Below are 230,686 nucleotides of genomic sequence, written 5' to 3'. Positions count from 1 at the left end.
CCAGCAAGCCATCCCTGATAACGATTATTCTTAATAAAATTTGTTTTTATTCCCCAAGGAAGAGTCCCGCTCAGATTATAAAAAGCATAATGTGTATGTAAACCAATAAAATGTCCTCTATATCTCTGGCAGGTCCAGTATCTGACTTCAGGTTGCACCATCCAGTGCTTTATTTTATGATTATCAGAGAATGTCCACGGATTATAATTCCCGGATAAATCCAAAGTCCATTTGAGACCTAATCCGAATTCCATTCCCAAGTTGACAGTAGAGGTCATGTCATACAATATATTGGTCTTTGCAACGATATTTTGAGCATAAAGAAGGTTACACTTCCCCGGTAGGACACTCATTAAAAAAAGCCATATTATTTTCTTATTCATGATTATCTGAACTAATTTATTCATATATTGTATCTATCTTTTTATTTCTGGAGAACCCGTGACCGATTCACGAATATTTCTGGGAGTATCTCCTACATAACGTTTACAGTAATTACAGAAATTCGCATATGTAGAAAATCCAAATTCATCCAATATCACTTTTATAGGAATATCTTTATCCAATAGTCGCGCTTTTACGTGTTGTGCTTTTTGTTTCATCAACCATTTACTGGGTACTTCCGAAAAACAATTGTAAAAAAGCCGTTGAAAAGTCTTCAATCCATACCCACATTTATCTGCAAGTTCCTGCACGGTTCTGGCTTCCAAATAAACTCCCATAACTTTATCTTTAAAAGTAAGCGAAGCAGCTATCGAATGATAAAAAAAATTCATCTTTTCCTCTTTAGTATAATAAGCCCGAAGAATGAGAAACAACTCCTTTTGTTTCAATTCGTGCATGTGCTGGCAGTTCATACCTGAATCCAAATACTTGACTAATAATTTTAGAAAAGTATCCAATGGAACACGAATATCAAGTGATTTAAACTCATATTTAAAATCAGTGACAAACGCTCCTAATTGTGACAAAGAAAGTTTATCACACAACTGAACGGGTATTCCATAAGAAAGAATAATTAAGTCTGCACTTTCTTTGGCGAAAATTCTGAAATCAGCAGATCTTGGCAAATAAATCATCTCTCCTTTACCAATCTCGTAACCGACGCATTCATTAAAGTCAACTATTAAAGTACCTTCCAACAGAAAAAAAAAATAGTTATTTTTTGCAGAAAGTTCGCACCAAGTTTTTCCCTTTTGCAATGTTAAGTGTCTGAAACCGATCTCCGGATTTCCATTATAAAAAAGACAATTCAAATGTTCATCTAAATAATTAACCCTTTTTGCTTGCCTCATTTGTTGTTTCATTATATATATCTTCATAAAACTGTCTTTAGGGGGTGACGACGCACATATGTCGAATGATTAATAAAATTCTACTCTATCCACAAAACACACTTTAACACCTCATCACAGACTCCCAAACAACAGAATACATCAGTAATCCAATATATCCTGCAAAAAATATTTTTTGCAAAGAAACGCAATGACAAGCCATTACCTGTTACCCGAACAAGACCTTTTGTTCACTCCATAAGACACCCTGAAAATACAATATATAACTTACTATAAGACAGCAACTAACAAAAGGAAAAAGAAAGAAGAAAAAATAGAAATCGCATTTTAAATAATGATTGAAAAGAAAGTAAATGAAGATTATATCGACATTAGTAAAAAAAGACATTTGTCAGAAAATAAAAAGACAGAGAAAAATGACACTACTTCTCTTTTCAAAAACATCTTTTCAGATTAGCTAACATAATAACACAAAAAAGGTACTGAGGTATATTGGTCATAAGGTTATCATATCATCTGAATTCAGAAAAGCCTTGTTCCACAATGACTCGTGCACAAACCGAACTGGACTGATAACCAGCAAAGATACCAACACCTCCTGTGACATTTGAATATAATTTATTAAGTATACCATAATTATATAATTGTAAAGTATACATATATATCCAATAATCTTGTGAACAATGATTCAATACGACTTCAACAGGAAGTCCAAGTTTGAATATATCAGGTTCCAGATACAGACGAATAAAATACTTTCCGCTACCAATGGTATGTTTTTCCAAAAACAAGTAATGATGATATTTAATCGAAGTATTGGCATTAAACTCAAAAGCAGGATCCTCAGTCATTATTTTCAGATTCAGAACCTTATTTTGGGAACGTTGCCGGGCATAAAATATAAAAAATCCTCGCAAAGCATTATCTATTTCAACGTCAATCCATACTCTCCCTGATTTTTCCCGACCTATTCTCATATCGTTCAGCACTACCCGAGACGGACATATATCATCGGCTTTTAACTGTTCAAAACCCGCACAATTCACTTCAACCCGATATAAACTTCCCGCTCTAGGCTTATTCTTTATCGACATAAAGTAATTGCCCGGGGTCCAAACCAGTTGTTCTTTATAAACACCATCCTCTATCAAAATCACCTGAGCGGATTCCAATGAAACCGAATTGCTTAAAATATCACCATTCAGCGGATATGTCTTTCCTATATGTATTTTCCACAGCCTATCCGGAGAAAAGGTACAATTCATCACTAATTTTGGGGATGAATCCATAAAAGGGAATTCTCGCTCATAAACACAACCATTAAACAACAATATCAGTATTCCTGTTATAATCCACCTCTCATTCATATATCTATATCTTCAGTATTTAACAATAAAAGCTATATAAGGTAACACCGGTGAGATCGAAACCTCACGATATTCTATTTTTCTTTGTTCAAGGTTCTTCAATCGCATTACAAAATACGGGTTGTGATTAAAATAAAGATTATATACTCCGGCACTCAATGTTCCTTTATATTTCCGCCCGAGACTGAAATTCCAGTTTAAATTCATATTTAAATAATGAGTCGAGTACATTTTCGCATTATTTCTTTGTAAATTACCAGGAATCCAATCATTAATTCCTCCATCTGGTTGTAACGGTTGATAAATATCTGTAATCTGTGTATATGGAAAACCGGTTCTGTATCCCCACATTAAAGCCACATCAAACTTTTCATTAAAAAAACGTTTATAAGCAGAAAGATTAATGTTGTGCCTGGAATCATTAGAAGCTGCATGCCATTTATTATTATAAAGTTTGGATCTATCATTACTCCAACTTAAAGTGTAATTCATTGATAATTTATATCCATTAAGATTCCCACCGACCATTAATTCAAGCCCTCGGCTCCTCCCTTCAGCAAACCAAAGAGCATTATTCCACCTTTGACTGACAATCGCACTTTTTGATAGATCGTCCCAAATTATCCTGTTATATATAGTACGGTAAAATGCTGATAACGAAAAGTAATAACATTGGGAATTGTAGGCATAAGTCATATCTAAAAATTGTCCTCGTTTGGGAAGTATATTTTTATCCATAACCAACCAAGAGTTAGCTGAAAATGAAAACAAAACATCAAGACTGGGCATTAAATTCAGATATTGTACAGTAGATGAGTACCCCCAATAGAACTCTCCTTTCTCAAATATTTTTAGCCGCAACTGAACATAGGGATTAAACCTTTGGTTCAACATTGTTCCAATCCGGTAAAGTGTGTATCGCCCTCCAAATTGTAACATAAACCAATCATTGTATCTAAACTCATCTTCTATATAAAAATTTGCTTCATCAGGTTTATAAGCATATCTTACATTAATATGCGAAATCTCATTATCAGGTTGCTTTTCTTTAAATAATATATCACCCCACTCCCTCGAGTATAAATTAAAGTTAACCGGTTTACTCAGATACCTGAACATATCCATTCCCAATTTCACATAGTGTCCCTTAGCAAGCTGCCAATCAAAAACTGACTTCAAACCTATATTATCAATCCGAGAGGTGAAAAAAACTTCACCTGCCCAATACCACATACGCTTCTCTTTCTGTACATCTGAATTACAGACATATTCATGCGATCTATATTTATAACTAGACAAATAAGTCGTCATATTCATGAATAGTCGTTCATTGAAAATACAGTTCCAGCGTATTACACCCAACAAATTCATCCATGATAATTTCACCTTTGTATTTGGTGCAAAATCTGTCACTTTTCTTGTACTATAATCATCTACTTCTGCTAATTAAATTTGCCATATAGATCCGTAAATATAAAGTCAGCATCATTGGCTCCACGAAAGATTTTGTGATAAATTAATGGATATCCTAAACGCCCTGACAGAATAAAAGAGGATTTCTCCTTTAACACAGGTCCTTGCAATAAAATATCTGACATATAATTCCCAACGGACACCTCTGTCGAGAATTTATACATATTACCATTTTTTATATGAAAGTTTGAGACAGAACCAACATAATTACCATATCGAACAGGAATATTTCCTCGATACATTTCAATATGATTAATAGCATTTATATTAAATATGGAGTTAATACCATACAGATGGTTTATGCTATACAAGGGTACTCCATCTACTAAAAAACCATTATCATCCATTTGAGCTCCTCTGACAAATACATCACCACGCCCAATATTTCCCATATTGACTCCGGGCATTGCTCCCAATGCATGAAGAGCATCTTTTTTTCCTAACCGCGAAGCAACATTTCTATCATTTGGAAAATACAAATCCAAGGTTCCACCGTTAATTATCGGCTGAAAGGGATTGGTTGCCTCAAGAGTAATTGTTACCTCACCAAGATGCATGGGCAGGGGTTCCATACGTATATTAAAAAATACACTTTTAAATATACGTAGATTATAAATACTCTTTTTATATCCCAGATAAGAAACAGACATACTATATTCTCCTTCCAAAGCAATCATTGTATAATACCCCCACTCATTCGAAACGGTCCCCTGATTAAAAGAAAGACGAACTAAAGCACCGGCTAAAGGCTCACCGGTTTCTGCATCCACAATTAACCCAGACACGACATATTTTCGTTTCACTATCTCATGGACATAAAAAAAGTTAGGTCGTACTACCTTTAATTGCATAGATGTATCATATACGACAGACTGAAGCAGTTTATCTACACTTGATGCTGCATAAGATTTTGAAAGACGAATCGAACTACATTTTTTAGAGTCAAACGAAATTATGATGCTATATTTATCCATGCACTCTTTAAACACAACATCTAATGTCTTATTTTTGCAATCTATACAAAATGACTTTTCCTGGGTATTCATGGCGTTCAAGCATAATAAAAAAATATAATTGAAAAATAATTTCTCATTTCCTTATTCTACTCTATATAATCTCCATTCCCCACCTACATTTTTACATTCCAAATTAAAAGGTCCAAATACCAACTGCATTGCCAAATCTAAATCATCGGCCGGAAATATACCGGTAAAACGCAAACTGTCACAATATCCATTACATAACACAGTTATTCCATATACTTCTTGGAGTTTCTTGATCACATCATTTAATGGAATATTTTCATATACACATTGTTTTTTGATCCATACTGGTTCTAATTCTTTCTGGATATTCAAAGATACTTTTCCGAGAACAACAGAAATGTTCTGATTAGCTGTTAAAACCTGTCCACAGCTTAGTTTACCGTTTTCCACTTTAATCTTTCCTTGAAAACAATATGCTTTAAATTGACCGTTCTTTTGACTGACACTGAAACGTGTACCAAGGACGAAAACCTTATATGGATCCGCATTCACAACAAAACGGCTTCCCTTACGCACATCAAAATATGCCTCTCCCTTTAACTTTACTTCTCTGAAAAAACGGAACCCCCAACGATTATAGCGAAGTGAGGTATTCCTATTGAGCCATGCGACAGACTGATCTGGAAGTTCAACCAATACCCCTTCTTTTTCCGCAGAGAAAACAGTCAATTGACCCGTAGAATACCACCCCAGGACAGCCGATACTACACATGCACATATAGCCACTGCAGACCAAATTCTTATCTTTTGAGTTTTTCTTTTTTTCTTCCTGACAAATCGCAAAAAGGTAGAAGTCATTTCCTGACGTTCCTCATTACTCAGATGTATCTCGTTGAGTGTAACATCTTCCAACAATTCTTTTAAATCTGAATTTTGCATTCTGGTTACTTGCTCTTTTTCCATCATAGCCTGTCAATTATAAATAATACAAACAGAGAAACGGCTTCTTCTATTTTATGTTTTCTCATTATTTTCAATGCTGATGAAAGAAGATTATAAATAGATTGTTTATTGATTCCAATGGTAGTTACAATTTCTTCTATATCCATATCACGAAAATAGCGCAAATAAATAATTTCTCTTTGTCTTGGACTAAGTTTATCTAACATTTTCTGAACAAAACTACTTTTTTTCGCAATTTCAATATTATCTGAACTCTGAACCTGCTTGACTGCCAATAAAAACTCTTCTTCGCTAATTTCCTCTATAGACAGATGAGGGGCTTTTTTCAGTTGATCCAAAAGTTTGTAACGTACTGCCCGACATAAATATGCCCGTACGTTCATCAAATCATCCAAAGAGTTCCGCTTTTCATATAGAGATATAAAAACCTCTTGTATCACATCCTTTACAACACAGCTATCCCGATTAATTTTCATTCCATAAGAATACAGAAAATCTACGTGTTCAGAAAACAATAAACTCCATTCTTGTTCATCTCCACTTTTTACTTTTCTCCAGTCTATATTTTTTTTCATAAACAAAACGTATTAGAATATTATATTCCAATTATTTTCAAAATAATATATTGTTATAGAAACAACATATTACATACAGAAGTAACAGGTTAGCACATCACAATATCAAAATTCTGGTTTTAAACAAAAGCAGGCAAAGAAAGTTCTGAAAGGCGAGACGTTATTTATCCCGTATCCAATAAATCAATCTGTTCTCATTATATCCTTGATCAATATGAAAAATGGGAAATATGATTTTCATATACCATATCTCCCACTCCATATCTAATAATTATTACCTCGCCTATTCAACAATAACAGCCCGATTCAATTTAGGTTCCCCAAAACGATTATTCGTATCACCCTCAGCTTTTTTAATAAGACGATTAGCGGATATACCATATTTATTAATCAGCAAATTATACACATAATCTATTCTCTTTTCACTTAATCGCTGGTTTAGTTCCTTACTACCGGTATCTTTATCTGCTGAACCAATTAAAATAAATGTTTTGTTCGGGTCTGTCTTCATTGCATTTTTCACGTAGAATTCCAAATTTACTAATTCTTTTGAGTCCAAAACCGTTTTACCTATTTCGAAGAATAAAGCTACCGGTGAAGCAACGGGCTTTAATTCTACAACCACTTCCAGATCAGCTTTTCTGGCATTTTCTAATTCTGTAATCAGATGTTGTACCTTTGAATCCAACTCTTCATTCTGAATACGAAGTTCATTTATATAATTGTTGTAACGGCTATAGTCCGCAGTTGCAACTTTACTCACAGGAGTAAAAGTTGTTTTACCCAGTTTAAAGTTTAATCCTAATGTAACAGAACTCATACCTTCTCCCTTACATCCACCGACAACTCCATCAAAACTCTGATTAACAAACATTTGTCTCGTTTCCAGTGTTAAATCAATTCTTTTATTTAGACGGAAAGTATTTAATATACCCAATGTAGCAGCAATTTCATCATTATGCTGATTACTACCATAGGAACGTGCCCATCCAAATCCCACAAAAGGAATAAAATTCCATATGCGTTCATCCTTGTATCCGGCAAAAGCATTCGACCAGTTCCACATAAGGTCTGTATGTATATTTAAAATTCCGAATTTTTCCTTATAGTAATTCCGGTATTGCTTTTTAGCATACCCACTTTGAGTAGCTGTCAGACCTTTAGCCTGAAGTCCAGAATATTGTAAACGCACTCCATAAGCAGGAGTTATCCATTTACCTACCGATATGTCTAATGCGGGAGACAAACGATTTCCCAAAGTTGCCTTATGGTCAGACTCTCCTTCATAAACATTAATACCCCCGGCTATATTTACAAACCAATTATCAAAAAAACGATTAGTTTCGTAAGTCTTATGACGCAAAATACCAGATTCTTGGTTATCCGTTTTCTGTTGAGCCATACCACATACAGACAACAGACTTAAAGCTATTGAAATAATTTCTCTTTTCATTTATTATCCATATTAATTAAAAACATATAAAACTGCCATTCATTACTCTTTATCAGTTAGCTTCATCTTGTATCCCGGAGTAAATTTCACCACTTTTCTAGCAGGAATCACCATATTCTCCCCGGTAGATGGATTCAACACATTTCGTGCTTTACGCATTTTTATAGCAAATGTACCAAATCCAACTAAAGTCACACTCTCTCCACGAAGTATAGCCTCAATCATAGCATTCATAACAACCTCTACAATAGCAGAAGCTTCTTTTGCATTCAGGTTACCCCCCAATGCCACTTTTTTAATCAAATCATGCTTATTCATTTTAAATTAATTAAATATTGATCATAACAATAAACGATATTATAATTTGGCTGCAAATTAAAGGATATAAACAATATCCGCTATTACTTAATCACCCCAATCAATTCACTCTATGCGACACAATATGATAACAAGAAATTTTAATACAGTTTTATCAATGATTAAAGTAATAGGACAACTAAAAAAACTATCTTTGCTTTCATTCAATAACCGGATATAAAATACAAAACACCTTATTACTATGATTGTACAAAATTTAAATTTTGATAAAACGGTTGCATTGGCAAAAGCCAAAGCTGAAAAAATGATAGAAAACGGACTTTATTCACGTTTCAGGTTATCCGATAAAGAGAGATTGGATAAAGCTCTGTTAGGCTGCATCGGAGAGTTAGCATTCCAACAACATTTAAGTAATCTGGGAATTCCATTCGAATTGGATCATACAGACTTCCAATCCCATCATACCGATGAATTTGACGTAAAAGTAAACGGTGCCAAAATAGATATCAAAGTGGCAAAGAAAACAACCGCCAATCCTCCATCCGACAACTGGACCTATGGTTATCCACAGGAACAGCACCCCGAAACAAAAGATTACGTCGTTGTAGGGTGGGTAGACTTCAACAGAAAAGAAGTTGGCTTTTATGGTTGGATCAGAGGAGAGCAAATAGTAAGATTTAAAGTTGTCACCCGCAATTCTTATGCCAAGTACCCTTATCTGACACCTAACCATGAATTCAAATGGGGATGTCTCACTAAAGATTTGAACGAGATTTTGAAGTAAAACGATTAGATTATCCCTGAAAAACACTCTTCATTGAAGTTTTTTTCATTTTTCTCCAGAAACTCGTAGGGTATTCTCTGTTTGAACGATCTTATGTATAAGAAGCAAACTATTATTCACCCTTTAAACTCTGAAAAAGATGAAAACGCAATGGATAAAATCAATCGGATGTGTACTGGCAGTTTTGATTCTGTCGGGTGTTATTCCACTGGCAGCACAGGACAATGTGGAAAAATATACGATAGTCAGTGGCGTAATCAAGGATAAATCGAATAAAAAGAAGCTGGAGCATGTCAATGTCTCGATACCGGAAAGTAATATCGGTACCATCACCAATACTGACGGAGAATTCTCTTTAAAAATTCCCGAATCGATTCAAGCTAAAGACATAGAAGTTTCGCATATCGGTTATCTCAATGCCCGAATCCCCCTGAAAGGAGAAAGCCTCACGGAACAGACCATTTGGCTCTCTCCTTATGCCAACTTACTCAGCGAGATTCTGGTACGGGCCAGAGATCCACGAAGCATTGTGGAAGAAGCACTTCGCAAGATTCCAGCCAACTACAGTCCGAAAAGCAATATGCTCAAGGGATTCTACAGGGAAATTGCCCAAAAAGGACGACGGTATATCAATATATCGGAAGCCGTAATAGACATTTATAAAACACCCTACAATGAAACAGCCGAACGAGACCGGGTTCAGATTTCCAAAGGGCGCAGACTGCTAAGCCAAAAGCAAAGCGATACACTGGCTGTAAAATTACTTGGAGGTCCCAATATGGCCATTTATATTGATGTAGTAAAGAACCCTGATTGCCTGTTGGCTAAAGAAGATTTATTGTTCTACGAATTTCGTATGGAAGACCCGACCAGCATCGGTGACCGGTCACAGTATGTCATCAGTTTCCGCCCTAAAGTAAAGTTGTCTTATCCTCTGTGCTATGGTACACTCTATATTGACAAGGAACGCCTTTCGTTCACGCGGGCAGAGTTCAATCTCAGTATGGATGACAAAAACAAGGCGACTCAAGCTATTCTGAGGAAAAAACCTTTCGGACTGCATTTCAAGCCGGTAGAAGTATCCTACCTGGTATCGTACAAGAATCAGGGAGACGTTACTTATCTGAGTTATATCCGGAACAACATTCGTTTCAAATGTGACTGGAAACGCAAACTCTTTTCTACCAATTACACGATCTTATCGGAAATGGTAGTGACAGACAGGGAAGAAAACAACATAACAGCCATTCCCTATAAAGTCGCTTTCAAACAAAACCATGTATTTTCCGACAAAGTGGATAACTTTACCAATGACAACTTCTGGGGAACTTATAACATCATAGAACCCACCGAATCATTGGAACATGCGGTAAACAAACTGAAAAAGCAACAGAAACAGTAACCACTTTTTTAGTATCTTTGACGAATTCTAACTCCCAATACCCCCGATATGCTGAACGACGTATTCGTACTCACTCAAATAAAAGAAGGAAATATAAAGGCGTTTGAAACATTATTCCGCCAATATTATACTCCGCTTTGCCTGTACGCCGCCAGCATAACGGGAGAAACAGACGTAGCAGAAGAAATTGTTGAAGAATTGTTCTATGTACTCTGGAAAGACCGTGAAAAACTTGAAATCTTTCATTCTATCAAGAGTTATCTCTATCGGTCTGTACGCAACCGTTCCATCCAGTACTGCGAACACCAAGACGTCAGAAAACGCTATCAGGATGCGGTTCTATCTATTCCGGAAAATGTGGCTTCAGCCGATCCACAGGAACAGATTGAATACAAAGAACTGCAACAGCTGATAGACAAAACCCTTAAAAAATTACCGGAGCGCCGTTTCCAGATCTTTCGTCTGCACCATACAGAAGGAAAGAAGTACTCTGAGATAGCTTCCCTCCTCTCACTATCGGTGAAGACTGTGGAGAAAGAAATGACCCGGGCACTCCAAACATTACGAAAAGAAATTGAGAACTATATTCAGACATCATGAATCGAATAGAAAAAAACAAGATCAAAACAGACCGGGCGTGGAACAAGTTATATAATCGCCTGGAGACAGATGGGCTGCTACCTGCCGAGGGGCACAGCTCCGCCATACGTCCGGTTGTATGGATCAGCACAATATCGATTGCAGCAATCATATTCCTATGTATCTATCTGCCCATAACATTACGAACCGACAGCCAACCATCTACCGGTGAGTTACTGGTCAAGGCCAATAAAGAAGAGAACATACTGGTCACCACTCTTGAAGATGGTTCTGTAGTCTATCTTTCCGGACAAACCTCATTGCAATATCCTAAACACTTTTCTGAAAAAAGAAGAGAGGTAAGCCTAAAAGGGAATGCCCTTTTTGATGTAGCGGGCAATCGTGCACGTCCTTTCTTCATTGAAACCGGAAAAGTACAGATTGAGGTGATAGGTACAGCCTTCCATGTAAAAAACAGTGGTAATTCTCCATTTGAGTTATCCGTCCAGCGAGGCGAAGTAAAAGTCACTCAAAAACAGAACGGACAAGAAATACACGTCAAAGCAGGAGAAACTGCCACTTTATTACAGAATAAATGGCACCTGACTGCAACCAAAGATTCCAAACAGTTTGCCCGTTATATGCAAAAGATGTGCTTTAAAGACGAACGGCTGGACAATATCCTGCATGCCATTAATCTACGCCAGTCAGAGATCCATTTAGAGAGTTCCCCGGAATTGGACGAACATTTGCTGACAGTTTCTTTTTCGGATGACTCCCCTGAAAAAATGGCCGAATTAATTAGCATGGCACTGAACCTGAAGTGTACACGTAAGCATAATGTAATCACTCTTACTAAGTAGCTCCGGAACTTAAAGAAGAAAAAGAAATGAAAACTTTGAAAAGTCTCTCCCTGCAATATTTATTCACTTGTCTGCTATTGTTTATGGCAGTTCGGGTGAAAGCAGACGGCTCCGGTATCTTCGACCGCATCATCCGGCTTCCAAGAACTGAAGCAACAGTCTATCAATCTTTGGCCAAAATAACAGAAGAGACAGGATATCTGTTTATCTATGACAGCAAACTGATTGACAATGAGCGTAAGATAAAATTAAAAGGCGGAAAACGAACCGTACGTCAGGCCATTTATGACATCATCGGCAGCGACAGTCTTCAACTCCGCTCTGTGGATAAGCACATTGTTATCAACCAACCGGAAACCATAGCAACAACTGAACGGGAAGCAAGCTCGCACAAAGACAGCACATTCTTTTTCACCCTTGAGGGAATATTAATAGACCAACTTTCCAGAGAACCGATTCCCTATGCTACCGTAAGTGTGCAGGGAACCTCTATCGGCAGCGTTAGCAATCAAAATGGAAGTTTCAGACTTAATCTGCCCGACTCTCTCCAAAACAGGCGGATTCACTTTTCACATCTGGGCTATGTGCCACAAACGACGGACGCTTCCCTCCTTGCCGGACGAAGCGGTACTTTTGCATTAGAACCCAAAGTAATTCCTTTGCAGGAGGTTATTGTACGTATTGTCAACCCGGTACGCCTGTTGAGAGAAATGCTCAATTTGCGAAAAAAGAATTACTCACAAAATCCTGTCTACCTGACTTCTTTTTACAGAGAAGGAATCGAACAAAAGAATCGGTTTGTCAGTCTGACAGAAGGAATCTTCAAGATATACAAAGCTCCTTCGGACGATCCGGAGAAGGCTGATCAGGTGAAGTTACTGAAAATGCGACGCATCACCAACCAAGCCGTAAAAGACACTTTAATTGCTAAAATGAAATCGGGTATCCACGCCTGTATCGAATTGGATCTAATCAAGAGTCTGCCCAATTTCCTACTTCCGGACTCCAAAGAGTGTGTATACGTTTATACTTCCAGCGATCTTGCCGTAATCGATAACCGGCTTGCCAACGTGATCTACTTCAAACAACATCCGGGCATCAAGACCCCATACTATTGTGGAGAACTCTATATCGATACTGAAGATGGTGCCTTGCTACGCGCACGATTCGAATTGATTCCCCGGTATATACACAAAGCCGCCAACATGCTGGTAGAAAAAAGAAGCCGCAATATCCGGATCATTCCACAAAAGGTAGTCTATACGGTATCTTATAAGCCCTGGAATCAAACGTATTACATCCACCATGTCCGTGGAGACTTACACTTCAAGATAAAACAAAGGAACAAATGGCTCAGCAATACAAACCTGCATACTTGGTTTGAAATGGTCACTTGTAAGATAGAAACGGGCAATGTCAGCCGTTTCGCTTACAGTGACCGACTGGCTACACATACCATTTTTGCAGAAACTCCATTTGTATACGACAAAGATTTTTGGGAGGATTTCAATATAATTCCTCCCGAAAAAAAGTTAAGTGAAGCCATCGAGAAAATTTCTTCAAAAATAGAAGAGACCGAAAACTGAAGACCATACAGATCTACTTTTTCTTGCCTACTCCTCGTTCGGCAATATAGACTCCACTCAAAATCAATGCCGATCCCAATAGAGCAACTATCGTGATTGTCTCGTCAATCACGATAGCAGAAGTCAGTAAGGTAATAAGCGGAACAACGTAAATATAACTGGTAGTGCAAACCACTCCCAATTGTTTCACTGCCGTATTCCACATAATGTAGCACAGCATCGAAGCAATCACTCCCAGAAAAAGCAGGTTTAAAACAACGACCGGTTGGAAAAGAATATGTGTATCCATCTGCAAAGGAGAGACAAAAAAGAGAGGTAAAAGGGTCAGCAGACCATAAAAGAAAACCTTCCGTGTTATGAACAACGTTGGATAATGAGTATTCATCCGCCTGAGAAGTAAACAATAGAAAGCCCACATCAATGCTGCCGCCAGAGTCAGAATATCGCCAACCGGACTAAGCTGCAGAATGAAACTGCCATTGAACACAACCAGTCCCACTCCAATGAGTGCTATCAAAGAGCCACCTACCAAACGGGCCTTCAATTTGTCACCTTTATAAAAGAAAGGAGCCAGCAGCGCTGTTAAGACAGGAGTTGTACAGATAATGAGTGATACATTTGAAGCAAGCGTCATCCCCAACGCAGTGTTTTCGGCAACAAAATAGAGTGAGCCTCCACACAATCCAAGCCCCACAAACCGCAGTTCGTCCTGCCAACTTTTGGCCCGTAACACACGGGGAGAGAAAAACCAGATACAGATATATGCCAATAAAAAACGGTAGAACAGAATATCGACAGGCGACAGACCATATTTTATCAGGACCTTGGTAGAAACAAACGTAGTTCCCCATATCATTACCGTCACCGCCGCCATCACGTGATACCATCCGGCCGTTTTTAAAGTTGTTTTCATATTTGCCCGATTTGCTATAAAATTTTCTCCGCAAAGATAAGGATTGCAGACGGAAGAAAATCGTATCTTTGCCATTCATTTTCCACAAAAATACCATTATGCAAGGAATCAAGAATCTGACTCAAGGTCCTATCAACAGACAACTGTTCAACCTGGCCATGCCCATTATGGCAACCTCCTTTATCCAGATGGCATATAGCCTGACAGATATGGCCTGGGTAGGACGCCTCGGAAGTGAAGCCGTCGCTGCCGTAGGCTCAGTAGGCATTCTTACATGGATGTCCGGTTCCATTTCTCTATTGAATAAAGTAGGTTCTGAGGTTAGTGTCGGACAATCCATAGGTGCACAAAATTACGAAGATGCCCGTTGTTTTGCTTCGCACAACATTACCATTGCACTTGTTATTTCACTCTGCTGGGGCGGACTGCTCTTTCTATTCGCCCGTCCCATCATCGGCATTTACGAGCTGGAAGCACACATCACCGAAAATGCAATTGCTTATCTGCGCATCATTTCTACCGGACTGCCTTTCATATTTCTTTCGGCGGCCTTCACCGGTATTTATAATGCGGCTGGAAGAAGCAAAATCCCATTCTATATCAGTGGCACCGGATTATTACTTAATATTATCCTCGACCCACTTTTCATTTTCGGTTTCGGATTGGGTACCAACGGAGCGGCCTATGCTACCTGGATTTCACAGGCAGCAGTATTCGGCATTTTCATCTACCAATTACGTTGCAGAGATGCTTTGTTGGAACGGTTCCCGTTTTTCACGCGGCTAAAAAAGAAATACACCCATCGCATCCTGAAACTGGGGCTACCGGTAGCTACTCTCAATACTCTGTTTGCTTTCGTCAACATGTTCCTTTGCCGTACTGCATCCGAACAAGGAGGGCACATCGGACTGATGACTTTTACGACCGGAGGACAAATAGAAGCCATTACCTGGAATACATCGCAGGGATTCTCCACAGCCCTGAGTGCTTTTATCGCCCAAAATTATGCAGCCGGACGAACGGACCGCGTAATAAAGTCATGGCATACGACTTTGTTGATGACTTCGGTTTTCGGTACCCTTTGTACCTTACTATTCGTCTTTTTCGGGAACGAAGTATTTGCACTTTTTGTCCCCGAGCAGGCTGCCTATGAGGCCGGTGGTATTTTTCTCCGTATCGATGGCTATTCACAGCTCTTCATGATGCTTGAAATCACGACACAAGGAGTATTCTATGGCATCGGACGAACAATTCCGCCTGCCATCATCAGTATTACATGTAACTATATGCGTATTCCACTCGCTATTCTGTTTGTCCGTATGGGCATGGGTGTAGAAGGCATTTGGTGGGCCGTGTGCGTCACTACAGTTGCTAAAGGACTGATATTGGCAGGGTGGTTTGCTCTGATTAAACGAAAAGTACTGTCACGCCCCGTAGTCTGAAAAGAAATTGTTCAACTCAGGCAACAAAAGTATATACCTTCTTGTTTTTTTTACAAGGCAAATGACAGGCTAACCAAATAATCTGTATATTTGCCATGTTTTTATAAAATGGAGGTATCCATTTAATTATTAACTATATAAAAAGAGCTTAATTATGAAGAAGATTAAATTTATGGCTTTGTTTCTGAGCATGGCCCTCGTTTTCGGAAGTTGTGGAAGCATGAACAATACAGCTAAAGGCGGTGTCATCGGAGGTGGTTCGGGAGCTGCTTTGGGAGCTATCATCGGTGGTATTGCCGGTAAAGGAAAAGGTGCAGCCATAGGTGCGGCAGTAGGTACTGCCGTAGGTGCCGGAGCAGGTGTGTTGATTGGTCGTAAAATGGACAAAAAAGCTGCCGAAGCTGCAAAAATTAAAGATGCGCAAGTGGAACAGGTTACTGATAACAACGGACTGGCTGCTGTAAAAGTAACTTTCCCGTCAGGAATACTTTTTGCATTCAATTCTTCCGCACTGAGCGCAGCATCCAAACAATCTTTAGCTGAATTTGCCAATATTCTGAAAGAAGATCCAACAGTCGACGTAGCCATTATCGGTCATACAGACAAAGTAGGTACTTATGAAGCGAATCAAAAAGTATCTTCCAACCGTGCATATGCAGTAGAAAATTACCTTCAGTCTTGTGGTGTTAAACCTTATCAATTCAAAAAGGTAGAAGGTGTAGGCTATTCGCAGTACAACGAAGCTGAAACACCTGAACAAAACCGTCGTGTAGAAATATTCATGTACGCCAGTGAGCAAATGATTAAAAACGCTGAGGCTGGTAAATAATAATTTCATAACGCACCCATAGGTGTTTTATGCCATGTGCCAATATACTGATTAATCCTGAATGATGGAGGATATATAAAATCGGTACATTGGCACATTCGTATACCGAACCAACAATATCACACACAATGAAACTCCGGAAACCCTTTCGCATTCTGCGTAACCTGATCCTCTTCTTTTTTATCTCCTCGATCGGCGCAGTCATTTTCTATCGATTCGTACCGGTATATGTCACTCCGTTAATGATTATCCGTTCTGTTCAGCAACTCACTTCCGGAGAAAAAGTGATATGCAAACATACATGGGTACCATTTAATAAAATCTCTCCCAGCCTGCCAATGGCTGTGATTGCTTCCGAAGACAATCGCTTCGCTTCACACAACGGATTCGATATGATAGAAATCAAGAAAGCGATGAAAGAAAACGAAACCCGGAAAAAGAAACGGGGCGCCAGTACCATCAGCCAGCAAACTGCAAAAAACGTTTTTCTTTGGCCTCAATCTTCATGGATAAGAAAAGGATTCGAAGTATATTTTACGTTCCTGATCGAAAGATGCTGGTCGAAAGAACGGATTATGGAAGTCTACCTAAACTCCATCGAAATGGGTAAAGGCATTTATGGCGCACAGGCAACAGCTAAATATAAGTTCAAAACTACAGCAGCCAAACTCACCAGGGGACAATGTGCCCTAATTGCAGCTACTTTACCCAACCCAATACGATTTGATTCGGCACGCCCTTCACCTTATATCAAACGACGTCAGGGGCAAATTCTGCGTCTGATGAATCTGGTTCCGAAATTCCCTTCTGCCGATAAGAAAAAAGAGCAAGGAAAAGATACGAAAAGCCCTCAAAATAAGAAAAAGAAAAAATAACAACTTTAAAATTAAAAGACGATTAATTTGATCACAGAAACATTGTTCAATAATAGCTCAAAAGTCTCAGATCATGTATACGGAGAAGAAACTCCTTAAAATAAAATAATATAAGAATAATAAAGAAGGCTGCCTCTGTGAATAGAAGCAGCCTCAGATTTATGTGAAACAGGAAATTACTGTTGAGGTCCCGTACCAAAAGCCGGTGCCTCTTTATCATACCAAACACGTTCTTTGCTCAACGTTACAGGCGAATTACTCATTTCGCCCTCATACGTATATCCCTGTGCTTGATAAGCTGCAATCGTAATGTCACGGAGCAAATCAGAATCAAGAGGTTTACTTACCGGGAAGCGTCGTGGAATTACGTACTGGTCGCCCAATAACGGATCGAAGTCCTGATATGGTAACAAGGTACTATTCTTCATCGGTACTCCCGAACGGCGAGCAGTAACAAACATATCCATCGGAAGCATCAGATAATGAATGTATTGCTGAATATAAACCTTCTCAAGATCTTTATTCAGATCACCGGTCAAGTGGTAAGCATCATGTGACAGCATTTCATCAATCATACCTTCCTTCAGACTGATTGTTTTATCATGTACATCGTTCGCATAGGTTTTATCATAGTAAGGAATATGATTCTTACCGGCAACAAAATCATAACCGCGGACAGACATTTCCACGCCTGCGTTCAAATACTGTTGTGCGGTCATCGGCAGATTGGCTCCTAACAATTTGAACTCCGCCAACAAAAGGTTTGTTTCACCCGCAGAGAAATACAAACCATACCATCCGTACTCTTCCTTATCCTGTACAGGAGCTACATCGGGCACATCGGGGAACGTGTAAATAAGCAAACCTTTAATATTTTCTGTATTCCGGTAAGCAATCGGAGTATAGGTCTTTTTCGCATCGTCTTTGCTCAGCAAATAGAACAACTCGTTGTTGGGATCGAAATAATCTTTATATTCATCCTTTTTATTGATATCCACCTGACAAGGAACCCCATAATAGCGTACCCAAGGCTCTCCGGGAGCCTTCCAGCTCTCAAAATGTTTCTTTCCGTCAGCACCGACCGTATAATTCACATTGGCCTCTACATAAAATGGTAAAGCTCTTTTCTGATCAAAGAAACCTTGAACTACATTAGAGTTATAATCATTCTTCTGGAAGAAATAGAACAGACGTGGGTCGCGATTGCTCACCATAAAATCGATCAACTGCTTGGTCCCTGCACCAACGGAAATATCATTGTTCCAGTTGTTATCTCTCTTACCTTTATTGAAAACAAAATCATCATCAAGGGATAAAATAAGACCGGCCGGATTCTGGACAGCTTCATTCACAATGGCAATTGCACGGGCCTTGTCTTTATTAATCAGACGGGCAGCAATTCTAAGCTTCAATGAATTAGCCAGTTTGGCCCATTTGTCAAGCTTTCCTTTATAAATAAAATCCTGAGCACCAAGCACGTCCTGCGGATTTTTTTCTTTCAGATAGTTAATCGTTTCGTCAAGCTGTTTCAACCAAAGCTCAAACAATTCTTCCTGCGTATCGTATTTCGGAGTCAGAGTCCCACCGTAGCGAGCCATTTCTGCTTCTGAGTACTGACGGGAACCATACATGTCCGAGTCTTCAAGTCCCAGATATACCAACATCGGGTTACATAGATAAGCAATATATTCATACTTTTCCTTCTCGTCATCCGGCATCAGACTGATCTGATACTTTATTTCATTGGTATAACGAAGCACTTCGTTGACCTGATAGCCACAGCCGGTTTGAGTTACCACATTCAACTTGCTGGAGTTTCCACCTCCCGCTGCAGTTGCCTGCACCCAGGTAGACATTGCATCGAAGCCGGCAAACCACTGAAGATAATCGGCCGGTTGAAAACTCATGGCACATTGAGTAAATAAATAGCGTACGTTAGGTTTAGAAACTGTAGAGGGATCGGTATTCTGCCCGGCAAACTCGTCTTTACAAGACGACATCAGGAACCCTGTACCTACAACAGTCATAGCTGCAAGATATAGATATTTTTTCATTATTCGTTTCATACTAAATATCACATTAAAGGTTTAGAAATCTAAATTAACAGTCATCATATAGTTAGCCGTATAAGGTTCATAGCCACGGATACGGAACTCAGAAGCCGTATTACCACGGACACTCTCAGGATTCAGATGGTTAGGTAATGAATTATACAGATATCCCAGATTGCGTGCAGAGAAACTCAACCCCAATCCCTGAGCGCCAAACTTACTTGCCACCGATTTCGGAAAGCGATACGACAATGTGATCTCACGCAACGCAATGTAATTCAACTCATGTACCCAAGTGTCGAATATTGTATTCTGTCCCCAAGCCGCACGATTCACATGATAAGTTCCGGCATGTGTGGGTTCCAGTTTTCCTTCTGCCACCAGCTGTTTATAGGACATACCACTTACATCCATTTTAGTTCCGTCTACAAGTGTTGCGAACGTACCGTTCTTAAATACTCCGTCAGGGATAACACCATCACCATAAGAGATACCTTTGCTATCGCCATACTGACTGGTCCAAGACAAGCCACCATGTTCAGGGTCACGCCATTTCAAAGAACTCTTGATCCATCCGGCCTGTGTGCCATACAAGTTGGAATAAGAAGCTACCAACCCGCCAAAACGCATATCAGTAGCAATATGCAAACTAAGGTTTTTCCAGGACAGCGTAGTAGATAAGGACCCTAAAAAGTCAGGAGTCATTTTACCCACTTCCTGTACTTTTCCGCTACGTGCTTCATAAGCCCCTCTCCAACTGTCGTCCCATTCCAACAGTGTTTCTCCTTTGTCATTTTTGGCAGGGAGAATGTCAGACATCAACAATCCGTAGTCACCACCTACTCTGGCAACCGAACCGATATGGTAATCGTAATCATTAGCATAACCGCTCAGCGCAATGTAATCGGCTACGTTTTCATGTAATGAAATAATAGTATTTTTATTCTTTGTATAAGTCATTGCGACATCCCACTGCCAATCCTTGTTTTTATATGGAGTGGCGTTTACAGCAATCTCAATACCTTTATTCTGGATATTACCTGCATTTATCAACTGAGTGTTGACACCCGAAATAGCAGGAACTTCAATCGACATAATCTGATCCCTCGTATTTTCCTTATAATAGGTAACGTCAAAATTCAAACGGCTATCAAACAAACGCAAGTCCAAACCAATCTCCCAAGCATTCTTACGTTCCGGCTTCAACTTCAGACTCTTCATTGTTTTATCCAGAGTGTTCACATAGATATTGCCATCATACATTTCTTTGGTTCCAAAACCATATACCGAATTCACATAATAGGGATCGGTATCGTTACCGACCTGTGCCCACGACCCACGTACTTTGGCAAAAGTGATCCAACGCGGCAAATCAAATGTTTCATTAAGCAGCCATGAGCCGGATACTGATGGGTAGAAATAAGAATAAGTACCCATTCCGCTTTGATATACCAAAGAAGAAGACCAGTCATTACGCCCCGTTATATCTAAATAAACTTGATTTTTCCATCCCAGATTCAGGGCAAAAACAGCAGACATCATTCGCTTAGTATTCGAGATGCTGGCTTCCGACTTTTTAGGATTCTTTGAGTTATCGACAAACCACTGTCCCGGTACTACCATACCACCATCTGTATATACTTTGTATGCCTCCGAACGGCTCGTATAGTATTCGTACCGCGCAAAACCACCTACACTGAAATCTTTTATCTGCTTATTGACAGTAAATGTTCCGCCAAAAGTAGCTTGCTCTTTCGTAGTTTGCCCCATTGTGTACTTACCGCCTTCATTTGCATATCCACTACCCAACTGTTTTTCTTCAAATTTAGTATAATAGTAGTTCATATTAGCATCGGCCTTAAATCTCAACCAATCCAGAATCTGTACGTTCACTTCCATCTGGGGGCGAACCACGGTCTCTTTCTGAGAATAATCGTATTTGTCAATCATGAAAAACAGATCACGTCCAGGAACAGAACCATATTTATCACCATAGCTTGTAGATGCCAGTCCACCATGCTCACCCAGATATTTATCACGGAAATAATTCACATCCAGCATCGGAGTCATAATGGTGCCGTTCGGATTGACGAAACGTTCTCCCACCGTTCTCGGAGAGTTCTTCGGATTCGAATTAGTAAAACTCATAGCTGCCGAAACCTCCACCCGGTCACTGATCTTATGCGAACCTTTCAACAAAAACGAATAACGTTCGAATGTATTTTTTTCGCTGGTAGATCTTGCTTTTTTATAAGAAAGAGAGGTGTAATATGATGTTTTATCATTCCCACCGCGAATAGCCACATTCGTATTGGAGTTCAGTCCCAATTGATACAAGTCCAGCATATTGTCCTTATGAGGTGAATAGTTGGTCCAAGTACCGTCATAATTACGGATCGGCTGACCATCATATTTAGGTCCCCACCCGTAACTACCCGCACCAATCAAGGTCCGGTCTCCTTTATCATCAAGTTTAAACTGAAAAGGATCCCATACAGAGCCATTGTTGTCCGTGTCTTTCCAACCAGGCATTACCCCTACTCCATATTCAGTCTGGATATCCGGTGTTCTGTAAGCATGATCGATACCAAATGTTTGAGATACGGAAACTCCGAAACCTTTAAAGCCTTTACCCGATTTGGTAGTAATTACTACAGCTCCGTTCAGACCACGCGAACCATAAAGTGCAGTCGCAGCTGCACCTTTCAGTACCGAAACTGTTTCAAAGTCATCCGGATTTAAATTCTTCAATTCATTTCCATAATCATTTGCGTTATTGTTTCCGGCATCCCAGTCCATTGTTGTATTTCCGGAAGTCGAGTTATCAAGGATAACCCCATCAATGACATAAATAGGCTGGTTATTGCCTTTCAAGGTAGAGGCGCCACGAATCTGAATTTTTGTAGCTCCGAACATACCTCCGTCCGACTGACGAATCTCGACACCGGCCACTTTTCCTTGTAAAGCAGCCACCGGAGAAATCGTATTGGCAGCTTTTAAATCGTCTCCTTTGACCTCGGTCACTGCATATCCCAAAGCTTTCTGTTCACGTTTCAAACCTAAAGCTGTCACTACAACCTCGTCCAATATCTGGGTATCTTCTTGAAGCACAACATTAATAACGGTTTTACCTTTTACGTTTACATCCTGTTTCTTCATACCGATATAAGAAAATTCCAAGACTCCTTCTACAGGAACATTAGATAAGGTGTAATTGCCATCAATATCTGTCACTGTACCATTTGATGAACCTTTAACAAGTACACTCCCTCCGATAATCGGTTCACCGGTTCCATCTTTTACAATTCCTTTCACTGTTATATTCTGCGCAAAAGCAGTAACAGATAAAAAAGACAGAACAAGCACGAACATTTTCTTCATCAATCTCACATTGATAATTTTCGAGTTATTCATTCATTTTTCTTTTTTAGTTAAACAATATGTGTTAATTTAGGTTATAATAAAGATTATAGTTCTCTTAGAACTTGGTTATTCTTGAAAAACGTAAATTATATACAATATTAACCTCTTTATTGCAGCGTAATTTTACATTTGTCAATGAGATTTAGTTGTATATTCTAAAATAAGGAGTTGCCAATCTTATTTTGCGGAGTAAATATAGATATAAAGTATCAAAATACAATAAATATACTATAATATTTTTAAATACTAATTTCTACTTTTTCCCCTTCGGCAATTAACAGCCACCAGAATCCCTATAGAAGTGCCTATAATGTATCCAAGAACTGAGTTCTAAGAGAACTTAGCTTATATGTTTTTCTACTCGCCCAAGATGGGTTTGAGATGTATATGTCATTTCTCCGATTAACTTCAGCCATAAGGTTTGATCACTATTTACAAGTAAAAGTTCTATCCATACTTAAAAGCTTAGAAAAGATTCCTTATTTCTTTTTTGAATATAAAACCAATATTTATTTACTAACTACGAAAAACAATCAATAGATTTCTACCCAAACAGGATATTACAAATGTAATATCTAACCGAAATCAAATATTATAGCAAATATGACAGTCAAATATAGCTATCAGACTTTCTTTAATTGACCAGACAACCTACAGAAAATAGGCATCTAACTTGAGGAAAGGGCAAAAAAACAAGGACCGCCCCGGTTTACACCGGGAACGGTCCTTATCCACTCTATAACAATACAACTTTTAAACGTTATGCCGGTTCTTCACATCTTTCTACATAAGCCAATGCATCTCCCTTATTGACCAAAGCACCCTGTTTGGCACACACCTCAATGATACGTCCGCTAAAGTTGGCCAATACCCTGTCATAAGTATGCCACGGAGTGGCAATATAACAGAATACATCATCCGGCTCATACTTATGCCCTACTTCCGGAGGCATAGAAGGTGACTCCACATCAATTTCCCAAATGATTCTTCCTTTTTCCATCGCGGTTATTGGTTCCGCCTTGGCACGCTTCATTCTCTTCACGTCTTCTTCAGAGAAACCTTGTTTGACTAATGCCGCATCTTTGGCACGTTGCAAATCCTCTTCAAACCTTTTTTTAGCTACCCCCGACTTATAGTCACGATATTGCCTGTCATGCATAGCCAGTTCAAAAAGTTCTTCGTCGTCAGGTCCGAATTCCCATCCGTTCTCCAGCATTTCTTTCCGGTACTCTTCAAGCTGATCAGGGTAATTCTTCTGTGGATCTTCATCCGTAAATTCATATCCTTTTTCTTTTGCCAAAGCTATAATTTCGGGATCCAAAGGTCCGGGCAAACGTCCGCTTTTCCCCAGAATCATCCCCCAGGTATTATTATCTATCATACTCCAACGCTCCTCACCCTTCACATGTGCCATTACGTTCATCAATGCCACGTTCTTCACGTACTGGCTAAATGGAGTCACCAACGGAGGATAGCCCAACTTGGGCCACACATATTCTACTTCGTCGAACAGCATCACAAGCAGATCGTCAATGCTGAGCTCAGGTTGATTATTATTCCGAAGTATCATATTGATACCGGCATGTACTCCTTTCAGATCGGCCATCATAGACCCCATCATCCCACCCGGTAAACCACATTTCAACAATAATGAAGACATATGCTTGTTGGTCGGATCCATGAAATAGCCGAGGAAATCATCAATGAATTCCTGTGTCATGGCACGTGCTTTCATATATGCTTTCATGTTGATCTCAGGAACACGGAAACCGGCATCTTTCAACATGGCCTGTACGGAGATCACATCCGGATGAACTTTACCCCAGGATATGGGTTCCATGGCTACGTCAATAATATCAGCACCATTCTCGCAAACTTCAAGAATGGAAGCCATTGATAATCCGGGACCACTATGCCCGTGATATTGAATCAAGACTTCAGGATGACGCTCTTTTATAGCTTTCGTCAATCGCCCTAACATGACAGGACGTCCTACTCCCGCCATATCTTTCAGGCAGATTTCAGGAGCACCGGCCTCAATCAGTTTGTCGGCAATGGCTGTGTAATACTCCACCGTATGTACCGGCGAGAAGGTAATACACAAAGTCGCTTGTGGAATCATTCCCCCCTCAAGCGCATAGTGTATAGAAGGAATAATATTCCTCACTTCATTCAATCCACAAAAAATACGGGTTATATCTACCCCTTGAGCATGCTTGACTTTATACATCAACCGACGGACATCGGCAGGAACGGGATACATCCGCAAACCATTTAGTCCCCTGTCGAGCATATGGGTTTGTATTCCGGCATCATTGAAGGGTTTGGTAAAAGCCCGTACTGCTTTGTTAGGATTTTCACCATAGAGCAGGTTGACTTGCTCAAAAGCTCCTCCATTGGTTTCCACACGGGCAAAACATCCCATTTCAATAATCAAAGGTGCAATTCGTACTAACTGGTCGACACGGGGTTGGTATTTACCGGACGACTGCCACATGTCCCGATATACGAGACTGAATTTAATTTCCTTTTTCATTGCCGTAAGTTATAAGTGATTTCACATTCATAGGTTAACTTGTCATTACAAATATACTGAGATATCTGACATAAAGACAAAAATCAACCTTAAAAAGTTTCCATAAAAGATATGTTATATATCATATTGTCACAAAAACAAAGGAGCAAGGAGGGGTTCCCTCGCTTACTCCTTCTTTTGCACAACTAAAAATCTACACTAAATCAGTATCTAAAAATCAATCTTTCTAATTATAATCAGTATCACCTTAATTAAACGAAGTCCTTCAATTCCTGTTGCAGTCTCTGCCGGGTAAAAAAGATCCGGCTCTTAACCGTACCGAGTGGCAATTCTAATTTTTCAGCTATTTCACGATATTTAAATCCGGAAACATGCATTGAAAACGGTACTTTATATTCTTTAGGCAACGCATTTACTACACGGTGCATTTCTTTCAAGTCATAGGCTCCTTCGGTACTTTCAAATCCGGAGTCTTGCGGGAGATTCAGATGGAAGAGGTTGTCGGTTTGGTCTACATAAGTTTGGTCACGCACAACTTTGCGGTAATTATTAATAAAGATGTTGCGCATGATTGTATACATCCAGCCTTTAAAATTAGTATCCGGCATAAATTTATCTTCATTATCTAATGCTTTCAATGAAGTTTCTTGTAACAGGTCATTGGCTTCTTCGCGATTGGCTGTGAGTTTATAAGCAAAACGGAGTAACTCTTCTTGTACTCCTATCAGGTCTTTTCTAAAACTTAAACTTTTCATACGTTGCGGTTTTTAAGCGGTTAATATTTCGTTTCTTTCTCGATGATGCAAGTTTAAGGCTTATTTTAGATTTCAGTAGGGTAAATTTCACCAATCTTTGGGGTAAAAACTATCAAATGATAGTTTTTGGGTGCTATTTGACAGTTTTTGGGTGTTATTTCAGGAAGGATTCAATACACTTCGAGAGGTTTGTTTGATAATTAATGTTTTTTATTATGCGCTTTTTGTAAATAGAGACTGAATCACATACCTTTGGATCAAGTTTAACAACGTTAAGAATCAAAAGAATTATGAACTTACTTATCATTTTGGGGATTGTAGTCATCCTCGCCATTCTCATTGCTTCCATGTACAACTCGCTGGTAAAACTGAGAAACAACCGTGAAAATGCATTTGCCGACATCGATGTACAGTTAAAGCAACGTCACGACCTTATCCCGCAATTGGTAGATACAGTAAAAGGATATGCATCTCACGAAAAGGATACACTTGAACGCGTCATTCAGGCTCGCAACGGAGCTGTCAGTGCCCGAACAATCGATGAAAAGATTACAGCAGAGAATCAACTTAGTTCCGCCCTCGCGGGATTGAAAATCACCTTGGAAGCTTACCCCGATTTAAAGGCTAACCAAGACTTCCTCCAGTTGCAGGAAGAGATTTCGGACGTAGAAAATAAACTGGCTGCCGTACGCCGCTACTTTAACTCAGCTACCAAAGAACTGAACAATGCAGTACAGACATTCCCTTCTAACTTGATAGCCAACATGTTCGGCTTTCATAAAGAAATGATGTTCGATTTGGGTACTGAACAACGTGCCAATCTGGAAGAAGCCCCGAAAATCAAATTCTAATCCCCAGGAAAGTATATACACATGCAATACGTCGGAATACAGACACAACAGAGCCGGAATAACCTACGTTCCGGCATCTTACTGTTCCTTTTCCCTTGCCTGGTGGCAGTACTGACTTATTTGTTCAGCTACCTGCTCATCACTTTTACCGTGACAGATGATTACGGGCAATACGACACATTGGCAATGACCAATCAAATGTTTATTAACCTGATTCCTTATATTATAGGAGGCGTTCTGGTCTGGTTTATTATTGCCTACTTTGCCAATTCCAGTATTATCAAAGCAGCTACAGGGGCACGACCATTGGAACGTAAAGAAAATAAACGCATCTACAATTTAGTGGAGAATCTCTGTATGTCGCAAGGGATGAAAATGCCTAAAATCAACATAATCGATGACAATTCACTCAATGCGTATGCCAGCGGAATTAACGAACGTACTTATACGGTCACCTTATCAAAAGGAATCATCGAGAAACTCAATGACGAAGAACTCGAAGGGGTCATTGCACACGAGTTGACACATATCCGTAATCACGATGTCCGACTGCTGATTATCTCCATTGTATTCGTAGGCATCTTTTCGATGTTGGCACAAATAGCACTGCGCTCCGTTTATTACTCTTCGTGGACACGCAGCCGGAATGATAAAAACAATGGTGCCATCCTCATCTTGGTTTTAGCCATGATTGTAGCCGCCATCGGCTATTTCTTTGCCACGCTGATGCGCTTTGCCATCTCCCGCAAACGTGAATACATGGCCGATGCAGGAGCAGCAGAAATGACAAAGAACCCATTGGCTCTGGCCAGTGCTTTAAGAAAGATATCTGCAGATCCCGATATAGAAGCTGTGGAGCGCGAAGATGTAGCGCAGTTATTCATACAACATCCTGGCAAACAGGCTAAAAGCGCATTGAGCGGGCTAAGCGGGCTCTTCGCCACCCATCCGCCAATCGAAAAACGAATTGCCATTCTGGAACAGTTCTAACAGAAATATCCTCCACCCCCATATAGACCCAAAAGTCTTCTTCGCCACAGGTTATACAGATTAAGCATTATGTAAACGACGATTTAAAATTCATTCTGTGTTAATCAGTGCAATCTGTGGTAAGTTTTGACATGCCCTCCTTTTTTATTCTTTGTGAAATCCTATCCGGTAAACACGAAATAATATTAAATCATTTGTCTGCTTTATACATTTTATCTCTTCCGACCGTTATCTTTATGTAAACATCCGAAAAACAATCATTGATATGAAAACAAGCAAATGTATCATCCTTCTGATGTTGCTCATCATCGGAACAGGAGTTTGCCCGCTTCAGGCCCAAAGCCGGAAAGAAAAGAAAGAGCAAAAAGAACAAACAGTAAAAGAGCTAATCGAATCGGAAAACTACCGGATTGACGTATCTACAGCATACCCACGCCGAGGGCATATGATTCCACTGACCTCAGTTTATTCTGTGGTAGTTCGAAACGATTCGGTCTTTTCACAACTACCCTATTTCGGGCGTGCTTATTCTATTCCCTATGGAGGAGGGCAAGGACTGATGTTCAAGGCTCCGATTGACAAATATAATATGGTCATGGGCAAACGCGGAGCAGCAAAGATAAACTTCACCGCCAGAAACTCCGAAGATCAGTTCAAGTTTAGAATCACTATCTATTCTAATGGTTCGTCCAGCATAGATGTCGATATGCAGAATCGTGAATCAATCAGCTTCTCCGGTGATCTGATACTGCCGGACTAAAATTAGTATAAGTCTACTCCCCTTTCAGGATAGGCAAACAGATCTGATATTTCACAGCCAATGCGCGTACCACAAAAATGCAACAGCCACTGATGACCTGTGTTAAAGCAGCATCAACACCCAGACGGTCGAGTCCCCAATAAATGACTCCGCCAATAACGCATGCCATGGCATAAATCTCTTTACGGAAAATCAACGGAATCTCGTTGATAAACACATCGCGGATTACGCCACCGGCCGCTCCGGTCATTGTGCCCATAATGATGGCCACCCAAAAGGCATAGCCCAAATCGATCGTTTTGCTGATACCAACTACCGTAAATAATGCAAGCCCAATGCTATCGAAGATAAAAAACGTGTTGTGCATATGAATCAGATGCTTCCGGAAAAAGATAACCCACAGAAGGGCCAGCGCCGAACAGATAAGATAAATGGGATTCGTCATCCAGAACGGAGTAACGTCCAGCAATACGTCACGTATAGTACCACCGCCAATGGCAACAGCCACACCGGCTACATAAGCACCAAACCAGTCAAACTGTTTGGCAGATGCAAGACGAATGCCACTAATGGCAAAAGCAAATGTCCCGATAAACTCCAGAATCTGGATAAAGGTCGGAATCTGAAAGATTGTTGGCATATATCAAGTTTTTTGTGTGCAAAGAAACAAATAATTCCGCAAGAAAGTGTACATTTGTTCCTTGAAAATTGTAAGAATACGAAGATGAAGATAACGATTGTTGCCGGGGCTCGCCCTAACTTTATGAAAATCGCCCCTATCACCCGGGCTATCGATGCCGCTAAGGCACAAGGTAAACGCATTTCTTATCGCCTGGTTTACACAGGGATAGAGAATGACACCAGTCTGGATGCATCCTTATTTGCAGATCTGCATATGAAAGCTCCCGATGCCTATCTGGGTGTAAACGGCAATAACCCTACAGAACTTACTGCGGGAATAATGATCGCCTTCGAACGTGAACTGACGGAAAACCCTACGCACGTAGTTCTGGTAGTCGATGACCTCACTGCAACTATGAGTTGTGCGATCGTAGCCAAAAAACAAAATATAAAAGTGGCACATCTCGTAGCCGGCACCCGTTCGTTCGATATGTCCATGCCCAAAGAAGTCAATCGTATGATAACAGACGGACTTTCCGACTATCTGTTCACAGCCGGCATGGTGGCCAATCGCAACCTGAATCAGACAGGAACAGAAAATGAAACAGTCTACTATGTAGGCAACATCCTGATCGATACAATACGGTATAACCGCAACCGCCTGATAAAGCCAATATGGTTCTCTGTCCTGGGACTGAAAGAGCATGAGTACATCCTGCTGACCCTCAACCGCCATGTGCTGCTGAACAACAAAGAAAATCTGCGGAAATTGATAGAGACCTTACTTGAAAAGGCAAACGGCATGCCGATTGTGGCACCACTGCACACTTATGTACGCAATGCGATCAAAACTCTCGATATCACAGCTCCTAACCTGCACATCATGCCCACACAAAGCTATCTCTCTTTCGGGTATCTGATGAACCAGGCAAAAGCCATTATAACAGATTCAGGCAATGTGGCGGAAGAAGCGACCTTCCTGGGAATTCCCTGCATCACCCTCAACACCTATGCCGAGCATCCGGAAACCTGGCGCACAGGCACCAACGAACTGGTTGGTGAAGATCCGGCAGCATTGGCTGCCAGTATGGATAAACTGATGAACGGAGAATGGAAACAAGGCACCCTGCCCGAACGCTGGGACGGACGGACCGCAGAACGAATTGTACAAATATTATTGGGGGAATAATGCCGGATTCCCCCTCCTTACAGGACTCAAAAGATACACAAAAAAGGTTATATAGTCCGTTCAATCAAAAGGAATTTATTACCTTTGCAGTCTCACGATGAGATGAAGTGTGTATGAAACAACAATATTCTAAACTATTAATAGTAGTCTTCCTTATCCTCTCTGCACCACAGGCTTTTGCACAGTTGAAGGGAGTAATCACTGATTCTATTTCACATGAGCCGCTAATGTACATTTCCGTTTTCTATGAAGGAAAAGGCGTAGGCGGTATATCCAATGCTAACGGAGAATATCAGGTAGAAACCCGCAAAGGTTGGAACGAACTGACCTTCTCTGCAGTGGGGTATATCACCAAGAAAGTGAAAATTCCGGCAGGTGCCAAAGAACTGAATGTGGTGCTCTCACCAGATGATGTCACGCTGGACGAGGTGGTGATAAAACCTAAAAAAGAAAAGTATTCCCGGAAAAACAATCCCGCTGTGGAGTTCATGCGAAAGGTCATCGACCACAAGAAAGCTCAGAAGCTGGAAACCAACGACTATTATCAGTACAACAAGTATCAGAAGATGAAGATGTCACTCAATGACGTGACACCCGAAAGCCTTGAAAAAGGAATCTATAAAAAGTTTTCTTTCCTCAAAGACCAGGTTGAGGTTTCGCCTGAAACCAACAAACTGATTCTGCCTATTTCGGTGCAGGAAACGTCTTCCAAAACCATTTACCGGAAGGACCCGGAAAGCAAAAAGACCATAATCGAAGGTATGAACTCCAATGGCGTGGAAGAATTCTTCTCAACAGGTGATATGCTGGGTACCATCCTCAATGATGTATTTGCCGATATCAATATCTATGATGATGATATCCGCCTGTTGCAACGCCGTTTCGTAAGTCCAATCGGAAGCGGAGCCATCTCTTTCTATAAATTCTACCTGATGGACACTGTGATGGTGGATAAAGATAAATGCGTGCATCTCACCTTCGTCCCACAGAACTCTCAGGACTTCGGATTCACCGGACACCTGTATGTACTGGACGACTCTACCTATGCAGTGAAAAAGTGCACCATGAATCTGCCTAAAAAGACAGGAGTAAACTTTGTAGAAAATCTGGACGTCGTACAGCAATATGAACAGCTTCCCAATGGCAACTGGGTGCTGACAGACGACGATATGACTGTGGATCTTTTAGTCATGAAAGCTATTCAGGGCATCCAGGTAAAACGAACAACCAAATATAGCAATTATGTCTTCGACCCCATCGAGCCACGACTTTTCCGTTTGAAAGGAAGTGTGATCAAAGAGGCGGACATGCTGACCAAAAGTGACGAATATTGGGCCGGAGTACGCCAGGTGCCTCTAACAAAGACCGAGAGCAGTATGGATCTTTTCATGAACCGGCTGGAACAAATACCCGGATTCAAATATGTGATATTCGGAGCAAAAGCGTTGATAGAAAACTATGTGGAAACCGGAACCAAAGAACATCCGAGTAAGTTTGACTTCGGACCGATCAACACCATGATATCGAGCAATTATGTGGATGGTACCCGTTTCCGTCTCAGCGGTATGACTACTGCCAAGCTGAATCCCCACTGGTTCTTCAATGGATACGGAGCGTACGGACTCAAAGATAAAAAATGGAAATATGAAGGTAATGTGACCTACTCTTTCCGCAAATGCGAATTCTTCCCCTGGGAATTCCCGAAGCATTACATCTCGGCCTCCTACCGCTACGACGTCATGTCGCCAATGGATAAATTCCTCGACACGGATAAGGATAACGTATTCGTAGCGTGGAAAACCACAACCGTCGACCAGATGTCATACGTACGGGACGCCACACTGAGATATGAAATGGAAACTTTATCGGGTTTCTCGGTTGCGGCCATGGCGCGACACCGGGAAGATACTCCGGCAGGCAAGTTGCAATACATCCGCAATGATGCTGCCAAAACCATCGTACCCGATATAACTACCGCCGAATTGGGGCTAACCTTACGTTATGCGCCGGGCGAGACCTTCGTCAATACAAAGCAACGCCGTCGTCCGGTATCGCTGGATGCTCCCATCTTCACCCTCTCCCACACTACCGGATTTAAAGGTGTTTTAGGAGGAGAATATAATTTCAACCTGACGGAGGCAAGTATCTGGAAGCGCTTCTGGCTCTCGTCCTGGGGTAAAGTAGATGTTACCTTAAAAGGAGGTGCACAATGGAATACCGTTCCGTTCCCATTACTTATTTTGCCAGCCGCCAACCTATCGTATATCACACAGAAAGAAACGTTCAACCTGATCAATAATATGGAGTTCCTCAACGACCGTTATGCATCGCTGGCACTCACATATGACATGAATGGTAAACTTTTCAACCGCATCCCGCTGATTAAGAAACTGAAGTGGAGAGAAGTATTCCGTTTCCGCGCTCTATACGGCAACCTGACGGATAAGAATAACCCGTTTAAGAGCAATAATCCGGAACTGTTTGATTTCCCGCAACGGGACGGCAGCTACACCAGCTATGTGATGGATCCGAAAGTACCTTACCTGGAAGCCAGTGTGGGCATTTACAACATCTTTAAATTGTTGCATATCGAATACGTACGCCGTCTGACTTACCTGAACCACCCGGGAATCAACAAACAAGGTATCCGGTTTATGATTCAGGTAGTATTCTGATCCGCCTATCTATCATTCACACTATAAAACCTCAATACGATGAATTTCACAGTACACACCTGCAATGGCATGAAGCTATGGTTGGTTTTTCTTATGTTAAGCAGTGCAATCCATGTTTGCCGGGCGGATTCCCCACGACAAACCATCAACTTCAACCGAGAATGGAAATATTGCCGGGGAGACTTCAAGAGTGCTTCCCGACCGGATTTTGACGATTCCGACTGGGAAAGGACGGGACTTCCCCACTCTTTCAGTACTCCATACTTCATGTCGAAAGATTTTTATGTAGGTTACGGATGGTACCGCAAAGCCTTTCCGATAAAGAAAGAAGTGCTTGGCAAAAGGAGCTTTCTTGAATTCGACGGTGTATTTCAGGAAGCGGAAGTTTTTGTGAACGGACATCGGGCAGGAACCCACCAAGGAGGATATACCGGATTTTCCATTGATATATCGAACTATCTGAAAGAAGGAAAAAACCAGATAGCGGTTCGGGTTAACAACTGCTGGCGACCTGACCTCGCTCCACGTGCAGGCGAACATGTATTCAGCGGAGGCATTTACAGGAACGTACGCTTAGTGATCAAAGAACCGACCTATATCGATTGGTATGGCACATTGGTCACCACACCGGACTTAGGAGAAAAAAAGGGAAAGTCAGGGAGCGTCCACATACGGACAGATGTATGCAATCGTTCCGGAAAAACAGAAACTTACCGACTTCTGACCACTGTTATCGATCCCCGAGGCAAAGAAGCGGCTTCTGTTTCTACATCACAATCATTGCCGGACAACGCAACCTACACATTTGAGCAGCAAACCCGCGAGATTCAAGCACCGGAACTGTGGCATCCCGATCATCCTGCACTTTACAAAGTGGTCAGCTCGCTTTACCACGGAGAAAAATTGATAGACCGCTATGAAACGTCTTTCGGATTCCGCTGGTTTGAATGGACACCGGACCGGGGATTCTTCCTGAACGGGGAACATTATTATTTTAAGGGAGCCAATGTTCATCAGGATCATGCCGGATGGGGAGATGCCGTGACCGAAACCAGTATGCGAAGAGATATCCGTCTGGTAAAAGAAGCCGGCTTCAACCTGATACGAGGTTCGCATTACCCCCATTCACCGGCTTTCTCACAAGCATGCGATGAAATAGGTATGCTATTCTGGGCAGAGAATGCATTTTGGGGAATCGGAGGTCACAAAGGAGATGGCTACTGGAACGCAAGTGCATATCCCGTAAATGAAGCAGACAGGGCAGGATTTGAGAGCAGTGTAAAAGCCCAACTAAAAGAATTGATCCGCATCCACCGCAACCATCCTTCTATTGTTGTATGGAGTATGAGTAACGAACCGTTCTTTACCGCACCCGAAACGATCGACCCAATGCGCAAGTTACTGTCAGAAACCGTCAAACTCTCCAAGCAACTCGATCCAACCCGTCCGGCGGCCATTGGCGGTGCTCAACGTCCGTTGGGAGAGAAACGAATTGACAAGTTGGGTGATATAGCCGGATATAACGGTGACGGTAGCTACATCCCCGAGTTTCAGCAACCGGGCATACCGACGGTAGTTTCAGAGTATGGCAGCACGACAGCCGACCGTCCGGGAGAGTACGATCCGGGCTGGGGAGACTTGGCAAAGAATAATGCGCAAAATGGCTTTGCCTGGCGTAGCGGACAAGCCATCTGGTGCGCATTCGACCACGGGAGTATAGCCGGAAGTGCTCTTGGGAAAATGGGAATTATCGATTATTTCCGGATTCCCAAACGTGCCTGGTATTGGTACCGCAATGCCTACAAAGGGATTGCTCCGCCGAAGTGGCCAGAGGCAGGAACACCTGCACGCATTGCCCTGACAGCCGATCAAACGAACCAGATAAAGACAGACGGGACAGATGACGTTATGTTGTCGGTAACCATTCTGGATGCAGACGGTAAACCGGTCAACAATTCTCCGGCAGTCAGCCTCAACATCATATCCGGTCCGGGAGAGTTTCCTACCGGTACCTCGATCCTATTTGAAAAAGAGAGTGATATCCGTATTCTCGATGGAAAAGCCGCGATTGAATTCCGGTCATACTATGCCGGAGAAACCGTGATACGGGCTACCTCGCCGGGGCTCGAGCCTGCCGAGATCACACTCCGGTTCATCGGAAGCACTCCTTATACCGAAGCCTGCAAAGTGAAAGACCGACCTTATACACGTTTTGAGGTTCAGGATAAAACAGATAACCTGCAAACCTTCGGGCCCAATAATCCGACCTTCTGCAGTTCATCGGCCGACGGACACTCGTCCGCATTTGCTGCCGATGGAGATGGAGCCACCTATTGGCAAGCTGCCGGCAACGACCCGGAACGCTCCTGGACATTGGACACAGAGAAAGGTTTGTCCATACGCCACATCCGAATCGCATTTCCGGATACGGACCATTACCAATACAAAGTGGAGGCATCGATGGATAGAGAACACTGGACACTTATTCCGGATCAGACCAACTATAAACAAAACGAGAACATTCGGATGATCCAGGTTGTTCCGGGTATACAGGGACGTTTCATACGTATCAGTTTCATCGGAGAAAAAGCCGCCATCACAGATGTACAGGTGATGGGGACGGTGATCGACTAATAAACAGATTCATTACAAATAGATATGCAACCATTAGCGGAAAGGCTACGGCCAAAGACATTAGATGATTATATCGGTCAGAAACACCTTGTGGGACCGGGTGCTATCTTGCGCAAGATGATTGATGCAGGACGTATCTCTTCATTTATCCTGTGGGGGCCTCCGGGAGTCGGTAAAACAACACTGGCCCAGATAATAGCCAACAAGCTGGAAACCCCTTTTTATACACTGAGTGCCGTAACATCGGGCGTGAAAGACGTGCGCGAAGTGATAGATCGCGCCAAAAGCAACAAATTCTTCACTCAGTCCAGTCCCATCTTGTTTATCGACGAAATACACCGATTCAGCAAATCTCAGCAGGACTCGTTGCTGGGAGCTGTCGAGCACGGAACAGTTACTCTGATAGGTGCCACCACGGAGAACCCGTCTTTTGAGGTAATCCGTCCACTCCTCTCCCGTTGCCAGCTCTATACACTGAAGTCTCTGGAGAAAGAGGACCTGCTTGAATTGCTTCAACGTGCCATCACTACCGATACCGTACTGAAAGAACGTAAAATAGAACTGAAAGAAACCAGTGCCATGCTTCGTTTTTCGGGAGGCGATGCCCGCAAGCTGCTGAATATACTGGAACTCGTAGTAGAGTCGGAAACGGAAGAGACCGTAGTTATCACTGACGATCTGGTAACCGAACGCTTACAGCAGAATCCGCTGGCTTATGATAAAGACGGCGAGATGCATTACGATATTATTTCAGCATTTATCAAATCGATCCGGGGCAGCGATCCCGACGGTGCCATTTACTGGCTGGCACGTATGGTAGAAGGAGGAGAAGACCCGGCATTCATTGCCAGACGTCTGGTCATCTCGGCTTCGGAAGACATTGGCCTGGCCAATCCGAATGCACTGCTATTGGCTAATGCCTGTTTTGACACGTTGATGAAAATAGGCTGGCCGGAAGGAAGAATCCCATTGGCGGAAACCACCATTTATCTGGCAACCAGCCCTAAAAGCAACTCAGCCTACAATGCTATCAACGATGCACTGGCATTGGTGCGCGAAACCGGCAACCTACCGGTACCTCTGCACCTGCGCAATGCTCCCACCAAACTGATGAAGCAGTTAGGATATGGCCAGGAATATAAATATGCCCATAATTATGAAGGTAATTTCGTAAAACAGCAATTCCTGCCGGACGAAATCAAGAATAAGCAAATATGGCAGCCCCAACACAACCCGGCTGAACAGAAACATGCCGAACGAATGAAACAACTCTGGGGAAATGAAAAGAACTATTAAACATCTGTAATTGTTTTATTAGATAAAGAGTTATTAATTCAGTATTCAAGTACACAAACTTAATACTTAACACCTAATAATTTATGAAGATAGTAGTTTTAGACGGCTATGCCGCCAACCCCGGAGATCTGAACTGGGATGAATTGAGAACTTTAGGTGAGTGTGAAATCTATGATCGCACAGCCCCCGAAGAGGTGCTTACACATGCGAAGGACGCCGAGGCCATCCTTACCAACAAAGCCGTGATCACCGCAGAGCACATGGCCTCTTTGCCTAACCTGAAGTATATCGGCGTAATAGCCACCGGATATAACATTATTGATATTGCGGCAGCCAAAGAACGCGGTATTGTGGTTACCAACATCCCGGCTTACAGCACTCCATCCGTCGGACAGATGGTTTTTGCCCATATCCTGAATATCACTCAGCGAGTGCAACACTATGCAGACGAAGTGCGTGGAGGGCAGTGGACCCGGAATCAGGATTTTTGTTACTGGGATACCCCGCTTATAGAGCTGTTAGGAAAGAAAATCGGTCTTATCGGACTGGGACAGACCGGATATAATACAGCCCGTATCGCAATCGGGTTCGGAATGAAAGTGTGGGCCTATACCTCCAAGTCACGGCTTCAGTTGCCTCCCGAAATCAGAAAAGCGGAACTCGACCAGATTTTCCGTGAATGCGACATCGTCAGTCTGCATTGTCCGTTAACGGAATCAACCCGTGATCTGGTTAATGCCCGCCGCCTTGAACTGATGAAACCAAACGCCATCTTAATCAACACCAGTCGCGGCCCTTTGATCAATGAACAAGACCTGGCAGACGCCCTGAATAATTATAAGATTTATGCTGCCGGATTGGATGTACTCTCCACCGAGCCTCCACGTGCGGACAACCCATTGCTGACTGCCAGAAATTGCTATATCACCCCGCATATAGCCTGGGCTACTTCCGCCGCCCGTGAACGTCTGATGACCATTCTGGTTGACAACCTGAAAGCATACATCGGTGGAAAACCCATAAACAACGTAGCCAAATAAAGTCAGATATCAAAAAAGACAGGAATACTATCGGGATTCAGAATATATCCCGATAGTTTCTTCAACTCTTCTTCCGCATCCATCACTGCACAAGAATAACCGGCAACTGACATCATCGGCCAATCGTGCATCGTATTACCTACCACCAGAATCTCCCGCAAAGAGATTCCCAACCTCGAACATAGAGTCATCAGTCCATTCTTTTTTCCCGCCCTGCTGTCCACCACTGTCAGCAACCGGCCTTCCTGATACAGTTGATATGCCTCCCCCTCCAATCCGGCCGACAACCGAGTAGCTTCCCGGACAGTAGACGCAAGCACGGCATACTTAAAGATTTCCCCTTTCCAAGTATAACGAGTGATCCGGCAACCGGGGAAATCAAGAGCCACAGGATGTTCAACCGGAACACATTCAACGGTATCTTCATAACACAGAAAGCCCCCATCGGCAAAAACCCCTCCCGAAAACAAGTCGAACACATCACCAAGCCGCTTCTTGGCGTGTGCCATCGGCAAGGCAGTACTCAGGTACAGAGGTAAGCGACCGGACATATATTTTAGTGCAGAAACGGTACGCCCGGGAATCCTCCCCTGCACATCTGTCAATGTACCGTCAATATCAAAGAATACAGCCCTGACCTTTTTCCTCTCCGGTATACGCCACAATGCCCCTTCTCCCATCATTCTCCTCAGAGGCGTATCCCGCAGATTGCTGAAAGCAATATAGCAATCGCATACTTTACGGAGACAAGAAGGCTGAAGGAGCGAAGCAGAATCATCGTAGAAATTCCCTGTCCGCACCCCACTTCTCGGGCAGGCATACATCCCCCCTTCCCGGTCAACAAACAGACTCTCTCTGCCTCCGGAACAATTATTCAAACATGCTTTTGCGTTCCGCCGATCATAATCGAACAGATTATCCATCTCGTTAAAAAAACGGACATCTTCCTCCGAAAGCGGCTTCCGTAAACCTTGCATTGCGTTCACAAACAAGTAAACCGACGGATCCAGCAGCAGCCTCAACCTCCGGATCTGTTCCTTTGCCGAAGGATCACCAACCACTCCCGCACAGACCTCAATACCAGCCGCATGCAGTTTTTCTATTTTAGACGCAAAATCTGTGACATCCGCCATCTCAGGATGGTAGCTCCCCCAGAATTTGATTTTGGTGACATCTGCCCGAGCCTCTTCAACTTCATCCAGAAAACGGGAAACTGAAAAGGACAGGTTGGTCTGACAAGAAACCCCGGCCACATGGGGCATGGCAGCCAGACGAATGATACCTTCTCTGTAATACCGATGTATCATCGCTTCTCCATAAGGGATAATCAGAATACGCAACGCCCCATGCTTCCACTGACCGATACGTGAAATAAAACGGTGCAGCGCTTCCCGGTCACCGTCCGTATCGGCAGATGCGGATTTCCTGCCAAACGGACAATACGAACATGTATAATTGCAATATTCCAGACTGCCCCTATAATAGATATTCCGGATAGTACTCAAAGCCCCCATCGTGCAAAGTTGATCAAGGATATATATACTCGGACATCAGTCTCCTTACGGCAGGTGAAACAAAAGACTGGCCGATGTAATCGGAGTAGGCCATTCCTTCTTCCGTAAGAAGCAGAACCCGGTTTTTCTCTTCAATCCACCCCCGGTCTGTAAATTCCCGGAAGAGCGTTCTGTCCGGCTCCTTACCAAAACGTCGTTCATACTCCGCCGTGTCCAGCCCCCGATAATACATCAGGTTCTTTATAATAAACCTTATTTGTACCTCTTCCGCGGAAAGCAAATAACCATTGGTTACCGTCAAAAAATCAGCAGTCCGGATATAACGGTCTATCTCTCCGGCTATGGCTTCCTGCCGCACAGCGTATGGAGTGGCATAATGTAAATCTCCCAGATAGCTCCGTCCCCCGGAACCACAGGACAGCATGGTTTCATCGCCACAGGAGAACTCCAGTTCCACTGTTTTCCGTTTAACAAAGCGACGCATGGAAGTCTGCACAAATCCCTGCTCCACCAACAGTTCACGAGCTGACCTGTAAATAGCATAACACATGTCATCCGTTGAGCGTACATCGATACGTGTACCCGGCCGGACATAAAGAGGATAAATAAATAATTCGTCGGGGCGATAAGTAAGCGCAGTGGTAAGCGAGTGAATAAAGCTATCCACCGTCTGTCCCTCAATGCCATAAATCAGGTCGAGGTTCAACTGCGGGAAGTCCGCTTCCCGAATATTTTGAAGTGCATCGATCACGGTAGCAAGCACAGGCCTCCTTTTCAGTTTTTTCAACTCCGCATCATTGAAACTCTGTACACCCATGCTCAACCGTTCCACCCCCCTCGTCCGCAATTGCCGCAAAACTTTCTTGTCGGCATACTCCGGTGAAGTTTCGATGGAAGTGAATACCTCCGAAGGACGTACGCCGAACAGCTCGGCTATGCAAAACAGTTCATCCAACTGCTTTTCGTTCAGAATAAGCGGAGTACCTCCCCCAACTGCAAACGAAGTAAATTTCAGATCTTGTGCCGCCACGGACAACTGTTCTGCCTGACGACGCATCGTACGGAGATATGCCGAGATACGCCCTCCATCACAGCTCTGCTGTGAAAACAGATTGCAATAACCGCACTTATGGGCACAGAAAGGGATATGAAAATATAGACTTGCCTGCCCCCCTGCCAACCGTTCAAAATAAGGGGCAAGAGAGACCGGAGGATTAAAAGTACGGTAAGCCGTCTTATGCGGATAACTGTACATATAGCTGATATATCGTGAAATCTGCTGCTGATCGTTCATTTTCTGAGAATAAAATGTTTATAAGGCACCGTATATACCTTCTCGTGGGAAATGCAGTGATACTCGTAACCGTCCTCACCATAACAGGTGCCATGATCGGACAAAGCAATGACCAATGTATCCGAACGTCTTCTGAAAGCCTCGAACAAGCGGGGCAACTGACTGTCAACGTATCGTAAAGCCGCAGCATGTGACTCTTTGTCGTCTTTCTTCTTACCCTCTACATAATGGCAGTTGGGATAATGGATGGCCGAGAAATTGATATACATGAATACTCTCCGGTCCGCCGGATACTTTTCCAGTTTACTGACAGCAAAGTCCACCTGATTGGCGGCACTGTTCTTATCCGTGCAGCCAAAAGCAGGCAGCCAGTAACTTTTATTGAAATAACCGGGAAATACCCTTCCGATGTCATTCCGTTTACTGAAAAAGCTGACTCCGCCGATACAGATGGTTTCATAACCGATATTGGACAGGCTCTGTACGAATGTAGCTTCTTTAAAAGCATAACTGCCCTCCGGAGGTATGCGCCCCGTGCCGGCCTGAAAAGGGAAAAAAAGCCACTTCCGGCTGCGCAACACATGGGGTTCGGCAGGTGAAGGCAAGAATCCGGCAAAAATGGCGAAATGCGAGGGATAGGTAAAATTGCCGGGAGCATGCCTCTTCTCCCAGCCACTGCCATAGCTATTCAGTACGGGAGTTCCCCCGGAAGCCTCTTCGGCCACACTGACGTCATAGCGCAAGGTGTCGAAACAGAGCATCAGTATGTCATGCGTGCCCACAATTCCATTCATATCTATATCCGGTTTCCGGTCTTGCTTACCGGATGGCAGTTCATCTATTTCCATTGAAAAGTGATTCTATCGTTCTTATCTGATTGGTGTATATCTTATTCTCCGTAAACATATCCTGATAGATATGATCTCCCTGTCCGTTCACCTCTATAATATAAGGTGTATCCGTGTTCCGTGCAATCAGCACATCTATGCCTGCATACCGCAGTCCCAGAGCCCGCGTGGCGGCAATGCTCCGGCAAAAAAGCTCCTCACGGACGGAAGGTGCAAGCGAAAGCTCTCCGAACAGCCTTGCTTTGTTGTTCAGATGAAGATTGGTTATGGCACCTTTGCTACAACGTACCACGACATAGTCGACTTCATCTTCCCTACAGACAACACGCAAGTCATAATTCTCCCCTTCCAGTTTTTCTTTTACCATCCACTCTTCAAGGACAGCTCCGCATCGCATGACTTCTTCTGCCAGCACAGCAATCTCTTTCCGGTTTGTCAACCGGCAGATACGTTTTTCATTATAAGCATGATCTCCCGCCCAACGCATGGTCGTATAAGCCACCCATTCGTCCCGGCGATGATTGTATCTGACAGCCATTACCCCTCCGGCTCCGGAGCCATAGCGAGGTTTAAGAAACCCTCCCCTCTTCTGTCGGTAAAGCAGTTCGGCCAGTTCATCAAAAGTGCGTAGTGCCGCCGAGAACAACGGGGTTGTTTTCAAGCCTGCCCCGGCCAGTTTCTGCTGAGTGCGGACCTTATCCAAAGCACAGAGAATTGCACTCGGCTCGTTCAGAAAATGCACGCCCTCCGGTCTATCCACAGCGGCTAAGCGCCTCAACATCTCCCTGTAATCCCGGCAAAGCGAATTGTATTTCCGGAAGTCCGTTTCCTGAAACACCGGAGGTTCCAGCTTCACAACCGTATCACGATACTCCGGAAGAGTAGCCATCAACTCATCGTATGTGACAAAGCAGGTATCCGCCCCGAGGCTTCTACCCGCTTTGATAAAGTAGTCCGTACGTTTTGAAGTCGAATTACTGACAACACATATCTTCATTCATTTACTCCGTAATCATTGGGAAACTGTAATCATCATCATACTCCTGTGAGTCGGAAACGTCGATCTTCACCGGCAGTGCCTTCTGCAACTCCTTTTTCATCTCGTCACTCAGGTAATTGTATTTCATATTGATAAACTTCAAGTGGCTGATCTTGTCCACATGATCCAGCAACAGTTGTGCTCCCTTGTCTGTCAATACTCCGGCAGAGATATCCATCGTCTCCAGTTGCGGAAGAATATCCGATTCGAGGAACATCTCCACAACAGCATCTTGTTCTTCCGCATCGACAATGCCCAGCCATTTCAGTTTAGGAAAACGGTCTTTGGAGAAGAGAGGCTTGAATACAGCCAGATCACCCTCAAATCCGTAGTCTTCCACTCCTACATAAAGGACCAGCTTTTCAAGGTTAGAGAGGTCGGATCCCAGAATGTCCTCCACCACCGAATCGGGCAGGCCACCACTGATAATCTCAAGTGACTTCAGGTTGGGACGAGGTTTCTTGCCAATGCTCAGATTATTGGTGCCTTTAATCTTGAGATTGTTCAGCAAGGGCATCACGTCCAACACCGGACCTAAATCCACCTGCTCAATCCAGGAGATCTCCTGTTCTTCAGAATCCATGTCTCCCCAGAACAGGCCCTCAAGATGGGCAAACTTTTCCTTATTCGCCACAATGCCGTCGGCAATAGCCGAGCAGTCCTCTCCGTCGTACCCCCAACAGCCGATCGTAATCTGCCTGAGCGACGGCAGCTTTTTATCCTTCAATATCCTATCCATCAAGTTCACGCCTTCTTCTGCCTCGTCATAGCTCAGCGCATACTTTTTAGCTTCCACCTTCATTTCCTTGGCAACCTCTTCCCGGGTTTCCACATATCCTTTCTTCGTCTTCTCCGCCACTAATTTGGCAGCGGCCTTTTCGGCCTCTTCGACCGACGAGAAATTCTTTACTTGTGTTTGTCCGTCTGTTCCCAACTTGCCATAGTTCACAACAACATCGGTTCCCCGAACATCGATGCTCCAGAACTTCTGAGACTTAAAGTCTTGAAATACAAATACTCGTTTCATAGTATGTCTGTTTAATTACTGATAAAAACAATGCTTATCCGCCTTCGTTTGTCAAGAGCAGATAAGCATCGCTACAAAAGTAATAAAATTCCGATATCCTGTACTTCTATCTGATAAAAATCTTAGTAGGCATGTCCGCCTTCGTCCATTTCCTTTGCATCGATCTTACGATTGTCGATGCTGCGCCAGGCGTAGAAGATGTAGGCGATGACAAACGGAACCAAGATAGAAACGTAAGCCATGGTTTTCAGCGTAAACTGGCTGGAACAACTGTTGGCAAGGGTGAGAGAGCTTTGTATATCCGTGTAAGACGGATAATAAGCTGTATTGTTATATCCGGCAGTAAGCAACAGTGCCAGGACAGTGAGTACCGTACCAATGCCGGCAAACCAGATCCCTTTATCGAATGTCTTCATCAACATTGTTTTGCCAATGCCGAACAGCACCAGCACAACCCCTGCAAGGAATATAATCAGCACTACCGGCATTTCGATAAAGTTATTGAAATACTTATAAGGTTCCATATAGATCTCCTTTGTTTCCGGATTGACAGCATATCCGTCGGCCAGCAAAGTGCGGATCACAAAAGTTAGGAAGAACACCAGAAACAGGGCTGTATTCGCAATCAACGAACGACGGCACTTGCCGACGAGTTCCTTATCGGCTATGTTATTGATGAAATAGAGAGCTCCCAGGATGCGTGCCAGAAAAAACACGGCCAGTCCCAGAATCACATTCCAGATATTGGTCAGCGCATCGAGCCCATGCCAGCCGTTGCCCCAATGGCTGATGACAGGCATAATCTCGTTCACCATATTGCCCTTATTGATATAAAAATCGGCCCCTGTGAAGAAGGTAGCTACCGCACCTCCCAAGAGCAGAGGGCCGACCACACCGTTGATCACCAGAAAAGTACGGTAAGTCTTCTTCCCGAGCAGGTTGCCCGCTTTGCTCTGAAATTCGTAGCTGACAGCCTGCAATACGAAGCTGAAAAGAATGATCATCCAAAGCCAATAGGCGCCGCCGAAACTGGTACTGTAGAACAGAGGAAATGAAGCAAAAAACGCGCCACCGAAAGTGACCAGTGTGGTAAACGTAAATTCCCACTTACGCCCGGTAGAATTTACCATCATCTTGCGATGCTCCTCCGTTTTACCCAAACAAAACAGCAGAGAGTTGCCACCCTGCACAAACAGCAAGAATACGAGTATAGCCCCGAGCAGTGAGACTACCAGCCACCAATATTGTTGTAGAAAAATGTATGTACCCATAGTTTAAATGATTAATGGTTCGTGATTAATGATTAGCCGCCGGTCCCTTCTTGATCTCCCGGACCATGATGCCGATTTCCGCAATCAGCATTACCGTAAACAGAATAAGGAATATGAAGAATGTGGCCTGTACAGAGCCTACATCCAACTTTGAGATGGCTGCCGACGTGGGCAGCATGTCCCGTATCGCCCAAGGCTGGCGACCACATTCGGCCACTACCCATCCTGCCTGTCCGGCAATGTAAGCAAACGGAATGGTCCATAGTCCGATGTATTGCATCCATCGCATTTGCGACAGGTCTTTCTTATAGACAAAGAAGAGAATCGCAATGAAGAACAGGATAAAGTATCCACCCAAGATCACCATCACACGGAAGGCATAAAAGTTGAGCGGCACATTGGGAACCAATTGGTTCACATCCTTAATATAACCATAACCAAAATAGGCAACATTCTCTTTCAGCGTGGCGGATGCCTGCTGCATAGCAGCCTCGTCACCGTCTTTTTTAGCCGCACGATAGGTGCCCAATGCAGTAATCGCTTTTTTACCCCGTTCTATTTTCTCGGCAGCCGAAAGCGCTTTCGTGCCGTCTTTCAGTTCGTATCCCCCCTCAATGATATTTTTGATGCCCGGCACAAAAGCATCTGCTTTACGCTCGGCCAGAAAGGAGAGCATCTTTGGAATCTCTATACGGAACAAAAACGGATTCTGACCGTCGTCATAAGTCTTCTTATCAGGATTCAGCACCCCGACAGCTACCAGCCCGGCTCCGTTCTGTCCTTCGTAATATCCTTCTACCGCTGCCAGTTTCATCGGCTGTGTTTGCGCAACGGCATAACCGGAACCGTCGCCGGTCCACACCGTCAGCACCGAAGCTACCAACCCGAAGATGGCACCAATCTTAATGCTGGCTATGGCAAACTCCTTGTCTCTCTTCTTCAGCAAGAACCAGCAACTGATGCCTATCACGAAAACAGCTCCCAGCACCCAACTCGAGAGCACCGTGTGGCAAAATTTATTAACGGCGACAGGCGAAAAGGCAACTGCCATGAAATCGACCATCTCGTTGCGCACTGTATCGGGATTGAACTCCATACCTACCGGATGCTGCATCCAGGCATTGGCTACCAGAATCCACCAGGCGGAGATCGTAGCTCCCAGTCCTGTGAGCCAGGTAGAAGTCAGGTGGAAACCTTTGCTGACCTTATCCCACCCGAAAAACATGACGGCAATAAACGTGGCCTCCATAAAGAAAGCCAAAATGCCCTCGATGGCAAGCGGCGCGCCAAAAATATCACCTACAAACCAGGAATAGTTACTCCAGTTGGTTCCGAACTCAAACTCAAGGATCAGTCCCGTGGCTACACCTACGGCAAAGTTGATACCGAAAATCTTCATCCAAAACTTGGCTGTCCGTTTCCAGAACTCATTGCCTGTTTTATAATAAAGGGTTTCCATGATACCCATAACGACTGCCAAGCCGAGAGTGAGCGGCACAAAAATCCAATGGTACATGGCTGTCAGAGCAAATTGGGCTCTCGACCAGTCAATAAGTGAAGTGTCAATACTTTCAATCATATCATTAGTAGTTAGAGTTAAACTTCAGCCGTTTATTGCCCGCGTTGTATCAGTTCGCCTGCAACGTATTCTTCCTTGTCCTTGTCGGTAGGCTGGCTGCTCAGAAAGTTAGGAAAGAAAAAGAGGCGGAGAATGAAGAACATGATGAAGAGTTTCACCAGTATAATCAGCCACAGGGTGCGGCCCAGAGTCATGCTTCGAAAACCTTCGACATAGAAGTTCCAGATATGGAGCAGTGTATTCTTCATAATACAGGGTAATTTTATAACATATCAAAATTAGTGTCTATACAAATAATAACAAAGATAATCTTAAAAATGTTGATGAAACAAGCAAAATAAACGGTTCTTACTCACCACAGAGGACACAGAACGACACAGAATCGAATCTAAGTTTCTGATTATTACAAAGATAGTCAGGCAGCCACTCTGATAAATCATAGGAATGGGATTGCCCACATTGGCACGGTCATCGTTCAGCGAAGTGGAGGGCACTTCGATTCCTTCCATCTCCCGTAAACCGAAATTGGTCTTCTGCAGCATTTCCACCAGGAAAGCAGGGGTTCCGCCGGTGAACCAATAGTCGCCAAACGAGTTTATCGTACTCGTCGATAAGCAGTTTTTCGAAACTTTGTATCCCTATCGGGAGTTTCCGCAACGGAATGGTTACGGGTGTATTCATGACTCTATTGTGTTTTTAGATACGTGCAAAGATAACATTTTACGACGGATACCCATCCGGGCACCCCCTCACCGACAGCCGGGCTACATCCCACCGACAGCCGGGCTACACCCCACCGACAGCCGGGCTACACCCCACCGACAGCCGGGCTACACCCCACCGACAGCCGGGCTACACCTCACCGACAGCCGGGCTACACCTCACCGACAGTCAGGGACCAGATCTCTGACAGCCGGAGGCCCTTATTTTCCGATCGCCACTTCTTCCGGACACTCCAAGCAAGTGAGGTAGACAAGAGATAGATCTGCAATCCTCCCGCCAATGCCTCGTACCGATAGGGATATGCCCGATACAGCATTGCCTGTCGATCCGCGTTTCGTCCATCCTTATCCGCCGGTCTGTCCGGAAGCCAAACAAAGATTGTATGTTCTCCCCAACAACGGCAGTGGTGGCAGCAATGGCGGCGGCAACAGGAACAAGCACGGAGGTTTCGCTTTTACTCTTTTCTGTTGTTTCTGTTGTTGTATTGTATTGTTCTGTATTGTTCTGTATTGTATTGTAGGTTTTTCTGGGTTTTTCTTCCTCAGCCACAGCAAGTTGCAAAGGTTCTTCCGCAACAGGTTCCGTAACCTCTTCCATCACTTCCGGAATCACATTATGCACAGTACGAGCCACCTTTGGCGGACGTCCTCCTTTCGCTCCATTACGACGGCTGTTTGCACATCTCCGGTCCATAGGTTCCATCACTCGGTCCAGATAAAAAGAATGAAACTCCGGCTCCTCTCCTTCACCAAAATCAAAAAGCCCGAAGTTGAGCAGCACATCTCTGAACAACTCAACGGTACCGTTATTGCAACGCGCCAACTGGCTCAATAAGGAAGGTCTGTAACACGTCGTATAGGCAGGCTGATGACGCAAGTAGATCAGAATTGCCATATAGGCCCCCACTCCTCCCGGTCCGAGAGCTTCTATCAAGTCTCCCACTTCCCGTGTGTTCAGGAAATCTTTCTCAAGAATAAAAAATTGTTTTCTTTCCATTTGTTTTTGAGTTTAATTCACCACGGAGGACACAGAGAACACAGAGAGTATCTTTCTCTTAAACATCTTAATAAACAAGAGATTAAAACTCTGTGTCCTCCGTGTACTCTGTGGTGAATCGTATTCATTTCTATACAGTTCATCGTTCTAAACGTTCCGGCTTACAAAAGTAAATATTTACCTTTTAAGAAGTGTGACCTGACAGGTCACACTTCTATCAAAGTTCCTGAAACACACCTCCTTTTTACCTGTGAGGGCAGTTACCGGTCACCGGGACATTTCCCACTCAGGAAATCTTAAAAAAGATTCTCTGTGGAACTCTGTGTCACTCCGTGGTAAACTTCATTCATCGATTATAGTTCATCTTTTATCGTTAAAACCTCCGCTCCCGTCTATCGCTTTTGCGCCTCTTTCTTATACGCTGTACCTTTGTTTCAGTAAAATCAAAGAACCAAGCGTATGACAAACGTAAAAAGAATCACCCTGATAGCCCTCTGCCTGGCAGCCACCCTGCCCGAAGGCGGATTGTGGGCGCAACAAACCGGAACCTCCGGGCAAATGCAGGCCAGCGACTCGGTGGCAATACCTGCCCGGTGGGACCTGCAAAGCTGCATCGATTATGCTTTGCAGCAAAACATCAGCATCCGTCGCAACAGAATCAACGCACAAAGCACACAGGTGGACGTGAAGACAGCCAAAGCGGCCCTCTTCCCCAGCCTTTCATTCTCCAGCAGCCAGAATCTGGTGAACCGCCCCTATCAAGAGTCGAGCAGCATCATCAGCGGATCGGAAGTGCTGAAGAGCAGCAACAAGACAACCTACAACGGAAACTACGGGCTGAATGCACAATGGACCGTATACAACGGCAGCAAACGCCTGAAGACCATCGAGCAGGAAAAACTCAACAACCGGGTGGCGGACCTCGACGTGGCTACTTCGGAGAATGACATCCGGCAGTCCATCGCCCAGACCTACATACAAATACTGTATGCGGCCGAGTCGGTGAAGGTGAACGAAAACACCCTGCAAGTATCCGAAGCCCAGCGGGACCGCGGCAAGCAACTGCTGGATGCGGGAAGCATCGCCCGGAGCGACTATGCCCAACTGGAAGCACAAGTCAGCACCGACCGCTATCAACTGGTCACGGCACAGGCCACGCTTCAGGATTATAAACTGCAACTGAAACAACTGCTCGAACTGGACGGCGAACAGGAGATGCAGATATATCTGCCTGTGCTGGGTGACGAAAATGTACTGTCGCCCCTGCCCACCAAAGCAGACGTGTTTCAGGCTGCCGTGGCCCTACGGCCGGAGATCGAGGCAAGCAAACTCAGTGTGGAGGCTTCGGAACTGGGCATCGGAATAGCCCGGTCGGGATATCTGCCCAGCGTCAGCCTGACAGCCGGAATAGGGACAAACCATACGAGCGGAAGCGACTTCACCTTCGGGGAACAGGTGAAAAACGGATGGAATAACTCCATCGGACTCAGCATCAGCGTACCTATCTTCAACAACCGGCAGACGAAAAGCGCCGTAGAAAAGGCCAAACTTCAGTATCAGACCAGCCAACTGACGCTGCTCGATGAACAGAAAACGCTGTATAAGACCATCGAAGGGTTGTGGCTCGATGCCAACAGCGCACAACAACGCTATGCGGCAGCTGTAGAAAAGTTGCGCAGCACGCAGACCAGCTATGAACTGATCAGCGAACAGTTTAATGCCGGCATGAAGAATACGGTAGAACTGCTTACGGAGAAGAACAATCTGCTGCAAGCACAGCAGGAGTTGCTACAGTCCAAATATATGGCCATTCTAAACACTCAACTGCTGAAGTTCTATCAGGGAGACGAGTTGACAGGACTCACCGCAGAGAACAAAAACATTTAATACGTATAAACGATATGAATAAGAAAAAGATCATCCTTATCGCCGCAGGCATCGTCGTACTGGCAGGCGGAGGGCTTTGGCTCTTCGGAAGCCCGACGACCAAGCACAAAGTGACCTATACCACGGCGACCGTGAGCAAAGGCGAGATATCCGAATCGGTGACCGCCACAGGAACCATCGAACCGGTAACGGAAGTGGAAGTCGGTACACAGGTATCCGGAATCATCGACAAAATCTATGTGGACTATAATGCGGCAGTGACCAAAGGACAGTTGATTGCCGAGATGGACCGCGTGACGTTGCAGAGTGAACTTGCTTCACAACGCGCCACTTACAATGGAGCGAAAGCGGAATACGAATATCAGAAGAAGAACTATGAACGCAGCCGGGGACTGCACGAAAAGGCGCTGATCAGCGATACCGACTACGAGCAGTCGCTCTACAACTATGAAAAGGCAAAAAGCTCGTTCGAGAGCAGCCAGGCTTCGTTGGCCAAAGCGGAACGCAACCTGTCGTATGCCACCATCACTTCACCGATCGACGGCGTGGTCATCAGCCGCGATGTGGAAGAAGGACAGACCGTAGCTTCGGGATTTGAAACACCGACCCTATTCACCATTGCCGCCGACCTGACTCAGATGCAGGTTGTGGCCGATGTGGATGAAGCCGACATAGGCGGTGTGGAAGAAGGACAACGGGCTACATTCACCGTAGATGCCTACCCGAACGACGTATTCGAAGGAACGGTCACGCAAATCCGACTGGGAGACGCAAGCAGCACCAGCACGAGCAGTACGTCGACCACTGTAGTCACTTACGAAGTAGTGATCTCCGCCCACAATCCGGACTTGAAGTTGAAACCCCGCCTGACAGCCAATGTCACCATTTATACCCTGGACCGCAAAGACGTGCTCTCCGTGCCCGCACGCGCACTGCGCTTCACCCCGGAAAAGCCGCTGGTAAGCGACAAGGATGTGGTAAAAGACTGTGAGGGCGAACATAAACTGTGGACACGTGAAGGAAATACATTCACGGCACATCCCGTACAGACAGGTATCACCAACGGTATCAATACCGAAATCACCGGAGGAGCCTCCGAAGGAATGGTAGTAGTGACCGAAGCAACCATCGGAAGCATGCCCGGTGGAAACGTAGCACCCGAAGCCGGACCGGACGGTGGCGGAGAGCAAAGCCCGTTCATGCCAAGCCACCCGGGCAGTAAGAAGAAAGGAAAATAAGTATGAGCAAAACAGTCATCGAACTTCAGAACATCAAACGCAACTTCCGGGTGGGAGACGAAACGGTACATGCGCTGCGCGGAGTTTCGTTCACCATCACCGAAGGGGAGTTTGTCACCATCATGGGTACTTCCGGTTCGGGAAAGTCGACGTTGCTAAACACGTTGGGTTGCCTCGACACACCCACCAGTGGAGAATATCTGCTGGACGGTATCTCGGTGCGTACCATGAGCAAGCCGCAACGCGCCGTATTGCGCAACCGCAAGATAGGCTTTGTCTTTCAGAGCTACAACCTGCTGCCGAAGACGACCGCCGTGGAGAATGTGGAGCTCCCGCTGATGTACAACTCGGGAGTCAGCGCCTCCGAACGGCGCCGGCGGGCCATCGAAGCCCTCCGCGCGGTAGGGTTGGGCGACCGGTTGGAACATAAATCCAACCAAATGTCCGGCGGACAAATGCAGCGTGTAGCCATCGCCCGCGCGTTGGTCAACAATCCGGCAGTCATCCTCGCGGATGAAGCGACGGGTAACCTCGATACACGCACCTCTTTCGAGATTCTGGTGCTGTTTCAGAAACTGCATGCCGAGGGGCGTACCATCATCTTTGTGACGCACAACCCGGAAATAGCCCAATACAGCAGCCGCAACATTGTGCTGCGCGATGGGCAGGTCAAGGATGATAGTGTCAACCCGAACATTCTTTCGGCAGCCGAGGCACTGGCCGCACTGCCTGTGCAGGAAGAATAATACAGTTTAGAAACGAATACGATTCACCACAGAGGACACAGAGGACACAGAGAATATATTTCTCTTAAACATCCTGATAAACAAAATATTAAAACTCTGTGTCCTCTGTGGTGAATAATACTCAAAAACCTTACCATTATGAATGGAACCAATTTATTTAAAATAGCCCTGCGTGCCCTGAACAACAACAAGCTGCGCGCATTCCTTACGATGCTTGGAATCATTATCGGTGTGGCATCTGTCATCACCATGCTCGCCATCGGACAGGGATCAAAGAAAAGCATTCAGGCACAAATCTCCGAAATGGGCTCCAATATGATCATGATCCATCCGGGAGCAGATATGCGCGGAGGAGTCCGTCAGGACCCCAGTGCCATGCAGACACTGAAACTGACCGACTACGAATCATTGCGGGACGAAACCAGTTTTTTAGCTGCCGTCAGCCCGAATGTTTCCAGCTCCGGTCAACTGATAGCCGGTAACAATAACTATCCGTCATCCGTCAGTGGCGTGGGTACGGACTATCTGGAGATACGCCAGCTCTCGGTCGACAACGGCGAGATGTTCAGCGAAGCCGATATCCAGTCCAGCGCCAAGGTGTGCGTGATAGGAAAAACCATTGTAGACAATCTTTTCCCCGGTGGAGAAGACCCCGTGGGACGCATTGTCCGGTTCAATAAAATCCCGTTCCGCGTAGTGGGCGTACTGAAGTCCAAAGGCTACAACTCCATGGGTATGGACCAGGATGACATCGTACTGGCCCCCTACACCACCGTGATGAAGCGCCTGCTGGCACAGACCTATCTGCAAGGCATTTACGCTTCTGCCCTCACCGAGGATATGACGGACAATGCCACGGAAGAAATCACAGAACTCCTCCGCCGCAATCATAAACTCAAGGAAGGGGACGATGATGACTTCACCATCCGCAGCCAGCAGGAACTGAGCAGCATGCTCAACTCCACCACCGACCTGATGACCACCCTGCTTGCCTGCATCGCCGGCATCTCGCTTGTGGTAGGCGGAATCGGAATCATGAACATCATGTACGTCAGCGTCACCGAACGTACCCGGGAAATCGGCCTGCGCATGTCAGTCGGTGCACGGGGAATCGACATCCTGAGCCAATTCCTGATAGAAGCCATCCTGATCAGTATCACCGGCGGCCTTATCGGAGTAATCATCGGGTGTGGTGCCAGCTGGCTCGTGAAAAGCGTTGCCCATTGGCCCATCTTCATCCAGCCCTGGAGTGTATTCCTGTCGTTTGCTGTGTGCACCGTCACCGGGGTCTTCTTCGGATGGTATCCGGCCAAGAAAGCAGCCGACCTCGACCCGATCGAGGCAATCCGATACGAGTAATCTATCACAGAGGACACTGAGAACGTAAAGTAAAAAAAAGTATAAAGAACGACGAAAGCCCGATATTCTATCAGTAAAGCCTATGATGCTGATTGCTTTCATTGCCTATTATATATTCTTTATACATTATATATATAGTAAACTCTGTGTCCTCTGTGGTGATCCCCGTTTATCGTTCATCGTTCAAAACGTCCCAAACGTAAACTAAAATTAGTATCTTTGTCCCCATGAAACAGTCTCTGACATCAGCCCGCCGCCCTCTGGAAATACTGATACATATTATCAGCTGGGGGATCGTGTTTGGTTTCCCTTTCTTCTTTATCGATCGTGCGGGAAACAGCATCAATTGGAGTGCCTATCTGCGCCACTCTGCCGTACCCATCTCCTTTGTCACCGTATTCTATCTGAACTACTTCCTGCTGGTCCCCTTCCTCTTGTTCCGGGAACAGAAGAACAAGTACATCATCTATAACATCCTGCTGGTCTGCATAATCGGCCTCCTGCTGCACATCTGGCAAAGCCTGAATGCCCCGGTACCCCCCATAAAGAAACCTCACATGCCTCCCGGATGGATCTTCTTTGTACGGGACATCCTGAGCCTTATCTTCACCATCGGCCTGAGTGCCGCCATCCGCATGAGCGCCCGCTGGGGAGAAGCCGAAGCCGCCCGCCGCGAAGCGGAAAAAAGCCGCACCGAAGCCGAACTGAAAAACCTGCGCAATCAGCTCAACCCGCACTTCCTGCTCAATACGCTGAACAACATCTACGCACTGATTGCCTTCGACAGCGACAAAGCGCAGCAGGCTGTACAGGAGCTCAGCAAGCTGCTCCGCTATGTGCTTTATGACAACCAGCAGAACTACGTCCCCCTCTGCAAAGAGGTCGACTTTATCCGCAACTACATCGAACTAATGCGTATCCGCCTCTCTGGAAACGTAGAGGTCATTACGCAACTCGACATACAACCGGACAGCCAGACGAAGATCGCCCCGCTGATCTTCATCTCCCTTATTGAGAACGCCTTTAAACACGGCATCTCCCCTACCGAACCGAGCTTCATCCACATCCTTATCTCTGAGAATAAAGAAGAGATCCGGTGTGAAATACGCAACAGCTGCCATCCCAAAACCAATATGGATAAAAGCGGATCGGGCATCGGCCTCGAACAGGTGAGCAAGCGCCTCGAACTGTCTTACCCCGGACGCTACCGATGGGACAAAGCCATCTCTGAAGATGGCAAAGAATATATATCGAAATTATTAATATTTAATCATCCACAGCCGTGAAACTACATTGCGCCATAGTAGACGACGAGCCTCTGGCACTCAGCCTGCTGGAGAGTTACGTCAACAAAACCCCTTTCCTTGAACTGGCAGGAAAGTATTCCAGCGCTGTACAAGCCATGAAAGAACTTCCGGGACATCAGATTGACCTGCTGTTTTTGGATATCCAGATGCCGGAGCTTAACGGCCTGGAATTCTCTAAAATGGTAGATGCCCGTACCCGTATTGTCTTTACCACCGCCTTCGGTCAATACGCCATCGACGGATACCGGGTCAACGCACTGGACTACCTGCTCAAGCCCATCTCGTATGTCGACTTCCTGCAGGCGGCCAACAAGGCATTGCAGTGGTTCGAACTCGTTCAGAAACCCGAGGAAATAGACAGTATTTTCGTGAAGAGCGACTACAAACTGGTACAGGTAGAGCTCAAAAAGATATTGTACATAGAAGGCCTAAAGGACTATATCAAAATCTATACCGAAGATGCTCCCAAGCCCATCCTATCACTTATGAGTATGAAGTCCATGGAAGAGCTGCTCCCTCCCACCCGCTTTATGCGTGTACACCGCTCTTTCATTGTCCAAAAGGACAAAATACGCATCATCGACCGCGGCCGCATCGTATTCGATAAGACCTACATCCCCGTCAGCGATAGCTACAAACAAGCTTTCCAAGCTTTCCTTGACGAACGAAGTTGAAAGGATTTGCAGCTGATTTATCGGTAAAATGTGAGCATTTGTCGATTATTATTTATATATAAACAAAAAAATCTCTATCTTTGTAACAAACAGAACGGAAGTTGTGAAACTTCCAAGAATAGAATAGTTTAGTTAAGTCTAGTTTAGTTTTTGTGTTGAAGGGCTTCTACCTCAGAGGAGGATTTAGAAGCCCTTTCTATTTATACCTTATAATTCTAATAAGAGACATCTACACTTGTTTGAGTCTGAGCGTATTCATCATTCTCTCTATAAATGGTTTTTCGTATGTCAGAGCTTCAAGGAATACATCTGGTAAAATTCCAGGGGTAATTGTATCCAATGTTGCCAATAATGTACTATATTTAGGTCTTAATAGTTCACACCCTTTATTATAGCAGCTATTTACGTATTCTTGCCACTGTCTGACCAACATATGCCCCCGTTGCTCCTCTAAATTCGGGATACTCCAGTTATCTCCACACCCCAAATGAGTAGCAGTAGCAGGCATACCTGAAGCTTCCATAAAAATACTACACGGAATGCACGAACCAATCTTAGAAGTTCCGGAACTCAAAGCAAACTCAACACACATCTCCTGCCTTTTATCCATAGTATTTCCAAATTGCATTATAGCCTGAGTCATCCCATGATTACTTTTGAATAAAAACTTTCCATCTAAAATGTCTAAAGATTCTAAGAGTTCTTTAGTAACAGTATCTGGAGTTTTTTCGCCACTTAAATATCCTGTAGGGATGTAGTGCCTTAATGACTTAAATTGTTCACTTACTTTTTTTATGCACTCTAAAGATTGATTAGTAGTTTTAGCCGCATCTTTGTAAGCAGTACTAATTTTTTCTTGTTCGTAAGTGTCAATTTCTCTATAATGGGGAGAATAGATTTCTAATTTTGAAGCTCCTATAAAAGATATAGTTTTCTCTACTATCTTATATAGCCCTCCTATATATGCTCCACGAAGAGGATTTTGGGCAGCTTTTTGTAATTGATCTACAACAACCTCAAAGTCTTTTGCCCATTGACTAAACTCTTCTACCGTCATTCCACCATGTTTAGCCCCAACAAAAGGCAAGTGAGATGACGGAAGTGCTTCTTTTATATCTACATTACACCCCACATTAGCCAATAGTTTTTGGATTTCCTTATGCTCTTGAACGGTTTTCGCATTTTTATCACTAATTTTTGCATTTTCTATAGCGATCCTCTCTTTTTCTTGCACAGTCATCGTTTTACTTTCTTGAACTAACGATTTTTGTTCATATATAAGCTGCGTCCTTTGTGGTTTTCTTTCAACAATTGATTGGTGAATAAACCCCACTGCAATGGCAGTACATAGAACATCTGCATTGTTTGAATTTAAAATAGCCATAATATTCCTGTTTTTTTAATTAAAGTTAGTGTAAGCTTACGATACAAAAGTATGCAATAGGAAGGTTGGAAGCAATTATAAATTTCTGATAAGGAAAATAACCTTTCGGATGCAAGAGGATTTCTCTTAAATGAGAAAGCCCCGATTCCTAAGAACCAGGGCCATAAAAGTAGAAATTAAGTTGAAAAGCTAACTATTCCTTCACAATCTCACCTTTTTCATTCAAAAGAACAGTGATATCTTCTGTAGATTGATCTTCCTTGGTTACAGTCACAATCACTTTATATACCTTACCGTCTTCTCTTTCCGAAACGAAAGCCTCCTTTATAGAAGCACCTTCATAATCTTTGGCCAATGCATTGATGACAGGAGTAGGAAGTTCCTTTGCGGCAACTTTTGTAAATTCGTCCTGAGGAGTTTGCAGAGTTTGTTCTACTGCTAAAGTGTCACCCGATACGCCGGCAAATGCTACTGAAGTGCCTAATCCCATAATCATTGCTAATGCTACTAATACCTTTTTCATAATCGTAATTTTTTAGTGTGAATAATTAAAACTAACTCTTATACTAAATAAAAGACAAAGGACATGCCAGAATACTAACAGGCCACAAAGCAACTATAAAACAGCAAGTTACATTCAATATAATAAAAAAAAGATTGGGAAATAAATGGGGAATAGACACACACTTTGGGGAATAAATACACAATAAGCTCCGAATCTTTCGATCCGGAGCCTTACACGATTATAAGAGAAACAACGAGAAGAATCGCGTAGTTTTCCGTTTACACAATATTTGGAGATAGCCACTTTGGGTGCCAGAGGTACCGATTTACTATTCAAGTAACATATTTCCATACTACCTCGGATATTTCTTCCTACCCTGTGATCACTTTTCAGAACCCGCCCATAACATTTAAAGCACATCAACTAAAGTACCGGACAAATAAAGAACTCCTTGGTTTTGCTGCTTTGTGCAAGTATATAACATGCTTGATTCTCTTTGAACGAAGTAACCGTATCATAAAACGAATCAAGATTTCCATTATTTAAATCTTTGTCTGTTTTTCTATCTGTAGAAAGTTCCCACATAAACCAACGTCTATCTTTCTCGCTGTGGAAATATGCAATAGGTTTGCCCAAATGCACAAATGCAGTCACACTTGGGTAATAGCGTGCCCAATTGCCACATCTCAATTCTGATTGACCGTTCCATTTTGTAGATAACTCAGAAACAAACCATCGATTGTCTTGTGCACTATGCGCAAACAAATAACTACGTCCATTTTCGACAAAAGGTATCAAAACCTTGTAAAAACGTGCCCAACGCCCTTCTTTAATCCTGTTCTTTCCATCCCAATTAGTGGACAACTCAGTCATAAACCAACTCTTATCCGAACTGCTATGAGCAAAAATATAATTTTTACCGTTTTCATTAAAGGGGATCATAACATCATAGTCTTTGCCGAATCCCTGGCCATTTTTTATTTCTTTCTGTCCATCCCATTTAGTAGATAACTCAGAAATAAACCACCGATTTCCTCTGTTACTATAACAGAATATGTAATTTTTTCCATTCTCAACAAACGGAACCTGAGAATTATAATACCAATGCCATTTATCATCGATAAAAACCTGACCTTCTCCCTCTGACGTCAGAGATGACAACTTAATCTTATTTCCATCAGCACTATGAGAAAAAAGAAAATTCTGACCATTCTCCTCAAATCTCACCATTGGTGAAAAGAAATAACTCCAATTTCCTCTCTTCATACCTTTCACATTAAGCAGGTTGCCCGCTTTTCCGTTACCCGCAATATTTCCTATGTTGAAACCTGCTGTATCCATCTTTTCATTCATAACCCTAAAAATATTATTCTACTCTATCAAAGGCTTTTCGAAACCCGCCTATACATTTTAACTATTTCTGCAAGCTTACGATACAAAAATATGGGATAAAAAGAGCGGAAACAATTATGAATTTCTGATGAGCATATTGGCCTTCCGAAAACCGGGAGATTTCTTTTAAATCGAAGAGAAAAAAACGAAATAGCATCAGTCAGATGGATACCGGAAAGGTAATATTACCAATATCATCTAACATATTTGTGGTATTTTTCATATAAATTTAAAAAAAAAGCAATGAAATGTGTTTGTTTTCCGGCATAGAATAATAGTTTTGTAAAATATAGAAGTACCTATTTTAATCAAAACCTGAATATATATGAAGAAATTTAAAGTTTATAGAGATAATCAGATGTAGGCGAATTCTTTCCACAAGAAGAATTCGCCAAGTGATATTTCAATCATAAGATACCTGAATATGATTGAGCATGCTATGGATCTGAGTAGCATAAAATCCCATTGATGATACAGTTCCGTTGCACGTTTCTCGTGACAGCATTAATACACAGTCGATACCTGTTCGTATTATACCTAATTTAATCCACCATAATTTACTTATTCGAACCACAACATCCGTTTGGTTCTTTGTTTAATTTAAACATTAATTTTATGAAAAAACAAGTAGCAATTTTCATTCTGTTAGGAATTATAACAATTCCTTCATCTGTAAAAGCACAGAAATTAAAAGTTAGTTTGGATGTCGGTATCTCCAAGAGTATTTTAAGTAGCGACGTTTCCAATCTGGTCAATACACGTTACAATACCCAAACAGGGGTTGCAACCGGTGTAAATCTTGAATATAACTTCTTTAAAGACTTTATTGTGGGAACAGGTCTGGGATTCATACAAAGAAACTATGAATATAAAAAGACGGATAATATTACGGGAACGCATACACTGTATAAAAACAACTTTATGAATGTACCGCTGAATGTAGGGTTATATATTTTCAATAACCCTTATAAAGAGAATGGTGTATGGCTCAAAATTCAAGGCGGTGTTTACTATGAATACTTTACAAGAATGCACCGGAAAGGAGAATACCCGATCTTTGCACAATTACAGAAAGACGGTTCCTATATCAGAGCTCAAGTGAATGAAACGTATGATTTCAAGCGAAATGAAAATAACTTGAAAAGAAACCTGTTCGGGATAGAGGGCACAGGAGAAATCGGTTATTCTTTTAAGAAGATCGATGTTTTTGCTTCATATACCTATCAGTATGGTCTAACCGACATATACAAAGCAAAAACTTCTTCGAATCGTAAATCGAGAAGAATCTCAAACATAATATCATTGGGCGTCGCCTATAAATTCTAAAACTATAGATTATGAAAACTAAAAAATATAATTGGACATTACGTCACTTCTTTCTTTTATTTCTTGTGCTCTTTATTTCTGGAAGTTGCGTTGAAGACGTTACAGAATCAACCAAAGAACCAACACGGTATACAGCAAGTGATATAAAATCATATTCTGACCTGTTCGATGTGTTTTGGAATACAATGAACCAGAAATACAATTATTTTTACGAACAGAGTAGTTTGAACTGGGAAGCGATATATAAAGAATATACTCCAAAGTTCAAAGAATTAAAAACGTTTAACAGGGATAAACAGTATACCAAAGCTGAAATATCAGATGATTGTAACAAAGCAATAGAATACTTTACAGAAATCATTGATCCTATCATAGACCGGCATTTCTATGTAAAAATAGCACTTCCCGTGTCACATAGTTATTTCAAAAGCACCATTTTTTATGGTGGAATGAAGAGTAAAGACAAGATATATGCTTATCCTTTTGATCTAAAGTATGAATATATGAAATCTAAGATACAACCTGACACAGGAGTATTCGGACATAAAAATGATATGTTAGGTGGCTTCTTATCAGACAATCCCGACATATACTATTTCGGTTTTAAGTCGTTTACAATAAGTAATGATTATATAGTTTCTTTTGGTGATGAATACTTGGTTATAGATGATAAAAGCCCGTATTATTTAACAGGAAAAGAGATAAGAGATACCATTGAAGCGAAAATAAAAGACCCTGCTGTAAAAAGTGTCCTGATTGAGAAGTCTATAGAGTATATAGATAAGTTTAACTCTTTTATGATGTCCGAGATCGCGCAAGATGCAATAAAAAAAATAGAGAACTTTAAGCAATCTGAAACTATAGACGAGAGTTTTGTCGAGGCATTACTCAAAGCCAAAAAGAATGCACCCAATATAAATTTAGAGCTATTACAGCTAAGCGGTCTGGAAGAGTTTAAACTAAATCCGAATTATACCAAGTGGTTTAAACAACGCTCGACCGAGCATTTACAATTAGCATGTGAGTATACAATTTTTCTCTCGGATATAGATAATGTTATCAACAATCAATATAAGATAGATTTCTATAAAAATTTCCTGGTACCCCTCAAAAACGGGGATATAAAAAAGATAATACTGGATCTTAGAGGAAACGGTGGCGGTATGGTTCTTGATGCAAGAACATTTACAGATCGCTTTATCACCAAAGACGCCATCTTTGGCTACCAGAGGTTCAAAGAAGACAATAATCCATTCAGTTATACCCCATGGACACCCTGCATGACAAAGCCAACAGACATTGGGATAAAAAAAGAAATACCGGTAGTTATTCTCTTAGACAAGAACAGTGCAAGTATGTCTGAAATCAGTACCCTAATGCTAAAAAGCCAGGGGAAACATGTCACTGTCGTAGGACATTATAGTGCCGGTGCAACTGCCGGATTAGGAGATTCGGATCAGTTTAACGGAGGGCTGAGAGGTAAAGTCGGTGATTACTTAGAGTTTTATATGCCTTTACTTGCAATGCAGGATGCAACTCATACTGTAATAGAAGGGATCGGGATTAAACCGGACTTCCTAATGGAACCACTAACCGAAGAAGAAATTTATGAAATGGCCCTTTCACCTTATACCCATATTGATCGCACGTTAAAACAGGCTGTAGAAATATTAACCAACAATTAACAGCCCTTTTACGATTAAGACCGGAGAGAGCCGGGAATCGACTAAAAATTAATTGCCGCATTGATGTTCCGGTCATGATGTGCCCTGTATTCAGTGTACATTCATTGACGGGATATCAAGCGGCATCCCTCCCGGCATAGCAAATTTGAGAATGTAAATCGAATCCAGTTGATTTCATCCTTCTCTTTTTAAACTATATTTGTGACCCAATAATAAAAAAATGAATATATGCTTATATTAAGAACTATTTTAGTCTTCATACTTGCCGGCATTTGTGAAATTGGTGGCGGATATCTGGTATGGTTATCGGTTAAAGAGGGTAAGTCGGTATGGAGATCCATCTTTGATCCAAACCAAACATAAATTCAATTTATTTGTTAATTATATAATCATAATAACGAAAACAGATATGACGCAACTAATCAAGAAATTCTCGGTAATTATTATTTTATTCCTCCTGCCCTTCTCTATCTATGCCCAAACAGAAAGCCATCAGCTAAGTACACACATACTTGATATTAGTAAAGGAGAACCGGCACAAGGAGTTGACATCACCCTCTATAAATTAAATCCTTCCACCCCAAGCCAATGGAAACAGATTGCAATCGGCAAGACTGATGTAAATGGAAGAATCTCCAATTTTTTACCAAGCATAGAGGATAATACAGGTATATATATGCTTAAATTTTATACAGAGCCTTATTTCCTGAAACAAGGCTTAAAATCAATCTATCCGTTTGTCGAAGTTATATTTAGAATTGAAGGCAAAAAGCATTATCATATTCCCATTACTATGTCAGCCAACGGGTATTCTACATACAGAGGGAATTAATATATTCCTTATTACAATTTATAAAGTAAGGCAGCCTTATGAGGCTGCCTTACTCGTTATCTTTCATTTCTGTTCTTCTACATTATACATTACTCTTTGTATTCACTAATACTCTTTCTCAGCACGAAGTTGCCAGAAAGCGATGGCAGACGCAGCAGCCACATTGAGCGAATCGACCCCATGTGACATAGGGATGCGAACGACATAGTCCGCTTCGGCAATCCTCTCATGCGAGAGCCCGTCTCCCTCGGTACCCATCACAATAGCCAACTTGGGTTCGGTTGTCAGCACAGGATCATCGATGGAAATAGAATTATCCGTAAGCGCCATGGCAACCGTACGGAAGCCCCACCGAGCCAGATCACTGAGAGGACCATCCAGCCAAGTCCATGGTACAAGGAAGACCGCCCCCATAGACACCCGGATCGCACGTCGGTTTAATGGACTACAAGAGTTGCGCGTAAGCAATACCGCATCTATTCCGAGAGCGGCCGCCGAACGGAAGATGGCACCGATATTGGTAGTATCCACCACCCCGTCTATGATCACGATGCGCCTGGCTCTCCGGCATACTTCCTCCATACTTCGCAGAACCGGAAGACGCATGGCACAAAGTACACCACGTGTCAAAACGTATCCGGTCAGCGTAGCAAGCAGTTCTCTGTCACCTGTATAGACGGGTATATCACCACAGCGTTCAATGATATTCGCAGCATCCCCCGTGATATGTTTTTGCTCACACAAAATTGCTAAAGGTTCATAGCCTGCATCCAAAGCCACTTTAATGACTTTGGGACTTTCCGCTATAAACAACCCCTTTTCAGGCTCGAGGCGATTACGCAACTGAGCTTCGGTAAGGGTACTGAATATCTCTACTCCGGGATGGGACAAGGATGATATTTCGATAATAGGCATATTGTTATCCTTTATAACATTTGATTAAAGCATTCATATTTCACAGGCTTTATTCCGTTTTTAATCCCTTCTTATCCAGATAAGCTTTAAATTTATGAAGATATTCGTCCGATGGTCCGTCAAAGAAAGAGACACCGGACGCACCATTATCAAACGCCTCATCCAATGCTTTCTCAAAATCATTTTTTATATCAGGAAACATCAATCCTGCATACACTTTCGCACGTCCGTCAACCGTCTTCACACTCTCTTGAACCGAACGTCCGATCCACTCCGGCCCTTCGTAATAAAAGCCGTTATAGATCATCGGGAAATAAGCATCCAGTGTCCAATTTCCCCAATCCTGACGTACCATCTTCTTGGCCATAGAAGGTCCCGGGAATACTGCGGCAGAAATTGCTTTTCCGTCAGCTTTCACCGCTTCAGTAATCCGGTCTACAACACGGGTAATGGCATCCAAACGAAAATTGATCCATGACTGATCTTCCATCGGATACTTCAATTCCAACGGATCACGTCCCGTCTGCGCCTTAAACTTGGCACGACAAACCTCACAATAGCAATAATCATATTCAGGATGTTCACTCGTCTGTTCTATGCCATAATTTTTCCACAAACTGACAGGCAGAACCACATCCGGAAAACGAACATAATCCAGATGTACCCCATCTACATAAGGCAAATGAGCTATTTTCACATAATCATCCGCCAGGTATTGCGCCACTCCTTCATGGTTAGGACAGAGAAAACGGTAATAATCCACATAAGCAGGTTTATCATGCGTAGATTCCCCCTTGCGGTTCACCGCAAACCAATCGGGATGCACGTTCAGCAGTTCCGCACGATTCATTGTCCATTTCCAGAAATGGGCCTCAAGACCGGCTTCTTTACACATGCGATATAGATTTTCATCATACCCTTCAAACATCACCCCACTGATTCCGCACTCCTTAAGCAAAGCAAACCACTGACGGTAATCTGCTTCACTTTTATTCTTATTTATACGTGTCCATACCCAGTTCTTCACCTGACGCGGAGCAATCTTCTCTGTCCAGAAACGTCCTTCATTATTAATAACGTAACGCTTGTTTTCACCCGGAACAGTAATAGCTATCTGGTATGTATTCCGGGTAGCCTCAACTGAGATTTGCGCACCCTGCGGGAGTCCTTTCAACTCCGCATCCGTCAGGAAAAAATCTTTTTCCGTACGTAAATAGTTTTTCTCTTTTGCATATCTCTCCTGCTGTGCATAGAACATAGCCCAAAGCAGTTTATACACAGCAGTATTATACGGTAGCGCAACAGTACGTTCGGGCGCTCCTACTGCCTCGTCAGCGAAAAACAAATATCCCCAACGATCCGGCATGTGCATATCCACCTTTCCCGTAGGTGTCCAAACCCAATTTTCTTCAGGCCCTCCGGCTTTCAACCACTGTACCCGTGAGAAGTTAATTCGCCAGCAATTGCCTGCTTTCAACGGGTTGTTAAAATTCATAGTCAATGCCTTATGAGGAATAGCCATCTCCACACTCCAATATTTATCTTTGTCTTTCGATTTATTCAACGTACCTTCACGATGAATAGCCAACTTTAATCCCGGACAATCCCATTGCACCATAAAGTTGCCTCCCGACCGATAAGGCTTGTCCAGCATCAAATCGAATATAACACCCCGGGCATTGGTCTCTATTTCAAAATAGTTGTGTCCATCCCAATCAGGATCTATAAAAACCTCAAAATCATTATCATAATAAATAATGGTATCCCGCTGAGTAAGACGTGCCTTGATGTCGTCTTCCTGTAAAATTGCCCCGACATACAAATATTCATCATCCCACAACATCTTAGCTGTAGTTTCATATTTGGGCGTAGGGAATCCTTCGCCACTGATATCTACAAACGGAGCTGTCGATTTTGCCTTCTGCCATGAAACTTCATCCAGTTTACCATCTATTTTCAGTTTACCGTCCACACGATAACACACGTATGAACGAGGTTCCGTCAGGAAACGATCGTATTTCTGAAAAATGCTCTGTGCCCCGGACGGCAAACTAAAAAGAGAAAAAAAGAGAAACAGCTTCACTGCCAGGCAATCTAAATGTATTTGCTTCATTATTGATTAGTTTTAGTTACAGCTTCAAAGATATGAATTATTCTGAAACCCGTAAATAATACCACCCATAATTATAACTTCCATAAAGTAGATATGACTTTTTTATTTACTTTTTTGATAAATCCGAAAAAACGGGCAGTGAACAAATGCCTCCATTTATTCACTGCCCGTATAATCCATGACTTGTCGCTGTCTTCCTTATCTCAGACCTGGAATTTTAGATAAATTCTTAGTCATTTCTTCTAATTTTGAATTAACTACGTTCCAGTCATTCACTAACACAGTAAGTATTGATTCTGAGAATTCTCCTATGCAGCAAGCTCTGCCGGAAGTTCCCTCACAATTACACCACATAGCTCTGATCGTAATATCTTCTTCCAACGAAGTGACATCAACCATTGCCTGTAAAGTAATGGGAACACGTTGTCCATCCATTGCCACAGAATACAATCCCCGTGCTACAATTTTATTATTAACTTTAATAGCAAACCATGCTCCGTCACCGGCTTTCTCACACCAAGTATCCAAAACGGTAAGCGTAATAAGCAACTGATTCCCCTTACAAGCTTTAATAGAAATTGGGGCCATTTCCTTTATTTCCTGAAAACAAGAGTCATCATTATTATTGTAGTAATGACCTTGAATTTTAGCAACAGAACCATTGTTTCTCTTTTTAGACGACATACATACTTTCATATTATAATACCCTTAAGCTTTTCCTACTCTATTCAAGGCTTTTCGGAATCCGCCTATAAAACACGGCAAAATCACTGAAAAGGATTCAACACAATGTTTAAGCCAGAATATTCATAAGGAGGTTTTCCCACTGATTCAGGATCGTAATACATATTTTCTCCACTCGCGACTTTTATATCGCCAATAGCAATCCAATGCATTCCTCCTTCCACCAATGCCAGAGAGTTCATGATAGAAAAATTAGTAACATTTTCAACAACTGGTATTCCCGAAGAGACTATCAGAGATATCTCTTCCCCTATCAAATCATCAACATTAAATTGTTCTAAACCTATATTATTTATTACGGATACCAGATTCTCTTTCAACTTTGACTCATTATAACTGACTCTCGGATTCAATCCCATATTTTTTGCATACATAGAGACCGAGGAAGGCAGAGAGTATGTACCTTCAATATTCCGATCATGCAAATATCGAGTTATCCTATCAATAAAACATTTCCTGTTCTTATCGAGAGTTGCACGCTGTATGGCCTGAATCTGATCATAAATACTTTTACCATACGGTTTATCCGGAGTCAGTGACGAATCGAACAAATTAATCATGGCCGCCAAAGCATACCCGCCGCAATAAGCATTTTCTAAGCGATCCTGATAGTTTATATATCGAATTCCCATATTCAACCCCAATATGCATTCAATTCATCATCTATTGAAAGCGCTTCTACCATTCTTTGATTTTTTCCATTGCTACCACACTTACCTAATACAACAAACCAATCAGGTAGCGCCGTAATCATACCTTCTGTCAAAAAATTCCCTACTAACTTACCATTGATTTTCATCATAATACCCTTTTTACTCTTACTCTTTCTATCAGGCTTTTCAGAATCCGCCTATAAATCTCCTGTCTCTTGTAAGCTTACAGTACAAAAGTATGAAAGAGAAAAGGCGGAAACAATTATAAATTTCAAACCATTCTATTTACCTCTCAAATACAGAATCATTTCTCTTGAACAAAAAAATAGCCCCGGTTCTTTCGAACCGAGGCTTAACATAAATTCAGTTGTGTGCTTTCTTCAAAGATTGGGAAACTATCTATTCAGTATATTCCCTCTTTCATTCAAGAACACTGCCTGTTCATGAAAATCGCTCGATAATATAATCACTTTGTAGAGTTTACCTTCCGAACGACTATAGGCTATAAAAGCCTCTTTAATCAGTGCTCCCTCACAGGATAACTCATCAATCACTGCCTCAGGAAGATTATTAACCTCGATTGGCGTAAAATCTTCCCGTGAATCCCTCTGTTCCACTTTCGCAGATTTTTTCTTTAGAGGTTCATCTGCTTTTACTACTGAAAATCCCAATCCCATTACTATTACCAATGCTACTAATACCTTTTTCATAATTCTTGAAAACTTAATTGTTCTAGATCTACTAACTATAACTAAACATCTGAATATTATAATGCAATACACATGCCAGACATATGCCAATCCAGATCGACAACTCATTTTCAAGTAATTATATAAAAACAGCTTTCATTGGAATAGTGGAATATAAAGGAGTATTCCACATTTATTGTGGAAAAATTCCACAGAATCGCAAATTGATTACATACTTTTAAGTCACTTACTCATATCCGGAAGTCACTTCTCTTCCAGCTTCTCCTTGATACGATACAGGCGAGTAATAGCAGGATTGTAAAAAGCATCCGGATAGTGAGCTCTGATGCAGGATAAATCAGATTCCACACAAAGCTTCACATCAAAAATACGCTCTGCCTTACTCAGTTCCAGTTCTTGAGGCAGCTGTGCAGCTTGCGCCCATTCCATTAATTCTTTCACACTCTGTTCGTCAAACTTATATTCCATATTACTCTTGTTTTTCCGCAAATTTACAACTTAAAGAGCATAAAACAAAACACACTCCTCCTTTCCGCCCGGCTCAATCCCTACTTATAGTGATAACCCTCTTCACAATACCTAAATCGAGTGATTGCCCCAAAGCAAAAAACCACCTATCTTTGCCATACATTAATTAGTCATAATTATTACGTAAGTCACATTTAAGTGAGATAAGCCAATCCGGCCGAAGTGATTCTCCCGGATTCCATTTTGTTGAGTTGTTATTTTAATTATCATACTGTTTAATTGTTGTATGTAAATAACGTATTCAAAAATAGAACAAAAACCGTCCGGCCTGTGAAGGTCGGACGGTTTTTGTTTTTTATCTGCGGATAATCTTTTCCGCCGCCGCGTTATCCATGAACAGCTCCACATTGTCAGCATGATGGGCTATGTAAGCAGCCGGACCCGTATCTCCCGAATAAAAGATGTCTTCTACAACCGGCCCCTTCACTCTTCCCGTTATCAGGAAGATGATTCTACGCGCATTCAAAATCGGCATTCCTGTCAGAGCTATCCTCTTTTGCCCGTTATTCGGATTAAAATTCGCCTCATATATATGATCTGTCGAAAGCAGTTCTTCTTGCCCCGGAAAAATAGACGATGTATGCCCGTCATTACCTGCTCCCAACAATATTACATCAAACACCGGAAAACCGTTCTCCACCGGCACCTCCTTCATTACCAGTTTCGAATAGCGGGCAGCCTCTTTCTTTGGATTATTCTCTCCCTGGATACGAAACACATTCTCGTACGGAATAGGTACGATACTCAGCAGCAACGACCTCATCATCCCATAATTACTATCCGAATTCTCAGGAGGCACACAACGCTCGTCGACCCAAAACACTTTCAATCGTTCCCAAGGAGTGATATCCGTATATTCATTCGCCCATAAGTCAAACATCAGTGCCGGAGTGCTTCCGCCACTGAATGCAATGCAGAAGGTTCTGTCCGGTTCATCTAACATCAGTTTCACCAAATGTAATATCAGTGCGCGTGCCGTCTCTATGGACGAAGGGAAAATATAGGGTTTCATAATTCGCAGTATTGATCTGTGTTTGTTAAATTCTTACATGGATTGGTCCAGTCGGCACCATGTTCATGCATCATAGCTTCACTTTCCAAAGGTCCCCAAGTTCCTGCCGGATAGCCGTATAGCGGTGCCTCGGGATGTTCATTCCAATAACGCAAAATAGGGTCAAAGAAATGCCAGGATGCTTCTACGGCATCACTTCGTGTAAAGAGGGTCTGATCACCCAGAATACAGTCTTCTATCAGGCGGGCATAAGCATCTCCTCCGGGTACCCCTCCCAACTGATCATAACTGAAATCCATTGTAACCTGTTTGACCTCAAATCCCGGTCCCGGCACTTTCATACCAAATTTCAATACAATACCTTCATTGGGCTGCAAGCGAAGAATCAGTTTATTTGCCCTCGGACAATTACCACCCGCACAATGGAACATCTGATGCGGAGTTTCACGGAAGTGTACGACAATCTCCGTCACTTTCGTCGGCATTTGTTTGCCTGTCCGGATATAGAAAGGCACTCCGCTCCACCTCCAGTTACTGATCCCCAGTTTCATGGCGATATAAGTTTCGGTGCGCGAGTCCGGTGCTATATTCTTCTCTTCCCGGTACCCTCTTTTGTTTCCTCCGGCTGTATATTGTCCCCGGACAATGTGTTCGTTCAGATCCGTTTCAGTCAAAGGAGTCAGAGACTCGTATACTTTCACCACTTCATTACGGAAGTTATCTGCATTGAACACAGCGGGAGGCTCCATGGCAGTAAGTGCCACCAACTGGATCAGATGATTCTGCACCATATCCCGAAGAGCACCCGTAGTATCATAAAAACCGCCGCGTTGCTCGATTCCGAGATTTTCCACGGCGGTTACTTCCACATAATCTATATAGTTACGGTTCCATAAAGGTTCGAAAATACCATTTGCAAAACGAAAAGCCAACAAATTCTGAGCAGTTTCTTTACCTAAGAAATGATCGATTCGGTAAATCTGATGTTCATCAAATACGGAAGCATAAATTCGATTCAGTTTCTCGGCCGACTCCAGATCATACCCAAAAGGCTTTTCAACAATAATCCGCGCACGACCTTCATTCAGATGTACTGATTTCAGATGCAACGGAATCACGCCATACAATGATGGAGGTGTAGCCAGGTAAAACAACAAATCGTCCGGCCGGCTATCCCCGCTCAGTTCTTCAATTCGCAGCCGAAGTTGTCCGTATCCGCTTTCCAGTGCCGGGTCTATTGCCAGATAGTGAAGATGTCCAACGAAAGCGTCCATCTTCTCCTTATTCTGCTCTTCCGACTTCACAAATTTCTCCATCTCACTATAAATGTAAGTCCGATAGTCCGCATCCTCATAAACCGTACGTCCCACCCCGAGAATCTCAAATTCCTTCGGAAGACGCTTGGCTACATACAACGAATACAATGCCGGCATCAACTTACGCTTCGTCAAGTCACCCGAAGCACCAAAGATAGTCATTACAAATTTATTCATATTTCTTTTTTTGCTTATACATTATACGTACCCGACTTTGTATCTCCTCCATATCCAGTCCAGTTTTCATGGAAAAAGACTCCTCGTAACTCATCTTTCCGCTCAAATGTATGAGCACCGAAATAATCGCGCTGTGCCTGTATCAGATTGGCCGGAAGGTCAGCCGACACTAACGAATAGAAATAATTCAAAGCTGAGGAGAAAGCCGGAACAGGTAGTTCTTCACGCATAGCCTGCGCCACCAGATTCTTCCATCCGGACAACAATCCTTTGATTTCTTGCTCAAAATATGGAGCCAGCAGCAAATGTTCCGGTTTTTCTTTTGCCTCAAATGCAGCAGCAATATCATTCAGGAAAATACTACGAATAATGCATCCACCTCTCCACATCCGTGCAATCGAAGCCAAATCAAGATTCCATCCAAATGCATCGGAAGCACGCTGCAATACCGCAAATCCTTGTGCATACGAAACCAGTTTCGAAGCATACAACGCCGCAAATATTTCTTTTTCCGTATCCTGTTTATTATATACAGCCATCGAATGCTCACATTGGTACTGACGGGCAGCCGTCTCACGGAGTTCCTTCTGTGCCGACAGGCTACGTTCAAAAACAGCCGTAGCAATCAATCCCAATGGCATACCTAATTCCATGGCGTTGATCACCGACCATTTGCCTGTCCCCTTCTGTCCGGCAGCATCCAGAATTTTATCGATCAGATAGGCTCCTGTATTATCTTTATGACGGAGTATATTGCCTGTGATTTCTATCAGATAACTCCGCAACTTACCTTCATTCCAACGGGCAAACACAGACGCCATTTCTTCATTAGGCATATCCAATAATTTCTTCATCACCCAATAAGCTTCAGCAATCAACTGCATATCACCATACTCTATTCCGTTATGGATCATCTTCACAAAGTGTCCCGACCCGGCAGGTCCCACCCACTGGCAGCACGGACTTCCATCGGGAGCTTTGGCAGCAATACTCTGCAAAATAGGTTTTACCTCCTCCCATGCCTTTTCCGAACCGCCCGGCATAATAGAAGCTCCATTCAAAGCCCCCTCTTCTCCGCCCGACACACCGGCACCGACGAACAGAAATCCCTTCGACTCTGCCAGTTTCACTCTGCGGTTCGTATCTTCATAATTTGAGTTACCTCCGTCAATCAATATATCACCCGGAGAAAGGTATGGGAAAAGTTGCTCCATCAATTCGTCCACCGGACTACCGGCACGCACCATCATCATAATCTTACGAGGTACAGCAATTGAATTCACAAAATCTTTTATGTCCGTAAACCCCTCTATATGCTTATCTTTAGCCCTTCCATTCATAAAACGTTCCACCACGCCTTCTTCCACACCGGGCACCGTACGATTATACACCGATACGCTCCATCCTCTACTTTCCATGTTCAAGGCTAAATTTTCTCCCATTACAGCTAAACCAATCAGGCCTATATCTGTTTTATTCTGAGTTGCCATAATTGTAATATTTATCTAAATCAGTTGATATTTTGTTCTATTTCTTATTATCTATAACACATATCGAAAATATTTGTTCGGATAGTTTCAGAATAAAATATTACTTTTGTAACAAACTTCTAAAAACTCGTAATGAAGAAAATACACATCGGACTTTTACCACGTATCATCATAGCTATTATACTTGGTATCGCTATCGGAAATTTCCTGCCGACGCCTTTGGTACGGCTGTTCGTGACCTTCAACTCCATCTTTGGAGAGTTCCTCAATTTCTCCATTCCTCTGATCATCCTCGGCCTGGTCACCATTGCCATTGCCGATATTGGTAAAGGAGCCGGACGAATGCTACTTGTCACCGCACTCATTGCCTACGGTGCCACTCTTTTCTCCGGCTTCCTCTCCTATTTCACCGGAGCCGCCGTTTTTCCCTCACTTATCACACCGGGAGCACCTCTCGACGAGGTAAGTGAGGCCCAAGGTATTCTACCCTATTTCTCTGTTGCCATTCCACCCTTGATGAATGTCATGACGGCACTTGTCCTTGCCTTTACCCTCGGCCTGGGGTTGGCAAGCCTGCATAGTGACGCTTTGAAAAACGTAGCACGCGACTTCCAGGAGATCATCGTACGCATGATCAGTGCAGTTATCCTCCCATTACTGCCCATTTATATCTTTGGCATCTTCCTCAACATGACACATTCCGGACAAGTATTCTCCATCCTGATGGTATTTATTAAGATCATTGGCGTCATTTTTGTACTGCACATCTTTCTGTTGGTCTTCCAGTATTCTGTTGCAGCATTGTTTGTCCGCAAAAACCCGTTCCGCTTGTTGGGACGGATGCTGCCGGCTTATTTCACCGCTTTAGGCACTCAGTCATCAGCTGCCACCATCCCTGTTACACTCGAACAGACCAAGAAGAACGGTGTATCAGCCGATATAGCCGGATTCGTTATCCCGCTTTGTGCCACTATCCATTTATCCGGAAGTACCCTGAAGATTGTGGCCTGCGCTTTAGCCTTAATGATGATGCAAGGCATGCCTTTCGATTTTTCCTTGTTTGCAGGTTTCATTTTCATGCTTGGCATCACGATGGTTGCTGCTCCCGGTGTCCCCGGAGGTGCTATTATGGCTTCTTTAGGCATCCTCCAGTCCATGCTCGGTTTCGATGAATCGGCTCAGGCATTGATGATCGCCCTTTATATCGCTATGGACAGTTTCGGTACAGCTTGTAACGTAACCGGTGATGGAGCCATCGCTCTGATTATAGACAAGATCATGGGGAAAAGAAAAACTCCCGAAAGCCTTTAATGGCTATCGGGAGTTCACCCTGTTTGGTTATTAATTCCGCTTTATAATGTCATAGCCTGCCCGCCTATTACACCGGCTACAGCACTTGCCACAGCAATAATCAACTTCAATATAATATTCCATCCCGTTTTCTTCATATTCTTCATACCTCCTTTCATTTCCAATAATTATTATATCTGCAATAAACTTTATCAAGCTGTCGGATCATCTACAATATCTCCATCTCCACTACCCGATCCACCATTAATTGCTCCCCCTATCGCACTGACTTTCTGGAATTCCACTCCCTGAAGCAAAGCACGGGTAGTGCCGATAGCTGCGGGACGAGTATATTCCGGAGTAAACAGACAACGAAGAGCCGCCACCTGATTCGGATTCACCTCTTCCTCTTGATCCACTCCATGCCCTTGTGTACAAGCTTTCATCGTGAAAGTGCCTAATCCCTCCAGACGTACCGAACGGCTATTTAACAATTCTTTACGCATGGCAGTCATCAGGTTACGAATCACATTATGAACATCACCCGGTGTCAACGATGATTTTTCAGCTATTACTTCGGCCAACTGTTGTGAAGTTACCATTTTTCCAACTTTCACCAGAGTGAGGTGCCACTGTTTCTTTCCCTCTTTAGTTTTCAACTGCGATTGTCTCGCTCTATAAAATAAAGGCATAATTTTTCTCCTTCTTTACTAATGTTACTACTACGTTTCATTCATGTTTCGTTGATCAACACTGCAAAGATGAAGATTTACAAATTATCGGCAAAGGAAAAAACGGTCCGGAAAGCAGTTTTCTCAGAAAAACTTATAACACGCTTATTATCTGTATCATAATTCTAAGCTCTTCGTTCAATTGAATTTGCAAACTCACTTTTTAATATGATGGCAGTCGGGTAAATGTTACGCATATAAACGATGCTATGTAACCATGATGCAAAAAATGTAAACCTGAAAAGTGGAAATTAGAAATTGAGCGTAATTCACATTAGTACAATTATTTGTGTCATTTTTAGTGACTTTAACTGTCTAACTCCTTAAATGCAATAAAAAGCAGATTTAGGAAAACGTTCAGTTACTTATCCGTTCCCTGTTTTTCAAATAGAAAAATGAGGTAAAATACTGAATTTTAGACGGATTTGGTTATATGTGCTGCTTTTCTTTGGTGAGTGTCGTTAGTTAGCCGATGATAGCGTACTGTGGGAGCGTAAGCATAATCAGTAACCACTCGTAACAATCCGGTTGTTTCAGAGTATTCCAACGTCTTGTGGTCGAGAACATTTGCCAATACCTTGATGGTCTGCTTCAAATCCTCGTACTGCTCCAGCTTGATATTCTCCTTAACGGCATATCCTTTAATCAGATACTCTTTCAGCACTTTGTTCGCTCAAATACGGAATCGGGTTGCATTTTTAGAGTTTACTCTATATCCTACAGATAGAATGACATCGAGATTATAATATTTCACCTCTGTTGTTTGCATTTTATCTGCCATAGCACCGTGTGGAGTGGTATGTTCCAAAATGGAACATACCCTATTTTCTTCCAATTCTCCCGATAGAAATATATTTTTCAGATACTTGGTAATGGCTGGTCGCTTCGTCCCGAACAATTCGGCTATCTGCTTTTGATTTAGTCAGATAGTTTCCTGTTCCAACTTAACATCAAGCGAGGTACTGCCATCGGCTGTTTGGTATATAATTATTTCTCCTTTGCTCATACCTTCTAAATTTCCTGTAAAGTTAATGATTAATTCTGTTCACTCAAGTATGCTGCCTGATAATTGTATTGCAATCTAATTGGTTGACATTCTGCTATGGTCATTTTACGCATAATCCATTTGCGAAATATTTTCGTTTTATATGATTGAACCCGAAAAGCAAGAGCCGTAATCATATCCAGCCCGTAACAATTCAGTAAAACTTTACAGCAAATCCATATTATTCCATGGGTGTAATCACCTGTTGCGATACCTGTTTTTAGAATCGCACGTACATGGGAACATATTGTCGGGATCATCACCCCGAACAGTTCCGCTATCTCAAAATCCTGCATTTGAATATTGCCCGATACAGATACCACACCGCTTTCACTGATTGTAATTATATTCTTTTTCATATTCACCTTGAGTTAAAAAAACAGGCTTTTCGTTATCAGTCGTATTATAAAGCATTAGTATTTGCTCGGCAATTGGATGCAACGCCACAAATGCTTCCCCTTTGGTTTTGCCTCTCTTCTGCCGAATATAAAGCCTGCCATCTGCCGAACATCCGATATGATGCGAAAAAGCCTATATACATCTACATAAGCCAATCCACTAAACGATGAGAAGAGTTACCTATTCGTTTGCGGTAACTAACCTGCTAACGGTTTGGTAACTGAAAATATTAGCTGCAAAAATCTCTCATAGGCATCTTGAAGATTCCCCGCATTCACTCGAAATAGTTTTTTTCTAAATTCTTTTGCGAAAAGAAGAAAAAACTTAGTCATCTGATAATATGAAGATTATTCTATATTAAGAAAAAATAAGTGTAAAAAGAGATGCGCAAATAATAGCTTTTACGTATATTAGCAAATCATTTGCGAAAAAAGGATTGATATGTTATGCGCCCTTTGAAATATTGTTCTATATATCAGCAACTTACGCAACATAGTTTTAGGGTTGTTTTCGAAACTCGCCCACCCCTAAATATCCAACGATTATTTGCGAAAAATGAAGTTTACACAGTATTCTAATTATCAATCATTTAGGTAAAAATATCACTATTTACACATTAGAATTACAGAAAAAAAAACTACTTTTGCGAAAAAAACTTAAATTAGCATCTACTATTTTGGTTTACAACCTATTATGTTCATAGGCAAATACATTCAAGAATATATAACAGTCTAATAATCAGAGTATGTAGATCTATTCCAGTATAATAAGGATTAAGACAAAATTTACAAAAAACCGAGCAGAAGCTTATATTTTATGTAGATCTATTCCAGTATAATAAGGATTAAGACATTTGATGAATTTGTCGACCCATGAATTGCTCTTGCATGTAGATCTATTCCAGTATAATAAGGATTAAGACTGACTGTGGCTTTGGGTCTGCCGTCAATAAACTTATGTAGATCTATTCCAGTATAATAAGGATTAAGACTCTTCATAGCGCTGGCGATGATTGTTCATCATTTCTTCATGTAGATCTATTCCAGTATAATAAGGATTAAGACAGTCGCTATATATATCAACTGCAAATTTTTGATATGTAGATCTATTCCAGTATAATAAGGATTAAGACACCATTGGATTCTCTTGAGCAAGGCGGCGAATGACATGTAGATCTATTCCAGTATAATAAGGATTAAGACTTTTGGGCGCACTAGCGTCGCGATAAGAATCAGCCTATGTAGATCTATTCCAGTATAATAAGGATTAAGACAAACGGCATAGAAATCCAGATTGTCAACTGTTCTTATGTAGATCTATTCCAGTATAATAAGGATTAAGACATTCTTCAATAGCTAACTGATAGAAACCACAGCTTCCGTATGTAGATCTATTCCAGTATAATAAGGATTAAGACATCCGGTTATAACGCTCAGTGGCACTCCAATTAGCATGTAGATCTATTCCAGTATAATAAGGATTAAGACAAAAGAACGTCACTTTAATGACAAAACCGTTTGAGGTATGTAGATCTATTCCAGTATAATAAGGATTAAGACTTGAGATACTTAGTTTCAAGTTCGCCGGTTTTCTTCTTAATGTAGATCTATTCCAGTATAATAAGGATGAAGGCTAGTTCTATTCTCGTACCAACTGCCAACATAGTCCACCACAACAATACCTTAAGAGTCATCACACTATGATACAATACATTATCAAGTAATTAAAAGCCATAATTAAATATTCATAGATCTCTTGGTACAGTTTACAATCTGACAAAAAGCGCCTCCTCTTGCATACAGATAAAAAAAATCCCGATCGCCTTATGGGCAATCGGGAGTTAACTCTATATAATATTGTTTTATAACCTTATTATTTATCCGACTATAACTTATCTTATTTTTGGGAACATATTAGACCTATGGCAGAAAGCATAATATTGACAATATCACTTCGCTTGATGCAAGCAAAAGAAACGCTTCATAAATAGAATATAGACCAAACTCAGCGCAATAATGGTACCCGACAAATACCCATATTCATTCCCCGGAAATAGAAAATACCCGGCTATAACTACTGCCTGCACCAACATATACACCAACGAAACCACCATGTGAGGAATTTTCAGCTCATTTGCCATAATCTGGTACAAATGTTTCCGATGTGGCAAACCAATATTCTCATGCAACATCAACCGATGAATTATTGTCAGCACACTATCCACCCCATAGACTGCCAACAAGACAATCCAGCTGAAATTTTCCGTACGGATTATCAGCATACCGATCAGAAAGAGAATCACGAAAGCAATGCTAACCGAACCTACATCCCCCGCAAAACACTTTGCCTGTTTCCGGAAATTGAAGAAGTTAAAGACCAACACAGCACAAAGCATGGTATAAATCAAAGCCGGCTCTACAAATGGAACATATACCCCATTTATAAATGCTAATGCCGCCAGCACCACCAACGAGTATCCACCTGTAATGCCATTAATACCATCCATAAAATTATAGGCATTGATAATCCCTGTGCAAACAATCAAAGCAACCACAATGGTCCACCAAGGCAGGCTGAATAACCCCCATTGATAGAACATCAAAGCCATCGCCGTAAAATGAAACACCAAACGTAACCCCTGAGAAGTAGAACGAATGTCGTCTACAAAACTGATAAAAGTAATCAATGTCAGAGCCAGCATAAACCAAGGATACTCAAACTGATTCGTCAGAAAGTAAACTAATGCGCCAAAGAAGAAAATAATTCCTCCCCCTCTCAAAGTGATCCGGGTGTGCGAACTCCGCTCGTTCGGTTTATCGATGATATTGCATTTATCAGCAATACGGAAATAAAAAAGTTCTGCCAGAAATAGCAGAACCAGGATTATTAAATAGTACATAACTTATTTAGTTTCTTCAAATGAACGAATGGTTTTAATCAACCCCTCTTTAGCTGTCACAGGCATTTTATCAATCCCGAGAGCAGCTTTGATCTTAGCATTACTTACCACATAATTCTCTGTCAGTTTACGAAGCCTTTCCGTATTCAGTGGCAAATGGAGTAAAGTTCCCAGTCCGGCACATCCTTCCATAAAGCCCTTATTCATCTTCCAGATATGGGGCTGTTTTCCCATTGCCTCACACATGATGGCAATCAACTCATTTGTTGATAAAGCTTCATCATCCCCCATGTGATAAATGCCCGTAGGTACCTCTTTAGTCAATAATCCCTCAATCACATAGCATAGGTTATCAATTGAAGTAAACGAACGACGATTTTCGAAGTCACCCAATGGCCAGGGAATTCCTTTCTTCACCACATTATACAATAGATTCAGATTTCCTTTATTCCCCGGACCATGAATCATACAAGGTCTTAATATATAAACCTGTTTTTCTGTAACCGAAGTCATCTCCCGAAAAGGAGAACACTCGCAGGAGGAGACAGTGGGAAATGCAAAATGTTCCTTTATATACTCTTCAGCTCTTATTTTACTTTCCCCATAAGGACCAACAGGAGCCGGAATAACATCCTCAGTAAGCATATCTCCCACTACACTATCCGCCGCAGCTTTTACTGAACTAAAAAATATGAATTTCTTCGCAGAAGACTCCAAAAAGAAATCAAATATCTTTTGAGTCAGACCGGTATTAATATCAAAATAAGACTGAGCAGCTGATTGGTTTTTCGTATCATGAGCCTTTCCGGCAAGATGGATGATTGCATCAAATTTAGGAAGGTTTTGTAATGAGAATGACTCTGGATTAATATCTTTCCAATAAAATGTTTTCAGTACTCCTTCTCTTGTCGGACAAACTATATCAAGTCCATAAAGGTTGTGTTTAATTTTTAAATTATTAATTAGATTAGTGCCTACAAATCCATAAGCCCCTGTAATAAGAATATTCATTAGATTCCATTATTTAAATAGTTAGCGTCCAATTTTGACATATCACATAAGGAAAGCCAGTAAGTACCCAATTTAGGGGACATACCCCCAATTTTAGACACTTTTTCGAGTGCCTAAAATTGTTTTGTTAAAAGATTCAGTGATTTATTTACTATTGCCATAGTCCTGTCCGATATTTTTGGTGAGAGATTCAAATAATCTCTGCAACCGTTAAAAATATTAGTAAAAAACTTACTGAGAAACTCCCAAACGAACCGCCCCTGCATCTTCACAGTACTGATTAGGCTATGGTACGTGGCAACCATCTCTACTCCCTCGTCACTGCCGAAGTGGAGCATACTGTTTCGCTACGTGATAAGTTTGCGAATACTTCGTTCAGCAGAGTTCTTATCAATCGGATAATTACCATCCTTTAGATAGGCAAATATTTCATTCCCAAATTTATCGAGGTAATTGACCGCCTCTTTCAGATAGTTTGAAACGTTCTCCGGTGCGGTTTTCAACTTTTCGTATGGACCTGCAAACCTGGTGCTCCGTATCCTTAAACGTAGCAGACTTTAACTCATCACCTATAAACACGTAAGCGTTGTAGCCAGCGAACATGATACTCTCCAAGGGCATATATACATCAGGACGGTTCGTTAAATCCCGTTCCAGCTTTCCCTTGTTTAGAGATAGGGCATCAATGGAGTTGACACAGAACTTGTATCCAACGTGTTAGGAGTATCATCGAATTTATCTTTCTCGCCAATGCAATCAGGGTTGTCCTCGTCGGCTTTTGCATCGTCACCCCGGTTCACCTTTTACCGCTTGTCTCTGAACTTATTCTTAGCAGAGAACTTGAGGTGAGACTTCAGTTGTTCTACCTCACGCTCGGCTTTCTTACCCTTTCTTACTTCCTCACAAAGCTCAGAGGCTGACTCCTGTAGTTTGGAAAACCATTTCGTCTTGTCTCCTTTGTAACTCAGCCAGTTCAGCTTTCATATCGTTCCAGGCACTAAGAAAATCCTCCAAGACAAGTTCCAGCGCTTTCTTGTCCAACTCGGTCTCATTGACGTAGTCAACGAGATAACTGATATAACGGCTTTTACGATCTTCGGACATATCTCCACTGCTAAACATAGGGATATAATTTTGGTTAGGCAACAAAGATAGATATTTCAAAATCGAGCCCTAATTTGAATGCTTACTAATTGAATCCAAATTTAGTCCAATATCGTAACAATGACTTAAAAAATATGCAAGCATATTTCAACGACCGTCTTGCAGAGCGTGTTCCTTCATATTCTATTTCACTTTCAGGGTAATAAACCACAGAAAAACCTTCCAATTGTATCCTCTTACAGAAATCCATATCTTCACAATATAAAAAATAATATTCATCTAACCCTTTTACTACCTCATAAGCTTGACGCGGCATCATCATAAAAGCTCCAATTACCCAATCCACTTGACTAATGACCTCAATAATACCAATCTGATTAGTAGATTTGAATATACGGCTCAAATGTCGTTTTATGAAGTTCATTGGTGTAATAAAATCCCGAAAGCTATCTTGTATTTTACCATTAATATTTATTATTTTAGGAGCAATAACTCCTATTTCATTATGGGAGTACAAATAAGTTACCATCTTTTCAATTCCCGTTTTCAGCCTAACATCAGGATTCATTATTACAAGAATATCACCATCTGCTATTGATAAACCTTGATTCATAGCATAAGCAAATCCCCCATTCTTTTCGTTAAACCTCCATTTAATATCTTTATATAAAGTTTTAAGTTCCTCCTGCTGCTTTAATGGATAAACTGAATTAGAAGAAACAATCACTTCACATTGCCAATTAGAAGGTATAATACCAATAATAGATGAATAACACGTTATAATATCTTCTATTGAATGATATTCAACAACAATAAAAGAAATTTTCAAAACCTCAAGAGACATTTTTTAACAATAGGATCAATAAACGAAAATGCAAATATTTACCGCAATTATATGTTTTAGATATTCCTTTATAAGAACATAAATGAATATTAATAAAAAGTCCATAATTTCTCAATAATATAATAAAAACTATAGATGCTTACTTATTTTCAACGCTCTTCTTACAAGCGCTATAATCAAGGTCCATCGATACTGTACCCTATACAATAATGGCAAAGTACTATTTTCTAATGTCGGAGAAGCATTAGTATTATGTCGTCTATATTTTATGAGCCGATTAGGTATAAATACAGCAGAATAAAAGGCAGACGCACATAATCCTAACCAAATATCATGCATGGCTAAAGAAGAAGGAAAAGGTAATGCTGCATTTAAAATCTCTCGCCGAAACGCCATACAACAACCAATATAATGATTACGAAGTATATTAATGAATACTCCGGCGTTTGGAACTTTTCCATTAAATAACGAATCACAAATTACATTTTTATCTTGATTAATAATATAACAATCAGACACAACCAATGATTTTTTCTGAAGAAAGGATATCATTACTTGGACCTTATTAAACTCCCAAATATCATCTTGGTCTGAAAGAAAGATAATATCACCTTTTGCATGCTTTAAAGCATTTTCAAAATTATATATGGGAGAATTGAACTTTTGATTAGTAAATATAATGATCCTCCTATCATGATAGGACTTAAGAATGGAGAGGGTATTATCTGTCGACGAATCATCCGAAACAATAATCTCATCACACTCGTCTAATTGAGGTAAAATAGAGTCTATCTGCTCTTTTATGTACTTACTTCCATTATAAGTAGCTATGCACACTGATATCATTTACATTATTGCATTAAAGAAAAAAAACTATTTACTATGGTAGTAATATCGTAATCTCTAAGGTTGATATTTTCAGAACCGGTATAATCTCCCTTACAAAAGCTAATTAATTTATCTAAGTCAATAGAATTAGGTGTACAAGAATAAATAGGTCTGTGAGATAGAGCATAATCAATCAACTTACTAGGTATCTGATTGGCTGAAGTATTGCTCATATTAATTAAAAAATCAGCTACACTCAACTTTTCTATTAGAGCTAATCTTGGAATTGAATCATATATAACTAACTTACTACCAAGTTTATCAATATAAGGCTTTATACATGAATAACTATCTTGAAGACCTTTTACCGTATAAATAATAAAACAGAAATCAAAATCTAATTTAAGTAGACAGTCAAACAAATTCTTTGGATTTCGTATATCCGAATAGAAAATACCAGCATAGATAAATGTAGGTATTTTATTGGGTACATAATCAAGTGTCTTAACTTCAGAAAAATTGAATCCTTGTGGAATAACTTTAATACAATCCGAACTTTTTAACCAAGTATAAGAATCTATTGCATTGTAAGTAGGAATAGTTATATAATCAAATTTATCTATTACTTTTTTTTCTATCCATTGAAAATACTTAGCACATTTCAAGTTATCATTACCTCTCGAAAATGGATCACCATAATCAGCAACGTAACATCTTGCTATATTATGTCCATGTATTCTTAACGATGCCCCCCAATGGATTGTAAAAGGTAGTCCTATAGAAATCAATAAATCATATTTATCATCAAATCTTAGTTTCTTTTTTAAGCCCAATAAATAAAGTAGCCATGAACCCAAGAAAAAGTAATATACTAATTTTCTAATCAAAATAATGCCTTTATCTAAAATGGTATATGTAACATTATTTTTAGTTGAAGATTTCATAATACTAGCTTTACGTATATTCAAATCAACAACTCTAATATTTTCATTTATATTAAATGTGCCATCTACAACCGAAGTACAATTATATACTGTAACTAAACAACCTTGTTTCGCAAATTCTTTCGCCAGTTCAGTAGCTCTATTTGCCCTTGGGGTAGAAATTGGTGCAAAACTAGCTGTTACTATTGCTATTTTTTTCATATTCAGTTCTATTATAATTAAAAGAAAATAAGCATCCTAATGAAGCCCAAAAAACAGGCAAAAACATCAAAGTTCTTGAGAATTGTAACAATGTAAGATACTGTACGAAGATAAGAGCGAAGAAAAGATAGGCATCATTTTCTTTTATCATTCTAATTACAATCTTCATAGCCTTTACCATAATAAAAAGAAATAAACCTCCACCCACTAATCCTAATCCCATAAACACCTCCAAGAATATATTATGAACATAAGATCCCCTAAATTCACCATCCGTAAGTATAATAGCTTTTCCAATAATAGGATGCTCTAAGAACATTTTTATACCATCTTCGTATATAAGATCTCTACCAGAAGATGTTTCTAAGGCACTGCCAAGCTCAAAAAGAGTCATTGTGCGTTCGATAAAAGGGCTGTTAAAATATTCCTTAAAAAATAAGTCTATACTATCTAAGTTTAGTAATAGCACTATGAAACAAAAAGCAGTCGTTAAAATAATTTTAAAATTCAGTTTCAAACAGAGATATAATGCTAAAATGGCAAATAACGCAACAAAAGGGCTTCTAGAATTTGCTAACCCCATTGATACCAATCCCAAAATGATAGGAATGGAAAAAAGCCATTTCCATTTATTTCTTTTATAGAAAGAAATAAGTGAAAAACAGATCAGAACAAGGCTAAGCCCTGTATGCCCATATCCGATAGTATCTAAATAAGTATTCGCATCAGCCCTACCATTAAAGAAACTATCTCCAGAGGCTAATATAGATAACACCGATTTAAAAGCAATCACAAGCCCTAGTACAAATAGCCACCACAGAGTCCATAAGACTTTTCTAAAATTAATAATATTCCAAGGAATCCGCCGGCAAATTACATAGGGTAGTATACATATAAACATATAGTATACAATACAGGTAAATCGATTTACAAATAATAACTGATAAAGTTGCTCTACAAATATGTTATAGTACATCCGAACTCCATAAATAAAAAAAAAGATAATCAATAGAATATCCATATTTCTTATTTTAACAGGTAAAATCCTATGCGAGCTCAAAAAAAGAAGGCAGAAACAATAGATAAAAATTATAAGAACCACTGACGTAATTAGGCTTATAGGCAGAAAAGCTCCAAAGAAAGTTCTTAAATCAAAAGCAAAAACAGCTAATATAGTACAAAATACGGGATACTTTAACCTGTCTGAGATTTTAATTTTAAAATCTATCATATTTCAATATATCATGATATATATTATCAATTGAGACAAATGAGCATCCTACATTAGTAAGATATTTTATTGCATCAAGAGAAGATTTTGTCAATGTTTTTGGATGCGCAACTAATGAAATAAAACTAAGTTTACTATTATTAATAGCATTATTGAGATTATCAGAATCAATATAACCATCTAACGAATATTGAACATACTGCCCCTGTCCAACAAACAATTTAAGAATTTTATTCAATATTGTTTGATGCTCAACACTTTGCATACCAATACCATCACCATATATTTTCGCCTTTTCACCTGCCAATATACTCTTCATTTTCCACACAATTTTATTTAAGGCAGACAGCTGATATCCATTAATAGGAATCTCTAAAAACACACCTGTACTATTCTGTTCATAAACCGAATCTGAAAAATAGTAGTGAGTGTTAGGTAAAATGGAACTATAATCAATATTATGAACCTCACCAGAAAATTTCATTCCAGAAACCACTGATGAATCTATAAGTATATTGTTTGCTACAAATAGATTCCTCAACTTAGTAAATGGCTCAACACACCAACCGCCAGCTCGGAAAGCCATTATCCTATAATCACGATCAACACTTTGTGCAATTTCATTCAATAATAAAATACCTTCTTTAAATAGGCACTCTACAGTTTCATCAGATAAACTGCCCAATTTATAATGTGCGTAAGAAGGAAATACCCATTGATCTCCATTCTGATAAGCATCAATCCAATGAGGATGTAAGTGCAACTCTATCCGACTACCTTGCTTAACAATTCTTTTTAGTTGGTTTACTATATTATCAAATAATATTTTATTTTTTATATCATTACTATTTCTAAGTTTATTCAAATAAATAGTATCAATAAAAAAAGTAGCTTTAGATGACGTTTCTTCTAAAACATTTAATAATAGATCTGTTGGATTAAGCATGGAGACTTGTGGCGTTCCGCTTTTATCGAAAAACAATTCATAATCCAACGTTAATACACACTTCTTAACAGTCATATATTACCTCTTTTACGTTCTTGATCAATAATATCTCCATGAAAATGACCTTTACTATATATAAATACCAGCAATCTATACAGCCAATACTTAAAATCATTCAAAGAATATTTCCACAGATACCCTTTCTTAAGTTCTCCTCCAAATCGCTCTTTAAATCTTTGAATACCTTCATACTTGCTACCAACTTCGGGATTTATGCGCGCCCCCATAAAATCATAAAACTTCACGTTATTTTCCTTCATCTTTTTGATGACATTCCACTGTAGTAAATTCATACTACCAGTATGAGGTTTTTCTCCAGATCCACCATACATATAATAGGCACCACAATTCGGATGCCAATATATTATTGCCCCACCCTCTATTCCATTATTAAGAGTAGCCAGCCAATAGTCAACATACTTAACATTACCTAAATTAGAAAAAACATTATCATTGATAGGTGCTATTCCCTGTCTCAGTAAAGTGTTTTGCACCAACCTAATGCATTCTTCTTTATTGTCATCCCCGCAAGTAATAATCACCCCATCTTTCTCTGCTTTTCTAATTACATTCCTATGCTTAGAGTGCATTTTTGCCCATATATCATCTTCGGTCAATGACAAGTCTAAAATATAAGAGCCAAACAAACAATACTGAGATCTAGGAGGAACAATAGAAAACAAAGCATTTACATGTTGCGATAATATAAAATCAATTTTAAATGACTCTTTCACAAATGGAATAAGCCGGTCTATAAACACTTGTTCTTGTTCAGAGGACGAACAATTTAATATACCCGTTGAAAAAATCATATAACGAAAAAGGAATTTCTTTTTTATATAGAAAGGAAGGATACAACCATTATCAATAATATATCCATAATCAATAGCCCCAACTGAAACAAAAAAATCAGGAGATGCCACTACTTCTCCTAAAGTAATTTCTATAACTTTTTTATAATCCTTTACAATATCCATATATTCAATACCCTTTAATTATTCCAACTAATGACATTTTTCCTATAAGACCATTCCACGAACCTTTTATGAATTGAATCAAATGCGCTTGTGCTTCCCTATTCCTTATATTTTTCAAATATCCACCTATAAATAAGAAAAAATGATATAAGAACAATTCCACCTGCCGCAGACGGCCAAAGTGCTTATTCGCAAGATATACCTTATTTCGACCTATAAGATAAGATGTATACATCTGTCTACGTACAGTTCCTCCAGGATTAATATGTTGATGCCAGGCTTGAATATTTTTAGTCACAGCCATAGTGAATCCACAATGTTTAGCTCTAATTCCCATATCCACTTCATCTGAATACATAAATAATAGATCATCTTGCAATCCCACAATCTCATAAAACTCTCTTTTAGCCAAGTTCATGCCACCAGTTACAGTAAATACAGTTCTGACTTCATCTCCTGTTAAATTACCGATATCTTGCCCTACTGCAAAAGGTTTCATCTGCAAATATCTCGATATCTCATTACCAAAGTCCTCCACAATATCAGAGTCTTTCGCTAATAGTATAGGCTCAACCATCCCATATTCAGCATTAGACATTAAGAAATCATACAAACCTTTCACACCATGAACCGATAATTTTATATCATTTCCTATCAACATAATTGCATCAACATGCTTATCATTAAGAGCATATCTAATTCCATCATTATAAGCATGAGTACAACCGCCATTTTTACCTCTTTCGATAATTATAGAATCTGTAAAAGTTGACTTCAGTTGCGCCATATATTCATCTTCTGAACCGTTATCCACAATGATGTGAAGATATAACTCACTTTTATATTCTTGATAGTGTTCAACCCACTCTTTAAACTTATACCCATCGTTATAAGTTATAGTAATAGCTGCAATATTCATATTTTATTTTTATATATCAATGAACGTACTCCTACTATACATTGCCTAATAGGATTATTTGGAATAAATCCCACTACCAAGAAAGGTAATATAAATAGTAGTAATTTAAGAATGAATAATGAAATAAATAAGGTAACAGACATAGCAAACAAATAAACCACCAAAGAAATAATAAAATTACGATTCCGGATACTCATATTAAATACTTTACAAACAACTATAATATGATAACCCAATATAAATAGCATACTCAACAACTTAGCTAAAGCTAACCCTATTGCTCCATATTGAGCTCCCCAATACAAAAAAGCTATGACAATAAAAAAATCAATAGTTGTAATAGCTGCTAATATTTTTTGTTTATATGTAGATGACAAGAGCGTAGATAACAACAAATCAAAACACATTCCAACTCCAAACCATGCCAAATAATTAAATGCATCAATTGAATTTAAATATGATTTTCCTAGAAAGAAGGGAATCCAATATTCACTAAATAAAACCAAAATACCTGCTACTAGAGTCCCCCAAATCATTACGAAAGTAAAAACCTTTATTAATTTCTCAGAAAATAATTTAGGATCTTCTGTATAAGCTCTTGTCATAAAGGGGAAAACAGCCCTCAATCCTGTATTTATAGCGATGGTAATTGGAATAATCAATCGGAAGCCAACCGAAAAGTAGCCTACTTGATCAGTTCCACATTTATTATTCAAGATTAGAATTGGAATTTGCTCACCAAATATTCCAAACACTCTCATCCATAAATAAGGAAGACTCATCATAAATAAAGATCGTTTTGTCAATGATATAACTGGCAAAGTAGTTTTTACAAATTTCTCACAAGAACGTCCCAAATAACCAATCGATTTACATACAAACAACAGAGAATAAATAACCAATACAACTTCTATACTAAAATAACTTTCTGGCAGAAAAAGAACAAATAGCAACCAAGAACATGAAAATGAAAGATTGAAAAAAGTAGTATATTTAGTTACTAAACGACCAAAAGCAACGGACTCAGCAAAATCCCAAACAGATGTGGCAAATATCAAAATAAAAATATAAAAGCTCGAACTAAATGACACACCTTTCCCACAAACTATATAAACAAAGACACCAAGAAAAGCAATCGCTAATGCAATTAACCTTAAAGGTATTACATTATAACAAATTCCCTTCGTATTATCGGGGTGTAAAGTAACCTCTCTTGTTATTACATGGTTAGCTCCCAAATTCGTCGCTACTACTGAAAATATAGCCACTATAGCTAGTATTACATTAAACTCACCATAGCCGACAGGAGTTAATTTCCTAGCCAACAACATAAAAACAAAAAAATTAATTACTGACTGAGATATATCAGACAGTAACAAATATGACCAGTTTTTAAGTAGCTTATTCACTTAGATTTTAATTATAAAGTTACATCTTTTGCATTCTAAATGTCATATCCATTTTCTGAGATTTATAGAGCATCTCAAAACTAACATTATTCTTACTATCTACTTCAATAATACGTGTACTAACAAAATTTGTATTAGGGAAAACCTAATTATTCAAACTATCCGTATAATTCAGATCATATTTTAAAGCTCCAGAAACCAGTAATCTAGATTAAGATTCCTCTATATATTGTACCTCACTAGTAATAGGAGAGAAAAAATCTTCGCCTCGTTCTTTACCATACTCCCAAATTTGCTCTACATCAAGACCTACTATTTTATACTCACCCCGACTATGTCTATTAGATCCAGAAAAATTACATCCATATCCATTGTCAAATATCAATACATGCCCCTCAGCAGTTACAACCGGACAGTGTTGCAAACTCAATCAAAACTAGAATCATCACCGTTGGGATTTAATAAATACCTTTTATACTGAGTTGACCAGCCTCTCTATGAGGAGTAAGAATCTATTTTATTTTATCCCAAGTAACTTTTACGCCCCTGAGCCTATCCAAAAACATATATGGAATATTAGAAGTCAAACTATTTATTAAAAAGACAGTATTAGCAGCAATCATACCACATTGCTTAACAATCTCTATTTTAGGTAAATCAATCTCCATTTTCGAGATAGTAATAGTTACAGTATCTATACAGGGCATAATATCTTTCTCACTCTTAAACGTTAATTCTATTGAATTCTTACACCCTAGATATAGTCCTATTACACTTAAAATATGCGTCCGCGATAACTATCAAAATGACTAACCATATCAGACATAGGGCTATCCTGCCCCATTACTTTTACGGAAAATTTTCCAAGAACCAGAGTCCAAACCTCTATTTACAAAGAAAGAGGAGCTATTCCATAAGGGTTTAATACCAAGTTATCTGAAGATAAATTCAAGGCATCACCACAATATCCCAATTTTATTTTGTTGAATCACATAAATAAGCTATAACCTTCCAATCTCTCTCATTACAGTCTATATGACTTAACAACCCCGTATGAATCAACAACTTTTCTCCAGTTTCCCAACAAAGTATATCAGCAGATTCATTCTTCCCAACCTATTTTAGCAATTTACCTTCATAGCAAGCTAAATAAAGTTCATACTTTAAAGACAGTATATCATTAGTCGAAATAACTTTTTCAATTTCATATTCCAAACTGTCAACTTTTCTCTCCAAATCATCATCAAAACAGGAAGTAACAAGCAGTTCCAAAAGTAAAATACAAACATTTTTCACGCCACACCAAGTAACACATTTATACTTTTTTTTTACAGCAGGCATCTATCAACCCACCATCCACAAGGAATAGCTAAAAAATTTCGATTAAAGCTATCCACACCTGGAAGATATTTTTTATCTCCGAATATTGAATAACAATTATTATTTAGATGCACCCCAGAAGCATAATATCCCAAACTTCTAAACTGAAGCATCATATCTAATTTATTTTCAGCCAAACAACCATACACCCAATAATTAGGTTGTATTTCTCTTCTTGTATTCAATTTATAAACTTTAGGATAATTCTCTGTTAAAAAAGTATCCCAACGTTCGGAGTTAAGTCGCTGAGTCTCCAACAACTGTTGAATTGTCCCCATCTGCATACAGCCAATATAACTATTTAGCTCACTCATTGTTGCCCCATAACCAGAAAGAGAAATATCACAACTCGGAGATATTTCAGCATATTCATCTCGAAATGTTTTACGATTTATGCCAAAATCCCTTGTTAAAATAGCCTTATCTAATAAAGATTTGTTATTAAATACTATAGCTCCACCATCAACAGTATTGGGTAAACGTACTGTTTGAAAAGAAAATACAGATAGATCAGTACCTAAATTTCCTGTATATTTACCTTTATATTTCGACCCAAAAGCTTCTACACAATCATCAATAACTGGGATTCCAAATTCCTTAGCGACTGCATTGATCTCATCAACATAGCCCACATATCCACAAAAGTGATTATGAAATATCAACTTTGTTTTTGGTGTTACTTTTTCTCTAACACTATCCGGGGATAGCGTTCCTGTAGTAGGGTCAATGTCAGCCCAAACAATATCCAGACCATAAGTTTTTAATGGCATATTAGAAGCCAAACAACTCATTGGAGAAGAAATAACTTCATCCCCTGGCTTCAACTCTAAAACCGTTAATGCAACTTGTATCGCAGAAGCATATGAGTTTGTTGTCAGTAAATTTTCAATCCCTAAGAAAGTCGATAATTTTTCTTCTAAAAGAAGTCCCCACTTTCCATAAGATAATGCCCCCGAATGTATAATTGCGTCTAAATCTGGCAACTGCTCCGGCATATAAGGTTTATATAATGGCACCATAATAAATTAAAAAGGCCCTCCTTTATAAATAATTTGTTTATAATTAAATTCACAATTATATGTCATCATCTCTATATTAGTTAATGAGAACTCACATAATAACTTTAAATATGGTACTAATTTCCAACCAGATTTATTATAAAAATGTGACAATTCTGGTTTACATAACAATACTCCAATATATTCCTTATTTACAATGAAATCATTAACATAATTCAGGAGTATACTGCCATACCCCTTTTTTCTGACGATAGAACAAACATTACCAACACCATATGCTCTATAACTTAAATCATCGACAATGATATTTGTCTCAATCAAATTAAGATAACCAACATTAACACCATCCTCTGATAAAAAACAATGCAAATCCGAATCTTTTATATGAGTATTAATCCACGATACTTGATCCTCATAAGAATAATTCCAAGCCGAAGATTTAAGGCGAATCACTTCTAAAAGAATTATTTCAGTAAGCTGATCGTGTGTTACAAAATGAATGTCAAACATGCCTAATCACCACCCTTTCTTGATAGCTTCAACTATTTGTGTTCTTACCTCTTCTGTAATCCACCAACCGCAAGGAATATGAACGAATTCCCTATACCATCTATCCATATTAGGTAACTCCCTCTTAGACTCTTTAAAAATACTATGTGTATCACTACGATGGTGAAGTGGCGAAGCTAAAATTCCTGCTGATTCCATCGCTTTTATAAAATTATCACGATCATCAACCCGCATAGTATAAAGCCAATAAGAAGCTTCCGTTTTAGCAGAATAATCTACCAAATGAATCCCATCAATGTCCGACAATGCTAGATCATAATATCTTCCATTCTCAATGTAACTCGCAATAATCTTATCAACATATTGCATTTGAACATTTCCTATTGTAGCATTGACATTATTCATTGCATATTTATAACCTACCTCTGTAATATCATTCTCCAGACGAGAACGTTTTTTATCAAGCCCAAACCAACGTAATCTTCTGGCTTTATCAAATTCTATTTCATCTTTCAAACAAAGAAAGCCTCCGTCAATAGTTGTCATATGTTTAATTGCTTGCAAAGAAAAAATAGTATAAGGAGAACCGCAACCTACCATTTTACCCGCATATTTACTTCCTAAGGCATGAGCAGCATCTTCTATAATAGGAATATTATACTTTTGCGAGATTTTATTAAAAGCATCCATATCACAGACCATACCTGCATAATGCACTAAAACAATAGCCTTAGTTTTTTCTGTTATCACACTTTCAACACTGCGAGGATCCAAAAGTCCATTATTAGGGTTGACATCTCCCCATACAACTTTGCCTCCTACCATAGCTATAGAAGTATTAGTCGGTTCTGCTGTCATTGGAGTACTAATTACTTCATCACCCGGTTTGACTCCCGCTAACAAAAGAGATAGATGAAGTCCATCGGTACCCGAATGTAAAGCTAATGACAGAGGATTCCCAATATAAGCACGAAACTTATCTTCAAACTGATAAACTGCTTCTCCCTCTGCAATATAGCCACTATACAATATCTTGTGTAATTCTGGCATTAAAATATCAGCAGGAGGAATATAAGGTTTCACTAAAGGTATCATTATTATTTATCTTATTTATTTATACCTAACTCTTCTTTTACATAATCTAATGTTAAAAGCATTTCTTTCAACTCTTCCACATTTAAGCGATGCGTATTCTCTGAATTATACTCATGTTCTACTAACATAGGACCATCTTTTTGGACATATTTAGTATAGTTCAAATCCCGAAAATCTGCGGGAACACGATAAAATTCCCCCATATCCGTAGCCTTTGACATTTCTTCTTTCGTACACAATGTCTCATACATCTTTTCACCATGCCGAGGCCCAATTATGTGTATCTCATTATTCGCATGAAAAAGTTCTTTCAATGCAATAGCCAAATCTTGGATTGTAGCTGCTGGGGCCTTTTGAACAAACAAGTCCCCTGGTTCAGCATTTTTAAAAGCAAACAAAACCAAATCAACTGCATCATCTAATGACATCATAAAGCGCGTCATTCGAGGCTCTGTTATAGTTAAAGGAAGCCCCTCTTTTATTTGCTTAATAAATAAAGGAATAATAGATCCTCGAGAACACATCACATTTCCATAACGAGTAGCACAAATAACCCCTCCATTTGCTTGTACACGAGCATCTCGAGCTTTAGAAATAGCCAACTTCTCCATCAAAGCTTTAGTCATTCCCATAGCATTGATAGGGTAAGCAGCTTTATCAGTACTTAAAACAACAACTTTCTTTACATTATTACGAGCTGCAGCCTCTAATACATTTTCAGCACCATACAAGTTAGTACGAATAGCTTGCATTGGATAAAATTCACAAGAAGGAACTTGCTTCAAAGCTGCTGCATGAAAGACATAGTCAACCCCTGCCATTGCATTGTTGATAGTATCAAAATCACGTACATTGCCAATGATAAAATTTAATTTATCATTTTTATATTCAATGCGCATGTCTTCCTGTTTTTTTTCGTCTCTACTGAATATTCTTATTTCTTTTAAATCAGAATTTAAAAAATGTTTTAATACAGCATTACCAAAAGAACCTGTTCCTCCAGTAATCATTAACACCTTATCTTTAAACATAATTGATATTATTTACAATTCGCTCACTAGCTTTTCCATCTCCATAAGGATTCACCGATTTACTCATTTCTTCATAATACACTTTATCATCCAACAAAGTAGAAATACCATCTACAATCTTATCATAATTTGTTCCCACTAATTTTACAGTTCCGGCCTCCAATGCTTCGGGACGCTCAGTGGTGTCTCTCATTACAAGCACTGGCTTTCCAAGTCCTGGAGCCTCCTCTTGAATTCCACCACTATCAGTCAAAACAATTGTAGATTTCTCCATCAAATAAACGAACGAAAGATATTCCAACGGTTCTATAAAAAACAGATTATTATGGTTGGATAGATTATCTCCGAAAATTTCATGGATAGGCTTACGAACATTGGGATTTAAGTGCATCGGATAAACAAAATCGACATCTGGATATTTCTTTTTTAAGGTATTAATAGCCTTACACATTGAAATAAAACCATTACCAAAGTTTTCACGACGATGTCCAGTAATTAAAATTAATTTCCTTCCATTCTGCAAACGATTGATATCGTATCCAGTTTGTTTTAAAATACTTTCTAATTCTTTATTGAGTTCTTTATTATTTTTAATCTTATCAACAACCATATAAAGTGCATCAATCACCGTATTACCAGTCACAGTTATAGAAGATTCTCTTATTCCTTCATCCAACAAGTTCTGCTTACTTAATAAAGTTGGTGAGAAATGACAGGTAGTTATACGACTTGTTATCTGCCGATTCATTTCTTCTGGCCAAGGACTATAAATATTATGCGTACGTAAACCTGCCTCAATATGACCCACAGGTATTTGTTGATAAAATGCCGCTAAGGCCGATGCCATAGAAGTCGTTGTATCACCATGGACCAAAACGATATCTGGCTGAGACTCTCTCAACACATCACGCATCCCTGTCAAAACACGACTTGTTATATCATAAAGATCCTGCCCTTGTTTCATGATATTCAAATCATAATCAGGAGTGATTTCGAAGATGTTCAATACCTGATCAAGCATTTCACGATGCTGACCAGTAACACATACTATCGTTTTGAATTCATCCGGATGTTTTTGAAATTCTTTAACTATAGGAGCCATTTTTATAGCTTCGGGACGTGTCCCAAAAACCAATACTACTTTTTTCATAAAACAGAATAGAATTTATTATCTTTTGGAGATACCACAAAAGTCAAGAATGACTTTTGTCTCATCATAAGGAAGAGACTTGAACGAAGTATGAGCTACGAGAAATACTACAATATCAGCCTTTGTATAAGCCTCTTTATAGTCAGTGAGTTTGAAAACATTATGTTCTTGTACATTAGGTTCCACTACCATAATATCTGCATTATTGCAACTTTGCATCACCTTCGTCGTGATATATTTTGCAGGGGCTTCACGTAAATCATCAATATCTGGTTTGAAAGCTAAACCCATCATAGCAATAGCTGGTCTGCGATGATGTTCAAGTTCAAACTTTAACATGGAATTCTGAACTTTTTCTGCACACCAAAAGGCTTTGTAATTATTTATCTCACGGGCTGTAGAAATGATTTTAGATTCCATAGGAAAATTTGACGTAATAAAATAAGGATCAACCGCAATGCAATGCCCCCCTACACCACAACCTGGTTGAAGGATATTCACACGAGGATGTTTATTGGCTAAACTTATTAATTCCCAAACATTAATTCCTGCTTTATCGCATATCAAGGAAAGTTCATTTGCAAAAGCGATTTGTACATCACGAGAAGAGTTTTCTGTCAATTTACACATTTCGGCTGTTTTACAATTTGTACGATGCAACGTACCTTGTACAAAGTGGCTATAAAATTCAATAGCTTTATCGGTAGAAGCCTCATTTATACCACCAATAACACGATCATTATGGACTAACTCATAAATAACATTTCCCGGAAGAACACGTTCTGGACAATAAGCTATATAAAGTTTATCTTTCAATTCCGGACGTAAATCAAAAATCAAATCTGCCATTTTATCGGTAGTGCCAACGGGAGAAGTCGACTCTATCACATACAAATCTCCTTCTTTTAAGAAAGGAATTACAGCACGAGTAGCAGTCTCAACATAAGAAATATCAGGTTCATGATTTCCTTTGAAGGGTGTAGGCACAACCACAAAATACGCATCACTCACATCTGGTGTAGTAGAAGCCTTTAACCATCCTGAAGAAACTACTTCTTGAAGCAGTGCCTGCATACCTGGTTCAATAATATGCAATTTACCCAAATTAGTCATTTCAACTACTTTAGGATTAATGTCAACTCCGGTAATCTGAATACCGTGTTTGGCAGCAATAATAGCAGTGGGCAAGCCAATATAGCCTAACCCCATAAAACATGCTTTCATTATTTATTATTTTTTGTAAATGCTCGTAAGCGTTTAAAACATGATATACACCTTTCAGGCGAGTGCCAGTAGGCACTTGTCACTTATCTTGGATATTAAGTTTTAATTTGTTTTCACTAATTAGTTAGACTGATCGTCATAGGAAGCAGGCTCTAATAATCCGTTCGATCTTTCCAAATCTCCGTCATGTACTTGCAAAAGAAAGACCGGAAGCTGATCCCCGCCTGCTTGCATGTTTCAATAAAGGTATTATAAACGGCCGATCGCAAAGTTTCTTTCGTACTACAGAAAAACAGCCTATTTTTTCGCTGGACAGTTAAGGGGCGTATCGCCCGCCCGTCAGCAAGATTGCCTATCGTATATTCACCGTCTTTACGATAAGCAAAAAGCCGGTCCCAAAACTTATGAAGATAATTCAAAGTGGTTTGCATCAAATCACCCCCTCCTCTTCGAGCAATGCAACCAGATCCTACAGTCCATCACATAAGGCATCAACGATTCCATTAATACAAATATCATTACATTTTTCCTTAGTCTCAGTAGCTAACAGATTATCCCGGCGGTAGCCATCCTCATGCTTATAAAGTTTTGCAACCTGTTCCAAGAAGAAACGAGCCTTCCTATAGCCTTGATTATAGGCATCCTTGAATTTATTCCGCACATGGGCAAGGCGGCACCTCTATCAACTCATCATCAAGATACATATAGACATTATAGCCATCACTTTGCAAAGATTTGATTTGGGCGTCGTTCGAAAAATCCTTTAGGATGCTACGGCCATAGCCCCTCTCCTGCTCGGTACCGCCCGCATTCAGGCAGTCTTCATAAAAATTACAACATCTGCGTACTTGTTCACAAGGCACTACATATAAATTTTCTTGTACTCGAAGCAAGTCCGGTAACGGCACCACGTTTCATCTACATGCACATTCGAACCCAACTCTAAAGCGATACCCTTCAAGGCAGGAATCAACTTGTTGAGTTGAACCGTACCCTTGTCCACCCAAATGGGCAAATTCTGACGCTTCATCACTTTTAGGATTACCGTCCCGGCCGGAAGTTTCGAACAGTCACATTTATGTTCAATAAGATCATCCACGATATCTTTCTTATAAGTAACACCTTTACAGCCAGAACCGGAATATACAGGGAAGAAGCGTCCAACCAACCTGTATCCGTAGAGGTTGACGCGGATGTGCCATCTAAATCAGAACAGTCATCATTCCTGCTTTTCACAGGTTTATCCTTATCGATGCCCTTGCGGTTCTTCGAGGTATTATAATGATCATTGTTGACACGCCCAAACGGTTTTCAAGTTTCTTATTCGAACGTTACAACTCGGCATTTGCCTTGCGAAGTCGCTCAAGTTCATCTGTCAGTACAACTAATACGCTCAAGCAGTTTACCTTGCTCCTTGGAAGCAGACTTGAACTCAGACAAGCTCTCCAATACACGGTTCATCTGCTCCTGTTTCTCTTCCAGCTGCCCCAGAAGGAAGCATATACATAACGTCTCAGTTCATCGGATTCCATATCAACACAATGATTGGTGGCGATAGCAGAAGCTTTCAACTCCTGACGCTCAAGATAATCTCGCATTAATATCTGAGTATGTAATTCCTCTTGATCCATGGCCTTTATTTGACATAAAGATACGGAAAACCAAAGAGACGCACAAGTAAAAGCAACAACACATTGGAATACAGGCGTTTAACATAAAATATAAATTTAATTGTTATAGCCGTATAGCTCTAATCACGGGACTTTCAAGCACAGATATAAGACTTTTCCAGTCAATCTTATAAACTGTAATGCCTTCTTCCATTTCAATTCGCATAAAACGGTAACCGTTCGTAAAACTCTTCTCATGCAGATAGTAAACGTGAGGCTATCGATAAAGAATTTAAATATTCTTTTAGCCTTTCGACATGGGAATATAAACATCATCGGAAAGGTAATCTCGGTGATGACAGAAACGGATGATCTCGGAAACACGAGGAGCCTTGTAGCGCATATCGTGAAAACTGGGAGAATAACAGAAATCCTTCAAACTCGAAATCGCCAACATAAGCCCTCCAACTTCTCTACCAATTCTTTTAAACCACGGTAGTCTAATTTACTTTTACGGATATTCAGACTATCACGGGTCTGAATGGTGACCAAAATATTATCCGGGGTATTCGAGAAGTATTCTGCATCAGAGCCTTATCACTACAAGCCGGAACGGAGGCTCCTTTCACAAGGAAATCAGAAAAAGGAAACCTTCAATCTGAACCGGAACGATTCTCTTGCGAGTCTTCACAAACCAAGTATTAAAATTACGATAGAGAACACCTTGGATCAGACAAAAAGAATTAATTGAAATTCCTTTGGGGTTCACTCTCTGTCTAGTAGAGAAATTATACTTTTCAAAATCACTGCTACTGTACATAAAATTATTTTTAAATGTGCAACAAAGGTAAAGTCTAATCGAAAACAGGTCAACATGTCATTTTTGGACGCTTACCTGTGTCAAGAAATATAAAATAAAGAATAGAAAGTCTCCATTTCAATAGTATCTGACCAAAGACAATAAATAAGATAATACCAAAATATATAAATATCATATCAAAATCTAAAATAATTTACATCAGAATACATTTCTTTTAACGGTAAAGCATTTTTATCTTTTCTACTCAACACAACATCTTCCAATGGAATTCTCCAAGATATATTCAAATCTATATCATTCCAAGCAATTGTCCCTTCGGACTCTGGATGATAAAAGTTATCGCACTTATATTGAAAAACCACCTCTTCACTTAACACACAAAAACCATGTGCAAAGCCACGTGGAATAAAGAACTGACGATGATTGTCTCCAGTAAGTTCTACTGAAATATGTTTCCCGAATGTAGGAGAATCTTTACGGATATCAACAGCTACATCAAGAACAGATCCTCTAACTACCCTTACTAATTTACTCTGAGCAAAAGGTGGCTTTTGGAAATGAAGACCACGAATAACACCATAAGTTGATTTAGATTCATTATCCTGAATAAAAGTAGTTTTACATACTTTCGTTTCAAACTCTTCTTGATTGAAAGATTCAAAAAAATAGCCACGATCATCTTGGAAAAGCCTGGGTTCAATGATAACAAGCCCTTCTATTGCTGTTTTTATTATATTCATCTAAGAAAAAAAATTATTTTACAGATAATTCATTAATGACCTTCAATAAATATTGCCCATATTGATTTCTCAACATCAAATTCGCCAATGACTTCATTTTTGCTAAAGAAATCCAACCTTGCCTAAAAGCAATTCCCTCTAAACAAGCAACTTTCAGTCCTTGACGTTTTTCTATCACTTCGATAAAAGTGCTCGCTTCAGACAGAGAGTCATGCGTACCTGTATCCAACCAAGCAAAGCCACGCCCTAATAATTTGACCTTCAGTTTCTTATCTAATAGAAACTGTTGATTAACAGTAGTTATTTCTAATTCTCCACGAGGGGAAGGTTTGATATTTTGGGCTATCTCCACCACTTTATTCGGATAAAAATAAAGTCCTACAACAGCATAATGTGATTTAGGTATTTGAGGCTTTTCTTCAATACTGAGCACATTTCCCTCCTGATCAAACTCTACAACGCCATAGCGTTCAGGATCACTTACCCAATAGCCAAAAACGGTCGCTTTATTTTCTGATTCAGCAGTACGAACCGCTTCATGCAACATGTACGTAAAACCTTGCCCATAAAAAATATTATCTCCTAAAACTAAACAAACAGAATCACTGCCTATAAACTTCTCTCCAATAATAAATGCTTGTGCTAAACCATCAGGAGAAGGCTGCTCTGCATACTCAAAATGTACTCCAAAATCAGAACCATCACCCAGTAAACGTTGAAAACCCGGTAAGTCATGAGGAGTAGAAATAATTAGTATTTCTCGTATACCAGCTAACATAAGTACGGAGATGGGATAATAAATCATGGGTTTATCGAAAATTGGAAGAAGTTGTTTGCTTATTCCTTTAGTAATAGGATATAAACGTGTACCAGATCCCCCAGCTAAAACAATGCCTTTCATAAATCAAATAAATTAAAAAAGTAAAACTATTCTATTCCATTTCACTATAAGGATATGGATTCTCTTCCAAATTTCTCAAATTATTGATTGCCTCTTTTTTATCTTCAGAAAGTTCTTTATCTTTCCAACTTTCTATGATAGTATGCGCCTCTTTCGCCAACTCCTCTTCAAACACCTCACCATAACAATAAGTCAACAACTGGCATTTCAATAAAGTAGCAGGAAGTTGGTCAAGCACGTCCCAACAACGATTGAGAACAACTTGCTTTTTCTCCTCCTTGTCACCCTGATTATAGATGGTTGCATTGTAACCCATCAATAGTGCCAGACAAATGTTTGCCTCCTCTTCGGGAGTAGCACCGCGCTGAGGATACAACGCATCGGATTGTTCTAAAACTTCTTTGTTCAACTGACGGAAATGATCGGTATAAATAGGAGCACCATCCACACCTAAATAGAGTAACTCGTGCGCGAGACTCTGTAATTGTTCAATTTGAGAAGTGAGTGTATTCATAACTTAAATGACACGTAAATAACTTTTAGGAACTTTGACACTGGCGCTCAATACACCGGCAATACGAATAACAACATAAGTTTTGTTGGCCTCGCTGGCAAGTTCGCCCTCGACACCACAGAAATCACCTTTAACTACCTGAACCCTGCTACCGACAGATAAATGGTCATTATCGAAACTGACGCCATTCGGATCTAAATCCATGACAAATATGAAGTCCTGCATCTGTTTATCAGGAACTATCAGCATAGCCCTGGTAAGCAGGTCTTTCATATAAAAAAGCTGGATATTGTATTTATTAGAAATATCACAAGCATCTTGCTTGGTAGCTTGGATGAAGATAAGATTCTTAATAACAGGGACTTCCACCCGTTTTCGACGATATTTCAACTGCCGAATGACAAATTGAGTGGGAAGATAGTAATTGAGATCAAGTTCAGTCTTCAATTTTTCAAGAGAGTCACGAATAGCAAACTCTTGCTTATCTCGGGTACGGGCGGCAAACCAATACTTCTGTTGTTCAGACATTTACAATTTATACTTAGGGAAAATTTCCTTTGTTTCGGGTGCGCTTCGCGGTTTGAACGAGACATCTTTTCTCTTTCAAACCGTCAAATTTTACGAAACATTTTTAGAAGTTGAGAACGAACGAATGTGTTTCAAAAAACGTTCGTCTTTTGAAACGGCATTTTTGAATTTTTTTTCGATGAACAAATGAATATTGTAAAGTAGCTGAGCAGAAAACTTTTTCTGCTCTATATGTATTTGAAAATCAATAACATAAAATCTTTGATAAAATTTTATCCACTAAATATTTTGTACATTAAAACAGACTCCTTACCTTTGTTCAATCAAACGAACGTTTTTTGAAACAACACCTATATCTTAAGATAAATAACTAATAACAAGATCATTACACTTCAAGATTCTCCCTTTAAACTAAAAAAACTCCGGTATTCTTTTATATTTATATTTTTTTATACAAACTTTGTCCTTTCATAAATTCATTTAATAACTAACATTATGGAAGAAAAAAAGTAGTTATCTCATTGAATGATAACTTAGTAACCATCGAAGTAAATGGAAAAGTAATCTTTGCGGGTAAAGCCGACTTGCAATTCAGCCTCAATCAAAAGGTTAGAGAACCACTACGTATCACAAAAGGCAAAGGAAAGCTAATGGAGGCACTTACCGAAAGCTTTATCAAAGGCGGAATCAACGACATGGAAAACAGACCCATTGAAGAACTACAGGAAACAATAAAAGAATATCTCACCTTTGAATATCAGCGCAAAGGCATTGCTACAGAGCCTAATAAACGTTCTTTTCTATCAGAGCTGAAAAAATATGCCAGAGCATTCCGGAAAAAGCGAAATGAAAGCGAATAACCGATTGTTAAAATCCTGTAAAAGTCCCTTTCTAAAGTACTTTTACAGGATTAGTCTATTCAAAACTTATTACCGTACTTTGCCACGGGTAAAAATAAAAGCCCGACAATAACTCATTAATAAACTTAAAAAAAATCAATTATGAAAAAGAACAGGAAAGCAGTATCGAAAAACGAAATGATGAAAGGAAAATGGAAAAAACAAATCATGCTCGAAAAGGACTACACAGAACAGTGCTCCGAATGGATGGCAGAACGACTGGAAGCCCTTATAGAATATATGCAATATGGACATGCAGCCATAGCTTATATGAAACAGGACGGAACATTCAAACTGGTGAAAGGAACATTGGTGGGATACGAAAAAGATTTCGGAAAGCAGTATGACCCGATGGAAATAAAAAACACAGTAGTCTACCGGGATGTGGAGCAACAAAGGTGGATGACCTTCAAAATAGAGAATTTCATGGAATGGAGAGCGATCGTATAGGAGAATCTTTCAGTAACCAATTAATCAGCAACATAACAACTTAATAATTATGGCAACAACATACGATGGAATAAATTACTTTCCGATAGCTGTGAATTTTATGGAAGAGAACGCAATGGAGGTAATAGAAGCAAAATATGGCATGAAAGGACTCGCGATTGTACTGAAACTCCTATGCAAGATATATAAAGAAGGATATTATATTCCGTGGGGTGAGGAACAATGCCTTATTTTCGCCAACAAGACGGGAAAAGAGGCAGACGCAGAAGAGGTGCAGGGAATTATCGAGATAATGATCGAGAAAGGAATGATAGACAGGGGAAGCTATGCGGAACATAAAGTACTGACCTCTGAAGCAATACAAAAAGTATGGATAGAGGCAACCAAGCGAAGAAAGAGGAACTGGACAGCCATGCCTTATCTACTGATAAAACCGAAAGAGACATGCAATGAAGAAAAGACCGTCTGCCCGCAAAATGTAGAGCAGGATGCAGGCTCTGATGCAAAAAATGCATGCAATACCGAACAAAGTAAAGTAAAGCAAAGTAAAGAATTTCCCCCCTCAGCTCCCCCAAGGGGGAAGGAAGAGGAAGTCAATGCTACGCCGGTCAGTATGCCCGGATACGCATTTAATACGATGACACACAACTACGTGGGATTAATGGGAAACCTGGAACGATTCGGAATAACAGACGAAAAAGAGATCGAAGCAATCCTGAGACTGTCGGATTACGGGAGAAAAGGAACCCCTGTATGGAAACTGATTTGCAGCACGAACTGGAGTAACATCGGAGCAAAAGGAAAATACATGATCGCAGCATTGAACCGGGCAAAGAAAAGAAGCGGAACCTAAAAAAGAACTTTTCTGACAAACAGTACGTTTTTATATTCTGGAAAATGCTGTTTGCTTGCAATCAATTAAAGAATGCAGCTGTTTTCCTCCGGAAACGAGCACTGATTCTCAAGGGGTTGAAAAGCGATTCAAAAAGCACTAATACGAAGTTAAAATCGTGACTTCAGGAAGTTAACTTCCCGAAGATACGATTTTAACTTCATAATGTTATGATATTAACTTCGTAAACGACAAGATGTTAACTTCGTAAACGGCATCATCCGGACATCAAAGCAATCAAAAAAGATTGTCAGACTATAGTATTTCAGGCAGTTGCCAGACTTGTATGTGACGAATCCCTTCTTTGGAGGGCAATGTGGTATCGTCCATAGAAACGATCCACTTTTCATAATTGTCTTGTATCATCTCCAGCGTGTTGTACATTTGCTCCACTTGAAAATCATCATTGAGCAGAGGTGCACATTGCAAATACACAATGCGGTCTTTCTTCCTGCCAACAAAATCGACCAGTTTGCCTCCTCGAAGCACACCTACAAAAACGGTATATCCGGCACGCCGCAGTTCCAGATAAACCTGGTTCTCAAAGCAGGATTTTCGGGAACCGGCAAAAAAAGGATACAGATGGCGCATGAATGCCCAATCGTTAATATAGTATTTGCAGCTACCCAGAAGAATCTCTTTACTGCGGATCTGATAACGTTCCACGCGATGAATCAGAGAGGTGTCTTCCAGATAGCAGATATAATTGGCAACCGTATCATAACTCGTCTTCCGGTTCTGGGCAGCAAAGTGACTGACCAGCTGACCGATGGTAATCAACTCAGCGAGATGGGTGCACAAATAGACGAACACATCTTCGAGCAGGCGGGCATCCTTAATCCGATATCGACGGATGATATCACGAAACAGAATCGTATCGCGGAGAGCGGAAATGGCTTTCCACCCGGCCTCCGCATCCAGAAGATTGAAAAGAATGGGTAGTGCCCCCTTACCCATATAGTCCGCGTAATTTTTGCCGGTAGCCTCTACCCTCTCCAATATCCTGTGCTCGGAAAAACTGAAGGGAAATATCTCAAAACTGACGTAATGTCTGGCCAAAAGCTTCTCGGCTTCACCCGAAAGCATATCCTGGTTGGAACCACTGATAAACAGCTCGCAAGTATCTACAAAATCCTGTGAATGGGAATGGACAAAATGTTCCCAGCCCTCCACTTTTTGTATTTCCTCAATAAAAATATAGACTTTACCTACCGGATGGATTTTCTCACGATAGATAAAAAGCAAGTCGTCCAGATCACGATAGCCGGAAAGTACGCCCGAATCTGTGAACTTCTTACTTATATATAGAATGTTCCGTGATGAAACACCATCGGCAATCAACTGATAGATGATCTGCCGCAACAGGCATCCTTTACCTACCCCTCTCTGTCCGGTCAGGACCTTTACAAGGCGGTTACCTACATACCCGAATATACGGTTTGTGTAACTTTTACGGGCAAATTCCACTTTCGGAAGTTTTCCATTCCAGTAGTTGGACAACACCAATTCATCAAATATATCATTCATATATGAATTTATTTAAAATAAAATCTATTATATAAAATAGAATAGATATTTTAATATTAAAAAGTAGAATATTCATTTCTATTTTAATAAATTACAGCAAAGATAAGTTTTTTCCGTTGAAAAAAGAAAATAATTCAGCAGATAGATTGCCCGTTCTTATGAAAATACCGAATATTGCATCGTCAAAAAGATTATAAACTCAAAACAATAGACATGAAAAAAGCTCTTATTTCAGGTATTACCGGACAGGATGGTTCATTCCTCGCCGAGTTTCTTCTTCAGAAAGGTTACGAAGTACACGGCATCCTACGCCGTTCATCTTCTTTCAATACAGGCCGGATCGAACACTTGTACTTTGATGAATGGGTGCGCGATATGAAACAGAAACGTACAGTCAACCTGCACTACGGAGATATGACCGACTCAAGTTCACTGATCCGCATCATCCAGCAAGTACAACCCGACGAGATATACAACCTGGCGGCACAAAGCCACGTAAAAGTATCGTTCGACGTACCGGAATATACCGCCGAGGCGGATGCACTCGGTACATTGCGTATGCTTGAAGCTGTCCGCATCCTGGGACTGGAAAAACAGACACGCATCTACCAGGCTTCCACTTCCGAACTCTACGGAAAAGTACAGGAAGTACCGCAAAGCGAAACGACTCCGTTCTATCCGCGTTCTCCGTATGGAGTAGCCAAGCAATACGGTTTCTGGATCACTAAGAACTATCGTGAAAGTTACGGAATGTTTGCCGTAAACGGTATCTTATTCAATCACGAGAGTGAACGCCGTGGCGAGACTTTCGTAACCCGTAAGATCACGCTGGCAGCAGCACGCATCGCACAAGGCGAACAGGATAAATTATATTTGGGTAACCTGGATGCCAAGCGTGACTGGGGCTATGCCAAAGATTACGTAGAATGTATGTGGCTGATCCTGCAACATGACGTACCCGAAGATTTCGTAATCGCTACCGGCGAAATGCATACCGTCCGCGAATTCTGTACACTGGCATTTGCCGAAATAGGCATCAACCTGCGTTGGGAAGGCGAAGGCGTAAATGAAAAAGGAATTGACGCAGCCACCGGTAAAGTACTGGTAGAAGTCGACCCGAAATACTTCCGCCCTGCCGAAGTGGAGCAATTGCTCGGTAACCCGACCAAAGCCAGAACCGTATTGGGATGGAATCCATGCAAAACGCCATTCCCGGAACTGGTAAAAATCATGGTACGCCACGATATGGCCAAAGTGAAAAGAATGATTGCGACTAAACATGATTGACAGAATGGATAAAAACGCAAAAATTTATGTAGCCGGACACCACGGACTGGTGGGTTCGGCTATATGGAAAAACCTGCAGGAAAAGGGATATACGAATCTGGTGGGACGCACACATAAGGAACTGGACTTATTGGACGGTGCGGCCGTAAAGCAGTTTTTTGATGAGGAAATGCCGGAGTACGTATTTCTGGCTGCCGCCTTTGTAGGAGGGATCATGGCCAATAGTATCTACCGTGCGGACTTTATCTACAAGAACTTACAGATACAGCAGAACGTGATCGGAGAAAGTTTCCGCCATCAAGTGAAAAAGCTGCTTTTTCTGGGAAGTACCTGCATCTATCCACGAGATGCCGAACAGCCGATGAAAGAGGACGTGTTGCTCACTTCTCCGCTGGAATATACCAACGAACCTTATGCCATAGCCAAAATAGCCGGACTGAAAATGTGCGAAAGCTTAAACCTGCAATATGGAACGAATTACATCGCCGTGATGCCGACTAACCTGTATGGCCCGAACGATAACTTTGACTTGGAACGCAGTCATGTGCTGCCTGCCATGATCCGTAAAATTCACTTGGCACATTGCCTGAAAAAAGGAGATTGGGAAGCTGTGCGTAAAGACATGAACCTGCGTCCGGTGGAAGGCATCAGTGGTGCCAACTCTAACGAAGAGATCCTGCAAATCCTCCGGAAATATGGTATTACTGAAAAAGAAGTGACACTCTGGGGAACCGGGACACCGCTACGCGAGTTCCTTTGGAGTGAAGAAATGGCCGATGCCAGCGTATTCGTAATGGAACATGTGGACTTCAAGGATACCTACAAAGCCGGAACAAAAGATATCCGCAACTGCCACATCAACATAGGTACCGGAAAAGAAATAACGATCCGCGAACTGGCAGAACTGATTGTAAGCACAGTCGGCTATCAGGGAAAGCTGACTTTCGACAGCAGTAAGCCGGACGGAACCATGCGAAAACTTACCGACCCGTCGAAATTGCACAACCTCGGATGGCATCATAAGATCGATATTGAAGAGGGGGTACAAAGAATGTACGAGTGGTATCTGGGATAATTATTCACCACAGAGGGCACAGAGGACACAGAGTTTTAAAATAGAAAAAAATAAAACTCTATGTCCTTCGTGTTATCCCGTGATGAATACAATGAAAGCTGCAAAAGAAAAATTTAAATAGCTTCTAAGTTTTCAAATCTCAATTAAATGGCTATATTTGCACAATTTATCATCAAATGTGCAAAAAACAATGGAACAAAGTTTTATAGCTTACATTGAAAACAGTATCAAAAACAATTGGGATCTGGATGCCCTGACAGATTATAAGGGTGCCACCCTACAGTATAAAGACGTAGCCCGCAAAATAGAAAAGCTCCACATCATCTTTGAAGAAAGCGGAATCCGTAAAGGAGACAAAATAGCCGTTTGCGGAAGAAATAGTTCCCATTGGGGAGTTACTTTCCTCGCGACTCTCACTTATGGAGCGGTTATCGTCCCCATCTTACATGAATTCAAAGCAGATAACGTACACAACATCGTCAATCACTCGGAAGCCAAACTCCTGTTTGTAGGAGACGTGGTCTGGGAAAACCTCAATGAGTCTGCCATGCCGTTGCTCGAAGGTATCCTGATGATGAACGATTTTACGTTACTGGTATCACGTAGCGAACGACTGACTCACGCACGTGAACACCTCAACGAAATGTTCGGGAAGAAATTCCCAAAAAATTTCCGTAAGGAACATATCGAATATCATAAGGATCAGCCTGAAGAACTGGCTGTTATCAACTATACCTCGGGAACCACCAGCTATTCAAAAGGTGTAATGCTCCCCTATCGCAGCTTATGGTCGAATACGACTTTCGCTTTCGAGGTACTTCCACTGAAAGCAGGTGATAAGATCGTATCCATGCTGCCGATGGCACACATGTACGGACTGGCCTTTGAGTTCCTGTATGAATTTGCGGTAGGGTGTCAGATCTATTTCCTCACCCGTATGCCAAGCCCAAAGATTATCTTCCAGGCGTTTGCCGAGGTAAAACCCAATCTGATCGTGGCTGTTCCGCTGATTATTGAAAAGATCATTAAGAAGAGCGTACTTCCGAAGTTGGAGACTCCTACCATGAAGCTGCTGCTTAAAGTGCCGATTATCAATGATAAGATTAAAGCAACGGTACGCGAAGAGATGATAAAAGGCTTTGGCGGCAACTTTGAAGCTGTCATTGTAGGTGGAGCCGCCTTCAACCAGGAGGTGGAACAATTCCTGAGAATGATCGACTTCCCTTATACAGTGGGCTATGGTATGACCGAGTGTGGTCCTATTATTTGTTACGAAGACTGGAAACGCTTCAAACCGGGTTCATGTGGAAAAGCTGCACTCAACATGGAAGTGAAAGTCCTTTCGCCCGACCCGGAGAATGTGGTAGGCGAAATTGTTTGCAAAGGTCCGAACGTAATGTTGGGTTACTACAAAAATGAAGAGGCTACCGCCCAAGTGATCGACAAAGACGGCTGGCTGCATACCGGTGACCTCGCTTTGGAAGATGCCGAAGGAAACATCACAATCAAGGGACGTAGCAAAAACATGTTGCTCAGTGCCAGCGGACAAAATATCTATCCGGAGGAAATAGAAGATAAACTGAACAACCTGCCATACGTGGCCGAAAGTATTATCGTACAACAAAACGACAAATTGGTAGGATTGGTTTATCCGGATTTTGACGAAGCCTTCGCGCATGGCTTGAAGAATGAAGATATGGAACGGGTAATGGAGGAAAACCGGATTACCCTGAATGAAATGCTCCCGGCTTATAGCCAGATTTCGAAAATGAAAATCTATCCGGAAGAGTTTGAAAAAACTCCGAAAAAGAGTATCAAACGCTTCTTGTATCAGGAAGCCAAAGGTTAAAAATAATTTCTATTTTCATTAAAAAGACATCGATTACGCAGATTTGCATAGATTTTAATAGGATAATCCGTGCAAATCTGCGTAATTTGCGTTTTAAAAACTTAGCTTATGAAGAAAATCATTCTTGTCGCAGCTCTTCTTTCGGCTGCAGTCTGTCTGCCTGCACAGAATAAAGGCGGAAATAAAAGTGGTGGAATTAATCTTTCTTTATGGAAAAAAGCATGTACGCAACCACTTGACAGTACACAGACTACTTATGTCAACCTGGGACTTTTCTCGGCTATGCATAAGTTACATGGTGTAGGTATCAATGCTTTCGGCAGTATGGTGCAAAACGATATGAACGGTGTTCAAATCTCCGGGCTCGCCAATCTTGCCGGAGGAAGTATGCGTGGCGTACAAATTGGAGGTATCAGTAACGTAAACGGTAACGACCTGGCAGGATTGTCCGTCTCGGGACTCGTAAATATTACGGGAAATAAAGCGAAAGGCGTATTGATTACCGGCTTAAGCAATATCGCCGGAGACAATACACGCGGATTGATGATCAGTGGTATCATGAACATCACAGGTGATAAAGCCGCAGGTGTACAACTGGCAGGCCTTGCCAACGTAACCGGTGAGGAATATGACGGACTTATGATGTCGGGACTGCTGAATGTAGTGGGAGAAAAAATGAATGGATTGCAGCTCTCCGCACTCGCCAACGTGACCGGCGGCCAAATGAACGGAGCACAATTGGGGTTGTTCAATTTTGCGTCGAAAGCGAAAGGATTGCAAATCGGACTTTTCAATTATTATAAAGATGACATGAAAGGGCTTCAATTGGGACTGGTCAATGCAAATCCGCAAACCAAAGTACAATTAATGATATTTGGAGGCAACAGAACCAAAATCAATGTAGGTGCCCGCTTTAAGAACAAACTCTTCTACACTATACTCGGTGGAGGTACACATTATCTCGACTTCAATGACAAATTTTCTGCAGCTTTATTCTACCGGGCAGGTCTCGAACTTCCTCTCTACAAAAATCTGTTTGTAAGTGGCGATTTAGGCTTTCAGCACATCGAAACTTTCCGGAATAAAAAAGTAGAAGGTATTCCGGCGCGTCTCTATGCCTTACAGGCACGCCTCAATCTGGAATATCGGTTTACGGATAAATTCGGTTTATTCGTAACCGGCGGTTATGGTGGCAGCCGTTACTATAATAAAGCCAAGACTTATGACAAGGGACTGATCGCTGAAGCGGGAGTGGTTCTGTTCTAATTGATTTACCACAGAGTCTCACAGAGTTTATATTTAAATTATTCCTCTGTGGGACTCTGTGGTGAACCTGATCAGACCTTCTCCTTGATCAACCCGATCCGATAAGCTACCAATAACTTCTTTAAATCTTGAATTTGCGTTACCAGCTCTTTCCCCTTATCGGTATCTTTCACCATCATCCGCTGTGAATTGAATTCAATAACAAAAGTAGTCGACTTAATGTCCTGCCCCTCCTCTATTGCCTTCTGAGTAGACTGGAAAGGTTCATGCTGGACCAACTGCAGCCCATGCGAATGATATACCAGCGTATATCCGGCAATACCGGTCTCCGGTTGATAGGCTTTTGAAAAGCCGCCATCGATCACCAATAATTTTCCACCTGCTTTCATGGGTTGTTCCCCTTTTATAGTTTTTACCGGCACATGCCCGTTGATAATATGAGTATGCTGTCCCGTCACTCCGAATTCTTCAAGAATACGGTCACAGATTTCTTCTTTATTACGCAACGCATAATAATATCCTTTCGTCTCTTTATGCAAACTTTTGTCCGCAATGAAATAACGTTCAAAAGTAGCCATCTTATCTTTATCGAACGAGGGAGCATCCGGACCACACCACAGATACCAGATATAATCCATCGCAAAGCGTTTCTCCTCTTCGTCATCTTCATCAAAATAAGCCGTACGGATTAGCTGATCGATCTTATCCAGCAAATTCTTTCCCCAGTATTCTTTTCCGCAGATATTCACATGTTTGAAACTTCCATCTTCGTTGAGAGGCACAGAGGCATGATAAAGCAGATTGGAATTGCACACCAGGTACATACCTCCATAGGTAAAGAGACAACGCATATGCTTCTTCAACTTCTCACTATTCATAAACGAATAGTGTATCTTTTCGATCAACTCCTGTTCTTCATCACTCAGGCGATAAGGGTCTGCCGGATCGACCGTGGGGAAGTTTGTGTCACGCAACGAATATTCTTTGCCCTCATAAACAAATACCCCTCGTTCAAAATCGATTTTCTCAAGTAGTTTGCGTCCTTCCATACCAAACTCCGGACGACGATTGATGATGCCTGCCTCCAGCTTAAACTGAATGATAGTGATGGCTTTATGCATCTGGGTAATCAACCTCAAGGTCTTTTCATTATAAGTAGAATCGGCAAAATTGGTCTTAGGCGCAAAAATAGTGCAGGGATCATCTGCGTAAGTATCCATCGCAAAAGTAGCAAGCGGCAAAAGATTAATGCCATAACCGTCTTCCAATGTCCCGAGATTACCATATCGCATGGAAAGGCGAATGACATTGGCCATGCACGCTTCATTTCCCGATGCCGCTCCCATCCAGAGAATATCGTGATTCCCCCATTGGATATCGAAATTGTGATAATCGCACAAAGTATCCATAATGATATGGGCACCCGGACCACGGTCGTAGATATCGCCAACGATATGGAGTGAATCGATCGTAAGACGCTGTATCAGATTGCACATGGCTATGATAAAATCGTCGGCACGACGGGTTGAAATGATAGTACTGATAATCACATTGATATAAGCATGCTTATTGGGCTCGATAGTTGACTCGTGAAGTAATTCCTGAATGATATAGGAGAACTCGGCCGGCAATGATTTGCGAACCTTCGAACGGGTATATTTGGAAGATACATTCTGGCACACCTTCACCAGCTGATTGAGCGTGATCAGATACCAATCGTCAATATCTGTTTCGGTAGCTTTTATCAACTGCAGTTTCTCTTCCGGATAATAAATAAGGGTACAAAGCTCTTTCTTCTCAATTTCACGGAGAGTGTGGCCGAAGATCTCGTTTACTTTCCGCTTTACGGCTCCCGAAGCGTTCTTCAGCACATGCTGGAAAGCTTCATATTCGCCATGTATATCAGTCAGAAAGTGTTCGGTTCCTTTAGGGAGATTCAAAATAGCTTCAAGATTGATAATTTCGGTACTGGCGGCGGCAATGGTCGGGAAGCTGCGTGAAAGCAGTTGCAGATAACGCAGATCGGCAACGATACTTTCGGGGGTTATATTACTTTGAGCAGTCATATGATTTACGATTTAACGATTTACAATTTTAAAATTCACCCTAAAATGATTACAGAAGAAACATGAGCAACACCTGGGCTATAATGACGCGGAGGAACATACTCAACGGATAAACCGTAGCATAAGCTACCGACGGATTATCCCCGGGAATGGTATCATTGGCATAGTTCAGCGCCATCGGATTGGCCATACTGCCACATAACATGCCGGAAACGCTACCAAAGTCGATCTTCATAATCTTAAAAGCAAAGAAACCCACAAGCACAGTAGGCACAACGGTCAGACCGAAGCCAAGGCCGATCCACAAAAGACCTTCGGGACGAAAAACCGTATCGAAGAAATGGGCACCTGCATCCAATCCCAGGCAGGCAAGGTAAAGTGACAATCCCAAAGCACGCAGCATCAGATTGGCACTACGGGTGGTATAAGTAATCATATGCAAACGGGGACCGAAAGTTCCGATCAGGATACCCACAATGATAGGTCCGCCCGCCAATCCGAGGCGAATGGGTGTACTGATACCGGGAATTGAAAACGGCACGGCACCCAGAGCCAATCCCAGGATAATGCCTACAAACACAGCCACAAGATTGGGTTCTTTCAAGCTTTTAACAGCATTTCCAAGTACCTTTTCCACATTCTGAATGGCAGCTGCTTCACCGACTACTGTCAGGCGGTCACCCAACTGCAATGTCAGTTCGGGAGTAGCCAACAACTGCACACCCGAACGGTATACACGGCTGATATTGATTCCGTAATGATTACGAAGACGAAGAGCTCCCAACTTCTTCCCGTTCAACTCTGGACGGGTAACGACAATGCGTTGTGAAATCAACTGGCTGTCGATAGCATTCCAGTCGATATCTTCTTTATTCCAATCCGTATTCTCTTGCTCACCAAACAACACGGTAAGCGCTAACGCATCTTTTTCGGAAGTAACAACCAACAGGCGGTCACCCTCTTTTATGATCTTTTCGGATGTGGGAATACTGACATTGCCGTCTCTCCACAAGCGGGAGATAACAAATTTGGGATAGCTCATGTGAGCGATATCTTTAATACTTTTATCAAAAATAGCGGGGTTGTGTACCTGGAAAGCGGCAATATAGGTTTTGTTGGCATCATCTTTCTCCTTCACTTCAAGGTCTTCACGACGCACTAACAGTTTACGGATCAACAGAACAGCCAGAATGACTCCGATCACTCCAAGAGGATAGGCCACTGCACATCCCAGAGCAGGTGTACTGCTTTCAAGCCCCATCTGTTTCAGTGTCTGCTGGGCTGCACCCAAAGCCGGGGTATTGGTCGTGGCACCGCACAGGATACCAACCATGTTGGGCAATGAAACTTCTGTGGTATAACTGCAAACAACCGTAAGAAGAGTGCCCAGAATCACCACGGCAATAGCAAGCATATTGAGGGTAACTCCTCCCTTACGGAATGAACTAAAGAATCCTGGACCAACCTGTAACCCCAAGGCATATACAAAAATAATAAGTCCGAAACTCTCGGCGTAGTTCAGCATCTGCGGATCTATGGACAATCCGAAATGTCCGGCCAGAATGCCGGCAAAAAAGACAAAAGTAACGCCAAGTGAAATGCCACAAACATGAATTTTGCCCAATCCAAGCCCAATGGCGGAAATCAGGGAAAGAACGACAACTGCCTGCAAAGCAGAATGTTCGATAAAGAGACTATATAACCACTCCATGTGAATAATTTACCAATGTATCCATAAGCTAATGTATCCGTGAAACGCATAAGGATACATTAGCGTCCGCAAAGATAGCAACTATTTACGACCTCACAAAGCTTTTATTCACCCACTTCATCCCATACCAGCGACGGACAAAAATAATTCCTCGAATGTTCTCGTCGAGAGCAAAAGCAACCCACATACCGCAAATGCCCCAGGCCCAGTAAATTCCAAATAAATAACCGACACCGACAGCAACACTCCACATCACAATCAACCCGACATAAAAAGGATAATTCACATCACCCGCTGCACGCAGGGCATTCGTCGCAAAAATATTAATGGGACGGCCTATTTCAAGTACCACATCAATCAGCAATACAATCACTCCCATACGGATAATTTCGGGATTGGAAGTCAGCCAACTCAATAGAGTGTGGCCTGAAGCCGCAATAATACATGAAAGAATCAAAGTAATCATTACCGACTTCTTCATCACATATTTCCCAAGCAGAAATGCTGCATGGGGTTTCTTCTCCCCTATCAGATGTCCGATACAGATAGCACCTCCCTGTGCCATGGATATACTGAATAAATAGACAAACATAATGATATTGACACAATAGGTGCGGGTAGCCAACGCTTCAACTCCAAGCATGTTAATGAAAAAAGTAATGACTACCTGCGATGAACTGTATGAAAGTTGCTCACCTGCAGAGGGCAGACCAACCCGCATCAAATTTTTCAGCTCTACAAAAGGGAAAGGCCGGAAATAAGCCAAAGGGAAACGATGGATATGTTTGCGGAACAGAATAATAAACAGAATAACCATAGACACTCCCCTGCTGAAAGCAGTAGAGATTGCAGCCCCTTCTACCCCGAGTTCGGGAAAACCGAACTTACCAAAAATCAGCGAATAGTTACCGATGATATTAAGAATATTGATTACCACTGTTACCAACATCGGATATATAGCCTTATTGGCACTGCGTAAAGAAGCTGAAAGTGTAAGAGAAATGGCCTGAAAAAAGGCGAAAGCACCCACGATACGCATATAATCCATACCGTCAGCCATCAGTTCGGGTCCCAACCCCATCCATTGCAGAATGGTGCGGGCCATCGTAAACAGAAGCACACTGATAATCCCTCCAACCAATAAATTAACAAGTAACGACACACCTACCACCTGTACCACTTTCTTTTCGAGCCTCGCACCAAGATACTGCGAACAGAGTACGGACGTACCCAAATTGATCACTTCAAACACCAGGAAAGTCAGCATGATAATCTGATTGACAACTCCGACCGCAGCTACACTGTTATCAGAATGGCGGCTCAGCATAATGGTGTCGACCGCTCCCAGCATCATTATCAGTAATGTTTCAATAAAAATCGGAGCGGCCAGTTTTGCCAAGCGCCTCTTTATGCTCTCCTGTTGAATTCTGTGTGTCATTTTACCTTAATCCTTTTCGGGCTGCAAAGGTATTTAAAAACACTGAAAAAGCGGATTGACATATATCAAGAATATATCAATCCGCCTACAATTATTTCAATAAAGGTTCGGGTTATCTCACTCCTGTAAAGTCAACATAATTATCATGTCCGTCCAAGTATCCGCTCAGTACATTCCCCCTGATCCAGACATCATCCAGATAGGAAACATCACCGGGACCATAGACCATCCGGAGAGAATATTGAGAACGGTCTTCCCAATTCCAGGTAAAAGAGTACACCGATTCGGAATAACGTCCATTGGGATATTCCACACGGATATAATCTTCACCATGACGGTCCAGATAAAAATTCAACTCCTGATAACAATAGTTTCCGTCAGCATCATAAAACGTATCTGCCCAGGTACGACTGCACAGATCGAGGGACTTGTTATAATAGGAACCGCCAATGTTATCATCGTCATAAAAGTCATCTATCTCTATCTCACATGAAGTAAGATTTACCATTGCCACTGCCAGCAGAAACAATTTTAAATATTTGAAAGCTAAAGTTTTCATATCGTATAGTTTTTTAGTTATATCAGTTTGATGTGAACAAAAGTAGGGAAACAAATGATCTCAGGAAAAAGAAAAAACCTACATCTTCGGAGGGAATCGCCTAATTAAAAGAGGGAAACAGGAGTAAGAAGACCGAAAGCTCTAAAAAGGACATATCAAACGTTAACAGAAAACGACAATTCGCTAAATAACGTTACAAGATGGAGATTTATATCCGAATAATTTGCAGATATAATCCAAATCCGTACATTTGCAATGTGTTTTTCATAGTATTAGATTTAAGGTTAACAAAGATTGGTTGCTCGTGAGAGTAGCCTTTTTTTATATCCGATAATCTGCACTCCCACCCTTTATATATAATTCCGGTTACATGCATTGAGGACTATGACTCATAAATCTGATTATTATACCTAATAAAAGGTATTGAACGCAAACCTGAAACTCGCTAATTTTGCAACCATTCATACTAAACATACGAAATGGACGTGCGTAAAACCTGTATCTTATTGCTTTTAATTTCCGGAATGGCTATTGAGCTATATGCCCAACAGCCCCAAAGAGTCAGCGGACAAATATGGAGCATGGCAGCAGACGCAAAAGAAAAAGAGTCCTTACCTTACGCCAGCGTTCTCGTCATCAACGAAAAAGATTCTACGCTTGTTAAAGGCACGACAAGCAACGCAAATGGGAAGTTTAGCCTCCGGTATCCTGCGTACAAAGATAAACGCTATTTATTGAAAGTTTCTTATACAGGAATGCAACCAGTATTCCATAAGTTAACAGAAAATGTTCCTGACATTCATCTGGAAAACATTATACTGAAAGAGGGTATCGAACTGGATGAAGTAACAGTTACCGCACAAGTACGTGAAATAGAGCAGATAGGCGATACTACCATAATCAATGCGTCTGCTTATAAAACACCGGAAGGTAGTTATCTGGAAGATCTCGTAAAACGTATTCCCGGGTTGGAATACAACAGCAAAGATAAAACTCTGGTCTATAATGGTCTGCCCATTACTGAAATCAACGTTAACGGTGAAGCCTTTTTTTCCGGAAATAACAGTCTGGCATTGGAAAATTTACCGGTAGAACTGATCAATAAAATAAAGGTATACGATAAAAAAAGTGATCTGGAAAAAACGACAGGAGTCAGTAGCGGAAAAGAAAATTATGTCTTAGACCTGCAAACCAAAAAAGAATTCAACAGCACTTTGCTGGCATCGGGTAAAGCCGGACTGGGCAACTATAATAAGAAAGACCTTGAATTATTAGGTAACTACTTTAAAAAAGGCGGTGAGAACCTTTCACTGATCGTCCGTTCGGGTAACCGTAACATGACAACCAGTTACAAGGACAATATACAGGATAACATAGCACTTAACTTTGTAAAAAGATTCGGCAAAAATTTGACCATTAATGGTAATACGACTTATAATCATAACAATAACGGTAATAAATCGGCCGGATACTATGAACAATACCTGAGTACGGGAAATAAATACCAATATTCTGCCGGTGAAAGTACAAACCGAAACCATACCATAAACTCTATGCTTGCCCTGCGTTGGCAAATAAACGAAAAGACCTTTGTGAGCTTCTCCGGCAATCTGAGCTCAGGCAGAGGGAACAACACCAATAACAACCGGCAAGCCGCATTCGACGAGAATCCCAATCTCGAAACATCAGACCCTTTCGGCAATATCGGTAATATCCCCGATGATATGCGGCTCAACGATATAACAATGAATTCATTATCTACAGACAAGCGCCTCCAATATACTTTCAATGCCAACATCACGCGCCAAATAAACCGAAAAGGAAGCAGCCTCAGCCTGATGGCACAATATAGTGACAGCAAAGGTAAAAATGAAAGTTTCACTATTTCGTCAACCACCTATTACCGATTGGAAAATAGCTTAGGGAATGACTCGGTTCTCTATCGGAATCAATATCAGCGAAGCCCTAACGGAAACCGGAATCAGAATATCGGACTGATATTCACTCACCCTTTTACAAAAAAAGTTCAAATGCAGCTCTCTTACAATTTGAACTATAGCAAACAGCAGAGCGACCGTAACACTTATAACCTATCCGGTCTGACGGATGAAACAACAGATCCTCCCGGCTATCTGCCTCCGCAGTATGAAACCGGATATACCGACAGCCTTAGTAACCGAAGCCACAGTCACACACTCGGACACGAAGTCTCTTTCCATATAAACTACTCCACCCGGGTATGGAACATTGTTACCGGACTATCGATTCAGCCTGAGCAACGCAGTCTGGATCAGAAGACAGGGCTGAGACAAGCTGATACTACCATGTATTCAGTCGGATTCCGACCGACATTCACCATTCTGTGGAAAAAAGGGAAAAGTCTGATACGCTTGAACTATCGGGGAGATACCCGACAACCTTCCCTAACCGACTTGCTTTCACTGACCGACAATAGCGACCCGCTAAATATCACACGCGGCAATCCTGACCTGAAGCCCTCATATAACCAATCTGTCCGTTTGGAAGCACAAAACATCCGAAAAGGTATATTCGCTACATTGAACTGGCAAAACGAGGTAAACAGCCAGACCCGTACCATTACTTATAACCGGCAAACGGGAGGGCGAGAGAGTTATCCGGTAAACATAAATGGTAACTGGAACATCCATGGAACACTACGTTACCAGAAACGCATCCGTAGTTTTAATATTTCGGCCGTCGGAGGAGGATCTTTTATCCAAAATGTCGGTCTCATCAATGAAGGGGAAAGTGAACAACCGGACCACAGTACTACCCATAACACCGGACTGAACGCAAATTTACGACTGGGATACTTCCCTAAATGGGGAAGTATCGACCTGAATGGGAACTGGCGCTTTCAACACTCTTCCAATTCATTGCGGCAGACAGATACGTACACCCGTAACTATTCTCTGGGATTCAATGCCTATGCCGATTTACCCGGCAACATACAATTAAAAACCGACGCGACCTATACTTTTCGTAATGGTACAAATATCCGGAAGGGAGAAGACGACCAGATAGTATGGAATACAGGTATCACCTGGCGCTTCCTGAAAAAAAAGCAGGCCGAATTATCAGTCTATTGGGCAGACATGCTGAATCAAAAGAAAAACTACAGCCGAAATACAACATCGAGTGGTTTTTCCGAACACCACACCCAACAAATAGGAAGTTATTTTATAATCTCGATGAAATACCGCTTTAACCGTCCTCTACACAAGCAGTAATAGCACGATTCTTTTTAACATAAATATCTTCTATAAAAAGTCATCTTATAAAATACAAACTACAACAACCAATAAAATATATTTATATTAAAAAGTTTACTATTAAACTTCAACAGCAGAATACCCATAAATGGGTATTGTACATATTTTAAACCGCATATAACTTTGTAACCGGATTAAAACAAATATTAATTATCAAAAAACCCATCATTAAACAATGAACAAAATTCAAACGTATATTAGCACGTTTATAGCAGTTTCCGGTATATGTTTCACTTCATGTACTAACGATAACAACATTGATTGGAATGGAGTGGAAGTGACAAATACTGAACTAAGAACTATCTTGCAACAAAAAGGATATACCTTTAATGCAGAAGGCAAACTGGTACAGGATGATAAAGTAAAAAGTACAACTTCGCTTGATCTATCGGGCACCAAAATTGCTAATCTATCGGGACTGGAAGTATTGCCTAACCTTGCTGAAATTAATCTATCGAACAATGAGTATGGCCCCGTTTTCGACTTCTCCGCATTGCCCAAAAACATTACTGCGATTGATTTATCAGGTAATAAAATATATGATTTTAAAGGTTTGGTAGATGTGAAAATGGTAAATGATGAAATGAGCACTACTGTCTTACATCCACTCACCAAATTTTATTTACCGGAAGCGGCCAAATACAATATAGAGGATCTGGTTCCATTCCATGCCGCCAGTGCAGCCACCGACATGCAGATGCAAAATGCAAACGGAACCCTGCAAGCCTATACCACCTTGCGTGACATTCCCGATGAATACTTCCGCACTTATCTGAAATCGAAGTTTGCAAGCCTGTTTACAAAAGATGGAAACCAGATTGACATTAGTAAGCCAATGGTCCTGACCGAACAAGGCAGCGGCATTAACATAGATGCCTGGTATGCGGATAATGAAAATATACATTCAATTGAAGGATTAGAATATTTTATCAATAATCCTTTCTACAAACCATTCTATGTGCAAGTTGAGTGCATGAATCATTGTTCGGTTGCTTATCTTATGCCTCGTGACAACCTTAAAGCCCTTTTCATTCTGAATGCAGATACCCCTGAGGGCATTGATCTTTCACAATCTGCCAAGTTGGCAAGTTTCGGTTCAAGCAACAACAAATATTTGACAGAACTGGATCTATCAAAAACACTTGTCACCAATCAGGAAGCAACCGACTTTGATAAAACAGTCTCTAATGTACTACATGTATTCGATTGTGAGAATTTAAAAGAAATCAAATTTCCGGAACAGAGCAAAGGGCTTGTCTCTCAATTAGAACTGGCCAGCCTGCCTTCATTGAAAAAAATGGATTTAAGCTTTCTCCGCGGTTTTCAGGCTGTCATATTATTGCAACTCGAGAATTGTACCATCACTTATCCCAATTTCCAGTATGTCTATAGTGCAGCGTACGAAACACTAAAGCCACTGGCTGACGCACAGAAAGCCACAATCCTTATTTCAGAAAATGAATTCAAGCAAGAGGCATGTAAAACATTCCTTAGTACTTACAAAAAAAATCTAAATGACTCCGGATACAGAGACTACAGTGATTATGGTGCTTTCCGTTGGACAAAGAAGATTTAACAGCTAACAAGCATATATATATGTGTTATTTTTTATTTTAATTTTAAAACCAATCTTATGTTGAAAAAAGTTTTTATCTGGGGAATAGCTTTATTCGGAATGACAGCTATTTCAAGTAATGTTTCTGCAAGTGCAGCAAGTGACGTATATTCAGTAGCAACTGTTGCCGAAAGTCTGGAAGGTAACTATCAGGGTAACCTGATCCGAGTTTACATGAATGGAGAAAAAAATCCGGTTTATGGAAAGGTTGCCAATGTAACCGATAATGGAGACGGAACAGTCAATATTCATATTGATTCATTCAAAATAGGTTCGATGCCGGGATCGATTACGGTCGACGCAATGGACATCACTGTCCCTGCATCCGGAGGAAACTTCAGCCAGACCTGTGAAAGTGCCGTAAAACTCAAGATCGGTATACTCCCCCTAACCTATGATGCTTTAGTGGAAGGAGAAATTACCGGAAACTACCTGAAGTTTACAGTTACCGTAAATACTCAATATTCAGGTTCACTATTCGAAGCAATTGTTACATTTGAAGGAACAAAGTGAATTTTAGTGGAGCATAAAGTTTTTTATAATATTCTCCACAAAATGAACTAATGTACCATAGGTTGTTTTCTTGTTGTTGTGACAAGAAAACAACCTTTCATTCATATAAAAAAAACAATAACCGAATATTCATTATATAAACCATAAAAAACTATTTTTCAAGATGAAAACAATAAAATTATCCTATATCATTCTTTGCAGTATCTGTCTATTTTTGGCATCCTGTTCATCCGACGAAGAAATAACCAAAGGAGGAGCTTCGGAAGAACTCGTAAAGAAAGCAAAAGATTTTCTGACCGGAGAAATCGTATTGAATACCCATGCCACCCTGAATGGTGTCAATAAAACATTGCTTGAAAAAGGATGCCCCACCAAATTTAAGTTTGACTGGAGTAATACAGATACAAATACTTTCAGTGTGTCTCTTCTTAATTTCACCGTAGGCAAAATGGGAATGATCATCAACTTCAAATGTGACGTACAAACCATGCAACTCAACACATGGGAAAAAGACGAATATCCGGGTGCAGGCTGGATCAAATTCTATGGTGAGGACGGCTCTACTTGGGGGGAAGAAAAAGACGGCACTCCGGCCAATGCTAAAGGAAGTAGTGTAAAAGGCTATTATAATACCGACACTCACCAGATTAATTTTATTGTGGACTACAACATGATGAACGTTCGCTCGGAGTGTTTCCTGCAAACAATAGACAAGACGCGCATCAACAACTATGAAAAGGAGTTCGCACAATTTGAAAAAGACTTGGAAGAGTATAAGAAGGAACATGGGTTATCATAAACTGTGAATCACACACCCTTTTAGAAAAATGAAAAAAAGAGAATTTGTAACGATCACATGTCTGCTTCTGTTTATATGTTCCGCCTCTATGGCCCAAACAAAAGTGCAACTCACAATACTGGAAGCAAAGACCGAGCAACCGATAATAGCGGCAAATATAGCATTTGCAGAAAATGATAATCCGGAAAAGACGTTGTATGCCATCACTGACCTGAATGGCAATGCCATCTTGAAGCTCCCTCGTCCCGGTACATACCATTATCACATCACTTCCGTAGGCTACATACCCCTGAAAGGAAAAATAACACAAGCAACCCGAAACCTGACCCTTCACATGACGGAAGATGTAATGGGACTGAACGAAGTAGTGATAACGGGTTCACGCACGGCACGTCCCATCAAACTTTCTCCGGTGACCACGCAGGTGTTGGGAGGAAAAGCACTGGTAGACGCCGGATATGGAAACTTGCAGCAGGCTCTGCAGCAGGAAACACCGGGATTGAACATACAGAAAGTAGGCTTTGGCAATGAAATAAGCATGCAGGGACTGGATGCACGCCATGTGTTATTCCTGATGGATGGAGAACGACTGACCGGAGACATGGCCGGAAACCTGGATTACGAACGTTTCAATCTGCATGCCATAGACCGCATCGAGATTGTGAAAGGTGCCAGTAGTACTCTGTATGGTTCGCGTGCGGCAGGAGCCGTTATCAATCTGATAACTAAAAAGACGAACAAACCTCTTAGTATTGATGCCGGAGTGCGTTACGGGCAAATGAACGAACGTAATTATAAAAATCCATCAAAGAGTGACTTCCTCTACATGTTCGAAAAGAATGCTGACCGCCCAAATCTGCAAAGTTGGGTCTCCGCAGGTTTTAAGCAGGGAGCATTTACCTCGCAAACAGATGTATGGTACAGCGAAAGTGATGCTTTCTATCTTTATCAGGCGGAAAATGACAAGAAGATATATACACAGGAAGCCAATCCCTTCCTACCTCACGATATCATTGTAACCGGTGCTACAGCGCGTCCGCCTATGGGAATCGAAGGAACCGAACATATTTCAGCTTCACAAAAGGTTTATTACGATCCGAACAAAGATTTATCGGTTTTGCTCTATGGCAGCGCATTCTTCATGAATACATACGACCTGATACAAGATCTGACTTTTAGCCAGGCACGTGACTGGACGGGAGGAATCAAAGCCACTTACCATGTGAAGGACTGGTTTTCTGTAACCGGAAGTTTACATAGCGATTTTTATGACCGCTTTAAACGACACGAACGCCGGAATGAACGGCAGAAGGTATATGAAAGCCGAATCTTGCAACCACGACTGACCATCACCAGCAATTACTTTAAAGCCCACCATCTGATCTTTGGAGTGGAACATATTTCGGATGACCTGACAAGCGACCGTTTTGTGAATCGCAAAATGACTACACGGTCACTGAAAGAAACGGAATATTTTCTGCAGGACGAATGGGAAGTGTCTAAACAATGGATGATTTCCGCCGGGTTGCGTACTAACTTTTCCCATGCTTTCGGATTCATGGGAATGCCCAAAATCGCAGCCAAGTTTTCACCCAACGACCAATGGAGTTTCCGTGCCAACTATTCAATGGGTTACCGTTCACCCAGTATCAAGGAGCTTTTCTTCAACTGGGATCATCTGGGCATGTTTCAGATAAAAGGCAACGAATACCTGCAACCGGAGAAAAACAACTACATGTCAGTTGGAGCCGAATACACCAACGACCGGCTATTCTTGTCCGGTACGGTTTACGGAAACTACTTTAAAGATAAAATAGAAGGAGTCTGGAGAATCTATGACATGCAATACAATTTTGAATACACTAATCTCAGCAAACAGCGCTTACTGGGCCTGGAGGCACTGGGACGTTGGCGCATGTTTGACTTCCTGACACTGAATGCCACCTACAGTTTTGTCAATGTGAGCAAACTTAAAGGTGTACAGGTTAACACCACCTCTCCTCACGCAGCTACAGCCAGTTTGGACTATAAGTACAATCGCAAAAACTATCGGTTGGGTGCCATATTCAGCGCATCATTTATGGGTAACAAGAAATTCGATGTGCAGGATCGTGTATGGATTGAGGAGGAGAATACCAGCAAGGATGCCTACTTCCGTTGCGATCTTCCGGCATATGTGCTGTGTAATCTGTCCGTTTCACAAACCTTCTACAACAAAGTAAAAGTGACACTGGGCGTCGACAACCTTTTAAACTATAAGCCCAAAACATTGGGTTCGGGAGTGACCATGTTCAATGTACCCGCCACCCCCGGTGCCCGCGGACACGTACAGATTGAGTTTATGATAGACGACGTAATAAATGCATTAAAGAAAAAGAAATGAGAGAAATGAATGTTTTTAAAGCTTTATGCTTGTCATTCTGCTGCATTATAATAACTTCGTGTGTAAAATATGATGCCGAACCGTTTACCGGTAAGACACTGCCCCGCACATGCGGTTATTCCACCGGTGTTACGAACGATTGGATTTATTTCAACTTACGTACCGGAGAGCGGTTTAATACCCTTTCACCCAATCAGGATATTACTGAAGGAGAACAGAAAGAGCGCACAGATTGGGATCTCGCATTCTGCGGATATCGCCTGCGCACCAACAGTGGTACCAGTGGCATCGGTCAGGGTGCTGCCGCTGATCTGGGATATGGAAGCTATGACAAATGGAAAACTGTTTCGCAACTACCCGCTGATTTGAAATGGACGGTAGACAATGATACTGAAGTATACGTCACAATGTCGCAAAACGACTGGAACAAATATCTGATAGAGCATGGGCTGGATTTTAATGAGAATCCGTGGTTCGACCCCAATACCGGTCCGGCTAAAACATTGACCAGCGCCAATCCGATATTGGCTGAAGCCATGAGTTTCGCCGGCCCCCCTCCGGTTTACACGCCCTCTTATCACACCTATGTGGTACGTACCGCCGATGGTAAACGATATTTCAAGATACAAATCATCAGTTGGTATAATGCCGATTCGGAAATAGGCGACAGTGGCGGACAAATCAGTTACTATTGTGATGAATTAAATTAAGTATAACCCAAAATGAGACAAACAACAATGAAAAATCAAACCAGATATTGGTGGAAAACAATTGCTTCTTTTCTTTTAGTTCTATTTACCATGCCTTTGGGACATGCCCTAATGATTATGATGGAGCATCTGATCATTCCTACTGCACTCCATTATACGGCATTTGCCATGGGAGGAGTAGGATTGCTTATGGTTATCATCGGTGTCTTCGCACGAAACGACACGAAACAAACGCTTTGGGGACTGTTCGGTGGCCTGCTTTTTTGGACAGGCTGGGTAGAGTTTTTATTTATGTACTATGCCAACCGATACGGAGTACAGCCCGAAATGCTAAATGGAGAAGTAGTAACACGACCAGAATATCTGATTATGCCGACCTCATTCGGATTCTGGGCTATGTTCATGGTGCTCTATCTATTTAGTGTAAAAACAGGCTGTAACTTTATCAATTGGTGTCAGGCGGCATTGTTCCGAAGTAAGAAAAGTGAAATCGTGGCACGCCCCATGACCCGTCATACATCTATCGTTACCTTCATGGAACTTAACATGATGTTATGGAGTTGCTACCTATTACTAATGTTCTGTTACGACAGTAACTTCCTTGGGGACCATCATCCGGTGACTATGTTGATAGGTATGGGTTGCCTGGTCGGTTCAGTGTTCATGTTTCGCCGACAGTTACGACTTGCCTCTTGGGGAGCAAACATCCGCATGGCAATAGCCACGGTAATCGTATTCTGGACACCGGTGGAAATATTGGGACGAATGGATTTCTTCAGCGAAATATGGGTTGATCCGTTAGGGCATCCAACAGAGATGATCACGATTCTGGCTGTTTTTGTCATATTGGCTATCTATTTATGGTATATAGCCTCTAAGAAAAAACAAAAAGCGGCACATCAACCCTCTCGGTAATCAACGCATCGCCAATTTATTCATAATCTTCGGGAACTGAACAGCGAAGATGGCTGTGCAACAAATAGCTGCCGTAGCATCCGATATGCCTTCGGCAGCATAAACTCCTACCACGCCCATCAGATGCGGAAGTATCAGAGCCAACGGAACCAACAAAATCACCTTACGGAGCAATGCTATGAAAATGGAAACTTTTGCCTGCCCCAGTGCGACAAACATATTCTGGCATGCCCGCTGCAATCCGAAAATCGTCATTCCTGCCAGAAATACAGGCATCACCCGCACTACGGTTTCTATCAGTTTTTCATCGGACGTAAAGGCTGAAGCGATGACAGACGGAAACAGGATCATCAGCAGAATCAAAATAAAATTGAACAAGAACATAAAGGTCATCACTATCTTAAAGCATTCTTTAACCCTCTCCCGGTTTCCATGCCCGTAATTATAACTCACAATAGGTACAAATCCCAATGCAAATCCGGAAAGCGGAACGCTGACAAAAAGCATGGCACTCTGCATGATCGTCAATGCGCTCACATAGATATCACCAAATGTTTTCAGAGACCCATTCAAGACAAAGCCAACCAGACTTTCGGTACTCGCCATAATAAACGGTGAAGCGCCCAATGCCAGTATAGCACCCACTACTTTCCTATCCAATTTCATATATCGGGATTCAAGTCGCAAAGAAGCACGGCCGGATGTCAGAAAAACCAATACCCAAGCAGCACTGCAAGCTTGCGAAATGATAGTAGCAAGCGCCGCCCCTTTCACTCCCCATCCAAAAACAAAAATAAACAGAGGATCGAGTAGGATATTGAGTAGCGCTCCGATAACAATCGACAACATAGCGATACCGGGACGGCCCTGAGTATTAATAAAGGTATTCAGCCCTACAGAAACCTCTACAAACAGAGTACCGATCAAGTAGATCGAAAGATAATCCGTAGCATATCCGAGAGTCTGATTGGACGCACCTGTAAACAAAAGTACCGGCTCCATAAAAAGATAAGATAAGGCAGATGTCAGGAGCGTAAAAAGTAATAATAGCACAAAACCGTTCCCCAATATTTTTCCTGCATGTGAGCGATTGCCCTGCCCTAAAGCTATGGCTGCAAGGGGTGCACCTCCCCCCGCCACAATAGCAGAGAAGGCGGAAATCAAAATAATTAGAGAACCTGCCACACCGATACCAGCAAGCGCCTGTGTACCAATTCCGGGAATGTGTCCGATATAGACTCGGTCTACAATATTGTAGAGTAGATTTACAATTTGTGCAATTACTGCAGGAAGTGCCATCCTGAATACAAGCGGCAACATACGGTCAGTACCAAGCCTCTCTTCATATTTATCATTCATAACCCAAAAGCAATAAAAAAGCCCTTTACGTTATCGTAAAAGGCTGATTATAATTTGTAGTGGGTACGAGAATCGAACTCGTATTACATGCGTGAGAGGCATGTGTCCTAACCGTTAGACGAACCCACCGACTGAAAATTAGATTCAAAAAAGAGCCAAGCAATAAACTCGGCTCTTCCCTTGTCATCTTAAAGTTGAGATTTGGTGCGGAAGCTGGGGGATTCGAACCCCCGGTACGGTTACCCGTACGTCAGTTTAGCAAACTGGTGGTTTCAGCCACTCACCCAAACTTCCTTTTTAACCGCATTTCCTCTCAAATGCGATGCAAAGATAGAGGGAACTTTTGAACTACGCAAATCTTTCTACAACATTTTTTTCACGGATTTTATGCGAAATAAGTTAACCAGCTAAGTTTCAAATGTTAAAGGAGAGAACTTTTTTTTCATACTCTCGCTCTCCAGGGCAGTCATTGGAGTAGAAGGAATCTTTTTACTTTGAAAAATTGATTTATATCAACTGATTTTCGTATTTTTGTCTCCGCAATCTATAATAACTTATCAATATATACATGATGGAAAACCTGAAAGAGACAGTGGATGCTGTTGTAAACTCCAGATATCCGGAGATGAACAAAGAGGGACGGGAACTACTGGCACAGGTCTTGATACGTAAAGAACTGGAAAAGGGTGAAATGTTGTTGAACGAAGGACAAATAAGCCGTCACATGGTTTTCGTCGGAAAAGGAATGTTACGGCAATTCTATTATAAGAACGGGAAAGATGTCACCGAACACTTCTCATATGAAGGATGTATTCTGATGTGCATCGAAAGTTTATTGAAACAAGAACCCACCCACTTGATGGCCGAAGCGTTGGAACCGGCAGTGATATACATGCTTCCCTACGACATCCTGCAAAAGTTACTGGAACAGTCCAAAGAGATCAATGCTTTCTATCGCAGAGTGCTGGAATATTCACTCATTGTATCACAAATAAAAGCTGATTCATGGCGTTTTGAAACGGCACGTGAACGTTATAACCTGCTTTTACATCACCATCCGGAGATTATCAAGCGGGCACCGTTATCACACATCGCTTCCTACTTGCTGATGACCCCGGAAACACTCAGTCGTGTACGTTCGGGAGTACTGTAAAAAATATTTTTTGATTTATATCAAAACGTAATCCAATTACATGCTGTATTTTTGCAGCAGTTAATAAATAGGTTGTTTTTTATAGGAATAAAGATTAGTTTTTAGGTAACAATTAAAAAAACAGGCAGTGTCGGAAATCCGCCACTGCCTGTTTTTTATAAGTATACCTTCCCCATCATTCATAAAGGTCGTGTTTCACCATCTCTTCGAAAAGTCTGGCGAGCTTCTCCACGATCGGTTTCACATAGCGTTCACCTTTTTCAGCAGTAGCTTTTCTGGGATCTCCCACTCCACTGTCTGCTGTCGCTTTATCCCAATGGCGGGGCACCCAGGCTACTTTCTCATTCAACGAAGCGATGGCAAACGGTTTCGACTTTCCGTCACCGGCTTCAGCCAGATTCACCAATTCCGGATGATAATGCATCATCACAGCAGTTTCCGACTCTCCGGCATGATCATCAACCTCCGCTTCAAAATACCCTTTGGGAGAAACCACTTCAAACCAGTTTGCGGCAGCAATCAGAAAATCGGGATATTCAAAGGCAAGATCACGAATCATCCCCTTAAAATTGTTTCCTCCGTGTCCACACAGGATGACCAGTTTCCGGAATCCCTGCACATAAAGAGAAGATACGATATCTTCCAGAATAGCCTGTTGAGTAGCATAACGGGTATGAATACAAAACGGCAATTCACGTTGTCCCGGATTATGCGCTCCAAAAGGTACGGGCGGCATCACCATACAACGTACTCCCGAACGTGCAAGTGCCATTTCGGCTGCCTCTACGGCAATATCGTGAGGAAGAATACAATCGGTAAGATACGGTAAATGCAGATTATGGGGTTCCGTAGCTCCCCACGGTAAGATGATAACGTCATATTTCAGCCCTTTCACCTTTCCAAGGCAGGATACTGAAAGATCTACTTCTTTATTCATGGTTTTCTTTTTTTTAATTCAAATGTAACATCGCAAAGATATGAATAAAAACATTCCGATGAATACCTGATAGGCAAAAACGAGTTCACCATAAAATAGACAGAGCCCCACAGAGTTTTTCCTATTTCTTCTCGATAAAACTCTGTGAGGCTCTGTGGTGAACCCGGGATTTAATTCATTATCTTTATTCCCACAAAATAAGTCCGTGGCTGAGTCGGTCCGTAAAAGTAACCTGCATCCCGGAACTCTCCTTTATCCAAGTCCTTTTGGAAACTATTGAATATATTTTGTACTCCACCATTCACCTGCATCTTGATATGATCTTTCAGCACAAAAGTATAGTTCAGTTTCAGATTAAGGTCCACAAACTGCGGGGTGTGCTCCATACGCGACTTCTCGATGTATCCCGCCATATGCGGCACAATCATCTTACCGGTATAAGTACCGGAAAGTGAAAAGTCAAAGCTCTTCAACGGTGCCGACGTGAAAGTGAAATAACCGTAATAATCCGGTGTACGAGGCATCCGTTTCGTTGTCTGTTCCTCTTCCCCTTCACTGGTCCATATCTCTGCCCGGTTGTATCTGCTGCGTTGCACTGTAAATCCCAATTGCAACTGTGCCTCACGCCCGTGAGCTACCTTCGCATCCAGATTGACACCATATACTTTCGCCCCGCTGCCATTCCGGCGCTCCTTTATCTTATCTCCATTCTCGTCCAGACCGATATCCTCGAGCACAAATACATGATGCAGATCAGTATAAAAACCTTCCAGAAGAATATTAGACTGCCAGTGTCCCATTGGGAACGACCAATCCACCGAACCACTGAAGCTGTTGGAACGTTCTTCACGTAACCCCTCAGCCAGTCGGATCTGCACCCCTTCACCTCCCACAGCTGTTACATGCAGGTCTTCATCGTAAGCCTGCGGGGCCCGGAAGCCGGTAGAGTATGTCAGACGTGCCTGCAAATTATCGCTCGGCTTATATAGAAAATTCACACGCGGGCTAAAGATCGGATGATCGATCAGGTTATGCTTGTCCAGACGTGCTCCCACGAGCATGGTCCAGCGGTTCAAGCGCCATTCGTTCTGTACAAATCCTCCGGCAATACGGACATCCTGCTGCATGTCACGATGATACCCGGTCATCACATCGTGCAGAGAGTTATTCTGATACTCTACACCACCTGTAAATGTAGCAGGGGCAAAAAGACAACGGTCCATATTTCCCACATACATACCTCCCACTACCCAAGTCAGGTCGTTTGTTTTACCATACGCGTTCATATCCTGTTGAGCACCGTAATAGCTGTTGCGATCCGTATGCTGGATAGATCCATATACAGACATCTTATGCTTCTCTCCCCAATAACGGTCATAACTTAATCCTCCGCTATTGATAATATGTTTTGTTTGTTCGGTAATATCCGATTCGTGAGGTTGTAAATTGAATTTATTGCCACCCCGGCGAAATTCATTTGTTGTGTGATACTCCACATTGATGCGGCTGAAATAGTTGGGACGATAGTATGCACGCATCCCGAAAGTATTCATATTCAATTTGCCCAGTTCCGAAAAACCATCCCCGTCCGCATCATAAGGATTACGATTTCGGTATGTCTCATACAAAGCGATACCGTACGAATTATCTTTCGCAACCAGAGAAACGTTTCCTCCCATATATTGCTCCCACGACTTACCATTCATATTAGACATCGTGCTTGCCACCTGAAAAGAATTGTTTATCGGATCTTTTGTAATAATATTGATTGTACCTCCCACAGCATTGGCCCCAAACAGAGCCGATCCACCTCCGCGCACCACTTCCACACGTTCGATCATATTTACCGGAATCTGTTCCAGCCCATACACTCCCGACAATGCGCTGATGATAGGACGGCTATTAATCAGAATTTGCGAGTAAGGACCTTCCAATCCATTGATACGTACTTGCGGAAAACCGCAGTTCTGACAATTGTTCTCTACCCGCAGCCCTGATTGAAAATTAAGCGACTTCGCCAGGTCGGTAGAATTCACCGTTTCAAAAAGCTTGGCGCTCATCACGTTCACCACCACCGGCGCCGCCTTCCGGCTCACCTCATTCCGGTTGGCCGAGACAACCACTTCATCTGTCATAAAACTCTCTTCTTCCATCTGGAAATGAACCACCGATGTGGCCTCTGCACTGACCGTGATTGTTTTTTCCTGTGTTTTATACCCCATTACCTGTACACGGAGTGTATATTTCCCGGCAGCCAACTTACGAAATTCAAACTGCCCTTCTTCATTGGATACCGCACCACGGTTGGTCCCTAATATCATTACCGTTGCGAACGGAATGCTTTCTTCAGTGCCTTTCACAATAACGTGTCCGGCAATCATATTACCTTCTTTAATCGGATTGACTGCATACAAACTCATGCTTACACACGCAAGCACAAGCATAACTATATAATTTTTCATTGTTTGTTATTAGCTATGATATATAAAAGAGTAAAAGAAACGGAAAGGGGCTCTCCCCTAAATTTAGTTTAAGCCTGTTCGGCCGGAGGGGCACGCAAAGAAATTACCCGTAAATGTGTTTCTGTTGTCACCGGTATACTCTCAGGTATCTCTACCGTAAACAGCACCGGCCGTTCGGGTGTAAAATCATATTGCACATGGGCTTCCAGCGAATGGAATGTAGCAAAATGGGCAATAACAACAATATTAGATGTAGAATGTGAGTGAGTACCTTTATAGGGGTGAGAGTGCGCAATCATTACACCGTTTACGTAATGCACATGGGTAAACATCGTAATGCTCACCTGGTACGTCACGAACAGCGTCAACAACAGAAACGATAATAGAACTCTTTTGATGTATCCCACCTATTGCACTCTTATTTTTAAGTCGGCAAAGATAGTTATTATTTTCATAAGTATCTACACATTTCTTCCAGATATTTCCGGTCGGTTTCATCAAAGAAATTCAGGAGATCACTGTCTATGTCCAACACTCCCCATACCCTACCTTCCTTTATCAGTGGAACCACAATTTCCGATCTGGAAAGCGAGCTGCAAGCAATATGTCCCGGGAAAGCTTCCACATCCGGAACCAACTGGGTTTTAGCTTCCTCCCAGGCCGTGCCGCAAACTCCTTTACCTTTTCGAATGCGCGTACAGGCCACCGGTCCCTGAAACGGTCCCAATACCAGCCGGTCCTGCTTCACCAGATAAAAACCTACCCAGAAAAAATCGAAAGCTTCCTTCAAGACAGCAGCTACATTAGCCAAATTGGCAACCAGGTCCTCTTCCCCCTCTATCAGGGCCTTTACCTGAGGCAACAAAGAGAGATATTGTTCCTCTTTGCTGCCCGATATAAATGTAAGTTCTTCAGCCATATTCTATTATTTAGTTCCAAACAGATATTCATAATCCCTCTCTGCAGCGGGCTTCACCCACTCTTCGGGAATAAATTTCCACTGGTTCAGCGCACGGGGATTCAGTGTGCCTTTCTTTTCGATATACTGCATCAGATAAAAACGGAGATCTTTATCCGTTGAGAATATGATACGCTCTTTCAGCTTTTCTTGTGGAATTCCCGATCCCTTTGTCAGTAGTTCTCCACCGCCGTTGCCACGGTAAGAGTTCAGTGCTACCTTATATATATGATCCATTCGGAACGGAGCACCGTCTGCCATACTGACGATGGTCACTTTCTCCCCTTTCGGTTTAGTCACATCCACTGTATAAATGATTCCGGCAGCCGAATCGAAGTTAAAGCTGAAATTCTGGAACGAGGCCCGGTCTTCGGCACCCGCCGTACGTTTCTCCTTCAACCACAGCAAATGATCTTCCGGCGACTTCATCTGATTCGTCCACATATAATAGGATTCCTCCAGAAAATCTTTAATCTCTTTTCCCGATAGCTTCATTACATAAAGCATATTTTCATATTTATACAGGTTGAACATATCGCTCACGCGGATATCTCCTTTCTTTATCTCAGCATCAAACGATAGCGGAGCGGCAAACGAAATGTCTGCCCCCGAAATGTCGAGTTGCAGCGAATGGATAAAATCGATAAACGCCGACGAACCGAAATAGGCCGGACGAGTAGACAGATCTTCCGTAAACACACCGATTTTCTTCGAAACAAACTTCTCTACCGCACCATATTGCACTGCGAAATGTCTCATAAAGGCTTCACTTACACCATATTCTTTTGTATCCGTCAATACCCCGTCTATTTGTTTGCTCACCACTCTGCCGTCTTTCAGTTTCAGTGTCACATCAATGTCCGACACTACAATCCCGTTACTTGCCGGATCAATCACCAGCACGGAGTCACCCGCAACGTTCACTATCTTTTTGCACTCCTTGGCATGGTCATGCCCCATCAGTACCATATCGAATCCTGGCACATTCTTCGCCACATTCAACGATGCATTCTCGTTATACTTACCCGACATGACAAAAGCATCCTGACCTGCATGAAACAGCCCGATTACCAAATCCGGTTTTTCTTTCTCACGGATCACTTTCATCCACTTCCGTGCTGTCTCCTCCATATCGTCAAACCGTAGCCCCTGCCACAGATTCTCCGACAACCAGGCAGGAATAGCCGGTGTAATCATGCCCAGTACCACAATCTTCACCCCGTCACGTTCCAACACTTGATAGGGAGGAAGATGGGTCTTGCCCGTAGCCGTTTCGATAATATTAGCCCCCAGCACCGGAAATTTACACTCACCGATCCAACGATCGAATACAGGGCGACCCGTTTCTACATCATGATTTCCCATGTTTCCGGCATCGTATCCCATAAAGTTCATCATTTCGGCACACACATGTGGTGCTACTGTATCTATATAATTATAGTAGTAAGCCGAAGGCTGTCCTTGCAGAATATCTCCGTTATCCAGCAAAATAAGGTTCTCTTTATAAACTTCCCGATTCTTTTGCACCAACGCATACACGCGTGCAAGGCTTCCGCCCCACTCCTTCTGAGTGATAAAATTATAAGGAAAGTAATTACCATGCACATCGCTTGTCTGCACAATCTTCAGTTTCACCTCTCTCTCTTGTGCCGGCAATACACACACCAGGCAAAGCAAGAAAGCATAAATACAAATCAATCTTTTCATCATAATAATGGTTTAAATTTGATTCACACAGAGTCACACAGAGTCTCACTGAGAGGATTTAAATAGAGAATAAACTCGTGTGATCCCGTGATAGTCTCTTTTTCTTATAACGGATGCGAAACTACAAACCTCGCCCCTCTTTCATAGTCAGGATCAATCCAGATACTACCACCCCACTTATCCACTGTCAGCTTACAGATCGAAAGTCCTAATCCGGTCCCCTGAGCATATTCGTTCAGCTTCTCAAACCGTTCGAACACCTGCTTCTGTTTCTCTTTCGGAATGCCGCAGCCCGTATCCGCCACAGCAAACAATACCCGCTTCTTCTCCCTGTCTACTTCAAACTGCAATATGATTGTACCGTTTTTGGTAAACTTCGCCGCATTCGTCAGCAAATTGATAAGCACCTGCTGCAAACGCTGGACATCTACCTGTAAAACAAAAGAGTCGATCTTGGTTTCAAAAACAAACCGGTTACCCGATTCCCGGCGCGACATCTCTACCGACGACAACGCCTGCCTGCATAGCTGAACCACGTCACAGTCTTCCGGGGTCAGCGTCACTTTATCTGCCTCCAACCTCGAAAGATCGAGTATATCATTAATCAGCCGTAACAACAAATCGGAGTTCGACTGGATAATTCTGAAATAATTCCGCTGATCCTCGTCCGAGCTTCCACCCGAAGCCAACACGTCCGAAAAGCCCACGATCGCGTTCAGTGGTGTCCGTATCTCATGGCTCATATTAGCAAGGAAGGCACTTTTCAACCGATTCGATTCTTCCGCCCGGTCTTTCGCTTCATACAAATCCGCCTGCGAACGTTCCAAATCATCCTTCAGCCGTTTCGTCCGCAGATAGAAATAGATAGAAATCAGCAGTCCCATAACCAGGACACACAGAACGCCTACTCCACCCCAAATCTGATACCGATATTGCTGATAGAAAGAAGGTGATTCGTTTACCAGCTTCACCGCCATAGGCAATGCAGCCACGTTTATCTTCTGTTCCTTCACTTTTTTACTATCCAGTAGTGCTTCCGTGCCTACCACTTCCACCCGTAGTGTCGTATCTCCGGGATTTTCCAACAACCGGACTGTTTCCGCCGCCAGCTCTTTACCAAATGTCCGGAAAGCAGGCACTACCCCTCCGACAGCCCAATAACCCAGTCCGATGGAAGTAGCTGTAAATGTCGGTATGTCCGGAATCGCTTCCATCATCGAATACGTGGCATTCCTCATAAAATAGCCTTCGTTCTTGTCCACCCTCCACGTGCCTATTAGTACAGCCGTATGTTTCGGCAGTTTCCGAAGTTCGTCCACAATGGTATAAATGGTGTGTTCGCGCCCGTCCAGCAGAATCAGGTTCAGTTCAGGAAACTGTTTCATCTCCCTCCGCACATGCGCCTGCAAAGTGACACCCCCATAAGTATTGTCCGATATAAAAGCGATATTCTTTGTATCCGGATAGATAGCCCGGATCATGCGGATGTTCGATGCAATGTCATATTCGTACATAAATCCGCCACGTACCTGCCGTTTCAGATTATCTTCATAAAAATCGGATGATTCCGGCATCCAGTGTACCAAATCTTTTTCATCATCCGGAAGTAGTACCACATTCCGGCTGGTCAGTGCGCACAACACGGGCACTTCCCCTGTCACCGAATCGTTCAGTGACAAATAAGAGGCCCATGCCTCCTGTCCGAACAGAATAATCAACGCCGGCTCCTGATTCCCCCGGTATTTATCTAAAATGTCTCTCATCACCCCTTTCCAGCGAGGAAAATCAGAGAAGCTCTTACAGTTCATATTTTCAATGACCACTCCCCGTTTGCCCCCCAATCTCTCATATTCATCCATAAAATCGGAAACATTGGCTGAAGTAGGATACGCTCCCGGATTATACGAACAGATCATAAGGATAGGTTTCTCTCCGGTAGCGGCATATCCCGTCAGGGGACGGCAGAAACCCATAACTACCAGAAGCAAAAAAAGAATATATTTAAGCGACACCGGCATATTCATCTGTTTTAGAGTGTGTGTATCCGTTTTTTATGCCCGCAAAGATACTAAAAGTTGATGGTTATAGTAGATTATTGCGTACATTTGTCGCTCAATGTCCTAAAAATAGTTTATGGAAATCTTTCACAAAATGATTTCGGCAGCGCTCAACCTGCCGGAAAAGCAAATCAGCAATACCCTCAGGCTATTGGCCGAGGGAGCCACTATCCCTTTCATCAGCCGCTATCGTAAAGAAATCACGGGCGGCCTGGACGAAGTGCAGATAGAAGCTATCAAAACGCAGTACGATAAACTCTCCGACCTCGCCAAGCGTAAAGAGACCATTTTCGGCACCATCAGTGAACAGGGCAAACTGACACCCGAATTGCAGCAACGCATCGATGCGACCTGGGATGCCACTGCCCTTGAAGATATCTACCTGCCCTACAAGCCTAAACGCAAGACCCGTGCGGAAGCCGCCCGTCAGAAAGGGCTCGAGCCCCTCGCCCTGTTGATAATGATGCAGCGGGAGAACAACCTCAACGCCCGGGTTTCCGCCTTCGTGAAAGGCGATGTCAAAGATGCCGATGATGCCCTGAAAGGCGCCCGGGACATCATTGCCGAGCAAGTCAGCGAAGACGAACGTGCCCGCAATGCCGTGCGTAACCTCTTTGCCCGTCAAGCTGTTATCACTGCCAAAGTAGTAAAAGGAAAAGATGAAGAAGCTGCCAAATACCGCGACTATTTCGACTTCTCTTCTCCCCTGAAACGCTGCACTTCACACCGCCTGCTCGCCATCCGCCGTGCCGAGGCCGAAGGTTTGCTGAAGGTCAGTATCACCCCTGACGACGATGAATGCCTCGAACGACTCTATCGCCAGTTCGTACGCAGCACCAACGAATGCGGACGCCATGTATCCGAAGCCGTGCAGGATGCCTACCGCCGCCTGCTGAAGCCTTCCATTGAAACTGAGTTTGCCGCCCTCAGTAAAGAGAGAGCCGACGATGAAGCCATCCGTGTTTTCGCCGAAAACCTGCGCCAACTACTCCTTGCTCCGCCTCTGGGGCAAAAACGTGTCATGGGCATCGACCCCGGATTCCGTACCGGCTGCAAGGTAGTCTGTCTCGACGCGCAAGGTAATCTGGTACACAACGAAAATATCTACCCGCATCCCCCGGTAGACAAAAAAGCCGAAGCCGCATCCAAACTCCGGAAAATGATAGAAGCCTACAAGATAGAAGCTATCGCCATCGGCAATGGGACTGCCAGCCGCGAGACAGAAACCTTTGTCACCCACCAGCAGTTCGACCGTCCCGTACAGGTATTTGTCGTCAGTGAGCAGGGTGCTTCCATCTACTCCGCTTCCAAGATAGCCCGCGACGAGTTCCCCGATTATGATGTCACCGTCCGCGGCGCCGTATCCATTGCCCGCCGCCTGATGGACCCGTTGGCGGAACTGGTAAAAATCGACCCCAAATCCATTGGTGTAGGTCAGTACCAACATGATGTAGACCAGACGAAGCTGAAGAAATCGCTCGACCAGACGGTTGAGAACTGTGTCAACCAAGTAGGCGTCAACCTCAATACTGCCAGTAGTCATCTGCTCACCTACATCTCCGGGCTGGGTCCGCAACTGGCACAGAACATCGTCTCCTACCGTGCCGCCAACGGCGCCTTCTCTTCTCGCAAAGAGTTGATGAAAGTGCCCCGCATGGGAGCCAAAGCTTTTGAACAGTGCGCAGGGTTCCTTCGCATCGCCGGAGGTGAGAACCCACTGGACAACACCGCCGTACACCCCGAGAGTTATGGCATCGTCAATCAAATGGCGAAGGATCTTTCGTGTACCGTACCCCAATTAATTGCCGACAAAGCCCTGCGCAATCGTATCGAAGTAGAAAAGTATATCACCCCCACTGTAGGGCTCCCCACTCTGAAAGATATTCTCCAAGAGCTTGATAAACCGGGACGTGACCCGCGCGACACGATACAGGTTTTTGAATTCGACCGGAACGTTCGCACCATCAATGACCTCCGCGAAGGCATGGTGCTTCCCGGTATCGTCAGCAATATCACCAATTTCGGTGCTTTCGTGGACATAGGCATCAAGGAAAACGGACTTGTCCATCTCTCCCAACTTGCCAACCGATTCATCACCGATCCCACCGAAGTGGTCTCCATCCATCAGCACGTCACGGTGAAAGTACTGAGCATTGACTTCGAACGGAAACGGATACAGTTGACGATGAATGTCGAATAATGGCTTCAAACAAAGATTTCACCGCAGAGGTGAATAAAACCCCGGTACCTCCTTCAATTAGCCCCTAACAAGAATAAACGACAACCACTGTTGTACATGCTCTTATAGAAAGAGGTAACCGGGGTCAGACAGATCTTCAATGTCTCTATTTCTTCTTTGCGTCCCGTGTCGCCAGATAACCGATTAACTGGTCCATCGATGCGTCCTTCAGGATCACCCGCTTCCGGCGGTCCAGCAAATAGAGGCTCGGCGTGGCATGAATGTCATACAGTTGCCGGCTGCGGATATCCCCTGCCTTATTCCAGCCTACAATCCATCCCCGCGGCATGTGTGCCGACTTCACCAGCCATTCTTCTTCGTTCTCATCCGGATAGACAGCCAGCACGCACAGCGTCCCTTGTTCCACCATCTCTACAAAAGCGGGCATCTCCTCAAATACCTTCTCAAATTTCCGGCAGTTTGAGCAGTCCGGATCATAGAAAAACAGCAACGTATACTCTGCCTTCAATCCGCTCATCCGCCCGCTCTCACCCTTCGGGGTGACGTACGCAAAATCTGCTGCCTTCATCCCCGGCCGGTTCTTGCGCGCCTGTTTCAAGCGATCCGCGGGGCGTATCTTCTCCCACTCCGTCAGCCGCCCGGATGCCACCATTTGTTCCAACACAGCGATGTAATAATCCTCGTTGCGCATCGGCGAGTTCGGTTCGTAAAGATACTTCTCACCCAGCAGGCAGAAACGCTTGTACGCCGTACTGTCTGCCTCCATCCTCACCATCATGGTATACAACGCCTTCAAATTTGCCTCCGGCTCGGCATACTTCAGCGCGTCGATGAAGTCGGCATACAGTTGCTCCGTATCCATGCCGTTCACCCACGCCGTATCATCCACCAAGTAGTCATCCCAATAATGTTTCACGTAATATGCCGCCCGATCCGCCGGCTCAGTCATCACCTGTGGTATCTCCGGCCGTGTGTAATGCACTACATGTACTGAATCTTTCGCCGCAGATCCAACCACCGGTTCTATTCTTACCTCTTTCCATTCATCCGTCCCCGAACAAACTTTTACCAGCAGCAGACCCAGACAAACCACCACCAGGGCCATCAACACTACCGTCGATACAAATGCCACCAACTTCTTCTTTATATTCATTTTGTTCATGCTTATTATTTCGCCACAGAGTCTCACAAAGACATATAGTACTTAATTCCATATATTAAGAAACTTTGTGTTACTATATATCTATCGTGGTAAATCCGTTTATTGTCCCTCATCTTCTCCATCTTCCCCTCACCACCCACACCGCAGGCAACACATACACCTTTCCTTCATCATCCTTCAATCGTACCGCAGGACGATATTCTCCCGGTTTGAGTTCCGGAATAGCCGCAATCACCTTCTTATCCGAATATGTATACACAAGTTTGATCTCGATTACCTCCACCGGTTTCCTCTGTGCCACCAGACACAATTTAAAATCCTCCAGCGCATAATGTCTCAAATTACGTCCCCAAACCACCAACGGTGCCATTGGTGTGATCGTCCCGTCTTTCTTTCCGCTCAGCGGATCATAAATACCCGTAATCTCCGGAATATCCACACCTCTCCGTACCTCTTCAATCTTCCTTATTTCTATCATACCCTTCCTGGTTAATCGTTTATAGTTCATCATTCATCACGCTTCTTACCGGAAACCCATATTTCTTCATATCGTGCATCAAATACATCTGTCGACTGGGTTCTACGCAAAGCGAATAGCCATATACCGGACTTTGACTACTCCCCGTCCAGTAACGATGACCGTGCGGAACCACAATCCGGCAGCCGTTGATATGGCTCCGGTGTCCGCACAGCGGCAGGTATACTGGTACTCCGTCGTCACTCAGAAGGCAGATATTCGTCCGGTCCTCCTCCCGTTGAAGCTCCATCGGAGCAGCGGGACTGTTCATCAATGCCTCCATTTCAATACGCGATGGTAGCCTCCACCCCTCCGGTGAAGGGTCCAACTCATTAATCCGTGCAGGACTCTCTGCCGTGCCATCGTACCAACTGCCGCGACAGGGCGTAAAATTCTCCTCCCATCGATCAGTAGGACAGCCAAACTGAAAATACGTACCCTGATTAAGTGTGGTACCCACTTCCAACCCCAACGGGATGGCTACCTGTGCTAATTTCCCGCCTGCCGCCAGATTACGGTCCAGCCAATATTTACCCCGGATACGTACGTATCCACCTTGATAAATAAGAATATCGCGTACCACGCCCGTATCATTCACCAACGAGAGCACCGTGTGACGCGCTGCCGGAAATCCACCACGTACCCGGTATCCTGCATTAGAATGTACCTTCACCGTGAACCGTCCGTCATAATGTCCCTGCAACAGTTCAGGTTCGCTCACCTCCACCCAGGCCGCCGCCTCATCGCTCACGATACGCCACGACTGGTTACTGTCCACACACACACTGTATGTCCTCACCTCCTCCCTGTAACCCGGTGGCATCTCTATCACTCCGCTATGTCGTGCACAAGGATCTTCCGGCGGATACTCTATATAATAATCAAAGCAGACACCCTGCATCAATAACAGATCTGTCGTCTGGCTGAAAGGATATGTACCCGTCTCCAACGTCAGAGCCAGCGAGCGCGAGCGCACATTGGCTGGTTTCGCTTCAAGATGTACTTTCAAGTTCTGACTCCCTTTCTGTTGCAGGCCCACAGGCGGATAGACCGAATACCAACATCCACCGTCGTTAGCGTTAGCACTCTTCACGCACCAACATGCCTGTTCATTGTCAGGGATAACGGTTAGCGTCACCGCCTCGTTCTTCCGCCCGGCACTGACATAGAGCCGACGACTGACCGTCAACGTGGGATGAATACCCATCACCTGCTGACGCACCTTAAGCAAGTGTACTCCCTCGCCATTCCCTATCTCAATGGTTGCCTCCCGTTCCACGGCAGAAAAGTTGGTACGAAACTGCATCAACAGCCGGTCCCCCTCACGGCGCACGGCAAGCCAGTTATCCGGTTCACCTTTCGCATAATGCACGCTTCCCGTATACCATTGTTCGCTACACCCCTTCAGCTCTACCGGAAGATCCTTTGCCATTGCGTCCGTAACCAATTCTCCCGGAAGCAATGCATCCAATGTGGCAGAATCGGTCTTCTCATTTTCCTCGTCTGTTTCCGTACCGGCAGCTATCAACTCCAACGACGCGCCATGAACAATCTCCTGTAATCCAGTTTCGGCAATACAGATGCCGGTATGACCGGCAAACAGGCGATCCACATCATCACGATGATGTATCCCGCTCAGGCAAAGCGCATGGGGGGTGAATAGCACACAGAAGTTCAACATCCCCTCCTGTACAGTGCAACGCAGCCGCCATTTCTTTTTCCGTTTCAGCACATCCGCCTCAGGGTACTTGCGCACCAGATATCCTCGTCGGTCAAAGACCAACAAGACCGCTCTCCGGCACTCTTCCGACAAATAATCCATACGTTTCAGAATCAGACTCACCGGCCACTCACGGGCAATGTGCACCTTTCGGTTTACTCGCCAATACTTCACGGCGTTGTATGTCATCCCCGAAGCGATAAATGCCATTGTTGCTATTTCCGCTATATCCATAACTTTCGTCAGTTTGTGTTTTCCATTTTTCTTTTCGCCACAGATTACACAGATTTTCACAGATTCTTTATTCATACTTTACTAAATGCAACCACACGGAGAGAAAAAACGACTCCGTGTGAATCTGCGTATTCTGTGGTGAGCCTTTACTTACTTTGCACGAAGCGCAGTGCCCTCCCTGCCGGCACGCTTCCTCCTGCCTGTGCCAGGCTCAAGTAAACTTCCGCCTTTCCCCGGTCACCTTCAAGCAGACAGAGAATACCCATATTACACCCGGCTTCAGGCAGGGTGGCAAAGCGTTGCAGATATCTCCGGGCACGCTCCGTATCGCGACGCAACAAGGCTACTCCGGCAGCGTTGATGCACGCCACCGGACTGTCCGGATAAAGACGTCCCGCCAAGTCCATCAAGTCATTGAATTCAGCCGAACCTACGGCATGTGCTTCTGCCAAGCGGCAGAAGTCCGCCACCGAGAATGCTTCCGGTTTGCCCGAAGCAACAACTGCCTCCCCTTCTGTCATGCCTATCGATGGCTGCGCCGCCAAACTTCTGTCTACGTAGCTTACCTCGTAGTCGATGCGACGCAACTTCCCGAAGAAAGCTGACGACAAATAGTGATAGGCAGTCCCACCCGCCAAATCCATCAGCATTCGTTCGCGCCCGTCCACCACATCCACTGTACGGATAATGTCGAGTACAGACTCTTTGAATGCCATCTCCGACCCAACTATCAGATCGGTCAGTCCTTTCCAATCCTCCGCTATCCAGTTCACCTCAAAAGGCACTGTGCCGAAGCTTTTCTCCCGCCGGATATAATCTTTCAATGCCAGTGCGCGTTGTAAGCCCAGACGTTCGTTCACCCGATAGTCACCGTCCGGAGCCGTATAACCTGTCAAACGAATACCTTCCAGACTCACACCCGGTGTTTCTTTAAGCGGACGTGTCACAGCCAAAAGTTTGTAAACAGCTTCTACAAAATTACGCTCATCATATTTCGTCTTCTGCCCGCGACTGTAATCCAACACGATGCTGCCACGCACCGTCTGCCGTACTTCCTCAACCTTCGGTGCCTCCGTAACCGAAGGTGACAAAAAGTCTACCCACGAGAGCAACATGCTGTCCGTAGGTAAGTTAACTTTCACCTCGCATACGGACAAGGGGCGTACCGAAGTAGACTTTCGAGTACCCACCGGGGTTATTTTCTGTCGTACGTTTTGTTTATTGTTCATTGCCGACGCCGTTTTTTTCTCCGGTGAGTCGGCACTGGCCTTCACTCCTGTCATTCCCGGAAGCAGCAGCAGACACAAGACTATGCTCAGTTCTCTTTTCATCTTATCTATTTAAAATCAATTTATTAAAAGGTGTGGATAGTCCGCTCACATTTACCGAGCCTCTCCCATCACTTATTATCAGTCATTTTAAACCACACTTGGAGTGTTATTCTGAATGGTAGTATTATCCGTCGTATACCCATTGTCGATTACATTCGCATTCGGAACAATCTGCACATCATTGATTGTCAATGTAACATGATAGTATCCTCCTGCATTCAATGCACCACCAAACGCAGTAACCGTGACCGTACGGACTTCACCATCTACCGTTACCGAAATGGTCAATTTACTATCGGTCAAAGGTTGCGGAGGAAGTAAATATTCATAAACCCGGTTCCCGGATGGAATTTCTACATTCGGATTGTATACATATCCCCCCGCCGCAGGGGTCCCTCCAGTAATCGTGCCGGTAGTTATATCGACTTGCCGCTGAAGATAAAAATTGGTTGAATTATTCTTCAACACTATGTTTTCAATTTTACATTTACGGCCTGACATCACATTCGTCCCTCGGACAAATGTAAGTTTCAACCGGGCATACGCATGTTTCATATTAAGAAATTGCACTGCTTTATGATCATTATTTATCTTCGGCGATCCATCTGTAGCCGCAGCGGTACCGTAACACACATCTTTAGCTACATCATAAATTTGAGCAACTAACGTCGCAGTCGTCGTGTTATCGACAAATGATACAGACTGGTAAGGGTAATATGCGTATAGACCCACCGGACGGTGATCCACCAGTATTTCTGTGAATGCGGTCCAACCGGCTGCGCTATAAGTATAAGGAGCATCATACTGAGGTGGATATCCGTTAGCATTCGTACGGAAAAGACCTAATTTATAAGTAGCAGTATTGATGACTCCACGCGTGGACACTCTCGTACTTAAAGAAGCTTCTGTAACCCCGATAGGCACTTGTCTATCGGTTGGGATAGATCCTTCTTCCTCCTTCCGACATGAAGAGATAAAAAACATTATTATAGAAAGAAAAAGTAGTCTATTATTTATTAAACCTCTCATATTTTTTATATTAGGATTGATTATTTAACAACTTCAAATTAGCAAGTATGTTCTTTATCGCTTAACACAACGGATACACAAACCTCCACGACGACTATATGAATACATTCCACAAATCCCTCGATTGAAAGCCAAATAGATGCCAGGCTCAGTTGACCAATAATCACTATCACTTCCTACTGCGGCCATCTCATCTTTATCATTCCTATATCCAGGAGCCGGAAGAAAGACCCCTTGGCTTCCTCCAAACCACCCTCCTTCCGGATTGGTTGAATGAACATAACCACTATTCTTTAAATTTTCCAATTGTGCTTTTGTCGGAGTAGCCCATGTATCTGGTGGCACTACTTTATAGCAAGGATCATTAGCTGTGGAATAACTTCCAGTATTGTAATTTCCCTTTGCACTATTAGCAGTATTCCAACCAAAATAGCCACCTCCATTGGCACCTGTATGATAATTCTGTTGTGCCGCTTCGAAATAATAATTGCTACCGCTCTGATAAAGATTTCCTCTGGCCCATTTAGCTCCTCCAACAGAGATATAATTTGGCACAATGCTAACCGTTATCTTATAATTACCGGCTGCACTGAATAAACGGTTTGTAGCACTAACCGTAATGGCGTTATTCATTTGTCCATTACCGATTTTTAAAGTAGTAAACTTAATTGTAAGTGTACGGTTACTTTGAGGGAGTATCTTATACACATTACTATTCACTGTGGTAGCATTCGGATTGGTCCATGCTACGTTCAACGTCCCGCTTGTCCCTGTTACAGGAAGAGTTGTCTGGCTCGCATTCCAGGTCACAGGGCTGTTGCTAAGTCCCGAGATAGTTGCCGCACACTGCTGAACCGTATTATTATTAAACTCTTTAGCCACTACACACAACTGAAGTTGGGCACACTGCCTTGAAAAACTAATGCCGCTCAACAGGCATTGCCCGCTTGCATTGGCCGTAACATTTACCCCGGTCTTCTGACACAACATGAAATCCTGGTTATGCGTCACTGTTGTCGACCAATTACCGGACAAAGCGGCCGGAGCTGTATTGGTTCCGTATGAATAAAAGACAAACGCATACGTCCCGGGCCTTAACACCCACTGTCCGGAAACACCTGCGGGAGTGGCTGTATTCGCTACAATCGAGGCAATGCCGGAAGCATTGGTACTATAAACCGCTGTACCCGCATAATTAGCGGCCGTTATGGAATTGTTTTTATAGGCTACAACCCGAAACTGCATATTGGCCATATTGCTACGCGTCTGCACCGGATTAACGGGAAGTAAAGATTCAATTGTTGTTTCTACATCATAGCCCGAATCATAAGTACTGTCCAAAGGCTGCACTATCTTTGTCAAAATCTCTCCGGAACGGGTAACCGCACCACCTAAAAACTCATCTACCCCATCTACTTTTACGTTGATAGATACCATCTCCCCATCTCCCTCTATCGGATCATGATGTCCCGAAGGAAATCTTTCATCTTCCTCCCTGTCACATCCTGTCACTGCAAGCAAAATCAAGAATAAAGAACATGAACGAGCCATTAGGCGAATCATACTTCTAAGTATTCCCGTTTGCGTCCTGTCAATTATGCATCTCATATTTATAATCAAAATTAGTATTCCCTTGAGTCCCGTAATCATTCACTGTCAAAGCATTCGTAGGTACCATCTGTATATCTGTAATCGTCAGAGATACATTGTAGTATGATCCGGCATCCAACGAACTGCCGAATCCCGTAATATTCAAAAAACGCACTTCACCGTCCACCGTCACAAGAACTGTTAATGTATTGCCGGCAAGTGGCTGTGGAGGCAGCAGGAAGTCATAGCTCAATTGCCCCCCGATCGCTATATCCACATTCGGATTATAAACATAGCCTGTTGCGACGGCAGTTCCTTCGGTTGCGCCGGCTACCGTAGCGATATTCAAATGACGTTGCAGATAAAAACTTGTATTATTAGATTTCAAAGTAATATTTTTGATATTACATGCCTTACTCTTATCATAATTCGTTCCGCGCAGCAATGTCAGTTTGAGCCGGGCATAAGCGTGTTTCATAGCTGTAAAGTCCACTTCCGGAGCATCATTATTAATCAGGCTTGCACTCCCCACAGGTAGCCCCTTCCCATAACACATATCTTTGTCCGCACTGTAAAGTTGCGCATTCAGGACGGCTGTTGTCGTATTATCTACAAAGGAAACGGATTGATAAGGATAATAAGCATACAAACTCACCCCGCGATGATCCACCTTCACTTCTGTAGAAGCCGTCCATCCGGTTGCTGTATACGTATAAGGCGCATCATACTGAGGAGGGTAACCTTTGTCACCGGTACGAAACAGTCCCAATCGATAAGTGGCGTTAGCAATCAGCCCACGAGTAGTCTCCGCACCGTATTCAGGAACAGCAACTGTCGATATTCCTATAGGAATCTGCCTGTCGGATAATACTTCGGATGAAGTATCCGTTGTAATCTCTGCCCCGCATGATATAAACAATCCGCACATGGCAATAAAAAACATATTATTAATTTTCATGACCAAAAACAGTTTAAAACAGAATTTGTATGTATAGTAGCCTCACCTATCAAGTCTCCCGAAGCCTCTTGGGGCGTAGGCCAGTCAACAGTAGAAACTCCATTCGCCCCAATGACGATTCCATGCGCCCCCTGTACGGTAATCTCAATCAAATATTTTTTCCCGGCTTCCAATTGAGACAATTTAGTAAGCGGAATCCCCAATGTATATACATCACCATCTACTGTAAGGTCTACTTTCATGCCACAGTCAGCTACTCCCAGAATGGTTCCGATCGATCCTAATGTGCAAGGCGCGATAAGGAAGCCCACCTCTACATACTTATCTTCCTGTTCCGGAATCGTTTCGTTCACTTTCTCTGCGATTCCCGGCTCCGGAGTGGCTTCAGAGGCGGCATAAGTTCCGTTTGTAATATCCAGAGTAGTGTATGTCAACACATTGGATACCTTTATTTTTGACAGCTTAGCATCTTTGGTATACTTATGTCTGTTGACCTGAAAAACGACCCAGCTATAAGCATGCTTCATTTCTAAAAAAGAAATATCTACAGGAGTTTTACTGTGTGCAGGCTGAGTAAAACTGGTCTCTTTGGCTATTCCGGTTCCCGGCCCATAGCACAAATCTTTCTCAGCCGAATACAGTTTTGACTTTAGAGGAATGGCCGTCCGATCCGTATAATCCAATCCGTTTTCCTTATCGGCATGATAAGGATAGATTGCCCAAAGGTTTGCATATACATCTTCAGCCAGTGACACTGTGTTTTCATCGTCAATCGGAGTCCACTTTCCTGATAGCTTGGTATATTTACAATTATTCCTGTCCGAATATTTCCGGCTGTTACCTGCATTCTTCGCCACATCGTCAGTCAAAAAGACCCCGATGGATTCTCCGTCATTAAGTGCGGCACGAGTATTGACCTTATACGGTTCGATTACACTCACGCTATTGACAGTGCAAGGTACGGTGGCATCATCGGGTATACCATCCATATTGTCATCCTGGCTGCAGGCGACCAAAACCAGTAGCAGACACCAAATCCTGATCAGATCATTTAAATTATTCATTATTCATTTTTTACGACATTACACTTCACCATTTTCAAAATTTTCATCTTTTGACGCATCTTATCGGGAATGCATCCCAATACCAATAATAGTTATTTTTAACAGCATAACTCTGATTAAACTCCAGATAATAGCAACGCTTATTACTGGCGCCCGTACTGCTTCTGTAATACCCCGTTCCAGGCCAATAGTTTACATTATTTTTACCTCTGTTTCCCATTGCAGGCAGAAAAACTTTATCACCGCCAAAAAATCCTCCCCTCTTACCATTCATATTTCCAGACCTATAGCCACTATTTCCCAGATTCTGTAACTGGTTGGCAGTCGGAGTACACCATGTTCCTTGGGGAGCAACCTGATAGCAAGGATCATTGTTGGAGGAAAAAGAGCTTCCTCCATACGTATTATTACTGGAAGAGAGAGTATTCCAGCCGAAAAAAGATCCACCTTCTGTACCACTGTGATAACCACTTTGTGAAGACTCTAAATAAAAATTACTCCCACTCCTGTAAACGTTCCCTTTCGCCCACGTAGCTCCTCCCACAGTAATACCGTTTCCGGTTATCTTAACAGTTATCTTATAATTACCTCCTGCCACAAATTGACGTCCGGTGACATTAACCGTCACTCGGTTGTTGTATTGTATATTGCCAATTCTCAAAGTCGTGAACTTAATGGTTAATGTACGGTTGCTCTGAGGGAGCACCTTATATACATTACTATGAACCGTAGCCGCATTCAAGCTGCTCCAGGAAAAGTTTACAGCTCCTCCTGTGCCGCCTGTTGAAAGGGCTGCCTGACCGGCATTCCAGGTTATGTTATTGCTATTCAAGTTGGATACAGTGGCTGCACATTGTTGAACCGTATTATTAGAAAAATCATTGGCCGTGACAGCCAGTTGGAGTAGAGCGCACTGACGTGTAAAGCTGATTCCTCCCAATGTAAACTCTCCCCTATCATCGGGAGCTACTACAACTCCTTCTTTCCGGCAAAGCATAAAATCCTGATTGTGCGAAACGGTTGCGGACCAATTACCGGACAGCATTGCCGGTGTACTATTCACTCCATAAGAATAGCACACAAAAGTATATGTGCCCGGCCCCAATATCCATTGTCCGGCACTATTGACAGGAGTAGCTGTCTTGGCTACAATAGCCGCGACTCCCGAACCATTTGTCTTGTAAACAGCTGTCCCCGCATAATTAGCGGCAGACGAAGCATTTGTTCTGTAAGCCACTACACGAAACTGTACATTACCCAAGTTGGCACGGGTCGACACACTATTCTCCAATGGAACCGACTCCACTGTTGTCTCCACATCATATCCGGTATCATAAGTAGAATCCAAAGGCTGCACTAAACGAGCAACAGTTTCTCCAGAACGCGTCACTGCCCCTCCGTAAAATCGATCAACCCCGTCCACACTCAATTGTATCGGAACCATCCGGCTCTCATCCACAGCGGGCTGTTCTTCATCCGGAATCGATGGATAAAACGTATCGCTTTCCTGACTGCAACTCATTACGAAAAGAGAAAACGACAGGCTCAAACAAACCATTTCCATGTACCGTCTCATTCCGCCATTTACTTTTAGTTTATCTTTCAGTTGTATCATCTTTATTCTCCGTTTATGTTATAATTCCGTATCTATCGGAGTATTTCCTTGTCCGCCAAAATCATTGACAGTAACAGCCGCCGATGACAGGATGATTCCCACATCCGTAAATGTCAGCGATACTCCATAATATTTCCCCGAATCCAAAGAACTGCCTAACGTTGAAATGTCACAACTCCGAGTCACCCCGTCGACAGTGACAAGAATAGTCAATTTACTACCGGCAAGTGGTTGCGGAGGAAACATATACTCGTATGTCACGCTTTTACCGGCGGCAATATTAACGTTAGGATTATGAACATACCCGGTAGCCACAGCGCTTCCTCCGGTAGCTCCGGCAGTTGAGGCAATATCGAGGCTACGTGTCAGGTAAAAATTGGCATTATTCGATTTGAAAGTAATATTCTGTATATTACATTTCTTAGTCTTATCAAATTTTTCCCCGCGGGTCAGTGTCAACCTCAACCGGGTATACGCGTGTTTCATATCCAGAAACTCAACAAACGGATTGTATACACTAACCGGACCTCCACCCAAGGCTCCACCTGCTCCATAGCAAATGTCCTCTCCGGCATTGAACAACTGTGCTTGCAGGGTCAAGGTAGTGCCACTTGCCAGTCCGGCATAATTTCCGGTCGCTGTATGATAAGGATAATAGGCAAAAAAAGAAGCATTCCGATAATCTACCTTGATTACATCATCAGATCCCCACTCTCCTCCTGAATAAATATGCTTCACATTGAATAAAGGCGTATAAGTACCGGCAGTGGTCCGAAAAACCCCTAAAGCGTATGTATCATCGTTTATAATTCCGCGTGTTGAGGGCCTATCGTCGGAAGAAGCGGACACTACAGCCAGTGCCTTTTCTCCGGATACCTTGTCTTCTTGTTCACAAGAGACTAATGCAAATAGGATGCAAATAAAAAATAATAGGTTTGTCTTCATACGTTTAATATTAAATTACAGTGCTCCTGATCCATTTTCTGTAGGATCCGACGCCCAATCTTCTGTTCCCACTTTACCACCATCAATAATGATCTCTGTTTCATCTTTAATAGTAGTGGCATCACCACCGTTAACCTCCTTTGGCGATCCCCAGTCCTCCGTGGTAACCTCCACTATATTAATCGGTATTCCCCCTCTGATATCCAATCGGACTACGTGGCGCTTTCCTGCTACCAGCCCGCCAAGATCCGCCTGTGGCACAATCACACTGAACTCACGTTCATCGATGGTCAAAGTCAGTTTCAAGCCAGACGCAAGAGCCTGCGGAACAAACAGATAGTTACAAGTGGTATCTCTCGCCGCTTCTCCTACCCCCAATCCCGTGTCATGCATAGGTCCGGAGGTTGGATATGAATAAGAAGTAACATCCGTTGTGTTTTGCAGGCTCCCGTCTTTTATATCGAACGTCCCGGTGTCAACCATCGAGTCCCCGTTTTCCAATTCTATACGTACATTGGTTATTTTACACTGCAACGGATACCTTCCGTTACGAATCATCTCCAAAGAGAGCTGAGAATAAGGTTTCTCTAATAAAAATTCTATCTGTGGTGACAGATTATTGACTGTGACAGCCGCATTGTCTTTGGCATACCACCAATCCGCATCCTCCGTGTAAGCTTGGTTTTTTAATGTGGTCTGTGTAACTGCGGAAAAAGTAACTCTACCATATGGATAATAAGCACACAGACCGGCTCTTGCCCCGCCCACCCAAACAGGGGTCTCTGACGTCCATTCGTCATCAGGCTGATAAGTGTATTTCACATTACTCTGAGGGATAACATAGTTAGCATCCGCTATCAAAAAAACTCCGATACTGCTCCCTTCAGGCAAGGGTTGAGCGGTGGCTCTTGTAGTCACATCCGCCTTGAACGAAGTGAATACGCTTAAAGGCACACTGTCCGTTTTTTCTGTCGGAAATAAAGTTCTTTCCTGCGAACAGGCAACCAATAATAACATCATTGCATATATGGCAGCCACAGAAGTATTTATATTCATATTGAGTTTCATAATCATGCTGTTCATTTTTGTATAATCATTAAGGTCGGGGAAGCGGTTCGTAATCTATACCTTCATTCAGTATTTTCTCATCCCAGTCAGTAGTGGTTACGGTCACCGATTTAATTGCAATCCCTCTCAATTTCAAAGAGACAACGTATTTTTTACCACTCTCGAAATCAGAGAGATCGTCTATCGGAATGATCACCGTTGCCGGAAATCCGCTTACATTCACTATAATGCTAAGCCCTTTAGTCGGTTCAAAAGGGTCAGGCAATAATTTTGTAGGAATCATAAGCAGATCAGCCTGGTATTTTTTAGTAGGACTGTCTAAAACATAAGGAAGGCCTTTTGTAATGTTATATCCACCCCTGAATTGTTTCTCCGTATCATCCGGATGGATGCCAACAGTACCACTCGTAATATCTATCACCGCTTTTCGAAACAATGAGTCGTTTGCCAAAGCCACCGAATTAATACTACATGTAGCCGGATAAGCATCTTCGACCCCTATATTCAATACTAAACGTGAATAAGCATGCTTAAAACGCATATTTACAAAATATTCCTTAGCATCAACTTCCTGGTTAGTCACATAATACAGTTCTTTTAAAACGTCATAGTTTTGTGTCTCCATAGGAATTTTAGTACGGTCCTTATAAAGCTCATCCACTGTTTCTTCCGTATAGGGATAATACCCGCACACATCCGCCTTCTCGCTACCTAAATAAATGGTACTCGCCTCCGACTCGGCTGTCCATTGACTCTCACCGGCATTTAGCGTATATTTTCTGTTATTCACAGGCGTATAACTCGTTTCGGCAGCCTGCCCATGACAAAACAAAGCAATGGAACTTCCGGGCGTAAAAACTGCATCGGCACGGGTCTGTAGATTGCCTTCCACAATGGAAGCAGACGCAATCTCCAACTCAGTACGGGCTGTTTTGTCTTTTTTCCAATCCGGTAAGCTATCACCATCGCTGCACCCCAGTAACATGCAAACTAAAAAACTTATGTATAGTACTCCTTTCATAGTAGCTCAGTTTTAAATATGATTTTATTCAACAGGATATTTATCCCCGCCATTGACCTTATCATCTTCCCATTCCAATGCTTTGACGGTAGGCACGATTTCTGTTCCTTTGATCTTTAATCCGATAACATACTTCTCTCCCTGCCTGAACTCTCCAAGTTCGGAATACGGGATCTCCACGAGCATCTGTTGTCCATCTACCACAAGGCTGACAGACAGCCCGAATTGTCCTCCTTCCGCATCTTCCCGGTCTATTCCAAGCAGAACCGGAATCATCAGTACACGGCGTACATAAGATTCGTCAGCAAGCAATGTATGAGGTGAAGCTGCAGTTACTGTTGTCAAATCATAATTCCCTGTTTCCGAAGCCTGTATGCTTCCGTCAACGGCAATGTTAATAGTGCCTTTTTTTATTAAAGCAGAATTCATCAAGGTTATTTTACTAATTTCACAAGGCATGAAGTAGTTCTCACGACTGATCTTTAGCTCCACCAAAGAATAAGCATGCACCATATCAAAAGTAATCGCAGGAGTAAAACCATTTATCATTGTATTCAATGCATAATAGATATCTTCAGTATCCACATAATCCTGTGATTGTAATGGAATGACCGTCTTATCCGCATACGAATCTTTATAAGGGTAGTAAGCGCAGACATCAGCATCGTTACCCACTAAATAAATTGTATCATTAGCCGTCGGAGGTCCCCAATGACCTTCGCTGTAAACGTATTTACGGTTGTCAATAACTTTATATCCGCTTTCAGGTTCTGTGCCCGACAGAAAAATCCCTATGGCCCCCTTCGTCAGAGCTACCGGATCGGGAGCTAAACGTGTAACCACCTCCTGCTTAATGACTGCCGAAGATACCTCGAGCGGTACTCGAAGTGCAGATGCTTTCCATCTCCCGTCATCCATCTCACTGTCATCAGAACAGCTACTCAATAAAATACCTCCCACCAGGATCAATAATAAACGTTTCATAATCTTCATATTCTAATTAAAACTGGTATCATAATCACCGCCACCGCCTCCGGTTCCTGTCTGCACCTCTGTCCAATCCCTGTCAATCAGGATTTTGTCACTCATCAAAGTTAACTTTCCACCTTTGACAACCAATGACACAGTATATTTAGTACCTCTTACAAATGTGCTCAGTTTATCGGCCGGAATCGTAACGGAATAATCCATGTCATCCACCGTAAGTGTCAAGACTACGCCTTCGGAAAAAGTTTGTTGGGGCAGCAGCCAGTCAAAACTCGTATCATCTGTAACCCCTATTGCAAATCCGTCTTTTAAACCGGTCGTCACAGTGTGAATATATTGAGGTGTTTGTGTTCCGCTTCCTTCGGTTCCGGTACTGATGTCAACCGTATTGGCTGTGATTATATTTCCGGCAGAAGCCTTTATTTTTGCTTTCGTTATCTTACACGTGTTCGGATACGTGGCATCCCGTACCACAGACAATACCAAACGGGCATACGCATGCTTCAATTCAAAATTCGCAGTAGGAGTCTTTTTCCAGACTTCATCTCCCCCACTGACAGCAAAACGCATATCTTTCTCCGCCGCATAAGTCTGCATTGTCAGGCCGGCTTCTGTTTTCAACGAACTATTTTTAAACTCTACAGAGTTATAGGGAGCATAAGCACATAGCCTGGCGTAAGTGGCACCGACATATATCACAGTAGAAGCCGGCTTCCAGTTTTCTCCCGCAACACGGTTATAACGAATATTTTCCAATGCCGTATAATCCGTCTCGGGTAAACGGAAAATTCCTAATGTTCCTTCAGTCATTTCTACAGCAGTAACAGCACGAGTGTCGACCTCTGCACCGGTTGTAGCCCGGATTTCAAGAGGTATCTCTCCGTTCTCACCCCCTACAGAGTCTGCAACCTCTACTTGTGAACAAGAGCTCCAGCCTACTATTAAAAGCCACATCAGCCACAAGCGTCTTGCCAAGTGAGAATCCGGATTATGCGTATAAAGTCGTTTCATGATTCATCCTTCCTTTTTATGGTTCCGGATTATATTCACCATCTACCGGTTGATTATCCCACGGAGTATCTTTCACACTCAGTTCAAGTGCAGTACCTTTCAGTTTCAGGCTGATCTGATGAATAATGCCTTTGGTTAATGCGCCCAATTTAGTATACGCAACCGGAACTGTCATCAGTTGACCGTCCACCGTCAACTCCAGTGTCACTCCTGTATCTCCATTGTTGGCCAATGTACAGGGAATCATCAGTACATTACTTTTTATAGTCCCCGATTCAGGAACCACAATGCCATCTGCCTGCTTTGCCACATTTGTCCAATAACTGAACGCAGCATTGATTTTAGTCGATGTATAAACCGCTGTTGCCAGGTTCAGCGTAGCATTCTCAATTATATTCGCGTTCTTTATGGCTATTTTAGTTACTCTGCATGTATTAGGATAATTCTCCCGGCTAAAGACAAATTCGATTTGCGAATAAGCATGTCCCATGATAAACTCAACGCTCTTAGCGGCAGAAGTACCATTCACTGTTTTCTTACCTGCATATACCAAATCAAGTTCGGCGTCAAAAATCTGAGAAGTCAAAGAAACAGCTTCTTTAGTTGCCAAATCTAATTTCGTTGTTTTCTTATAAGCACACACATTGGCATTCTCTCCACCCAGATAAATTGTTTCCGTGTTTGGTTTCCAGCCGGAGTTATAGTCATACTGTATATTGTCTTTTTTTACATAACTGGTTCCGGATTCGCCTTCCAGAAAAACTCCGATCGAACCTGATGTAAGTAATTGTGGCGTGACGGCACGTGTCTGCACGTCACCTGTTACAAATGCAGAAGCAATCTCTAAAGGAACTTTTTGTTCTTCTACCGGAAAATCATCATTACCACAGCCCGCCAGTAAAATCAGCGATAAAGTGGCTATTATAATTGGTTTCATATCAGACTTGGTTTTCATTACTATCCTTTCTGTTACAATCAGTTATTAATCTAAAGTCGCATCGTTATCACCACCGGGTACAACAGAGGTATCCCATGGGTATACTTTCACTCCCGAAATATCTACTCCCGTACCCTTGACCTCCAGGAAAATGGTAGATAAATACCCGGCTTTCAGAGCTTTCAAAGTCTCGTATGGAATCGTTACCGAATATTCACTTCCATCAATTGTCAATATCAGTTGGGTATCGTCCTCAAAATCCTGTGGAGGAAACAATTTGCTGATACTTACATCCGTACTCCCTTGAGCTATCCCTGCTGTCCCCATAGCAAGCGCAGATGTATCCAGCGTCCAACCGGAAGCTGTGCTCCCTCCCAACTGTCCCGCATCCGCAGCGGATTTACTGATATCCATGCTACGTTCCACATAAAACCTCTTTCCGCTCGTTGCGGGTTTCATCACAATCTTGGTTAACTTGCACTTCAACGGATAAGTCGAATGACAAGCAATGCTGAACTTCACACCGGCATAAGCATGCTTCAGCAAAAAGGAAGCAACCGGATTGCGGTTATTGACTGCCGCTAAAGGAGCATCGGCATAACAAAAATCATTATCCGCCGTATTATCTTTCACTGTCAAAGCAGTAACCGTACTATTATCACCATTAAAAGTGACCTTACCATACGGATAATAGACATGCAAAGAGGCATCCGTACCGCCAACATATAGTTTATCTGCCAAACTCCATCCGGTTCCGTCGTGAGTACACTGTACATCATATTGTTGCGGAAACGTAGCAGTGTAAGGTGCCGTGCGAAATATTCCTATACTGGCATTTGACAAAGCAACCGCACGTGTTTCAACGCCATTATCCTCAACGGTTTCCACTCTGACAGGAACATACTCGTCCTCCCCGCCGTTATCCACCGGATCCATCCCTCCGTTGCTACAAGCAATCAATACTATTGCCATCATCATATTTGCCAGAATGTGTTTCATCTTTCTCTGCTTTCTTAAAAACATATTTATTCCTTTCTGTCTCTTTATTGCGGCACAAACGGATCACCGGAGTCTCTGACTGCCTCTTCTATCCATTCCTCCACATCCACAGTTCCTATCTCTACTTCAGTGGGACGAATAATGACATCTATCTCATACTTTGTCCCTTCCACCATTTTCTTGTTCGTACCACAAAGCTCGGCAGCGCCAATCTTACCTTTCATCTCCTTTCCATCTACCATTAGTGTAAAAGAAAGATCCCCGGTGAAGTCAGCAGGCACTACCATATAATCCAGGACGGCAGGAGCTGCAACGGTTCCGATAGTTATCGGAACGGTATAGCTGAACATCACCCCCTGCACTCCTCCTTCAACGATCCCTGTAAACAGATCCAGTGTTCCGGTGATCCGTAAAGCCGCAGAAAATGTAAATGAGCTGATCTCACCGTTCCCGGTATACTCTCCTTTATTCAGAGCCACATCCGTTACTCCCCTGATAAAATTGAATCTCAGGAGCGAATAGGCTCTGCGTAAATTCAGCGTTACGGCACCTGTTGTATTCGAAGCCTTAAAAGGGCAATAATAGATTTCTTTTGAAGCCGCATAGAGCTCACTGTTCATCACCACACTACTTGTCCGATCCTCTTTATAAGGATAGTAAGCCGTCAGTTCCGCCGGCCCATCGATCAACACCAGTTCTTCCCCATCCGTCTTCCAGTATGGAGTTCCATATGTATATTTTCTGTTATGAATGGCTTCGTAGCCATTCGCGATATCTTTTTTCTGAAAAATCCCGATAGCGTCGGTTGCTGTAGTAAGCTCAGCAGCCGAACGCGTAAGTACCTCTAACCGCCCTGTTGAAACTCCTCCTATGCATAAAGAAGTGCGCTCTCCTTCTCCTGTCCTTCCGTCATCCGGAACAGCGCAGTCATACTGCGAACAGGAGAAGAGCGCAACACACAGAAGAATGCAGGACTTCTGAAAACAATCTATTTTACACTTCCTTATTATCATCGTTCTCATTATCTTTTTATGAAATCATTCAATTCACTTCTACATCCGGTGGAGTTACTATCCCATCGGGAACTTTCCAATCGGTAGGGACAGTAACCGTTCTTATACCAAAACTACCCGCTCCGTATGCCTCATCGGGAGTGTCAGCCCCCTGACTCAAAACATCTTTAATAACCACCGTATAAGCATTGTTACGTCGTAAATACTGCACATCATTTTTATCGATATTAATATTCACCCGATACCATCCCTTATAAGGAGACTTTTCACATTGCAGCAGCAGACATACCGCCTGTGTCTGTAGCAGATAGGGAGTATGAAGGGTACGCAACACCTCAGTGGCATACAAACCGCCTATGATACTGAATTGCTCCGGTGCATTTTTTTCATTTGCATAGGTCAACGGCAGGAAAGCCATATCCTGCGGATCATTAAATACAGGTATTACCGGTGAAACATTACGAAGCATAGCCGATTTCAAGAGAACCGTCCCCCTTTTATCCTCAGCCACCCGGACATCTATGCGTACGGCGGCACGCAGTAGCTGTACACTCATATCTTTCCCTGCTTCTTTGAATGTTGTTCCGCTCATAAGTAAACTGTTATCCGTAACGGTATATGTTCTGTCCGTTATTGACTGCAACGGCATATCTCCCCGGAGTTGCACCCGCACTGCATTTTCAGTCTGTCCGGAACAATAAGTATCAAAATCCATTCCGGGAAAATAAGCAGAAGCATTGGCAAGCACCAATACATTATAATCCGTATGATTGTCGATGCTTCCGCTTTCCGGTATAATCACCGATATTTTCCCTGTCTTAGCCAGATGATTGCCATCGACGGTTCCCTGCAAGGAACCGGCATACAACCCGTTGCCATGTTCATCGTAAATGAAAAATAAGAGCTTTACATCATTTATCACACTTTCCTCCGGACGGGCCACAGGTATTTTCCCTCCTGTATCGGATGCCCTTGTTTCCGGATCATCAGCATCGGGGATGGTATAGTTCAGCGTGAAAGCGACAGGCTTGACAGGCTGCATATCACGTCCCTCTTCACTTGAACAGGCTGTAACCCCCATCAAGCAAAATACGCTTAGAAGCATACATCCTTGCCGTATATTTCTTTTAAATCGTTTCATAAGCCAACTAATCTATGTTTAATTACGCAGTTCATCTTCCTGGCTTCCTCCGTTTCCCCAATCATCGGGAGAACGGTCTACCTGAGTCAGTTTATAATGCACTGTCAAATTCTTTACTTTTATATAGAAGTCATCGTCATAAGCCTCACCGGTGGCAAGGTCTCCATAAGACTTTTTGGCCTTTACGGTAAGCGTACCCGCAGTGACGGTTATCTCATAGCGTTCATTAGAGATTACGGCCGACACTGCACCGTCAGATACCTTTACAGGTGCAACCGTCGCATTACCGTTAACCGGACTCGACGCATCAAAACTCAACTCCCAGAAAGGACCGAACGCGACATCGCTTTCTATGGGAATGGATTTCAGCGAACCTGCGTAACCGGATAAAACGAGCTTCTTTGTACCCGAAGAGAACCAGTTCTCACGGTCAAAGTCAATTTCGGTATTTACGTCTATCCAGTCAATCACTTTCACATAGATATTCATCGGTACCCCCGTAGCCGCATCGTCAGGATTGTCATACCCCGGACCCGAGACATTCATAATCTGAAAAGTGTACTTATGATTGCGCAATAGTTCAACCAGTTTTTTCGGATCGTCCGGATCCGTCAGATCAATCCGGTAATAAGTGACATCCGCATCGTCTCCATAAATTCCGCCTACCACCAAACGAGTGGTAGCCACTTTGTCGTTGCCGGCAATATATCCGGGCTGATCAAAGCCGTTATCCGAGTAATAAGTGTTTTCGTATAGATAGAGCGGTCCGGCAAGGGGCAAAGAAGACTCACTCTTCAAAAAAAGCTTGTCACCTATCGGGCGAACCCCTAATTTGGCGGGTAAAGTCGTTTTAACCACATTACGGGTCTTTTTCTCGTCTTCTGAACCTGCGGCAACCACTTCATAGGCCTCCTTTAACGGAGCCAACCTACCGCTATCCGCCGGAAAATAAGCATAAAACTCACGCAACTTAAAAATCACCTTACCATCGCTATCCAACAACTCACCCGGATTTCCCGTATGCGCGTCATCCACTTTTGCCTGTACAGCGGCTACCGAACGCAGCACCGGTACACTAAGCGTTTGTCCTACCGACTCTTTCGAAACAGTCACTCCTGACAAAAAACCATGCATAGGCAAACAGTCTATCCCGGACGGATTATTCTCCACTTTGGATACCATTTTTTCCAATAATGCATTCATCTCCATCCCTAAACCTTTATAGGCACCGCTACGCACCAACTCTGCATGGCTATTCGTAAATACATGCACTTCCAATCCTTCTCCCACAGGCATAGTCACCTGAAACGTATTTTTACCGGCAACCGGAGTTCCTTCGGATGCTGATTTCAGATACAGCCGGTTCCGGTCGGACACTCCCGGAGCAAATACCAATACGTCAATGCCATTGATCACCGTCTCTTTGTTATCCGTCCCATCGGCTCCGGAAGCATAAGTGCGGGGAACATTCACACGGAGGTACATGTCTTTATCCGGGTTCTGAGAGATACTTTCGGAAGTATCATCCGAACACGAAACCAAAGCCACGGCCAGAAATACCATCAGTTGACATATCAGAATTCTTTTCATGCTATACTCTCCTTTTATCAGCTTACTTACATATTACTTTCTATTGCCGCCACTTTCCATCCGTTGACACGAACTTGCATAACGGGCTTCACATAATGTCCGTCAATCACCAAGTCAATATAATTGCCCGGAACAGAAGTCAACTCAATAGGAGCACAATCAAACGAAGCGACCTGTTCATCACGAATAAACACGTCTACTCTTAGGAACTTTCCTTCCGAAGAAAAAGAACCGAACCAGGGAGTCAGTACATTTCCGGTACTTTCTTCGTAGTAACATTCAGGTTCAAGTATCACTTCGTCCGTATTTGCTTTATTATTATAATCTACACCACTACGCGTACCGTAAAGGTGGAACTTAAAATCTTCGGGGGAAGGAATAATACTGCTTGCGGCACGTGTTGCTCCTCCTTCTTCAACGACCTGATCCTCTACTGTCTGAGGAATCATTGTTATACGCGTACGGCATACGGCACGCACAAACGGAATAGTCACAATATTGCGGTTTTCACGCAGGCCGGCATCTATGGCAATGCGTCCGTACAACAGATCGTCTACAGGCCGGCAGATTCCGCTGCCGTCGGTAATTTCTTTTAATTTCACATACCCCTCTCCTATGGGAGTATCAGGAGTATCTACATAATCAATTGCCTCATCATATGTCCAGGCTATCAGTTCCAGACTGTCTATATCATCAAAGGTTTTCAAGAATCGATAAGGTTCGGTCAATCCTACTTCATCCAAACCTATTTCCAGTTCCCGATATTTATGCTTCTGTTTATAAAAATGAAGTTGCGTAGGAGTAGAAACCGTTTCGAAAAAACGATTGGCTCCACCATAAATATAGCTGAAATAGATGTGCATATATCCGGCACAAGCATCCATATCATCTTTAATACATGAATTCAGCAATAGGGCAACCCCCAGAAGTATCGGTAGCAGTTTCTTCATTTTAGTTTTGTATTCTTCTCTTTCCGAAAAAGAAAGAGATATAAACCGGAGCGGATTTTCCATCCGCCCCGGATCATATAAAAAAAGAGATTCTGATTACATATTTATATTGTTAACAACATATTTCCATGGCTTAACAACTACCTGTACAAGCATGTCAATATTATCCGAATTGATAGCATCTTCAATACTCTTGGCACCCAAAGTAGTAATAGTACCTGTAATATGATAGAATGTGTTGCGTTCGGTAATCTTCATTGAGGTTGTTTCGTCATCGCTATAGTTGGCAACATCAGCACGATAGTAACGTTTGTCGTTAGGTTTAATCGTAATAGCAGCTTCTTTCTTAGCTTGTTCCGTTTCACCTCTCAACGCAAGTTTATACGTCTCATTCGTTTCCAGGAACGCAACCAATGCTGTTACATTAGCAGCATCATCCCAGAAATCAGCAGCCAATTTATCATAGGTGACAGATCCGTCAGTAGAAGTAGCACCTTGGAAAGTGCCATCTGCCAAAGCTTCTTTCAACATTTGCTCCGTAATAGTCGGTTCAAGCAGGGTATGTGTACCGATATAAGTAGCCTGGGTAACTACCACAGTAGCACAACCGGCATTATCGGCATAGTTAGGAGTTACATAAAAATAAGGAGAATATAACTTGTTGCTCTTAACGTATACCATAGATTTTTCATCAGCCTTCTGTCCATCAGTCAGCGCCTTCTCACCAACAACCCATGTCAGACGATATTCTTTCGCGTCAGCATTGTATTCCCCTTTATTCAATGCCAGAGTCGTTCCGGCAACTTCTGCAGTACCGGGTACAGATTCTTTCTCACCTGCAAATGCTTTCAACCAGTTCAGCACATCCCAGTCTTTAGCAGTCGCATCCGCGCTCTGCGGGAAATACCAGTCACGAGTCTGTGCTGTGAACGGAGACACACGTCTCGGGATACGCACTACGACAATACCATCAGGATCTTTAGTACTTGTCGGATTTTCCCATTCTGCATCTTTGATTTCCATCTTACCATAAGCCTCGTATACGGGGTTGGTAGTAACGGAAGCATTAAAGAATACTTTCGCTAATTCACGGTTCAAAGGAATCGAAACTTTTACGGTAGATCCATTCGGAATATTCGGGTTGGTAGGAATAGCCGATACACCTGCCATGATATACTTTTTAGTTTGCTTTCCGTCTGCAGTAACGGTCAGATCATTCAGGTAGCTCTTAGACAGATTAGAGATGTAGGCACGGATAGCGGCTTCCGATTTGTCAGCCTGGTGTGCCAGTGTCTGAGCGGTAGCAAGGGTCATCTGAGGATCATTCACAATGACATAAACGCTATCTCCCTGACGTACGCCGTTAAACGTACACATATTTTTCTTCGTTCCGGGAGTCGCAACATCGCCCTCACCAATTGCGGTTGTCACACCAGTGTCTTCCGCACCATTGTCACCCGCCACACGCTTCACAGTCCAGTCACCTACTTTCGCGCCTTCATGCTGCGGATCATTTTCTTTGGCAAACAGATAGGCCACATACACGTTATTTTCAGTGCCTACTCCTTCTATTTCACCCTTATCCGCACGGGTGGCAGGAGCTGTAGAATTGGTAAAAGCAATGCTGATAGCATCAATCAATTCACCTTTTTGACCACCATTGTCAATTCCCGGTTCATCATCATTACTACATGCAGCCATTGCAAGGGCCGCCAATGTAAACGTAAATAATTTGTTTAATTTCATATTACTAAAAAATTTAATTATAGATATAAGTTCGAATATTTTATACTCTTATCCGCTTTGGATATTCCTTTCTCCCTTCCGAATCGCGAAGGGTGAAAGGCAGAGAGAAAAAATGCGGATACTCCCTGTTCCATCGTTCTGTTAACTGTCACTGTCTGTTTCGTTAATCAAAAATTCCTTTCCATCACTTTTTAATTCTATTATTACCATTCACTAATTAATTTGAACTATATATTATTGCATTAACTTCAGCTTCTTTCTTTCGGTCAGCAATGCGGGAGCGGTGGCTTCAGGTATATACAGCGTCATGCCGCAATGATCGCCAATCGTAAATCCGCCCCGGCTCTGTGACATAAAGTTCTCCGTAGCCGCTTTATAGATTATCGCTTTCTCCAAGGCCTCATCAAAAGCGGCAGATTCTTCTGCGCTTCCAATCCTTTCCACATAGGCCGAAGCGTCATAAAAGAGATGTTGTCCATCCGGCAAACGATCAAAACTCTGTAAGCCGCTACGGTCTATCCACTCCCAACGTTCCACCCGGCTCTCGGCTGCACGAAGTTGCGACTTCAACATTTCCAAGCCGTTAGTCCGGATCACACTGATGGTAGCCGAACGGTAATCCCCTTCCAGATTGTTATAATAATCATAATAGGCGGCAGCCACTGCCGACAGATCCGCTTCCTTTTTATAAAGCAACGGAAACATTTGTTTGTATACCGGAGTGAAACCCGGTGAAAGCATCTCGGCCGATGACCCGACCACATATTGTGTTTTATCTTTCAGTTCATAGGCTACCTCGAGTCCGGCCATGAAACAACCTTCGAAAAGGATGAAATTGAACTGGCCATCCGGGATGGCTGATGCAAAATCCTGTAAAGTCATTTCAGAATGATTATCCTTGACAACCGAACGGGTCATACCGCCCGGAACCACTGCCGTACCTACCGGCAGCCATCCGCTGGTATGAGAAAATACGATCAATCCCGGATCAACGGAAGGATACCGGGCCATAGCCTCATTGACAACCCGTGCAAATACGGAGGCACTGGCTGAATTCTCCTGCTTATACTTAGCCAATATTTTTGTTACCTTTTCTCCCTGCTCATCAAAACAAACCTCTAACAAGCGGGTACTATCCGCTCCTTTTTTATCCTGATAAATCAATAGATGCCCCGGAAACCTGTCCCATGCCTCTGCTAATGCTGACAATTTTTCGTCGGTCTCATCGGCTAAATCATTATCCCCTCCCATATAAACCAAAAGGGTACGATCAGACAGACGTTGCTCCAACAGACCGTCCGCTTTCTCACCGACTACACAACCGGCAAGCAACAAGCAGAGCATATATCCTATGTAATACATTCTTTTCATATTCTTATTTTACGTATCTAATACGACATGACACTCGCCGGAGCTTCGGAAAATATTCCCGCAGCAAGACTCCGAATGTTTTCCCTTTATTCAGCGTTTTCAAAGATTTTTTCCGTTGATTGTTATCTTTTACGGTACGCAGGATTGAAAGAATTTCATCACGCTCCGGAAGGTCGGAAAGTTCTATATCTTTCTCAAACTGTTCCCAATCTTCGCCTACCCATTCAACTGCGATCTCCATGCGTTCGCCATATTTATTTTCAAGAAACTCCTGAAGAGCTTTGGCACGCTTCTCGGCCAGACGTTCGTTATTCAAGGCATATCCTTCCGGGGAAGAGTAGCCGGTAACAGTGACTCCCGATATGGAATTCCGGTTATCCCGCTCAATAGAGTCCACCTGATTAACGAAATGCATCCAAGAGGCACGGTTCAACTCATGATCGGAAAGAATGCGCATTTCGTTAGTAGGGAAATAAATATCAGCTTCATAGCCCGCCTGAATAGGAACCACCTTCCTATGGGAAGAGGCATCCGCAATCACAGGTGGCTGTTCAGATACATCCGGAACTACCCGGACGGTGTCACGAATCACAATAGTATCCACCCGCTCTACAATCAATGGGGGTATCTGCTCTGTCTGCATGGCAAAAGGTACCAAACGGGCATCACAATTGCAATTGGTATCCCGCATCCACACTTTCACATCTTCCATCCATGCCGCATAAGGAACTTCGATTCGATAATGGATGTAAGGCAAGGCGTGATCTCCCTCACGAAGCACAGTATAAGGAGGAATCTTCTCCAATCCCGAAGTAGTGCCCAAGGCCCGGCGTCGGCGATACATCAAATCGCTTTGAGGCCCATTGAGCACAATGGGAGGCAGCGACAACGAATCGGCGGCATTGCCCGAAGAGAGTAGCGGAAACAGATAGACCGTACAGTCCGGCGCCAGATGGACGCTGGTTAAGTCGACAGCCAGATCGACCAACAAGACAGAGTCCCGGCGTTCCAAACGATACACCTCTGTACGGACAGGCTGCGTAGATCTATCTGCCGCTAACACTGATAGAGAGATGAAAAATGAGAAACTTATGAAAAAAGCTTGCCTGATATTCATGTCTTACCCCTCCCCTACTTTAAAAGATAGATAATGGACACACCAACCTTGGTAGGGCCTACATAACCGGTCCGGTAATGATCGACACGCTCACCGCAGGTAGGACAATAAAACTTATCATAATCAACTTGAAGGTATCCCAAACCGATATCGACTCCGATATTCACCCGGTTACTGATAATCCACTGATAACCATAAGTAACCCCTCCACCATACAACTGACCTTCAAGCCGATAATCCTTCAGGATGCCAAAAGGAAGGTTACCGAAGTTGAAGATACCTCCCGTAGCATGCACGCCCAGATAATGCCCCTTGAAAACTTCACTCAGCCAGTAACGGTATTCTACCTGCCCGACCAAATGTTTCATTTTCCGGTTTTTAGCGTAAGTAAAAGGATTATATTGAATAAGACCGGCTACACTCATCTTTGAACTAAAAGCATATTCGACTCCTACATTCGGAGTAGCCGTGGCCCAGTAAAGACCATTGGTAGTCAAGCCCCATTGCTGAGCGCGCCCCATACAAGGAAACGCTAAAAGCAAAGCAACAACCACCCCCAATGTGCATAGTACCTTTTTCATATTTATGGTTTGTTTGATAATTAGGGGCTCTTTCTTATAATGAAAGGGAAAGCTTCAGAATTACCAACATAATCACCTGTAAGACAGAAAAATAAAAGAGTACCGATCCGGAAATGTTTCTGATTTTTTTTATTTTCAGAAACAATTGCAGGAAGTATGAAAGTAAAGCACTGATTCATAGAGCATTGCTTGATATTGACTCAGAAACGATTTCAGAAACATAGATGGAAAGGGCCGTAAAAGAGCAACACGAAGGATGATGTACAACCTGCATATATCTGATTATAAACAGATTAATCATCCTTGTGAATAAATAACGGCATGTGCCTGAAGCAGTGGGGACGGGCAGATGAAAACCGTTGGAAAAGAAATAGCGAGAAACCGGTGTATGCTTTCTTAGAAGAGTCTGTAGACAAAAAGAAGGTGTACAGGAGGATGTTTTTTTCTATATGGAAAGAGAAAATAAATAATTGACAGCAAAAACAAAAAAAACTAAAAAAAGATTTGCTTTATTAATAATTTAATATGTATCTTTGCAAAAGTTATTTGAGATCAGAGGGTATCTCACGGTTGGCTCTTTCATTATAAGAAAGAGTTTTTTTTGTCCTTTTCTCACCCCCTCTTTACCGAAGACAGTTTATCACTAACCGATTGGCCCTGTCAAGCCGCGTAGTATCTATACGATCCAAATAGATGCGTGTAGTCTTCTCCGATGTGTGTCCCATGCAGTCACTGATGACCGAGACAGGTATATCGTTCGCATGAGCAAGGGTCGCCCAGGAGTGGCGGGCCACATAAAACGTAAGCGGCACCTCCAACCGAAGCCTGTCACCCAATTCGCGGATCTGTTTATTAAGCTTGCGTTGCTGTCGGCGGTAATCCTGATAGCTGTCACCACGGCGGAGCATCGGGAGCAGATAATCCGATGAAGAATCGGCATAGCGGTCAATCAACTCACGCAAACCGTTTTCAACTCGTATCCGCAACTCTTGTCCCGTCTTCTGCCGTTTATAGCAAAGGTAGTCTCCTTGCAGATTTTCTTTATTAACATAGCACATATCTACAAAAGACATTCCACGCGTATAGAAACTGAACAGGAACAGATCACGAGCCAACTGCATATCGGCACGGGAAGCAGTCAAATCGACTTGCTCGATCCGTGCAATCTTCTCGCGGGAAATGGCACGCTTGGCAGTCACCTCTTCTTTAAGGTTCAGCCTCCGGAAAGGTTTCTGATCAGTATAAACCAAGTGGTCGGCACAGGCGCGATTGTAGATGGCACGCCACTGGCGGAGGTAAAACGAAATGGTGTTTGGCTGATTGCCCCGGTTGCGGAGGAAGTCGGCAAAGCGGTCGATTACTTCGGGGGTCAGTTCTTCGAACGAGAAAGGACGGTCACCCACAAACAACTCGAACGCCCGGCAGGCACTACGGTAATTGGCGGCTGTGCCCTGACGCCCTTTATTTTCCAGACCGGCTATCACGGAGTCGGCGTAGACCAGTACCTGGGTCAAATCATTGTGATAGTTGTAGACGCGTACAATGTCGTCCACCGTATAAGCACTCCCCTTCTCCGCTTCCAGCGATTCGCAAATAGCTGTCAACTCCTTCCTTATATATATAAGGTATTCGTTGGCTTCGCGAACAGTGAGCAGGCGACGGCGATTGCCACCGGTATTCTCTACCATTTCTAAACGGGTGTTGAACTCTGCCTCCCAAAATCGGTAAGGCGTATAAATCTCTCTTTTCTTTCGATGGCGTATGATCTGTATCACGAGTGGATAGCTGCCATCACGACCCTCGCGCGAGCGATTGAGCCGTGGAGTGATGGAGGTCATCTTCTTTTTTACTTTTGAAAATTTTGCAAAAGTATAACAACGTCCACTATCAATATGTTGGCAGCTTTTTGACTTCACTATCTTAAAAAATCTTATACATTTTGTTTGTACTCCCCTCCATGAAGAGAGGAGCAAATGTAGCCCACCCCCCGGAAACGACCTAAAAATAGCCGTTGCATTTTTGCAACACCTCTCTTTTTCAGGGTGTCGCAAATATGCAACACCGGATTTCCATCGATGAAATGGGCTATTTTTGAACTACCTGCATGATTTTCTTTATTTCACCGGGAAGAGAAAAAAATCTGTCCGGATAAAAAAGGCATAGATATTATGGGGTATCATATGATCTAAACTTTCGACTACCCGATTAGCACAACAAACAATAACCTACGCCATATACGCGATATATATGAAAAGTATATACACGATAAGAAAACATGAACCCCATATTACCTACTATTTGTTAATCAGAAGTTATCGAGACTTCAACTATAAATAACACTCAGAATGCTTTCCTTTCATTGAAAAAGCGCAGAAGCAGCACTTATCTTTGCACTGCAAAGCGTAATGTTTGCTCTCGTAGATCAATCGAATCACTTATTTGGCAATAGAATCTGAAAATTGTCATTTTGTATTTTCTATAGCTTATAGAATTCATTTTTTCCGTCCAAGTTCCAAGGTTAATCAAAAGAAGCTCAAGAATCCGTATCAGAGTAAATCGAAAAGAAAGCAAATAAGGCAATACGCAATCCACAAAATCGGCATACGTAACCGATTGCAATATAAAAGATAAATATAATTTCAATTATAGATCATTTTCATATATTCAGAGAAGTCATAAACGAGAAGCAACCAGAAAAATACGCAGTGTTTTATGCCCCTTTTCCGAAAGAAAAAAGAGAGTTATCGGCTGCAAAGCAACTTGCCACCGGTTAGATGTTAACTTCCTGCCGGCACAAAGCTAACTTTCTGCCGACAAAGAATTAACTTTGTGCAATTACAAAGTTAACTTCCTATAGATAAAAAAGTGAATATCCGGTTCTTTTTTACTACCAAACTCTCTTTTCATCTGTCTTTATATCCCCGCAAAGCCCCTATTCCAAGAAAACGGAGCATTGCACGCGTCAGCAAAAAAGGAAATATCAAAGCAAATAGTTAGAATTTAAAGGAAAATCAATACGTCCTCTACACACTCTCAGAATAGAATCCACCAGCCAATTCATATTTAAGCAAATCAGGAGTTCTACTTATCAAAAACATTTCTGAAAGTTTTCATTTTTTATCTGTATCTTTGCCCCAATTATATGCGGCCGGAGAAACAAATCGGTTTTAGCAACATAAACGATAGCCTAATCGTCATCAGAATCACCACCTCCGATAACCAAAGAAAGGCTATAATAGACTTACTCATTGGGGTAACTGTACCGTCTCAGGACGTGGTGCACTGCCATTGAGTAAGCAGGCTTGTGGTGAGCCTTGATGACGTATGGCGGGCGCACTACGTCTTTTTAATATATATATGTTTGAATTGATTTTGAAATTATTCACATTTATTATGGGGGAAAAAGGACGCTGTGAGAGTTTTGTCCACGGGACTCGCAAACATTGTGCGAATAGGACATAACCAACATCTGACATTGAAACCAAACATAAATATGAATCTTAAAAGCCTTCCTTTTCATAAAAGAAACGAGTATCTGCAAAGAAAATACCACCAGTTCAAGAATATAGAAAGTGCGGAACAACAAACGATCTATTACATCTATTATAGTACAGTGGTCTGCTTCAGTATCGGAATCCTGGCCGACCTTTGCGTCTACCTCATGCGAAATAACTTATTGCTGGCAATATGCAATATACTCTCCCTGGGATTATTTGCGTTATTCACTTATTTACTGATTCGGAAAAAAGCCCGGATCGTATCTCTACTAAACAGTGTTTTCTATACGATACAAGGCAATATACTGATCTCGATGTACAACCGTATCTACCTACCGCCGGAAGAAGCCGGATTCTTTTTGTCGCAGGACCTGATTATCGGAATGGTGACCTGCGGACTGGCTTCCATTTCCGTAAAACGCCACACGGTCATAATCCTATCCCTCTCACCGGTTTTGCTCTACCTGGGCATCGGACTCTATACATCGTCCGACCTCTACCTTATGAATTTTCCCAGCCTGACGGTAGCTTATATTTTTCCTCCGGTAATGCTCGCCAAGTTACAGGAAATATTGCGAAGCATGCACCGGCAAAAAAAAAGGATGACTTCCGAACTAAAGCTATGGGCGGCTTTCAACGCCCTGCACCTTCAACCCAGCAACAAAGAAATACAATTCTGCTGCCTGATATTGGAGAACAAAACGACAGAAGAGATAGCTGAACTTCAATATATAGCCCCTTCGACTGTGAGAAGCAACCGAAGCCGGCTCCGACAAAAATTACAGATAGGGCAAGAGACTGATTTACAGGAGTATTTATCAGAATTAATAAAAAAAGATTTCGATTAGTTGAAAAATGTAAATTAAAACCTCTATATTTGTCACCGACAAGAATAAACGACAGCACGCTTTAGACAGAAGTGAGCGCGTTTATGAATACATTTAATTTAAAACTAAATTTCCCCAACTTGTTGTGGGAGATAGCCGGATATAATTTCCCGTCTCTATTCGGGAAACGGGCTATACTCTTTATTTTCATAGCAATATCTTTTCAAGTATCCGCCCAACGTATGGCCATCAAGACTAATACGCTGGAATGGTTAGCGGCATCTCCCAATCTGGGAGTGGAATTCCCGCTAAACGATTGGATGACAGCCGAAATTTCGGCATCGGCTAATCCCTGGAAGATTACAGATAAACTTTTCTACCGTCATGGGCGCGTACAAGCTGAAGCTAAATATTGGCTTCGGAACCTGCTGGCGCGCCATTACATCGGTATCACAGGATTCTATTCCATGTTCGACGTAGGAATAACCCCCAGGGCATATTATGGAGATGCCGTAGCTGCGGGTGTCACGTATGGATACAACTGGATTCTGTCACGCCGCTGGAACCTTGAGGTTTCAGGCGGTGTGGGTGTGGCACGCTACAGGTTGGTGCGTTACCAACCGGGAAGCACTCACGGTGAACCGAATGAATCGGGATGGGCCCCCATACCGGTTAAACTAAGTGTATCTTTTATCTATATAGCCAAATAAAATAACCCTAATGAATATCAAAAGATTTTTGCTATTGGGGATAGTGACCCTATACGCCATTATTCCGGCATGGGGACAAGCCCAGAAAGTAGAAATACGCGGAAGCGTAATCGATGACGAGGGAGAGCCTGCCATCTCTATCGTAATCAGAGACCAGAATGAAAAGGGAGATGTATACGGCATCACAGACCTGGACGGAAAGTTCAAGATCATGGCAGATCCCAGTACGACCCTCCATTTCTCGGGCTTTGCCTACGCATCAAAAACAGTAAAACTTAAAGGAAAGACAACGATAAACGTAGTGATCTCGTACGAAGCATCGATGATTGACGAAGTGGTGATCACCGCCAAAAAAGTGGTGGACAAACTGCTACCGGAACCAACCGACATCGAGATCATCGGAAATCAATACATCATCCACCCAAAAGTAAAAATTCCCAAAGAAATGTATAAGCCGAACACACGTATCGTAGTGCAACCGATGTTGGTGAATATTACCCGTAAAACACAGAGCCTGTTCCGCCCGGCAGTGGTGACCGGAAAGGAGTATGCCATCACATTGGAACGAATGATGGAATTCGACCTGAGCAGAGACCCGTTAGCACCTTTTCAGGAGAAAACGCAAAAGATTGATAAAAATGAAGTGATTGCCTACGTAGACTCCCTCTATATGGATAACCCGGACGATGAATGCCGGTGTGACATCTACATGTATCTGGTAGAATATAAAAAACTGGCATACAAAGATACAGTAGTGATAGCCAAAGGTACGGTAAATCCGATGCGTTTCTTTACGTACCAAGCGGATGGCATGAAAATCAGAGATGAAAAATACATCCCTAAACCTCAAAAACAACAAAGAGGCGACAGAGGAGAAGTGAAGCTGAACTTCCTGATCAACTCGGCAACGATAGACGAAAAGGATCCGAACAACCAAAGAGAACTGGAGAAAATGCGCTTGCGCCTGCAGGAAATAGAAAACGATCCGAACTCGGAATTCCTGTCGTTTTCCGTCAAAGGAGTATCGTCGCCAGAAGGTCCGTATCAGTCGAATCTGAAACTGGCACAAAAACGCACGGACAGTACGCTGAAACGTATCTTTGGTTTTCTGAACGGAGGTACTATAGACGCGATAAAAGACAGTACATATACAGAGGGAGTGGTGGCCTCATGGGAAGAGGTAGCAGAATTGATGGAACACGACTCACTGCCTACAGACAAGTTACGGGAAATCATCAATTGCTATCCGGACAACATGGCCTCGCAATACAGCCGGATCCTACGACTACCGGAATACCGGAATGTCATTCTAACGACTTACTTACCACGGCTGCGCCGGGTGGAATATAGTTTCAACTATTCGGTGATGAGATTACTGAACGATGAAGAAATACGCATAATGTATAAACAAGACTATAAAAAATTGGTACCCTATGAATTTTGGCGGATATACCTGAATGCCGATAATGACTCTACACGGGAAGTAATCTGCCGACAAGCACTGGAACAATATCCTAAATTTATGATTATGGCCAACGAATTGGCTGCATTACTGATAGAACAAAAGAAAGCAGACAGCAAATTACTGGAACCGTTTGTCAGCAGATCGGCTCCCACAGAACTACTCTGTAATCAGGTAATCGCCTTAATGGACGAAAGAGCTTATAACCGGGCGGACTCCATTATAGACTTTTTGCCGGACAACGACATGACACAAGACGTAAGAGCCATCGTTGGAGCTTACAACGGGCATTTTGAGGATGCTTATGAACGGTTCGGAACACAAGGCGGCATAAATGAAGTGGTATTATTAATGGCCATGAAGCAAAATGAAGAAGCGTGGGAAAAGGCACAAGAACTACCGGATGAACCACTCAGCTATTATCTAAGGGCGGCATGTGCCAACAGGTTGGACAAAGTGAGCGAAGCATATGCTTTCATAAAACGGGCCCTGAACGAAGATCCGTCACTGAAAGAGATTGCGCAGATAGACGGAGACGTAACCGACCTACTGCAACAGTTGGAAGAGGAAAAGAAAGAACAGAAGGAAAAAGCGGAGAAAACAAAAGAAAAAACCGAAACGGAAGAGAACGGCTTGAATGAAGAAAGAACGATAAAGCAATGAAGAATATGAGAAAGAGCTATAAAAGAATCCTGCTGTTAGGAGTCGGTTTCGGCTTATGCGGAACTCTGGCAGCACAAGAGCAAAAGCAAGATTCAACAGCGGGAAAAAACAATATAGAGGCCTCAGAATATTTGATACCCAAAAGAAAGGGAGCGGAAAAGTTCCATTCGAAGAGAGGGGCGGAACATCTGTTTTTCTCTGTCGGATCGGGCATCGGTTATCTGTTTAACGTAGGAGGCGGACAAACCGCTCACGGACCACGGGCATCATTCATGGCAGGCAATTGGCTGACTCCCGTCATAGGATTACGGGCCGGAGGGGAATATACACAGTGGAAACAAGGAAATACGGATATGCATCTGGCAGGAGCCAATGTAGACTACCTGATCAATATCAGTGCATTTGCCGCCAGATACAACCCGAAGCGGGTATTCGAAGTGATCGGCGCTCTCGGACTCAGTTATCAGGCCACTATCATAAAAGACCAAAAAACAATCCATTCATACGGATTGAGGGCAGGATTACAAGGGAAACTGAATGTATCGTCTGCTTTTAACCTGTTTATCGAGCCACAACTGGCACTTTATCCGGACCGGGTGGACAACCAGCCATCGTGGAAAAGATATAACCTGGCAGGATCACTAATGGCAGGTATTACTTACAAACCGGCAGGATACACTACCCTGACCTTCCTTAAAGGAGGTTTTGCCTCACTGGCGGCCGGCACGGGAAACACCGGAAATGTATTGTTCGACACGGAATTCGCTTTAGGTAAATGGTTCGACAAAATTAACGGAATGCGGATCAGTGCCGGCAGTAGTACCGCCTTTTTAGATAATGAAGAAAGCGGAAGCAACCGCGATTTTAATATCAGCCTCAACATCGACTATCTGTGCAACCTCACAAGGCTTTTTTCCGACCGGGACAGCCACGTGTTCAACCTGACAGTGGCAGGTGGCATCGGAAGCTATTTTCCCGGAACGGAATCATCATCTTCCATCATCCTGAACGGCCGCATCGGACTACAGGGAGAAATCAGGTTGTCGGCGCATACCGGGCTTTGGCTGGAACCCCGAATCAATATATTTAAAGACAGAAGTTATCGGGCTGACCTTCAGGAACCCATACGGGGAACAGTGGGGTTAATGGTGGGAACAACGTATAAATTTTAGAATAAGATTCACCCCCACATACTTTATGCTCTCTCTTATGGACAAATTAATATAAACCTACATTGATGCAAGTGTTATAATGGCTGTTGTACAGCTTTTATTTTGTTTTGTTTGTGTTTAATAGTGCGCAACAAACTTACTGCGAAGTAAATGCGTCCTTGCTTTTCCACTCTGACTTACTGTGAAGTAAATGTGGTGTTTGTTTTATCAATGTCCCAGAGTTCAGCGGAACATGGGACATTTTTTTATTGTTCAAACCACCAGATTATGAGCAGTGTAAAGAGCGTTGCCAATGCCGTGCAAACCAGCGAACCTTCAAAACCAAATGCTCCTCCGTTGATCAGATTATTTGCGGACAGGCGAAGTGAAAACAAGGTTTCACAGAAACGATTGCCACTGACTTCAAATCCAAGCACGGGCCCTTGAATCCAGTTCCAAAAGAAATGAAGCGAAATTGGAAACCAAAGGTTACGGGTATAAAGATAGGCAGCTCCCAGTAATAATCCTCCCAACACCAGATTAAGCATAGGCAAAAAAGCCACATTGGGATTCATCAGATGGAGCAACGCAAACAAAAAGGAAGAGATGAAAAGAGAAATAAATTTATTGAGTCGCGTACGCAATAAGCGCCCCAGAATATATCCGCGCATCATAGTTTCTTCGACAATGGCAACCATAGCGAAAAACAGCCCGCTCAAGAACAGATCGCTCCAATGAAAATGAACACCGACAACCTCAATCTGACCGGTCAGCAAACAAACAGCAAAGCCAATGGCATAGATAAGCACTGCCATCAAAAAGCCGTATAAGATGTCTTTACCACGTCCTTTCAGACTGAATCCTAAATCGGAGAAGGGACGATGATCCAGAAATTGCATCATCAGGAAAGTAACAACAAACACGCTCAGCAACATAGCTCCCTCCCCAATAAAGAAAGCCCCCATTCTCCACTCTTTTAATACAGGGATAGAACTCAGGATAATCCCAAACAGAGGTATAAGAATATAGAAACCCACCAGAAATAATGCAATACTTGCAAATGCCGGAATTCCTCCCGAAGAGGGGATCGGACTGTTCTCTTTTTCTTGTTGTTCCATTTTGTTAATTTATTAGTTGAAGGACAAAAATAACTATATTTTCCTAAAACTCTCAACGAGATAAAGTATGATTCGCTATATTTGTCTAAACATTTATCATAAATATGAAAATAAAACATCTGTTTATAGGAATAGCCCTTGCTGCCAATCTATTTGCAGCTACGGCACAAGAAGTTAAGAAAACATATTTCGTCAGCAAACCGGGAACTCTTATTTCGATGATGACGGAAGAAGAAGCAAACCAGGTGACTCACCTCACTCTGACAGGAAAGATCAACGCAGTGGACTTCAAGCATCTGCGCGATGAATTCAAAAATCTGCAAGTGCTCGATATAGCGAATGCAAGTATCAGTATGTATTCGGGAAAAGAAGGTACGTATCCGGATAAATTCTATATTTACATGCCAAACTTTGTTCCGGCCTATGCTTTCTGCAAGATGGAAAACGGCATTGCCAAAGGGAAACCGACCCTAAAGAAAGTGGTTCTTTCGGAAAAAATCAAGAACATTGAAGATGCAGCCTTTATGGGATGCGAGAACCTGAACATCTGCCAGATCAAAAAGAAAACTCCTCCCAACCTGCTGCCGGGAGCTTTGGCTGACAGCATCACTGCAATCTTTGTACCGCTGGGAGCAAGTGATGAATACCGGCTGAAAAATCGTTGGGATAACTTTGCGTTCATTGAAGGCGAACCATTGGAAGCTAAAATAGAGGTAGGTGCTTTGAGCACGCTGGAAAGTGAAATACAAAAAGCAGGGCTACAACCGAAAGAGATCAACTTCCTGACCATCGAAGGTAAACTGGATGCAGCCGATTTTAAACTGATACGGGATTATATGCCGAATCTGGTTGCCGTAGACATCGAAAAGACCAATGCGACAGCTATCCCGGACTTCACTTTCTCACAAAAAAAATACCTGCTCCGCATTCGTTTACCTCATGGACTGAAAAGCATCGGACAGCGGGCTTTCAGCAATTGCGGACGTCTGTGTGGAACCGTGGAATTGCCGGAAAGCATTACAGCCATCGAATATGGTGCTTTCATGGGATGTGACAGGCTACGCTACGTAGTTGCCAAAGGAGATAAAATCACAACCATAGGAGACAATTTATTCGGGGAAGGGAAAAATAAGTTGATTTATAAACGATAAAAAAACGGGAGCATATCAAAAAACTCACCACAGAGGACACAGAGGAACACAGAAGGAATTTTAACGACACGAATAATCTGTGGAAATCAGCGCAATCTGTGGTGAGAGGACCTTTGACACAACTTCACTCCTTCTTGTTCATCGCTTTTTTATCCAATAACCTATACCCAAAAGAATAAGCAAGCCGGTGAGGATAAAGGCCCAGATGTTGGGTACGCGCGACTCGGCAGTCAAAAGATATTCGCCTGCCAAAAGACGATAGGCATCTACTTTCCAGACCCAATGACCATCCTCCCTAAAGGTTGTATTTGCCGAAAGCATTTGTCCGGGCATATTGAGTTCATATTGAATCACCACTCCAAATAACTCAACGGAACGTGTTCCCTCATCAAATTTTTGATCCACTTCCTGCTGTTTTTCTTTATAGAGAAGCGAAAAGCAATCAGTATAAAAGTGAGTATCAAGTAATTGACAAACGAGTGCCGGAGAGAAGTCCGGATCATCATTCTGAGGCCGATATGCCTGATACAATGAATCCTTAGCCGCATTCAGGCGTGAAAGATAGTCACCCTGCTTCAGGTCAGCTATAAAAGGCCGCATCACTTCAAGACTTAATTCATAGAGACTCCGGTTATACCATTGAACAAATTGTCCTTCCAAACGATCGAGCACTTCTTTCATCTCCAATCCGTTCATTCCCCGATACGCAGTGTCGTCGCCCTGAAACCAAAGTTTCTGTTCCGACTCGTTCAGATAGTTTTTCAGAGGTACAGGCCCTTTTTCTGTCAGTTCGGGATAAACACCGTTATAGGTATAATACGTATAGAACCAACGGAAATGTTTGGTCAGTGTTTCCCGCGGAGTCACCAAAGGACGAAACATCGGATCTTTAGGCCGGACCTGCTCCGAAAATAAGTCGACAGAAGCCTGCTCCCTGCTGGCACACACGTTTATCTTTTCCTTCTCTCCAAAATAATTATGCATCCGGACAGAATCAAAACGCGTCACCGTCCAACCGGAATCCAATGAGAACATAAAAGGATTTTGTGCCCGATTTCCGGCCATGAATGCAGAATCGCCAAAGGCATAAACTTCCCTACGAGCCGATCCATCAGGAAAAACCTGGGTTTTCACTTGATAATAGGTGGTGCAGGACACCATTGAAACGGCCAGCAACAATATCGGTAAAAGATTTTTTGTTTTCATACGCATCTATTTTTTAAAGATCACTCACTCTTCATTATCTGTTTATACTGAGTATAAAGCCGTTCTCGTTTAAGCATTTCCCTTTTCCGATTACGGGATGCGGTAAAGAAAAGTTCCTGCTTCTCTCCTATCGTCAAACCTCTATGCTCCAGACTGCCTGTGAAAGTATTCGATTGATAGGGCTCCGGTATGATGATTACTTCAGACGAGGGAAATGAATCAACAGACATCGTTTCTGCTACCCATATCGCCAAGAGCAAAGTTGCAGCAATGCCCGAACACCAGGCAACAAGATTCGGTCTGCGCTTGGCCGGACTTCTGAAAGAAGCCGCCTTGACAGCACGCATAATATCTTCGGTCAATGCCTCCGGATTTTCCAGAATGGGGGGTGTCTTTTTTAACTGTCCCAACCACCTTTCATAATTAATTTCTTCCTTTTTCATCTTTCTTTATTTATTTCATTCAACTTCTTACGGATACTCTTCCGAGCGAGATAGAGGTTTGTTTTGATCTGGATCGATGTAAGTCCGGTAATAATCTCGATCTCTTTGATTTCCAACTCTTCTATATCGCGCAATGTAAATACCAGCTTCTGCTTAGGAGTCAGTTGTTGCATAAAGTACAGGATATGTGCTTTCAACTCCCGGTTGACTAACACTGCTTCGACGTTATCATCGGAAAGAATGGGCAACTCGGAAAACGCAATATCGGAAAGCGCTCCGGCCGGCGAGTGTTGTAAAACCCGCAAACGATCATAACAAATATTACACGCAACCCTGTAAAGCCAGGTCGCAAAGCGAAATTCAGGACGGTATTTGTCCAACGAAAGCCAGACACGCAGGAAAGTCTCCTGTACCATATCCCGCGCTTCCTCTTCATTACACAACAAGCGGAATGCCAGGCGAAAAACAAAAGTCTGATACTCTGCCACAAGCAAAGCAAATGCACTTGCATCTTGCTTCCTGCTCCTTTCTACTAATGCCTGTATTTCCTTTTGTTCCATAAGCCACGGTATATGTTGTTTATATATGATACGTAATAAATGGAGAAAGGTAAAATAACGATGAATGATAAACTATGAACGATGAACAACAGTAAACGATAAATAAAGTGAATGCGAACAAAAAAACGATGAACAGGTGCCCATTCAGGCACAACCTGTTCATCGTTAATCGTTCATCGTTCAAAACCGTACATCATTACTTGTACATCTTGGCTCTCAGCTCTTTGATGTGATCGGAAGTAATGTATTCGTCGTATTCCATCATCTTATCGATAATACCGTTCGGAGTCAGCTCAATCACGCGATTGGCAACGGTCTGAATAAATTCGTGGTCATGTGAAGAGAAAAGGATATTGCCTTTATAGGTTTTCAGGTTGTTGTTGAATGCCTGAATAGACTCCAAGTCGAGATGATTGGTCGGAGTATCGAGAATCAGACAGTTGGCATTGCGCAACTGCATACGGGCAATCATACAACGCATTTTCTCACCTCCCGAAAGTACACTCACTTTCTTCAGTACTTCTTCACCGGAGAAAAGCATACGTCCCAGGAAACCTTTCATATAAACTTCATTACCCTCGCCGTATTGGCTCAACCAGTCGACCAGATTCAAATCAGTATTGAAATATTCGGTATTATCCAAAGGAAGATAAGCAGTTGTAATTGTTACCCCCCAGTTGAAATGTCCTGCATCAGGCTTCATATGACCGTTGATGATCTCAAAGAAAGCAGTCATCGCACGCGGATTACGGGAAATGAACACAATCTTGTCACCTTTCTCCACATTGAAGTTCACGTCGTTGAACAATACAACCCCTTCTTCGGTCTTCTTGCTCAAACCGGAAACTTCCAATATCTGATTGCCCGGCTCACGCTCCGGAGTAAAGATGATACCCGGATATTTACGGGAGGAGGGTTTGATTTCTTCAACATTCAACTTTTCGAGCATTTTCTTACGACTGGTAGTCTGCTTGCTCTTGGCAACATTGGCACTGAAACGGCGGATAAATTCTTCCAGTTCTTTCTTTTTCTCCTCAGCTTTGGCCTTCTGGTTCTGCTGCTGACGGAGGGCCAATTGACTGGATTCATACCAGAAACTGTAGTTACCGGCAAAAAGATTGATTTTTCCGTAATCGATATCGACCGTATGTGTACAGACAGAATCGAGGAAGTGACGGTCATGACTTACAACCAACACGGTATGTTCGAAATTAGAGAGATACTCTTCCAACCAGGTAACAGTCTCCATATCCAGGTCATTGGTAGGCTCGTCAAGCAACAGGTTATCCGGATTTCCGTATAATGCCTGTGCCAGCATCACACGCACTTTTTCCTTACCGCTCAATTCACCCATCAATGTATAATGTTTACCTTCTTTCACACCTAAACCGCTCAACAACATAGCTGCGTCACTTTCAGCATTCCATCCGTCAAGTTCGGCAAACTTCTCTTCCAGTTCGGAAACCTTCAGACCGTCTTCATCAGTAAAATCTTCTTTGGCATAAAGGGCTTCGCGCTGCTTCATAATATCCCACAACACGGTGTGACCCATCATTACGGTATCCATTACCGTATAAGCGTCCCACTTAAAGTGGTCCTGGCTCAATACCGAAAGGCGTTCGCCCGGACCTAACGTAATGTTTCCGGTAGTCGGGTCGAGGTCACCGTATATCGTACGGAGAAAAGTTGACTTGCCGGCGCCATTGGCACCGATAATACCATAACAATTTCCACTTGTAAACTTCAGATTTACATCATTAAACAATACCCTTTTACCAAACTGTACCGAAACGTTTGAAACTGTAATCATTCTATTATTATTCCTTAATTTATTTATTATCAAATAATGCGGTGACAAAGGTAGACATTTTTAGTGAATAACGAACTATCAGTAATGTGTCAATCTGACATAAAAGTATTACCTTTGCTGCGTTTTTTGGCAAAACAAACAAACTGGCAAAGTTTTTGCTGCAAAGCCAATACATTAAAATGCCGTATTGACATGAAACTAAATCCGTTTAACAAGAATAAAAACAGAATAGATATGGACCCAAAAGAAAAAAAAACCAAGAAAGAAGAAGAGTTGACAGTAGACGATATTCAGGATACCGTTGAAGGACAGTCGCAAAACGAAGAAACCACTGAGGAAAGCACACCGCTGACCGCAGAGGAGAAACTGGAAAAAGAACTGGAAGAAGCCCATAGCCAGATCGAAGATCAGAAGGACAAATATCTCCGTCTTTCGGCTGAATTCGATAACTACCGTAAACGGACCATCAAAGAAAAAGCAGAGTTGATTCTGAACGGTGGTGAGAAGAGCATCAAAAGTATTCTGCCGGTAATCGACGACATGGAACGTGCACTGACAACTATGGAAACGGCTACGGACGTAGCTGCCGTAAAAGAGGGTGTTGAGTTGATATATAATAAGTTCCTGTCTATCCTGTCGCAGGATGGAGTAAAGGTTATCGAAACCAAAGACCAACCGCTGGATACGGATTATCACGAAGCCATCGCTGTGATCCCTGCTCCGACAGAAGAACAGAAAGGTAAAATACTGGATTGTGTACAGACCGGATATACCCTTAACGGCAAAGTAATCCGCCATGCAAAAGTAGTTGTGGGTGAATAACCGGGACACGACAAACTTGCTAACATAATTAAAATCAACGAAACTAAAATATGGCAGAAAAAAGAGATTATTACGAAGTGCTGGAAGTCACGAAAGAGGCAACAGTCGAAGAAATAAAGAAAGCATACCGGAAAAAAGCCATCCAATATCACCCGGACAAAAACCCGGGTGACAAGGAAGCAGAAGAAAAGTTTAAAGAAGCAGCCGAAGCGTATGACGTACTGAGCAATCCGGATAAACGTGCCCGCTACGACCAGTTTGGTCATGCAGGAATGAGTGGAGCAGCCGGAAACGGCGGACCGTTCGGAGGATTCGGTGGCGGAATGTCTATGGACGACATCTTCTCTATGTTCGGTGATATTTTCGGCGGCCATAGCGGCGGCGGATTCGGTGGTGGTTTCGGAGGCTTCGGCGGATTTGGAGGCGGAGGTTCTCAACAGAGAAAATTCCGTGGCTCAGACCTCCGGGTGAAGGTGAAGCTGAATTTGAAAGAGATCTCTACAGGAGTTGAAAAGAAATTCAAACTAAAAAAATATGTACCTTGTTCGCACTGTCACGGAACAGGGGCGGAAGGTAATGGCGGTTCTGAAACTTGTCCGACCTGTAAAGGTAGCGGTTCGGTAATCCGTAACCAGCAAACCATCTTAGGAACCATGCAGACACGTACTACGTGTCCTACTTGTAATGGCGAGGGAAAAATCATTAAAGACAAGTGTAAGGTTTGTGGTGGAGAAGGTATCGAATACGGTGAGGAAGTAGTAACAGTAAAAATTCCCGCCGGAGTAGCAGAAGGCATGCAACTCTCTATGGGCGGCAAAGGAAATGCCGGAAAACATAACGGTATCCCGGGCGACCTATTGATTTTGGTGGAAGAAGAGCCACATCCGGAGCTGATTCGCGATGAAAACGATCTGGTATACAACTTATTGCTGAGTTTCCCTACAGCAGCTATCGGAGGTGCGGTAGAAATTCCAACCATCGACGGAAAAGTGAAGGTAAAAATCGAAGCAGGTACACAACCGGGAAAAGTGCTCCGACTCCGCGGTAAAGGGTTGCCAAGTGTAAACGGTTACGGCACAGGAGACCTGCTGGTTAACGTAAGTGTATATGTGCCGGAGACACTGAGTAAAGACGAAAAAAGTACTTTGGAAAAGCTGGAAGAATCGAAGAACTTCAAGCCAAGTACTTCAATTAAAGAAAAGATATTCAAGAAGTTCAGAAGTCTTTTCGACTAAGAAGTTTCACCGCCGATCACACTGATTTACACAGAGAATATCTCATAAAATTTGCCCGGGTATACATCGAAAGATGTAAGCCCGGGCAAATTTATATAAAACAGAACATTCTATTTATCAGAGACTAATTGCTGCACTTGCTCTGCCTGTACAGATACGACCGGAGAGAAAGCCGGACTTACCATATACTTTTTCAAGCTATACAATAATTGGCGCGCTTCGACACGCTTATCCATGTTTTGCCAGAAATCAACGCCCGATACCAACAATTTTCCATTACCTACTTTTACCTCAAATAGCAAGGCGAGAGGACGATTTGTAAACCAATCGTCGATGACACGCACTATCGGAGCTATTTCAGGGGAAAGTTCGGCCACTTTAATGGCACCGGAATGGCTCATGGCATCCCACCATTGATAATCACTGTAATATTCTGTGGGGAATTGACTCAAAGCCGGATGTTTCGGATTACACAAAATACCCAATGTATGAGGAGCTTGTCCTCCTGTCCAAGCAGTATTCCAGAAAATACTGGAAAATCCGACCTGAATATCACCTCCCATTTGACGGGTCAGTGTCCCTTTCTTTAAAGATAACAATACAGAAGCACCTCCTTCAAGAGCCTTTAGGGTAGTGGCATCCAAACAGTCGACCATCCGGATACTCTCTTCTCCCTCTACTTTGAGTGGCAGAGCGGGATAAACCCAAACATTCCAACTGTTCTTCCATTCACCGACTGCCACCTCCAACACCAAACGCCGGGGAGTTTCCATCTGAGCTAAAGAAGCGGAAATATCTCCTAATGGAAAGTTATTGCCTATGGGAAGTAAATCTACTTTCCACTGTCCGGACTGCAGTACATTTCCTGCCGTATCGGACAAAGTCCATCCAGCTGCCACATTCTTTAGTGGAGTTTCGCCATAATGAGCCACTTCTACCCGGGCGTTCAACAGTTCGTCATTTTTATAAATAAGTTTAGGCAAACGTGCCAAAGGGACGGTTGGAGCACAGAAACGGCGGTACTCTTCGGGAGAAATATAACCTTTTTCTTCCCAGAAAGCATCCAGCACACCGACCAATGCTGTACCTTGTCCCGGAAAGTCATTGAGTCCCAGTAACTGGAATCCACCGAAATTCCTGGTACGTAAAGCAGCCTCAACATCTGCTTTATAGCAGAGTGCCTGTAATTTGCCAGACGCAAGCAAGAAACTGTCTGCAAGATGTATCATACCATTATTTTGCAGAATATCCCTGAAAATTTCCATATTTGCAGGACGCATGACACCGTCATATTTGCTGATCTCTTTAAAATTAGGATAAACACACCATTGCCCGCTTTCGTGACTTACAACAGGTTGGCTGAAGCGACTGACATATTCCGACCAATCATAATCGGTACGAGGAGGTTCTGCGTTGATAATACTCCGAAGTCCCTGTCCCCATCCCTGAATGCGGGGAGCAGGATCACTTAAAAAATCATTGACCGCCAACATGGGCCATCCTGCACCGCTACAATACAAGCGGCGATTATCCCGATCCTTCCATGTTGTGACAAAGTTGGCCAGATAAGTACTACTCCCCACACCTGCCGGTTCATTGCCATACATCATCATACAAAACGAAGGATGATTGCCAAACGTGTTGACAATCCGTTCACTTTCGTCCCAAATGAACCGATCGAGCGGACGACCGTCACCAATCGTCGTAGACTGATTGGCCCAAGAGGAACATTCTATTTCCAGATAAAGTCCCATTTCATCAGCTGCACAAAATGCAGCCTCAGGAGGACACCATGAATGAAAACGAACATGGTTCAGCCCATGTGCCTGAAAAGCTGTGAATATTCTTCTCCAAGTTTCTTTGTCAGTGGGCGGATAGCCTGTTTTAGGAAAAGCGGCACAATCCAACGCACCACGCAAAAAGACAGGACGGTTGTTAATCGTGATACAACCATTGACTACTTTAAAATCACGCATACCAAAAGACTCTTCACTAAAATCAGTGGTCTTTTGCTCCTTATCAGTCAGACTTACTTTCAATCGATATAAATTCGGATGAAATTCATCCCACAAACGGATATCATCTCCCAAAGCCAGAATAGCCTCCACTTCATTAGTCCCCGGCTGAAGATTGACCTCCTTTTGCAAAAGTTTGCCATCAGCCTCCAAAGCGAGCAAAGCTGTCACTTCATTCTTCTTACGGTTACGGAGGAATGTTTTCACACGAATGCTTTTAGCTGATATATCCGGGAAAATAGTCGTACGTACAATGTTCACCTGAGGACGCACCTGAAGAAACATATCCCCGATAACCCCGTTCCAATTGCCCTGGGTATGATCGGAAATACTGTGGGAATTTTCACCCGGATCGATATCCTTTACACGATTATCGATACGTAAAGTTAATGTGTGTTTTCCGGGAGTCAGGACATCCGATAAGTCGTACTGATGTGGAGCACCCAATGCATTCTGCATACCGACCTCTTTATCATCTATCCACAAACGAGTTTCCCAATGACAACGTTCCAGAAATAAACTGATATCCTGTTGCCCCCAGCCTTCCGGAACAGTCACCTCTTTTTTATACCAGGCTGCCCCCTTGTAATACTTCACAGGCTGCAACCAAAAGGGGATTTTAACATGACCCGGTTCACGATAACGGGCATAGGCATCACTCCGGAAATAGGCTGAATCAACGATACCTCCGGTCCACGGAGTATTGGCAGTAATGTCTTCTCCCAAGCCATTGGAAGCCATGGATCCGGGTAACAGGACCGTACTGTCCCAATGAGTAGAATCGGTCGTAAACTGCCAACTACCCGACAAGTCGATCTTAGTAACCTGCTGTGAACAGGAAGCCAATAAAAACGAGAAAAGTGTTAGTGTTTTGATCTTCATTATTTCATATTATCTATAAGGTTGAAAACAATGTTACTTCACTGATTTTGTATCAATACGCAAAAGTAGCAAGAACGATTTACCTTATAAATAGATATTTCTAATATAATGATGGATTATTTTATGATTTACAATAATCATCTCCACATAATATTTTGCAATTTCAATATCCCGGATTCTGTGTCAGATTGGGATTCATCAAACGGATTTTCTCCGGAATAGGAAATACTGTAGTATAGCCACTTTCCTCACCCGGAAGCCGGGGCCTGCTTGTATAAGCACGGGTATATTGGCGAAAACGAACCAAATCTTGCCTGCGCCAACCCTCCCAGGCAAACTCTAATTGACGTTCCGAAAGCAAACTTTCTAATGTAGCTGTCCGGAAAGGAGCATTCACACGGGAGCGAACAAGATTCAGTTCTACATCTCCATTTTCTCCGTTACGGACTTTGGCCTCACTCTTCATTAATAAAACATCGGCATAACGATAGAGTACAATATCATTTTCCATCAGTTTACCATCTTTTGTGGCGGTTTCATCAATCTCATACTTTTTCATCCGTGCGCCTGCGGTTTTTTCATAGGAGGTATTGGAGATATCGACATCCACCTTCCAAGGAAAATACTCCAGCAAAGTACCGTCATCGAGTGTGATGACCTTTCCCTTCAAATCGTAAACAACACCTGCAAAATAACATTTATCAAAACGGGGATCGACAGTTTGGGTATCATACCCAAAGGTTCGAAGTACTTCCACAGTAGCGCTTGAACCATTCTCTCCTCCCAATCCGTAGGCCTTGGCATGATTATAGTGACGGGAACGGAAAAGATATTGCATCTGGTTAGTATATAAAGTCTTACTCATTGGAATGGTAAAAATATTCTCGGCAGAAGATTCATTGTAAACAGCAAAGTTTGCTTCATAGTTATCTTCCAGACGATATCCCGCCGCAGTAATGGAATCACAATATGCCTCCACCGTTTGCCAAGCATTGAGCCGGTTGCCATCTACTTCAAAATAGATGTCTCTTCCATCGGGATATTGTGTATCGGTCCAGTTATCATCCGCATATATCTCAGCATTCAAGGCAAGTTTGGCAAGCAAGAAATGGACTACAGGACGGGTAATCCGCCCATAATAACTGCCGGAACGATTGCTATATGTTTGCGCCAATAAAGGGGCAGACTCCTGTAACTCCTTCACAATAAAATCAAAAACTTCTTTACGACTGTTTTGTTTCACCTCTTTCAAAGGTATAGCAGATGAGAGAATTAGAGGAACACGTCCGAACAAGTCCATTAAATGATAGTAATACAAAGCACGGAAAGCACGAACCTCTGCCCGGTAAGCAGGAAGTTCCGTGTCATGGTGAGTCTCCTGATAAGTATCGATTCGTTCAAGTGACTGATTGCAAAGACCTATAACCTTATATAAATATTCCCACGTAGCCTGAATAGCATCATTATCGACTCCCCAACGATGAAGAAAAAGTCCCTGCCAGAATCCTCCATCATACCAGTCACCTCCACGGGTAGGCATAATAGCCTCATCGGTGGTAAAGGTATTCAGATCGTAAATTCCCCTGCCGGTGCCCTGCAACCCCTGACTATCACTATAACCTCCTATGTTATTGTATAAGGAAGCCACTGCATTATAATACAAATCGGTGAGACTCTTGTAAGCATCCTCTTCGGGAATCTTATCTTTAGGATTTTCATTCAGAAAGTCATCGCATGAAAACAGCAGACTAAACATCAGGATACAGACAAAGGAATATATATAGTGCCTTTTCATAATTAATCCTCCAAATTAAAAGTTAATACTCAAACCAAGCGTATAGGTACGTGCTAAAGGATATCCCCGTTTGTCATCCACTCCCAAAGTAGAATTAACGGTAGAACTATTGATCATAGGTGACAGACCGGAATATCCGGTAATAGTAGCCAGATTATTGACAGTCAGTGCGAGACGGAGGGACTGGACGTATTTTTTCCACTTCGACACCGGAACATTCCAGCCTATCGTAACATAATCGAAGTTTACATAATCACCTTTCTCCAGCCAATAGTCCGTAGCGGTCTGGTCTTTGATATTACGTCCGGGAGCTTTCTTCATTACATTGTAATCAGGGAAAATATTCATATTCATGTAGGTCAGTGAAGTACCGTTATAGATTTTATGACCGAACGCCCCGTTTATCTGTACTGAGAGATCGAAACGCTTATAGCGAAAGCTGATATTGGAGCCAAGCAAAGTCTTGGGCACCGCCTGACCTGCCACATAGCGGTCTTCTCCATCTTCAAGGCTCACCCCTCCTCCGTTCAAATCGGCAATGTCATACGTATACCCACCATTGCCATCGGAAATAAGCCCTTTGCAATGAGGCAGGTAGAATACCCCTAAGGGTTGTCCTATCATCTGATACACAATATGATTATATCCACCATGAAATCCGGCTCCGTCCAGACTTGCCAGGCTTTTATACTCAGGTGCCGAAATATTCTCTCCACCATACATTCCACTTAATGAAAGCAATTTATTTTGCTGGAAAGTGACATTAACATTAATGTTCAATTCCATGTCGCGGGTCTTCAAAGGAGTGATGCCGACAGCAATCTCCGTACCGCTGTTGCGCATGGAACCTATATTTGCCAAAAGAGTGTTATAGGTAAAAGGCGGCACACTGACATTATAAAGATAAAGCATATCAGAGGTCTTGGAATTATAGTAGTTCAAAGAAAAGAGTAACCGGTTGCCAAACATACCAAGATCCGCACCTGCATTAAAAGTACGCTTTACTTCCCATTTCAAATCGGGATTGGTATTACGCATATTACCCAAAGTAACCACCTGTGAACTACCAACAGGAACAACTCCGTTAGGCTTTACCAGATTAAGCGTCGTATAAGAGTCGATGCCACTCTGATTGCCGGCCAGCCCGTAACCGATACGAAATTTCAGATTATCCACCAATGAAATACGTTTCATAAACTTCTCTTCACTGACAACCCAGGCAGCCGACACGGATGGAAAAAAGCCCCATTTATGATTGGCACCAAACTTGGAAGAAGCATCGGTACGGGCATTCACCGTAAGAATGTACCGATCGTCAAACGTATAATTGAAGCGACCGAGAAAAGATGCCAACCGCGGCTGTTCAAAATAAGAGTTCGTTCCTTCCCAAAGGCGAATGGCACCTGCCTGAAGGTTGTTATAACCAAACTGATCGGAATTGAAATTGGTCACAGTGGTGTAAAAACCGCTATAAGTCTCTTTTTGAAGTTCCGCCAGGGCCAGCACATCAAAATAATGTTTATTCCGGTTCTTTTTATAGGTCAACATCAGATTGCCAAGCAGTGATTCCATTTTCCGGGTACCTTTATATGCTTGTCCGTGTGCCCATACAGATGTAGGCAGATACTGGGAATTTTCAACAATATTATAAGTATAAGAACCAAAAAGAATCAGTTTAAGCTCGCGCAGTAAGTTAAAGGTCAGCCGGGCATGAGTACTGATATGTGAAGTCGCATCATGATCTTTCACTTCCATCCAGGCCAAAGGGTTAGTGATCTGGCTGGCATTGGTTATCTGATCCCAGGAACTGGTTTCCGGATTACGGTGATTGGGATATGTAGGATTAAAAGTTGCAGCCGAATAGAATGTTTTTTGAAGGTCAAACAAATTATGGTTCTTTTGGATAGAGCCAAACATACCTAACTCGCACACCAAGAAATCATCAAAAACATGCTGGGTCATGTTCATATTCGAAGTGAAGTTCTTCATATCCTCGTTCAATATAATGCCCTGACGATCCATAAAGCCCAACGAAACACGATAGCTTGAAGCATCCGTCCCACCATAAAATGCAACATGATGATTCTGTTGCAGACCTGTTTGCTCTATCTCCTTCAAAAAATTGGTTTCATTCCCTTTATCAAGTATTGAAATGCCCTGTTGCTGCGCCAGATTGCGAAACTCACTGCCGGAAAGCATCTCCAGATTTTTGTATACGGAGGATATGCCGAAACTACCGTTATAGCTGACTCTGGTTTTGCCCCGAATTCCCTTCTTGGTAGTGATCTCGATAACACCTGAAGCACCACGGGAACCATATTGTGCTGTCTCCGAAGCATCTTTCAAGATAGTAAAGCTTTCTATATCGGTAGGATATATAGAAGTCAACATACTGAGATCACCAAACACACCGTCAACAATAATCAGAGGGTCGTTACCACTGGTCAGTGAAGTGGTTCCCCGCAAACGTACGGCATCCAAAGCAGCCGGACCATTGGTTCCTTTTTCTATGGTGAGTCCGGGAACACGTCCACGGATAGCCTCCAGAGGATTGGTAATCTGGTCCTTATTCATTCCTAACCCCGTAATTTTTTCTACCGAACCGGAAATATTCTTTTTATTCCCGGTGGCGTATCCTACAGTAATAAGAGAATCTGCCAGCCAAACAGGCTTATCCTGTGCTCGCAAAACAGAGGTGGTAAACACCAAAAACAAAGCTAAGACGAATGTTGGTATGTGAATGATCCGGTATTGTTTCATACTATCATTATTTAAGGTTTGCATATAAAATATAACAAAAAAAGAGGGTATCTGGTTGCCCGGATCCCCTCCTTTCTTATCTTTATCTGAACGGATTATTTACTCTCGATCACCAATGTACCTTTTTTCAGGCCCTTCGCGGCAGCCTCGAGTGTAATCTTTCCTGCTTTCTCGGTAGATTGCACAATAGCTGTCATCATGCCACTGAACACTTTCATCTTCGGAGTCTGGAATGACTCGAGTGAAGCCGGATTACCATTGGCTCCTGCGCGATAAGTACCTGCCCCTTTCACCTTGAAGCTGATTTCATTGTCGGCCAACGGGCAAAGATTACCATCTTTATCAACCACCTTAACCGTTACAAACGAGAGGTCCTTACCATTAGCATCGATCACACTGCGGTCTGCCACCAACTCAATATGATCGGGCTTGCCGGCAGTATGAATTTCTTTTTCCGCAACGGCCTTACCATCCTTGTCATAAGCGACTACTTTCACGGTACCCGGTTCATACTTCGTATCCATCCACATCAGACGATAACGCTGCTGACGTTTGAAATTAGCGACAGAAGCAGAATCACCACTATTATGTACTGTAACCGAAAGGTCTTTTGTGCGTTTACCCTGGCTCTTACCGTTGATAAACAGCTCGGCCGAAGGATAGTTGGTATATACAAATACAGGGGTCACTTCACCTTCACGTCCTTCCCAATTCCAGTGAGGCAGGATGTGCAAGGTTTCCGCATCTTTATTCCAGTGGCTGCGGTAGAGGTAATAACGGTCTTTCGGAAGTCCGGCAAGGTCGATAATCCCAAACAATGAAGAGTGACTGGGCCAATCAGTATAATACGGAGTAGGCTCACCTAAATAATCGAATCCGGTCCATACAAATTCACCAATGCAATAAGGCAGATCTTCATGCTGGATAAAATCATCTTCAGGAAGATTGGACCAACCACAGTGTTCTACATCATACGATGAAGACTGGTGGTCGTCATATTTCTGCATGGCACGACGTACCACCGGGAACTTGTAAACCCCACGTGAACTGACAGTAGAAGCAGTTTCGCTACCCAAAATAATCTGTTGCGGAAGTTTCTTGTAATTTTCCTGATATTTGTGAGGGCGGTAATTGAAACCGGCTACATCCATCACGGCAGCCATGTTGTTATTAACCACAGCATCAGGCGCATCCATACCCTGAGTAACGGGACGTGTAGGGTCTTCACGATGGCAGATGTCTTGCAGGAAACGTGAAAGCTTCGGTCCACGATCGCCGTTCCACTGATCCGGCACTTCATTACCGATACACCACATAACCACACTTGGATTGTTACGATACTGATGAATCAGATTCACCAGATCTTTTTCTGCCCATTCATCAAAAACTTTATGATAACCGTTCTGCACTTTGGCCGCTTTCCATTCATCGAATGATTCCGCCATAATCATCATACCCATCTCATCACAAGCCTTAATCAACTCAGGAGCGGGCATATTGTGTGAAGTACGGATGGCGTTACACCCCATATCCTTTAGGATACGGATCTGACGGCGAATACCGGCTTCATTGGCGATACCTCCCAACGGACCGAGGTCATGATGATTGCAAACACCCTTGAACATGGTTTTCTTTCCATTGAGGAAAAAGCCTTTGTTCGGAATGATCTCAATGGAACGGATACCGAACGGAGTAGTATATTCATCCTTCAAAGTGTTGCCTTCGTACACTTTTGAAACCGCATTGTAAAGGTTAGGAGTATCGGGAGTCCACAAAGCCGGAGCAGTAACAACAAAATCCTGTTCAAAAACATTGCCGTCGAACTGACTGCCCTGCTTTTCATTAGTTGCCACAACCTTACCATTCTTATCCTTCAATTCGGTGACAATACGGTATCCTTCAAATGTTTTGCCTGCAGGTATATCGAGTTTTGTCTTCAGATTGACCTTAGCAAATTCGTCCTTCACTACCGGAGTGGTCAACTGAGTACCCCAAGTAGGAATATGAGCGTCTTCATTCACTACCAGATGTACATTGCGATACAATCCCGCACCGGGGTACCAGCGTGAAGATTCGTTTTCGTTTTCAAGACGAACAGCCAGTGTATTCTTTTCACCCGGCTTCAAATAAGGGGTGGCATCCACATAAAAACTATTGTAACCGTAAGGCCAGTAACCGGCCTCTTGTCCGTTGATATAGACATGAGCATGGCTCATAGCACCATCAAAAACCAAAGTAGCCTTCTTACCTTTACTGAATGAAGGAGCCTCAAAATCGAGACGATACCATCCTACACCTACAAAAGGAAGCCCACCGGTACGTCCGGCATGCTCCATCGCCTCTTTTTGTCCATCTTGCGAAATAGCCACATTCTGCTTATCGTTATTAATGCTGAATGGCCCGTAAATAGCCCAATCATGGGGTACCGTTACCGACTGCCACTTTGCATCATCATAAGTGGAATTACTGAAGTCCTTACTGTCTTCACGGGTAAACTTCCACCCTTTTTCAAAGGTTTGTTCCGTACGGACCTGTGCACATACCAACAGTGGCACAGCGAGCATCGAAGCAAATGCAATTTTGATTTTCTTGTTCATGATTGATCTGTTTTTATTTTAATATAAATTCCATCGTTCCGGCATGTACCAACTCATCATGGCTGATACGATAGCCTGCATGTTTCTTTCCATTCAACTTCACCTCTTTGATCAAATCGGCATCATTTCCGGGACGTACTGCCGTAATAACCAATTCTTTTTCTTTGTAATACTTCGGGTCAAGCCGAATAGTCACTTTGTCGAAAGTAGGTGTAGTCAGCATATAATCGGGCATTCCCGGACAGTCGGGATAAAGGCCTATCATACTGAAAATGGCCCATGCCGACATAGTTCCGGTGTCATCATTACCGGGAATACCATTAGGCTGGTCAGTGAAATATTCAGCAAGCAGCCGTTTCACCTGTTTCTGAGTACGCCACTCTTCTCCCTTGAAGTAGCTGAACAAATAAGGATAGGCAATATCCGGTTCATTAGCCGGATCGTATAGCCCCTCATCAAAGACTTTCTGCAATTTATCCACAAACTTCTTCTTACCTCCCATCAGACGGGTTAAACCTGCAATGTCATGGGGAACATAAAAAGTGTAGTTCCAGGAATTGCCTTCATGAAAACCGGGACTGGGAGCAAAATTGGCACCCTCCATCGGGTCGAACGGAGAGTAAAATGTTCCATCGGGTAAAATAGGACGCAATGTACCAAATTCTTTGCTGTAATAATGTTTATAACCCAATGAACGGTCATAGAACAATTTTGCATCTTCTTTCTTTCCTAAAGCCTGAGCAAAACGAGACAAGGCATAATCGGCAATATAATATTCAAGTGCATGCGAAACAGAATTGTCATACTGCTCTGTCAAAGGTACATATCCTTTAGCAATGTAATCATCGATATCGGGACGCATCAGATTATCTTTACCCGGAGTCGTAGCGGACTTATACATGGCTTCATAAGCTGCCTGTACATCAAAGTCACGTAAGCCTTTCATCCAGGTATCTACGATAACAGGAATACTCGGATCACCCTCCATAGTAAGCGTTTCACGGCCGTAAAGTTCCCATTTGGGCAGCCAGCCGTGTTCTTTATACATATCGACCATCGTGCGAACCATATCCAGTTGGCGATCAGGGAAAAGCAGGGTCATCAGCTGATGTACATTACGATAGGTATCCCAAAGAGAAAACACGGTATAACGATTTCCCTTCGTTGTAAGGATCTCACTGCCTTCCATAGCCGGATATTGTCCGTTCACATCCTGCAAAATATTCGGATGGATCAGCAAGTGATACATAGCGGTATAGAATACTGTCTTCTGCTCTTTCGTGCCACCTTCAACGAGGATACGCGAGAGATCGTCCTCCCACATGGAACGTGCTTCGGCACGAATCTGATCAAATCCTTTACCAGCCTGTTCCTTATCCAGATTAAGACGGGCATTGGCTATGCTGACAAAGGACACTCCCATGCTTACCTCAATGGTTTCGCCTTCTTCGGTATCGAAAGTAAACCATGTACCAATGTCATCGCCACTCATCTCCTTGGTATAAGCAGTATACAATTTATTCTTGCCGGACGTATTGTCCCACTGGGCTTCTACTGTCATCGGACGCATCTTTTTCCAATAGCCACGGGCACGAGGGATTTTATTGATACGCATTACAAAATAAATGGGAAACACAGCTTGCGGATTGTAGCAAAAAGTACCCAGCAGTTTAGTCCCCTCTATCTCACGCTCATTGACAAAACGGACGGTAGCTCCCGTTTCATTAGTCAACCCTTCGCCAAGATTCAGCAAAATATTACTTTCTCCTTTAGGAAAAGTGAAACGAGTGATTCCGGTACGTAAAGTGGCCGAAACCTCATTCTTGATTCCGTATTTAGTCAGGATATTCGAGTAATAACCGGGCGTGGCCTTTTCGTCTTTATAAGCACTTCCGTACTGTAAATAATCGACGTTCAGCTTTCCGGTTGTAGGCATCAACAGTAAAGAGCCCAACTCCGGACATCCCACTCCACTCAGATTGACGTGTGAAAATCCGGTAAAATAAGCATTGGTATGTTCATAAGGAGTAGACCACCATTGGCTGTCTTTATCTATTTTATTACCAACGGACTTTCCTCCCATCACATTGAAAGGGACAACCGACATCATGCCTTGAGGACAGATGGCTCCGGGATTCGTTGTTCCGTAATTCGTTGTTCCGATAAACGGGTTCACATAATCCACCGGACTCTCTTGCGCAGAAGCTACTGCTATGGACAGCCAAACGGCTGCAAGTGATACTAAATAAGGTAGTTTCTTCATTCTTTCAATACTCTATATTTATCTAATTTATACGTTCGGTTTTACCGGACCTGCGGAAAGAGTTACTTTACAACGATTTCGTCTGTAAACACCCATCCCCCGAATTCCTCTCCGGCACGAGCCTGGTAACGGACATAACGTCCTTTAGCATTTCCGTTCCATGCATAGTTCTTAAATACTACAGCATCCGATTTAACCACTTCATGCGTCTGACGGCTCAGCTCAGTGAAGTTTTCTCCATCTTCCGAGACAGAAATTATCACTTCGACAGGTAGAAATACTTCAGGACCCACTACCTGCATAAAATCAGCACCAATCAAATGCAGATCTGTCGATTCTCCCATATCGATAGTTACGTCCAAACGATCGCGGGAAATAAATCCCTGCCATGCCCCGTCGCTATAGGTCCAACTCCCACGGATTCCATCAGTCAGGGTTTTATCACCTTGTGCCGGATAAGACGAATTGTAGGGAGCATTATATTTTACGGTCTTGCCCAATGCAAGATGCTGAATCGGTTGCGCTGCTTCCGGCCGATTGCCGATCTCCTTTTTCAAATCGAACGGATGATATCCTTTGGATTGTAAATATCCTACAGCCTTTAAAGCACGGGGACGAAAATCGGTCCATGATTTCCGTTCAGGTGCAGACCACGCGACCTCTGCCAGCGCAAGAATACGAGGGTAAATCATGTATTCACAATGCTCGTCAGTCTGAATATATTCTGCCCAAAGATTGGCTTGAACACCATAAATCAATTTTGCTTCATCGGGTGTAAGCGAAGCGGGAATCGGATTGTAAGAGTATACTTTTTCCAATGGCAGATATCCTCCGATGGCTTCGGGCTGAGAATAAGGAGCATCCTGATAACTATCTATATAACAGTGCGAACCGGGAGTCATTATTGCCTGATGACCCGATTTTACGGCAGCAATTCCACCTTGTTCACCACGCCATGACATTACAGTGGCATTAGGTGCCAATCCACCTTGCAGAATTTCATCCCATCCCAGTAACTTGCGGCCATGGGCATTGAGGAATACCTCCACACGATGAATCAGATAACTCTGTAACTCATCTACATTATCCAGTTGCTCATCCTTCATGCGTTTTTGGCATTTAGGGCAGGTTTTCCAAGCAGCTTTTCCGGCCTCATCACCTCCAACATGAATGTATTGGGAAGGGAAAAGCTCCATAACTTCCGTCAACACATCTTCAAGAAAAGTAAAAGTTTTCTCATTTCCTACACAAAAATCGGCATTCTTATAAGGTTCACCTGAACAAGACAGTTCCGGATAGGCAGTCAGAACCTCTTCCGAATGGGCAGGCATCTCTATCTCAGGAATAATAGTAATATGACGTTCACGGGCATAATTGACCAATTCACGAATATCATCCTGCGTATAATAACCTCCGGAAGCACCGGGAGCATCAAAACGACAATATTTCCGCCCACCTTCATTCCACCATCTTTTCCAGTTGGCTTCCGGACGCCAGGCAGCAAGTTCCGTCAATAAAGGATATTTCTTAATCTCGATACGCCAACCGGCAGCATCGGTAAGATGCAAATGCAGGCGATTAAGTTTATAATAAGCCAATGCATCTATCTGCTTTTTCACAAACTCTTTAGAACGAAAATGGCGGGAAACGTCAAGCATCAGCCCACGGTATTCGAAACGTGGCGAATCCTGAATCGTCGTAGCCTGAACTGACCAGGCACCCTCCATTGCAGGTTGAGCCATTTGCAAAAGAGTCTGAACACCATAGAATAATCCGGCACCGGAAGTAGCCTGCACTGTTATTTTATGCGGAGTTACCTCCAGTGTATAGCTCTCGGGAGAAGATAACTGAGGATTAGCCTTCGTTATCATAAGAGAGACCACGTTATCTTTCGTTTGCTTTTTACCGTTTTTGAAATGGATAGGTAATGTCTCCAGATAATCCATCAACATTTTCTTCTCTTCACCTTTCAGGTTGGTATACAGCTTAGTGTCACCGGTAAATAGAAAAGTACCGCTACCTTGCTCCATCCGGAGAGGAATAGGAATGACAGACTGCGCTTTCACACCAGCTGTTGCTATCATCAAACCGGCTGCAAGCAAGAAAGTACAAATTTTCATTGTAGGTTTTATCATGATATGATTGGTTTTAGTTTTTTGTTTTCAATGTACAAATATAAGTAAAATGTCAGATTATCTGCAATCAGTCAATCATTATCTTAACTATTTCCGGGGTACGGATTCCCGGCTTCAGCTCACCATTGATATTAAAGAAGGTCTGTCCCTGCCCTGTCAATGCAGCACCGGCACGGGCAACATCTTCACTCCGAACAGCCTCTTCCCACTTATCCCGACGTGTATTATAAATCAAAATCCGGTCATTAAAACGATACCATCCTGCCGGATGCAACATATACTTTTTTGCTTCCAACTTCAGACTGTCTACAACAGTTTGCTTGCCATTGGCCACGGCTGTCTTCATCATTTCCTCGCGCTGAAGAGCAGAAAAGAAAATATCTTTGTTGACTCCACCGGTACAAAGTATCAAACTGTCCGTCAGCGCTATACCGGCTCCACCACCCAAAGCGACAAGCACAGAATCATTGCCAACCGGAACAGATACCGACTGCCATTGTTGCAAAGATGGAGAATAGCAATATCCGTCAGTAGAAAGGCTTGCAGACCGTCCATCGGATGCACCGGCAAAACCTCCCCATAAATATAGAAGGGTTTCCCCCTCTTTACGTTGTCCTACACATACCGGTTGTACACGGGGAGAACCCGGAAAATCGGGAAGCCTCTGCCATCCGGTCTCCGGGCTACTCAGACTGAGGCAATAAAGTGCATTCGAAGGTTTACCATCCACATTGCCTCCGGCTACGAAAAGTGTATAATCCACTACTGAACCGCTCATATTATCCATTGTACAAGGTAAAGAAGGTAGTGTATCTACAATCACAGTCTGTTTATCGTCAGTCAAAGAAAGGCGGTAAACAGCAGATAAGGATCCATTTTCGTTCGATCCACCCACACAAACTACCCCTTGAGGAGTCGAAACCGAAACTCCATAAGCAGCAGCAACAGGCAGCTGACCGACCTGTCTCCATATGAAAACTGAGTCTGCAGAAGCGTCAGCGGCATAAATACTTTGGTAGAATTTCTTCTTTCCTCCTTCGGCTGCCGGCATTTCCGGAAAATTACATCCGCCGGCAATCAATAACTCTCCCTGATAGATGCCGGCATAACATGCCGATACACCCAAAGAAAAACCGGGTTCTCCTTCGGGGAATCCGGTCATTTTCTGCACGCTAATCCCTTCTTCATTAGGCGCAACTTGCCGGGAGCTGCACGAAGCAACCATCCCGGCAAGTAAACATCCAATGATAGAAAGAAAACGAATCGTTTTAGTTTCTGTCATTTCTATTTTTTCAATTCAACGTAATTTCATCTACAAATAAGAAGCCCGGATTACCTTTACCACCATGCCATGCCGGAATGGAGTGTTCCGACGTTGCAACCACTTTCACATAACGGGTTTTCACCGGATCAAAAGTCAATTTGTGCTCATAAAGCCCATTGCGATCTGTCTCTTTCATCTCGGGATATGCTTCAGAAGCAACTTTAGTAAAAGTCTTATCATCATCTGAAACCTCAATTGAGAAAGAACGTGCATCGAATACCCAGTCACCCTTCTCAACACAAGTTGTAATAGCCACACTTGAAATTTCGGTAGGTTGCTGCAAGTCAATTGTTACATCCATATCATTCTTATAGAATGCGATCCAACGGCCGGTTTTGTAGTTACCATTTCCTTTCAGTCCGTCTACTAATGTAGAAACACCACCAAACTCATATTGCTTGTTTACAGGCTGATTAGCTTTAATAGGCTTTGAAGTAGATTTACTGAAAGCAATCTTTTCAGTCAGCATTTTGCTGTTTCCGGTAGGACGAACAGCAACCGCCTTTAAAGTACAACTTTCCTTAATCGTAAGAATACTGTCACATACGGGAGAAGCTGCCGTAGGCTCAGTTCCATCTAATGTATAATGGATGGGAGCACCGTCAATAGTAGTCATCACTACATCTACTGCTCCTGTGGCCGAATTAGCAACAAACTCGGATTTCACATCAAATACATGTTTGGCATAATTATATCCTTCAGCTTCATATATATTAATCAATTGTGGCAAACGGGTCAGGAAGTTTTCATAATTCTTCTTTTCAGGATTAGACCATTGCACCTCTGCTAAAGCAGCCCAACGCGGCAACACCATATACTGAGCCTGAGAGAAAGTAGGAATGTATTCCGTCCAAAGATTAGCTTGTACACCAATAATATATTTTTGCTCTTCCGGAGTCAATGAAGAGGGCATTGGCTCATAACTATACACTCTCTCCAAAGGTAAATAACCACCAATAGCCAAAGGTTCATTCTCAGTATCTTTGGTCTGATAGTAGTCAAAGTATAGATAAGTGTTCGGAGTCATGATAACATCATGTTTCTGCTTGGCAGCCTCGATACCGCCACCTTCACCACGCCATGACATCACGGTTGCATTCGGAGCGAGTCCACCTTCCAAAATTTCATCCCAGCCGATAATCTGACGTCCGTGCTCGTTCAGGAATTTTTCTGCATGGTTGATAACAAAACTCTGCAAATACTCTTCTTTTGAATGCTTAGCATCACTCTTGATTCCCAAAGCTTTGATACGAGCCTGACACTTCGGACATTTCGCCCATTCACTCTTCGGACATTCATCACCACCAACATGAATATATTCAGATGGGAAGATATCCATAACTTCTGTCAGTACATCATCGATAAAGGTCAGTACGCTGTCGTTACCTGCACACAATACCTGATCGGATACTCCCCATATCTTCCAAACTTCATACGGACCACCGGTACATCCCAAATGGGGATAAGCAGCCAATGCTCCCTGCATATGTCCCGGAAGGTCAATTTCCGGAATAACAGTGATATAACGATCGGCAGCATAAGCTACGATTTCTTTTGCTTCTTCCTGAGTATAGAAACCACCATAAGGTTTTCCATCATATTCTCCTGAATTACGTCCGATTACAGTTTCCGATCTCTTTGAACCGATTTCTGTCAACTTAGGATATTTCTTGATCTCAAGTCTCCAACCCTGGTCCTCTGTCAAATGCCAATGCAAACGGTTCATGTTATGCAAAGCCATCATATCGATATATGTCTTTACTTCATCTACTGTGAAGAAATGACGTCCCACATCAAAATGGGCACCACGATAGCTGAAACGAGGATAGTCGTTGATTTCTACAGCCGGCAATGAAGGAGTTGTACCAATGGCAACCGGAATAGACTTGCGTAACGTCTGGATACCATAGAATACACCGGCTTCAGTGGGAGCAGCAATGGTTACACCATCTGCATTCACACTCAACTGATAAGCTTCAGGGTTCTCTGATTCCATACCCAATTTAAGCAGAATAGCACCTTTACCTTCAGTTCCAGCTTCAACTGCATAATCCTTACCTGTAGCTTTCTTCAGATAATTCGCCAGAAATTGGGCATTACGTTGCATCTTCTCATTTCCTTCCGGATAGATGATTTTCACACTACCATTCAATGTAAATGGTTGGCTTTGAGCAGTAGTAATTTCCTGAGGTAAAGGAATTACCTGGTAATTAGCTGTAGTCTCTTTGTCGTTACACGAAGAAATAAATCCCGTGAGCGCCAGTAAACCGGCAATTTTAAAAAGATTTCTCATACAAATTATTTAATAGGTGTTAGTTATAGGTATCTCGTACATGTTTCACTGTAATATTTTGCTGTTCTCCTTTCTTAATATCCGGAGACGTAATCGTTATCTTCTTGTTTTCCCCCGGCAACAGATCAAAGAAATTATCACTGAAACGGGCGCCCTGAACAGGAATCTGGATAAATACATCTTTAGCCAGCTTAGAAGACGATAAGGTCACTTCACACTTACCATCGGATTGCTTTACTTTCATAGAAACATTTGTTTGGGGCAACTCCAAATCCTTAGTCTTATTAAAGAAATAAACCTCTTCAGCTATTTTCTTACCGGTTTTATCTTTCAAAGCAAGTAGTAAGAAACTGTTTTTACGATGTTCCGATGTCACCCACTCACTCAACGGTTTACGAAAGATGCAAGAAGAAACATTCGCCGGAACCTCGACTGCCCTGACAACTTCCTTATCTAATGTCTTGCCATTAAAGTCAATCACTTTCATTTCAAGTGTAAGTTGACTCTGTTTCTCCAACAAATCAGATATCAGATAAACACTCAAACTATCACCTTCTTGCATCGCATTGACCAGCAGTGGTGCAAAAGCTCGCTTTGCCTGATAGTGCAATGCCTTCCAATTGCCATAATAGTCTATACTTGACCAGGAAACGACAGGCCAACTATCATTAAGCTGCCAGTACAATGTCCCCATACAATAAGGCCGGTTGCGACGATGTGCTTCCATGCCATGGCGCATACCATGCCCCTGAAGTACAAGTCCGATATATACAAAGTCTTCAAACTTCTCAGGAACAACATAATCACGCTCCATATAAGTTCGTATCAAATCGTTACCGATACTGCTTTTCTGGTGTCCGTTCATTACCTCCGATTCAATCTGATAATCTTTCGGAGACGCAAAAGTAGCAATCGTCTTCATTTCAGGGAACGACTGGAAACCGAATTCGCTCATGAAACGAGGCAAATCGGTATCTAATGACTCAAAAGGCTTTTTGCCATACCACACACCCCAGTTATGACTATCGCCAGTGCCCCAGGACTCCGGACGTCCCCAATTTGCGAAATAGGGAGAAGTATGTTTGTAGAAACGCCCTTCATCAAGTTCTTTCACCTTTGCAGGCAGCAATCCCCGGAATAACTTATCATATCCCCGGAACATGTTTTCATATACTTCCGGAGTATAATTCTTTTGCCATCCCCAGTATTTTAATCCTTCCAGAATTTCATTATTCCCACACCACATGGCGAGTGAAGCGTGGTTTCGCAGACGTTTGATATTATATTCCGCCTCCTCTTCCACTCGCTTCAAGAAAGTAGGGTCACTTGGATAGGAAGTACATGCAAACATAAAATCCTGCCAGACAAGAATACCAGTTTCATCTGCCAGATCATAGAAGCGATCGTCTTCATAAGTTCCCCCACCCCATATACGAACCATATTCATATTAGCCTCTTTCATATCCTGAAACAGAGTCCTATAACGTTCGGTAGTTATATTGGGGAGCAACGCATCATCAGGAATATAGTTTGCTCCTTTTGCGAACATCGGGATGCCATTCACCTCAAAATAAAAAGATTCTCCATCTTTGTCTTTTTCGTTCACTACGCGTATCGTACGAAGGCCGATTCGATGCTGTCGTGCGGCGACCGTTTTGCCATCACACACCACCTGCACTGAGAAATCATATAAATGAGGTTTCCCCCACCCATTGGGCATCCAACGCACGGGGTTCTGAATATCCAATGGAATTTGGACTTGATTAAAACCCGGTTTTAATGTTACATTTTCCTTTACCATCACTTCCTCTCCTCCTTCCAATGAATAAGAGATCAAGACCTCAGCAGGCTTTTCTTTCTCAGAAATACTATTAATTTCCAATTCATTAGAGAGTTTTGCAACCTGATCTGTCAGACTAAGCTGCTTCACATGAAAATCTGCAATAGTAGCAACATCATAAAAACGAAGAGTAACAGGACGCCAGATACCGCTTGTAACCATACGGATTCCCCAATCCCATCCATAACTATAAGGAGCTTTCCTGGTAAATACACTAAGACGTTTTTCGTGGTGATCATTATCTGCCGGATAATTAAATCCATTGGAGGACCACTGTGGAAGGGTTTGTTTTATCGGAGAATGAAAATAAACATGCAGCAGATTCTCCCCTTTACGTAATACTTGTTTTACGGGAACTACATAGCCCACAAACATATTATCTGATTTCAGAATCAGAGAACCATTCAAATAAACATCCGCATAAGTATCCAGTCCCTCAAAGGAAAGCTGGGCGGCATCTCTCTTCAACTGCTCTTCTGTAACGACAAAACTGGTTTTATATTCCCAATCCTCATTTTCCACCCACTGAATCTTCTTTTCATTGGTACCATAGAACGGATCGGGTAGCAATTTATGATGAATCAAATCCTGATGAACAGTGCCCGGGACAGTAGCTGGTAGCCATTTTTCTGCCCCCACCTGTGAGAATGACCAATCGTCATTCAACATTAACACATCCGAAGTGTCCCTGTTTTGCCCATAAGCTAAACCGCAACAACATACAAGTCCATACAATAATTTTTTCATCATAAACTGCTCTCTTTTTCAAGTTTATCTTCCCCAGTCCGTACGGAACGTAGATGCCGGTAAACCATCACCATTGACCAGATTGGCCCGGGTGAAAGGCTGCCAGCCGTAACGTACACGAAGAGGATTCTTCACTTCTTTACTATATACTTTTATTTGATTTCCTACAACTTCGGCTGTAGCCGGATAATAAACATCCTCTGTTTCAGCCACTTCGAATGTCCGTAACGGTTTCCCATCCGATGAATGCATACCTTCAGCACAATCAAATGACACGTAAGCAGCACCATCACGGAACTCTACATTGCGGAACATCGGCCCCGAAGGCGTTACATTCTTCTTTCCATAAGTCTGATTCAAAGCCCAATGTGCCAAACGCTCCCCAACCGGCTGTTTGTGCTTGGGGTGTACATCAAGCGAATCACCCAGGTCACTCGATACTGCCATACCTGTATTAGGAATCTCATACATCATTCTGCGCTGGCTATCACGGAACCATGGCCATGACGGACGATTGATGCTTGACAACTGCACATAATAAAATGGCAAATCTTTATTTTCCCAGTTTTTACGCCAACTTTCAACCAATAGTTTAAACAATTTCTCGTGTGCCTCACGATTATGTGCATTCGATTCACCCTGATACCAAATAATACCTTTAATAGGATATTGTTCTAAAGGACGGATACCGGCCTCATACAGGTAACAAGGTTCATAAGGATGACGTTGCTGTTTGCTATCCGCCTTTTTCACATTAAGGGCGGCACGACCGCGTACCCAGTCTTGGATAAAGTCATTTTGAGTCCAATTACGTAATATAGCCGGAAATTTATATTCCAATGTATTACGGTCTACCCATGCTTCGGTAGGCGAACCGCCGATTGCGTTACAAATCAATCCGACAGGTACCTTTAGACTGTCCTGCAGCATTTTACCAAAATAGTAAGCTACCGCAGAAAAAGAACCGGCAGTAGCAGGCGAACAAACTGTCCATTCGGTATCTTTATAATATTGCAGATGATTTAATGAATCCAATACGGACTCATCCCATTCCACAGCATCTGTACGCCAGCGCGCCTTCATATCGAACAAACGAATCTGATCATTGGCGGCTTGCGGAATATCCCTTTTAGCAGTTTTACTCCAACCAAGATAGAACTCCATGTTCGATTGTCCGGAACAAAGCCATACCTCTCCGGCTAATACATTATTGAAAGCTTGTTTCTGCTTTCCGGCAGAAACAGTCAAAGTATATGGGCCTCCAGCCTTCAAAGGCTGGAGAGTGATCGCCCAATCACCATTGGAAGCAGTTTTCACAGACTGTTTCTGTTTAGCTATTGCTACAGTCACTTTTTCTCCTGCGTTTGCTTTGCCACGGATAGTCAGAGGCTGCCCATGTTGAAGCACCATATTGTCAGTATACAGTTCAGATAAGTGTAATCCACCGAAATCTCCCGTAATCGCAGAATATACCGTTTTCGCAAGAATGCCGGCACCCTCTACATTAGGATGTACAGCATCCGGAAGAAGATACGGATACGGATAAAGCGGCGCATGGAAATCTATCAACTGAACCCCGGCATATTTAGCTATTGTCTCGATACTTTGCTGAATTTCTCCATGCCAATCACGGGTACCCGACTCAAAACGAGGATGACGATCGGCAATCGGTGTCAGTCGGGCAATAATAATATGACATTTAGGATTAACAACACGGAAAGAATCAATCAATGCCAGATAATCTTTCACGAAATGATCACGATAGTTCGGCCAGTCACGAGGATCCGTATCATTGATTCCCAAGTGAATAACAACAATATCACCGGCAAATGCAAGCGCTTTTTTAAATTCTTCCTGCTGCATGTAAGGGCGGTGTCCTTTATTTAATAAAGTAGCCCCTGATTTTCCGAAATTTCCAACTTCATAAGTATCGCCCAAAAGTTGCTGCAACTGTGAAGGATAAGAATCCGTTGCCGGATTTGGAAGAGTATACCCATACGTAATACTATTCCCCACGCAAGCAACTTTTATCCGCTTCTGTGCGGACAAAACTGCGCAAATCATCAAAAATAGAGATAAGAATAGTATCTTTTTCATTTCTTGTTTATATAAGGTTTAACAATATCCACCCATTTAAGGTAGCCTTTACCCAGTAAGTGTAAACCATCATTTGTATACTCAATATTCATCTTGCCGGTCTTCTCATCAACAAAATGAGAATAGAGATCAATATAGGTCACGTGTTCTCTGTCAGCCAGCCGAAGCAGCCCTTCATTAATCTTTTTCACCTCTTGCCAACGTGACGTATGTCCGCCAAACATCTTATAATGATCGGTTACCGGAAGTACACTTTGCAAATATAGCTTTGTTTTTGGAGATTCTTGTTTAATTTTTTGAGTAATCATACCAATACGATGAACAATTGTATCCGCAGAGGTGCCCCGGCTTACATCATTTATACCGATCAACAAGAATATTTTAGCGGGTTTTCCTTTTAAAATCGCATCCAGCCGATCATAAACACCCATACAGATATCACCACTGATTCCCCGGTTTTTGACATGCTTATTATTCAATAATTCACTCCATTCTCCCCCGTTAGTAATACTATTACCCAGAAAAATGATATCTTTTGAAGTCACAGGCAGCTCCTCAAACAGAGTTGCACGTTGATAATAGAACGTAGAATATTTGCGTTCCTGTGCGTTGCCCGCCATTGAGGCGAGCAACAACATCATTAATAAAATTTTCTTCATTCGTTTTTATTTTTTCTCGATCACTTCGTTTTGTCGGGCGAATAGATAAGTCCGTCCACTGCATTTTCTCCGTCAGGAGTTACAAAAACTGTAGTAAACATCCACTTCACCAACCGCACCTCGGGCATATTGAATTTGCCAACCGGCAATTTCAGGAAAACTTTATTCCAGCCTTTATTCAGATGTACGGCGATAGGCGGACGTGCCACACAATTTTCATTTCCCAACGCTATTTCATTACTCTTTGTACGATGAGTAGCTGTCCATACAGGTGGCTGTATTTCTTCATTATTGATCCAGATACGGCTGCCTTTATAGTCCCATTTACCTTGTAACGGAGCCAAGTCCATTTCCGAACGACCATAATTCTGAAATTCAGCCCATAGCCCTACTTCCTGATCTTTTGGAGAGTAAACCCATGTATAGGCATAAGCCGTATGATTCTCTTGCGGATCTTTATAGAAAGTAGGTACCATTTTCCCCCATACATGACGAAGATAGATACCCGCACCAATGGCAGGGTGTACCCCATACTCTTTTCCTTCATATAAATAAGAATCCTTCAATTCCTGTTCCGGAGGAAAGACTTTATTCAAATCTCCACCATTAGGAAATGCATCAGTAATATTCCATTTTACATTCGTCTGTTTTACATAGGCGAACGGATATCCCTTAAATGTATGCTCTTTATGCCAAAGCATACGATTCTCAAAATCAGCAAATTCTTTAAACTCCGGAGAGTCTTCAGAAGGTAAGATAGTACCATTCTTATCAAAATATTCTGTACCTCCGCCTTTCCATGCACGTTCAGCAATAGCCAGCATATTAGGATAGAAATTATTCTCAAGTATAATATTGCGTTCGTTAGCTACGTAACGGTCATTCCAGATGGCAAGAATTGTCCCTGCAATATCGTCACTTCCTTGCTCAACATTATAAATACGGCTGTTATACAATGCAATGATATCGCCAAAAGTATCAAAATGATTGAGATAATGAAACTTAGAATCAATTGCGGGAATACCTTTTTGGGCTTTTCCACGATAACTCCACAAATGCGTCATATCAATTTCGCCAGGTTTATAATGCCATCCCGGATTCCACGAAATTACTTTCTTTCCTTTGGCACGGACATATTCGACCATTTCCGGAACGAACTTTAGATTGGTAAACCGAACTTCATCCGTACCAATATGAAGATAAGGTACATCAAAAGTCTCGCAAACTTCATCTACCAGCAATTTAAGAATTTTCATTCCTTCCGGGCTCTGCATATCATGACGGAATGTACGGACAAAAGCCTCACTATGCCCCGGCATATCAAATTCCGGGATTAAAAGTATATTATGCGCTTTACAAAAAGCGACTAAATCTTTCGCTTCTTCCAATGTATAGTATTTACCCGGCATACGAGTCGTATTCACACTGTCATTCAGCATCGGAAAAATTTTACTTTCCAGCCTCCACGATTGATTTTCAGTCAGGTGCCAATGAAAGACATTAATTTTAAAACGTGAAAGAACAGCAATTTCACGTTTCAATTCTTCAATCGACATATACGTACGCCCTACATCCTGCATAAAGCCACGTATTCGGAAAGCAGGCCAGTCAACAATTGAACAACCGTTGAATGTTGCCTTTTTCTTTCGCACATCCTGTAACTGGGCCAAAGTTTGCATAGCCCAATATACACCATGCTCCGTCACAGCCTCAACCGTAACTTTACCATTATTTACCACCAGGCGATAAGCTTCGTCTGCGTTCAAAGGTACCTCTTCTAATGAAGGTACCAGTTTCACTTCAATACTTGCACGAGCTTTGTCATCAATGACTCCACCCCTATCGACAACAAAAGCTTCCCACTCTTGCCGAAGCACCGGAGTAGAAAGCTTTGTTCTGCCCAGTACAAAACTGGAACTTAAAGGAGTAAACTTTTGCGGCTCCGGAAGCAGGTGATATTCACCTGCCCGGACCGTAGAAATTGTGCATAAGTAAATAATGAAACTGATTAAGAAAATTTGTTTATTTCTCATCGGTGTTTATTTAGTTTATGGGGGAAAATTTCTCATTTAATAATGTCTTTCAACTTCACTGCCTGGAATGTCATATGTGCCACACTGCTTTCATAAAGAATACCAACCGTTTCTTTATCAATCATAGTAAGACAAGAATAACCCCAGTTATTGCCTTCATCCAATAAAAGTTGGTGTTCGGGTGACCAAGTCACACCACCATCCAGACTGATTTTAATAGTAGTATTATAACGTCCTTTCGTCGTATTAGGATTAGAGAATATCAATAAATCCTTGCCCAAAACATTATCTTTGGCTTTCACGCTTATCAAACTAGCCATGCAAACCGATTCCGGCAATGCCTTGCGAGAAGATTCATGTTCTGTCCATGTTTTACCCAAGTCTTTTGTAATAGCCACAGCACGACTTCCACCACGATTATCACGCATATTCAACATCAATACTCCGGGCTCGACCTCGGCAACCTGAGCCTCTGTAGTATTCGTGCGTGCATAATTGTGCATTTTCCAGTTTTTACCACCATCTTTGCTATACATGATACCTGCATTGGGTACACGTGTCGAATCAATAAACTGAGTAGGGAATACCAAAGTACCGTCACTCATAGTGATGCCCCGACCCGGACCTTGCAACAGAAAATACCAAGACGGATCTTTTACCTGTTCTGTGATATTAATAGGTGCAGACCACGTTTTACCGTCATCCGTACTTTTGGCAAGAACAAGTTGCGCAGTATGATTCATATCCATACCCGGATGTGAACTCCACCATGCACGTTGGTTACCCATACCATGTGTCCAGGCAGCAACCACCCAAACATTATTTGTTTTTGTATCAACAAGGATAGAAGGGTCTCCTACTCCATTCTGACCGGCAGGCAGACCACCGAACTCCCCAAATGCCAAAGGCAAACGCATTTTCTCCCAGGTTTTTCCACCATCTGTACTGCGGCTTAAACCAACATCAACATGCTCTTGCAAGTCCACGCTACTATTATACCGTACATCATAAACTCCCAGCAGTGTACCTTTATTAGTAGTCACCAATCCCGGGATACGGAATGCGGCAGAATTATCATCTCCGGCATGACGTACTCCTACCCCCATGCGGTGTTCAATTCCTTCTTGCGAAACAACATCCAACAGAGCCTTCTTACCATCCAGAGTGACCGAAGCAATATCGGCAGTCACCTTACTGGTAAGGGATGTACCCGGCTTCATTTGCAGGCTAATCCAGAAATAGTTGATTCCCGGAAACAGTTTTTGGTTCCCTTTCAAAACAACTTGATTGCCAGGATTACTCACCTCCGATTTTTTTATTGAATAAGAAGGATTGGCGGCAAGCGTTTTTCCCGGAGTGTTACTGGAGATGTATCCCACAGGAGCAAAACGTTTCTTATCTCTGTCCTGCAATGCTTCTGTACCACCATAATAAAGTTTTATAGACTGAATTTCAGACAGATCCACTCCTTTACCAAAATTCAACACTACATCATTAAGAGTCTGGCTCTCTTTAGCATCCAAACGAAGATAGAACAAGACATTATCTTGTCTCTCTATCAAAATAGGAATACGGGTCTCACGAACAAAAATTGTATCTGCGGCTCGAACTACCGGTATAGCACACAGAAAACAGAAAAGCGAAAATAGAATTACAGCTTTTTTCATGGTATCGACTAATTAATATTTATGTTATCGGGAGCAAAGATAGTATTTTTTATTATACAACAGCTATATTAATTAAATATTTTATTATATACCAGCTAATTAATAAATAGCACGCAAGCTAAGGGATTGTTTTTAATTCTATTTGCCATAAAAGCCTGTCTAAATTTCCTTCGTCTGTTTTTTCACAGAATACAGATACTCCCAAAAGGATAGAAAGAGACTAAGAAATCAATTATAAAACGACAAATTCCTCTGTTCAAAGTGCTAAAGGACCGAAAACAAACGTATCTAAAATGGTAATTAAACTTCATCCTGGCTACCAGGATGAACTTGGCTTGTACGAAGAAAACATTTCTCTAAAGATCAAGATATACTTTACTCTGAATCTTTCGGATTCTGAGTTTTAACTTTGTGATGAGCATATCTGAAGTCAGAATAAAAAAGAGAGAGACGTTATCTTCAATAACACCCCTCTCCTCTACTTTATTTAAATAATCTATTGAAAACCGAATTATTCTTCAGCAACCTCTCCAATCTTAGTTGGCCAATAAGGATTCTGGTATAATACAGACGTTTCTACTTTTTCATCCGGAGACAGCAATTCCATCTCGCGAACCGGCACAGGGTTGAGATAATGAGCTTTCTGCCAGGTATAACCGTCGTATACGTCATTATTGGCTTTCAAAATGGCATAAGGACGCAAATACTTAAAGGTACGTGAAGAGATATTGGAACCTTCTTCACCGGAATCTTTAAATGTAATCTCAGCACCATTCTCATCTTTGTTAGCCGACTTATACATTTCATCCCAGAAATTACATCCTTCAGGCATATAGTTTTTCGTCAGCAAGTGATCCATCGAACGCCAACGAACCAAATCATCCCAACGCATACCTTCACCAATAAATTCACAACGACGCTCACGACGTATATTTAATAAGGTAGCATCTACAACCTGGGCACCTGAATACTTACCCCAATCTGTTTCCTGATTCAAATCAGTCGCATTGATAGTTTTTGTAAAATCAGGATCCAATCCGGCACGTTCACGAATAGCTCTCCAATACTGAGCCGCTTTGCCTGCCACATTGCCATTCTTCATATAATAAGCTTCCAGATAATTTAGATAAGCCTCAACACCACGGTAAATAATACATCCTGTAGTTGATTCAGCCTTTCCCCAAACATTCTGTGCCATATCAAAGCTGGCATATTTACGAATGCGATATCCTGTCTGGTCTCTCATCTCTTCACGGTTAGACACCGGGTGTGGAGCAAACATTTTCACCGTACCCGCTTCTTCGGTTGAATATACAGGCACAAAATTACTTTCACCAAACATAAACAACTGAAGACGGTTATCACGATTTGCTTTCACATTATCCAATGTAGCATCACCTTTATAAGGAGCCGCACTGCTTGCCGCATACCAAGGTAAACCATCCTGCATCAAGAAACTTTCAACATAGCTTTTCAACAAACCATGATTAGAACCAGATGCAATCCATGCCGGAGCACCATGCATGATAGAGAAGCTACCGGTTTTTGCATATTGGCGCCAGAAAAGCACTTCATCATAGCCACTCAAATCAACAGTAGCATACATCTCAAAATAAGGATTCCATCCGGATGTAATAGAAGGATTAGCCGGGTCCGCAACTTTCGTGTTGGGTGTCAAAGTGATTTTATCTGCCACTTCTTCCGCAGCCTTCATAGCCTCTGTCAAGAAGAAATCAACTTCTGCTTCCACATCCAACGAAAAATTAGGATGCACTTTCTTTCCCGGCCAGTTGTCATCTCCCGGTACCCTTCCTGTACCTTTATGGTACCTTTCGAAAGAAGCTTCATACAATGCTACCCGTGATTTAATCAACAAAGCCGTCTCACGATTCAAACGAGTATTATTCTTAAATCCCTGACTATACATCATACTGGCAGCGTCATCCAAATCTTTCAAGATAAAACGGGCAACCAAATTACGAGGCTGACGAACACCTTTCTCCATCAGTACCGCTTTATCGTCAGGAAGAACTTCCGTTATGATCGGAAAATCACCATAATTACGCAACAGATTATAATACACAAGCGCACGCATCAAATGCATTTCTCCAATATAATGACGAATATCAGCGTCCGCTCCGGCAACTTCACCCGCTTCATATTTAGGCACAGCATTTTCAAAGAAGTAATTGCAATAACGGATATTACTAAAACTCCAGTTGCCATCACTGGAAGGAACTTTCCAAAGTCCTTTTACATAGCGGCTACTGCGCCCTCCGGCTACCATATTATCTGTTCCGCCATCATTATTGGCTATGCCTGCTCCATAACCGCCATGCGAAGAAAAATAGTTCTGATACTTCGCTATGGAATAAGCAGCGAAATGGTCTACTGTCTGAAAATAGACTTCCGGTGTGACAGAAGAAAGCGGTTCTCTGTCAAGAAAGTCATTACAGGATGTGAGTGTCAATGCCCCTCCTGCAATAAAACATGCTTGTATAAACAGATTTTTTATTTTAAGTTTCATAATACTTCAATTTAAAAATTAATGTTAACACCGACAGATATTACTCTTTGCAAAGGATACAGTTTACCGGATCCTGTTCCGGCTAAACTTCCGGTAGCCTCCGGATCGAAAATCTTAGAAAGGCTGGTGATTGTAGCCAGGTTATCTCCTGAAAGATATACACGTACAGAAGAGATTCCGGCTTTTTCTGTCCACACCCGAGGCAATGTATAACCCAACTGAACATTTTTCAAGCGCAGATACGCACCATTCTGCAAATAACGTGTCTGGACTTGGGTATTACGGCCACCACTAAAGTTAACACGTGGATAATACGCATCTAAATTAGCACCCAACGGGTCACCTTCCGGACGGAAGAAATCCCAATGTTCAGTAAATCCGGTAGATTGCCATTCATTTCCTTGTCCGTTGGCTCCCCAGAAATAACATCCGTCCAACCACAGGTCACGTTTTCCGATTCCCTGCATGAAAATACTGAAATCGAATCCTTTCCACGCAGCGTCCAACGTAAGACCATATTTCAAGCGAGGGGTTGAATTACCGATAATGCGATAGTCACCGGTATCTCCTAACTTATTAGTACCATTGCTTATTTTTCCGTCACCATCCAAATCGGCATACATGATGTCACCGGCTCCCCAACTGGTTCCCAAAGAAGACTGATCAACTTTTGCCAAATGGGCATCCATCTCTTCCTGTGTTTTTGCAATGCCAATTGTTGTCAATCCCCAAATATCATTCAAGTGTCTGCCTTTATAGTACGAACCTACATCATATGAGTCATTCGGATAACGCAAAATTTTCTGTTGGTCATCAGAAAGCACTAATTTAGCTCCATAAGAAACTTCACCAATCCGGTCTCTCCAATTCAACTCCAACTCAAAACCATATGATTTCATATCCGAGTTGTTGATTTTAGGAACTGAAGTTCCCAACAGACTTGAAAGTTCAGGAGCCGGACCAATCATATCATAAGTATAACGTACGAAATAGTCGAATGAACCAGACAAACGATTATTAAAGAAAGACCAATCCAAACCAACATCCCAAGTCTCTACTGTTTCCCATGTTTTCTTAGAACTGACAATACCCGGATTTGTAGCATAGTTAGGACGTTCGCCATTTACTAACCAACCATAATTAGACCCTACAGGCATAGTCTGATAAAATGGATACCAAGCATCATTGGTATTCGTATTACCCAACTGTCCCCATGAAGCTCTTAACTTTAAACTTCCCATATTGATCTTTTCAGCAAAGCTTTCCATAAATGGTTCGCGGGCGATATTCCAACCGGCAGAAAACGAAGGGAAGAATCCCCAACGTTCTTTTCCGACAAAACGGGAAGAACCATCATATCGGCCATTAGCCTCAAACATATAGCGATCTTTATAACTCCAGTTGACACGCGCAAAGAAACCGGCTACAGAGTTGTCGGCATAACCACCATAAGCCTGTGGGTCATCAGTTGCCGTATTAATAGTCGGTACCCCCGGAGTAATCAATGTGTTTTTCTCAGCCGTAATGTTTCTGGTTTTATATAACTCTGCATTAAAACCAGCCATCACTTTAAAATAATGTCCGTTATCGAACTGTTTGAAATAGTCCGAATAAATATTTGTGGTATAATAATTTTCCTTCCAACTATATTCATTCACGCGAGAAGAACCTGCCGCATAAGAACCATATCCCATATCCCACACTGTATAATAGGGATCTCCATCTACATTGTAGGCATAAACAGGTAATACTTCCCAATGCTGATATTGAGTAGTGGTACGTACACTACCTTCAAGATTGATTTTCCAGTTTTTAATAGGCTCAAAAACCAGTTGCAACTGATTCGTATAAAAATCTTTCTGGCTGTTCTGCTTTCCTCCATTTTCCATCTGCTCCACTTCACCTTCGTCCATAGGGAATCCGTTAGGATCATAAGCCGGATGCACAGGCCATTTACGAGCTAAGTTATGGAAAAAGTTTCCTGTCAAGTAAGTAGGACGTTCAAAATCCTCACGGGTCCATTTAGTAGAATATGCCACCTTGAACCAGTCAGTGACAGCCGTTGTGATTTTGCCATTCAGTGTGTAACGTTGAAACTTGTCAGATCCATGACGCATTAAACCTTTCTGATCCAGAAAACTTCCACTAATCAAGTATTGGGTTTTGTCCGTACCACCATTAATACTAAGGTTATGTTCCTGAGATGGCGCCCAATGATCATAAAATTCTTCAAACCAATCCGTGTTTCCATTCGCACTAGCCCATTTTTGCCAAATACCTGCTCCATTATCAACTGTAGTAGCTTTCAACGTTCCTTCTTGATAGGCTTTGATGCGTTCCATTACGGCAGGTGCAAAAATATCACCGCCACTTTTATTAGCAGAAGCACGATTGAAGTACTGAGCAAAAGTGTAAGAATCCATAATATCGGGAATACCAATAGCATCAGAAAAACGTGCGCTACCGCTATATGACACATTTGTCTTACCGCTCTTACCACTCTTTGTAGTTACAAGAATCACACCGAACGAAGCTCTTGCACCATAGATAGAAGCCGATGCAGCATCTTTTAATACCGAAACAGATTCGATATCGTTAGGATTGACAGTATTCAGATCACCCTCAATGCCATCAATCAAAACCAATGGAGAAGAACCCGATCCATCACCGATCGTTCCGGCTCCACGAATATTCATGTTCAATGTTCCATCCAGAGAACCACCGTTATTGCCAACAGTAAGATTCAGACCGGGAACAACCCCCTGTAACGCTTGTGAAGCATTTGCTACCGGCCGTGCTTCCAATGCATCAGCACTAACCATACCTACAGCTCCCGTAACGTTCACCTTCTTTTGTGAACCATAACCTACTACAACAACCTCATCCAGAACTTCCGAATCTTCTTTCAGCACAATATTATAAGTGCTTTCAGAACCAACTTTAATAGTTTGTTGTTTATAGCCAATATAACTCACCAAGAATTGTGAATTAGGCGCCACTTTTAACGAGAACTTACCATTTAAGTCAGTAATTACTCCATTAGTGGTTCCCACTTCTACAACACTTGCCCCAATAACGGGATCTCCGGTAACATCTGTTACCACCCCCGAAATCGCCTTTACCTGTGCCATCACATTAAACGATAGCAAACAGCCCAACAAAATAAAAAGGACTTTTTTCATAAATTGATTTTTAGTTAATAAAAAAGGAAAATTATCTCTTCTAAATCTCTTAAATATAAACACCTGAAAATGAGCACAGTCCTATCGGTACTTGGTTATATGGTATAACAGAAATAAGGACAATAAATATGCAATAATCTAAACATCAATTGTTTATCTTACAAACGAAAGATTTTAAAAAAATATTTTCGTACAAATGTTCACAAACAAATTTATTATGGTGAAAAGTAGTGAATCATCAGGCTATACTTTTCATCTTTTCTTGTGTTCGGAAGCCACTTTTATGTAAGTGAAATGAAGTGATCCATCTTTCAACACAAAGAAACATCTTATAACATATAATAAGGTTATTAGATATAATCTTTGGCACTTTTCAAGTTAATCAAACAGTATTTCAAAATAAAAACATATTACATTTGTCCATTTTAATGAAAGCAGTCTCATATATAATATAAGAAATCAATATTATATATATATAGCACTCTTCCATAAACAATCTTTTATGAGAATCCGGAGCTGATTATCTTAGTTTTTCAATATTATTTCGGTTATATAAAAAATATATTTAAAATATACTTGTGAGTTTTTAATATAATATATATATTTGCAACGGTTTGATAGTATATAAATGAAAAGAAATAATAAATTTAACCTTTTTCATTTATTATTTAGGTAGTAAAAATACCAAGTACCGATAGAACTTAGTAAAAGCAATTATAATTATCTTTATTATTAACTAAAAAGCAATACTTATGAAGAAAACCATCTTCTTGATTTTGTGCTTATTATGCTCTATAGGAGCTATAGCTCAAACAAAATCCATCACAGGTGTGGTTACAGATGGTACCGGTGAATCTGTCATCGGTGCAAGTGTCGTTGAGGTAGGTACAACCAATGGTACAATCACTAACCTTGACGGCAAGTTCTCATTAACGATAGCTACTGGCGCTAAATTCACAGTTAGCTATATTGGTTACAAACCTCAAACAATTACTGTTAGCGCTGCAAACACTTACAATGTAGTACTGAAAGAAGATACAGAGGTATTAGATGAAGTGGTGATTACAGGATACGGTGGCTCACAAAAACGTGCAACTTTAACTACTGCTATTTCAAAGCTTGATAATTCTGTACTTAAAAATGCGGCTTTCAGTAATGCAGGACAGTCTTTACAAGGCTCTGTTACAGGTCTTCGTGTTGTTAACAAAACGGGGCAACCTGGTAGTGAACCGGATATTACATTGCGTGGAGGTGCTACTATTACAGGCGACAACAGCAAAGCTCTTATTGTAGTCGATGGTATTGTTCGCAATAGCATGAGTGATATTAATCCCTCTGATATTGAATCTATTCAGGTTTTGAAAGATGCCGCTTCAACAGCTATTTATGGTGCACGTGCCAATGGTGGTGTTATTTTGGTTGAGACTAAAAGTGGAAAAGAAGGAAAAGCATCTGTTAATTACAAATTTAAAATGGGTGTGAACTTCGCTCGTAAAGGCTATGATTTTTGCGATGCACACGATTATATTTATTATAACCGTATGGGCTACAAAAGAACCGGACGTACTAATGTCGATACACAAATGGGATATGGTATTGGAAATAACTTATTTGATATCCGCTATTTGACAGACGAAAATGCTAATCTGAAAAATGAAGGTTGGTCTTCTATGGCAGATCCATTTTATGATGGAAAAACGATCTTGTATAAAGACTACTCTGGTGAATTGGACGATGTGGTGTTTAACAACAGTGCTTTAACTCAAGATCATTATGTGAACATTACAGGTGGTAATGATAAAGGGACTTTTTCTGCAAGTTTAGGCTACTATAAAGAAGATGGTCAGATTAGAGGTACTGGTTACGAGCGCTTCAATGGTGCATTGAACGGTTCTTATAAAGTATTTCCTTTCCTGACAGTAAAGGCTAATGCGACTTACTCTTGGTCAACTCAACCGGAACTTTGGATCGGCCAATATGAATTTTTCTACCGTACACGTTCTCAACGTCCGACATGGAATCCTTGGAATGAAGATGGAACTCCGGCCTCCGGTTTCGGCACAGGAGACGGTAATCCCGATTATTACAGAGATAAGTTGACGAGCGAGAACAGCACTAATAAATCAACCTACAGTGTTGGATTTGCCCTTGACATTTTACCTAAAAAATTAGTGTTAAATGGAAATGCTTCACTTTATCGTTATGACTGGCAGAGAGAGAAGTTTAATAAATCTTATCAAGCTCAATCTTCTGCAACTCCTGACAATACACGTCAGGCTGAGGCTTATGTCCAGAAATACAATCAAATTCAGTTGAACGGAACACTGACATACACAGATACTTTTGCTGAAAAACACAATCTGGAAGCAATGGTAGGAACTGAATACTTCACCTATGATCAGTTCGATTTTGAAGCTAAAACCCAAAACTCTCCAACTGACGATATTCCTACCTTGAATGCTGGTTCTACAAGGACTTATACTTCTACAACTAAAACAGCATACCGTATTCTATCAGGGTTTGGCCGTATCAATTATAACTATGACATGAGATATTTAATTTCATTTGTTGCTCGTTATGATGGTATTTCAAAACTGAAAGATAACCGTTGGGGATTTTTCCCTGGTGTGTCTGTGGGTTGGAATATCATGGAAGAAAATTTCTGGAAGGATTCTAAAGTCTCAGAAGTTATTTCTAACTTGAAACCTCGTCTTAGCTATGGTGTAAATGGAAATGTAAATGGTATCGGAAATTTCGATGTATATGGTGCTTACTCTCAAGTAGGTGCAAAGACATATGGAGGTTCAACCGCATTCTACAACTCAGGCTTGGTAAACACCGGATTACGCTGGGAACAAAGTCAGTCATTTGAAGCTGGTCTGGACATCGGATTCTTAAACAATCGGTTAAGTTTCATTCTTGACTACTACAACCGTACTACTAAAGACTTGTTAACTAAACAAGCACTTCCGGGATATACAGGCTTTACAGAGATCATGACTAATATGGGAACTCTGCGCAACTATGGTTTCGAAATGGAAGTAAGAGCCAACATTCTGAATAACCCGAAAGGATTGACATGGGATGTTACAGCCAATCTGTCTTCTGTAGCAAACAAAATTGTGAAATTACCTTATAACGGCAATGAAAATAACCGTGTAGGTGGCTATGAAGTGGCAACCGGACGCAAAAAAGCCGATGGAACTCCTGAAACAAAATGGATTGCCGGCCGTCAGGAAGGTGGTAAATTGGGAGAATTGGTTGCTTACAAACAAAATCATATATTCAAAGATTGGGATGACGTGAAAAAGTATGCCAATAACCGCATCGACGAGGTAGCCAACTTATATGGTCCCGGACTTGCAGCCCAATATGCCGGAAAAGAAGGATGGCAACCGATCGAACCGGGTGATGTTTGTTGGGAAGATATCAATGGCGATGGTGTAATCAATGGATATGACCGTCAAGTAGTAGGAAATATATTTCCAAAAATTACTGGTGGATTCTCTACTACATTGGGTTATAAAAACCTCTCTTTATATGCTCGTTTCGATTACGCTTTAGGACATACCATTTATAATGATCTCGCAGCACGTTCTTTGGGACAGTATCAAGGTTCATTCAATATTATTAAAGAGGTAAAAAAGACATGGAGTGAGACCAATACTGATACAGATTTACCTGCATTCTATTACGCAGACCAGTTAAGCAAGAAAAATATTACACGTTCAAATAACGGTAATACAGCTATTGATAATAACAGTTCACGCTTCTATGAAAAGGGTGATTATCTGGCTTTGCGTGAATTGACATTAAATTATAATCTGCCTAAAGCATGGATCAGTAAAGTTGGCATGACAGATGCATCAGTCTATGTAACAGGACAGAACTTATTCTATATCACCGGATACACGGGTGTTTCTCCTGAGCCGGCTGTAGATACAACTTATGGTCGTGGAATAGATAACGGACGTTATCCAACTCCGAGAACAGTTTTATTCGGTTTGTCAGTGACATTCTAAATTATATATGATTAATACAAATAGCATTATGAAGAAAATATTTACATATATGTTAGCAGGGCTTTCTCTCCTGCTGTTTTCAAGATGTGATGCACTGGATATTGAACCTACCAGTTCTATTGCGGATAGTAATTACTGGAAGACTGAAGCTCAGTTCAGTACCTTTAATGTAGGTTTGCATGCATTACTTAGAGAATGTAGTTTTAATTTTTTCTTATTAGGTGAGCCTCGTGCGGACATTTATGGAGACGTTCCCTTTGGAGGAGAAGCCACTCAAGGTATGGAACGCTTGCCTTTCAATACGATAAATAAGGAAAACACAGGAATAACCAACTTTGCAGGAATGTACAAAGTGATCAATCAGATCAATTTGATGATCGCTAAAACCAAAGAAACGACTGTACTTCCCGAAGCTACTAAAAACTATTATTTAGGTGAAGCTTATGGTATGCGGGCATATCTTTATTTTCATTTATTGCGTTCTTGGGGAGATGTTATTCTCTATCTGGATTATACGAATGGAGCCTCTTTAGACTTAAGCAACCTCTCAAAAGCAGCCTCTCCTGCAGAAGATGTGATGAAACAAATCAAAGAAGATATCATTGCTTCTGAAAAGGCATTCGGCAGTGATTACTCTTTCAAATTCGGCAGATATTACTGGTCAATGGCCGCAACACAAATGCTGAAAGGTGAAGTTTATTTATGGAGTGGGCGTCAAATGGGTGGCGGCACAACAGATTATACTACAGCCAAAACAGCTTTACAATCAATTATCAGTAATGTAAATGTCAGCTTGCAGGATGATTTCTCAAAAGTATTTGCTTACAATAATAAAGATAATGCCGAAATTATTTTCTCTATACGTAATGCAAAAGATGAGTATAACATGTGGGACGATAGATTTAGACAAAACTTAGTACCACAGCAGGCATACATGACTGCAACTTACTGTAATAAAGAAGGAATTTCATTTAAAGATTTGCCTGAAGGACAACTTAACGGTTTGATTCGTCTGCAGATAAGATACGATTTGTATAATAAGGCATTCCGTGATGGAGATACCCGTAAGGACGCTTCCATGACAGCTGTTTACCAAAAGCAAGAAGATGGCACAATTAAATATATTGCTCCTTTCTGCAATAAGTATCAGGGAGTCCTGTTGGACGGAGCTTCACAGCGCAGTTTTTTGAATGATTACCCCATTTATCGATATGCAGACTGCCTGTTATTACTTGCCGAAGCAAAAGCGCTGTTGGGAGAAGATCCGGCAACTGAGATCAATCAAGTTCGTGAACGTGCTTATGGAAAAGAGTTCTTTGAGTTAAACAAAGCTACGCTATCTTATCCGAATGATAAAGGAGACTTCTATACGGATAATAAATACATGTCCGGTGATGAAGATCCTTTGGAAGCCATTTTGAAAGAGCGCATGCGTGAATTTATGTTTGAAGGGAAACGCTGGTATGATTTAAGATTATTGGGTGCAGACTATGTGACAAAGCGCACTTCTGCCGTTGCGACCCGCTTATTATGGCCGATTAATGAAAGTGTATTGACAGACAATCCGGCGTTAAAACAGACTCCGGGATATGAAAATTGATTAGTTAGTATAAGCGGGGAATGTCCGGCCGGACATTCCCCGCTTTATTTTGTTCTCCTCCATCTGCATATATAAAAATCGGCTCTATGATTGGAGAATAAGGAGTAATGTGTGTATGGCAATGAAAAAAGAGAAGCTGTCTCAATAATAACCGAGACAGCTTCTACATTTAATAAATAATCATATTTAAAACCTATTGATTAAGTTTTATTTTTCATATCCAGGTGTCTGTTTCAGCAACGGATTGACACTCATAATGTTAACATCAATAGGCCATAACAACTTGTATTCCTCGCTTGGGTCCAAAAGAGGTTTATCCGAAGGATAATTCGCAGTAGCAGAGAAAGCAAGAGATTTGCCATTAGCATCATGCATACGTACTACATCAAACCATCGCTTACCTTCCCAAACAAACTCTTTATCACGTTCCTGGAGAATGGTCAATTCATTCTCTGCATAATTTCCTTCCGTATATTTATTAGCCTCATAATTGGAGCCATATGCACGTTCACGCACTTCATTAATATAACCTGCGCAAGGATTTCCTAAACCATTTTCTATTTCAGCCATCATCAATAAAGCATCGGCATAACGGTAAACAATCACATCGGTATCATAAATACGATTGTTGTTCGAGTTGATAGAACCAATAGCCTTAAGCATAACACAACCAAAGCCTTCTTTATTCTTTTGGGTATAATATTCTAAGAATGTTGCATCACGACGAGTGTCTTTATCGCTATAGCTTTTCCAGAAATCTTCTGTATATTCATGGCGGAATGTACCTCCGGTACCTTTCAAATTTAATGTATCCGTTTCAATTTTATTATCATCACGGTCATATACCTGTCCAATGAATACTGCCTCCTGATAGAGGAACATGCCTCCCCAGTTTGTAGCTTCGCCATCAGCAAAATGTAAGGTGAAAATAACCTCTGTATTATTACGGTTAGCTGTACTAAATACATCGCTGAATTTATTTAATAGCTGAAATTTGCCTATCACTCCATTCAGAGCTGTTTTGGCTGTTTCTAAATCCGATCTTCCAGAAGCTGTATAGCCATTTATTGAAACTTTAGCAGCCCACATATAAATTTCCGCTTTCAACATCAGAGTGGCAGCTTTAGACCACATTGTCTTATCATATTTATTGGTCACTTCTTCTGTACCAAAATAGTTTTCAGATTTACCGATATCTTCTTTTATGAAGGCCATAGTGGCCTCGGGTGTAGCACGTTCGACATAAAATTTATCTGCAGTCACTTTGCCATCCAGCAACTCGACTGTTGTTACAATAGGTACCCCGCCGTAAGTTTTATAAAGCATAAAATAATAAAGAGCCCTTAAACCATATGCTTGTCCTAAATAGGCTTTTCTGTCTGCCTCACTTAAAAAATCACATTCATTCTCAACTTTTTGAATGAAATGATTAACTTGCATAATCGGGCTATATAATCCAAACCAGTTGCTGAATCCCGGATTATCCTGGCTTAAAGTGTTGGTACGCAATATGGCATAGTCCAAACTGGTGTTTTGTGAAGAACTACCAACGCGCTGTGTACCACCGCGCAATTCTCCCAAACAATAAAACATATTATAGTTACCTCTCAATTGAGAGTGCATGCCATTCATAAACCCTTCCACCTGGGCTTTATTATTCCAGTAGTTGTCGCTTCCGAAATAGTCTTCCGGAGCGAGATCCAATGCATCGCATGAAGTGTAAAGCACAGACGATACAAATAAGGAAATGATATATATTATCTTTTTCATAATTTGTCTTTTTTATATTTAGAAAGAAACATTAATACCAAAAATCACTGTACGAGGTAATGGATATCCTCCATTATTATCTGCTTTTTCCGGTGAGAATAGGTGTTTTGCTTCTGTCAAATAGCCTAAGTTCTGACCTGTAATAGATAGTTCCACATTGCTCAACTTAGCTTTTTGCGCCCATACAGATGGTAATTTATAGGATAATGAGAGTTCACGCAGCGCCAGATAATTTCCATTATAGGCAAACATGGATGAGCTACGGCAATAATTACGTTTACCCAATTGATCGGCCCATACATAAGTTGGATATTTAGCATTCGGATTTTCAGGAGTCCATGTATTTTTGGTCTCCTCAATGGTATTATAAGTACCTTGAGCACATGCCATGATCCACATTGTTTTCCAGTCCACTGCGGTGAATCCCAATGCATAGTCGAAACGTGCAGACAAGGTAAGGTCCTTCCAGCTTACAGTAGTATTGATACCTCCTGTCCATTTAGGAACAGTATTCCCAATTTTCACCATGTCATAATTATCAATAACTCCATCACCATTTACATCTTTCCATTTCACGTCACCCGGCTGAATCGGAAGGGCATTGGCTTTTTGAGAATCTGTTAATTTATTGTAACCTTCTGTTCCACCATAAAGAGGACGGCCACTTGAACCGTTATTACCTGTTGTCAAGTCAATCAAGTTAGCCGGGATTTCGTCTTGAGATTTATAAAGTCCTTCTGCCACAAACATGTATAGATCGCCCGGACGTTGTCCTTCCTGATATCCACCAACCCACATTTTTTCATCTCCGTTTCCAGTATAAACCTGATAAGCACTTTGACGATTTCTTTCAAGTCCATTGTCCGGCAAAGAAACAACCTTGTTTTTGTTCAAAGCACCATTCCAGTTCAAGTTCCACTTCCAGTCTTTGGAATCAATGATCCGGAATCCTAATTCAAATTCAAATCCTTGATTCTGGAACTCACCATTGTTTGAAGTAACAGAACTTACACCTGAAGTAGACGGTACTGTGATATTAGCATATTTATCACTAGTCAAACGGTTGTAATATGTCAAGTTAGCATTGATGCGATTTTCCAAAAAGCCCATATCTAAACCGACTTCAAAAGTTCTCGATTTTTCCCACATCAGATATGGGTTAGGAATGCTGCTTAACAAGAAACCGGTTGAACCATTATAGCGATTGCTGCCATAAGCTCCCTGAACTGTATAGTTTCCAACAAAGTTCTTGTTTACATTACCATTTAAACCAAAGCTGGCACGTAATTTACCGAATGAAAGAATAGATGCTGTGTTTTCCATAAATTCTTCTTTACTGAACACCCATCCCGCTGATACACCCGGAAATACTCCCCAACGGTTTTCTTTAGCTAATTTGGAATATCCATCCCGTCTTAAAACCAAAGAAAGCAGATACTTAGATTGGTAGTCATAATTAACACGTCCAAAGAATGACATAATACGTTGACGAGAATGTGAAGAGTCTATAGAACGCATTCCTTCCTCTTTTGAGGTGTATTCCAAATCCATAAAATCATCGGTGGGAGCTCCAGAACCAGAAGCACTGAATCCCTTGCCGTATGAATCATAGTATTCAAAACCAACCATTGCATCCAAGAAGTTGTCCTTATTGATCTGATAATTATAGTTCAATACGGCATTATATGTTTGGTCTAAAGTACGGCTATATGAAGCAGAGGTGGCGTGAGATGTAATCAAGTTACCCGGAGAGCTCAAATAGTCTTTATTAAAAGCTTCTGTTTTTTCTTCGGAATAATACCAAATGGCTCCTAATTTCAATGAGAGACCTTTCATGAAATCAATTGTGAAAGATTGATTCATCGTAAACTTATCCGTATTATTATCACGAACGAATTGCTTAAAATTGTATTGTTGGTTACCATCACCGGAGTTCGGTCCTAATAGCATATCTCCATCTGCATTATAACCACGGAAAGTAGGAGGTAATGAAAGACAGCGTGAGAAATAGTTAGCCTCAGCTGTTTGCGATGCAGGAAGTCCGTTCCAGGTCGCATCTGCAAAATTGAAACTTGAATTAGAAGTTAACCATTCCTTAAGTTTATAATCAGCATTAAAAGTAAAAGTAATTCGTTGATACCAGTTACCTACTGCTGTACCCTCACTCTTATTGTAGCCCAAGCCGGCATAATAACTTCCTTTATCATTACCACCGCTTACGCTTAAGTTATAATCCTGAGAGAATGAAGGTGTGTTTATATTAAAATCGGCAATGTCTGTATTTTTATAAATAATTTTATCTCCATATACTGGGTCAATCATAGTCTGCCATCCTTGATTGAGCAGAAAAGATAGATTATCTGAATAGATCATCGGACTCCAAATAGCAGAACTTGTTTTATTTCCGTCTAATGGCGTTACACCATCCTTGTCAAAATATAAATTACCTGTTCCATAAGGAGTTGCAGTAGTCAATCCGCTTAGAGAAGACCATCCTTTCACATTAGCTCCGTCCGGGTGTTTCATATCTCCAACGTAAGCATTCATATAACCTGTACGCATCCAATAAAGGTAATCACCGGCATTCATAAAGTTATAAGAATCCTTGAAGTAGTTCAAGCCAAACTTTGCTTTTAGATTTACCTCTGCTCTACCCGCCTTACCACGTTTTGTTGTTACAAGTACTACACCATCATTAGCACGTGCACCGTAAATAGCAGTTGCACCGGCATCTTTCAACACCTCCATTGATTCAATATCATCCGGATTAATATCACTCAGCGAAGAGCGTACCTGACCGTCAATTAAGATCAGTGGAGAACCGGAACCATCAAAGTTCGTACCACCACGGAGTACTAAAGTTGGAGCACTACCCGGATTACCCGAAGTCTGACTTACTGACAAACCTGCTACAGCACCGGAAAGAGCTTGAGCCGGATTAGTAAACATACCTTGTTTTAAAGTTTCCTCTTTTACTTTGGCTATGGAGTTAGTCACTTTAGAACGCAATTGTTTACCGCCATAACCTGTTACAACCACTTCATCCAACATTTCAGAATCTTCCTTCAACTTAATATTAAAAGAATTTCTGCCCTTTACATCGATCGTTTGAGGCTGATAACCAACATAAGAGACTTTGATCTTTCCGTTGGGATCGACCATTAATGTAAACTTGCCGTCAATGTCGGTAATTACACCATTGGTAGTGCCGACCTCGACAACACTTGCTCCGATGACTGTTTCACCGGTAGCATCTGTAACCACACCTGTGATTGATTTCTTTTGCGCCATGGCTCCGATGGAACATAACAAGCACAAAATCAAGAAGATGGTTTTCTTCATAAGTATTGCTTTTTGAGTTAATAATAAAGATGTTTATATGTGTTTTTAAAACTGTTTACTAAGTTCTATCGGGACGGTAGGCGAAAAATGGAAGGAGAAGAGAAAGAGAGTAAGCAGGAAAGAAGCTGATATACAGAGATATACAATTTGTTTTTTAAGCCCCAAAAGGCTAATATAGGTGAGAAAATAACTTTTTTCAGACGGTAGACTAATGGTATAAAACAACAGATAAATGTTATAAAAATGCAATATAAACATTACTGCGGACAAGAACAGGGGAAAAAGAAAGTCATTAGAAACAATATTGATAATTATTTACAATACATACATTCTAACACAATAGAAAAAGCAATGCCACTATTAACATTTTATAGTACTAAGTGACGGATACTTGAAGGAAAATAAATTCAGCTATACTTATAGAGATAATTATTTAAAGAAAAAGCTTCATAGAGTTTATATTTAAGGCAGTACCCAAGTATACAGAAAGATACTCAGATACTGCCTTTTCAATTTGTGCAGCATGCTCGTGCAACAAAAAAGGAACTAATCGGTTTTATACAATATACCTATCGATCTTTTTTATTTTCTATATTGTCCAATTTAAGAACCCATGCATAATCACAAGGTAATTCATCTGCGTACAGAGAAGGCATTGTGATTTCAAGATCATTACCTTTTTGTTTCCAAAGGACTTTCTTATCTGATCCTAATAAAGCAATCTTAGTCTTATTCCTTGTTTGAACGTTTTTCAACACAATTTTATTTTTAGGATATTGAGGTAAAATAGCGTATACGTTTTCTCCCTTTTGGGTGAAAAAAACTTCTTTTACCGCATATCCGGGCTCCGGATCGACTGTCTGTTTCAATATAGCATCTCCACTGACATAATGCTTCTCTTTTGATTTCCACTCCCTGTTACCCTTAGTCCATTGACATGAACGGTTCCAAGCGCGTGTCCCATAAATCGCTTCTCCGTTTACCTGCAGCCATTTACCTATCTGCAACAAGCGTTCCTGCATTATAGGAGGAATTTTGCCATTAGCGTTTGGACCAATATCCAATAGTAAGTTTCCACCTTGGCTAACTATGTTTGCAAGCGTCAATATTAATGCTTTCGGTGAAGTGTAATCTTCCAAATCTTCATTCTGATTATATCCAAAAGAGAGGCCAATTCCGCGGCACTCTTCCCATGGCTTATCAAAAGTACTATTAGTACTGCTATATTCTCGTGTATAATAGTCACCATGTTTTCTGCCGGTGTTATTGGCCCAGCGGTCATTGACCACGATGCTGTCTTTTACCGGAGATTCTGAATACAACCAAGCTAATGTCCTTTCAGCTTGCCACTGTTTGTCATTTAATCGATCTGGCCCGTCAGACCATATCAAATCGGGTTTATAGCGGTTCACCAAATCTTTTAACTGCGGAAAGAAGTGCCGTTCATAAAACAAATCCATTGTCTCTTTATTATAAAGTGGATTGTCCCATTCTCTTAAAGAAAAATAACATCCAACTTTTATATCAGTTTTACGTAATGCGTTTACATATTCCCCAACTAAATCGCGATGTGCTCCAATTTCCATACTATTCCATGGTCTGCCATAGCTGATTGATGCCTCTCTACTTGGCCATAAGGCAAATCCATCATGATGCTTGGTTGTCAGCACTACATATTTTGCACCTGAGCGCTCAAATAAATCAGCCCATTCTTCGGGATCATAACTAAGAGCTTTGAACATGGGGGCAAAATCTGCGTAAGTGAAATCTTCTCCATACATTTTCCGATGGTAATCATATATTTCTGTTCCTGTAAAATTTCCATTACCCATCAATGTTCTTTTATCAAGCCAATATTTATACCATTCCGAATAAGTTCCTTTGGGCGACCATGCCGGTACAGAATATAATCCCCAATGTATAAAAATGCCAAATTTCGCATTTTCAAACCATGCAGGAACCGGCCTTTTATCTATAGACTCCCAATTCGGCTTATAAATAGGCTGCCCCATTAAGGGAATACATATTAGACAGAATAGAAGTAAGCAATATTTTTTCATATTATATAATTATATTAAATAAGTTATTTTACACTCACTCACAATGTTAACAAAAAAGATTCATTTATACAAACTAATAAAAAAGATTCTTAGTAATAGCATGCAAAAACATACTATTACTAAGAAAAGAGTATCAAATATTAATAGAAATCACATTTGATATAACTAACATATTAAGTATGCAGATATTGTGTTATTCTTCATACCCTGGAGTTTGCTTTATTGACGGATCTTTATCAAGCATATTCTGTTCAATAGGCCAAAGAACTTTGTGACTCTCTGTCGCTTCATTTAAGATTGGCACTCCATTATTTTTCAAATTAGCTTCTTTACAGAATACTAAATGCTTACCACCTTTTGTCAGAGTCATGCGTAACACATCCCACCAACGTTGCCCTTCTTGAACAAATTCTTTATCTTTTTCATGTAATATGGCCAACTCATTTTGAGTGAAATCTCCTGATTTATACCCATGC

General features: G+C 42.1%; 179 protein-coding genes, 2 tRNA genes, 4 pseudogenes and 1 CRISPR repeat array (2 of these 186 running past the window's edge). Of the genes and pseudogenes, 52 read left to right on the top strand and 133 right to left on the bottom strand.

The window, feature by feature from the left end; genetic code table 11:
- The 9 genes from R3O62_RS13480 to R3O62_RS13440 all read right to left on the bottom strand — a co-directional run.
- On the bottom strand, positions 1-383 hold the 5' portion of the coding sequence (locus tag R3O62_RS13480; RefSeq protein WP_269109835.1) for a DUF3575 domain-containing protein. Its footprint begins 196 nt before the window's first position; the window shows 383 of its 579 coding nt (coding positions 1-383); its start codon is at positions 381-383; its stop codon lies beyond the left edge, outside the window.
- A gap of 33 nt (positions 384-416) precedes the next feature.
- Positions 417-1,307: an AraC family transcriptional regulator gene (locus R3O62_RS13475; protein ID WP_250703853.1), complete on the bottom strand. Its 891-nt coding sequence runs from the start codon at positions 1,305-1,307 to the stop codon at positions 417-419.
- A gap of 500 nt (positions 1,308-1,807) precedes the next feature.
- Positions 1,808-2,662, bottom strand: coding sequence for a DUF4249 family protein (locus R3O62_RS13470; RefSeq protein ID WP_269095150.1), 855 nt, complete (start codon positions 2,660-2,662; stop codon positions 1,808-1,810).
- A gap of 12 nt (positions 2,663-2,674) precedes the next feature.
- On the bottom strand, positions 2,675-3,979 hold the full coding sequence (locus R3O62_RS13465; protein WP_269095148.1) for a hypothetical protein: 1,305 nt from the start codon (positions 3,977-3,979) through the stop codon (positions 2,675-2,677).
- Positions 3,980-4,104: 125 nt separating this feature from the next.
- Entirely contained in the window at positions 4,105-5,181 is a 1,077-nt protein-coding gene (locus R3O62_RS13460) for a carboxypeptidase-like regulatory domain-containing protein (protein ID WP_269109673.1), read from the bottom strand.
- A 51-nt stretch (positions 5,182-5,232) separates the two neighbouring features.
- Positions 5,233-6,087 (bottom strand): FecR family protein, encoded by an 855-nt coding sequence (locus R3O62_RS13455; RefSeq protein WP_250703855.1) that lies wholly within the window; start codon positions 6,085-6,087, stop codon positions 5,233-5,235.
- Positions 6,084-6,659, bottom strand: a complete 576-nt coding sequence (locus tag R3O62_RS13450) for an RNA polymerase sigma factor (protein WP_193684109.1) — start codon at positions 6,657-6,659, stop codon at positions 6,084-6,086. Before R3O62_RS13450 ends, R3O62_RS13455 begins: the two co-directional genes overlap by 4 nt.
- A 283-nt stretch (positions 6,660-6,942) precedes the next feature.
- Positions 6,943-8,112 carry an OmpA family protein gene (locus R3O62_RS13445; RefSeq protein ID WP_193684108.1) on the bottom strand — a complete coding sequence of 390 codons (1,170 nt, stop codon included), beginning with the start codon at positions 8,110-8,112 and terminating at the stop codon, positions 6,943-6,945.
- Between the two features lie 42 nt (positions 8,113-8,154).
- The gene (locus tag R3O62_RS13440) at positions 8,155-8,430 is read right to left on the bottom strand and encodes an HU family DNA-binding protein (protein ID WP_193684107.1); all 276 of its coding nucleotides are present in this window, start codon (positions 8,428-8,430) and stop codon (positions 8,155-8,157) included.
- Between the two features lie 241 nt (positions 8,431-8,671).
- Here R3O62_RS13440 and R3O62_RS13435 point away from each other — a divergent pair, with 241 nt between their 5' ends.
- From R3O62_RS13435 to R3O62_RS13415, 5 genes are all read left to right on the top strand, one after another.
- Complete coding sequence (locus R3O62_RS13435; RefSeq protein ID WP_101603057.1) at positions 8,672-9,214, top strand: hypothetical protein; 543 nt, start codon at positions 8,672-8,674, stop codon at positions 9,212-9,214.
- A gap of 139 nt (positions 9,215-9,353) precedes the next feature.
- A complete protein-coding gene (locus R3O62_RS13430; RefSeq protein WP_032530249.1) occupies positions 9,354-10,616 on the top strand; it encodes a carboxypeptidase-like regulatory domain-containing protein in 1,263 nt (420 codons plus the stop codon).
- 48 nt (positions 10,617-10,664) lie between these two features.
- Entirely contained in the window at positions 10,665-11,216 is a 552-nt protein-coding gene (locus R3O62_RS13425; RefSeq protein WP_005808756.1) for an RNA polymerase sigma-70 factor, read from the top strand.
- Positions 11,213-12,058: a FecR family protein gene (locus tag R3O62_RS13420; protein WP_022012207.1), complete on the top strand. Its 846-nt coding sequence runs from the start codon at positions 11,213-11,215 to the stop codon at positions 12,056-12,058. Before R3O62_RS13425 ends, R3O62_RS13420 begins: the two co-directional genes overlap by 4 nt.
- Before the next feature lie 26 nt (positions 12,059-12,084).
- Positions 12,085-13,644, top strand: coding sequence for a carboxypeptidase-like regulatory domain-containing protein (locus R3O62_RS13415; protein WP_269109672.1), 1,560 nt, complete (start codon positions 12,085-12,087; stop codon positions 13,642-13,644).
- 13 nt (positions 13,645-13,657) lie between these two features.
- Here the strand turns inward: R3O62_RS13415 and R3O62_RS13410 are convergent, their stop codons facing one another.
- Positions 13,658-14,557 (bottom strand): DMT family transporter, encoded by a 900-nt coding sequence (locus R3O62_RS13410; protein ID WP_005776710.1) that lies wholly within the window; start codon positions 14,555-14,557, stop codon positions 13,658-13,660.
- Between the two features lie 98 nt (positions 14,558-14,655).
- Between R3O62_RS13410 and R3O62_RS13405 the strand changes: the two genes are divergently transcribed.
- The 3 genes from R3O62_RS13405 to mtgA all read left to right on the top strand — a co-directional run bounded on the left by R3O62_RS13405 (position 14,656) and on the right by mtgA (position 17,703).
- On the top strand, positions 14,656-15,999 hold the full coding sequence (locus R3O62_RS13405) for an MATE family efflux transporter (RefSeq protein WP_005776709.1): 1,344 nt from the start codon (positions 14,656-14,658) through the stop codon (positions 15,997-15,999).
- Between the two features lie 154 nt (positions 16,000-16,153).
- Positions 16,154-16,828, top strand: coding sequence for an OmpA family protein (locus R3O62_RS13400; RefSeq protein WP_005776708.1), 675 nt, complete (start codon positions 16,154-16,156; stop codon positions 16,826-16,828).
- Positions 16,829-16,956: 128 nt separating this feature from the next.
- On the top strand, positions 16,957-17,703 hold the full coding sequence (gene mtgA, locus R3O62_RS13395) for a monofunctional biosynthetic peptidoglycan transglycosylase (RefSeq protein WP_005776707.1): 747 nt from the start codon (positions 16,957-16,959) through the stop codon (positions 17,701-17,703).
- A gap of 176 nt (positions 17,704-17,879) precedes the next feature.
- Here the strand turns inward: mtgA and R3O62_RS13390 are convergent, their stop codons facing one another.
- The 4 genes from R3O62_RS13390 to R3O62_RS13375 form a co-directional block, all read right to left on the bottom strand.
- Positions 17,880-19,769 (bottom strand): SusD/RagB family nutrient-binding outer membrane lipoprotein, encoded by a 1,890-nt coding sequence (locus tag R3O62_RS13390; RefSeq protein WP_186993258.1) that lies wholly within the window; start codon positions 19,767-19,769, stop codon positions 17,880-17,882.
- Between the two features lie 21 nt (positions 19,770-19,790).
- The gene (locus tag R3O62_RS13385; RefSeq protein WP_022012210.1) at positions 19,791-23,168 is read right to left on the bottom strand and encodes a SusC/RagA family TonB-linked outer membrane protein; all 3,378 of its coding nucleotides are present in this window, start codon (positions 23,166-23,168) and stop codon (positions 19,791-19,793) included.
- Between the two features lie 769 nt (positions 23,169-23,937).
- A complete protein-coding gene (locus tag R3O62_RS13380) occupies positions 23,938-25,713 on the bottom strand; it encodes an oxaloacetate decarboxylase (RefSeq protein ID WP_005808770.1) in 1,776 nt (591 codons plus the stop codon).
- A 251-nt stretch (positions 25,714-25,964) separates the two neighbouring features.
- Complete coding sequence (locus tag R3O62_RS13375) at positions 25,965-26,468, bottom strand: RNA polymerase sigma factor (RefSeq protein ID WP_005776700.1); 504 nt, start codon at positions 26,466-26,468, stop codon at positions 25,965-25,967.
- 290 nt (positions 26,469-26,758) lie between these two features.
- Here R3O62_RS13375 and R3O62_RS13370 point away from each other — a divergent pair, with 290 nt between their 5' ends.
- The 3 genes from R3O62_RS13370 to R3O62_RS13360 all read left to right on the top strand — a co-directional run bounded on the left by R3O62_RS13370 (position 26,759) and on the right by R3O62_RS13360 (position 29,069).
- Positions 26,759-27,319, top strand: a complete 561-nt coding sequence (locus R3O62_RS13370) for a LemA family protein (protein WP_032531372.1) — start codon at positions 26,759-26,761, stop codon at positions 27,317-27,319.
- Positions 27,320-27,340: 21 nt separating this feature from the next.
- Positions 27,341-28,309, top strand: coding sequence for a M48 family metallopeptidase (locus tag R3O62_RS13365; protein WP_032531373.1), 969 nt, complete (start codon positions 27,341-27,343; stop codon positions 28,307-28,309).
- A gap of 265 nt (positions 28,310-28,574) precedes the next feature.
- Positions 28,575-29,069 (top strand): DUF4251 domain-containing protein, encoded by a 495-nt coding sequence (locus R3O62_RS13360; protein WP_005776696.1) that lies wholly within the window; start codon positions 28,575-28,577, stop codon positions 29,067-29,069.
- A 13-nt stretch (positions 29,070-29,082) separates the two neighbouring features.
- Here the strand turns inward: R3O62_RS13360 and R3O62_RS13355 are convergent, their stop codons facing one another.
- A complete protein-coding gene (locus R3O62_RS13355) occupies positions 29,083-29,709 on the bottom strand; it encodes a trimeric intracellular cation channel family protein (RefSeq protein ID WP_005776695.1) in 627 nt (208 codons plus the stop codon).
- Positions 29,710-29,793: 84 nt separating this feature from the next.
- On the opposite strand from R3O62_RS13355, the gene wecB (R3O62_RS13350) reads away from it, so the two are divergent.
- The 5 genes from wecB (R3O62_RS13350) to R3O62_RS13330 all read left to right on the top strand — a co-directional run bounded on the left by wecB (R3O62_RS13350) (position 29,794) and on the right by R3O62_RS13330 (position 38,524).
- Positions 29,794-30,879: a non-hydrolyzing UDP-N-acetylglucosamine 2-epimerase gene (gene wecB / locus R3O62_RS13350; protein ID WP_005776693.1), complete on the top strand. Its 1,086-nt coding sequence runs from the start codon at positions 29,794-29,796 to the stop codon at positions 30,877-30,879.
- A 113-nt stretch (positions 30,880-30,992) separates the two neighbouring features.
- Complete coding sequence (locus tag R3O62_RS13345) at positions 30,993-33,554, top strand: DUF5686 and carboxypeptidase-like regulatory domain-containing protein (protein ID WP_032541386.1); 2,562 nt, start codon at positions 30,993-30,995, stop codon at positions 33,552-33,554.
- Between the two features lie 39 nt (positions 33,555-33,593).
- On the top strand, positions 33,594-36,188 hold the full coding sequence (locus tag R3O62_RS13340; protein WP_317472864.1) for a glycoside hydrolase family 2 protein: 2,595 nt from the start codon (positions 33,594-33,596) through the stop codon (positions 36,186-36,188).
- Between the two features lie 24 nt (positions 36,189-36,212).
- Positions 36,213-37,484, top strand: coding sequence for a replication-associated recombination protein A (locus R3O62_RS13335; RefSeq protein ID WP_005808784.1), 1,272 nt, complete (start codon positions 36,213-36,215; stop codon positions 37,482-37,484).
- Positions 37,485-37,567: 83 nt separating this feature from the next.
- Complete coding sequence (locus R3O62_RS13330; protein ID WP_005776688.1) at positions 37,568-38,524, top strand: D-2-hydroxyacid dehydrogenase; 957 nt, start codon at positions 37,568-37,570, stop codon at positions 38,522-38,524.
- Positions 38,525-38,526: 2 nt separating this feature from the next.
- Here the strand turns inward: R3O62_RS13330 and R3O62_RS13325 are convergent, their stop codons facing one another.
- From R3O62_RS13325 to R3O62_RS13280, 10 genes and pseudogenes are all read right to left on the bottom strand, one after another.
- Positions 38,527-40,038 carry an STM4011 family radical SAM protein gene (locus R3O62_RS13325; RefSeq protein ID WP_032540568.1) on the bottom strand — a complete coding sequence of 504 codons (1,512 nt, stop codon included), beginning with the start codon at positions 40,036-40,038 and terminating at the stop codon, positions 38,527-38,529.
- A gap of 13 nt (positions 40,039-40,051) precedes the next feature.
- Positions 40,052-41,332, bottom strand: coding sequence for an STM4012 family radical SAM protein (locus R3O62_RS13320; RefSeq protein ID WP_195316507.1), 1,281 nt, complete (start codon positions 41,330-41,332; stop codon positions 40,052-40,054).
- Positions 41,329-42,180: an STM4013/SEN3800 family hydrolase gene (locus R3O62_RS13315; RefSeq protein WP_005808788.1), complete on the bottom strand. Its 852-nt coding sequence runs from the start codon at positions 42,178-42,180 to the stop codon at positions 41,329-41,331. Before R3O62_RS13315 ends, R3O62_RS13320 begins: the two co-directional genes overlap by 4 nt.
- Positions 42,167-43,177 (bottom strand): STM4014 family protein, encoded by a 1,011-nt coding sequence (locus R3O62_RS13310; RefSeq protein ID WP_317472863.1) that lies wholly within the window; start codon positions 43,175-43,177, stop codon positions 42,167-42,169. Before R3O62_RS13310 ends, R3O62_RS13315 begins: the two co-directional genes overlap by 14 nt.
- Positions 43,178-43,181: 4 nt before the next feature.
- Positions 43,182-44,246 (bottom strand): STM4015 family protein, encoded by a 1,065-nt coding sequence (locus tag R3O62_RS13305; protein ID WP_032540562.1) that lies wholly within the window; start codon positions 44,244-44,246, stop codon positions 43,182-43,184.
- A gap of 122 nt (positions 44,247-44,368) precedes the next feature.
- Positions 44,369-45,517, bottom strand: a complete 1,149-nt coding sequence (gene cydB, locus R3O62_RS13300) for a cytochrome d ubiquinol oxidase subunit II (protein ID WP_317472862.1) — start codon at positions 45,515-45,517, stop codon at positions 44,369-44,371.
- Positions 45,518-45,542: 25 nt separating this feature from the next.
- Positions 45,543-47,096 carry a cytochrome ubiquinol oxidase subunit I gene (locus R3O62_RS13295; protein WP_005776681.1) on the bottom strand — a complete coding sequence of 518 codons (1,554 nt, stop codon included), beginning with the start codon at positions 47,094-47,096 and terminating at the stop codon, positions 45,543-45,545.
- A gap of 32 nt (positions 47,097-47,128) precedes the next feature.
- Entirely contained in the window at positions 47,129-47,344 is a 216-nt protein-coding gene (locus R3O62_RS13290; RefSeq protein ID WP_005776680.1) for a DUF4492 domain-containing protein, read from the bottom strand.
- Between the two features lie 162 nt (positions 47,345-47,506).
- Positions 47,507-47,686: pseudogene (locus tag R3O62_RS13285) on the bottom strand (AAA family ATPase); the annotation flags it as partial.
- Positions 47,687-47,987: 301 nt separating this feature from the next.
- On the bottom strand, positions 47,988-48,815 hold the full coding sequence (locus tag R3O62_RS13280) for a DUF4373 domain-containing protein (RefSeq protein WP_005776678.1): 828 nt from the start codon (positions 48,813-48,815) through the stop codon (positions 47,988-47,990).
- Positions 48,816-49,274: 459 nt separating this feature from the next.
- Here R3O62_RS13280 and R3O62_RS13275 point away from each other — a divergent pair, with 459 nt between their 5' ends.
- The 6 genes from R3O62_RS13275 (at position 49,275) to R3O62_RS13250 (ending at position 56,026) form a co-directional block, all read left to right on the top strand.
- A complete protein-coding gene (locus R3O62_RS13275; protein ID WP_005808797.1) occupies positions 49,275-50,702 on the top strand; it encodes a TolC family protein in 1,428 nt (475 codons plus the stop codon).
- Between the two features lie 14 nt (positions 50,703-50,716).
- Entirely contained in the window at positions 50,717-51,940 is a 1,224-nt protein-coding gene (locus R3O62_RS13270) for an efflux RND transporter periplasmic adaptor subunit (RefSeq protein WP_317472861.1), read from the top strand.
- 2 nt (positions 51,941-51,942) lie between these two features.
- Positions 51,943-52,686, top strand: a complete 744-nt coding sequence (locus R3O62_RS13265; protein WP_005776674.1) for an ABC transporter ATP-binding protein — start codon at positions 51,943-51,945, stop codon at positions 52,684-52,686.
- A gap of 138 nt (positions 52,687-52,824) precedes the next feature.
- Positions 52,825-54,045, top strand: coding sequence for an ABC transporter permease (locus tag R3O62_RS13260; RefSeq protein WP_005776673.1), 1,221 nt, complete (start codon positions 52,825-52,827; stop codon positions 54,043-54,045).
- A 227-nt stretch (positions 54,046-54,272) separates the two neighbouring features.
- A complete protein-coding gene (locus tag R3O62_RS13255; protein WP_005776672.1) occupies positions 54,273-55,331 on the top strand; it encodes a sensor histidine kinase in 1,059 nt (352 codons plus the stop codon).
- Positions 55,328-56,026: a LytR/AlgR family response regulator transcription factor gene (locus R3O62_RS13250; protein WP_005776671.1), complete on the top strand. Its 699-nt coding sequence runs from the start codon at positions 55,328-55,330 to the stop codon at positions 56,024-56,026. The genes R3O62_RS13255 and R3O62_RS13250 overlap by 4 nt, the downstream gene beginning before the upstream one ends.
- 229 nt (positions 56,027-56,255) lie before the next feature.
- Here the strand turns inward: R3O62_RS13250 and R3O62_RS13245 are convergent, their stop codons facing one another.
- The 3 genes from R3O62_RS13245 to R3O62_RS13235 form a co-directional block, all read right to left on the bottom strand.
- A complete protein-coding gene (locus tag R3O62_RS13245; RefSeq protein ID WP_022012965.1) occupies positions 56,256-57,410 on the bottom strand; it encodes a hypothetical protein in 1,155 nt (384 codons plus the stop codon).
- A 193-nt stretch (positions 57,411-57,603) separates the two neighbouring features.
- On the bottom strand, positions 57,604-57,933 hold the full coding sequence (locus R3O62_RS13240; RefSeq protein WP_005776668.1) for a hypothetical protein: 330 nt from the start codon (positions 57,931-57,933) through the stop codon (positions 57,604-57,606).
- A 405-nt stretch (positions 57,934-58,338) separates the two neighbouring features.
- On the bottom strand, positions 58,339-59,268 hold the full coding sequence (locus R3O62_RS13235; RefSeq protein WP_022012967.1) for a hypothetical protein: 930 nt from the start codon (positions 59,266-59,268) through the stop codon (positions 58,339-58,341).
- A gap of 630 nt (positions 59,269-59,898) precedes the next feature.
- On the opposite strand from R3O62_RS13235, the gene R3O62_RS13230 reads away from it, so the two are divergent.
- The 4 genes from R3O62_RS13230 to uraH all read left to right on the top strand — a co-directional run bounded on the left by R3O62_RS13230 (position 59,899) and on the right by uraH (position 63,150).
- The gene (locus tag R3O62_RS13230; RefSeq protein WP_050503203.1) at positions 59,899-60,633 is read left to right on the top strand and encodes an outer membrane beta-barrel protein; all 735 of its coding nucleotides are present in this window, start codon (positions 59,899-59,901) and stop codon (positions 60,631-60,633) included.
- Positions 60,634-60,644: 11 nt separating this feature from the next.
- Positions 60,645-62,318 (top strand): S41 family peptidase, encoded by a 1,674-nt coding sequence (locus R3O62_RS13225; protein ID WP_022012969.1) that lies wholly within the window; start codon positions 60,645-60,647, stop codon positions 62,316-62,318.
- Positions 62,319-62,546: 228 nt separating this feature from the next.
- On the top strand, positions 62,547-62,681 hold the full coding sequence (locus R3O62_RS13220; protein ID WP_005819730.1) for a hypothetical protein: 135 nt from the start codon (positions 62,547-62,549) through the stop codon (positions 62,679-62,681).
- Positions 62,682-62,727: 46 nt separating this feature from the next.
- Positions 62,728-63,150: a hydroxyisourate hydrolase gene (uraH, locus tag R3O62_RS13215; RefSeq protein WP_032541214.1), complete on the top strand. Its 423-nt coding sequence runs from the start codon at positions 62,728-62,730 to the stop codon at positions 63,148-63,150.
- A gap of 105 nt (positions 63,151-63,255) precedes the next feature.
- On the opposite strand, the gene R3O62_RS13210 is transcribed toward uraH, so the two are convergent.
- From R3O62_RS13210 to gnd, 10 genes are all read right to left on the bottom strand, one after another.
- The gene (locus R3O62_RS13210; RefSeq protein WP_005819728.1) at positions 63,256-64,065 is read right to left on the bottom strand and encodes a TrmH family RNA methyltransferase; all 810 of its coding nucleotides are present in this window, start codon (positions 64,063-64,065) and stop codon (positions 63,256-63,258) included.
- A gap of 49 nt (positions 64,066-64,114) precedes the next feature.
- The gene (locus tag R3O62_RS13205; RefSeq protein WP_022012971.1) at positions 64,115-66,178 is read right to left on the bottom strand and encodes a sugar-binding protein; all 2,064 of its coding nucleotides are present in this window, start codon (positions 66,176-66,178) and stop codon (positions 64,115-64,117) included.
- Positions 66,179-66,376: 198 nt separating this feature from the next.
- Positions 66,377-66,874 (bottom strand): hypothetical protein, encoded by a 498-nt coding sequence (locus R3O62_RS13200; protein ID WP_317472860.1) that lies wholly within the window; start codon positions 66,872-66,874, stop codon positions 66,377-66,379.
- 71 nt (positions 66,875-66,945) lie between these two features.
- Positions 66,946-67,554 (bottom strand): hypothetical protein, encoded by a 609-nt coding sequence (locus R3O62_RS13195; protein ID WP_005776660.1) that lies wholly within the window; start codon positions 67,552-67,554, stop codon positions 66,946-66,948.
- 2 nt (positions 67,555-67,556) lie between these two features.
- Complete coding sequence (locus tag R3O62_RS13190; protein WP_005776659.1) at positions 67,557-67,724, bottom strand: hypothetical protein; 168 nt, start codon at positions 67,722-67,724, stop codon at positions 67,557-67,559.
- Positions 67,725-67,970: 246 nt separating this feature from the next.
- Positions 67,971-68,285 carry a hypothetical protein gene (locus R3O62_RS13185; protein WP_005776657.1) on the bottom strand — a complete coding sequence of 105 codons (315 nt, stop codon included), beginning with the start codon at positions 68,283-68,285 and terminating at the stop codon, positions 67,971-67,973.
- Positions 68,286-68,528: 243 nt separating this feature from the next.
- Positions 68,529-68,753 carry a DUF6965 family protein gene (locus R3O62_RS13180; RefSeq protein WP_005776656.1) on the bottom strand — a complete coding sequence of 75 codons (225 nt, stop codon included), beginning with the start codon at positions 68,751-68,753 and terminating at the stop codon, positions 68,529-68,531.
- Positions 68,754-69,108: 355 nt separating this feature from the next.
- On the bottom strand, positions 69,109-69,825 hold the full coding sequence (pgl, locus tag R3O62_RS13175; RefSeq protein WP_022012975.1) for a 6-phosphogluconolactonase: 717 nt from the start codon (positions 69,823-69,825) through the stop codon (positions 69,109-69,111).
- Positions 69,822-71,318: a glucose-6-phosphate dehydrogenase gene (gene zwf, locus R3O62_RS13170; protein WP_250702609.1), complete on the bottom strand. Its 1,497-nt coding sequence runs from the start codon at positions 71,316-71,318 to the stop codon at positions 69,822-69,824. Before zwf ends, pgl begins: the two co-directional genes overlap by 4 nt.
- A 14-nt stretch (positions 71,319-71,332) precedes the next feature.
- On the bottom strand, positions 71,333-72,808 hold the full coding sequence (gene gnd / locus R3O62_RS13165) for a decarboxylating NADP(+)-dependent phosphogluconate dehydrogenase (protein ID WP_220575409.1): 1,476 nt from the start codon (positions 72,806-72,808) through the stop codon (positions 71,333-71,335).
- A gap of 132 nt (positions 72,809-72,940) precedes the next feature.
- Here gnd and R3O62_RS13160 point away from each other — a divergent pair, with 132 nt between their 5' ends.
- Positions 72,941-74,119, top strand: a complete 1,179-nt coding sequence (locus tag R3O62_RS13160; protein ID WP_022012978.1) for a dicarboxylate/amino acid:cation symporter — start codon at positions 72,941-72,943, stop codon at positions 74,117-74,119.
- A 41-nt stretch (positions 74,120-74,160) separates the two neighbouring features.
- On the opposite strand, the gene R3O62_RS13155 is transcribed toward R3O62_RS13160, so the two are convergent.
- The 32 genes and pseudogenes from R3O62_RS13155 to upbY all read right to left on the bottom strand — a co-directional run bounded on the left by R3O62_RS13155 (position 74,161) and on the right by upbY (position 102,168).
- A complete protein-coding gene (locus tag R3O62_RS13155; protein WP_005786866.1) occupies positions 74,161-74,256 on the bottom strand; it encodes a smalltalk protein in 96 nt (31 codons plus the stop codon).
- Positions 74,257-74,310: 54 nt separating this feature from the next.
- Positions 74,311-74,790 carry an HU family DNA-binding protein gene (locus R3O62_RS13150; RefSeq protein WP_005776650.1) on the bottom strand — a complete coding sequence of 160 codons (480 nt, stop codon included), beginning with the start codon at positions 74,788-74,790 and terminating at the stop codon, positions 74,311-74,313.
- Between the two features lie 454 nt (positions 74,791-75,244).
- A complete protein-coding gene (locus R3O62_RS13145) occupies positions 75,245-75,493 on the bottom strand; it encodes a hypothetical protein (RefSeq protein WP_234168647.1) in 249 nt (82 codons plus the stop codon).
- 12 nt (positions 75,494-75,505) lie between these two features.
- Positions 75,506-75,835, bottom strand: a pseudogene (rhuM, locus tag R3O62_RS13140) (RhuM family protein); the annotation flags it as partial.
- A 29-nt stretch (positions 75,836-75,864) separates the two neighbouring features.
- Complete coding sequence (locus R3O62_RS13135) at positions 75,865-76,233, bottom strand: hypothetical protein (RefSeq protein WP_317472859.1); 369 nt, start codon at positions 76,231-76,233, stop codon at positions 75,865-75,867.
- A gap of 16 nt (positions 76,234-76,249) precedes the next feature.
- Positions 76,250-76,449: pseudogene (locus R3O62_RS13130) on the bottom strand (site-specific integrase); the annotation flags it as partial.
- 569 nt (positions 76,450-77,018) lie between these two features.
- Positions 77,019-77,906: direct repeats of the CRISPR family, unit length 35 nt; unit sequence ATGTAGATCTATTCCAGTATAATAAGGATTAAGAC.
- Between the two features lie 315 nt (positions 77,907-78,221).
- Positions 78,222-79,172, bottom strand: coding sequence for an MraY family glycosyltransferase (locus R3O62_RS13125; protein ID WP_250702610.1), 951 nt, complete (start codon positions 79,170-79,172; stop codon positions 78,222-78,224).
- 3 nt (positions 79,173-79,175) lie between these two features.
- A complete protein-coding gene (locus R3O62_RS13120; RefSeq protein WP_032533853.1) occupies positions 79,176-80,183 on the bottom strand; it encodes an NAD-dependent epimerase/dehydratase family protein in 1,008 nt (335 codons plus the stop codon).
- 113 nt (positions 80,184-80,296) lie between these two features.
- Positions 80,297-80,798 (bottom strand): annotated as a pseudogene (locus tag R3O62_RS13115) (IS66 family transposase); the annotation flags it as partial.
- 294 nt (positions 80,799-81,092) lie between these two features.
- Positions 81,093-81,305, bottom strand: coding sequence for a hypothetical protein (locus tag R3O62_RS13110; protein WP_005808845.1), 213 nt, complete (start codon positions 81,303-81,305; stop codon positions 81,093-81,095).
- Positions 81,306-81,372: 67 nt separating this feature from the next.
- Positions 81,373-82,131 (bottom strand): glycosyltransferase, encoded by a 759-nt coding sequence (locus R3O62_RS13105; protein ID WP_032561226.1) that lies wholly within the window; start codon positions 82,129-82,131, stop codon positions 81,373-81,375.
- Between the two features lie 129 nt (positions 82,132-82,260).
- Positions 82,261-82,977 (bottom strand): glycosyltransferase family 2 protein, encoded by a 717-nt coding sequence (locus tag R3O62_RS13100; RefSeq protein WP_005808848.1) that lies wholly within the window; start codon positions 82,975-82,977, stop codon positions 82,261-82,263.
- 5 nt (positions 82,978-82,982) lie between these two features.
- On the bottom strand, positions 82,983-84,104 hold the full coding sequence (locus R3O62_RS13095; RefSeq protein WP_005808850.1) for a hypothetical protein: 1,122 nt from the start codon (positions 84,102-84,104) through the stop codon (positions 82,983-82,985).
- Entirely contained in the window at positions 84,076-85,125 is a 1,050-nt protein-coding gene (locus tag R3O62_RS13090; protein ID WP_005808852.1) for an O-antigen ligase family protein, read from the bottom strand. Before R3O62_RS13090 ends, R3O62_RS13095 begins: the two co-directional genes overlap by 29 nt.
- Before the next feature lie 196 nt (positions 85,126-85,321).
- A complete protein-coding gene (locus tag R3O62_RS13085) occupies positions 85,322-86,356 on the bottom strand; it encodes a hypothetical protein (protein WP_175636641.1) in 1,035 nt (344 codons plus the stop codon).
- Positions 86,353-87,318: a lipid II:glycine glycyltransferase FemX gene (locus R3O62_RS13080; protein ID WP_175636640.1), complete on the bottom strand. Its 966-nt coding sequence runs from the start codon at positions 87,316-87,318 to the stop codon at positions 86,353-86,355. Before R3O62_RS13080 ends, R3O62_RS13085 begins: the two co-directional genes overlap by 4 nt.
- Before the next feature lie 4 nt (positions 87,319-87,322).
- A complete protein-coding gene (locus tag R3O62_RS13075; RefSeq protein ID WP_032533862.1) occupies positions 87,323-88,237 on the bottom strand; it encodes a glycosyltransferase family 2 protein in 915 nt (304 codons plus the stop codon).
- Positions 88,234-89,646, bottom strand: a complete 1,413-nt coding sequence (locus R3O62_RS13070) for an oligosaccharide flippase family protein (RefSeq protein ID WP_032533863.1) — start codon at positions 89,644-89,646, stop codon at positions 88,234-88,236. Before R3O62_RS13070 ends, R3O62_RS13075 begins: the two co-directional genes overlap by 4 nt.
- A gap of 211 nt (positions 89,647-89,857) precedes the next feature.
- A complete protein-coding gene (locus R3O62_RS13065; RefSeq protein WP_226789630.1) occupies positions 89,858-90,070 on the bottom strand; it encodes an aryl-sulfate sulfotransferase in 213 nt (70 codons plus the stop codon).
- Between the two features lie 904 nt (positions 90,071-90,974).
- Positions 90,975-92,045, bottom strand: a complete 1,071-nt coding sequence (locus R3O62_RS13060) for a DegT/DnrJ/EryC1/StrS family aminotransferase (protein ID WP_032533865.1) — start codon at positions 92,043-92,045, stop codon at positions 90,975-90,977.
- Positions 92,046-92,051: 6 nt separating this feature from the next.
- Positions 92,052-92,555: a hypothetical protein gene (locus R3O62_RS13055; protein ID WP_049129785.1), complete on the bottom strand. Its 504-nt coding sequence runs from the start codon at positions 92,553-92,555 to the stop codon at positions 92,052-92,054.
- 6 nt (positions 92,556-92,561) lie between these two features.
- Positions 92,562-93,650: a DegT/DnrJ/EryC1/StrS family aminotransferase gene (locus R3O62_RS13050; RefSeq protein ID WP_250702611.1), complete on the bottom strand. Its 1,089-nt coding sequence runs from the start codon at positions 93,648-93,650 to the stop codon at positions 92,562-92,564.
- Positions 93,651-93,661: 11 nt separating this feature from the next.
- The gene (locus R3O62_RS13045; protein ID WP_032533867.1) at positions 93,662-94,681 is read right to left on the bottom strand and encodes a polysaccharide biosynthesis protein; all 1,020 of its coding nucleotides are present in this window, start codon (positions 94,679-94,681) and stop codon (positions 93,662-93,664) included.
- A complete protein-coding gene (gene wecB / locus R3O62_RS13040; RefSeq protein ID WP_032533868.1) occupies positions 94,674-95,831 on the bottom strand; it encodes a non-hydrolyzing UDP-N-acetylglucosamine 2-epimerase in 1,158 nt (385 codons plus the stop codon). Before wecB (R3O62_RS13040) ends, R3O62_RS13045 begins: the two co-directional genes overlap by 8 nt.
- Positions 95,832-95,849: 18 nt before the next feature.
- A complete protein-coding gene (gene wecC, locus R3O62_RS13035) occupies positions 95,850-97,055 on the bottom strand; it encodes a UDP-N-acetyl-D-mannosamine dehydrogenase (RefSeq protein ID WP_032533869.1) in 1,206 nt (401 codons plus the stop codon).
- 152 nt (positions 97,056-97,207) lie between these two features.
- Positions 97,208-97,486: an IS66 family transposase gene (locus R3O62_RS13030; protein ID WP_050440929.1), complete on the bottom strand. Its 279-nt coding sequence runs from the start codon at positions 97,484-97,486 to the stop codon at positions 97,208-97,210.
- A gap of 431 nt (positions 97,487-97,917) precedes the next feature.
- A complete protein-coding gene (locus tag R3O62_RS13025; protein ID WP_147398397.1) occupies positions 97,918-98,154 on the bottom strand; it encodes a hypothetical protein in 237 nt (78 codons plus the stop codon).
- A gap of 358 nt (positions 98,155-98,512) precedes the next feature.
- Positions 98,513-98,686: a hypothetical protein gene (locus R3O62_RS13020; protein ID WP_155268051.1), complete on the bottom strand. Its 174-nt coding sequence runs from the start codon at positions 98,684-98,686 to the stop codon at positions 98,513-98,515.
- A gap of 975 nt (positions 98,687-99,661) precedes the next feature.
- Positions 99,662-100,225, bottom strand: a complete 564-nt coding sequence (gene rfbC / locus R3O62_RS13015) for a dTDP-4-dehydrorhamnose 3,5-epimerase (protein WP_175636637.1) — start codon at positions 100,223-100,225, stop codon at positions 99,662-99,664.
- A gap of 13 nt (positions 100,226-100,238) precedes the next feature.
- Complete coding sequence (gene rfbA, locus R3O62_RS13010; RefSeq protein WP_317472856.1) at positions 100,239-101,126, bottom strand: glucose-1-phosphate thymidylyltransferase RfbA; 888 nt, start codon at positions 101,124-101,126, stop codon at positions 100,239-100,241.
- Between the two features lie 31 nt (positions 101,127-101,157).
- Positions 101,158-101,640 (bottom strand): UpxZ family transcription anti-terminator antagonist, encoded by a 483-nt coding sequence (locus tag R3O62_RS13005; protein WP_005786815.1) that lies wholly within the window; start codon positions 101,638-101,640, stop codon positions 101,158-101,160.
- 3 nt (positions 101,641-101,643) lie between these two features.
- Positions 101,644-102,168: a capsular polysaccharide transcription antiterminator UpbY gene (gene upbY, locus R3O62_RS13000; protein ID WP_005786813.1), complete on the bottom strand. Its 525-nt coding sequence runs from the start codon at positions 102,166-102,168 to the stop codon at positions 101,644-101,646.
- Positions 102,169-102,689: 521 nt separating this feature from the next.
- Here upbY and R3O62_RS12995 point away from each other — a divergent pair.
- From R3O62_RS12995 to R3O62_RS12985, 3 genes are all read left to right on the top strand, one after another.
- Complete coding sequence (locus R3O62_RS12995; protein ID WP_005776605.1) at positions 102,690-103,028, top strand: hypothetical protein; 339 nt, start codon at positions 102,690-102,692, stop codon at positions 103,026-103,028.
- A gap of 141 nt (positions 103,029-103,169) precedes the next feature.
- Positions 103,170-103,517, top strand: coding sequence for an SH3 beta-barrel fold-containing protein (locus R3O62_RS12990; RefSeq protein ID WP_005776603.1), 348 nt, complete (start codon positions 103,170-103,172; stop codon positions 103,515-103,517).
- A gap of 49 nt (positions 103,518-103,566) precedes the next feature.
- Positions 103,567-104,370 carry a DUF4373 domain-containing protein gene (locus R3O62_RS12985; protein WP_250702612.1) on the top strand — a complete coding sequence of 268 codons (804 nt, stop codon included), beginning with the start codon at positions 103,567-103,569 and terminating at the stop codon, positions 104,368-104,370.
- A gap of 294 nt (positions 104,371-104,664) precedes the next feature.
- On the opposite strand, the gene R3O62_RS12980 is transcribed toward R3O62_RS12985, so the two are convergent.
- The gene (locus tag R3O62_RS12980; protein ID WP_317472855.1) at positions 104,665-105,936 is read right to left on the bottom strand and encodes an ATP-binding protein; all 1,272 of its coding nucleotides are present in this window, start codon (positions 105,934-105,936) and stop codon (positions 104,665-104,667) included.
- A 213-nt stretch (positions 105,937-106,149) separates the two neighbouring features.
- Here R3O62_RS12980 and gmd point away from each other — a divergent pair, with 213 nt between their 5' ends.
- From gmd to R3O62_RS12960, 4 genes are all read left to right on the top strand, one after another.
- A complete protein-coding gene (gmd, locus tag R3O62_RS12975) occupies positions 106,150-107,223 on the top strand; it encodes a GDP-mannose 4,6-dehydratase (RefSeq protein WP_234185272.1) in 1,074 nt (357 codons plus the stop codon).
- A gap of 4 nt (positions 107,224-107,227) precedes the next feature.
- The gene (locus R3O62_RS12970) at positions 107,228-108,298 is read left to right on the top strand and encodes a GDP-L-fucose synthase family protein (protein WP_005808880.1); all 1,071 of its coding nucleotides are present in this window, start codon (positions 107,228-107,230) and stop codon (positions 108,296-108,298) included.
- A gap of 190 nt (positions 108,299-108,488) precedes the next feature.
- Positions 108,489-110,147 (top strand): AMP-binding protein, encoded by a 1,659-nt coding sequence (locus R3O62_RS12965; RefSeq protein ID WP_032530426.1) that lies wholly within the window; start codon positions 108,489-108,491, stop codon positions 110,145-110,147.
- Positions 110,148-110,255: 108 nt separating this feature from the next.
- Complete coding sequence (locus tag R3O62_RS12960) at positions 110,256-111,413, top strand: LA_2272 family surface repeat-containing protein (RefSeq protein ID WP_234078436.1); 1,158 nt, start codon at positions 110,256-110,258, stop codon at positions 111,411-111,413.
- Positions 111,414-111,484: 71 nt separating this feature from the next.
- Here the strand turns inward: R3O62_RS12960 and R3O62_RS12955 are convergent, their stop codons facing one another.
- From R3O62_RS12955 to R3O62_RS12940, 4 genes are all read right to left on the bottom strand, one after another.
- Positions 111,485-113,479, bottom strand: a complete 1,995-nt coding sequence (locus R3O62_RS12955) for a fructose-bisphosphatase class III (RefSeq protein ID WP_005776595.1) — start codon at positions 113,477-113,479, stop codon at positions 111,485-111,487.
- 49 nt (positions 113,480-113,528) lie between these two features.
- Positions 113,529-115,190 (bottom strand): putative transporter, encoded by a 1,662-nt coding sequence (locus tag R3O62_RS12950; RefSeq protein ID WP_005776594.1) that lies wholly within the window; start codon positions 115,188-115,190, stop codon positions 113,529-113,531.
- 85 nt (positions 115,191-115,275) lie between these two features.
- On the bottom strand, positions 115,276-116,628 hold the full coding sequence (locus tag R3O62_RS12945; RefSeq protein ID WP_005776593.1) for an MATE family efflux transporter: 1,353 nt from the start codon (positions 116,626-116,628) through the stop codon (positions 115,276-115,278).
- Between the two features lie 112 nt (positions 116,629-116,740).
- A complete protein-coding gene (locus R3O62_RS12940) occupies positions 116,741-117,187 on the bottom strand; it encodes a hypothetical protein (protein WP_005776592.1) in 447 nt (148 codons plus the stop codon).
- Between the two features lie 479 nt (positions 117,188-117,666).
- Between R3O62_RS12940 and R3O62_RS12935 the strand changes: the two genes are divergently transcribed.
- The 7 genes from R3O62_RS12935 (at position 117,667) to R3O62_RS12905 (ending at position 127,415) form a co-directional block, all read left to right on the top strand.
- On the top strand, positions 117,667-120,438 hold the full coding sequence (locus tag R3O62_RS12935; protein ID WP_250709804.1) for an outer membrane beta-barrel protein: 2,772 nt from the start codon (positions 117,667-117,669) through the stop codon (positions 120,436-120,438).
- Between the two features lie 217 nt (positions 120,439-120,655).
- Entirely contained in the window at positions 120,656-122,056 is a 1,401-nt protein-coding gene (locus R3O62_RS12930) for a hypothetical protein (protein ID WP_193683699.1), read from the top strand.
- A gap of 57 nt (positions 122,057-122,113) precedes the next feature.
- Positions 122,114-122,608, top strand: a complete 495-nt coding sequence (locus R3O62_RS12925) for a calycin-like domain-containing protein (RefSeq protein WP_044299640.1) — start codon at positions 122,114-122,116, stop codon at positions 122,606-122,608.
- 163 nt (positions 122,609-122,771) lie between these two features.
- Complete coding sequence (locus tag R3O62_RS12920) at positions 122,772-123,407, top strand: DUF4903 domain-containing protein (RefSeq protein ID WP_044299639.1); 636 nt, start codon at positions 122,772-122,774, stop codon at positions 123,405-123,407.
- A 28-nt stretch (positions 123,408-123,435) separates the two neighbouring features.
- Entirely contained in the window at positions 123,436-125,790 is a 2,355-nt protein-coding gene (locus R3O62_RS12915; protein ID WP_250709803.1) for a TonB-dependent receptor, read from the top strand.
- Entirely contained in the window at positions 125,787-126,500 is a 714-nt protein-coding gene (locus tag R3O62_RS12910) for an HmuY family protein (protein ID WP_186993286.1), read from the top strand. The genes R3O62_RS12915 and R3O62_RS12910 overlap by 4 nt, the downstream gene beginning before the upstream one ends.
- A gap of 27 nt (positions 126,501-126,527) precedes the next feature.
- Positions 126,528-127,415, top strand: a complete 888-nt coding sequence (locus R3O62_RS12905; RefSeq protein ID WP_234070473.1) for a hypothetical protein — start codon at positions 126,528-126,530, stop codon at positions 127,413-127,415.
- Here the strand turns inward: R3O62_RS12905 and R3O62_RS12900 are convergent, their stop codons facing one another.
- The 3 genes from R3O62_RS12900 to R3O62_RS12890 form a co-directional block, all read right to left on the bottom strand.
- On the bottom strand, positions 127,416-128,774 hold the full coding sequence (locus tag R3O62_RS12900) for an MATE family efflux transporter (RefSeq protein WP_005776582.1): 1,359 nt from the start codon (positions 128,772-128,774) through the stop codon (positions 127,416-127,418).
- Between the two features lie 57 nt (positions 128,775-128,831).
- A tRNA-Glu gene (locus R3O62_RS12895) sits at positions 128,832-128,903 on the bottom strand.
- A 78-nt stretch (positions 128,904-128,981) separates the two neighbouring features.
- Positions 128,982-129,068: transfer RNA gene (locus tag R3O62_RS12890), tRNA-Ser, on the bottom strand.
- A gap of 277 nt (positions 129,069-129,345) precedes the next feature.
- Between R3O62_RS12890 and R3O62_RS12885 the strand changes: the two genes are divergently transcribed.
- Positions 129,346-129,927, top strand: a complete 582-nt coding sequence (locus R3O62_RS12885) for a Crp/Fnr family transcriptional regulator (protein WP_032530433.1) — start codon at positions 129,346-129,348, stop codon at positions 129,925-129,927.
- A gap of 175 nt (positions 129,928-130,102) precedes the next feature.
- Here the strand turns inward: R3O62_RS12885 and R3O62_RS12880 are convergent, their stop codons facing one another.
- The 6 genes from R3O62_RS12880 to R3O62_RS12855 all read right to left on the bottom strand — a co-directional run bounded on the left by R3O62_RS12880 (position 130,103) and on the right by R3O62_RS12855 (position 138,009).
- Positions 130,103-130,864, bottom strand: coding sequence for a creatininase family protein (locus tag R3O62_RS12880; protein ID WP_005776580.1), 762 nt, complete (start codon positions 130,862-130,864; stop codon positions 130,103-130,105).
- 170 nt (positions 130,865-131,034) lie between these two features.
- Positions 131,035-133,326, bottom strand: a complete 2,292-nt coding sequence (locus R3O62_RS12875) for a TonB-dependent receptor (RefSeq protein ID WP_186993289.1) — start codon at positions 133,324-133,326, stop codon at positions 131,035-131,037.
- 68 nt (positions 133,327-133,394) lie between these two features.
- Positions 133,395-133,733 (bottom strand): hypothetical protein, encoded by a 339-nt coding sequence (locus R3O62_RS12870; RefSeq protein WP_005776578.1) that lies wholly within the window; start codon positions 133,731-133,733, stop codon positions 133,395-133,397.
- A 44-nt stretch (positions 133,734-133,777) separates the two neighbouring features.
- Positions 133,778-134,245, bottom strand: coding sequence for a GAF domain-containing protein (locus tag R3O62_RS12865; protein ID WP_005776577.1), 468 nt, complete (start codon positions 134,243-134,245; stop codon positions 133,778-133,780).
- Between the two features lie 6 nt (positions 134,246-134,251).
- Positions 134,252-135,991 (bottom strand): bifunctional metallophosphatase/5'-nucleotidase, encoded by a 1,740-nt coding sequence (locus R3O62_RS12860; RefSeq protein WP_032530432.1) that lies wholly within the window; start codon positions 135,989-135,991, stop codon positions 134,252-134,254.
- A gap of 104 nt (positions 135,992-136,095) precedes the next feature.
- The gene (locus R3O62_RS12855) at positions 136,096-138,009 is read right to left on the bottom strand and encodes a HAMP domain-containing sensor histidine kinase (RefSeq protein WP_317472873.1); all 1,914 of its coding nucleotides are present in this window, start codon (positions 138,007-138,009) and stop codon (positions 136,096-136,098) included.
- 115 nt (positions 138,010-138,124) lie between these two features.
- Between R3O62_RS12855 and R3O62_RS12850 the strand changes: the two genes are divergently transcribed.
- Positions 138,125-140,248, top strand: coding sequence for a Tex family protein (locus R3O62_RS12850; protein WP_005808917.1), 2,124 nt, complete (start codon positions 138,125-138,127; stop codon positions 140,246-140,248).
- A 145-nt stretch (positions 140,249-140,393) separates the two neighbouring features.
- On the opposite strand, the gene R3O62_RS12845 is transcribed toward R3O62_RS12850, so the two are convergent.
- The 25 genes from R3O62_RS12845 to R3O62_RS12725 form a co-directional block, all read right to left on the bottom strand.
- Entirely contained in the window at positions 140,394-141,401 is a 1,008-nt protein-coding gene (locus R3O62_RS12845; RefSeq protein ID WP_317472872.1) for a DUF5106 domain-containing protein, read from the bottom strand.
- Between the two features lie 118 nt (positions 141,402-141,519).
- The gene (locus R3O62_RS12840) at positions 141,520-141,888 is read right to left on the bottom strand and encodes a hypothetical protein (RefSeq protein ID WP_005808921.1); all 369 of its coding nucleotides are present in this window, start codon (positions 141,886-141,888) and stop codon (positions 141,520-141,522) included.
- A gap of 19 nt (positions 141,889-141,907) precedes the next feature.
- Positions 141,908-143,881 (bottom strand): BACON domain-containing protein, encoded by a 1,974-nt coding sequence (locus tag R3O62_RS12835; RefSeq protein ID WP_005776569.1) that lies wholly within the window; start codon positions 143,879-143,881, stop codon positions 141,908-141,910.
- A gap of 146 nt (positions 143,882-144,027) precedes the next feature.
- Complete coding sequence (locus R3O62_RS12830) at positions 144,028-145,212, bottom strand: hypothetical protein (RefSeq protein WP_269111616.1); 1,185 nt, start codon at positions 145,210-145,212, stop codon at positions 144,028-144,030.
- An 87-nt stretch (positions 145,213-145,299) separates the two neighbouring features.
- Positions 145,300-146,241, bottom strand: a complete 942-nt coding sequence (locus R3O62_RS12825) for a fimbrillin family protein (RefSeq protein ID WP_317472854.1) — start codon at positions 146,239-146,241, stop codon at positions 145,300-145,302.
- 54 nt (positions 146,242-146,295) lie between these two features.
- The gene (locus R3O62_RS12820) at positions 146,296-147,792 is read right to left on the bottom strand and encodes a hypothetical protein (protein WP_050552436.1); all 1,497 of its coding nucleotides are present in this window, start codon (positions 147,790-147,792) and stop codon (positions 146,296-146,298) included.
- Between the two features lie 40 nt (positions 147,793-147,832).
- Positions 147,833-148,789, bottom strand: a complete 957-nt coding sequence (locus R3O62_RS12815) for a fimbrillin family protein (protein WP_032543979.1) — start codon at positions 148,787-148,789, stop codon at positions 147,833-147,835.
- Positions 148,786-149,853, bottom strand: a complete 1,068-nt coding sequence (locus tag R3O62_RS12810) for a fimbrillin family protein (RefSeq protein ID WP_317472853.1) — start codon at positions 149,851-149,853, stop codon at positions 148,786-148,788. Before R3O62_RS12810 ends, R3O62_RS12815 begins: the two co-directional genes overlap by 4 nt.
- Positions 149,854-149,896: 43 nt before the next feature.
- Positions 149,897-151,468 (bottom strand): hypothetical protein, encoded by a 1,572-nt coding sequence (locus R3O62_RS12805; RefSeq protein WP_317472852.1) that lies wholly within the window; start codon positions 151,466-151,468, stop codon positions 149,897-149,899.
- 18 nt (positions 151,469-151,486) lie between these two features.
- The gene (locus tag R3O62_RS12800; protein WP_317472851.1) at positions 151,487-152,413 is read right to left on the bottom strand and encodes a fimbrillin family protein; all 927 of its coding nucleotides are present in this window, start codon (positions 152,411-152,413) and stop codon (positions 151,487-151,489) included.
- A gap of 15 nt (positions 152,414-152,428) precedes the next feature.
- Complete coding sequence (locus R3O62_RS12795) at positions 152,429-153,487, bottom strand: fimbrillin family protein (protein WP_317472871.1); 1,059 nt, start codon at positions 153,485-153,487, stop codon at positions 152,429-152,431.
- Between the two features lie 22 nt (positions 153,488-153,509).
- A complete protein-coding gene (locus R3O62_RS12790) occupies positions 153,510-154,502 on the bottom strand; it encodes a fimbrillin family protein (protein ID WP_317471175.1) in 993 nt (330 codons plus the stop codon).
- A gap of 24 nt (positions 154,503-154,526) precedes the next feature.
- Positions 154,527-155,486 (bottom strand): fimbrillin family protein, encoded by a 960-nt coding sequence (locus R3O62_RS12785; RefSeq protein WP_317472850.1) that lies wholly within the window; start codon positions 155,484-155,486, stop codon positions 154,527-154,529.
- Positions 155,487-155,498: 12 nt separating this feature from the next.
- Complete coding sequence (locus R3O62_RS12780; RefSeq protein ID WP_234191071.1) at positions 155,499-156,500, bottom strand: fimbrillin family protein; 1,002 nt, start codon at positions 156,498-156,500, stop codon at positions 155,499-155,501.
- A 16-nt stretch (positions 156,501-156,516) separates the two neighbouring features.
- Positions 156,517-157,455 (bottom strand): fimbrillin family protein, encoded by a 939-nt coding sequence (locus R3O62_RS12775; protein WP_005808946.1) that lies wholly within the window; start codon positions 157,453-157,455, stop codon positions 156,517-156,519.
- Between the two features lie 27 nt (positions 157,456-157,482).
- A complete protein-coding gene (locus R3O62_RS12770; protein ID WP_186993302.1) occupies positions 157,483-158,460 on the bottom strand; it encodes a fimbrillin family protein in 978 nt (325 codons plus the stop codon).
- A gap of 20 nt (positions 158,461-158,480) precedes the next feature.
- Positions 158,481-159,449, bottom strand: coding sequence for a fimbrillin family protein (locus R3O62_RS12765; protein ID WP_005808949.1), 969 nt, complete (start codon positions 159,447-159,449; stop codon positions 158,481-158,483).
- Between the two features lie 28 nt (positions 159,450-159,477).
- Positions 159,478-160,590 (bottom strand): hypothetical protein, encoded by a 1,113-nt coding sequence (locus R3O62_RS12760; protein ID WP_186993304.1) that lies wholly within the window; start codon positions 160,588-160,590, stop codon positions 159,478-159,480.
- Positions 160,591-160,608: 18 nt separating this feature from the next.
- On the bottom strand, positions 160,609-162,180 hold the full coding sequence (locus tag R3O62_RS12755; protein ID WP_234164724.1) for a fimbrial protein: 1,572 nt from the start codon (positions 162,178-162,180) through the stop codon (positions 160,609-160,611).
- 26 nt (positions 162,181-162,206) lie between these two features.
- On the bottom strand, positions 162,207-163,130 hold the full coding sequence (locus tag R3O62_RS12750) for a FimB/Mfa2 family fimbrial subunit (protein WP_005808954.1): 924 nt from the start codon (positions 163,128-163,130) through the stop codon (positions 162,207-162,209).
- A gap of 96 nt (positions 163,131-163,226) precedes the next feature.
- Entirely contained in the window at positions 163,227-164,876 is a 1,650-nt protein-coding gene (locus R3O62_RS12745; RefSeq protein WP_317472849.1) for a DUF5029 domain-containing protein, read from the bottom strand.
- A gap of 234 nt (positions 164,877-165,110) precedes the next feature.
- On the bottom strand, positions 165,111-166,247 hold the full coding sequence (locus tag R3O62_RS12740) for a clostripain-related cysteine peptidase (RefSeq protein ID WP_005808956.1): 1,137 nt from the start codon (positions 166,245-166,247) through the stop codon (positions 165,111-165,113).
- Positions 166,248-166,251: 4 nt separating this feature from the next.
- Positions 166,252-167,364: a DUF3868 domain-containing protein gene (locus R3O62_RS12735; RefSeq protein ID WP_317472848.1), complete on the bottom strand. Its 1,113-nt coding sequence runs from the start codon at positions 167,362-167,364 to the stop codon at positions 166,252-166,254.
- A 14-nt stretch (positions 167,365-167,378) separates the two neighbouring features.
- A complete protein-coding gene (locus R3O62_RS12730; protein ID WP_005808958.1) occupies positions 167,379-167,945 on the bottom strand; it encodes a DUF3575 domain-containing protein in 567 nt (188 codons plus the stop codon).
- A gap of 623 nt (positions 167,946-168,568) precedes the next feature.
- On the bottom strand, positions 168,569-169,783 hold the full coding sequence (locus R3O62_RS12725) for a site-specific integrase (RefSeq protein ID WP_317472847.1): 1,215 nt from the start codon (positions 169,781-169,783) through the stop codon (positions 168,569-168,571).
- Positions 169,784-171,438: 1,655 nt separating this feature from the next.
- Here R3O62_RS12725 and R3O62_RS12720 point away from each other — a divergent pair.
- From R3O62_RS12720 to R3O62_RS12705, 4 genes are all read left to right on the top strand, one after another.
- Entirely contained in the window at positions 171,439-172,290 is an 852-nt protein-coding gene (locus R3O62_RS12720) for a helix-turn-helix transcriptional regulator (RefSeq protein ID WP_005808961.1), read from the top strand.
- Between the two features lie 83 nt (positions 172,291-172,373).
- On the top strand, positions 172,374-172,979 hold the full coding sequence (locus R3O62_RS12715) for a DUF3575 domain-containing protein (protein WP_005808963.1): 606 nt from the start codon (positions 172,374-172,376) through the stop codon (positions 172,977-172,979).
- Between the two features lie 10 nt (positions 172,980-172,989).
- Entirely contained in the window at positions 172,990-175,104 is a 2,115-nt protein-coding gene (locus tag R3O62_RS12710) for a tetratricopeptide repeat protein (RefSeq protein ID WP_122200318.1), read from the top strand.
- A gap of 5 nt (positions 175,105-175,109) precedes the next feature.
- On the top strand, positions 175,110-176,276 hold the full coding sequence (locus R3O62_RS12705; protein WP_032536352.1) for a hypothetical protein: 1,167 nt from the start codon (positions 175,110-175,112) through the stop codon (positions 176,274-176,276).
- A 245-nt stretch (positions 176,277-176,521) separates the two neighbouring features.
- On the opposite strand, the gene R3O62_RS12700 is transcribed toward R3O62_RS12705, so the two are convergent.
- Positions 176,522-177,373, bottom strand: coding sequence for a type II CAAX endopeptidase family protein (locus R3O62_RS12700; protein WP_317472846.1), 852 nt, complete (start codon positions 177,371-177,373; stop codon positions 176,522-176,524).
- 104 nt (positions 177,374-177,477) lie between these two features.
- On the opposite strand from R3O62_RS12700, the gene R3O62_RS12695 reads away from it, so the two are divergent.
- Positions 177,478-178,524 carry a leucine-rich repeat domain-containing protein gene (locus tag R3O62_RS12695; RefSeq protein WP_122200315.1) on the top strand — a complete coding sequence of 349 codons (1,047 nt, stop codon included), beginning with the start codon at positions 177,478-177,480 and terminating at the stop codon, positions 178,522-178,524.
- Positions 178,525-178,662: 138 nt separating this feature from the next.
- Here R3O62_RS12695 and R3O62_RS12690 read toward each other — a convergent pair whose 3' ends face one another.
- The 4 genes from R3O62_RS12690 to R3O62_RS12675 all read right to left on the bottom strand — a co-directional run bounded on the left by R3O62_RS12690 (position 178,663) and on the right by R3O62_RS12675 (position 182,543).
- Positions 178,663-179,730, bottom strand: coding sequence for a hypothetical protein (locus R3O62_RS12690; protein ID WP_317472845.1), 1,068 nt, complete (start codon positions 179,728-179,730; stop codon positions 178,663-178,665).
- A 20-nt stretch (positions 179,731-179,750) separates the two neighbouring features.
- Positions 179,751-180,173, bottom strand: a complete 423-nt coding sequence (locus R3O62_RS12685) for a hypothetical protein (protein ID WP_005808978.1) — start codon at positions 180,171-180,173, stop codon at positions 179,751-179,753.
- Positions 180,170-180,733, bottom strand: a complete 564-nt coding sequence (locus R3O62_RS12680; protein ID WP_005776534.1) for an RNA polymerase sigma factor — start codon at positions 180,731-180,733, stop codon at positions 180,170-180,172. The genes R3O62_RS12685 and R3O62_RS12680 overlap by 4 nt, the downstream gene beginning before the upstream one ends.
- Positions 180,734-180,929: 196 nt before the next feature.
- Entirely contained in the window at positions 180,930-182,543 is a 1,614-nt protein-coding gene (locus tag R3O62_RS12675; protein ID WP_317472844.1) for an ABC-F family ATP-binding cassette domain-containing protein, read from the bottom strand.
- Positions 182,544-182,777: 234 nt separating this feature from the next.
- Here R3O62_RS12675 and R3O62_RS12670 point away from each other — a divergent pair, with 234 nt between their 5' ends.
- Positions 182,778-183,365 (top strand): nucleotide exchange factor GrpE, encoded by a 588-nt coding sequence (locus R3O62_RS12670; RefSeq protein ID WP_005776532.1) that lies wholly within the window; start codon positions 182,778-182,780, stop codon positions 183,363-183,365.
- Between the two features lie 50 nt (positions 183,366-183,415).
- The gene (gene dnaJ, locus R3O62_RS12665) at positions 183,416-184,600 is read left to right on the top strand and encodes a molecular chaperone DnaJ (RefSeq protein ID WP_005776531.1); all 1,185 of its coding nucleotides are present in this window, start codon (positions 183,416-183,418) and stop codon (positions 184,598-184,600) included.
- A 110-nt stretch (positions 184,601-184,710) separates the two neighbouring features.
- Here the strand turns inward: dnaJ and R3O62_RS12660 are convergent, their stop codons facing one another.
- The 15 genes from R3O62_RS12660 to R3O62_RS12590 all read right to left on the bottom strand — a co-directional run bounded on the left by R3O62_RS12660 (position 184,711) and on the right by R3O62_RS12590 (position 217,416).
- Positions 184,711-187,497: a sugar-binding domain-containing protein gene (locus tag R3O62_RS12660; protein ID WP_317472843.1), complete on the bottom strand. Its 2,787-nt coding sequence runs from the start codon at positions 187,495-187,497 to the stop codon at positions 184,711-184,713.
- A 163-nt stretch (positions 187,498-187,660) separates the two neighbouring features.
- Positions 187,661-189,292: a RagB/SusD family nutrient uptake outer membrane protein gene (locus R3O62_RS12655; protein WP_217736902.1), complete on the bottom strand. Its 1,632-nt coding sequence runs from the start codon at positions 189,290-189,292 to the stop codon at positions 187,661-187,663.
- Positions 189,293-189,307: 15 nt separating this feature from the next.
- On the bottom strand, positions 189,308-192,052 hold the full coding sequence (locus R3O62_RS12650; RefSeq protein WP_223129522.1) for a SusC/RagA family TonB-linked outer membrane protein: 2,745 nt from the start codon (positions 192,050-192,052) through the stop codon (positions 189,308-189,310).
- Between the two features lie 95 nt (positions 192,053-192,147).
- Positions 192,148-194,649 (bottom strand): beta-galactosidase GalB, encoded by a 2,502-nt coding sequence (gene galB, locus R3O62_RS12645; protein WP_032530390.1) that lies wholly within the window; start codon positions 194,647-194,649, stop codon positions 192,148-192,150.
- Between the two features lie 13 nt (positions 194,650-194,662).
- Positions 194,663-196,912, bottom strand: coding sequence for a GH92 family glycosyl hydrolase (locus tag R3O62_RS12640; protein WP_234070506.1), 2,250 nt, complete (start codon positions 196,910-196,912; stop codon positions 194,663-194,665).
- Between the two features lie 62 nt (positions 196,913-196,974).
- Positions 196,975-199,047 carry a family 20 glycosylhydrolase gene (locus R3O62_RS12635; protein ID WP_317472842.1) on the bottom strand — a complete coding sequence of 691 codons (2,073 nt, stop codon included), beginning with the start codon at positions 199,045-199,047 and terminating at the stop codon, positions 196,975-196,977.
- Between the two features lie 67 nt (positions 199,048-199,114).
- Entirely contained in the window at positions 199,115-200,329 is a 1,215-nt protein-coding gene (locus tag R3O62_RS12630) for a cyclically-permuted mutarotase family protein (RefSeq protein WP_234164731.1), read from the bottom strand.
- Between the two features lie 10 nt (positions 200,330-200,339).
- Positions 200,340-202,664 carry a family 20 glycosylhydrolase gene (locus tag R3O62_RS12625; RefSeq protein WP_005819544.1) on the bottom strand — a complete coding sequence of 775 codons (2,325 nt, stop codon included), beginning with the start codon at positions 202,662-202,664 and terminating at the stop codon, positions 200,340-200,342.
- Between the two features lie 19 nt (positions 202,665-202,683).
- Positions 202,684-205,254: a beta-mannosidase gene (locus tag R3O62_RS12620; protein WP_317472841.1), complete on the bottom strand. Its 2,571-nt coding sequence runs from the start codon at positions 205,252-205,254 to the stop codon at positions 202,684-202,686.
- 21 nt (positions 205,255-205,275) lie between these two features.
- Positions 205,276-207,348 carry a GDSL-type esterase/lipase family protein gene (locus R3O62_RS12615; RefSeq protein WP_032539446.1) on the bottom strand — a complete coding sequence of 691 codons (2,073 nt, stop codon included), beginning with the start codon at positions 207,346-207,348 and terminating at the stop codon, positions 205,276-205,278.
- Positions 207,345-208,007 (bottom strand): SGNH/GDSL hydrolase family protein, encoded by a 663-nt coding sequence (locus R3O62_RS12610; RefSeq protein WP_022012119.1) that lies wholly within the window; start codon positions 208,005-208,007, stop codon positions 207,345-207,347. Before R3O62_RS12610 ends, R3O62_RS12615 begins: the two co-directional genes overlap by 4 nt.
- 20 nt (positions 208,008-208,027) lie before the next feature.
- Complete coding sequence (locus tag R3O62_RS12605; protein ID WP_217736909.1) at positions 208,028-210,040, bottom strand: family 20 glycosylhydrolase; 2,013 nt, start codon at positions 210,038-210,040, stop codon at positions 208,028-208,030.
- Positions 210,041-210,072: 32 nt separating this feature from the next.
- Positions 210,073-211,707 (bottom strand): sialidase family protein, encoded by a 1,635-nt coding sequence (locus tag R3O62_RS12600; protein ID WP_005776517.1) that lies wholly within the window; start codon positions 211,705-211,707, stop codon positions 210,073-210,075.
- 511 nt (positions 211,708-212,218) lie between these two features.
- Positions 212,219-214,234, bottom strand: coding sequence for a RagB/SusD family nutrient uptake outer membrane protein (locus R3O62_RS12595; protein WP_005776516.1), 2,016 nt, complete (start codon positions 214,232-214,234; stop codon positions 212,219-212,221).
- Between the two features lie 11 nt (positions 214,235-214,245).
- Positions 214,246-217,416 (bottom strand): SusC/RagA family TonB-linked outer membrane protein, encoded by a 3,171-nt coding sequence (locus R3O62_RS12590; RefSeq protein WP_005809005.1) that lies wholly within the window; start codon positions 217,414-217,416, stop codon positions 214,246-214,248.
- 752 nt (positions 217,417-218,168) lie between these two features.
- Between R3O62_RS12590 and R3O62_RS12585 the strand changes: the two genes are divergently transcribed.
- Positions 218,169-221,438 (top strand): SusC/RagA family TonB-linked outer membrane protein, encoded by a 3,270-nt coding sequence (locus tag R3O62_RS12585; RefSeq protein WP_005776513.1) that lies wholly within the window; start codon positions 218,169-218,171, stop codon positions 221,436-221,438.
- 28 nt (positions 221,439-221,466) lie between these two features.
- A complete protein-coding gene (gene nanU, locus R3O62_RS12580) occupies positions 221,467-223,038 on the top strand; it encodes a SusD family outer membrane lipoprotein NanU (protein WP_005809006.1) in 1,572 nt (523 codons plus the stop codon).
- 207 nt (positions 223,039-223,245) lie between these two features.
- Here nanU and R3O62_RS12575 read toward each other — a convergent pair whose 3' ends face one another.
- The 4 genes from R3O62_RS12575 to R3O62_RS12560 all read right to left on the bottom strand — a co-directional run.
- Positions 223,246-224,808 carry a RagB/SusD family nutrient uptake outer membrane protein gene (locus R3O62_RS12575; RefSeq protein WP_317472840.1) on the bottom strand — a complete coding sequence of 521 codons (1,563 nt, stop codon included), beginning with the start codon at positions 224,806-224,808 and terminating at the stop codon, positions 223,246-223,248.
- A gap of 18 nt (positions 224,809-224,826) precedes the next feature.
- Positions 224,827-228,150, bottom strand: a complete 3,324-nt coding sequence (locus R3O62_RS12570; protein WP_032530380.1) for a SusC/RagA family TonB-linked outer membrane protein — start codon at positions 228,148-228,150, stop codon at positions 224,827-224,829.
- Positions 228,151-228,719: 569 nt separating this feature from the next.
- On the bottom strand, positions 228,720-230,162 hold the full coding sequence (locus R3O62_RS12565) for an alpha-L-fucosidase (protein WP_250709917.1): 1,443 nt from the start codon (positions 230,160-230,162) through the stop codon (positions 228,720-228,722).
- A 241-nt stretch (positions 230,163-230,403) separates the two neighbouring features.
- On the bottom strand, positions 230,404-230,686 hold the 3' portion of the coding sequence (locus R3O62_RS12560; protein ID WP_033572623.1) for a RagB/SusD family nutrient uptake outer membrane protein. 1,337 nt of this gene lie beyond the right edge of the window; only the last 283 of its 1,620 coding nucleotides appear in the window; the start codon falls outside the window, past its right edge — the gene reads right to left on this strand; its stop codon occupies positions 230,404-230,406.

Source organism: Bacteroides hominis, assembly GCF_033042785.2.
Classification (GTDB): domain Bacteria; phylum Bacteroidota; class Bacteroidia; order Bacteroidales; family Bacteroidaceae; genus Bacteroides; species Bacteroides hominis.
Note: the sequence above shows the minus strand (reverse complement) of the source record. Positions and strands in the feature narration are given on the sequence as shown.

Coding starts and splice junctions, on each gene's coding strand:
- R3O62_RS13380 (WP_005808770.1), bottom strand. CDS start 25,713: ATGAAAAAGGAAATTAAATTCAGTCTCGTATATCGGGACATGTGGCAG.
- R3O62_RS12600 (WP_005776517.1), bottom strand. CDS start 211,707: ATGAAAAAAGCTGTAATTCTATTTTCGCTTTTCTGTTTTCTGTGTGCT.
- R3O62_RS13470 (WP_269095150.1), bottom strand. CDS start 2,662: ATGAATGAGAGGTGGATTATAACAGGAATACTGATATTGTTGTTTAAT.
- R3O62_RS12900 (WP_005776582.1), bottom strand. CDS start 128,774: ATGAATGATAAATATGAAGAGAGGCTTGGTACTGACCGTATGTTGCCG.
- R3O62_RS12965 (WP_032530426.1), top strand. CDS start 108,489: ATGGAACAAAGTTTTATAGCTTACATTGAAAACAGTATCAAAAACAAT.
- R3O62_RS13240 (WP_005776668.1), bottom strand. CDS start 57,933: ATGAAAAAGGTATTAGTAGCATTAGCAATGATTATGGGATTAGGCACT.
- R3O62_RS12680 (WP_005776534.1), bottom strand. CDS start 180,733: ATGGAACAAAAGGAAATACAGGCATTAGTAGAAAGGAGCAGGAAGCAA.
- R3O62_RS12635 (WP_317472842.1), bottom strand. CDS start 199,047: ATGATAAAACCTACAATGAAAATTTGTACTTTCTTGCTTGCAGCCGGT.
- R3O62_RS13050 (WP_250702611.1), bottom strand. CDS start 93,650: ATGATACCTTTAGTGAAACCTTATATTCCTCCTGCTGATATTTTAATG.
- R3O62_RS13325 (WP_032540568.1), bottom strand. CDS start 40,038: ATGGGGGCTTTGAGTACTATCCGGAATATCTATTATAGGGGCAGTCTG.
- R3O62_RS12795 (WP_317472871.1), bottom strand. CDS start 153,487: ATGATTATGAAACTCAATATGAATATAAATACTTCTGTGGCTGCCATA.
- R3O62_RS12590 (WP_005809005.1), bottom strand. CDS start 217,416: ATGAAAAAAGTCCTTTTTATTTTGTTGGGCTGTTTGCTATCGTTTAAT.
- R3O62_RS13205 (WP_022012971.1), bottom strand. CDS start 66,178: ATGAAGCAAATACATTTAGATTGCCTGGCAGTGAAGCTGTTTCTCTTT.
- R3O62_RS12805 (WP_317472852.1), bottom strand. CDS start 151,468: ATGATACAACTGAAAGATAAACTAAAAGTAAATGGCGGAATGAGACGG.
- wecB (WP_032533868.1), bottom strand. CDS start 95,831: ATGAAAAAAGTAGTATTGGTTTTTGGGACACGTCCCGAAGCTATAAAA.
- R3O62_RS12875 (WP_186993289.1), bottom strand. CDS start 133,326: ATGAAAAATTATATAGTTATGCTTGTGCTTGCGTGTGTAAGCATGAGT.
- R3O62_RS12815 (WP_032543979.1), bottom strand. CDS start 148,789: ATGAAAATTAATAATATGTTTTTTATTGCCATGTGCGGATTGTTTATA.
- R3O62_RS12700 (WP_317472846.1), bottom strand. CDS start 177,373: ATGGAACAACAAGAAAAAGAGAACAGTCCGATCCCCTCTTCGGGAGGA.
- R3O62_RS13100 (WP_005808848.1), bottom strand. CDS start 82,977: ATGATATCAGTGTGCATAGCTACTTATAATGGAAGTAAGTACATAAAA.
- R3O62_RS12685 (WP_005808978.1), bottom strand. CDS start 180,173: ATGAAAAAGGAAGAAATTAATTATGAAAGGTGGTTGGGACAGTTAAAA.
- R3O62_RS12840 (WP_005808921.1), bottom strand. CDS start 141,888: ATGATAGAAATAAGGAAGATTGAAGAGGTACGGAGAGGTGTGGATATT.
- rfbC (WP_175636637.1), bottom strand. CDS start 100,225: ATGAATATAATAAAAACAGCAATAGAAGGGCTTGTTATCATTGAACCC.
- R3O62_RS12765 (WP_005808949.1), bottom strand. CDS start 159,449: ATGATAATAAGGAAGTGTAAAATAGATTGTTTTCAGAAGTCCTGCATT.
- R3O62_RS13085 (WP_175636641.1), bottom strand. CDS start 86,356: ATGACTGTTAAGAAGTGTGTATTAACGTTGGATTATGAATTGTTTTTC.
- R3O62_RS13095 (WP_005808850.1), bottom strand. CDS start 84,104: ATGAAAAAAATAGCAATAGTAACAGCTAGTTTTGCACCAATTTCTACC.
- R3O62_RS12670 (WP_005776532.1), top strand. CDS start 182,778: ATGGACCCAAAAGAAAAAAAAACCAAGAAAGAAGAAGAGTTGACAGTA.
- R3O62_RS12960 (WP_234078436.1), top strand. CDS start 110,256: ATGAAGAAAATCATTCTTGTCGCAGCTCTTCTTTCGGCTGCAGTCTGT.
- R3O62_RS12935 (WP_250709804.1), top strand. CDS start 117,667: ATGGACGTGCGTAAAACCTGTATCTTATTGCTTTTAATTTCCGGAATG.
- R3O62_RS12750 (WP_005808954.1), bottom strand. CDS start 163,130: ATGAAGAAACTGCTACCGATACTTCTGGGGGTTGCCCTATTGCTGAAT.
- R3O62_RS13465 (WP_269095148.1), bottom strand. CDS start 3,979: ATGAATATGACGACTTATTTGTCTAGTTATAAATATAGATCGCATGAA.
- dnaJ (WP_005776531.1), top strand. CDS start 183,416: ATGGCAGAAAAAAGAGATTATTACGAAGTGCTGGAAGTCACGAAAGAG.
- R3O62_RS12775 (WP_005808946.1), bottom strand. CDS start 157,455: ATGAAAACCAAGTCTGATATGAAACCAATTATAATAGCCACTTTATCG.
- R3O62_RS13075 (WP_032533862.1), bottom strand. CDS start 88,237: ATGAATATTGCAGCTATTACTATAACTTATAACGATGGGTATAAGTTT.
- R3O62_RS12690 (WP_317472845.1), bottom strand. CDS start 179,730: ATGAAAACAAAAAATCTTTTACCGATATTGTTGCTGGCCGTTTCAATG.
- R3O62_RS12785 (WP_317472850.1), bottom strand. CDS start 155,486: ATGAAACGTTTATTATTGATCCTGGTGGGAGGTATTTTATTGAGTAGC.
- R3O62_RS13440 (WP_193684107.1), bottom strand. CDS start 8,430: ATGAATAAGCATGATTTGATTAAAAAAGTGGCATTGGGGGGTAACCTG.
- R3O62_RS13195 (WP_005776660.1), bottom strand. CDS start 67,554: ATGGGAATTCGATATATAAACTATCAGGATCGCTTAGAAAATGCTTAT.
- R3O62_RS13200 (WP_317472860.1), bottom strand. CDS start 66,874: ATGAAAGTATGTATGTCGTCTAAAAAGAGAAACAATGGTTCTGTTGCT.
- R3O62_RS13090 (WP_005808852.1), bottom strand. CDS start 85,125: ATGGATATTCTATTGATTATCTTTTTTTTTATTTATGGAGTTCGGATG.
- R3O62_RS13400 (WP_005776708.1), top strand. CDS start 16,154: ATGAAGAAGATTAAATTTATGGCTTTGTTTCTGAGCATGGCCCTCGTT.
- R3O62_RS13260 (WP_005776673.1), top strand. CDS start 52,825: ATGAATGGAACCAATTTATTTAAAATAGCCCTGCGTGCCCTGAACAAC.
- R3O62_RS12735 (WP_317472848.1), bottom strand. CDS start 167,364: ATGAATATCAGGCAAGCTTTTTTCATAAGTTTCTCATTTTTCATCTCT.
- R3O62_RS12905 (WP_234070473.1), top strand. CDS start 126,528: ATGAAAAATCAAACCAGATATTGGTGGAAAACAATTGCTTCTTTTCTT.
- R3O62_RS12780 (WP_234191071.1), bottom strand. CDS start 156,500: ATGAAACGACTTTATACGCATAATCCGGATTCTCACTTGGCAAGACGC.
- R3O62_RS12950 (WP_005776594.1), bottom strand. CDS start 115,190: ATGGAGTGGTTATATAGTCTCTTTATCGAACATTCTGCTTTGCAGGCA.
- R3O62_RS13045 (WP_032533867.1), bottom strand. CDS start 94,681: ATGTTTAAAGATAAGGTGTTAATGATTACTGGAGGAACAGGTTCTTTT.
- R3O62_RS12925 (WP_044299640.1), top strand. CDS start 122,114: ATGTTGAAAAAAGTTTTTATCTGGGGAATAGCTTTATTCGGAATGACA.
- R3O62_RS13265 (WP_005776674.1), top strand. CDS start 51,943: ATGAGCAAAACAGTCATCGAACTTCAGAACATCAAACGCAACTTCCGG.
- R3O62_RS12850 (WP_005808917.1), top strand. CDS start 138,125: ATGGAAATCTTTCACAAAATGATTTCGGCAGCGCTCAACCTGCCGGAA.
- R3O62_RS13370 (WP_032531372.1), top strand. CDS start 26,759: ATGAACTTACTTATCATTTTGGGGATTGTAGTCATCCTCGCCATTCTC.
- R3O62_RS13315 (WP_005808788.1), bottom strand. CDS start 42,180: ATGGAAATAGATGAACTGCCATCCGGTAAGCAAGACCGGAAACCGGAT.
- R3O62_RS12715 (WP_005808963.1), top strand. CDS start 172,374: ATGAATACATTTAATTTAAAACTAAATTTCCCCAACTTGTTGTGGGAG.
- R3O62_RS13275 (WP_005808797.1), top strand. CDS start 49,275: ATGACAAACGTAAAAAGAATCACCCTGATAGCCCTCTGCCTGGCAGCC.
- R3O62_RS12630 (WP_234164731.1), bottom strand. CDS start 200,329: ATGACAGAAACTAAAACGATTCGTTTTCTTTCTATCATTGGATGTTTA.
- R3O62_RS13420 (WP_022012207.1), top strand. CDS start 11,213: ATGAATCGAATAGAAAAAAACAAGATCAAAACAGACCGGGCGTGGAAC.
- R3O62_RS12985 (WP_250702612.1), top strand. CDS start 103,567: ATGGCAACAACATACGATGGAATAAATTACTTTCCGATAGCTGTGAAT.
- R3O62_RS12920 (WP_044299639.1), top strand. CDS start 122,772: ATGAAAACAATAAAATTATCCTATATCATTCTTTGCAGTATCTGTCTA.
- R3O62_RS13455 (WP_250703855.1), bottom strand. CDS start 6,087: ATGATGGAAAAAGAGCAAGTAACCAGAATGCAAAATTCAGATTTAAAA.
- R3O62_RS12970 (WP_005808880.1), top strand. CDS start 107,228: ATGGATAAAAACGCAAAAATTTATGTAGCCGGACACCACGGACTGGTG.
- R3O62_RS12880 (WP_005776580.1), bottom strand. CDS start 130,864: ATGAATAAAGAAGTAGATCTTTCAGTATCCTGCCTTGGAAAGGTGAAA.
- R3O62_RS13435 (WP_101603057.1), top strand. CDS start 8,672: ATGATTGTACAAAATTTAAATTTTGATAAAACGGTTGCATTGGCAAAA.
- R3O62_RS13425 (WP_005808756.1), top strand. CDS start 10,665: ATGCTGAACGACGTATTCGTACTCACTCAAATAAAAGAAGGAAATATA.
- R3O62_RS13125 (WP_250702610.1), bottom strand. CDS start 79,172: ATGTACTATTTAATAATCCTGGTTCTGCTATTTCTGGCAGAACTTTTT.
- R3O62_RS13450 (WP_193684109.1), bottom strand. CDS start 6,659: ATGAAAAAAAATATAGACTGGAGAAAAGTAAAAAGTGGAGATGAACAA.
- rfbA (WP_317472856.1), bottom strand. CDS start 101,126: ATGAAAGGCATTGTTTTAGCTGGGGGATCTGGTACACGTTTATATCCT.
- R3O62_RS13225 (WP_022012969.1), top strand. CDS start 60,645: ATGAAAACTAAAAAATATAATTGGACATTACGTCACTTCTTTCTTTTA.
- R3O62_RS13160 (WP_022012978.1), top strand. CDS start 72,941: ATGAAGAAAATACACATCGGACTTTTACCACGTATCATCATAGCTATT.
- R3O62_RS12930 (WP_193683699.1), top strand. CDS start 120,656: ATGAACAAAATTCAAACGTATATTAGCACGTTTATAGCAGTTTCCGGT.
- R3O62_RS12825 (WP_317472854.1), bottom strand. CDS start 146,241: ATGAGAGGTTTAATAAATAATAGACTACTTTTTCTTTCTATAATAATG.
- R3O62_RS13020 (WP_155268051.1), bottom strand. CDS start 98,686: ATGGATCAAGAGGAATTACATACTCAGATATTAATGCGAGATTATCTT.
- R3O62_RS12835 (WP_005776569.1), bottom strand. CDS start 143,881: ATGGATATAGCGGAAATAGCAACAATGGCATTTATCGCTTCGGGGATG.
- R3O62_RS12770 (WP_186993302.1), bottom strand. CDS start 158,460: ATGTTTTTAAGAAAGCAGAGAAAGATGAAACACATTCTGGCAAATATG.
- R3O62_RS12740 (WP_005808956.1), bottom strand. CDS start 166,247: ATGAAAAGAATGTATTACATAGGATATATGCTCTGCTTGTTGCTTGCC.
- R3O62_RS13460 (WP_269109673.1), bottom strand. CDS start 5,181: ATGAATACCCAGGAAAAGTCATTTTGTATAGATTGCAAAAATAAGACA.
- R3O62_RS12725 (WP_317472847.1), bottom strand. CDS start 169,783: ATGACCTCCATCACTCCACGGCTCAATCGCTCGCGCGAGGGTCGTGAT.
- R3O62_RS13190 (WP_005776659.1), bottom strand. CDS start 67,724: ATGATGAAAATCAATGGTAAGTTAGTAGGGAATTTTTTGACAGAAGGT.
- R3O62_RS13185 (WP_005776657.1), bottom strand. CDS start 68,285: ATGAAAAAGGTATTAGTAGCATTGGTAATAGTAATGGGATTGGGATTT.
- R3O62_RS12830 (WP_269111616.1), bottom strand. CDS start 145,212: ATGAAAAGAGAACTGAGCATAGTCTTGTGTCTGCTGCTGCTTCCGGGA.
- R3O62_RS12625 (WP_005819544.1), bottom strand. CDS start 202,664: ATGAGAAATCTTTTTAAAATTGCCGGTTTACTGGCGCTCACGGGATTT.
- R3O62_RS12655 (WP_217736902.1), bottom strand. CDS start 189,292: ATGAAAAGGCACTATATATATTCCTTTGTCTGTATCCTGATGTTTAGT.
- R3O62_RS13235 (WP_022012967.1), bottom strand. CDS start 59,268: ATGAATGAAAAGATGGATACAGCAGGTTTCAACATAGGAAATATTGCG.
- cydB (WP_317472862.1), bottom strand. CDS start 45,517: ATGGGTACATACATTTTTCTACAACAATATTGGTGGCTGGTAGTCTCA.
- R3O62_RS13150 (WP_005776650.1), bottom strand. CDS start 74,790: ATGCCTTTATTTTATAGAGCGAGACAATCGCAGTTGAAAACTAAAGAG.
- R3O62_RS12945 (WP_005776593.1), bottom strand. CDS start 116,628: ATGACACACAGAATTCAACAGGAGAGCATAAAGAGGCGCTTGGCAAAA.
- R3O62_RS12570 (WP_032530380.1), bottom strand. CDS start 228,150: ATGAAGAAAACCATCTTCTTGATTTTGTGCTTGTTATGTTCCATCGGA.
- R3O62_RS13005 (WP_005786815.1), bottom strand. CDS start 101,640: ATGAATACACTCACTTCTCAAATTGAACAATTACAGAGTCTCGCGCAC.
- R3O62_RS13405 (WP_005776709.1), top strand. CDS start 14,656: ATGCAAGGAATCAAGAATCTGACTCAAGGTCCTATCAACAGACAACTG.
- R3O62_RS13320 (WP_195316507.1), bottom strand. CDS start 41,332: ATGAACGATCAGCAGCAGATTTCACGATATATCAGCTATATGTACAGT.
- R3O62_RS13310 (WP_317472863.1), bottom strand. CDS start 43,177: ATGAAGATATGTGTTGTCAGTAATTCGACTTCAAAACGTACGGACTAC.
- R3O62_RS13340 (WP_317472864.1), top strand. CDS start 33,594: ATGAATTTCACAGTACACACCTGCAATGGCATGAAGCTATGGTTGGTT.
- R3O62_RS13270 (WP_317472861.1), top strand. CDS start 50,717: ATGAATAAGAAAAAGATCATCCTTATCGCCGCAGGCATCGTCGTACTG.
- R3O62_RS13280 (WP_005776678.1), bottom strand. CDS start 48,815: ATGGAAAGAAAACAATTTTTTATTCTTGAGAAAGATTTCCTGAACACA.
- R3O62_RS12860 (WP_032530432.1), bottom strand. CDS start 135,991: ATGAAAAGATTGATTTGTATTTATGCTTTCTTGCTTTGCCTGGTGTGT.
- R3O62_RS13255 (WP_005776672.1), top strand. CDS start 54,273: ATGAAACAGTCTCTGACATCAGCCCGCCGCCCTCTGGAAATACTGATA.
- R3O62_RS12845 (WP_317472872.1), bottom strand. CDS start 141,401: ATGAATATAAAGAAGAAGTTGGTGGCATTTGTATCGACGGTAGTGTTG.
- R3O62_RS13410 (WP_005776710.1), bottom strand. CDS start 14,557: ATGAAAACAACTTTAAAAACGGCCGGATGGTATCACGTGATGGCGGCG.
- R3O62_RS13430 (WP_032530249.1), top strand. CDS start 9,354: ATGAAAACGCAATGGATAAAATCAATCGGATGTGTACTGGCAGTTTTG.
- R3O62_RS12990 (WP_005776603.1), top strand. CDS start 103,170: ATGAAAAAGAACAGGAAAGCAGTATCGAAAAACGAAATGATGAAAGGA.
- pgl (WP_022012975.1), bottom strand. CDS start 69,825: ATGAAACCCTATATTTTCCCTTCGTCCATAGAGACGGCACGCGCACTG.
- R3O62_RS12710 (WP_122200318.1), top strand. CDS start 172,990: ATGAATATCAAAAGATTTTTGCTATTGGGGATAGTGACCCTATACGCC.
- R3O62_RS12695 (WP_122200315.1), top strand. CDS start 177,478: ATGAAAATAAAACATCTGTTTATAGGAATAGCCCTTGCTGCCAATCTA.
- R3O62_RS12760 (WP_186993304.1), bottom strand. CDS start 160,590: ATGAAACGATTTAAAAGAAATATACGGCAAGGATGTATGCTTCTAAGC.
- R3O62_RS13295 (WP_005776681.1), bottom strand. CDS start 47,096: ATGATTGAAAGTATTGACACTTCACTTATTGACTGGTCGAGAGCCCAA.
- R3O62_RS13385 (WP_022012210.1), bottom strand. CDS start 23,168: ATGAATAACTCGAAAATTATCAATGTGAGATTGATGAAGAAAATGTTC.
- R3O62_RS12660 (WP_317472843.1), bottom strand. CDS start 187,497: ATGAAGATCAAAACACTAACACTTTTCTCGTTTTTATTGGCTTCCTGT.
- R3O62_RS13360 (WP_005776696.1), top strand. CDS start 28,575: ATGAAAACAAGCAAATGTATCATCCTTCTGATGTTGCTCATCATCGGA.
- R3O62_RS12885 (WP_032530433.1), top strand. CDS start 129,346: ATGGAAAACCTGAAAGAGACAGTGGATGCTGTTGTAAACTCCAGATAT.
- R3O62_RS12720 (WP_005808961.1), top strand. CDS start 171,439: ATGAATCTTAAAAGCCTTCCTTTTCATAAAAGAAACGAGTATCTGCAA.
- R3O62_RS12915 (WP_250709803.1), top strand. CDS start 123,436: ATGAAAAAAAGAGAATTTGTAACGATCACATGTCTGCTTCTGTTTATA.
- R3O62_RS12800 (WP_317472851.1), bottom strand. CDS start 152,413: ATGAAGACAAACCTATTATTTTTTATTTGCATCCTATTTGCATTAGTC.
- gnd (WP_220575409.1), bottom strand. CDS start 72,808: ATGGCAACTCAGAATAAAACAGATATAGGCCTGATTGGTTTAGCTGTA.
- R3O62_RS13475 (WP_250703853.1), bottom strand. CDS start 1,307: ATGAAACAACAAATGAGGCAAGCAAAAAGGGTTAATTATTTAGATGAA.
- R3O62_RS12910 (WP_186993286.1), top strand. CDS start 125,787: ATGAGAGAAATGAATGTTTTTAAAGCTTTATGCTTGTCATTCTGCTGC.
- zwf (WP_250702609.1), bottom strand. CDS start 71,318: ATGAATAAATTTGTAATGACTATCTTTGGTGCTTCGGGTGACTTGACG.
- R3O62_RS13390 (WP_186993258.1), bottom strand. CDS start 19,769: ATGAAACGAATAATGAAAAAATATCTATATCTTGCAGCTATGACTGTT.
- R3O62_RS13105 (WP_032561226.1), bottom strand. CDS start 82,131: ATGTCTCTTGAGGTTTTGAAAATTTCTTTTATTGTTGTTGAATATCAT.
- R3O62_RS12755 (WP_234164724.1), bottom strand. CDS start 162,180: ATGAAAAGAATTCTGATATGTCAACTGATGGTATTTCTGGCCGTGGCT.
- R3O62_RS12730 (WP_005808958.1), bottom strand. CDS start 167,945: ATGAAAAAGGTACTATGCACATTGGGGGTGGTTGTTGCTTTGCTTTTA.
- R3O62_RS13055 (WP_049129785.1), bottom strand. CDS start 92,555: ATGTTTGACATTCATTTTGTAACACACGATCAGCTTACTGAAATAATT.
- wecB (WP_005776693.1), top strand. CDS start 29,794: ATGAAGATAACGATTGTTGCCGGGGCTCGCCCTAACTTTATGAAAATC.
- gmd (WP_234185272.1), top strand. CDS start 106,150: ATGAAAAAAGCTCTTATTTCAGGTATTACCGGACAGGATGGTTCATTC.
- R3O62_RS12820 (WP_050552436.1), bottom strand. CDS start 147,792: ATGGCTCGTTCATGTTCTTTATTCTTGATTTTGCTTGCAGTGACAGGA.
- R3O62_RS13445 (WP_193684108.1), bottom strand. CDS start 8,112: ATGAAAAGAGAAATTATTTCAATAGCTTTAAGTCTGTTGTCTGTATGT.
- R3O62_RS13155 (WP_005786866.1), bottom strand. CDS start 74,256: ATGAAGAAAACGGGATGGAATATTATATTGAAGTTGATTATTGCTGTG.
- R3O62_RS13180 (WP_005776656.1), bottom strand. CDS start 68,753: ATGGAATATAAGTTTGACGAACAGAGTGTGAAAGAATTAATGGAATGG.
- R3O62_RS12855 (WP_317472873.1), bottom strand. CDS start 138,009: ATGCCGGTGTCGCTTAAATATATTCTTTTTTTGCTTCTGGTAGTTATG.
- R3O62_RS13345 (WP_032541386.1), top strand. CDS start 30,993: ATGAAACAACAATATTCTAAACTATTAATAGTAGTCTTCCTTATCCTC.
- R3O62_RS13365 (WP_032531373.1), top strand. CDS start 27,341: ATGCAATACGTCGGAATACAGACACAACAGAGCCGGAATAACCTACGT.
- R3O62_RS12575 (WP_317472840.1), bottom strand. CDS start 224,808: ATGAAAAAGATAATATATATCATTTCCTTATTTGTATCGTCTGTGCTT.
- R3O62_RS12980 (WP_317472855.1), bottom strand. CDS start 105,936: ATGAATGATATATTTGATGAATTGGTGTTGTCCAACTACTGGAATGGA.
- R3O62_RS13220 (WP_005819730.1), top strand. CDS start 62,547: ATGCTTATATTAAGAACTATTTTAGTCTTCATACTTGCCGGCATTTGT.
- R3O62_RS12585 (WP_005776513.1), top strand. CDS start 218,169: ATGAAGAAAACCATCTTCTTGATTTTGTGCTTATTATGCTCTATAGGA.
- R3O62_RS13210 (WP_005819728.1), bottom strand. CDS start 64,065: ATGCCTATTATCGAAATATCATCCTTGTCCCATCCCGGAGTAGAGATA.
- R3O62_RS13330 (WP_005776688.1), top strand. CDS start 37,568: ATGAAGATAGTAGTTTTAGACGGCTATGCCGCCAACCCCGGAGATCTG.
- R3O62_RS13080 (WP_175636640.1), bottom strand. CDS start 87,318: ATGGATATTGTAAAGGATTATAAAAAAGTTATAGAAATTACTTTAGGA.
- R3O62_RS12610 (WP_022012119.1), bottom strand. CDS start 208,007: ATGAAGAAAATTTTATTAATGATGTTGTTGCTCGCCTCAATGGCGGGC.
- R3O62_RS13030 (WP_050440929.1), bottom strand. CDS start 97,486: ATGCAAACCACTTTGAATTATCTTCATAAGTTTTGGGACCGGCTTTTT.
- R3O62_RS12620 (WP_317472841.1), bottom strand. CDS start 205,254: ATGATGAAAAAATTATTGTATGGACTTGTATGTTGTTGCGGTTTAGCT.
- R3O62_RS12650 (WP_223129522.1), bottom strand. CDS start 192,052: ATGAAACAATACCGGATCATTCACATACCAACATTCGTCTTAGCTTTG.
- R3O62_RS12745 (WP_317472849.1), bottom strand. CDS start 164,876: ATGAAATTAAACAAATTATTTACGTTTACATTGGCGGCCCTTGCAATG.
- R3O62_RS12865 (WP_005776577.1), bottom strand. CDS start 134,245: ATGGCTGAAGAACTTACATTTATATCGGGCAGCAAAGAGGAACAATAT.
- R3O62_RS13335 (WP_005808784.1), top strand. CDS start 36,213: ATGCAACCATTAGCGGAAAGGCTACGGCCAAAGACATTAGATGATTAT.
- R3O62_RS13290 (WP_005776680.1), bottom strand. CDS start 47,344: ATGAAGAATACACTGCTCCATATCTGGAACTTCTATGTCGAAGGTTTT.
- R3O62_RS13120 (WP_032533853.1), bottom strand. CDS start 80,183: ATGAATATTCTTATTACAGGGGCTTATGGATTTGTAGGCACTAATCTA.
- R3O62_RS13060 (WP_032533865.1), bottom strand. CDS start 92,045: ATGGTGCCATTATATAAACCTTATATGCCGGAGCAGTTGCCAGATTTA.
- R3O62_RS12615 (WP_032539446.1), bottom strand. CDS start 207,348: ATGAAAAAGATACTATTCTTATCTCTATTTTTGATGATTTGCGCAGTT.
- R3O62_RS13375 (WP_005776700.1), bottom strand. CDS start 26,468: ATGAAAAGTTTAAGTTTTAGAAAAGACCTGATAGGAGTACAAGAAGAG.
- R3O62_RS12705 (WP_032536352.1), top strand. CDS start 175,110: ATGAGAAAGAGCTATAAAAGAATCCTGCTGTTAGGAGTCGGTTTCGGC.
- wecC (WP_032533869.1), bottom strand. CDS start 97,055: ATGAAAGCATGTTTTATGGGGTTAGGCTATATTGGCTTGCCCACTGCT.
- uraH (WP_032541214.1), top strand. CDS start 62,728: ATGACGCAACTAATCAAGAAATTCTCGGTAATTATTATTTTATTCCTC.
- R3O62_RS12810 (WP_317472853.1), bottom strand. CDS start 149,853: ATGAATAATTTAAATGATCTGATCAGGATTTGGTGTCTGCTACTGGTT.
- R3O62_RS13355 (WP_005776695.1), bottom strand. CDS start 29,709: ATGCCAACAATCTTTCAGATTCCGACCTTTATCCAGATTCTGGAGTTT.
- nanU (WP_005809006.1), top strand. CDS start 221,467: ATGAAGAAAATATTTACATATATGTTAGCAGGGCTTTCTCTCCTGCTG.
- upbY (WP_005786813.1), bottom strand. CDS start 102,168: ATGTCTGAACAACAGAAGTATTGGTTTGCCGCCCGTACCCGAGATAAG.
- R3O62_RS13110 (WP_005808845.1), bottom strand. CDS start 81,305: ATGTTTAGCAGTGGAGATATGTCCGAAGATCGTAAAAGCCGTTATATC.
- R3O62_RS13245 (WP_022012965.1), bottom strand. CDS start 57,410: ATGGCTATTTTAAATTCAAACAATGCAGATGTTCTATGTACTGCCATT.
- R3O62_RS12955 (WP_005776595.1), bottom strand. CDS start 113,479: ATGACTGCTCAAAGTAATATAACCCCCGAAAGTATCGTTGCCGATCTG.
- R3O62_RS12675 (WP_317472844.1), bottom strand. CDS start 182,543: ATGATTACAGTTTCAAACGTTTCGGTACAGTTTGGTAAAAGGGTATTG.
- R3O62_RS12940 (WP_005776592.1), bottom strand. CDS start 117,187: ATGAAAACTTTAGCTTTCAAATATTTAAAATTGTTTCTGCTGGCAGTG.
- R3O62_RS12640 (WP_234070506.1), bottom strand. CDS start 196,912: ATGAAGAAACTACCTTATTTAGTATCACTTGCAGCCGTTTGGCTGTCC.
- R3O62_RS12605 (WP_217736909.1), bottom strand. CDS start 210,040: ATGAGAAATAAACAAATTTTCTTAATCAGTTTCATTATTTACTTATGC.
- R3O62_RS13415 (WP_269109672.1), top strand. CDS start 12,085: ATGAAAACTTTGAAAAGTCTCTCCCTGCAATATTTATTCACTTGTCTG.
- mtgA (WP_005776707.1), top strand. CDS start 16,957: ATGAAACTCCGGAAACCCTTTCGCATTCTGCGTAACCTGATCCTCTTC.
- galB (WP_032530390.1), bottom strand. CDS start 194,649: ATGAACAAGAAAATCAAAATTGCATTTGCTTCGATGCTCGCTGTGCCA.
- R3O62_RS13305 (WP_032540562.1), bottom strand. CDS start 44,246: ATGAAACGAGTATTTGTATTTCAAGACTTTAAGTCTCAGAAGTTCTGG.
- R3O62_RS12595 (WP_005776516.1), bottom strand. CDS start 214,234: ATGAAACTTAAAATAAAAAATCTGTTTATACAAGCATGTTTTATTGCA.
- R3O62_RS12790 (WP_317471175.1), bottom strand. CDS start 154,502: ATGAAAGGAGTACTATACATAAGTTTTTTAGTTTGCATGTTACTGGGG.
- R3O62_RS13135 (WP_317472859.1), bottom strand. CDS start 76,233: ATGAAAAAGAATATAATTACAATCAGTGAAAGCGGTGTGGTATCTGTA.
- R3O62_RS12565 (WP_250709917.1), bottom strand. CDS start 230,162: ATGGGGCAGCCTATTTATAAGCCGAATTGGGAGTCTATAGATAAAAGG.